The sequence below is a fragment of the Promicromonospora sp. CA-289599 genome (assembly GCF_050936155.1).
Taxonomy (GTDB): Bacteria; Actinomycetota; Actinomycetes; order Actinomycetales; family Cellulomonadaceae; genus Promicromonospora.
In genome coordinates, this window is sequence record NZ_JBNJNI010000001.1 from 5,183,810 (window position 1) to 5,414,495 (window position 230,686).

At 69.5% G+C, this 230,686-nt stretch carries 195 protein-coding genes and 4 pseudogenes (1 of these 199 only partly in view); 121 read left to right on the plus strand and 78 right to left on the minus strand.

All coding sequences use genetic code 11. From position 1 onward, the window contains the following. Window positions 1-1,087: the 5' portion of a sensor histidine kinase gene (locus ACQEVI_RS23075; RefSeq protein WP_432903383.1), read on the minus strand. The gene continues 98 nt to the left of window position 1, outside the view; the window shows 1,087 of its 1,185 coding nt (coding positions 1-1,087); it begins with the start codon at window positions 1,085-1,087; the stop codon falls past the left edge of the window. A 209-nt stretch (window positions 1,088-1,296) separates the two neighbouring features. Here ACQEVI_RS23075 and ACQEVI_RS23080 point away from each other — a divergent pair, with 209 nt between their 5' ends. From ACQEVI_RS23080 to ACQEVI_RS23115, 8 genes are all read left to right on the plus strand, one after another. After that, window positions 1,297-1,992 carry an ABC transporter ATP-binding protein gene (locus ACQEVI_RS23080; RefSeq protein ID WP_357509279.1) on the plus strand — a complete coding sequence of 232 codons (696 nt, stop codon included), beginning with the start codon at window positions 1,297-1,299 and terminating at the stop codon, window positions 1,990-1,992. Further along, window positions 1,989-3,272: an ABC transporter permease gene (locus ACQEVI_RS23085; protein WP_432903385.1), complete on the plus strand. Its 1,284-nt coding sequence runs from the start codon at window positions 1,989-1,991 to the stop codon at window positions 3,270-3,272. Before ACQEVI_RS23080 ends, ACQEVI_RS23085 begins: the two co-directional genes overlap by 4 nt. Before the next feature lie 140 nt (window positions 3,273-3,412). Continuing rightward, the gene (locus ACQEVI_RS23090; RefSeq protein ID WP_432906077.1) at window positions 3,413-4,894 is read left to right on the plus strand and encodes a BadF/BadG/BcrA/BcrD ATPase family protein; all 1,482 of its coding nucleotides are present in this window, start codon (window positions 3,413-3,415) and stop codon (window positions 4,892-4,894) included. Window positions 4,895-4,964: 70 nt separating this feature from the next. Continuing rightward, window positions 4,965-6,002 (plus strand): DUF4037 domain-containing protein, encoded by a 1,038-nt coding sequence (locus ACQEVI_RS23095; protein WP_432903388.1) that lies wholly within the window; start codon window positions 4,965-4,967, stop codon window positions 6,000-6,002. 88 nt (window positions 6,003-6,090) lie between these two features. Beyond that, entirely contained in the window at window positions 6,091-7,677 is a 1,587-nt protein-coding gene (locus ACQEVI_RS23100) for a DUF3375 domain-containing protein (protein ID WP_432903390.1), read from the plus strand. Then, on the plus strand, window positions 7,670-8,377 hold the full coding sequence (locus tag ACQEVI_RS23105; protein WP_432903393.1) for a DUF4194 domain-containing protein: 708 nt from the start codon (window positions 7,670-7,672) through the stop codon (window positions 8,375-8,377). Before ACQEVI_RS23100 ends, ACQEVI_RS23105 begins: the two co-directional genes overlap by 8 nt. Next, window positions 8,374-11,787 (plus strand): ATP-binding protein, encoded by a 3,414-nt coding sequence (locus tag ACQEVI_RS23110; RefSeq protein WP_432903395.1) that lies wholly within the window; start codon window positions 8,374-8,376, stop codon window positions 11,785-11,787. Before ACQEVI_RS23105 ends, ACQEVI_RS23110 begins: the two co-directional genes overlap by 4 nt. A gap of 2 nt (window positions 11,788-11,789) precedes the next feature. Continuing rightward, window positions 11,790-13,028: a Wadjet anti-phage system protein JetD domain-containing protein gene (locus ACQEVI_RS23115; protein ID WP_432903398.1), complete on the plus strand. Its 1,239-nt coding sequence runs from the start codon at window positions 11,790-11,792 to the stop codon at window positions 13,026-13,028. Here ACQEVI_RS23115 and ACQEVI_RS23120 read toward each other — a convergent pair. The 4 genes from ACQEVI_RS23120 to ACQEVI_RS23135 all read right to left on the minus strand — a co-directional run bounded on the left by ACQEVI_RS23120 (window position 13,025) and on the right by ACQEVI_RS23135 (window position 16,426). Further along, on the minus strand, window positions 13,025-13,693 hold the full coding sequence (locus ACQEVI_RS23120) for a M15 family metallopeptidase (RefSeq protein WP_432903401.1): 669 nt from the start codon (window positions 13,691-13,693) through the stop codon (window positions 13,025-13,027). The two genes, ACQEVI_RS23115 and ACQEVI_RS23120, sit on opposite strands and share 4 nt — an antisense overlap. 97 nt (window positions 13,694-13,790) lie before the next feature. Further along, the gene (locus ACQEVI_RS23125; RefSeq protein WP_432906080.1) at window positions 13,791-14,897 is read right to left on the minus strand and encodes a sensor histidine kinase; all 1,107 of its coding nucleotides are present in this window, start codon (window positions 14,895-14,897) and stop codon (window positions 13,791-13,793) included. 25 nt (window positions 14,898-14,922) lie between these two features. Further along, the gene (locus ACQEVI_RS23130; protein ID WP_432903404.1) at window positions 14,923-15,615 is read right to left on the minus strand and encodes a response regulator transcription factor; all 693 of its coding nucleotides are present in this window, start codon (window positions 15,613-15,615) and stop codon (window positions 14,923-14,925) included. A gap of 103 nt (window positions 15,616-15,718) precedes the next feature. Next, window positions 15,719-16,426, minus strand: coding sequence for an SDR family oxidoreductase (locus tag ACQEVI_RS23135; protein ID WP_432903407.1), 708 nt, complete (start codon window positions 16,424-16,426; stop codon window positions 15,719-15,721). A 114-nt stretch (window positions 16,427-16,540) separates the two neighbouring features. On the opposite strand from ACQEVI_RS23135, the gene ACQEVI_RS23140 reads away from it, so the two are divergent. Further along, window positions 16,541-17,014: a winged helix-turn-helix transcriptional regulator gene (locus tag ACQEVI_RS23140; RefSeq protein WP_432903409.1), complete on the plus strand. Its 474-nt coding sequence runs from the start codon at window positions 16,541-16,543 to the stop codon at window positions 17,012-17,014. Between the two features lie 90 nt (window positions 17,015-17,104). Here ACQEVI_RS23140 and ACQEVI_RS23145 read toward each other — a convergent pair whose 3' ends face one another. From ACQEVI_RS23145 to ACQEVI_RS23175, 7 genes are all read right to left on the minus strand, one after another. Continuing rightward, window positions 17,105-19,438 (minus strand): PQQ-dependent sugar dehydrogenase, encoded by a 2,334-nt coding sequence (locus ACQEVI_RS23145; RefSeq protein ID WP_432903412.1) that lies wholly within the window; start codon window positions 19,436-19,438, stop codon window positions 17,105-17,107. A gap of 78 nt (window positions 19,439-19,516) precedes the next feature. After that, window positions 19,517-20,530 (minus strand): ThuA domain-containing protein, encoded by a 1,014-nt coding sequence (locus tag ACQEVI_RS23150; RefSeq protein WP_432903415.1) that lies wholly within the window; start codon window positions 20,528-20,530, stop codon window positions 19,517-19,519. A gap of 107 nt (window positions 20,531-20,637) precedes the next feature. Beyond that, a complete protein-coding gene (locus tag ACQEVI_RS23155; RefSeq protein WP_432903418.1) occupies window positions 20,638-21,438 on the minus strand; it encodes an ABC transporter ATP-binding protein in 801 nt (266 codons plus the stop codon). Further along, on the minus strand, window positions 21,428-22,183 hold the full coding sequence (locus tag ACQEVI_RS23160; RefSeq protein WP_432903420.1) for an ABC transporter ATP-binding protein: 756 nt from the start codon (window positions 22,181-22,183) through the stop codon (window positions 21,428-21,430). Before ACQEVI_RS23160 ends, ACQEVI_RS23155 begins: the two co-directional genes overlap by 11 nt. Continuing rightward, window positions 22,180-23,220: a branched-chain amino acid ABC transporter permease gene (locus tag ACQEVI_RS23165; protein ID WP_432903423.1), complete on the minus strand. Its 1,041-nt coding sequence runs from the start codon at window positions 23,218-23,220 to the stop codon at window positions 22,180-22,182. The genes ACQEVI_RS23160 and ACQEVI_RS23165 overlap by 4 nt, the downstream gene beginning before the upstream one ends. Next, window positions 23,204-24,088, minus strand: coding sequence for a branched-chain amino acid ABC transporter permease (locus tag ACQEVI_RS23170; RefSeq protein WP_432903426.1), 885 nt, complete (start codon window positions 24,086-24,088; stop codon window positions 23,204-23,206). The genes ACQEVI_RS23165 and ACQEVI_RS23170 overlap by 17 nt, the downstream gene beginning before the upstream one ends. 4 nt (window positions 24,089-24,092) lie before the next feature. Continuing rightward, window positions 24,093-25,334, minus strand: a complete 1,242-nt coding sequence (locus ACQEVI_RS23175) for an amino acid ABC transporter substrate-binding protein (protein ID WP_432903428.1) — start codon at window positions 25,332-25,334, stop codon at window positions 24,093-24,095. 124 nt (window positions 25,335-25,458) lie between these two features. Here ACQEVI_RS23175 and ACQEVI_RS23180 point away from each other — a divergent pair, with 124 nt between their 5' ends. After that, window positions 25,459-26,493 (plus strand): LacI family DNA-binding transcriptional regulator, encoded by a 1,035-nt coding sequence (locus ACQEVI_RS23180; RefSeq protein WP_432903431.1) that lies wholly within the window; start codon window positions 25,459-25,461, stop codon window positions 26,491-26,493. A gap of 31 nt (window positions 26,494-26,524) precedes the next feature. Here ACQEVI_RS23180 and ACQEVI_RS23185 read toward each other — a convergent pair whose 3' ends face one another. The 3 genes from ACQEVI_RS23185 to ACQEVI_RS23195 all read right to left on the minus strand — a co-directional run bounded on the left by ACQEVI_RS23185 (window position 26,525) and on the right by ACQEVI_RS23195 (window position 29,158). Continuing rightward, window positions 26,525-27,310 carry an alpha/beta fold hydrolase gene (locus ACQEVI_RS23185; protein ID WP_432903434.1) on the minus strand — a complete coding sequence of 262 codons (786 nt, stop codon included), beginning with the start codon at window positions 27,308-27,310 and terminating at the stop codon, window positions 26,525-26,527. After that, window positions 27,307-27,819: a PadR family transcriptional regulator gene (locus ACQEVI_RS23190; protein ID WP_432903436.1), complete on the minus strand. Its 513-nt coding sequence runs from the start codon at window positions 27,817-27,819 to the stop codon at window positions 27,307-27,309. The genes ACQEVI_RS23185 and ACQEVI_RS23190 overlap by 4 nt, the downstream gene beginning before the upstream one ends. 136 nt (window positions 27,820-27,955) lie before the next feature. Beyond that, on the minus strand, window positions 27,956-29,158 hold the full coding sequence (locus ACQEVI_RS23195) for a sialidase family protein (protein ID WP_432903439.1): 1,203 nt from the start codon (window positions 29,156-29,158) through the stop codon (window positions 27,956-27,958). Between the two features lie 315 nt (window positions 29,159-29,473). On the opposite strand from ACQEVI_RS23195, the gene ACQEVI_RS23200 reads away from it, so the two are divergent. Further along, window positions 29,474-30,745 carry an ATP-grasp domain-containing protein gene (locus ACQEVI_RS23200; protein WP_432903442.1) on the plus strand — a complete coding sequence of 424 codons (1,272 nt, stop codon included), beginning with the start codon at window positions 29,474-29,476 and terminating at the stop codon, window positions 30,743-30,745. A 79-nt stretch (window positions 30,746-30,824) separates the two neighbouring features. Here ACQEVI_RS23200 and rpmF read toward each other — a convergent pair whose 3' ends face one another. The 6 genes from rpmF to rpmB are packed head-to-tail and all read right to left on the minus strand — an operon-like array spanning window position 30,825 to window position 32,206. Continuing rightward, entirely contained in the window at window positions 30,825-30,995 is a 171-nt protein-coding gene (gene rpmF / locus ACQEVI_RS23205; RefSeq protein ID WP_432903445.1) for a 50S ribosomal protein L32, read from the minus strand. Between the two features lie 16 nt (window positions 30,996-31,011). Next, complete coding sequence (gene rpmG / locus ACQEVI_RS23210; protein ID WP_357451982.1) at window positions 31,012-31,179, minus strand: 50S ribosomal protein L33; 168 nt, start codon at window positions 31,177-31,179, stop codon at window positions 31,012-31,014. Next, entirely contained in the window at window positions 31,179-31,502 is a 324-nt protein-coding gene (locus ACQEVI_RS23215) for a type B 50S ribosomal protein L31 (RefSeq protein ID WP_432903448.1), read from the minus strand. The genes rpmG and ACQEVI_RS23215 overlap by 1 nt, the downstream gene beginning before the upstream one ends. Window positions 31,503-31,518: 16 nt before the next feature. Further along, window positions 31,519-31,641 (minus strand): type B 50S ribosomal protein L36, encoded by a 123-nt coding sequence (gene ykgO / locus ACQEVI_RS23220; RefSeq protein ID WP_432903451.1) that lies wholly within the window; start codon window positions 31,639-31,641, stop codon window positions 31,519-31,521. A 23-nt stretch (window positions 31,642-31,664) separates the two neighbouring features. After that, window positions 31,665-31,970 (minus strand): 30S ribosomal protein S14, encoded by a 306-nt coding sequence (gene rpsN, locus ACQEVI_RS23225; protein WP_419702511.1) that lies wholly within the window; start codon window positions 31,968-31,970, stop codon window positions 31,665-31,667. Beyond that, window positions 31,970-32,206: a 50S ribosomal protein L28 gene (gene rpmB, locus ACQEVI_RS23230; protein ID WP_129787203.1), complete on the minus strand. Its 237-nt coding sequence runs from the start codon at window positions 32,204-32,206 to the stop codon at window positions 31,970-31,972. Before rpmB ends, rpsN begins: the two co-directional genes overlap by 1 nt. 129 nt (window positions 32,207-32,335) lie before the next feature. On the opposite strand from rpmB, the gene ACQEVI_RS23235 reads away from it, so the two are divergent. Next, window positions 32,336-33,565, plus strand: a complete 1,230-nt coding sequence (locus ACQEVI_RS23235) for a GTP-binding protein (RefSeq protein WP_432903456.1) — start codon at window positions 32,336-32,338, stop codon at window positions 33,563-33,565. A 74-nt stretch (window positions 33,566-33,639) separates the two neighbouring features. On the opposite strand, the gene ACQEVI_RS23240 is transcribed toward ACQEVI_RS23235, so the two are convergent. Then, a complete protein-coding gene (locus ACQEVI_RS23240; protein ID WP_432903459.1) occupies window positions 33,640-34,155 on the minus strand; it encodes a GNAT family N-acetyltransferase in 516 nt (171 codons plus the stop codon). A 229-nt stretch (window positions 34,156-34,384) separates the two neighbouring features. Between ACQEVI_RS23240 and ACQEVI_RS23245 the strand changes: the two genes are divergently transcribed. From ACQEVI_RS23245 to ACQEVI_RS23275, 7 genes are all read left to right on the plus strand, one after another. Next, window positions 34,385-35,086 (plus strand): hypothetical protein, encoded by a 702-nt coding sequence (locus ACQEVI_RS23245; RefSeq protein WP_432903462.1) that lies wholly within the window; start codon window positions 34,385-34,387, stop codon window positions 35,084-35,086. After that, a complete protein-coding gene (locus ACQEVI_RS23250) occupies window positions 35,070-35,633 on the plus strand; it encodes a DUF6529 family protein (protein ID WP_432903465.1) in 564 nt (187 codons plus the stop codon). Before ACQEVI_RS23245 ends, ACQEVI_RS23250 begins: the two co-directional genes overlap by 17 nt. Before the next feature lie 8 nt (window positions 35,634-35,641). Continuing rightward, window positions 35,642-36,103 (plus strand): Rieske (2Fe-2S) protein, encoded by a 462-nt coding sequence (locus ACQEVI_RS23255; protein ID WP_432903468.1) that lies wholly within the window; start codon window positions 35,642-35,644, stop codon window positions 36,101-36,103. Between the two features lie 43 nt (window positions 36,104-36,146). After that, window positions 36,147-38,276, plus strand: a complete 2,130-nt coding sequence (locus ACQEVI_RS23260; protein WP_432903471.1) for a LuxR C-terminal-related transcriptional regulator — start codon at window positions 36,147-36,149, stop codon at window positions 38,274-38,276. 109 nt (window positions 38,277-38,385) lie between these two features. Next, window positions 38,386-39,672, plus strand: a complete 1,287-nt coding sequence (locus tag ACQEVI_RS23265; protein WP_432903474.1) for a hypothetical protein — start codon at window positions 38,386-38,388, stop codon at window positions 39,670-39,672. Between the two features lie 128 nt (window positions 39,673-39,800). After that, the gene (locus tag ACQEVI_RS23270) at window positions 39,801-41,645 is read left to right on the plus strand and encodes a dynamin family protein (RefSeq protein WP_432903477.1); all 1,845 of its coding nucleotides are present in this window, start codon (window positions 39,801-39,803) and stop codon (window positions 41,643-41,645) included. Then, on the plus strand, window positions 41,642-43,132 hold the full coding sequence (locus ACQEVI_RS23275; protein ID WP_432903480.1) for a dynamin family protein: 1,491 nt from the start codon (window positions 41,642-41,644) through the stop codon (window positions 43,130-43,132). The genes ACQEVI_RS23270 and ACQEVI_RS23275 overlap by 4 nt, the downstream gene beginning before the upstream one ends. 50 nt (window positions 43,133-43,182) lie before the next feature. On the opposite strand, the gene ACQEVI_RS23280 is transcribed toward ACQEVI_RS23275, so the two are convergent. After that, window positions 43,183-43,728 carry a hypothetical protein gene (locus tag ACQEVI_RS23280; RefSeq protein WP_432903483.1) on the minus strand — a complete coding sequence of 182 codons (546 nt, stop codon included), beginning with the start codon at window positions 43,726-43,728 and terminating at the stop codon, window positions 43,183-43,185. 137 nt (window positions 43,729-43,865) lie between these two features. Here ACQEVI_RS23280 and ACQEVI_RS23285 point away from each other — a divergent pair, with 137 nt between their 5' ends. Further along, window positions 43,866-45,692 (plus strand): Hsp70 family protein, encoded by a 1,827-nt coding sequence (locus ACQEVI_RS23285; protein ID WP_432903485.1) that lies wholly within the window; start codon window positions 43,866-43,868, stop codon window positions 45,690-45,692. Window positions 45,693-45,724: 32 nt separating this feature from the next. On the opposite strand, the gene ACQEVI_RS23290 is transcribed toward ACQEVI_RS23285, so the two are convergent. After that, on the minus strand, window positions 45,725-46,192 hold the full coding sequence (locus ACQEVI_RS23290; RefSeq protein WP_432903488.1) for an NUDIX hydrolase: 468 nt from the start codon (window positions 46,190-46,192) through the stop codon (window positions 45,725-45,727). A 297-nt stretch (window positions 46,193-46,489) separates the two neighbouring features. Here ACQEVI_RS23290 and ACQEVI_RS23295 point away from each other — a divergent pair, with 297 nt between their 5' ends. The 4 genes from ACQEVI_RS23295 (at window position 46,490) to ACQEVI_RS23310 (ending at window position 49,655) form a co-directional block, all read left to right on the plus strand. Then, on the plus strand, window positions 46,490-47,803 hold the full coding sequence (locus ACQEVI_RS23295) for a ricin-type beta-trefoil lectin domain protein (protein WP_432903490.1): 1,314 nt from the start codon (window positions 46,490-46,492) through the stop codon (window positions 47,801-47,803). A 192-nt stretch (window positions 47,804-47,995) separates the two neighbouring features. Continuing rightward, window positions 47,996-48,301: a hypothetical protein gene (locus tag ACQEVI_RS23300; protein ID WP_432903492.1), complete on the plus strand. Its 306-nt coding sequence runs from the start codon at window positions 47,996-47,998 to the stop codon at window positions 48,299-48,301. Beyond that, the gene (locus tag ACQEVI_RS23305; protein ID WP_432903495.1) at window positions 48,259-48,837 is read left to right on the plus strand and encodes a hypothetical protein; all 579 of its coding nucleotides are present in this window, start codon (window positions 48,259-48,261) and stop codon (window positions 48,835-48,837) included. The genes ACQEVI_RS23300 and ACQEVI_RS23305 overlap by 43 nt, the downstream gene beginning before the upstream one ends. Before the next feature lie 98 nt (window positions 48,838-48,935). Next, window positions 48,936-49,655, plus strand: a complete 720-nt coding sequence (locus ACQEVI_RS23310; RefSeq protein ID WP_432903498.1) for an ASCH domain-containing protein — start codon at window positions 48,936-48,938, stop codon at window positions 49,653-49,655. A gap of 10 nt (window positions 49,656-49,665) precedes the next feature. Here ACQEVI_RS23310 and ACQEVI_RS23315 read toward each other — a convergent pair whose 3' ends face one another. Beyond that, window positions 49,666-50,271, minus strand: a complete 606-nt coding sequence (locus ACQEVI_RS23315; protein ID WP_432903501.1) for a TetR family transcriptional regulator — start codon at window positions 50,269-50,271, stop codon at window positions 49,666-49,668. Window positions 50,272-50,363: 92 nt separating this feature from the next. Here ACQEVI_RS23315 and ACQEVI_RS23320 point away from each other — a divergent pair, with 92 nt between their 5' ends. Continuing rightward, on the plus strand, window positions 50,364-51,302 hold the full coding sequence (locus tag ACQEVI_RS23320) for an aldo/keto reductase (protein WP_432903504.1): 939 nt from the start codon (window positions 50,364-50,366) through the stop codon (window positions 51,300-51,302). A gap of 203 nt (window positions 51,303-51,505) precedes the next feature. Here ACQEVI_RS23320 and ACQEVI_RS23325 read toward each other — a convergent pair whose 3' ends face one another. The 4 genes from ACQEVI_RS23325 to ACQEVI_RS23340 form a co-directional block, all read right to left on the minus strand. After that, on the minus strand, window positions 51,506-51,913 hold the full coding sequence (locus ACQEVI_RS23325) for a VOC family protein (protein ID WP_432903507.1): 408 nt from the start codon (window positions 51,911-51,913) through the stop codon (window positions 51,506-51,508). After that, entirely contained in the window at window positions 51,910-52,413 is a 504-nt protein-coding gene (locus ACQEVI_RS23330) for an SRPBCC family protein (protein ID WP_432903510.1), read from the minus strand. The genes ACQEVI_RS23325 and ACQEVI_RS23330 overlap by 4 nt, the downstream gene beginning before the upstream one ends. Next, window positions 52,410-52,781 (minus strand): ArsR/SmtB family transcription factor, encoded by a 372-nt coding sequence (locus tag ACQEVI_RS23335; protein ID WP_432903513.1) that lies wholly within the window; start codon window positions 52,779-52,781, stop codon window positions 52,410-52,412. The genes ACQEVI_RS23330 and ACQEVI_RS23335 overlap by 4 nt, the downstream gene beginning before the upstream one ends. A 201-nt stretch (window positions 52,782-52,982) precedes the next feature. Beyond that, window positions 52,983-53,228 (minus strand): hypothetical protein, encoded by a 246-nt coding sequence (locus ACQEVI_RS23340; protein ID WP_432903516.1) that lies wholly within the window; start codon window positions 53,226-53,228, stop codon window positions 52,983-52,985. Between the two features lie 396 nt (window positions 53,229-53,624). On the opposite strand from ACQEVI_RS23340, the gene ACQEVI_RS23345 reads away from it, so the two are divergent. Further along, window positions 53,625-53,978 carry a hypothetical protein gene (locus ACQEVI_RS23345; protein WP_432903519.1) on the plus strand — a complete coding sequence of 118 codons (354 nt, stop codon included), beginning with the start codon at window positions 53,625-53,627 and terminating at the stop codon, window positions 53,976-53,978. Between the two features lie 267 nt (window positions 53,979-54,245). Continuing rightward, complete coding sequence (locus tag ACQEVI_RS23350) at window positions 54,246-54,743, plus strand: hypothetical protein (protein WP_432903521.1); 498 nt, start codon at window positions 54,246-54,248, stop codon at window positions 54,741-54,743. 51 nt (window positions 54,744-54,794) lie between these two features. On the opposite strand, the gene ACQEVI_RS23355 is transcribed toward ACQEVI_RS23350, so the two are convergent. Together ACQEVI_RS23355 and ACQEVI_RS23360 are read right to left on the minus strand one after the other, a co-directional pair. Continuing rightward, on the minus strand, window positions 54,795-55,199 hold the full coding sequence (locus ACQEVI_RS23355; protein ID WP_432903524.1) for a DUF6234 family protein: 405 nt from the start codon (window positions 55,197-55,199) through the stop codon (window positions 54,795-54,797). Window positions 55,200-55,245: 46 nt separating this feature from the next. After that, window positions 55,246-57,222, minus strand: coding sequence for a hypothetical protein (locus ACQEVI_RS23360; protein WP_432903527.1), 1,977 nt, complete (start codon window positions 57,220-57,222; stop codon window positions 55,246-55,248). 112 nt (window positions 57,223-57,334) lie between these two features. Between ACQEVI_RS23360 and ACQEVI_RS23365 the strand changes: the two genes are divergently transcribed. The 3 genes from ACQEVI_RS23365 to ACQEVI_RS23375 all read left to right on the plus strand — a co-directional run bounded on the left by ACQEVI_RS23365 (window position 57,335) and on the right by ACQEVI_RS23375 (window position 58,672). Continuing rightward, the gene (locus ACQEVI_RS23365) at window positions 57,335-57,673 is read left to right on the plus strand and encodes a nucleotide pyrophosphohydrolase (protein ID WP_432903530.1); all 339 of its coding nucleotides are present in this window, start codon (window positions 57,335-57,337) and stop codon (window positions 57,671-57,673) included. Between the two features lie 94 nt (window positions 57,674-57,767). Beyond that, the gene (locus tag ACQEVI_RS23370) at window positions 57,768-58,268 is read left to right on the plus strand and encodes an N-acetyltransferase family protein (protein ID WP_432903533.1); all 501 of its coding nucleotides are present in this window, start codon (window positions 57,768-57,770) and stop codon (window positions 58,266-58,268) included. A gap of 116 nt (window positions 58,269-58,384) precedes the next feature. Continuing rightward, window positions 58,385-58,672 (plus strand): DUF1330 domain-containing protein, encoded by a 288-nt coding sequence (locus tag ACQEVI_RS23375; protein ID WP_432903536.1) that lies wholly within the window; start codon window positions 58,385-58,387, stop codon window positions 58,670-58,672. Window positions 58,673-58,709: 37 nt separating this feature from the next. Here the strand turns inward: ACQEVI_RS23375 and ACQEVI_RS23380 are convergent, their stop codons facing one another. Next, on the minus strand, window positions 58,710-59,144 hold the full coding sequence (locus ACQEVI_RS23380; protein WP_432903539.1) for a hypothetical protein: 435 nt from the start codon (window positions 59,142-59,144) through the stop codon (window positions 58,710-58,712). A 242-nt stretch (window positions 59,145-59,386) separates the two neighbouring features. On the opposite strand from ACQEVI_RS23380, the gene ACQEVI_RS23385 reads away from it, so the two are divergent. Continuing rightward, window positions 59,387-59,536: a hypothetical protein gene (locus ACQEVI_RS23385; protein WP_432903542.1), complete on the plus strand. Its 150-nt coding sequence runs from the start codon at window positions 59,387-59,389 to the stop codon at window positions 59,534-59,536. Between the two features lie 28 nt (window positions 59,537-59,564). Here the strand turns inward: ACQEVI_RS23385 and ACQEVI_RS23390 are convergent, their stop codons facing one another. After that, window positions 59,565-60,419, minus strand: coding sequence for an alpha/beta hydrolase (locus tag ACQEVI_RS23390; protein WP_432903544.1), 855 nt, complete (start codon window positions 60,417-60,419; stop codon window positions 59,565-59,567). Window positions 60,420-60,767: 348 nt separating this feature from the next. Between ACQEVI_RS23390 and ACQEVI_RS23395 the strand changes: the two genes are divergently transcribed. Genes ACQEVI_RS23395 through ACQEVI_RS23405 form a run of 3 tightly spaced genes read left to right on the plus strand, consistent with a single transcriptional unit; the run spans window position 60,768 to window position 63,223 of the window. After that, entirely contained in the window at window positions 60,768-61,835 is a 1,068-nt protein-coding gene (locus tag ACQEVI_RS23395) for a hypothetical protein (protein WP_432903545.1), read from the plus strand. Between the two features lie 13 nt (window positions 61,836-61,848). Next, complete coding sequence (locus ACQEVI_RS23400; protein ID WP_432903548.1) at window positions 61,849-62,685, plus strand: competence/damage-inducible protein A; 837 nt, start codon at window positions 61,849-61,851, stop codon at window positions 62,683-62,685. After that, entirely contained in the window at window positions 62,678-63,223 is a 546-nt protein-coding gene (locus ACQEVI_RS23405; RefSeq protein ID WP_432903551.1) for a macro domain-containing protein, read from the plus strand. Before ACQEVI_RS23400 ends, ACQEVI_RS23405 begins: the two co-directional genes overlap by 8 nt. Here the strand turns inward: ACQEVI_RS23405 and ACQEVI_RS23410 are convergent. After that, window positions 63,215-64,066, minus strand: a complete 852-nt coding sequence (locus ACQEVI_RS23410) for an HAD family hydrolase (protein ID WP_432903554.1) — start codon at window positions 64,064-64,066, stop codon at window positions 63,215-63,217. The genes ACQEVI_RS23405 and ACQEVI_RS23410 overlap by 9 nt on opposite strands. A gap of 275 nt (window positions 64,067-64,341) precedes the next feature. Between ACQEVI_RS23410 and ACQEVI_RS23415 the strand changes: the two genes are divergently transcribed. Further along, on the plus strand, window positions 64,342-65,781 hold the full coding sequence (locus ACQEVI_RS23415; protein ID WP_432903557.1) for a hypothetical protein: 1,440 nt from the start codon (window positions 64,342-64,344) through the stop codon (window positions 65,779-65,781). A 104-nt stretch (window positions 65,782-65,885) separates the two neighbouring features. Further along, complete coding sequence (locus ACQEVI_RS23420; RefSeq protein WP_432903560.1) at window positions 65,886-66,446, plus strand: YdcF family protein; 561 nt, start codon at window positions 65,886-65,888, stop codon at window positions 66,444-66,446. Here ACQEVI_RS23420 and ACQEVI_RS23425 read toward each other — a convergent pair. After that, window positions 66,443-67,606, minus strand: a complete 1,164-nt coding sequence (locus ACQEVI_RS23425) for a DUF697 domain-containing protein (protein ID WP_432903563.1) — start codon at window positions 67,604-67,606, stop codon at window positions 66,443-66,445. The genes ACQEVI_RS23420 and ACQEVI_RS23425 overlap by 4 nt on opposite strands. Window positions 67,607-67,789: 183 nt before the next feature. On the opposite strand from ACQEVI_RS23425, the gene ACQEVI_RS23430 reads away from it, so the two are divergent. Continuing rightward, window positions 67,790-68,311 (plus strand): hypothetical protein, encoded by a 522-nt coding sequence (locus tag ACQEVI_RS23430; RefSeq protein ID WP_432903566.1) that lies wholly within the window; start codon window positions 67,790-67,792, stop codon window positions 68,309-68,311. 118 nt (window positions 68,312-68,429) lie between these two features. On the opposite strand, the gene ACQEVI_RS23435 is transcribed toward ACQEVI_RS23430, so the two are convergent. Beyond that, window positions 68,430-74,915 (minus strand): DUF4011 domain-containing protein, encoded by a 6,486-nt coding sequence (locus ACQEVI_RS23435; RefSeq protein WP_432903569.1) that lies wholly within the window; start codon window positions 74,913-74,915, stop codon window positions 68,430-68,432. A 432-nt stretch (window positions 74,916-75,347) separates the two neighbouring features. Here ACQEVI_RS23435 and drmD point away from each other — a divergent pair, with 432 nt between their 5' ends. Next, window positions 75,348-78,581 (plus strand): DISARM system SNF2-like helicase DrmD, encoded by a 3,234-nt coding sequence (drmD, locus tag ACQEVI_RS23440; RefSeq protein WP_432903572.1) that lies wholly within the window; start codon window positions 75,348-75,350, stop codon window positions 78,579-78,581. Between the two features lie 1,244 nt (window positions 78,582-79,825). Continuing rightward, complete coding sequence (locus tag ACQEVI_RS23445) at window positions 79,826-83,209, plus strand: Eco57I restriction-modification methylase domain-containing protein (RefSeq protein ID WP_432906082.1); 3,384 nt, start codon at window positions 79,826-79,828, stop codon at window positions 83,207-83,209. Here the strand turns inward: ACQEVI_RS23445 and ACQEVI_RS23450 are convergent. Beyond that, window positions 83,168-83,914: pseudogene (locus ACQEVI_RS23450) on the minus strand (SAM-dependent DNA methyltransferase); the annotation flags it as partial. The gene ACQEVI_RS23445 and the pseudogene ACQEVI_RS23450 overlap by 42 nt on opposite strands. Window positions 83,915-84,046: 132 nt before the next feature. Between ACQEVI_RS23450 and ACQEVI_RS23455 the strand changes: the two are divergent. The 4 genes from ACQEVI_RS23455 (at window position 84,047) to drmC (ending at window position 91,990) form a co-directional block, all read left to right on the plus strand. Further along, on the plus strand, window positions 84,047-85,333 hold the full coding sequence (locus ACQEVI_RS23455) for a recombinase family protein (RefSeq protein ID WP_432903575.1): 1,287 nt from the start codon (window positions 84,047-84,049) through the stop codon (window positions 85,331-85,333). 99 nt (window positions 85,334-85,432) lie between these two features. Then, entirely contained in the window at window positions 85,433-89,173 is a 3,741-nt protein-coding gene (gene drmA, locus ACQEVI_RS23460) for a DISARM system helicase DrmA (RefSeq protein WP_432903577.1), read from the plus strand. Continuing rightward, window positions 89,170-91,227: a DrmB family protein gene (drmB, locus tag ACQEVI_RS23465; RefSeq protein ID WP_432903580.1), complete on the plus strand. Its 2,058-nt coding sequence runs from the start codon at window positions 89,170-89,172 to the stop codon at window positions 91,225-91,227. Before drmA ends, drmB begins: the two co-directional genes overlap by 4 nt. Beyond that, on the plus strand, window positions 91,220-91,990 hold the full coding sequence (drmC, locus tag ACQEVI_RS23470) for a DISARM system phospholipase D-like protein DrmC (protein ID WP_432903582.1): 771 nt from the start codon (window positions 91,220-91,222) through the stop codon (window positions 91,988-91,990). Before drmB ends, drmC begins: the two co-directional genes overlap by 8 nt. On the opposite strand, the gene ACQEVI_RS23475 is transcribed toward drmC, so the two are convergent. The 3 genes from ACQEVI_RS23475 to ACQEVI_RS23485 form a co-directional block, all read right to left on the minus strand. Continuing rightward, the gene (locus ACQEVI_RS23475; protein WP_432903585.1) at window positions 91,957-94,242 is read right to left on the minus strand and encodes a 3'-5' exonuclease; all 2,286 of its coding nucleotides are present in this window, start codon (window positions 94,240-94,242) and stop codon (window positions 91,957-91,959) included. The genes drmC and ACQEVI_RS23475 overlap by 34 nt on opposite strands. Window positions 94,243-94,325: 83 nt before the next feature. After that, window positions 94,326-94,931 (minus strand): DUF4276 family protein, encoded by a 606-nt coding sequence (locus ACQEVI_RS23480; RefSeq protein ID WP_432903588.1) that lies wholly within the window; start codon window positions 94,929-94,931, stop codon window positions 94,326-94,328. Window positions 94,932-94,942: 11 nt separating this feature from the next. Next, on the minus strand, window positions 94,943-96,355 hold the full coding sequence (locus tag ACQEVI_RS23485) for an AAA family ATPase (RefSeq protein ID WP_432903591.1): 1,413 nt from the start codon (window positions 96,353-96,355) through the stop codon (window positions 94,943-94,945). Between the two features lie 108 nt (window positions 96,356-96,463). Between ACQEVI_RS23485 and ACQEVI_RS23490 the strand changes: the two genes are divergently transcribed. Beyond that, entirely contained in the window at window positions 96,464-97,534 is a 1,071-nt protein-coding gene (locus tag ACQEVI_RS23490; RefSeq protein WP_432903593.1) for a restriction endonuclease, read from the plus strand. Window positions 97,535-97,868: 334 nt separating this feature from the next. Here ACQEVI_RS23490 and ACQEVI_RS23495 read toward each other — a convergent pair whose 3' ends face one another. Both ACQEVI_RS23495 and ACQEVI_RS23500 read right to left on the minus strand, forming a co-directional pair. Next, the gene (locus tag ACQEVI_RS23495; protein ID WP_432906085.1) at window positions 97,869-98,498 is read right to left on the minus strand and encodes a response regulator transcription factor; all 630 of its coding nucleotides are present in this window, start codon (window positions 98,496-98,498) and stop codon (window positions 97,869-97,871) included. After that, window positions 98,498-99,706, minus strand: a complete 1,209-nt coding sequence (locus tag ACQEVI_RS23500; RefSeq protein ID WP_432903598.1) for a sensor histidine kinase — start codon at window positions 99,704-99,706, stop codon at window positions 98,498-98,500. The genes ACQEVI_RS23495 and ACQEVI_RS23500 overlap by 1 nt, the downstream gene beginning before the upstream one ends. A 128-nt stretch (window positions 99,707-99,834) precedes the next feature. Here ACQEVI_RS23500 and ACQEVI_RS23505 point away from each other — a divergent pair, with 128 nt between their 5' ends. Next, complete coding sequence (locus tag ACQEVI_RS23505) at window positions 99,835-100,488, plus strand: DedA family protein (protein WP_432903601.1); 654 nt, start codon at window positions 99,835-99,837, stop codon at window positions 100,486-100,488. Here the strand turns inward: ACQEVI_RS23505 and ACQEVI_RS23510 are convergent. Beyond that, the gene (locus tag ACQEVI_RS23510; protein ID WP_432903603.1) at window positions 100,430-101,077 is read right to left on the minus strand and encodes a TetR family transcriptional regulator; all 648 of its coding nucleotides are present in this window, start codon (window positions 101,075-101,077) and stop codon (window positions 100,430-100,432) included. The two genes, ACQEVI_RS23505 and ACQEVI_RS23510, sit on opposite strands and share 59 nt — an antisense overlap. A 62-nt stretch (window positions 101,078-101,139) precedes the next feature. On the opposite strand from ACQEVI_RS23510, the gene ACQEVI_RS23515 reads away from it, so the two are divergent. The 10 genes from ACQEVI_RS23515 to ACQEVI_RS23560 all read left to right on the plus strand — a co-directional run bounded on the left by ACQEVI_RS23515 (window position 101,140) and on the right by ACQEVI_RS23560 (window position 110,285). Then, window positions 101,140-101,769, plus strand: a complete 630-nt coding sequence (locus tag ACQEVI_RS23515; RefSeq protein ID WP_432903606.1) for a biotin transporter BioY — start codon at window positions 101,140-101,142, stop codon at window positions 101,767-101,769. Continuing rightward, on the plus strand, window positions 101,766-102,944 hold the full coding sequence (locus tag ACQEVI_RS23520; protein ID WP_432903609.1) for an AMP-binding protein: 1,179 nt from the start codon (window positions 101,766-101,768) through the stop codon (window positions 102,942-102,944). The genes ACQEVI_RS23515 and ACQEVI_RS23520 overlap by 4 nt, the downstream gene beginning before the upstream one ends. Further along, window positions 102,934-104,061, plus strand: a complete 1,128-nt coding sequence (locus ACQEVI_RS23525) for a thiolase family protein (protein ID WP_432903612.1) — start codon at window positions 102,934-102,936, stop codon at window positions 104,059-104,061. The genes ACQEVI_RS23520 and ACQEVI_RS23525 overlap by 11 nt, the downstream gene beginning before the upstream one ends. Then, window positions 104,058-104,759 carry an energy-coupling factor ABC transporter ATP-binding protein gene (locus tag ACQEVI_RS23530; protein WP_432903614.1) on the plus strand — a complete coding sequence of 234 codons (702 nt, stop codon included), beginning with the start codon at window positions 104,058-104,060 and terminating at the stop codon, window positions 104,757-104,759. Before ACQEVI_RS23525 ends, ACQEVI_RS23530 begins: the two co-directional genes overlap by 4 nt. 4 nt (window positions 104,760-104,763) lie before the next feature. Next, entirely contained in the window at window positions 104,764-105,360 is a 597-nt protein-coding gene (locus tag ACQEVI_RS23535; protein WP_432903617.1) for an energy-coupling factor transporter transmembrane component T family protein, read from the plus strand. Beyond that, window positions 105,357-105,671 (plus strand): CHY zinc finger protein, encoded by a 315-nt coding sequence (locus ACQEVI_RS23540; RefSeq protein WP_432903620.1) that lies wholly within the window; start codon window positions 105,357-105,359, stop codon window positions 105,669-105,671. Before ACQEVI_RS23535 ends, ACQEVI_RS23540 begins: the two co-directional genes overlap by 4 nt. 27 nt (window positions 105,672-105,698) lie before the next feature. Then, entirely contained in the window at window positions 105,699-107,111 is a 1,413-nt protein-coding gene (locus ACQEVI_RS23545) for a serine hydrolase domain-containing protein (RefSeq protein WP_432903622.1), read from the plus strand. A 143-nt stretch (window positions 107,112-107,254) separates the two neighbouring features. Continuing rightward, on the plus strand, window positions 107,255-107,800 hold the full coding sequence (locus tag ACQEVI_RS23550) for a hypothetical protein (RefSeq protein ID WP_432903625.1): 546 nt from the start codon (window positions 107,255-107,257) through the stop codon (window positions 107,798-107,800). A gap of 106 nt (window positions 107,801-107,906) precedes the next feature. Next, complete coding sequence (gene ypfJ, locus ACQEVI_RS23555) at window positions 107,907-108,797, plus strand: KPN_02809 family neutral zinc metallopeptidase (protein WP_432903627.1); 891 nt, start codon at window positions 107,907-107,909, stop codon at window positions 108,795-108,797. A gap of 156 nt (window positions 108,798-108,953) precedes the next feature. Continuing rightward, entirely contained in the window at window positions 108,954-110,285 is a 1,332-nt protein-coding gene (locus ACQEVI_RS23560) for an aminoacyl--tRNA ligase-related protein (protein WP_432903630.1), read from the plus strand. A gap of 76 nt (window positions 110,286-110,361) precedes the next feature. On the opposite strand, the gene ACQEVI_RS23565 is transcribed toward ACQEVI_RS23560, so the two are convergent. The 3 genes from ACQEVI_RS23565 to ACQEVI_RS23575 form a co-directional block, all read right to left on the minus strand. Further along, the gene (locus tag ACQEVI_RS23565) at window positions 110,362-111,042 is read right to left on the minus strand and encodes a nuclease-related domain-containing protein (RefSeq protein WP_432903632.1); all 681 of its coding nucleotides are present in this window, start codon (window positions 111,040-111,042) and stop codon (window positions 110,362-110,364) included. Window positions 111,043-111,110: 68 nt separating this feature from the next. After that, window positions 111,111-112,313 carry an MFS transporter gene (locus ACQEVI_RS23570; RefSeq protein ID WP_432903635.1) on the minus strand — a complete coding sequence of 401 codons (1,203 nt, stop codon included), beginning with the start codon at window positions 112,311-112,313 and terminating at the stop codon, window positions 111,111-111,113. A 190-nt stretch (window positions 112,314-112,503) separates the two neighbouring features. Next, window positions 112,504-114,834 carry a family 43 glycosylhydrolase gene (locus ACQEVI_RS23575; RefSeq protein WP_432903638.1) on the minus strand — a complete coding sequence of 777 codons (2,331 nt, stop codon included), beginning with the start codon at window positions 114,832-114,834 and terminating at the stop codon, window positions 112,504-112,506. A gap of 268 nt (window positions 114,835-115,102) precedes the next feature. On the opposite strand from ACQEVI_RS23575, the gene ACQEVI_RS23580 reads away from it, so the two are divergent. Continuing rightward, complete coding sequence (locus ACQEVI_RS23580; RefSeq protein ID WP_432903641.1) at window positions 115,103-116,701, plus strand: ABC-F family ATP-binding cassette domain-containing protein; 1,599 nt, start codon at window positions 115,103-115,105, stop codon at window positions 116,699-116,701. 6 nt (window positions 116,702-116,707) lie between these two features. On the opposite strand, the gene ACQEVI_RS23585 is transcribed toward ACQEVI_RS23580, so the two are convergent. From ACQEVI_RS23585 to ACQEVI_RS23595, 3 genes are read right to left on the minus strand one after another with little or no spacing between them, the layout of a single operon-like run. Next, window positions 116,708-117,643 (minus strand): SURF1 family cytochrome oxidase biogenesis protein, encoded by a 936-nt coding sequence (locus ACQEVI_RS23585; RefSeq protein ID WP_432903644.1) that lies wholly within the window; start codon window positions 117,641-117,643, stop codon window positions 116,708-116,710. Further along, window positions 117,640-117,891: a hypothetical protein gene (locus tag ACQEVI_RS23590; RefSeq protein ID WP_432903647.1), complete on the minus strand. Its 252-nt coding sequence runs from the start codon at window positions 117,889-117,891 to the stop codon at window positions 117,640-117,642. The genes ACQEVI_RS23585 and ACQEVI_RS23590 overlap by 4 nt, the downstream gene beginning before the upstream one ends. An 11-nt stretch (window positions 117,892-117,902) precedes the next feature. Next, window positions 117,903-118,268: a DUF3099 domain-containing protein gene (locus tag ACQEVI_RS23595; protein WP_432903648.1), complete on the minus strand. Its 366-nt coding sequence runs from the start codon at window positions 118,266-118,268 to the stop codon at window positions 117,903-117,905. Window positions 118,269-118,516: 248 nt separating this feature from the next. On the opposite strand from ACQEVI_RS23595, the gene fabG (ACQEVI_RS23600) reads away from it, so the two are divergent. The 3 genes from fabG (ACQEVI_RS23600) (at window position 118,517) to ACQEVI_RS23610 (ending at window position 120,765) form a co-directional block, all read left to right on the plus strand. Beyond that, a complete protein-coding gene (fabG, locus tag ACQEVI_RS23600) occupies window positions 118,517-119,263 on the plus strand; it encodes a 3-oxoacyl-ACP reductase FabG (RefSeq protein ID WP_432903651.1) in 747 nt (248 codons plus the stop codon). A gap of 160 nt (window positions 119,264-119,423) precedes the next feature. Then, the gene (gene fabI / locus ACQEVI_RS23605) at window positions 119,424-120,194 is read left to right on the plus strand and encodes an enoyl-ACP reductase FabI (protein ID WP_432903654.1); all 771 of its coding nucleotides are present in this window, start codon (window positions 119,424-119,426) and stop codon (window positions 120,192-120,194) included. 31 nt (window positions 120,195-120,225) lie between these two features. Further along, window positions 120,226-120,765, plus strand: coding sequence for a SixA phosphatase family protein (locus ACQEVI_RS23610; RefSeq protein WP_432903657.1), 540 nt, complete (start codon window positions 120,226-120,228; stop codon window positions 120,763-120,765). A 97-nt stretch (window positions 120,766-120,862) separates the two neighbouring features. On the opposite strand, the gene serB is transcribed toward ACQEVI_RS23610, so the two are convergent. The 3 genes from serB to ACQEVI_RS23625 form a co-directional block, all read right to left on the minus strand. After that, a complete protein-coding gene (gene serB, locus ACQEVI_RS23615; protein WP_432903660.1) occupies window positions 120,863-121,483 on the minus strand; it encodes a phosphoserine phosphatase SerB in 621 nt (206 codons plus the stop codon). A 177-nt stretch (window positions 121,484-121,660) separates the two neighbouring features. Then, complete coding sequence (glgC, locus tag ACQEVI_RS23620; RefSeq protein ID WP_432903663.1) at window positions 121,661-122,902, minus strand: glucose-1-phosphate adenylyltransferase; 1,242 nt, start codon at window positions 122,900-122,902, stop codon at window positions 121,661-121,663. Window positions 122,903-122,971: 69 nt separating this feature from the next. Continuing rightward, entirely contained in the window at window positions 122,972-124,462 is a 1,491-nt protein-coding gene (locus tag ACQEVI_RS23625) for an RNA-guided endonuclease TnpB family protein (protein WP_432903666.1), read from the minus strand. 205 nt (window positions 124,463-124,667) lie between these two features. Between ACQEVI_RS23625 and glgA the strand changes: the two genes are divergently transcribed. Beyond that, the gene (gene glgA, locus ACQEVI_RS23630; RefSeq protein WP_432906088.1) at window positions 124,668-125,885 is read left to right on the plus strand and encodes a glycogen synthase; all 1,218 of its coding nucleotides are present in this window, start codon (window positions 124,668-124,670) and stop codon (window positions 125,883-125,885) included. Window positions 125,886-125,907: 22 nt separating this feature from the next. Here the strand turns inward: glgA and ACQEVI_RS23635 are convergent, their stop codons facing one another. After that, window positions 125,908-126,669: a hypothetical protein gene (locus tag ACQEVI_RS23635; RefSeq protein ID WP_432903669.1), complete on the minus strand. Its 762-nt coding sequence runs from the start codon at window positions 126,667-126,669 to the stop codon at window positions 125,908-125,910. Window positions 126,670-126,712: 43 nt separating this feature from the next. Between ACQEVI_RS23635 and ACQEVI_RS23640 the strand changes: the two genes are divergently transcribed. From ACQEVI_RS23640 to ACQEVI_RS23680, 9 genes are all read left to right on the plus strand, one after another. After that, a complete protein-coding gene (locus tag ACQEVI_RS23640; protein ID WP_432903671.1) occupies window positions 126,713-127,498 on the plus strand; it encodes an ABC transporter ATP-binding protein in 786 nt (261 codons plus the stop codon). A gap of 282 nt (window positions 127,499-127,780) precedes the next feature. Next, a complete protein-coding gene (locus tag ACQEVI_RS23645) occupies window positions 127,781-128,209 on the plus strand; it encodes an NfeD family protein (RefSeq protein ID WP_432903674.1) in 429 nt (142 codons plus the stop codon). Between the two features lie 130 nt (window positions 128,210-128,339). Then, window positions 128,340-129,518, plus strand: a complete 1,179-nt coding sequence (locus tag ACQEVI_RS23650; protein ID WP_432903677.1) for an SPFH domain-containing protein — start codon at window positions 128,340-128,342, stop codon at window positions 129,516-129,518. 148 nt (window positions 129,519-129,666) lie between these two features. Next, on the plus strand, window positions 129,667-130,428 hold the full coding sequence (locus ACQEVI_RS23655) for a TetR/AcrR family transcriptional regulator (protein WP_432903680.1): 762 nt from the start codon (window positions 129,667-129,669) through the stop codon (window positions 130,426-130,428). Further along, window positions 130,428-132,221, plus strand: a complete 1,794-nt coding sequence (locus ACQEVI_RS23660; protein WP_432903683.1) for an ABC transporter ATP-binding protein — start codon at window positions 130,428-130,430, stop codon at window positions 132,219-132,221. The genes ACQEVI_RS23655 and ACQEVI_RS23660 overlap by 1 nt, the downstream gene beginning before the upstream one ends. A gap of 101 nt (window positions 132,222-132,322) precedes the next feature. Next, window positions 132,323-134,233: an ABC transporter ATP-binding protein gene (locus ACQEVI_RS23665; RefSeq protein ID WP_432906090.1), complete on the plus strand. Its 1,911-nt coding sequence runs from the start codon at window positions 132,323-132,325 to the stop codon at window positions 134,231-134,233. Window positions 134,234-134,389: 156 nt separating this feature from the next. After that, window positions 134,390-134,983 carry a hypothetical protein gene (locus ACQEVI_RS23670; protein WP_432903686.1) on the plus strand — a complete coding sequence of 198 codons (594 nt, stop codon included), beginning with the start codon at window positions 134,390-134,392 and terminating at the stop codon, window positions 134,981-134,983. Then, a complete protein-coding gene (locus tag ACQEVI_RS23675; protein WP_432903689.1) occupies window positions 134,983-135,213 on the plus strand; it encodes a helix-turn-helix domain-containing protein in 231 nt (76 codons plus the stop codon). Before ACQEVI_RS23670 ends, ACQEVI_RS23675 begins: the two co-directional genes overlap by 1 nt. Window positions 135,214-135,235: 22 nt before the next feature. Then, entirely contained in the window at window positions 135,236-136,543 is a 1,308-nt protein-coding gene (locus tag ACQEVI_RS23680; protein ID WP_432903692.1) for an endo-1,4-beta-xylanase, read from the plus strand. 134 nt (window positions 136,544-136,677) lie between these two features. On the opposite strand, the pseudogene ACQEVI_RS23685 reads toward ACQEVI_RS23680, so the two are convergent. Beyond that, a pseudogene (locus tag ACQEVI_RS23685) lies at window positions 136,678-137,250 on the minus strand (SDR family oxidoreductase); the annotation flags it as partial. A 101-nt stretch (window positions 137,251-137,351) separates the two neighbouring features. Between ACQEVI_RS23685 and ACQEVI_RS23690 the strand changes: the two are divergent. Together ACQEVI_RS23690 and ACQEVI_RS23695 are read left to right on the plus strand one after the other, a co-directional pair. Further along, on the plus strand, window positions 137,352-138,185 hold the full coding sequence (locus ACQEVI_RS23690; RefSeq protein WP_432903695.1) for a helix-turn-helix transcriptional regulator: 834 nt from the start codon (window positions 137,352-137,354) through the stop codon (window positions 138,183-138,185). Window positions 138,186-138,200: 15 nt separating this feature from the next. Beyond that, the gene (locus tag ACQEVI_RS23695; protein WP_432903698.1) at window positions 138,201-138,602 is read left to right on the plus strand and encodes a YchJ family protein; all 402 of its coding nucleotides are present in this window, start codon (window positions 138,201-138,203) and stop codon (window positions 138,600-138,602) included. 58 nt (window positions 138,603-138,660) lie between these two features. Here ACQEVI_RS23695 and ACQEVI_RS23700 read toward each other — a convergent pair whose 3' ends face one another. Further along, complete coding sequence (locus tag ACQEVI_RS23700) at window positions 138,661-139,101, minus strand: MarR family winged helix-turn-helix transcriptional regulator (protein WP_432903701.1); 441 nt, start codon at window positions 139,099-139,101, stop codon at window positions 138,661-138,663. Between the two features lie 141 nt (window positions 139,102-139,242). Between ACQEVI_RS23700 and ACQEVI_RS23705 the strand changes: the two genes are divergently transcribed. Beyond that, a complete protein-coding gene (locus ACQEVI_RS23705; RefSeq protein WP_432903704.1) occupies window positions 139,243-140,967 on the plus strand; it encodes a tannase/feruloyl esterase family alpha/beta hydrolase in 1,725 nt (574 codons plus the stop codon). A 55-nt stretch (window positions 140,968-141,022) separates the two neighbouring features. Here the strand turns inward: ACQEVI_RS23705 and ACQEVI_RS23710 are convergent, their stop codons facing one another. Then, entirely contained in the window at window positions 141,023-141,634 is a 612-nt protein-coding gene (locus tag ACQEVI_RS23710) for a response regulator transcription factor (RefSeq protein WP_432903707.1), read from the minus strand. Then, window positions 141,631-142,836, minus strand: a complete 1,206-nt coding sequence (locus tag ACQEVI_RS23715; protein WP_432903710.1) for a sensor histidine kinase — start codon at window positions 142,834-142,836, stop codon at window positions 141,631-141,633. Before ACQEVI_RS23715 ends, ACQEVI_RS23710 begins: the two co-directional genes overlap by 4 nt. A gap of 187 nt (window positions 142,837-143,023) precedes the next feature. On the opposite strand from ACQEVI_RS23715, the gene ACQEVI_RS23720 reads away from it, so the two are divergent. Continuing rightward, window positions 143,024-143,911: a hypothetical protein gene (locus tag ACQEVI_RS23720; RefSeq protein ID WP_432903713.1), complete on the plus strand. Its 888-nt coding sequence runs from the start codon at window positions 143,024-143,026 to the stop codon at window positions 143,909-143,911. A gap of 86 nt (window positions 143,912-143,997) precedes the next feature. On the opposite strand, the gene ACQEVI_RS23725 is transcribed toward ACQEVI_RS23720, so the two are convergent. Further along, on the minus strand, window positions 143,998-145,500 hold the full coding sequence (locus ACQEVI_RS23725; RefSeq protein ID WP_432903716.1) for an RICIN domain-containing protein: 1,503 nt from the start codon (window positions 145,498-145,500) through the stop codon (window positions 143,998-144,000). A gap of 115 nt (window positions 145,501-145,615) precedes the next feature. Between ACQEVI_RS23725 and ACQEVI_RS23730 the strand changes: the two genes are divergently transcribed. After that, window positions 145,616-148,519, plus strand: coding sequence for a hypothetical protein (locus ACQEVI_RS23730; protein ID WP_432903719.1), 2,904 nt, complete (start codon window positions 145,616-145,618; stop codon window positions 148,517-148,519). Here the strand turns inward: ACQEVI_RS23730 and ACQEVI_RS23735 are convergent. Beyond that, window positions 148,494-149,123: a sigma-70 family RNA polymerase sigma factor gene (locus ACQEVI_RS23735; protein WP_432903722.1), complete on the minus strand. Its 630-nt coding sequence runs from the start codon at window positions 149,121-149,123 to the stop codon at window positions 148,494-148,496. The genes ACQEVI_RS23730 and ACQEVI_RS23735 overlap by 26 nt on opposite strands. 392 nt (window positions 149,124-149,515) lie before the next feature. Between ACQEVI_RS23735 and ACQEVI_RS23740 the strand changes: the two genes are divergently transcribed. Next, entirely contained in the window at window positions 149,516-150,358 is an 843-nt protein-coding gene (locus tag ACQEVI_RS23740) for a TrmH family RNA methyltransferase (RefSeq protein ID WP_432903724.1), read from the plus strand. Window positions 150,359-150,610: 252 nt separating this feature from the next. Here the strand turns inward: ACQEVI_RS23740 and ACQEVI_RS23745 are convergent, their stop codons facing one another. Genes ACQEVI_RS23745 through ACQEVI_RS23760 form a run of 4 tightly spaced genes read right to left on the minus strand, consistent with a single transcriptional unit; the run spans window position 150,611 to window position 154,389 of the window. Then, the gene (locus ACQEVI_RS23745; RefSeq protein WP_432903727.1) at window positions 150,611-152,131 is read right to left on the minus strand and encodes a hypothetical protein; all 1,521 of its coding nucleotides are present in this window, start codon (window positions 152,129-152,131) and stop codon (window positions 150,611-150,613) included. Continuing rightward, a complete protein-coding gene (locus tag ACQEVI_RS23750) occupies window positions 152,113-152,763 on the minus strand; it encodes a hypothetical protein (RefSeq protein WP_432903730.1) in 651 nt (216 codons plus the stop codon). The genes ACQEVI_RS23745 and ACQEVI_RS23750 overlap by 19 nt, the downstream gene beginning before the upstream one ends. Continuing rightward, window positions 152,750-153,076: a hypothetical protein gene (locus ACQEVI_RS23755; RefSeq protein WP_432903733.1), complete on the minus strand. Its 327-nt coding sequence runs from the start codon at window positions 153,074-153,076 to the stop codon at window positions 152,750-152,752. The genes ACQEVI_RS23750 and ACQEVI_RS23755 overlap by 14 nt, the downstream gene beginning before the upstream one ends. A gap of 17 nt (window positions 153,077-153,093) precedes the next feature. Further along, entirely contained in the window at window positions 153,094-154,389 is a 1,296-nt protein-coding gene (locus tag ACQEVI_RS23760; protein WP_432903736.1) for a CHAT domain-containing protein, read from the minus strand. 357 nt (window positions 154,390-154,746) lie between these two features. Between ACQEVI_RS23760 and ACQEVI_RS23765 the strand changes: the two genes are divergently transcribed. Beyond that, the gene (locus ACQEVI_RS23765) at window positions 154,747-155,163 is read left to right on the plus strand and encodes a hypothetical protein (RefSeq protein ID WP_432903739.1); all 417 of its coding nucleotides are present in this window, start codon (window positions 154,747-154,749) and stop codon (window positions 155,161-155,163) included. Between the two features lie 459 nt (window positions 155,164-155,622). On the opposite strand, the gene ACQEVI_RS23770 is transcribed toward ACQEVI_RS23765, so the two are convergent. Further along, the gene (locus ACQEVI_RS23770; RefSeq protein WP_432903742.1) at window positions 155,623-156,528 is read right to left on the minus strand and encodes a phosphotransferase family protein; all 906 of its coding nucleotides are present in this window, start codon (window positions 156,526-156,528) and stop codon (window positions 155,623-155,625) included. Between the two features lie 8 nt (window positions 156,529-156,536). Next, window positions 156,537-157,790: a helix-turn-helix domain-containing protein gene (locus ACQEVI_RS23775; protein WP_432903745.1), complete on the minus strand. Its 1,254-nt coding sequence runs from the start codon at window positions 157,788-157,790 to the stop codon at window positions 156,537-156,539. Between the two features lie 214 nt (window positions 157,791-158,004). Between ACQEVI_RS23775 and ACQEVI_RS23780 the strand changes: the two genes are divergently transcribed. Next, the gene (locus ACQEVI_RS23780; RefSeq protein WP_432903748.1) at window positions 158,005-158,844 is read left to right on the plus strand and encodes an HAD family hydrolase; all 840 of its coding nucleotides are present in this window, start codon (window positions 158,005-158,007) and stop codon (window positions 158,842-158,844) included. Window positions 158,845-159,063: 219 nt separating this feature from the next. Then, window positions 159,064-159,444 carry a kinase gene (locus ACQEVI_RS23785; RefSeq protein WP_432903751.1) on the plus strand — a complete coding sequence of 127 codons (381 nt, stop codon included), beginning with the start codon at window positions 159,064-159,066 and terminating at the stop codon, window positions 159,442-159,444. 44 nt (window positions 159,445-159,488) lie between these two features. Here the strand turns inward: ACQEVI_RS23785 and ACQEVI_RS23790 are convergent, their stop codons facing one another. Next, window positions 159,489-160,184 carry a FadR/GntR family transcriptional regulator gene (locus ACQEVI_RS23790; protein ID WP_432903754.1) on the minus strand — a complete coding sequence of 232 codons (696 nt, stop codon included), beginning with the start codon at window positions 160,182-160,184 and terminating at the stop codon, window positions 159,489-159,491. Window positions 160,185-160,332: 148 nt separating this feature from the next. Between ACQEVI_RS23790 and ACQEVI_RS23795 the strand changes: the two genes are divergently transcribed. The 4 genes from ACQEVI_RS23795 to ACQEVI_RS23810 are packed head-to-tail and all read left to right on the plus strand — an operon-like array spanning window position 160,333 to window position 164,677. After that, the gene (locus ACQEVI_RS23795) at window positions 160,333-161,556 is read left to right on the plus strand and encodes an aminotransferase class V-fold PLP-dependent enzyme (RefSeq protein ID WP_432903757.1); all 1,224 of its coding nucleotides are present in this window, start codon (window positions 160,333-160,335) and stop codon (window positions 161,554-161,556) included. 55 nt (window positions 161,557-161,611) lie between these two features. After that, window positions 161,612-162,916 carry an ABC transporter substrate-binding protein gene (locus ACQEVI_RS23800; RefSeq protein ID WP_432903759.1) on the plus strand — a complete coding sequence of 435 codons (1,305 nt, stop codon included), beginning with the start codon at window positions 161,612-161,614 and terminating at the stop codon, window positions 162,914-162,916. A 4-nt stretch (window positions 162,917-162,920) separates the two neighbouring features. Further along, complete coding sequence (locus ACQEVI_RS23805) at window positions 162,921-163,862, plus strand: carbohydrate ABC transporter permease (RefSeq protein ID WP_432903762.1); 942 nt, start codon at window positions 162,921-162,923, stop codon at window positions 163,860-163,862. After that, window positions 163,859-164,677 carry a carbohydrate ABC transporter permease gene (locus ACQEVI_RS23810; RefSeq protein ID WP_432903765.1) on the plus strand — a complete coding sequence of 273 codons (819 nt, stop codon included), beginning with the start codon at window positions 163,859-163,861 and terminating at the stop codon, window positions 164,675-164,677. The genes ACQEVI_RS23805 and ACQEVI_RS23810 overlap by 4 nt, the downstream gene beginning before the upstream one ends. 42 nt (window positions 164,678-164,719) lie before the next feature. On the opposite strand, the gene ACQEVI_RS23815 is transcribed toward ACQEVI_RS23810, so the two are convergent. Further along, on the minus strand, window positions 164,720-165,520 hold the full coding sequence (locus ACQEVI_RS23815; RefSeq protein ID WP_432903768.1) for an MHYT domain-containing protein: 801 nt from the start codon (window positions 165,518-165,520) through the stop codon (window positions 164,720-164,722). A gap of 220 nt (window positions 165,521-165,740) precedes the next feature. After that, window positions 165,741-166,562 carry an MHYT domain-containing protein gene (locus ACQEVI_RS23820; RefSeq protein ID WP_432903772.1) on the minus strand — a complete coding sequence of 274 codons (822 nt, stop codon included), beginning with the start codon at window positions 166,560-166,562 and terminating at the stop codon, window positions 165,741-165,743. A 306-nt stretch (window positions 166,563-166,868) separates the two neighbouring features. Here ACQEVI_RS23820 and ACQEVI_RS23825 point away from each other — a divergent pair, with 306 nt between their 5' ends. The 3 genes from ACQEVI_RS23825 (at window position 166,869) to ACQEVI_RS23835 (ending at window position 171,485) form a co-directional block, all read left to right on the plus strand. Beyond that, the gene (locus tag ACQEVI_RS23825) at window positions 166,869-167,846 is read left to right on the plus strand and encodes a siderophore-interacting protein (RefSeq protein WP_432903775.1); all 978 of its coding nucleotides are present in this window, start codon (window positions 166,869-166,871) and stop codon (window positions 167,844-167,846) included. A gap of 89 nt (window positions 167,847-167,935) precedes the next feature. Next, window positions 167,936-169,960, plus strand: a complete 2,025-nt coding sequence (locus ACQEVI_RS23830) for a substrate-binding domain-containing protein (protein WP_432903778.1) — start codon at window positions 167,936-167,938, stop codon at window positions 169,958-169,960. A 103-nt stretch (window positions 169,961-170,063) separates the two neighbouring features. Next, window positions 170,064-171,485 (plus strand): extracellular solute-binding protein, encoded by a 1,422-nt coding sequence (locus ACQEVI_RS23835; RefSeq protein ID WP_432903780.1) that lies wholly within the window; start codon window positions 170,064-170,066, stop codon window positions 171,483-171,485. Here ACQEVI_RS23835 and ACQEVI_RS23840 read toward each other — a convergent pair. Both ACQEVI_RS23840 and ACQEVI_RS23845 read right to left on the minus strand, forming a co-directional pair. Next, entirely contained in the window at window positions 171,475-172,053 is a 579-nt protein-coding gene (locus ACQEVI_RS23840; protein ID WP_432903782.1) for a YbaK/EbsC family protein, read from the minus strand. The genes ACQEVI_RS23835 and ACQEVI_RS23840 overlap by 11 nt on opposite strands. Before the next feature lie 10 nt (window positions 172,054-172,063). Then, a complete protein-coding gene (locus tag ACQEVI_RS23845) occupies window positions 172,064-172,600 on the minus strand; it encodes a YbhB/YbcL family Raf kinase inhibitor-like protein (protein WP_432903785.1) in 537 nt (178 codons plus the stop codon). Window positions 172,601-172,690: 90 nt separating this feature from the next. Here ACQEVI_RS23845 and ACQEVI_RS23850 point away from each other — a divergent pair, with 90 nt between their 5' ends. Continuing rightward, on the plus strand, window positions 172,691-173,437 hold the full coding sequence (locus tag ACQEVI_RS23850) for a GNAT family N-acetyltransferase (RefSeq protein WP_432903787.1): 747 nt from the start codon (window positions 172,691-172,693) through the stop codon (window positions 173,435-173,437). 13 nt (window positions 173,438-173,450) lie between these two features. Here ACQEVI_RS23850 and ACQEVI_RS23855 read toward each other — a convergent pair whose 3' ends face one another. Next, window positions 173,451-174,074: a QsdR family transcriptional regulator gene (locus ACQEVI_RS23855; RefSeq protein ID WP_432903790.1), complete on the minus strand. Its 624-nt coding sequence runs from the start codon at window positions 174,072-174,074 to the stop codon at window positions 173,451-173,453. A gap of 151 nt (window positions 174,075-174,225) precedes the next feature. Here ACQEVI_RS23855 and ACQEVI_RS23860 point away from each other — a divergent pair, with 151 nt between their 5' ends. The 12 genes and pseudogenes from ACQEVI_RS23860 to ACQEVI_RS23915 all read left to right on the plus strand — a co-directional run bounded on the left by ACQEVI_RS23860 (window position 174,226) and on the right by ACQEVI_RS23915 (window position 186,544). Further along, entirely contained in the window at window positions 174,226-175,053 is an 828-nt protein-coding gene (locus ACQEVI_RS23860) for an SDR family oxidoreductase (RefSeq protein ID WP_432903793.1), read from the plus strand. A gap of 41 nt (window positions 175,054-175,094) precedes the next feature. After that, complete coding sequence (locus ACQEVI_RS23865; RefSeq protein WP_432903796.1) at window positions 175,095-175,709, plus strand: TetR/AcrR family transcriptional regulator; 615 nt, start codon at window positions 175,095-175,097, stop codon at window positions 175,707-175,709. Window positions 175,710-175,712: 3 nt separating this feature from the next. Next, window positions 175,713-176,732, plus strand: coding sequence for an NADPH:quinone oxidoreductase family protein (locus ACQEVI_RS23870; RefSeq protein WP_432903799.1), 1,020 nt, complete (start codon window positions 175,713-175,715; stop codon window positions 176,730-176,732). Further along, a complete protein-coding gene (locus ACQEVI_RS23875) occupies window positions 176,729-177,487 on the plus strand; it encodes an SDR family NAD(P)-dependent oxidoreductase (RefSeq protein WP_432903801.1) in 759 nt (252 codons plus the stop codon). The genes ACQEVI_RS23870 and ACQEVI_RS23875 overlap by 4 nt, the downstream gene beginning before the upstream one ends. A gap of 106 nt (window positions 177,488-177,593) precedes the next feature. Further along, window positions 177,594-178,409, plus strand: a complete 816-nt coding sequence (locus ACQEVI_RS23880; protein ID WP_432903804.1) for an ABC transporter ATP-binding protein — start codon at window positions 177,594-177,596, stop codon at window positions 178,407-178,409. Beyond that, window positions 178,406-178,909: pseudogene (locus ACQEVI_RS23885) on the plus strand (ABC transporter ATP-binding protein); the annotation flags it as partial. The gene ACQEVI_RS23880 and the pseudogene ACQEVI_RS23885, both read left to right, overlap by 4 nt. Window positions 178,910-179,176: 267 nt before the next feature. Next, a complete protein-coding gene (locus ACQEVI_RS23890) occupies window positions 179,177-180,076 on the plus strand; it encodes a branched-chain amino acid ABC transporter permease (RefSeq protein ID WP_432903806.1) in 900 nt (299 codons plus the stop codon). After that, complete coding sequence (locus ACQEVI_RS23895; protein ID WP_432903809.1) at window positions 180,073-181,164, plus strand: branched-chain amino acid ABC transporter permease; 1,092 nt, start codon at window positions 180,073-180,075, stop codon at window positions 181,162-181,164. Before ACQEVI_RS23890 ends, ACQEVI_RS23895 begins: the two co-directional genes overlap by 4 nt. Window positions 181,165-181,169: 5 nt before the next feature. Continuing rightward, window positions 181,170-182,444 carry an ABC transporter substrate-binding protein gene (locus ACQEVI_RS23900; RefSeq protein WP_432903812.1) on the plus strand — a complete coding sequence of 425 codons (1,275 nt, stop codon included), beginning with the start codon at window positions 181,170-181,172 and terminating at the stop codon, window positions 182,442-182,444. 73 nt (window positions 182,445-182,517) lie between these two features. Next, on the plus strand, window positions 182,518-183,615 hold the full coding sequence (locus ACQEVI_RS23905; protein WP_432903814.1) for a phosphotransferase family protein: 1,098 nt from the start codon (window positions 182,518-182,520) through the stop codon (window positions 183,613-183,615). Then, a complete protein-coding gene (locus ACQEVI_RS23910) occupies window positions 183,615-184,889 on the plus strand; it encodes an acyl-CoA dehydrogenase family protein (protein ID WP_432903817.1) in 1,275 nt (424 codons plus the stop codon). Before ACQEVI_RS23905 ends, ACQEVI_RS23910 begins: the two co-directional genes overlap by 1 nt. After that, the gene (locus ACQEVI_RS23915; protein ID WP_432903820.1) at window positions 184,886-186,544 is read left to right on the plus strand and encodes an AMP-binding protein; all 1,659 of its coding nucleotides are present in this window, start codon (window positions 184,886-184,888) and stop codon (window positions 186,542-186,544) included. Before ACQEVI_RS23910 ends, ACQEVI_RS23915 begins: the two co-directional genes overlap by 4 nt. Here the strand turns inward: ACQEVI_RS23915 and ACQEVI_RS23920 are convergent, their stop codons facing one another. Further along, a complete protein-coding gene (locus ACQEVI_RS23920; protein ID WP_432903823.1) occupies window positions 186,545-186,964 on the minus strand; it encodes an acyl-CoA thioesterase in 420 nt (139 codons plus the stop codon). Window positions 186,965-187,098: 134 nt separating this feature from the next. Between ACQEVI_RS23920 and ACQEVI_RS23925 the strand changes: the two genes are divergently transcribed. The 5 genes from ACQEVI_RS23925 to ACQEVI_RS23945 all read left to right on the plus strand — a co-directional run bounded on the left by ACQEVI_RS23925 (window position 187,099) and on the right by ACQEVI_RS23945 (window position 192,012). After that, a complete protein-coding gene (locus ACQEVI_RS23925; RefSeq protein ID WP_432903825.1) occupies window positions 187,099-188,298 on the plus strand; it encodes an acyl-CoA dehydrogenase family protein in 1,200 nt (399 codons plus the stop codon). A 79-nt stretch (window positions 188,299-188,377) separates the two neighbouring features. Next, a complete protein-coding gene (locus ACQEVI_RS23930) occupies window positions 188,378-189,601 on the plus strand; it encodes an acetyl-CoA C-acetyltransferase (protein WP_432903828.1) in 1,224 nt (407 codons plus the stop codon). Beyond that, window positions 189,601-190,728, plus strand: coding sequence for a zinc-binding dehydrogenase (locus tag ACQEVI_RS23935; RefSeq protein WP_432903831.1), 1,128 nt, complete (start codon window positions 189,601-189,603; stop codon window positions 190,726-190,728). Before ACQEVI_RS23930 ends, ACQEVI_RS23935 begins: the two co-directional genes overlap by 1 nt. 61 nt (window positions 190,729-190,789) lie before the next feature. Beyond that, window positions 190,790-191,539, plus strand: coding sequence for a 3-oxoacyl-ACP reductase FabG (gene fabG / locus ACQEVI_RS23940; protein ID WP_432903834.1), 750 nt, complete (start codon window positions 190,790-190,792; stop codon window positions 191,537-191,539). Further along, window positions 191,536-192,012 carry a MaoC family dehydratase gene (locus tag ACQEVI_RS23945; protein WP_432903837.1) on the plus strand — a complete coding sequence of 159 codons (477 nt, stop codon included), beginning with the start codon at window positions 191,536-191,538 and terminating at the stop codon, window positions 192,010-192,012. The genes fabG (ACQEVI_RS23940) and ACQEVI_RS23945 overlap by 4 nt, the downstream gene beginning before the upstream one ends. Window positions 192,013-192,208: 196 nt before the next feature. Here the strand turns inward: ACQEVI_RS23945 and ACQEVI_RS23950 are convergent. Further along, window positions 192,209-193,747: pseudogene (locus ACQEVI_RS23950) on the minus strand (ISL3 family transposase). Window positions 193,748-193,908: 161 nt separating this feature from the next. Here ACQEVI_RS23950 and ACQEVI_RS23955 point away from each other — a divergent pair. From ACQEVI_RS23955 to ACQEVI_RS23965, 3 genes are all read left to right on the plus strand, one after another. After that, window positions 193,909-194,364, plus strand: coding sequence for a hypothetical protein (locus ACQEVI_RS23955; protein WP_432903840.1), 456 nt, complete (start codon window positions 193,909-193,911; stop codon window positions 194,362-194,364). Window positions 194,365-194,644: 280 nt separating this feature from the next. After that, window positions 194,645-195,112 carry a hypothetical protein gene (locus ACQEVI_RS23960; RefSeq protein ID WP_432903843.1) on the plus strand — a complete coding sequence of 156 codons (468 nt, stop codon included), beginning with the start codon at window positions 194,645-194,647 and terminating at the stop codon, window positions 195,110-195,112. A 2-nt stretch (window positions 195,113-195,114) separates the two neighbouring features. Then, complete coding sequence (locus tag ACQEVI_RS23965) at window positions 195,115-198,567, plus strand: WD40 repeat domain-containing protein (RefSeq protein WP_432903846.1); 3,453 nt, start codon at window positions 195,115-195,117, stop codon at window positions 198,565-198,567. Here the strand turns inward: ACQEVI_RS23965 and ACQEVI_RS23970 are convergent. Both ACQEVI_RS23970 and ACQEVI_RS23975 read right to left on the minus strand, forming a co-directional pair. Beyond that, complete coding sequence (locus ACQEVI_RS23970) at window positions 198,564-199,115, minus strand: hypothetical protein (protein WP_432903849.1); 552 nt, start codon at window positions 199,113-199,115, stop codon at window positions 198,564-198,566. The two genes, ACQEVI_RS23965 and ACQEVI_RS23970, sit on opposite strands and share 4 nt — an antisense overlap. A 551-nt stretch (window positions 199,116-199,666) precedes the next feature. Then, window positions 199,667-200,053 carry a hypothetical protein gene (locus ACQEVI_RS23975; RefSeq protein ID WP_432903851.1) on the minus strand — a complete coding sequence of 129 codons (387 nt, stop codon included), beginning with the start codon at window positions 200,051-200,053 and terminating at the stop codon, window positions 199,667-199,669. 631 nt (window positions 200,054-200,684) lie between these two features. Here ACQEVI_RS23975 and ACQEVI_RS23980 point away from each other — a divergent pair. From ACQEVI_RS23980 to ACQEVI_RS23995, 4 genes are all read left to right on the plus strand, one after another. Next, entirely contained in the window at window positions 200,685-200,969 is a 285-nt protein-coding gene (locus ACQEVI_RS23980) for a DUF805 domain-containing protein (RefSeq protein WP_432903854.1), read from the plus strand. 290 nt (window positions 200,970-201,259) lie between these two features. Further along, entirely contained in the window at window positions 201,260-201,712 is a 453-nt protein-coding gene (locus ACQEVI_RS23985) for a hypothetical protein (protein WP_432903856.1), read from the plus strand. A 53-nt stretch (window positions 201,713-201,765) separates the two neighbouring features. Next, window positions 201,766-203,541: an esterase/lipase family protein gene (locus ACQEVI_RS23990; protein WP_432903859.1), complete on the plus strand. Its 1,776-nt coding sequence runs from the start codon at window positions 201,766-201,768 to the stop codon at window positions 203,539-203,541. Window positions 203,542-203,780: 239 nt separating this feature from the next. Beyond that, complete coding sequence (locus ACQEVI_RS23995) at window positions 203,781-205,400, plus strand: hypothetical protein (RefSeq protein WP_432903861.1); 1,620 nt, start codon at window positions 203,781-203,783, stop codon at window positions 205,398-205,400. Here ACQEVI_RS23995 and ACQEVI_RS24000 read toward each other — a convergent pair. Beyond that, window positions 205,360-205,938, minus strand: a complete 579-nt coding sequence (locus ACQEVI_RS24000) for a hypothetical protein (RefSeq protein WP_432903864.1) — start codon at window positions 205,936-205,938, stop codon at window positions 205,360-205,362. The two genes, ACQEVI_RS23995 and ACQEVI_RS24000, sit on opposite strands and share 41 nt — an antisense overlap. Before the next feature lie 113 nt (window positions 205,939-206,051). Here ACQEVI_RS24000 and ACQEVI_RS24005 point away from each other — a divergent pair, with 113 nt between their 5' ends. The 4 genes from ACQEVI_RS24005 (at window position 206,052) to ACQEVI_RS24020 (ending at window position 212,997) form a co-directional block, all read left to right on the plus strand. Next, on the plus strand, window positions 206,052-206,522 hold the full coding sequence (locus tag ACQEVI_RS24005; protein WP_432903867.1) for a hypothetical protein: 471 nt from the start codon (window positions 206,052-206,054) through the stop codon (window positions 206,520-206,522). A gap of 211 nt (window positions 206,523-206,733) precedes the next feature. Beyond that, the gene (locus ACQEVI_RS24010; protein WP_432903870.1) at window positions 206,734-207,750 is read left to right on the plus strand and encodes a hypothetical protein; all 1,017 of its coding nucleotides are present in this window, start codon (window positions 206,734-206,736) and stop codon (window positions 207,748-207,750) included. After that, complete coding sequence (locus ACQEVI_RS24015; protein WP_432903873.1) at window positions 207,747-209,399, plus strand: DNA polymerase Y family protein; 1,653 nt, start codon at window positions 207,747-207,749, stop codon at window positions 209,397-209,399. The genes ACQEVI_RS24010 and ACQEVI_RS24015 overlap by 4 nt, the downstream gene beginning before the upstream one ends. Next, window positions 209,392-212,997 carry an error-prone DNA polymerase gene (locus ACQEVI_RS24020; protein WP_432903875.1) on the plus strand — a complete coding sequence of 1,202 codons (3,606 nt, stop codon included), beginning with the start codon at window positions 209,392-209,394 and terminating at the stop codon, window positions 212,995-212,997. The genes ACQEVI_RS24015 and ACQEVI_RS24020 overlap by 8 nt, the downstream gene beginning before the upstream one ends. 76 nt (window positions 212,998-213,073) lie before the next feature. Here ACQEVI_RS24020 and ACQEVI_RS24025 read toward each other — a convergent pair whose 3' ends face one another. Further along, complete coding sequence (locus ACQEVI_RS24025) at window positions 213,074-214,966, minus strand: RICIN domain-containing protein (protein WP_432903879.1); 1,893 nt, start codon at window positions 214,964-214,966, stop codon at window positions 213,074-213,076. Between the two features lie 97 nt (window positions 214,967-215,063). On the opposite strand from ACQEVI_RS24025, the gene ACQEVI_RS24030 reads away from it, so the two are divergent. The 6 genes from ACQEVI_RS24030 (at window position 215,064) to ACQEVI_RS24055 (ending at window position 228,378) form a co-directional block, all read left to right on the plus strand. Then, window positions 215,064-215,687, plus strand: coding sequence for a TetR family transcriptional regulator (locus ACQEVI_RS24030; protein WP_432903882.1), 624 nt, complete (start codon window positions 215,064-215,066; stop codon window positions 215,685-215,687). 42 nt (window positions 215,688-215,729) lie between these two features. After that, window positions 215,730-216,467: an alpha/beta fold hydrolase gene (locus tag ACQEVI_RS24035; RefSeq protein ID WP_432903885.1), complete on the plus strand. Its 738-nt coding sequence runs from the start codon at window positions 215,730-215,732 to the stop codon at window positions 216,465-216,467. Between the two features lie 629 nt (window positions 216,468-217,096). After that, window positions 217,097-220,009 (plus strand): hypothetical protein, encoded by a 2,913-nt coding sequence (locus ACQEVI_RS24040; RefSeq protein ID WP_432903888.1) that lies wholly within the window; start codon window positions 217,097-217,099, stop codon window positions 220,007-220,009. 83 nt (window positions 220,010-220,092) lie between these two features. Further along, window positions 220,093-226,677, plus strand: coding sequence for an RHS repeat-associated core domain-containing protein (locus tag ACQEVI_RS24045; protein WP_432903891.1), 6,585 nt, complete (start codon window positions 220,093-220,095; stop codon window positions 226,675-226,677). Further along, window positions 226,667-227,359, plus strand: a complete 693-nt coding sequence (locus tag ACQEVI_RS24050; protein ID WP_432903893.1) for a hypothetical protein — start codon at window positions 226,667-226,669, stop codon at window positions 227,357-227,359. The genes ACQEVI_RS24045 and ACQEVI_RS24050 overlap by 11 nt, the downstream gene beginning before the upstream one ends. 506 nt (window positions 227,360-227,865) lie before the next feature. Continuing rightward, window positions 227,866-228,378, plus strand: coding sequence for a hypothetical protein (locus ACQEVI_RS24055; RefSeq protein ID WP_432903896.1), 513 nt, complete (start codon window positions 227,866-227,868; stop codon window positions 228,376-228,378). Between the two features lie 261 nt (window positions 228,379-228,639). Here ACQEVI_RS24055 and ACQEVI_RS24060 read toward each other — a convergent pair whose 3' ends face one another. Further along, window positions 228,640-228,765, minus strand: coding sequence for a hypothetical protein (locus tag ACQEVI_RS24060; RefSeq protein ID WP_432903899.1), 126 nt, complete (start codon window positions 228,763-228,765; stop codon window positions 228,640-228,642). 486 nt (window positions 228,766-229,251) lie between these two features. On the opposite strand from ACQEVI_RS24060, the gene ACQEVI_RS24065 reads away from it, so the two are divergent. Further along, window positions 229,252-230,649 carry an RHS repeat-associated core domain-containing protein gene (locus tag ACQEVI_RS24065; protein ID WP_432903902.1) on the plus strand — a complete coding sequence of 466 codons (1,398 nt, stop codon included), beginning with the start codon at window positions 229,252-229,254 and terminating at the stop codon, window positions 230,647-230,649. Window positions 230,650-230,686 lie beyond the last annotated feature (37 nt).

Below are 230,686 nucleotides of genomic sequence, written 5' to 3' on the forward strand. Positions count from 1 at the left end.
GCGTGCCGCGAACGGCCTCGACGCGCTCGCGCGCCCCGGTGAGGCCGTGCCCGGCGGCGGCACCCGTGACCCGCGCGGGGACGGGGTTGACCACCGTGACGTGCAGCCGGTCCGGCAGGTACTCGAGCACGACGTGCGCACGGTGCTCGACGCCGTGCTTGTGGGCGTTGGTGAGTGCCTCCTGGATGACCCGCAGCGCGACGACGTCGACCGCGGCGGGCAGCTCGCGTGCCTCGCCGATCCTGCGCACCGTGACGTCGAGGCCGTGCCCGCGGAACTGCCGCAGGATGTCGTCGAGCTGGGCCAGTCCGACCGGTACGGCGCCCGGTCCGGCGCCGGGCGAGCCGGGGTCGCGGAGCGTGGCGAGCAGGTCGCCGATCTGGGTGAGCACGGTCCGCGAGGCCTGGCGGATGACGGCGAGCGAGTGCTCGGCGTCGTCGGGCCGCTCGCGCAGCGCGGAGCCCGCGACGCCCGCGTGCAGGTTGATGACCGCGATCTGGTGCGCGACGGCGTCGTGCAGGTCGCGGGCGATCGCGAGCCGGTCCTCCGCGACGCGCTGGTTGGCGAGGGCCTCCCGCGTCGCCTCGGCGCGCTCCGCGCGTTCGGTGATCGCCATGAACTGCTCGTGCTGCACCCGGATCACGTCACCGAGCGCACCGAAGAGCAGGATGAACAGCAGGTACTGCATGCCACCGTGGCCGACGGCCACGGCGCCGGCGATCGCGACGACGACGGCGGTGGGAATGGTCAGCCACAGGGCCTGCCGCCGGGTCAGCGCGCGGCTCGCGGTGAACGTGGCGATCGCGGCGGCGAGGACGACGCCGGGGTTGAACAGCCCGAGCGGCACGCTGAGCCACACGAGGGCCACGGTCGTCGCGACGGTCAGGACCGGTCGGCGTCGGCGCAGCAGGAGCAGCACCGCTGCCACCAGTGCGACGGCGAACAGGTCGGCGTGCCACTCCGGCATCCGGTCTTCCTCGAGCGGGAGCGGGCTCGCCAGCAGTACCGCGAAGGACGCGGCGGCGTGACCGGCCCACGCGGGGATCCGGTGGGTGTGGCCGAGCTGCACGCCGTCGTTCCGTAGCATCTCGTCCTCCTGTCCGCCGTCCGCCGCTCGCCGGCTGCGCCCCGCCAAGCATCCCGTACCCGGCGGGTGCGCGCGTCCCGCCCAGGGGGTACCGGGGAGTACTACCAGCGCGGTACCGAAGAGTCATCGTCAGGGCGATTCGCGCGGGGGCGCCGTCGCCGAGAGTGGGTCACGTCAACAACTCCGGCACCACGAGAGAGGCGGCCGACGTGGTCTCCCCACTGCTCTCCGTCAGCAACCTGCACAAGACATACGGCTCCGGCCCCAGCGCCTTCGAGGCGCTCCGGGGCCTGGACCTGGACATCGCCGAGGGCGAGTCCCTGGCGATCATCGGCAAGAGCGGCTCGGGCAAGTCGACGCTCATGCATCTGCTCGCGCTGCTCGACCGGCCGACGTCGGGCAGCATCACGCTCGACGGGACGGACACGTCGAAGCTCTCCGCCAAGCAGCTCAACCAGACCCGTAACAGCGCCTTCGGGTTCGTGTTCCAGCAGTTCTTCCTCAATGCCCAGGCGAGCGTGCTGGACAACGTGACCCTGCCGCTGAAGATCGCCGGCGTCGCCCGGCGCGAGCGCCTCGCCCGCGGGATGGCGGCCCTGGCGCAGCTCGAGCTCGACGACAAGGCCGACAACAAGGCGAACGACCTGTCCGGCGGTCAGAAGCAGCGCGTGGTCATCGCGCGGGCGCTGATCAACGAGCCGCGCGTGATCTTCGCCGACGAGCCGACCGGGAACCTGGACACCGCGACGGGCGCCGTCGTCGAGGACATCCTCTTCGACCTCAACCGCAGGCGGGGCATCAACCTGGTGGTCGTCACGCACGACGAGGACCTGGCGTCCCGCTGCGACCGCAGCATCTTCATCCGCGACGGCCTGATCGCCGCGCGTGAGGCGGTGGCGGCATGAAGATCGCCGACGTCGTAGGCACCGCCTTCCGCAACGCGTTCCGGTCCCGGCTGCGGACCACCCTGACCGTGCTGGCCATCTTCATCGGAGCCTTCACGCTGTCCCTGACCAACGGCCTGGGCACCGGCGTCAACCGGTACCTCGACGACACGGTGGCGTCCGTGGGGGTCGACGACGTCATGACGGTCACGAAGACGAACGAGGACGCGCCGACCGACGGCGGGCCCACCGAGTACGACCCCAACCAGATCGAGGCCGACGGCCCGCCCGGGACGACGACCACCGCCCTGACCGACGACGACATCGACACGATCGCGGACGTCGACGGCGTGCTGGGCGTCGACCCGACCAAGAGCGTCCTGGCGGACTACGTCCAGCACGACGACGGGACGAAGTACCAGCTCTCGATCTCCCAGTTCGTGCCGGGGATGGAGGTTGAGCTCGCGTCGGGCCAGCAGGTCGACCTCGACGCCGCCGACCCCGAGCTCGTGCTGCCCGAGAGCTACGTCGAACCGCTGGGCCTGGGCTCCGACTCCGACGCCGTCGGGCAGACCGTCACCCTGGCGGTCACCGACGGCACCGGGACGCAGGTGACGACGGACGCTACCGTCGTCGGTGTCGCTGAACCCGGCGTGGTCACCATGAGCGGCGCGATCCCGAACGACGTCCTCACGGAGAAGCTCTACGACCTGCAGACCACGGGGGCGCCCGAGGCCGAGACCGCACGGTACGCGCAGGCCTCCGTGTCGTTCGACGCGACGGCGGGCGAGGAGGCGACCACGGCCCTGCAGGACCGGCTGGAGGACGCCGGCTTCACCGCCAGCACCCTGGAGGACCAGCTCGGCGCGATCACGTCCGTCATCGACGGCATCGTGCTCGTCCTGAACGGGTTCGCGGTGATCGCGCTGATCGCGGCGGGCATCGGGATCGTCAACACGCTGTTCATGGCGGTGCAGGAGCGCACCCGCGAGGTCGGGCTGATGAAGGCGATGGGCCTGTCCAGCGGCCGTGTCTTCTCCTTGTTCAGCATCGAGGCCGTGGTCATCGGTCTGATCGGTAGCGCGGTGGGCGTGCTCGGTGCGATCGGCGTCGGCCAGCTCGTGAACGGTGTGGCCGGGGACCTGCTGGTGGACCTGCCGGGGCTGACCCTCATCGCCTTCGACCCGGTGAGCATCGCGACGGTGGTGCTGGGCGTCATGGCCATCGCGTTCCTGGCGGGCACCCTGCCGGCCCTGCGCGCGGCACGCCAGGACCCGATCTCCTCCCTCCGCTACGAATAGTCCCGACCCACGCCGTTGAGTGCTGGGTATTTGTCGAATCTGGCCCGTCAGGTCGACAAATACCCAGCACTCAACGGTGTGCGTATGACACTCCACGCATCGCGGAGAGGGTGATATCGGGGCACTATGACCCCGTGCCGATGGTCACTGGACAACAACATAGAGCTGAGATCCCCGGAGCGGACGCCGGGGTAGCTGGTGTGGACATCGGCGGGACGGGGTCGCGCCTGCGGGTCGACAACGGTCGGCCCGGCGGGGTCTACGAGCTCACGGGCCCGCCCGCGACCATCGTGAACGGGCGCTCGACGGTGCCCGACGTGGTGCGGAGCCTCTGCCGCGACTTCGCGGCCGAGTTCGGCGGGCGGCCCCGGGTCGCGGCGGCCGCCGTCGGGATGCGGGGGTTCCGGTCGCAGACGCAGTCGGGGAGCCTGGACCCGAACCGCGTGCACGACATCCTGGCCGAGGAGCTGCGCACCGACTCGACAGCGGTGTCGAGCGATGCGGTCACGGCCCACCTGGGTGCCCTCGGCCCCGGACCGGGCGCCACGCTCGCCGTCGGGACCGGCGCCGTTGCCGTGGCCTGCGACGACGTCGGCAGGTGGCACCTCGCGGACGGCATGGGGCCGCACGTGGGGGACAACGGCGGCGGCGCCTGGATCGGCCGGCGCGGGCTCGACGCCGCGGCCCGGGCGATGGACGGCCGCAAGATGGGCGCGTCGCCCGGCCTGGTCCAGTCCGCCGAGCGGCACTTCGGTCGGCGCGAGCAGTGGACGACCGTCAACGACGTCTCCCTGTTCGCCGGGTTCGCGCCGCAGGTCATCCAGGCGGCCAGTCGCGGCGATGTGGCCTGCCGCGAGATCCTCGACGAGGCGGCCCGGTCCCTGGCGGACGGGCTGTGCGCGGTGCTGAGCCACCCCGGCGTCGAGCCGGTCGCGGTGACCACGGGGAAGCTCCTGATGCATGCGCCGTCGTTCCGGTCGATGGTGCTCCAGCAGCTCCTGGAGAAGCGCGCCGACGTCCGCGTGCAGCCGAGCGCCGGGCTGCCGCTCGACGGCGCGCTGAGCCTGGCCAGGATGCTGGCCGCCCACCCGGCCGTCGTCCGGGAGCACGTACCTCTGCTGGCGGTCCGGATCGGTGCCTCGGACTGGCTGGACGACTCCATCACGATGCCGCGCGTGGTGCTCCCGGCCGTGCGGCCGCTGCGCGCGGAGAGCGAGCCCACCGCGTGGGCCGTCGAGATCCGGTCCGACTTCGAATGGTCCGCCGACGAGCTGCTGGAGGACGTCGTGGGACCGGCGACGCCCACCGCCGCCGTCGTGCCGCTGACCGGAGCTCGCCTCGTGGTCGGTCGGGCGTCGCGCAGCCGCGGCGTCGTACCGGACATCGTGTGCGAGGACACCGGCGTGTCCCGCAGGCACTGCGAGATCAGCTGGGTCGACGGCGGCTGGAGCGTCATCGACCTCGGCTCGGCCAACGGAACCTACGTCGCCCCGCGCGGCGAACCCGTCCCGGCGGAACCGCTGCGGCCGGGGGAGCGGCGCTGGCTGTCCGACGGCGACCGCATCTACGTCGGCGGCTGGACCTGCCTGACGGCGCGCGTCGTCGCCGCGAACGTGCACTGAGCCGGGCCGCCGGACTGTTCGTCGGCGGATTCACCTGGACCGCTCCCGGCGCTGACTCTAGGTTGGCGCCATGTCCGGCATCGCGCTCGCCCGCGCCTATTGGGCCGACGTCGTCCGGCCCGTCCTCGCCCGGGAGCTGCCCGGCGTGCCGCGCGCCGCCGGGCGGCTCGGCACCGGCTCGGACGTGCTGGGGCTCGACGACGAGACGTCCCGCGACCACGACTGGGGGCTGCGGCTGACCCTGCTGGTCCCGGAGGAGCGGGTGGACGAGGTCGACCGGGTGCTGGCCGCGTCGCTCCCGGCGTCCTACCGCGGATCGCCGACGGCCTTCCCGCTCACCTCGGACATGACCGTGCGGCACCGGGTCGAGGTCGCGGCGCCGGCCCAGTTCGTGCGATCGCGCACCGGCCTCGCCGGCCTCGACCTCACCGGCGGCGAGAACAGGGCTCTGCGCATCGCCGACTGGCTGTCGCTCACCGGCCAGTCGGTGCTGGAGGTCACCGCCGGGCCGGTGTTCGAGGACACGTCCGGCGAGATCACCGCGCTGCGCGACCAGCTGGCCTGGTACCCGCACGACGTGTGGCTGCACGTCCTCGCGGCGGACTGGACGCGGATCGCGCAGGAGCTGCCGTTCGTGGGCCGCACCGGGCAGCGCGGCGACGACCTCGGCTCACGACTGATCGCGGCGCGGCTCGTCACGGCGCTCGTCCGGCTCGGCTTCCTGCTGGAGCGGCGCTGGCCGCCCTACCCCAAGTGGGCGGGGACGCTGTTCGCGCGGCTGCCCGTGGCGCCGTCGGCGGGCGGACCCCTGGCGGGGGCGCTCGCGGCGGCGACCTGGCAGGAGCGGGAAACGGCCCTGCACGCGGCGTGCGAGGTGCTGCACGAGCGGCAGCGTGCCGTCGGCCTGCCCGCGCTCGACGGGTCGGCGTGCGAGCCCTTCTACGACAGGCCCTTCACCGGGCTGCGTGACGTCGCGGGGGTGCTCCGCGCGGCGGTCACCGACCCGGAGGTGCGGGCGCTGGCGCACCGCGGGGGAGTCGAGCAGTGGGTGGACGACGTCGGGACGCTCACCGATCCCGGCGCGCGGCGGCGGCTCGCCTCGTCCTGACCGGCCGACCGCGGCCGATGCCCTGTGGCTAGCGGCCTGTGGATGGCGGGACGGTAAATGTCACCGGTCCGACGTACTCTGACCGGCGATGATTACTCGTGCAGAGGGTGCGTACCTTGGCGCGCTCCGGGCCTTCCAGGAGCCGATGCTGGACCTGCTTCACCGCAGGTACGCGCCGCTCGTCGTTTCGCTGCTGTCCCTGGTGTTCACGCCCGAGCGGCCGACGGTCCCGGTCGCGGAGGCGCACACCGAGATCGGCGACGCGCTCGACCAGCTACGTGCCCAGGGCTACGAGCGGGGCGCCGACGGTACGCGCGCCATCCCGCTCGGCAGCGCGCGGGAGCTGTGCAGGCAGTGGTCCGACGTCGGCTGGCTGAAGCGTCAGATCGTCGACGGGGACGTGGAGGTCTACCAGCTCTCGGCACATGCGGTCGGCGCGCTGGAGGTAGCCGGCCGGGCGGGCGGTGCCCGGGCGCGGGTCTCGGAGTCGCGGGTACGGACCCTGCTGGACGCCGTGGAGCGGCTCGCGCAGGACGCCGACCCGGACGTGGCGGTCCGGATGGCCCGTCTCCAGACGCAGATCGACCGGCTGCAGGCAGAGCTGCGGCGGCTCGACCGGGGCGGGGAGGTCGACGAGGTGCCCGACGAGGAACTGCTGGAGGAGGCGGAGAACGTCCTGCACCTGGTGCGCGAGCTGCCGGCCGACTTCGCGCGCGTGGCGGAGTCGCTCAAGGCTATGCAGCGGGACGTGGTGACCGCGCTGCGCCAGGACGAGCGGCCCTCCGGCGACGTGCTGCGCGAGTACCTGGAGCGCGGCGAGCAGGTGATGACGACCACGCCGGAGGGCCGGGCCTTCGCCGGGGCGCTGCGACTGATCGGTGACCCGCAGCGCATCGACGAGCTGTCGCTGCAGCTCGACACGGTGCTGCGCCACCGCTTCACGGGGCGGCTGCCGGGACAGCAGCGCAGCGAGCTGCGCGACGTCGGGCGGCGGATCGAGCAGGGGGTCGCCGAGGTCATCAAGGCCCAGCGCCAGGCGTCCCACGTCATCACCACGCAGGTGCGCAACCACGACCCGCTGCGCGACCGGCAGGTCGACGAGCTGCTGCGCGAGGTGATGATCAGCTTCCAGACGTGGATGCCGACGACGCGCCGCGGCCAGGAGGTGGACCCGTTGCGCAGGCTGCCGGTGGCGGACGTCGCGCACCTGCGCCAGTCGACGAGCGACCTGAGCCCGCCGCAGCCCCCGGTCCCGCTGCAGGCAGCGGACGACGGCGCGGACACCGACCTGGAGGACGGCGCCCGCGAGTGGGGCGGACCCCACTACGCCGAGCTGCGCGAGCACCTGGCCTCGTTCGCGGGCTCGGCTGACGGCGACGACGACGGCCGCACGGACCTCGCCGCGGTGTTCAGCGCCGCACCCGAGTCGATCCGGCGGCCGGTGGACCTGCTCGGCCTGCTGGAGCTCGCGGACCACGAGGGAATGACCGAGACCGACGAGGTGGCGGTCGTCGAGGCGATCCGGCCCGACGGCACGCGGCGGCGGTTCGCGTTCGGCGGCGTCACGGTGCGGACGGGGCCGGACGCCGAGCAGGACACAGACACAGAGCCGAACACGAAGCAGGACACGAAGCAGGACACCGAACCACGCACGAAGGACTACGCACATGAGTGAGGCCGCCGTCGAGGAACACGTCGCACAGACCGACGGCGAGGCAGGGACCGATGACGGGTTCATCGAGCCGGTGCCGATGGAGGAGGATCCGGAAGGGCTGTTCGCCGGCGACTCCGGGACGCTGGACGCCGCCGTCCGCCGGGTGCTGGTGCGGCTGCTGCGAGGCCGGTTCCTCGTCGCGGACCGGAACCGGGCCCAGTGGAAGGTCCTCCTGGAGAACCAGCAGCTGATCGAGTCCCGGTTGCACGACCTGTTCATCCATCTGGTCGTGGACCACGACCGGGGGATCGCGTACAAGAAGCAGGTCCGCCCCGCCGAGCTCGACGTCCCGATCCTGCTGAAGGACGACCCGTACACCCGCGCCGAGACGCTGGTCCTGGTCCACCTGCGCACGGTCTTCCAGCGGGAGCAGGGCGCGGGGGAGTCGTCGGCCCGGGTGGACGTCGAGGAGGTCGAGCAGACGGTGCTGACGTTCTTCGACCCCGACGACAAGAACCTGGCCGCGCGGCAGACGGAGATCCGCACCGCCGTCCGGCGGCTGGAGAAGGAAGGGCTCATCGAGGAGGAGTCCGAGGGCCGGTTCCGCGTCACGCCGCTGGTCGAGATAGTGCTCAGCAACGAACGGCTCGGCGAGCTCCGGGAGTGGCTGCGCACGCAGAACCAGCAGAACCAGCAGCAGAACCAGGAGAACCAGCGATGACGATGATCGACACCCTGTTCGGGATGATCCCGGCGGCGTCGACCGGCCAGCAGTGGGTGGCGCGCGACCTCCAGCTGGTCAACTGGGGCGGTTACGACGGTCACCACCAGGTGCGCCTGGCCACGACGGCGACCCTGCTCTCCGGTGGTTCCGGCTCCGGCAAGTCGACGCTCATGGACGCCTACATCGCGCTTCTCATGCCGCACACCACGCCGTTCAACGGCGCGTCCAACGGCAGCGTCGTCGGGCGGCCGCGCGGCAAGGACCAGCGCAACATCCTGTCCTACGCGCGCGGCAAGATCGACGAGTCCCGGACCGACGACGGCACCCGCCAGCGCGTGCTGCGGGGCGACGGCCGGGACACCTGGTCGGCGATCGCGATGACGTGGGTGGACCAGTCCGGCACGAGCTTCACCGCCGTGCGCGCCTGGTACGTCCCGTCCGCCGCGCGCACGCTCGAAGAGGTGGTGCCGCTGCGCGCCACGTGCGACGGTGCCTTCGACCTGCGCGGCCTGGAGCGGGCAGCCGCCCAGCGGCTCGTCCGTACGGAGGTCACCGAGGCCGGCCTGACGTGCTTCGACACCGACCGGGAGTTCACGGCGCGCCTGCACTCGACGCTCGGCATCGGCGCGTCCGGCGACGGCAACAAGGCGGTGGCGCTGCTCGGTCGCATCCAGGCCGGCCAGCAGATCACCACCGTGGACGCCCTCTACAAGGCGATGGTCCTCGAGGAGCCGGAGACCCTGGCCAAGGCGGACGAGGTGGTCGAGCACTTCGACAAGCTCGCCGGCACCCGCGAGCAGATGATCACGGCCCGTCAGCAGGTCAACGCGCTCTCCCCGATCCGCGGCTACCACGCGGCCATCGAGGGTGCGGTCGAGCGGCTGCGGGTCATCGACGAGATCGGTTCCTTCGCCGACGCTGCCTCGCCCGCGGCACTGTGGCGCAACGGACGGCGGCTCGGCCTGCTGCGCGCCGTCGAGCACGACCTGCAGGCCGAGCACCGCACGGCGCTGGGACGCGCCGAGGAGACCAGGGTCCGGATCACCGCGGCGAAGTCCGAGCTGGACGGCGTGCTGGAGACCCTCCGCGCGTCGGGCGGCGACCGGCTGGCCACCGCGCAGCGCGAGCTGAAGGGCGTCGACTCGCGGCTGGCCGAGGTCGAGCGCGCTCGCGGCCGGCTGGACGACGCGCTGGGCGTGCTGGACGCGGCGGCGGGTTCGGAGGCCGAGTTCTCGGCGGTGGCCGCGCGCGCCGGTGCGGCCCTGGCCGACGTCGGTACGAAGAAGGCCGCGCGCGACACGTTCGGCGAGGCGATGTCGGCGCGGAACGCAGCGCGCGCCGAGCTGGCGGAGCTCGAGGCCGAACGGTCCGCGGCCGCCGACCGGCGCGGCAACATCCCCGACCACCTGCACCGGGCGCGCGCCACGCTGGCCGAGGCCGCCGGGCTGACCCCCGAGGACCTGCCCTTCGTGGGCGAGCTGCTGGAGGTCCGCACGGAGTTCGAACCCTGGCGCGGGGCGTTCAACCTCGCGCTGGGCGGCTTCGCGACCAAGATGCTCATCGACACGGCGCGCATCCAGGCCTTCCGCAAGGCGATCGACGCCGTCCCGACGTCCACCCGGATCCGGTTCGAGGGGGTGCCGACCGGGATGCGCGACGAGCTGGGCCTCGACAAGCGGACCCTCCCCGGTCGCCTCGACGTCCGCGGCGGACCCTTCGCCGGCTGGCTCAAGCACGAGCTGGCGCAGCGCTTCGCCTACGTCTGTGTGGACACCCCGGGGCAGCTGGGGCAGCACAAGATGGCGCTCACCCGCTCGGGCCAGCAGTCCGAGGGCCACCGCGGTGCGCACGGCGGCAACCTTCGCTCGAACGTGCTGGGCTTCACCAACGGCCGCGCGCTGGCCGACCTCGACGAGCGCATCGGCAAGGCCCGCGAACGGCTCGCCGAGGCGGAACGCCGCGTCGCGGACGCCGACGCGCGCCTCAACCGGCACGACGACGAGCTCGCCGCGTACCGCACGGTCAGCGGCCTGACCTGGGACCAGGTGGACGTCGTCGCCGTCCAGGAGGAACGGTCCCGCTGGACGCAGGTCATCCACGAGGTCACCGCGGGCAACCCCGAGATCACGCGCCTGCGCGACCAGTCCGGCACGCTCGAGAAGCAGATCGACGCCCTCAACCAGGACCTCGGCAAGACGACGGCCCGCGCCGACGCGCTGGAGGCCCGCTGGACGGCCGTCACCGACGACGTCGACGCCGCCCAGCAGGCGCTCGACGACGCAGAGGCGGCCGAGGTCGCCGTCGGACCGGAGCAGGGTGCGTACCTCGACGCGCTGTTCAGGGCCGCCGACCTCGACGCCACGAGCGGTGGTGCGGCGGCCGCCGCGGCGCTCGAGGCGTTCGACGGCGCGCTGCGGCAGGCCACCGAACGGCTCAAGGGGGACCGGGAGGTCGCGCAGACCGCACTCGGCACGGCCCGGGACGCGCTGCGCCGGACCTTCGAGAACTTCCACGAGCGCTGGCACGACCCGAACCTGGGGACCGACCCGGAGGCGTCCTTCGGCGACTACGACCGGATCCTGACGGACCTGGAGACCAGCGGGCTCCACGAGCTCGAGACGGACTGGCGCAACAGCCTCCTGCGCCTGTCCGGGAACGACCTCACCGACCTGTACCGGGCGCTGGCCGGCTCGGTCCGCGAGATCAAGGAGCGGATCGGCCCGGTCAACGACATCCTCGCGAACCTCCCGTTCGCCGACGACGAGCACCGCCTGCGGATCGACGCGCGCGACAACCAGTCCACGGTCGTCGGCGCGTTCCGCAAGGAGCTGCGCAACCTGCGCGAGTCGCTGACCCGCGAGGCGACGGACGCCGAGCGCGAGCGGCGGTACCTGCGGATGGCCAAGGTGATCGACCGGATCCGGCGGAACGCGCCCGACTTCGCCGACCTCGTCGACGTCCGGCGGCACGTGCGGCTCAGCGCCGAGAAGGTCGACCTGGACGGCAACCACGTGGCGCACTACGACGGCATCGGCGAGAAGTCGGGCGGCGAGTCCCAGGAGCTCGTCGCGTTCATCGTCGGCGCGGCCCTGCGCTACCAGCTCGGCGACGCCGGCGCGGAGCGGCCGAGGTACGCGCCGGTGTTCCTCGACGAGGCGCTCATCAAGGCCGACGCGCGGTTCACGGGACGGGCCGTCGGCGCCTGGCGCGGCCTCGGCTTCCAGCTCATCATCGGGGCGCCCAACGACAAGTACAGCGCCCTGGAACCGCACGTCGACATGAAGTACGTGGTCCTCAAGGACGCCTCGGGCCGGTCCCGGACCAAGGCGGTGGCGGGCGTGGCCGAGCCTGCGGGGGGAGCCGGGCCCGACGTACGTGCCGTACCCGCCGCGGCCGAAGGGCCGTGAGCGTGCGGCTCGTCTCGCCGCGCGAGGCCGGCGCGCGGGTGGCGGCCGCGATCACCAAGCAGTGGCCCGCGGCCGTCTGCGCGGAGATCGCGGGCACCGAGCCGTTCCGGGCCACGGTCCGACTCCGGCCCGGAGTGCGGTCTAGCACGGACGTGGCGAGCCTCGGGTTCGACCTGTGGCATGAGTGGGCGCAGTCCTGGCACGACGTCGCGGCCGAGCGGCTGTCCGCCGTCGAGGTCGGCGATTCCCGGATGGTCGTGGAAGGCGTGCCGGACCAGGTGCCGGTCGAGCTCGTGGTCACGGGCCTCGATGCGGCCCTCGGGCTGGTCGGGCTGGTCGGTGCGGCGGCACCGGAGGTCGACCTCGACCGGGTGCGGAGGATCGCCCGGGAGCTGCGCGAGGCGGGGGCGGCACTCACCCCGGCGACGCTCCGGAGCGCGGTACGGCTGTCGGACGTCGATGCCCGCGTGCTGACCAAGGCCGTCGGGTGGCTGGCCGAGCACCCGGATCTCAGCGGGTCCACGGCACGTCAGGTAGGCGTGCCCGAGATGCACTCGAAATGGCTGGAGCAGCACGGCCGGGTCCTGCGGGAGGTCACCGGGCGGGACCTGCGCGCCGAGCTGCGGCCGCGGCTCGCCGTCGTGCACCTGACATACGTGGATCCCGAGTACCTGGCCACTGGCGCACGGCGGCACGACGCGTGGACCACCGATGACGCGCACGATCTCCCCTACACACCCCGCACGGTCCTGGTCGTCGAGAACCGGGACAGCCGGCTCTGGTTCCCGCCCGTCCAGGACGCGTTCGTCGTGGAGGGCGGCGGGAGAGCCGCTGCCTCGCTCCTCGCCGGCGTCCCCTGGGTACGGCGCGCGGAGAACGTCGTCTACTGGGGCGACATCGACGCGGACGGGTTCGCGATCCTCGACCACTTCCGGCGTGCTCTGGCGGCGCCGGGTGACGACGGGACGCCTGGCCGTGACGTCGCTTCGATCCTCATGGACGCGATGGCCGCGCAGCGGTACGCACACCTCGGTGTCAGCACCGACAAGGACGGCCGGCCGATCCCGCCGTCGGCCACGCACCTTCCGCACCTCAGCGCGGACGAGACGGCGGCGTACCACCTGGTGGCGACCGCCGGACAGGCCGAGTTCCGCCGGATCGAGCAGGAGCGGCTCCCGGAGCTGGACGCCCAGGTCGCGCTGCTGGCGCTGCTCGCCGCGGCGACCAGCTGGCCGAGCTAGCCCGCGGCGCCGTCCTTCAGCATCGGTGGGCAGGTACCGCCCGGCTCGGTCAGCAGCTCGTAGTGCCAGATCTCGTTCTCGTACACCTGGCACAGCCCGTAGTCGGTGCTGTGCTCGATCATCCAGTAGTCGGCCTCGGTCGGCCCGATGTCGACGGCCTTACCGTCGATGTGCCGGGACAGCTCGGGCGTGGCGACGACGCGGCGGGCGGCCTCCAGGCTGCCGTGCTTCCGGACTGCCGCGTCCAGCAGCTCCTGCTGATAGGCGGGGCTGCGCCAGCCGCTCGTGATCCAGAAGTCGATGTCGTCTGCCTCCGCGTCGGCAGCGGCCTGGCGGACGGCGTCGGCGAGCGCCGGGTCGAGGCCCGTGATCGCGGGAAGGTCGTCGTCGAGCGTCGCCGCGCCGTCGGGGATTTCGCCGCCTTCCACGCCGGTCGGGCCGGAGGCCGTGGTGCCCTGGCCCAGTGCGTCGTCGACCGCCTGGATGACCGGCGAGTCGGCGCGGTCGAGCAGGGGGTAGACGCCGAAGAGGGCGGCCAGCAGCACTGCCGCGACCACGAGCACTGCCGGTGTCCGGCGGACGCCGGAGCGGCGGCGGGCGGGGGTGCCCGCGTGCGCCGGCGGGAGCTGTGCCGGCGGGAGCTGGATGAGGTCCTGTCGAGTCATGTCCCCAGCCCATCGCGGACGACGTTGCCAGGGTGTCTCCGTTTTTCGATATGCGCGCGATACACCGGGCGAGGGCACGCACAGGAACGGGCCCGGATCAGGCGAGCGGAGCGGCTCCCGGCGCGCGCATGACGGGCAGCTGGACCGTGACCCGGAGCCCGCCGTCCGCCCGGGCGGCGAGAGAGAGCGTGCCGTCGTGCGCCGTGGTGATGCTCCGGACGATCGCCAGCCCGAGGCCGACCCCCGCATGGTCGCCGCGTACTCGTCCGGTGCCGCGCTGGAACGGTTCGGTGAGGGTCGGGACCAGCTGCGGCGTGAGCTGCTCTCCGGTGTTCTCGACGGTGAGCGCCACCGTTCCGGCGCGGACGCTCGTGGTGACCCATACCCTGCCGTGCTCGGGGAGGTTGTGGACTATCGCGTTGTGCACGAGGTTGGTGGTCAGCTGCAGCAGGAGCGCGGACGAGCCGAGCGCGGGGGCGACGTCGCCGGAGGTCTCGATGGTGAGGCCGTGCTTCTCCGCCAGGGGCAGGAGCGTCTCCGTGGCTTCCTCCGCGACGAGGGACAGGTCGACGCGCTCGCGGGTGAAGGACCCCTGGTCGGCGCGGCTGAGCACGAGCAGCGCCTCGGTGAGGTCGATCGCCCGTGTGTTGACGTACCGGAGGCGGTCGATCAGCTCGTCGGCGTCGCGCGCCGGATCGTTGCGGGCGACCTCGAGGAGGGTCTGGGTGATCGCCAGCGGGGTGCGCAGCTCGTGGGAGGCGTTGGCGGCGAATCTCTGCTGTTCGGCGATGTGCGCCTCGAGCCGGGCCAGCATGGCGTCGAACGTGTCGGCCAGCTCGCGGAACTCGTCCTGGCGACCCTCGAGCCGGATCCGGTGGGACAGCGACCCGGTCGTCAGGCGTGCGGCGTGGGTGATGCGGCGCAGCGGGCTGAGCATGCGGCCGGCGAGGACCCACCCGCCCAGCAGCCCGAGCACCAGCAGCAACGCCAGCGCCACCGTCGCACGGGGGAAGAAGGCGCGCGCCAGGTCGCCCTGGTTGGGGATGAACGTCGATCCGAGCCCGCCAGGTGCCGAGCTGCCGGGGGCGTAGGTCTGCTCGGGTACATAGCGCAGCAGGAACACCCACACGACCGCGAGCAGCAGGACGCCGGTGACCATGAGGAACCCGGCATAGCTGAGGGTGAGCTTGAGGCGGACGCTCATCCCGGGCTGCCTGTCCACGGGCTCCCTATCCATGGTCAGTTCCATGCGCAGGGCCAGGCCCGGTGTCGATGCGGTAGCCGACCCCGGGCACCGTGGCGATGATCCAGGGTTCGCCGAGCCGTTTGCGCAGCGCCGAGACGGTGATGCGCACCGCGTTGGTGAACGGGTCGGCGTTCTCGTCCCAGGCCCGCTCCAGCAGCTCCTCGGCGCTGACGACGCCGCCGTCCGCGGCGACGAGCACCTCCAGGACGGCGAACTGCTTCCTGGTCAGTGCGACGTAGCGGCCGTCCCGGTAGACCTCCCGGCGGAACGGGTCCAGCCGGAGCCCCGCGAGCTCGCTGACCGGGGGTCTGGTGTGCGCGCGTCGGCGATCGAGCGCCCGTAGCCGGAGCACGAGCTCGCGGAGCTCGAACGGCTTGGTGAGGTAGTCGTCGGCGCCGAGCTCGAACCCCGAGGCCTTGTCGTCCATCCGGTCGGCGGCGGTCAGCATCAGGATCGGGATGCCGCTGCCGGACGCGACGATGCGCCTGGCGACCTCGTCACCGGACGGGCCGGGGATGTCGCGGTCGAGGACCGCGAGGTCGTAGGAGTTGACGCCGAGCAGCTCCAGGGCGGAGTCGCCGTCGCCGGCGATGTCGGCGGCGATGGCCTCCAGCCGCAGACCGTCCCGGACGGCCTCGGCGAGGTAGGGCTCGTCCTCCACGATCAGCACGCGCATACGGGCACTGTAGGCCGTACGCGCCGTACGTGGCCGGACGCCCGACGCCGTCGTGCCGAGTGCGGGCCGACGGCGTCGGGCGGGTGCTTCCCCGCCGTCCGCCCTAGCCGGCGGCCTGCAGCTGCGGGTACAGCGCCGACAGCGGCCCGGACAGCGCCTGCTTGACCTGGCGGCTCGTGTCGTCCGCGAGGACCTCGGGCTCGCCCGCCTCCAGCCCGTCGTAGATCGCCGCGATGATGTCGCGCGGGTCCTCCTTCGGCACGTCGAGGGCGGCGATCATCGGCGTGTCCGTGTAGCCGAGGTGCGCGCCCAGCAGGTGGGTCTTCTGGTCCAGCAGCTCCACGCGCAGCGCGTTGCTGAAGGACCAGAAGGCGGCCTTGGTCGCCGAGTAGGTGCCGACGCCGAGCCAGCTGAGCGCGGAGTGCACGTTGATGACGGCGCCGCCGTCGTTCCGGGCCAGGACCGGCGCGAACGCCTGGGTGACCGCGAGCTGCGCGAACACGTTGGTCTCGAACACCGAGCGGACGGCGTCCAGCGGCGTGCTCAGGACCGGCTGCCCGGAGTCGGAGATCCCCGCGTTGTTGATCAGGACGGTCGTGTCCGCGGCCTGTTCGGCCACGGCGGCCACCGACTCGGGGGAGTTGATGTCGAGGGCGAGCGGTACGACGCGCTCGTCGGACCACTCCCGCGGCGTGCGGGCGGTGGCGTAGACCTTGGCGGCGCCGCGCTGGAGGGCCTCCGCGACGAACGCGAGGCCGAGGCCGCCGTTCGCGCCGGTGACCAGGACCACTGCGTTCTTGAGGGTAGTCATGAGGAGGAGCTCGCTTCCATGGGGATCGGCCGGAGGTGAACCAGGTCTGGATTGGAAATGCCAACCTAGCAAGTCTAAGTTTGGATCGACAACTCAGGTTGGTAGGATGTGGGCATGAGCACAACGCCCCGCGAACGAAATGCCCGCTGCTCTGTGGCCCGGAGCCTCGACGTGCTGGGGGAGAAGTGGACGCTGCTCGTCGTCCGGGAGGCCTTCTTCGGGGTGACGCGGTTCGCCGACTTCCGCGCGCGCCTGGGGGTCGCCCCCGACGTGCTGACCGCCCGGCTGGAGACCCTGGTCGAGGGCGGTGTGCTGGAGCGCCGGCCGTACCGGGACGAGGGGCAGCGGCAGCGCGAGGAGTACGTGCTCACCGAGGCGGGGGCGGAGCTCAAGACCGTCCTGGCGGCGTTCGTCGCCTGGGGCGACGTGCACCGGCCCTCGGGCTTCGGGCCGTCGATCGCCTACGTCGACCGGGACACGGAGGCGCCCGTGCGCCTCGCCTTCGTAGCCGACGACGGACGCGAGCTCGCCCCGGACGACGTCGCCGTCGTACCTGGCCCGGGTGCGCTGCTAACCCCCGCTGGCTGAGCTAGCGACACCACCGTTGAGTGCTGGCTATTTGCGGTCCCAGGAGCGGAAATCCCACAAATACCCAGCACTTAACGATGCCGGGTGTGGCTAGCGGGTCATCAGGTTGTATTGGGTTGCCACCTCGCGGGGGGTGACCGCGCGGTCCAGGAGCTGGATCGTGTCCATGGTGCAGTTGCAGGGGTTTCGCTCCTGCGTGTCCTGCGGGAAGCTGCCGCCGATCTTGATCCCGCGGGGTGTCGTCGCCGAGGCGCCGGAACCGTCCACCTGCCACGGGTCGCCGTCGACCACGTAGAAGCCCGGGACGCGCTCGCCGTTGCGGTACAGGGCCATCCGCCCGGTCGTGTAGTCGAACGTCGCGGCCAGGTGCACCCACTCGTCCTGCGGCAGCAGGGTGCGCCAGTCCTCGTGCGCGGCGAACGTCTGCGACGCGCCGCCGTCGAGCCGCCGGCCGAGCGCGACGAGCCGCAGCTCGCCGTCCACCTCGATGATCTCCAGGAGGGCGCGCACTGCGTGCCCGTTGGAGTCGCCGCTGAGCACGCCCGCCAGGCCGACGGCGTTGTAGAGGTCGTCCGGGTCGGCCGTGGTGGTGTTCGGGCTCGGGTTCTGACCGGTCATCCGTACCCAGCCCATCACCGTCATCCCGTCCACGCCGCTCAGGGCGGACAGGGTGTCCACGCCGTCGGCGTCGTACACGCCCGCCTTCCAGTCGTCGTTGCCCGCCGCCAGCGGGTTCACCTGCCCGAGCTGGATCGAGTTGTTGCTGCCCGGGTAGGCGCCGTCGGCGACGCGCATGTCCTCGCCGCCGTTGATCAGGTTCAGGTACGTGCGGGACGCGCCACGGTCGATCTCCACCGCGCCGTCCTGCTGGAACGGGTGCTCGAAGTCGTAGAAGCTCACCGAGTTGCCCCGCATCGAGCGGGGGACCTCCTGCGGCACGGGCGCGCGCACCGTGTCGATGACCTTCCAGATCTTCCCGTTCGCCTTGGCGATCAGGTACAGGTCACCCGACGCGTCCCGGCCCATGCGCAGGTCGGCCCGCTCGTCGCCCGTGAAGTCGGGCATCCGCTTGCGGGTGCCGTCGGTGTCGTAGAGCGCGAGCTCGTACATCTGCGCCTCCGGGCCGCCGCGCCGCATCCGCGACTCCTCGGCGTAGAACACCCGCCCCTCGACCAGGTCCGTGAACAGGTACTTGCCGTTCAGCGCGGGCAGGTCGCGCCCGCGATAGACGAACCCGCCGCTGATCGCGTAGCCGCTGTCCGACGTGCACGGCCAGCCGGGCGGCGGGTCGTGGTCGTAGGCGACGACCGGATACGTGAAGCCGAGGTCGGCGTCGTCCTCCGGCAGCGGGTAGAGGTTGCAGCGGTCGGCCGGGTCGAAGACGTACTTCCCCTCCCGGTCGCCCCAGCCGAAGTTGTCGCCCGCGCGCACGTCGTAGACGGCCTCGATCGCGTGCTCGCCGATGTGGCCGAGGAACATGCGGACGTCGCCGTGGCGGCCCCGCTTGTCCCAGCTGAAGCGGTGCGGGTCGCGCATGCCGACGGCGTAGATCTCGCCCAGCGCGCCCGCCGTCCCCACGAACGGGTTCGACGGCGGTATGCCGTACGTCCCGCCCGGTCCGTCGGTGCCCGCGGGGTCGATGCGGAGGATCTTGCCCGCCGGCGTCCCCATGTCCTGCGGGATTCCCGTGCCGACGCCCCGGCCGCCGTCGCCCACGGCGAGATACAGCATGCCGTAGTCAGCGGAGCCGGGCCGCGCCGTCGGGTTGAAGTCGATCTGCTGGATCGCGTGGACCTGCCCCGCGAAGCCGAGGCGCAGCACCTCGCGGCTCGTCCCGGTGAACGTGTCGGACGCCGGGTCGTCGGCCACCCACTCGGTCACCACCGAGTGCAGGAACGTGGGAGTCTGCGGCGGGTAGGTGGTGGGGTCGGACGGCGGACCCGCGTTGCCCGGACGCTCGGTGTGCACCGTGTAGAACGTGCCGTTGTCCTCGAAGTCCGGGTGGAACGTCGCGAACCCGAAACCGCTGCCCAGGCCGCGCCCCGAGAAGAACTCCGGCGCGAACTCGGCGGCCACGTCCAGGTAGACCCGCGGCTCGCCGTCCTCCACAAAGTACAGGGGGCCGTTCAGGTCCGGCACGTAGGTGCGGCCCGAGCCGTCGGGCAGCTCGCCCAGGCCGTTGATCCGGGCGTGCCGCATCAGCCGGCGGTCGATCGGTGCCGGGATCGGCTCGGTCCGGGGGAACTGGGCGTACTCCTGCAGGACCAGGCCCAGCGTGGACTGGATCTCCTCCGGGGCGGGGTCGGTGATCGGCCCGGGTTCGGCCGACGCCGTCGTCATGGTTGCCGTCGTCAGCCCGGTCAGGGCGACCGCGGTGACCGCCATCGCGGCGACCGCGGGTCGCCATCGTCGTCTGGTGCGCATGGTGCCTCCTGGAATGTCGTCGTCGTCATTGCGGAGTGCGTGCGCCGGCGCGCCCCGTCTGGGCGCACCGGAGGAGTGTCACCGGCAGAACGGCCGCGCCCCGGCCGCGCTGAGGATGCCGCCCACCACGTGCGTCTCGAACGACTCGGCGCCCGCGAGCGCCGAGTCCTCCGTCCAGGCGGCGGGGTCGTGGCCGAGCGTGGTGACCCACGCGCGACCGCCGTCGTAGTACTGGCACCACGAGACCGGATGGTCGCCCGCGTGCCCGGGGTGCCCGTTGAACCCGGTGTGGTCGCCGATGGTCGTGGTGTCCACCTCGGCGAGGAACCGCACGCCCGTGGGAAACGGTTCGAGGTGGTACCACTCGTCGCGGAAGTCCCACCGGCGCGGCAGGTCGCGCGTCGAGGCGTCGCGGCGGCTGTTCGTGACGACCTGCCCGTCGCGGTGCGGCCCGTGGTCGTAGAAGTTGGCGCCGCCGAGCAGTCCCTGGAACCACGGCCAGTGGTACATCGCGCCGAGCGTGTTGTGGATCGCGACGAACCCGCCGCCGGACCGGACGTACTGCAGCAGCGCGGTCTGGGACGCGTCGTCGAGCATGGTGCGGGAGTTGCTGAGGAACACGACGGCGTCGTACGGCGCGAGCTTGGCGGGGGCGTCGAGCTGGCGCACGTCCTCGGTCCAGTCGACGTCGAACCCGTGCTCCTGGCCCCACCGGACGACGGCGTTCTGCGCGACGTGCGCCGACGTGAGCGGCGGGTTCATGCCCGCGGGCAGCAGCGGCCCGAGGTGGGCGTGCCGGGAGCTCCCGGTCGCGGTGAGGACGAGCACGCGCACGACGCCGTCGTCGTCGCGCGGCAGGTCCCAGTCGTTGTAGCAGTCGGGGTTGATGCCCCGGCAGACGCCGTAGTCGGCGACCTTGTCGCGGTAGGGATCCTGGCGGCCCGCGGACGACGACGATATCGCACCGGACGAGCCCCCGCCGACGGCGGGCGTGAGATGCAGCCCGGCGAGCAGCGCGGCCAGGATCGCCAGGCCGAGCACCACCTGTCCGGCACTGCCGAGCGATTTTCCCAGGGCGGATCGAAGCGACATGACAGTTCTCCTTTGAACGGCCGGCGGTCAGTCCTGTCTCGTTGAGTGCGGGGTATTCGCCCTTTCACGGGGCGCAGAAGGGCGAATACCCAGCACTCAACGGTGGGTCAGGGGGAGGGGGCCTCCTTCGGGCGGCCGCCCAGGTAGAGCTGGGCCAGGCGAGGGTCCGCCAGGAGGGTTGGGGCCGGGCCGGTGATGTGTACCTTGCCCAGGTCGAGGACGCAGCCGACGTCGGCCGCCTCCAGCGCTCGGCGCGCGTTCTGCTCGACCAGGAGTACCGCCGTACCGGCGTCGCGCATGCGCTGCACCTGCTCGAACACCTTTCCCGTCGCCTTGGGGTCGAGCCCCATCGACGGCTCGTCGAGCAGCACGACCTTGGGCCGCACCATGAGGGAGCGGGCGAACTCGACCTGCTTCTGCTGCCCGCCCGACAGCGCCCCGGCCAGCGCCGACCACCGCTCGCCGACCAGCGGGAACAGCTCGGTGACGAAGTCGATGCGCTCGGCGACCAGCGCCTTGTCCCGCACGGTGTACGCGCCGAGCAGCACGTTCTCCGCGACCGTCATCTCGGGGAACACGCTGTGCCCCTGCGGCACGTGGGACAGCCCGGCGGCCAGCAGCTGCTGCGGGGTGCGTCCGGTGACGTCGGCGCCGTCGACCACCACGTGCCCGGAGCGGGGCCTGAGCAGGCCGCTGGCGACCTTGAGCACCGTCGACTTGCCGGCGCCGTTCGGCCCGACGAGGCACACCACGCTGCCCGGCGCGACCGTCACGGACAGCCCGCGCAGCACGAGCGCGGCGCGGCCGTAGCCGGCCTGCACGTCGGTCAGGCGCAGGAGGGGTTCGACGGCGGTCGGGCCGGCCCGCTCGACGGTCGGCACGGGTCCGGGTGCCGGTTCAGACGCCAAGGTATGCCTCCAGGACCAAGGGGTCGTCCTGCACGACGGCGGGAGCGCCCTGCGCGATCGGCCGGCCCCTGTCGAACACGACCACGTGGTCGCTCAGGCCCATGACGAGCTCCATGTTGTGCTCCACGATGACGAAGGTGCGGCCCTCGGCGTTGAGCTCCCGCACCAGGTCGGCGATGCGGTCCACGAGCGCCGGGTTCACGCCGCCGGCCGGCTCGTCGAGCATGATCGTGCGCGGGTCGCCCATGAGCACCCCGGCGAGCTCGAGCAGCTTCTGCTGGCCGTAGGAGATGTCGCGCGCCTCGGCGTGCTCCAGGTGGTCGATGCCGACGCGCGCCAGCAGCTCGCGCGCCCGCCCGACGTCGGCGGGGTTCCGCGACCCGCGCAGCCGCTGCAGCAGCCCGTGCGGCTGCACCGCGACCAGCATGTTCTCCAGCACGGTGAGCCGGGGGAAGATCCGGCAGAGCTGGAAGCTCCGGCCGATCCCGGACCGGGCGATCCGGTGCGGCGGCAGCCCCGTCACGTCCCGGCCCTGATAGGTCACGGTGCCGGAGTCGGGCTTGATCATGCCGGTGACGCAGTTGAAGAACGTCGTCTTGCCCGAGCCGTTGGGGCCGATCAGGGCGTTGATCTCGCCCTCGTGGAAGGCGACGGACGCGCCGTCGATCGCCCGGACACCACCGAACGACTTGGTCAGGTCCTGCGTGCTCACCGAACCCTGGGCGGGTGCTGTCGGGGTGGTCATCGGCCCGCCTCCTCGCGTCGCTTGTCGTCGCGTTGCTCAGCCAGCTCCTCGGCGCTCTGCTCGCGGATCGACGCCGCCCCGCGCCGCCGGTTCAGGGCGGAGGTCAGGGCCGGGATGACACCGTCGGGCATGAACAGGACGACCAGGCCGAGCAGGATGCCGGTGGCGACCAGGTGGAACTGCGTGTCGCCGTACTGGGACTTGAACACCTCTACCGCGTACCCCACGACGACGGCGCCGAGCAGCGGGCCGAAGAGGCTGCGCACCCCGCCGAGCAGCGACATGAGCACCATGTACGTGCCCACCAGGATCGAGAACTGGAAGATCGGGTCGAGGTAGCCGAACCACAGCGCGTACAGGCCGCCGCCCAGCGCGGTGAAGAACGCGCTCACCACGAGCGCCGTCAGCTTGTACGCGAACGTGGGCACGCCCAGCGCCTGCGCCTTGTCCTCGTCCTCGCGGATGGCCTTGAGCCCGGCGCCGAGCCGGGACCGCTCGATCGCCCACCAGGTCAGCAGCGCCAGCGCGAGCAGCACGGCGTGCAGGTAGAAGAACCGCTCGTGCTGCTCGGGCCGCAGCACCTCGGTGCCGAACGGACGCGGCACCCGCAGCCCGTTCGAGCCGCCGGTGAAGGTGTGCCAACTCTGGAACGTGAGCTGCAGGATCAGCACCAGCGCGATCGACGCGATGACGAACGACGCGCCCCGCACGCGCAGCGACGCGATGCCCACGGGGACCGCTATGACGGCGACGATCAGACCGCCGGCTAGCAGTGCGAGCCACGGGTCCATCCCGGTCCGGAGGATGAGCAGCGCCGTCGCGTAGCCGCCGAGGCCCGAGTAGGCGGCGTGGCCCAGCGAGATGTACCCGGTGAACCCGCCCACGAGGTTCCAGGACGTCGCGAGCACCGCGTAGCTGAGGATCACGACGCCGACGGACAGGATGAACGGGTCGGGGGCGAGGGACGGGAACAGGAGCACCACGGCGACGAGGGCGAGCAGGGCGGCGATCCGGAGGAACCTAGAAGCGTTGGGCAAGGCGACCTCCGAAGAATCCCTGCGGGCGGATCATGAGGGTCACGAACAGGGCCAGGTAGAACACGGTCTGTGCCCAGGTGGTGCCGAGCGGCACCTGCAGCAGGCTCGCCGCGACGCCCAGCAGCAGGGCCGCGATCGCGGCTCCTGGGATGCTGCCCAGCCCGCCGACGACGATGATCGCCATCAGCGGGCCGATCCAGTGCCAGTGCAGCGACGGGTAGATCGTGTAGTCGAGCGCGAGCGCCGTCCCGCCGATCGCCGCCGTCGCGAGCCCCAGCCCGAAGCCGAGCCCGGCCACGCGGTCGGTGTCGATGCCGATGAGCCGCGCCGCCTCGGGGTGCTGGGTGGTGGCGCGCAGGGCCCGCCCGAAGGACGTCTTGCGCAGGATGACGTACAGCGCCCCGAGCGAGAGGGCCGCGAGCGCGAACGCGATGAGCTTGACGACGGCGATGCTGACGCCGGCCACCTCGATGCTCGTGCCTGAGTACGGGAGCTGGACGCGGCGCTGGGTGCCGGTCCAGACGAACCCGAGCAGGCCCTCGATGGTCAGGGCCACGGCGAACGTCAGCAGCACCGACATGGTGGTGAGGCTGATGGGCCGCAGCCTGGAGACCAGGAACCGCTGCATGCCGTACCCGACCACGAAGAACAGCGGCACCGTGATGACGAGCGACAGCAGCGGGTCGAGCCCGGAGGTCTCGTGGAAGTACCAGGCGAGGTAGGCGCTAAGGATCAGGAACGCCGAGTGCGCGATCATGACCACCCGCATGACGCCGAAGTACAGCGTCAGGCCCGCCGCGAGGAGGGCGTAGAGCCCGCCGAGCAGGACGCCCAGCACCAGGCTCTGCGCGAACAGGGCACCGGTCATGCGATCACCACTCGGGCTTCGGGTGCACGAGGTCGGCTTCCTTGACGTCGTCGGGCAGCACGATCTTGATCTCGCCGTCGACGTACTGCTGAATGAGGTGGGCGCTCTGCGGGCGGCCCTGGGCGTCCCAGCTCAGCGGGCCGACCACGGTCTCGACCTCGTTCCCGTGCAGCCAGTCGATGAGCTGCTGCTGGCACTCGGGCGACGGGTCGGCGCAGCCCACCGCCTCGACCGCCGCGGCGACGACCTGCCCGGTGGTCCAGGCGTTCGCCTCGTCCTCGGCGGGCGGGGCGTCGTGCTCGGCCGTGTAGACCTCGACGAACTCCTCGTTCGAGGGGTAGGGCGCCGTCGTCGTGTAACCGGTGGGCGCGAGGATGCCCTCGGTCTTGTCGCCGATCGCCGCGGGGAACTCGGCGTTCGTGGGGGCCCCGGAGATCGCCGCCATGTCGGGCTGGTAGCCCTGCTGCTGCAGCGCGACGACGAGGTTGACGCCGTCCTGGTACTGCGACCCGACGACGAGCAGGTCCGCGTCGGAGTCCGCGATCTTCGCGGCGATGCCGCTGAAGTCCGTGGTGTTCGGCGGGTAGACCTCGTCCTCGACCACCTCGATGCCCTCGGCGGCGAGCTTGTCCCGCAGGCCGTACGCGGTGCCCTGGGCGAACGGGTCGTCCATGGAGGCGACGGCGACGGTCTCGGGCCGCTCGCCCTCGGGCAGGGCCAGGATGTGTTCGGCGAGGTGGTCGTAGTGGTCGTCGGCGATGGCCGGCGCCGCGTAGAAGAGGTTGTCGAACCCCTGCTCGAACACCTCGGCGGCGGCCCCGGCGGGCTCCACGAAGAGGAACCCGTAGTCCTGCGCCACCTGGGCGGCGGGGATCACGAGCCGGGTCGAGAACGGCCCGAAGACGAGGTCGACACCGTCCTGGTTGATCAGCCGTTCGTAGTCGGAGGCGACCCGGTCCGCGTTGGACTGGTCGTCGACGATGATGAGCTCCACCTGGCGGCCCAGCAGGCCGCCATTGGAGTTCACGTGCGCCGCCCAGGCCTCGTAGCCGCGCTGCACGCCCTTGCCGGGTTCCGCGAAGTCCCCGGTCAGCGGCAGCGAGACGCCGATGACTATCGGGTCGTCGGGGCCGCCGGACCCGCCGTCCTGGCTACCGCCCCCACCTGGGCTCGCCAGACAGGCGGACAGGGTCATGGTCGTGGTCGCGGCGACAGCCGCTACCGTCAGGCGTCGGGTTGCTCTCATGGTCCACTCCCTTGTGGCAAGCGCTTCCGTAACCGCTTACGGCACTCTAGGAACTGGGACGCTGGGTGACAAGGGGTTTGGCACCTTCCATTACGTATTGCTGTACCCGTGGCGAGGAGATCTGATGCGGAAGCACACCGCCGGGCTGCGCCTGGTCGACGTCGCCGAGCAGGCCGGCGTGTCCATCGCCACCGCGTCGCGTGCGCTGTCCGGTGCGGCGGGCGTGTCCGAGGCGCTGGCCGAACGGGTGCGGGCCGTGGCGCGCGACCTGGGCTACGTCGCGAACGTGCACGCGCGGTCGCTCGCGAGCGGCGCGAGCCCCGGCGTCGGGCTCGTGGTGCACGAGATCGGCGACCCGTACTTCGCCGAGATCGCCAGCGGCGTGCTGGAGGTCGCCGGCACGCACGGCCGCATGGTGCAGATCTGCCACACGGGCCGCGACCCGTTCACCGAGGTGGCGCAGCTGCGGGCGCTCGTGAACGCCCGCGTCGGCATCATCGTCGTCGCGGGGTCCGGGCACCTCGACCGCGACGTGCAGTCCCGGATGAAGGCCGAGGTGCAGGCCTTTGAGTCGGTCGGCGGACGGGTCGCCGTCATCGGCAGGCACCCCCACCTGGGCGTCGACACCGTGGTGCCGGCCAACGTCGAGGGCGGCCGGGCGATCGCCGAGCACCTGCTCGGGCTCGGGCACCGCCGCATCGGCATCGCGGCCGGCTCACGCAGGCTCGCCACCATGGCCGACCGCCTCGACGGCGTCTCGCGTGCGCTGGGCGAGCACGGGCTGACGCTCGACGACCTGCCCCTGGTCGAGGCGGAGTTCACGCTCGACGGCGGCAAGGAGGCCGCCCGCCGCATCCTCGACGAGCACCCGGACGTCACGGCGATCCTCGCGCTCAACGACGACATGGCCGTCGGCGTGCTGTCGGTGCTGGGGGAGCGCGGCGTGGCCGTCCCGGGCGACGTGTCGGTGACGGGGTTCGACGACGTCACCGTGGCCGGGCATCTCTCGCCCGCCCTGACGACGGTGCGCCTGCCGATGAAGGACATGGGACGTCAGGCGCTCGAGCTCGCGCTCCTGCCGCGGGCCGCGCGCCCCCGGCGTCGGACCGCGGAGCAGGAGCTCATGGTGCGGGCCTCGACGGCGCGCGCCAAGAGTTGATCCGCTGGGCGTGCGCGGGGTCGCGGCGGCGTCACCCCGGGGCAACCGGGAGCAGGGCGGGGGAGGGCTCGCCCGTCGTCAGCCAGTGGGCCAGCGCGGTGTGGAACAGCTCGGGACTTTCGACGTCCCAGACGTGGTGCATCCCCGGCGCGAGCCGCGCCACCGCGTGGGGTACGCGGGAGGTCACCTCGCTCATCGCGTCCCGGATGACGCGGGGCTCCTTCTCGCCGACGATCGCGAGGAACGGGCCGACGAACCGGCGGAGGCCATCGAGGTCGCGGGCCGGGACGCCGTCGTAGAGCTCCGGGACCATCCGGCTGATCGAGTCGCGGTCGATCCCGACGCCTGTCTCGACGAACACATCGACGGCATCCGGTGGCAGGCGGTACACCTTGGCCATCGTCTTCCAGTACCCGGTGCTGCCGAAGAGCGGGATCTGGGCCAGTCCGGCCCAGCGGGCGAACCCGCGCAGACCCTGCAGGATCGCTCCGGTCACGAAGACGCTCCGGATCACGTCCGGGTGGCGCGCCGCGAGGGCGGTCCCCACGACGCCGCCGAGCGACAGCCCGACCACGTGGGCCTGACCGCCGTGGCCGCGCTCGCGGACGAGGTCGGCGAGCTCGTCGGCCGTCGTCGAGAGGTCGGTCCAGGCATGGTGTGCCGAAGCGCCGAACCCGGGCAGGTCCGGGAGGAGGGAATGGTGGTCGGGGAGCGCCTTGGCCTGCTCGGTCCATGACCAGCCGGCGACGCTGCCGCCGTGCAGGAACAGCACCGACTCGTCCGCGTCGGGGTGGTGCTCGGCGAAGTGGATGCTCACAGCGCGGCCTCCAGCTCGTCGAGCCACGCGACCTCGGCCTGGACCTCGAGGATCCCCTTGCGCAGCGTCGCCGACCGGAGCCGGGCGGCCAGGTCGCCGTCCACGACCGGGAGGCCCTCCAGCGTGGCGAGCAGACGACGCGCCGAGTCCCGGCGCTCCGCGAGGAGCACCCGGACCAGCTCGGGGTCGTCCTCCCGCCCGACGAAGAAGAGCTTGCCGAGGAACGGCTCGCGAGGTTTCTCGTCGGGCAGGGGGGACCGTAGCCATTCGGTGAGCCTGGCGCGGCCGCCGTCGGTCAGCCGGTGCTCGCGACGGTCCGGCTTGCCGGTCTGTGGCACGACACGGACGTCGACGAGACCGTCCTGCTCGAGCCGGGTGAGCGTGCGATAGATCTGCGACTGGTCGGCGGACCAGAAGTGGGCGACGGTGCCGTCGAACGCCTTCTTGAGGTCGTAGCCGGTCATCGGGCGCAGGTCGAGGAGGCCGAGGATCAGGGCGTCGAGTGCCATGTCGCATACTCTACATCACATATATGGGACAGTGCATATATGGATCGGTGTCGGCCAGCCGGTCACGAGTGTGTTGCTGTGAGCAGAACCGGTCGACTCACAGCAACACGCTCGCGGAACTACATGCGGAACTACATCAGGCCGGGACCAGCCAGCTCGGAGTGAACCGGCGGAGCACCACCGCGCTCGGCGAGTTGTTCAGCTCGCCGATCGTCGGGTTCGCGGTCTGGACGCGGCGTGCTTCCACCAGTGCGAGAACGATGCCGCTGCCGGTAGAGGTCAGTGCGGAGTAGCCGCCCTCACGGAGGTTGCCCACCTGGTTGCCCTCGCTCGCCAGCGGGTCGGTGCTCAGGAACCGCTCGTAGGCGTTGGGCCAGCTCTCGCCGCCGTCGGCGCTCGCGCGCAGCTTCATCTGGTAGCGGTTGTTGTCCTGCCGGCTCGCGGAGTTCAGGTGGATGAGGAACGGGTTGCCGTTGATCGTGTGCGAGATCTGGGCAGCGTGTGAACCGGGATCGATGATCTGGGTGCGCCAGTACTCGTCACCGAACTGCTGCCAGCTGCCCGGGTTCCCGATGGCGATCCGGCGCGTGTTGGGATAGGTGCCGCCGTTCTTGACCTCCGCATCGAGGGCGCGGTAGTTCAGGACGAGCTGCCCGTCCGGACGCTCCACGACGGTCCCTTCGCCATACGGCGACCGCTGCTCTCCGTCCGCGCTCACGTAGAGCCCGGCGGGAATGCCCTGACGGACCCAGCCCCCGCCTGGCGCCTTCATGATCAGCGCCCCGCGCGCCGGCACCACCTGGGTGCCGTCGGCGCGCTGGATGCCGTTGCCGGGCCCGATGAAGTCGTTGCCGCCGGCTGTTCGGTTCAGTCCCGGCTGCGCGACCGGGCTCGTCCAGCTCGCGCCGTTGTTGTCCGACGTCGCGATATGGACCTCGGGGTCTTCCTGGTAGAGATCTCCGGCCTGGCGGCGCAGCATGAAGCAGGTGAGCCGACCCGTGTCCCGGTCGTGGACCAGCGTCGGGTTGGTCCAGCTCTGGAGCCCCGCTCCCGCGAGCTCGGTCGCGATGCTCCACGACAGCCCGGAGTCGGTCGACCGGCGGATCAGCAGGTTGAAGTTGCCACTGGCATCGAGATTGCCGTTCGGCCGCCCCTCCACCAGCGCGATCACCACGCTCGTCCCTGGGATCGCGAAGATCGAGGGGATGCGGCACGAGTGGTAGTTGCCGTTCCCGCTCGGCTTGGGGATGGACGCCGCTCCGGCCTGGGCGTCCCCGAAGAGCATCTTGCTCTCCATCCCGTCCGGTTCGATAGCGAACGCCCGATGCGGTGCCGCCACCCCCGCACCTGTCAGTCCGAGCGCGGCTGCGCTGGCCGCTCCACCGAGAAACATTCGACGCGATAGTGTCATGCGCTATTCCTCACTGACCCTGTAGGAAGAGACCGGCCCAACAGATCGTGCAGGTCGGCCGCCGCCAACGTTGCTCTCGGCACAGCGGTGCGTCAAGGAAAGGCGCAGGGTCACCCAAGTAGCTACGGGCCCGCGGTCGAGCCGTCCACAGGCCCGGTCGGCCCGGTCGGGTGATCCGTGGCAGGCTGTGCGCCATGTTGAGAACGACTCTCGTTCGCGCCCGCCTCGACGGAGGGCGCTGACGTGGCGAACCTGCTCATGATCGAGAGCTGGCTGCAGTCCACCGGCCTCATGCTCCCGCCCCTGCTGCGCGACGGCGGCCACCACTACGTCCTGGTGACCCGGGACCCCGACCTCTATCGCCTGCCCGACGGCGAGCCCCATCCCGTCCTGGCGCTCGCCTCCGATGTGGTCATCGCGGAGACGAACGACGACGTCGCGCTCGTCGCCGCGGCCCGGGCGGTTGCCGCCCGGCGGGGGATCGACGGCGTGCTGACGACCTGCGACTACTACCTGCCGGCGGTCGCGCTCGTCGCCGAGGAGCTGGGCCTGCCCGGCGCGCCGGCCGACGTCCTGCACACTGCCACGCGCAAGCACCTGGTGCGCCAGGTGCTCGCGGCCAAGGGCGTGCCGGACGTGCCGTACGCGGTGGCGTCCACCTGGGCACAGGCGCACAAGGCGGCCGCCGATCTCGGCTACCCGCTGGTGGTCAAGCCTGTCGACATGAACTCCGGGACCGGCGTGCGCAAGGTGCACGACGAGGCGGGGCTGGCCGTCGCCTTCGCCGACGCGACGGCGCCCGAGCGGAACACCCGCGACCAGCCGCTGGAGCGGCTCGCGCTGCTCGAGCGGGTGCTGGAGGGGCCGGAGTACAGCGTGGAGTCCGTGACCAGGGACGGTGTCACGCGGGTCCTGGGCATCACCGCGAAGTCCGTGGCGGAGCCGGGCGTCGAGGCCGGGTCCGGGTTCGTGGAGTCGGGGCACCTGTTCCCGGCGCCGCTCCCGTCCGACGAGCGCGCCGCGATCGAGCGGCACGTCGTGGCGGTGCTCGACGCCGTCGGGCTCACGCACGGGATCAGCCACACGGAGGTGCGGGTCACCGCCGCCGGGCCGCGCCTGATCGAGCTGAACCCGCGGCAGGGCGGCGGCTACATCTTCGAGCTCGTGCGCCTGGTGACCGGGTTCAACCCGCTGCAGGTGCTCGTGGACCTGGCGCTCGGCCGGGAGCCGGTGCCCGGGCCCTCGGTCGCGGCCAGCGCGGCGGTGACGTTCCTGCTGCCGCCGTCCGACGGCGTGGTGCGCGAGGTGCTGGGCGTGGAGCGCCTGGCCGCGGACGACCGCGTGGTCGGCTACGAGACGCCGTCGTCGGGCCGCGAGGTGCGCCCAGGCGACAACAACGAGCGGATCGGGCACGTGCTGGTCGCGGACCCGCATGGCCAGGACGCGAAGACCTGGGCCGACGAGCTGGCGGAGGGCCTCGACGTCCGGATCGACACGGTGGTCACGACTTCCTGACCGGGCGCGTGGTCGCGCACACAACAAACGCCCCGGCGCTGAGCGCCGGGGCGTCGTGCGTAGTGTCAGTCCGGGATGATCAGTCCGGGACGATCAGGCCACGCCGGACGGCGGGGACCAGCCGGGCCGGGACCTTCACCTGGCGTCCGTCCACAGTGGTCACCGGGACGAGCTCGGGCACCTTGGCCTTCCACTGCGACCGACGAGATCGCGTGTTCGACCGGGACATCTTTCTCTTGGGGACCGCCATGACGGCCTCCTTTCTGTCAGCGCTCCTCGCGGAAGTCCACGTGCTTGCGGATCACGGGGTCGAACTTGCGCAGGATGAGCCGGTCGGGGGTGTTGCGCCGGTTCTTGCGGGTCACGTAGGTGAAGCCGGTGCCCGCCGTCGAGCGCAGCTTGATGACCGGTCGGAGATCAACGCGTGAGGCCATCAGTTACCGCCCTTGCTGTCGTCGGTGCCGTTGTTGCTGGTGCTGGTGCTGTTGTCGTGCTTGGCGTAGCGCTGGCGGAACTTCTCGATGCGGCCGGCGGTGTCGACCACGCGGGCCGAGCCGGTCCAGAACGGGTGGCTCTCGCTGCTGATCTCGACGTCGACCACGGGGTACGTGTTCCCGTCGGACCACTCGATGGTGGCCGCCGGGCGGCCCGGGCCGCCGGCGGTGTCACCGGCGAGCGTCGAGCGGGTGAGGAACGTGAAGCCCGCGCTCGTGTCCCGGAACACCACGGGGCCGTAGGTGGGGTGGATGTTCTTCATTACTTGCTCCTTCCGCTCAGCCCTGGCGCGCCTTCCAGCGCGGGTTGAGCTTGTTGATCACGAACGTCTTGCCGCGCCGGCGCACTACCTTCGCGCCGGGCTTGTTCTTCAGGGACCGCAGGGACGCGCGAACCTTCATGTGTCACTCCTTCGATGTGGCTGTCACCAGCTGGACTTCGTCACCCCGGGCAGCTCGCCCCGGTGCGCCATGTCGCGCAGGCGGATGCGGGACAGGCCGAACTTTCGCGAGTACGCGCGCGGCCGGCCGTCGACGACGTCGCGGTTGCGCAGCCTCGTCGGGCTGGCGTCACGCGGCTGCTTGGCCAGCTCGCTGACGGCGGCGGCGCGCACCACGGCGTCGAGCTTCAGGTTCCGGATGATGCCGCGCAGCTCGGCGCGTCGCTCGGCGTACCGGGCGACCACCTCGCGACGTCGGGCGTCGGCGGCGATCTTCGACTTCTTGGCCATCAGACCTTCTCCCCTCGGGCAAGAATCTGGGCCACGACCACGTCGATGCCCTTGCGATCGATGGTCTTGATGCCCTTGGCACTCACGCGGAGCGTGACGTTGCGGCCGAGCGACGGAACCCAGTAGCGCTTCTTCTGGATGTTCGGGTTGAACCGGCGCTTGGTACGCACGTGGGAGTGCGAGACCGAGTGGCCGAAACCTGGCACGGTGCCCAGCACCTGGCATCTGGCTGACACATGACCTCCTGCTGTTGCGACGGCGACACGGCCGCCGCGTGTGAGAACGGTTCTCATAACGCGCTACAGTGAACCAGAACTGAGAACGGTTATCAATAATTCCCGGCTGGACCGGGGCGAGGAGGCAGCATGTACCGAACCGGCAAGAACCGCGGAAACATCCCGGTGAGCGTCCTGGCCACCACCGACCCGGTGCTGCGCGACTCCACGCTGTTCGGCCTCCTCATGGACGCGCCAGGGGTCGTCGCCGTGCGGCACGACATCCACGCCGAGCACCTGCGCCGCGTCGTCCTCGACGCCACCGGCGTCATCGAGGACGTGATCGTGCCGCTCGAGCACGCGTGCCTCTCCTGCGCCGTCCGCGAGGACGCCGTCCCCACCATCGCGCGCCTCGCCCGCGACGGCCGCTGGACCCAGGTGCTGCTCGCCCTGCCCGTCAGCGCCGAACCGCTGCCCGCCGCGCGCGCCCTCGCGATCGCCGCGGAACCCGGGGGAGCGCTGGACCACACCCGCGTCGCGACGTCCTTCGCCGTCATCGACCTCGACACACTCCAGCAGGACCTCTTCGGCGAGGACACCCTCGCCGAACGCGGCCTCGAGCTCACACCCGACGACGAACGCTCGGTCGGCGAGGCGCTCGCGGCCCAGATCGAGCAGGCGGACCTGGTGGTGACGAGCTCGACCTCGATCGCGCCCACCTCGCCCGGCGAGCCGTCGTCGCCGGCCGAGCCTGTCGCGACCTCGCTCGCCGACGCCGAGTCCGCCGAGACCTGGTCCGCGACGTCGTCCGGTCTGCTCGACCGCCTCCGCGGCGCCGGGACGCGGCGCGTCGACGGCCTGCACGCGCTCTCGGCGTCGGACCTCGCCGCCGCCACGCACTCACCGGCCCGTGCCGAGCGGCGCGCGCACCCCCTCGGTGCGGTGGTGATCAGCGGCCCGGGCGGCGTGCCTGGTGACCGGAGCTGGACGCTCGAGCTGCGCTCGTCGCTGCCGTTCCACCCCGAGCGGCTGCTGGACCAGATCGAGGAGCTGAGCGCGGGCGGCCTGCGGGCGCGCGGCGTGTTCCACGTGGCCGACCGGCCCGGTCTGGCCTGCCTGTGGGACGGCGCCGGCGGGCAGCTGGCCTTCGGTGACCTGGGGCCCTGGCAAGAGGTGTGCGCGGGCACGGTGCCGCACACGCGGATCGTGGTGGTCGGTGTGGCCGACGACCGTGGCACGGATGCGGTCCAGGACGACCGCCGGCGTCTTCTCGAGGCGTTCCAGGTGGCCCTCTGCACCCCGGAGGAGCTGGCCGCCGGCGTCGAGTGGCTGTGGCGCGAGGACCACCTGGCCCCTTGGCTGGGCGCCCGCTCCGTCTAACCCCTCGTTGAGTGCTGGGTATTTGCCCTCTCGGAACGTTTCGACGGGGCAAATACCCAGCACTCAACGGAGGGTTAGCGGGGGGAGAGGTAGGCGGCTGACCGGGGGCGGGTGCCCGACGGGGTGGTCCAGCTGGCCGGGCCTGCCGTTACGCGGGTCCAGCCCAGGCGTTCGTAGAGGCGGACGGCGGGGCCGCCGTCGTCCACGACGTCGAGGACGAGCCGGCGGCCGCGGCGGGGTGGCAGGTCCTCGACCCGCTCCAGGAGGGTCGTGGCCACCCCCGTGCCGCGGGCCGCCGGGGTGACGAACAGGCGGCTGACGCCGGCGAGGCCGGTGACCGGGACCTTGGCGGCCTCCGCGAGCTCGGCGGCGAACTCGACCTTGCCGCCCTCGACGATCATCACGTGGCCGACGATCTCGCCGTCGGCGAGCGCGACCCACGCGCCGAGCGTGCCGTCGGGCGTGAGCCAGGCGATCGGGTCGTCCGGCCAGACCATCGGGTAGCGGTCGCTCTCGTGCACCAGCCGCAGTGCGTCCGCCACCCGGTCGAGGTGGGCGTCGTGACGCGGGGCGATCATGAGGGCGGGCACGGGGCTCAAGGTATCGGACGGCGGCGCTGAAGCACGGGGCCGCCCCGCCATGGGGCTCGACTCCGGATCGCGTGGCTGCGCGCTCCTGGGGCAGCTGTCCCGATTCGCTTTATTCGCGCCATCCTCTGTTCAGCGCCGGTGTCGATCGGTACGCTGAGCGCCAACTCGCGAGTGCCAGCCCAGTCCCAGCCAGGATCTGCCGTCTACCTGCGACGACGAAGGGTCGAGGATGTCCCGCAACGGTCCGTTGATCACCCTGCTCGCCGGTGGTGCGCTCGGTGTCGGGCTGCTCGTGGCCGGCATGGCCGCGACACCCGCAGAACCGGTAGCCGACGACACGCAAGACGTCGGCTCCACGCAGACCCCGGCTACGTCGGCCCCGCCCACCGAGTCCGCCGAGCCCTCGCCGTCGGTGGCTGCCCCGGAGCCGGAAGTCTCGGAGGAGATACCCGAGCCGGCGAGCTATGTCGGCTATGTCGATGGTCAGTACGCGTCGGTGGCCGTGGTCGTCGACGGGGCCGAGGCGGTCGCCTATGTCTGCGACGGCGCGAACCTCGAGGTGTGGCTGAAGGGGACCGCGGCCGACGGGCGTGTCGAGCTCACCGGCGACCGGGGGACGTTGTCCGCCACGTACGACGAGTCCGCCGTCACGGGCGAAGTGACTGCCGACGGCCTCACCTGGACCTTCGACGTCGCGCAGGTCGCCCCACCGGACGGGCTGTATCGCTTCGCCGACACCGTGGCCGGGGCCGAGGTGGTGGGCGGCTGGATCGTGCTCCCCGACGGCTCACAGGTCGGAGCTGTCAACATCGACGGCGAGACCCAGCCCGCGGACGGGCTCGACCCTGCCACCGGCCAGGTCATGATCGAGGGCACGGCCGTGACGGCCGAGCTCCAGGTTGACGGGAGCTTCGATGAACCAGGTGAGTGAAGCCGGCACGCCGAGCCGCGGCGTGCCGCTGCTGCTCGTACCGTTCCTCGTCGGCGCGGTCGTCTCGGTAGTGCTCGGCGTGTACGCGAACGTGCACGCCCCGACGGGGGTCGCCGTCAACGTCGCGGGCTTCTCGGGGCCGCTCGAGGCCAAGGTCTGGCTCACCTCGGCCGCGCTGCTGCTCGCGGTCGTGCAGGTGGTGTCGGCACTGACGATGTACGGCAAGATCGGCCGGTCCGACCCGCCGACCTGGATCGGCGCGGTACACCGCTGGTCGGGGCGGGCGGCGTTCCTCCTGACCATCCCGGTCGCCGTCCACTGTCTCTATGCGCTCGGGTTCCAGACCGCGACGCCCCGTGTGCTCATCCACTCGGCCGCTGGGACCCTCTTCTTCGGTGCCTTCACCGTCAAGATGCTCGGGCTGCGGCTGAACGGTCTGCCGGGCTGGGCGTTGCCAGTCCTCGGCGGGGCGTTGTTCACCCTGCTGGTAGCCCTGTGGTGGACCTCGTCCCTGTGGTTCTTCACTACTTTCGGCGTTCGGATCTAGGAGGCGGCATGACGGGAACCACTCCGAGGCGGCAGGTGCTGATGCTCGGCGCCGTCGGCGCTGTCGGTGTCGTGAGCGCGGTGAGCGGGTGCGCGGTCTACGGTGCCGGCGACGAGCAGCCGCCCGCGGCCGACCCGCCCGAGGGCGAAGCGGGTGCCGGGGACAGCGTCGTGGCCGGCACGGGCGAGGTCGAGGTCGGCGGCGGACTGATCCTCGCCGACCGGCAGATCGTGATCACGCAGCCGACGGAAGGCGACTTCCGGGGCTTCTCGGCCGTCTGCACACATCAGGGGTGCACGGTGAGTGCGGTGCGCGACGGCACGATCGACTGCGCGTGCCATGGCAGCAGGTTCTCGATCGAGGACGGATCGGTGGTCCAGGCCGCGTCCGGTCTGACGCCGGAGAGCCAGGACCCGCTCCCCGAGGTCGCGGTGTCGGTCGAGGGGGACCAGATCAGCGTCACCGGGTAGTCATCATCTCCGCCGAGCCGCGCCGACCGAGAGACTTGCGCCCGTGGTTGTCGTGATCGGCGTCGACGGGGCCGGCCGGACCCACCGCCTGCGCGCGGTCACGCGTTCGGCGGGTGGTGTGCTGCACGTCGCCCCGGACCCTGCCGCGCTCGCCGGCCTGCTCGGCCGGCAGGCCGGCCCGGACACCGAGCTGGTGCTCGTCGACGACGCCCACCACTACCCGCCCGCCCTCCTGCACCAGATCACGTCCGCCGCACGTGCGGGGATCCCGGTGGCCCTGTCGCGCAGGCCTGCGATCACCGACCCCGCGCTGGCCGAGCTCGACGAACTGGCGGCGCGGGACGGCGTCGTGCAGTGCGACCCGCTCGGGGCCGACGACGTGGCGCAGCTCGTGGCGGAACGCACCGGCACGCGCCCCGGACCTGCCGAGGCCGCCTCGCTCGTTGAAGACACCTGTGGCCTTCCCGCCCTGGTCGTGGCGCTGGTCGACGGCGCAGGACCGGTACCCGCCGCCTTGCTCGCCCGCGTGCAGCGCGCGCTCGCCCGGCTGCCCAGGGCGGTCGCCGTCGCACGCGTGCTCGCCGTGGCGCACGACCTGGGACCCTTCCCGCACGCAGGGCTCGCGGAGGCGGCCGGCGTGGCGCCGGACGTCGTGGCGGCCGAGCTGCGCGCCCTGCACGAGGCCGGTCTGCTGGCCCCTGGGGGTGAGCGGCTCGTCCCGGCCGTCGCGCGCGCCGTCGCGGCGGACCTGACCCGGGGCGAGCGGCACGAGGTGGACCGCGCGCTGTCCGGTGTGCCCGCGATCCGGACCCGGTCCACGCTGCATGCCGCGGTCGCGCTCGCGCGGTCCGGCCGGACGGCACGCGCGGCGCGGGAACTCGAGGACGCCGGCACGACCGGAAGACTGCTGGCGGTCCCCCTGCTCGCCGCGACCGGGGTGGCTTCCCCGGGCGGCACCGCCCCGGCCGGCGACCCGCTCCAGGGCCGACTCGCCCTGCGCGTGGCGGAGGCCGGCCGGCTCCTGGCGGAGCCCGCTCGCGCACTACCGCTCCTGATCGAGGCCGCCGAGGAGCTCGATCGCTCGACGGACGAAGCGCCCCTGCCGGACACCCCGCACGCCCTCGGTGCGCTGGTCGCGTCCGCCGTGGGCGACCGGGCGACGGCCCGGCGCCTGGTCGAGGACGCGCTGTCGGCCGGCTCGGGCGGGCCAGGACATACGCGGCGGCATCGCCTGCTGGCGGGCTGGATCGCCCTGCGGGGCGGCCGGTACGACGAGGCGCGTGCGCTGACCGCCCCCGGTGGGTGGTCGGGCGACACCGCGCACGACGGCCGCGACGTGCTCCTGTCGGTGTGCCTGCGGGCGGGACTCGCACGCCGTTCGGGGGACGTGGCCGCCGCCCGTGCCGCATGGTCCGACGCCGAGCATCTCCTCGCGCGGGAGGCGATCGACCTGCTGCACGCCGAGTGCGTCGAGGAGCTGGTCGTGGCCGCCGCCCGGGCGGGGAGCGTCGGGCGGGCCGACGGCGTCCGCGCCACCCTCCGGGAGTACGCCGCGGTCCTCGGCGGTGCGCCGTGGACCGCGCTGCTGGCATGGACCGACCTGCAGGTGGCGGTGGTCGGGGACGACCCGGCGTCGGCGGACGCGGCAGCCGCCGAGCTGGCCGAGCTCCGCGACGAGCTGTACGGCACCCCGGCCGCGCGTGCCTCCGCCAGGATGACCGCCCAGGCCACTGCCGCCCGGTGCTGGGCGAACGCACTGGCCGGACGGGTCGACGGCGACGAGGTGGCGTCGGCGGCGGACGGGCTGGGCGCCGTCGGGCTGCCGTGGGAGGCGTCTCGCCTCGCCGGTCAGGCCGGGGTGCGGACGCCCGACGCCGCCCTGGCTCGCCGCCTCCTGGAGCGGGCACGGGAGTTCCGGCAGGGCTCCGAGCAGAGCGCCCGGCGCTCGGTCCTGTCCGAGCGGGAGACGGAAGTGGGGCGTCTCGTGCTCGCGGGGCGTACGCACCGGGAGATCGGCGCCCAGCTGTTCGTGTCGCCCAAGACCGTCGAGCACCACGTGGCGCGCATGCGCACCCGGCTGGGCGCCTCGACCCGCGCGGAGTTCCTCGCCGCGCTGCGCGAGGACCTCGGTGCGGGGCACGGCGACCAGCGGGCCGGGACGATCCCCCCATGACCCCCGCGGCACGCGAGGGAAGTCCCCGATTCGGTGGCACCTGCCGCGGGCCGAGGCTTGTCGCAGAGGCCGGGACCACCGGCTCGGACATGACATGGAGGGCAGAACGATGAACGTTCAGGAGATGCTTCGCGAGCTCATCGAGTGGATCGTCGGTGACCGCGAGAACGCGGTGCAGTTCGCCCAGGAGCCGTCGGCCACGCTCGCGGCCCGCGGGATCACGGACGCCGACCTGTCGGAGGCCGACGTGTTCGAGGCGGCTCGTGAGGCAGGCGTGGACGGCGTGAGCCAGGAGGGCTTCGGCGCCTCGGGCTTCGGCGGCGGGCAGGGCGGTGGCGGCGGTTTCGGCAGCAGCTCCCAGGGCGGCGGTCTCGGCGGTGGCACCCAGGCCGGCGGTCTCGGCGGTGGTCAGGCCGGCAGCCAGGCCGGTTCCGGCGCGAGCGCGACGCAGTCGCAGAGTGCGACGCTGGAGCAGGTCACGCAGCACGTCAGCTACGTCACCTACACCGCGTACGAGGGCGACGAGACCGTCACCACCATCATCGACCGCTCGTTCACCGACGAGTCGCGAAACGTCGACGTGGACGTCGACGGCGACGTGGACGGCTTCCTCGGACTGGACCTGTCGTCCCGCGAGGAGACGGCGAACGCGTTCGGCGAGGGCTCCGCCGCGGCCACCGACGGTGACGCGACGGCGGTCTCGGGCGACGAGAACGTGCTCGGCGAGGACAACACCGTCACCTCGGGCGACGACAACGTCGTCGGCGAGGACAACCTCGTCGCGTCCGGGGACGGCAACGCCCTCGGCGAGGACAGCACCGCAGTCTCGGGCGAGGGCAACGCCGTCGGCGAGGAGGCGGTCGCGGTCTCCGGGGACGGCAGCGCCGTCGGTGACGACAACACGGTGGTCTCCGGCGAGGAGAACGTCGTGGGCGAGGAGAACGTCGTCGGTGACGACAACACCGTCGTCGAGGACGTCGACGGCCAGGTCAACACCGGTGACGAGGCCGCGCTCGCGCAGGTCGGGGAGGGCAACGCCACCCAGAACACGGGGTCGTTCACCGGGATCCAGTCCGGCGACGACACCGAGGTGGAGTCGGGTGCGCTCGGCTTCGGCGAGGGCGACGTCTCCGGTGCGCAGGACGTGGAGGTGTCCGACGGCGGTGCGTTCTCCACCGGCGGCGACGCCACCGGCAGCTTCACCGACACCGACATCACGCAGGTCGAGGCGAACACGACCACCACCGAGATCACGCAGGTGGAGGCCAACACGACCACCACCGAGATCGAGAACACCGAGATCGAGACCGACATCCGCACGGACATCGACACGACCATCGAGAACACCGAGATCGACACCGACATCGACGACAGCGAGATCCAGATCGGTGGGTGAAGAACCATCCGATCAGCACTCTCGCGGTGCCGGCGGACCGGGCGACAGCCACGGACCGCCGGCACCGCAGGGCGCTACGCACCGGGCGTAGTGCACCGAGCAGGATCACAAGTAACGGAGGAGGGATCATGGCCGGCACCGCACCACCCGCCGCCGACCGGGCCAGGGACGTCGTGGACCTCGGCCTGGAGGCCTGCCGGGCCTACGGCCGGGAGGACCTCGCCGCACGGCTGAGGACCGCGCGGGCCACGCTGGACGACCCGCGAGTGCACGTGGTGGTGGTCGGCGACTTCAAGCAGGGCAAGAGCTCCCTGGTGAACGCGCTGATCGGTGCCGAGGTCTGCCCGGTCGACGACGACGTCGCCACGGCGCTGCCCACCTACGTCGAGCACGGCGAGACGAGGTCGGCCGAGGTCCTCTGGGCCGGCGACCCGCCCCGGCGCGAGCCGGTCGGCCTGGAGGCCGCCGCGCGCCTCATCATGGAGCCGGACCCGTCCGCCCCTGCGGCCGCCGGGCCGCTCGAGACCGCCCCGGTGGACGCGGACTCCGCGCGACCGTCCGGCGTCGTCGTCCGGCTGCCCCGGACCCTGCTGCGCGGCGGGCTGGTGCTGGTGGACACCCCAGGCGTCGGAGGGCTGGAGTCCGCGCACGCCGCGGCCAGCCTGGCCGCGGTGGCCATGGCCGACGCCGTCCTCTTCGTCACCGACGCGTCCCAGGAGCTGACCGCCGTCGAGGCCGAGTTCGTGCGCAAGGTGCGCGACAGCGGACCGGAGCTGGTCTGTGTGCTGACCAAGACCGACCTCTATCCCGCGTGGCGCACCATCGCCGACCTCGACCGGGGCCACCTCGAGAACACCGCGCCCGGCGTCCCGGTGCTGCCGGTCTCCTCGGCGCTGCGGTCCCGCTCCGTCCCTGCCAAGGACAAGGAGCTGAACGCCGAGTCCGGTTTCGGCGACGTGGTGCGGTTCGTGTCCGGCCGGGTGGCCGGCGGCGCCGCGCAGAGGGTCGCGGCGTCGGCCGCTGCCGAGGTCGTCCAGGTCGCGGGGCAGGTCGCCACGCAGTTCGAGGCGGAGGACGCCGTCCTGGCGGACCCGGACCGGGTGCGCGAGGTCATGGCGGGGCTCGAGCGCGCGCAGGCTCGCGCCGCCGAGCTGCGCGGCTCCGCGGCCCGCTGGAACCAGACCCTGTCCGACGGTGTCGCCGACCTCACCGCCGACGTCGACCACGACCTGCGTGCCCGGGTCCGGCGACTGCTCGACGCCGCCGACGACTGGATCGAGCGTGCCGACCCGGCCGACGTGTGGCCGCAGCTCAAGTCGTGGCTGGAGGCCGCCGTCGCGCAAGAGATGGTGGCCAGCTACACCTCCCTGCGGACGCGCGCCGGGGAGCTGAGCGAGCAGGTGTGGACCCACTTCAGCGAGGCCGCCGAGCCGGTGCTGTCGGACCTGGCGGTGCGCACCCCGGAGCAGCTCCTCGCCCGGCTGGACGTGCGCCAGCGCCTCGACCTCGCCCGGATGAGCGTGCGCAAGCAGGCGCTCACCGCGCTGAAGGGCTCCTACCTGGGCGTCCTGATGTTCACGGCACTGGGCGGCCTGATCGGGCTGTCCCTCGGGCCGGTCGCCGTCGGGATCGGCCTCGCGATGGGCCTGGGCAGCCTGCGCCAGGAGAAGAAGCGGCAGCTGGAGAACCGCCGCGGCCAGGCTCGCAACGCCGTGCGCCGGTACTGCGACGAGGCCGCCTTCCGGGTCGGCAAGGACTCCCGCGACACGATGCGCCGGGTGCAGCGGCAGCTGCGCGACCACTACGCCGCGCGGGCCGACGAGATCCAGCGGTCCACCACCGACTCGTTGCGGGCAGCCACCGAGGCCGCCCGCAGCGACGAGAAGGACCGCGCCCGGCGACGGAAGGACATCGCGGCCGAGCTGGGCCGACTCGCCGAGCTGAGCCGTCGCGCCGGGGAGGTGGCGGCATGATCGACGACGGCGAAGCCTCGGCCATGCCGCCCACCCTCCTGGACCGCACGCGCTTCGCTGTCGACCTGGCAAGTGAGGCGTACGCGCGCACCGAGCACGCGGCGCGGCTGGACGCCCTGCGCGACCGCCTCGACGAGCCGCTGCGCGTGGCCGTCGCAGGTCGTGTCAAGGCCGGCAAGTCGACGCTGCTCAACGCACTGATGGGGGAGCGCCTCGCGCCCACGGACGCGGGCGAGTGCACGCGGATCGTCACCTGGTACCACGACGGGCACACCTACGGTGTCACCGCCGGGCTGCGCGACGGCGGCCGTGCCGACCTCACCTTCCGCCGCGACGACGGCGCGCTGGAGGTCGACCTGAACGGCCTGGCCCCCGGTGACGTCGAGCGGCTCGACCTGACCTGGCCCTCGCAGGCGCTGCGCACGTGGACGCTGGTCGACACACCGGGCATCGGCTCGCTCGACCCGTCGTCGGCGGAGCGTACCTGGGACCTGCTCGCCGACGACGAGACCCCCGCTGACGCCGTCGTCTACCTCATGCGCCACCTGCACCCGCAGGACGTCGCGTTCCTCGACGCGTTCCACGACACCGAGGTGTCCCGCCCCAACCCGGTCAACACCATCGGTGTCCTGTCCCGGGCCGACGAGATCGGTGTCGGCCGCATCGACGCGCTCGCGTCCGCGCGACGGATCGCCGGACGCCTGCGCCGCGACGCCACGGTGCGCCGGATGGTGCAGACCGTCGTACCGGTAGCGGGGCTGCTCGCCGAGACCGCCGCGACGCTCACGGAGGACGAGGTGGCCAGGCTGCGCAGGGTCGCCGCCCTCCCGGCGGCCGACGCCGACGACCTGCTGCTGTCCGCCGACCGGTTCGTCGAGCGGCAGCCGGGCCTGGGTCTGACCGACCTCGAGCGCGTCGCCCTGCTGGAGCGGTTCGGGCTGTTCGGCGTGCGGTTGGCGACGGTGCTCCTGCGCCAGAAGGTCGTCGGGACCGCCACCGAGCTGGCGCGCGAGCTGGCGGCACGCAGCGGCATCGGCGAGCTGCGTACCGTGCTGGACTCGCTCTTCGTCGGCCGCCGCGACGTGCTGAAGTCGCGTTCGGCGCTGCTGGCCCTCGACGCGCTGCTCGTCGCCGCGCCGGTGCCCGGTGGCGACCGGGTGGCGACCGTCGTCGAGCAGGTGGTGGCGTCCGCGCACGCGTTCGCCGAGCTGCGTGTCGTGTCCGCGCTGCGGGCGGGCTGGGTCACCGGCCCGGACGAGGCCCTGACCGACCTGGAGCGACTGGTCGGCGGGGACGGGGAGGCCGCGCGCCGGCGGCTCGACCTGCCCGCGGGTGCCTCCAGTGCCGACGTCACCGACGCCGCACGCAGCGCACTCGACCGGTGGACCCGGCGCGCGGAGAACCCGCTCACTCGGCACGAGCTGATGCTGGCGGCCCGCGTCGCGGTGCGGTCCGTCGAAGGTCTCCTGGACGGACCGAGACCATGAGCCGCGCCCGCCGGACGAACCCGGCGCGGGCTGATGGTTCAGGGCCGGGCTCAGAAGGGGAGGTCGGTGTCCTGGACGTCTTCCGCATCGAGTTCCGCATCGAGCTCGGCCGGGTCGAACGTCTCGTCCGGTACCCGGGTGTCGAGGCTCCCCGGGACCGGGTCGAGCTGGTCCGCGGCGTCGAGGTCTCCCAGGACGAAGGCGTCGGAGGCATCGGCGCCGACGTCGGGCACCACCACGTCGTCGTTCGGCTCACCCGTGCCCGCGCCCGTGCCGAAGGCGATCGCCTCGCCGTGCGAGGCCTGGTCGACAGCAGGGGCGGACGCGAGCAGCGCGAGCCCGTCCGGGAGCATCTCGGCGGCGTCGAGGTCGGCCGGGTCCGCGAGGCCTTCGGGGCCGTACGCGGTCGTGAACGAGGACAGGTGCTCGGCGACCGCCGTGGGCGCGGTGTCCGCGAAGCTGGCCACGGCCTCCGCGACCAGGTCGTGGGGCAGGTCGTGGCCCGCCGCGCGCAGCGCGTCGGCGACGGCACCGGGGGTGTCCCCGCTACCCGTCCGCTCGCGCAGCACGTCGTGCACCGGCCTGTTCTCGTCCACGACCTCACTGTAGAACGCGCTGCGGGCGACGGGTTCGGGGCATTCCCCCGTCGGTCCCCCGCGGTGTCAGGCATCGCACCGCACGACCTCACCCGCACCGAGCCCGCGCGCAGGCGCTTCACAGGGAGATAGAGACCATGGAGACATCGACCACGTACGCGCTGGGTATCGACCTGGGGACCACGTACACGGGCGCCGCCGTCGTGCGCGACGGCAGGGCCGAGATCGCGACCCTCGGCAGCCGTGCCGCGGTGATCCCGTCGGTCGTGCTGCTGCGCGACGACGACACGTTCCTCACCGGCGAGACCGCCGACCGGCGTGCGCTGACGGAGCCGCAGCGCGTGGCGCGCGAGTTCAAGCGACGGCTCGGCGACCCCACGCCCCTGCTGCTCGGCGGGGCGCCCTACTCGGCCGAGGGACTGACGGCCCGGCTGCTGCGCTTCGTGGTCGACGAGGTCGCGGCGCGCGAGGGCGGTGAGGCGTCGGCCGTCTGCATCTGCCACCCGGCGAACTGGGGCCGGTACAAGCTGGACCTGCTGGAGCAGGCGGTGCGCATGGCGGGCCTGCAGGAACCGGTCACCTATGTGTCCGAGCCCGAGGCCGCCGCCGCGTTCTACGCCCTCGGCCGGCCGGTGGCGCCGGGCGACACGGTCGCGGTCTACGACCTGGGCGGCGGCACGTTCGACGCCGCCGTGCTGCGGCGCACCGAGACGGGGTTCATGATCCTGGGCCGCCCGGAGGGGGTCGAGCGGCTGGGCGGGATCGATGTCGACGCCGCGGTGGTCGACCACGTACGGCGGGCGCTCGGCGGTGCACTGGACGATCTGGACCCGGAGGACTCGGCCGCGGTGGCCGCCGTCGCGCGGCTCCGCGAGGAGTGCGTGTCGGCCAAGGAGGCGCTGTCCGCGGACACCGACGTGACCATCCCCGTGCTCCTGCCCGGCCTGAGCACCGAGGTGCGGCTCACTCGCGCCGAGCTGGAGACGATGGTCCGACCCCTGCTCATGGAGACGATCGCCGCACTGCGGCGCGCGCTGACGTCCGCAGGGGTGGCACCCGAGGACCTGGCCGCCGTGCTGCTGGTCGGCGGGTCCTCACGGATCCCGCTGGTCGCCCAGCTCGTCGGCGCCGAGCTGGGCCGGCCCGTGGCCGTGGACGTCAACCCGAAGCACGTCGTGGCGCTCGGTGCGGCCTGGCTGGCCGCGGACACGGTGGTGCCGGGCGTGCCCGTGCAGGCTGCGACAGGCGTGCCCGTCGGCACGGTATCCCGCGCGGACGGCCTGCCGGGCGACGGGGACCAGCAGGAGGCGGTGGCTGCCGTCGCGGCCGGGTCCTCTGGGGGCGGGTCCACGTGGCAGCGCCTGCCGCGCGGCGCGCAGATCGCCATCGGCGCAGCGCTCGCGACCGTGCTCGGAGTGGCGGCGTGGGCGCTGATTCCGTGGCCCACACAGGACCCCGCCTCGGCAGGTCCGGACGACTCCACCACTTCGAGTAGTCCGACGGCATCAGCATCGGGGGAGGCGTCGCCCGCTCCGGACGCCACGGAGACCGAGCCGGCGCTGTTGCCTGCTCAGGAGTGCAGCGAGGAGATCCAGGCCAACGAGCGCTGGGTCTGCCTGACCAGTGCCAAGGTGGCGGACGGCGAGCTCGTGGTGGAGTACGACGCCGACTGGGCGGGCGGCGTACCCGACGAGGAGGTGGGCTTCCACGTCCACTTCTACGGCGCCGACGAGACGGGCACCGACCCGGCGGCGGAGGTCATGGGGACCCAGGCGACCCACCGCGGGGCCTACTTCTTCGACGCCGACGAACCGATGGTGCGCTCGGTGGACAGCCCGGACTACGTGGCGCTCGGCGACGCCCCCGTGATCTGCGGACGTATCTCCTTCGCGGAGAGCCACAGCCTGGTCCCCGACGCGGACGGTGGCTACGAGACGGGAAACTGCTGGCCGATCGAGAGGTGACGAGCGCCGGTCCGGAGGAATACCGAGAATCCTCAGACGTCTCGGAAGTGCCCCTGCTCGACCGCCAAGCGGATCGCCGTTCGATACTCCTCGGGCATGTTCTGCGCGGTGGCCTCGCCGGGTGTGAACAGAATCAGCTCCTTGTGCTCGTGACTGCAGGCGGGCACGGCGTCGCCGTCGTACGTGGCAAGGAACGTCACGACGAAGACGTGGCGGTCCGGGAAGACCCGGTACACCCAGCTGTGGAACGGCTCGCCAACCGTCGCGTCCCAGCCGAGCTCCTCCCGGATCTCACGCGCGAGGCACTCCGCCGGTTGCTCGCCCAGGTCGAGCTTGCCGCCCGGCAGCTCCCACTCGTCGCGCTCGTTGCGCAGGAGCGGCAGTCGGCCCTTCCAGCTGATCACCGCCTTGAGCGAGACCGGCAGCTGGTACTCGAAGTAGCCGGGGTTGCGCTCGACCAGGTAGGGCTCGCCGGGGGAGCGGGTGTTGAGCGTCGGCACCGTTCGACGTTAGCCGCAGGCGAGGTGGATCGTCCCGCTGAGCCGTGCGCGCGTGACGGCGTCGCGGAGAAGTGGGTGCGACACCGTCGCGGAGAGAGCCGATGTCTGATATGTCACCGCAAGGAAATCAAGCCCTAATCGTTTAGATTTCTCCGGACATTGACCGCATACATCTGATTTATCTAGACTGGGAGCGCTTCCAGTCGACGCTCAGCCGCGTCTTCCGCGGCAACGTACTTCTCATGCGGTGCCGCCCCACAGGTCTCCAACGATGCTGACCACAAGGAGTTTCGTCCTATGTCGAGATTCAGATCTGCTCTCGTGTGCCTCGCAACCGCGCTCGTCGTGGCGACGGCCGGGGGTGTGCCGGCCCAGGCTGCCGGGACGTCCCAGGCCGGCGCCTCCGACGTCACCGCGGCCGCCAGCTCCGGCTGCGGGAAGGCCCCGGCCCTCAACAGCGGCAAGCACAACATCCAGAGCAGCGGCCAGACCCGCAGCTACATCATCAAGGTCCCCGCGAACTACGACCGCAACAAGCCGCACAAGCTGATCTTCGGCAACCACTGGTTGGGTGGCACCGCCGAGCAGGTCGCCGGCGGCGGCTCCGACGGCGCCGTCTACGCGCACTACGGGCTCGACGCCCTGTCGAACGGCTCGGCGATCTTCGTCGCGCCGCAGGGCCTGAACAACGGCTGGGCCAACTCGAACGGCCGGGACGTCGTGTTCTTCGACGACATGATCCGGACCGTCGAGGCCGCCCTCTGCGTCGACGAGTCGCAGCGGTTCTCCCTGGGCTTCAGCTATGGCGGCGCGATGAGCTACGCGCTGGCGTGCGCCCGCCCGAACGTGTTCCGCGGCGTCGTCGCGATCGCCGCACCCGGCGGGATCAGCGGCTGCAGCGGGGGCACGGGGGCCGTTGCCTACATGGGCATCCATGGCATCTCGGACAACATCGGCGCCGGGCGCGGCATGCGCGACCGGTTCCTCTCCAACAACGGCTGCGCCGCGCAGAACGCGCCGGAGCCGGCGGCCGGCAGCCTGACGCACACCCTCACGACCTACTCCTGCCGCGCCGGCTTCCCGGTCGTGTGGGCGCCGTTCGACGGCGGCCACCAGCAGGGACCGGTCGACGGTTGCCGCGGTTGCGAGAGCGGCGCTCGCAGCTGGGTGAAGGGCGAGATGTGGCGTTTCATCAGCCAGTTCTCCTCCACCACCCCGCCCTCCGACAGCGGCCAGGTGCGCAACAGCGGTGCCAACCGCTGCCTGGACGTCTCGGCGCAGTCGCAGACGAACGGTGCGGTCGTGCAGCTGTGGGACTGCCACGACGGGGCGAACCAGCAGTGGTCCGTCACCGCTTCGAAGCAGCTCTCCGTCTACGGCGGCAAGTGCCTCGACGCCGAAGGCGCCGGAACCTCACCGGGAACCAGGGCCATCATCTGGGACTGCCACGGCGGCGCGAACCAGCAGTGGAACGTGAACGCCAACGGCACGATCACCGGCGTCCAGTCGGGACTGTGCCTGGGCACGACCAACAACGGGACGGCCAACGGGACCGTCGCGGTCCTGGCGGCCTGCAACGGCTCGACGAGCCAGAACTGGGCCCTGAGCTAGTTCGCCGACCGGCGCACTCGCTGCGCCGCGCACGAGGGAACGGGCCTTCCGCGAGGGGGGCCCGTTCCGGTGCTCCGAAGCCTGCTGAAGCAAAGCCAGGAGTGGTTCCGGGACTGTGTCCGGGGGCCTGCACAACGGCGTCCGCGGCGCGATACCCTGCTGCCTTTCCGCAGGTCAGCGATGGGGTCGAGGATGAGCGAGTACCAGTACTACGAGTTCCTGGCGATCGACCGGCCGTTGACGGCCGAGCAGCAAGCAGCGGTGCGGGAGCTGTCCACGCGGGCGCAGATCTCGGCGACGTCGTTCATGAACGAGTACGACTGGGGCGATTTCAAGGGTGACCCCCTGCAACTTGTGCGCCGCTACTACGACGCGCACCTTTACTACGCGAACTGGGGCACTCGCCGGCTGATCCTTCGCCTGCCTGCGACGGCGTTGACCTCGACGCCTACGTGGTGGTCGGAGCGGCCGATCTCACGGTCCACGGGAAGCACCTGATCTGGGACCTGACCTCCGAGGACGAAGAGGGTGACTGGTCCGACGACGAGTCCTTCGACCTCGCGGCGCTGACCGGCGTGCGCGCGGAGATGCTGGCCGGCGACCTGCGGCCGCTGTACCTGGCCTGGTTGGCGGCGGTCGGGGTGTGGGAACGTGACGAGGACGCGTTCGACTACGAGACCGACGAGCACACCATCGAGCCACCGGTCCCGCCGGGTCTCGAATCGCTGACCGGTCCGCAGATGGCACTGGCCGAGCTGCTGCGGTTGGACCAGCACCTTCTGGCCGAGGCGGCGACCGCTTCCGCGCTGCTCGGGCGGAGCACGCCGGTCGAGCACCACACCTTGGTCAGGGATCTGCCGCCCGCGGTGAAGGACAGCGCGCTGGTGGCGCTGCTCGACGGCGATGCCGGCACGGCCCGTGCCACGCTCCTGGCCGGTCGACGCAGCCAGGCGGACGGCGTCGGACCCGGCGTCGGGACGCGAACTATCGGTGAGCTGTTGGACCAGGCGGCGAAACGCCGTGCGGCCCGCTGAGCAAGAGGCACGTATCTCCCGACCTGGAGCTTCGGCGATCGTCGCGGGTGTGAGGAAATGACCTCGATCCGAGGCCCCCGCCGTGTCAGGGTCGGCCCATGCTGATCGCTCCCGAGCAGCGCCTCCTCGACGCGGCGCTCGACACCGCCTCCCGCCTCCCGGCGGACGGCACCTGCCTGAACACCGTCGCCTCTGCGGTGATGGACGTCCACGGCGACATCTACACCGGCGTGAACGTCTACCACTTCACCGGAGGCCCGTGCGCCGAGCTCGTCACGCTCGGGGTGGCAGCGGCGGCAGGGGCCGGCCCGATCGCGCTGATCGTCGCGGCAGGTGATGAGGGCCGCGGCGTCATGCCTCCGTGCGGACGATGCCGCCAGGTCCTGCTGGACCAGCAGCCGGACTGCCGCGTCATCGTGCCCGACGGCGACGACGCGTCCTCCGTCCGGGCCCGTGAGCTGCTTCCGTACCCGTCCCCGCACCCGGACGCGAACCCGCCGCGCCTGCTGCGGTTCAACGCGCGGCACTGGGGCAACGTGGTCGACGGCGTCAAGACCGCCACCACCCGCTTCAACGACCCCACCGTGCCGGGGCCGGCCACGTTCCTGTTCGAGTTCGACGACCGGTACCGGTCCCTGCCCGGGGTGGTCGAGTCCGTCGAGCGCGTCCCGTTCGCCGACATCACCGACGCCCAGGCCGCGCTGGAGGGCTGCACCGCCGACGAACTACGCACGGCTCTGCGAACCCACTACTACCCGGACGTCGCTGACGATGACCTCGTCGACTTCGTGCGATTCCGCGTCGTCAAAAAGGGCTGACCGGCGAGCCTCAGACCCTGGGCTGGAGCATCGCGAAACTGCGTTGGAGCAGCTCGGAGATCGTGGTGTCGTCGTCGACGTTCGCCCAGGTGGTGAACGCCACGTCGAGACACGCGAGCGCCGCCTGGACGATGATCTCGGCGCGGAGGGCGGTGTCGTCGTCGGACAGCCGGGCTGCGACGAGGGGGGCCAGCATGCGTCCCCACAGCTGGTGCTTCTCGAGGTTGCGGGCCCGCAGGGACGCGGTACTGACAAGTATTCGCATGGCTACCTTGCCGCGCTGGTCGCGCCCGCTCTCCGCCAGAAAACCGTTGAACGCCTCGAAAGCGGCGAGGAGGGAGTCCCAGACGGGCTCGTCGGCGGGGCGGGCCGCGAAGGCGTCGCGCACGAACTCGCCCCACTGCTCGGGCTCGCCGACGACGACGTCCTCCTTGGCGGCGAAGTAGCGGTGGAACGTGCGCCCCGACATGCCCGCGGCGGCGGCGATCTGGTCGACGGTGACCTGGTCGAACCCGTGCTCGGCGAACAGGTCGAGCGCGATCTCGGTGATGCGTGCGCGCACGGCGTCGCGGCCTATCTCGCGCAGGCTCGGCCCGCTGCTCGTCGTGCTCGACATGGCTCCAGACTACCGTCCATGCCACTCGTGTCAGTGGCTGACAGAAGTGACGTATGCTGACACATATCGCCTCACAGCTAAGGAGTCTCACCATGGAGACACGCACACTGGGCCGCCAGGGCCTCACCGTCTCGGCGCTGGGCTACGGCGCGATGGGCACGGCGGCGTTCTACGGGCCCACCGACGACACCGAATCGATCGCCGCCATCCGCCGCGCCCACGACGAGGGCGTCACCTTCTTCGACACGGCCGAGCTGTACGGCTGGGGAGAGGGGGAGAAGCTGCTCGGCCACGCGCTCGCACCGATCCGCGACGAGGTGGTGATCGCCACGAAGTTCGGCTTCACCGAGACGTACGGGTCCGACTCGCGGCCCGGCCACATCCGCGAGGTGGTCGACAACAGCCTGCGGAACCTCAACGTCGACACCATCGACGTGCTCTACCAGCACGTTCCGGACCCGAACGTCCCGATCGAGGACGTCGTGGGCGTGATGAAGGAGTACGTGGACGCCGGCAAGGTCAAGTACCTGGGCCTCTCGAACGCCGACGAGGACACGATCCGGCGGGCGCATGCGGTGCACCCGATCTCGGTGGTGCAGGAGGAGTACTCGATCTTCGACCGGGAGTCCGAGACTCTGCGGCCGGTGCTCGAGGAGCTCGGCATCGGGTTCGTCGCCTACTCCCCGCTGGCGCGCGGCTTCCTGAGCGGCGCGACCAAGCCGCGCACCCAGTACGAGGCCGACGACGTGCGGCAGATGATCGGCTGGTGGGCGCCCGAGAACTTCGACGCCAACGTCGAGATCGCGGGTCGGCTCGGCGAGCTCGCCGCGAGCAAGGGCATCACGCTCGCCCAGCTGTCGCTGGCCTGGCTGCTGGCTCAGAAGGACTACGTCGTGCCCATCCCGGGGTCGCGTAACCCTGGGCGCGTGGCGCAGAACGTGGCGGCGGTCGGCATCACCCTGACGGACGGCGACCTGGTGCGGATCGCGGAGATCGTGCCGGACGGGGCGGTGGGGAGCCGGGGCGTCTGACCCTGCTCTCTTGGGGGACCGTGGCGACGAGATGACCATGCAGTTGCTGCCAAGATGCTGCGCGTCCTGGCAGCAACTGCATGGTCATCTCGCCTGATGCGGTCACCGCTGACGATGTGGCCGTGATCGCCGAGGGGGCTGGGGTGCTGACGCCACGCCACGCTTGCGACATTGCTGGGGCTGTGGGAGCAGTGCGGATCCGGTCACGGGCGGGTCGAGATCTGTTGGACCGACCAGGCGTTGCCGTCCGGGTCGTTGAAGAAGCAGAACCCCACGTTGTCGAGCGGCTCCGGCATCGGCGTCGGGTTCTCGCCGAGGACCTGGACCTCGCTCACCTCCACACCTCGTTCGGCCAGCTCCGCCCGAGCCTTCGTGACGTCGTTGACGACGAGCTGCAGGCCCTTGAGCGATCCTGGCGGCATGGCCGCAACGACACCTTCGCCGATGACGACCGAACATCCCGATCCAGGCGGGGTGAGCTGGATGATGCGCTGGCCCTCGCCGATCTTGGTGTCGTGGTCGACGTGGAAGCCGACCTTGTCGCTGTAGAAAGTCTTGGCGCGGTCGACGTCGGATACCGGCACGACGACGACTTCGAGGGTCCACTTCATGGTTGCTTCTCCTGTGCTCTGGCGAGTTCGGTGAGGATTGCGTCGAGCCGGTCGTACGCCTGACCGACTCCTCGGGTCATGGGGTAGCGGAGCACGATCTCGCGCGCTTCCGGAGACGGGTAGTGCAGCGTGCTGGTCAACGTCGTAGCGTCGGCGCGCTCGGTGAGCTGGTGCTCGATCAGCGTCTCGCCGGGATAGGACTGGTCGTCGAACACCTCGGTGTAGACAAGCCGTGACGGCCGCTCGACCTCGCGGTACGTCCCGGACTGGGCCAGCTCGGCGTCGTCGGGGCCGCGGGAGACGAACCGGTAGTGCCCGCCGACACGCAGGTCGATCGTGCAGGCGACGAGGTTCCAGCCGCGGGCGCCGTACCAGCGGGTCAGCAGCTCTGGTTGGGTCAACGTGTCGAAGAGGAGACCGGCGGGAGCGTCGAACGTCCGCGACAGCACGATCTCGCGGTCACCCGGCGCGGCGACGTGCAGGCGACTGTCGGCACTCACGACCGGCCGTCCTGTGGGGTCGCGGCGGAGCCCCCGTCGGCCGTGAGCTCGGCGAGCAGCGCATCAAGCCGTTGATAGCTCTCGCCCCAGTAGTCGCGGTAGTTCGCCAGCCACGCGGTGGCGTCCCGCAGCGGCCCTGCCTGAAGCCGACACGGCCGGCGTTGCGCCTGCCGGCTTCGCGTGACAAGTCCTGCTCGCTCGAGCACCTTCACGTGCTTCGAGATCGCGGGCTGGCTGATGTTGAACGGCGCGGCCAGCTCGGTGATCGTCGCTTCGCCCGAGGCGAGCCGGGCCACGATGGCGCGTCGCGTCGGGTCGGCAAGGGCGGCGAACGTCGCATCGAGCCGCTCAGTAGTGATCGTGCTCATAACCAACCGGTTTAATAACCATGTGGTGATGGAACCGCATCGGCGGTGGCCTGTCAAGACTGGGGCCGGTGACGTCCAGGACGTCGAGCAGGTCGCGCAGGGACGGGATCTCGTTGCTCTTGGCCTCGACCTGTCCGACCACGATGGTGCCGCACAGCCCACCGTTCGTGACCAGCTCTCCACAAGGTCTTTTCTTACCGTCTAACTCAAGAATGGATCGACCGCTGCGAACAGTATCCCGAATATCAGAAATCCGACACCGACAAAAAACGCCCTTCTCCGCATATCCAGCCCCAACGGGGCTTTACGAACGAGATCAGCAAGAATGCCTGGCAACTTGCGCCCAACCTCCCTATCTGCCGCATCCCCGATTCTCCCGCTGAACACCATGAAAATAGCTCCCACCGTTACGAAAGCAGTGCCGAAGGCGATGCCGAAGATGGTCATATATTCGCTCCGTTTCCAATCGTCACTAATGCATGGGTCCATGTGCGTCGTACATGGGCATGACCGCCTTATCGCATACCAGTGCCGATTCCTCCGCCGCCAGAAAAACCTGCGGGGCTGCTGAAGGTGGTAGATCCGGTTACAAGGAACGGGCCGTACACGTTGGAACTGCCAGAGGCTCCATATGAAACACCTGGAGAGATCCCGTTGCCGACAGCCAATTCAAAGTTCGCACCCAGCTCAATCCCGGCTTCAGGAGCGATGGAACGATAGAACCCATGGTTCGAGTCGACATCTACCGAAACAAATGTCATCACACGCCTCCGGCGCGCAGCTCGATGTTACCTGGTCCGGATAATGATCGAAAGTGCTTCCGGACCCAACGTACGGGCCATTGTGGCTCACAAGAAATGCCGACCACAGGCCTCCAGGGGCAGCACCCTCCGGGGTTCCTCCGAGGTCGTCTACCTCATCACCTCCGCGGGCGCCCGCACCGCACCCCCGACCATCCTGGCCACCTGGATCCAGGGGCACTGGGCGATCGAGAACCGCCTCTACTGGGTCCGCGACGTCACGTTCGACGAGGACCGGTCCCAGATCGCCACAGGCAACGCACCCCACGACATGGCCTCAGTGCGCAACGTCGTCATCGCGATCCTGCGTCACGCCTGCTGGGACAACCTCGCCGAAGCCACTCTTCACCACGCCCGGGACCTCAGCAGCCCGATCCGAGCGCTCGTCCAGTCATGACTTTGCCGGAGCCCTGGCTCCGGCGTGCTGAGCCGGGGAAGGCGCGCCGACGAGGCTCGGCAGGCGACGACCTTGCCTGCGCCAGAGGGCGTGCGCCCCGCTGCGGAACCGGGCGCCCGGGGCCGCCGGCTGCGACAGCAGCACCAGCTCCAACTGCTCGGCGACGAGTTCCGTGAGGGCGCTCTGACGTACTCACGTCGCGGTCTGGCTGACGGACTCGCACCCGCCGCAGCGTCCGTCTACTGCCGCGCGGCTATGGTGTCGGTCGTGGCAGTTCCTGACGTCATCCCGATCGCCTACGAGCCTGGCTACCGCACCGACACGATTGGTCGATACGACGGCGGCCAGTTTTTCGCGTCCGTCACTTACGCGTTCCGTACGGGCTACACCCGTCGCGACGGACCCTGGGAGGACCACAAACTCCTGTTCGTCGTGCTGCACACGTTCGAGGTCGACGGCAACCACCGCGACTCGGACATCTGGTGCGCGGGTACCCAACGCCAAGTGATGCAGGTCGCGTCTGGCCCACACGGCCACGACCCGCGAGCGAAGGCCGATGCCCGGCTTGCAAAGCTCCTCGACGAGCTTCCTGGGCGCGAGTACACCAACATCGCCATCCGGCCCTTCCAGGTGACGTTCGACGACGTGCTGTTCGGCCTGGTCGTCGAGCGTCACAGCGAGGACGGCGCCGAGGACGACTGGGCCGAGCTCTACCCCGACACCCTCGGGTTCCACGAGCCGTGGAACGGCGAGTACGACACCTAGCATCGGCTCCTGCGGGCTTGCATGAGTGGCTCCCGCGACGGTTGGTCTCGGTCAGCCGCAGGGATCCCCGCCCGAGTAGCACGGGTCGTAGTCCACGTTCTGCTCCACGGGTGGGGGATCGTTGAGGGACTCCCAGTCCACCTGGGGCACGATCAGCAGCACGAGCGCCGTGGCCGCCCAGATCCCGACCAGCACGTGCCAGATGTACGTGATCATGCGTGCGTTCCGCCGTCCGGCAGAGACGAAAGTCCAGGCGACCCCGGCCAGCATGATCGCGGCGACGACCGCGTAGAAGATCGTGTGCCGCGGCTCCGGTGTGGAATCCGTCAGGAATCCGTAGGCGTCCCACACGTTCATCAGCAGTGCCACCGGGCCGAAGAGGGCGATGAGCGATCCGATGCCTTCGCCTGCTCCTCCGGGACGTGCCTTGGCGAGTCTCTCGTCCTGGCTGCTCATCGTGACGGCTCCTGATCCTCATGAGGTGGCGCGGTTCCGTGAGAGATCAGGCGAGGAACCGCGAGGCGCGTGCGGTCAGGCTCTCATCCCGGGCGATCACGGCCCATCCGACGTCGGTGCCAACGCGGTTTCGATCCTCGATCAGCTCACGGGCGATAGGGCCGAATGTCTCCTGTGCGGCAGGGACGTCCCGCACTTCATTAAGGACGATGGCGAGGATGCGCCAGCCCCAGTGATTTTGGCGCGCGTTCCTGACGAGGGCGTCCCCTTGCTCGGTCCCTCCGTGCAAGAGGTACAACGCTGCTGCGGCGGTCAGGCGCACGGCGTTGTTGCCGTCGAGGAGCTTCCGCAGCCGGGCGGCGTCGGACCTCGTGGCGGGCGGCCGGGTGGCGATATACGGCAGGACACGCTCAGACAGTGACACGGTGTCGTGCCGCGTCGTGATCGCCGCGTCCAGAACCCGGCTCAGGGTCTGGTCGCCGAACACGTCGCGCCGGGTCAGGCGGCGGTAGGCCCAGGCAGCAAGACCGTCGTCCTGCTTGGCACGCCGGGCGAGCAACCGTGCCGCACGACGATGCTGACCGAACACAACCTCGCCAAGGCTCCCGATAGTCAGGGCTGCCTGCCGCCACTTCTCGTCACTCTTCAGCAGGTCGACGACGCCTGCGGGCACCTTTCCGCGAATATCCCAGTCCTGGAGCACCTCGGCCAGGCGCTGCGTCAGGTGGGGCCGTTCGTTGCGGGCCATGGCACGCAAGACGTCCGTCTGCAGTGCATCGGCGTACGCGTGCAGGGGGCGCATCAGGTCGTCGATGCTTATCTCCCACACCGTGAAGTAGGAGCCACCCAAACTGGACTTGATCGCAGAGAACAGGTTTGTGCGCCCCTCCAGCTCATCGCGTACGTACGGCAGGCACCTCGGGTCACCGATCCGGGCCATTGCCCACATGGCGGCCGCTGCGACCACTCGGCGGGCGTGGCGCGCCTCGTCGACGGCTTGGTCCTGGAGCAACAGGGCAATCTCGTCGGCGTAGGGCTGGGCGGCATTACCTGTGCAGGCGAGCAGATAGCAGGCCGTGTACCGCACGCCAGGGTCGGGAGACGCTAGGTAAGGAACGATCAGAGGCGCGACCTTGTCGGCCGCATCGCGCCGCCGCGACAGCAGTCGCCCGCAGCCTTCGAGTGCCCGCTGCGCGAGCTCGTCAGGCACGACCTCACCTGCTTCTGGGGTGAGGAACGTCTTGAGCAGCTCGAGGCAATGGACCTGGTTCGGTAGGACGGCGTTCAGAATCGCGGACAGCACACCACCTACGCCGACGTCGTAGGCCGCGGCTTCCTTCCACGGCTTTGCATCCATGTCGACGAGCGACTGCGCAGCGACGACCAGACGCGCGGCGCGATTCGTTGCGTCGGGGAGCTCAAGCAGCGCCGCGATCGACAGTTGTGCGTCGCCACCAGCAGCAGTCTCTTCCAGCACTGAACGCGCCTGGACCCGCTCCGGGTCGCGCTTGAGCACTACCGACAAGGCATCGATCAGGTCGATCCGCGTCGCCTGGTCCAGCTCGGTCTCCCATAGGCCGATCAGCAGCGTTTCCGCTGCCCGTGGCTCGAGCAGCCCGGCAGCTACATGGATTGCCGGCCGGCGTACCCGCGGATCGTGGTCCGCGACCACAGCGCGTACCCGCGGTTCTACGGAACGGACAGCCCCCGGCCACGCGGGATCGATCCATTTCTCGTCTGCTGTCTGCCACGTGCGGCAGTGGTCCCAGACCAGGTAAACGAACGCGGCCCGATGGTGGGTCGCGGAGGCGACGGCGAGGTCCAGAAGGAACGGCAAGGCAGCTGACGACGCCGAGCAGATCCAACCTCCTTGGTGGTGCAGCGCGTTATCGAGTTCTGAGATCGCCTCGGCGACGTCATCGGCGTCGGTGGATGTGCAGCGCTGTAGAAGGTGCGGGACGTCCGCGGCAGAGCCGTAGTTGTGCTCCAACGACTCCCAGTCGATCCCGTCCCACGGCTGCATGCCCAGACGGTACGACACTTCCCAGGGGCGCCAGGCTGGTCACCGCGCGGGGAACCGTTGCGCTGCAGCGACTCGCGGATATAGGTCTCGCCGCCCGGGCAGAATCAACCCTATGAACGACGACGCCACCATCGAGTCCGTACGCGACCGGCTCCGCGAGTTCGCTGTCGCGCGGGACTGGGGCCAGTTCCACACCCCGAAGAACCTTGCGATGGCGTTGAGTGGTGAGGTGGGCGAGCTCCTTGCAGAGATGCAGTGGCTGACGGATGACCAGGTTCACGTGAAGCTGGCGGACCCGGAAACCCGAAACGGGGTCGAGGAAGAATTCGCTGACGTCTTCCTCTATCTGGTGCAGCTGGCCGACGTCTGCGGGGTAGACCTGATCCAGGCGGCACACGCGAAGATCACGAGGAACGATCAGCGGTTTCCGCCGGGGCAACCGGTGATCTGACAGCGCCTCTATGACGGGCGTCGTCTGGACCGTCGAGCGGTTCCGCTCACGAATAACATCGCCGCCGTCACGGCTGAGTGCCATGGTGGGGCGCATGACTCAGCCCCGGGTGCGGCCCGCGATCCTCGACGACGCTGACACGATCGCCGCGGCGCACCACGGTGCGTGGGTGCAGACGTACTCCGGCCTCCTGCCCGCGGAGCACTGGGAGCGGGACACCGTCGCGCGTCGACGGGAGCGCTGGTGCGACCGGCTCTCTCGGGCGGCTCCAGGACACCCGCTCGTGGCCGTCGTCGATGAGCAGGTAGTGGGCTTTGCGCAGTCCGGAGCTACACGCAGCAAGGGCGGCATACCAGCCGTTCGTCGCGATGAGTTGTGGTCGCTGTACGTCCTGCCGGAGCAACACGGGACCGGCATCGGGGCGCGGCTGCTCAACGCAGTGCTCCTGCCGGACTCACCGGCTGAACTATGGGTCGCTGAGGCCAATCCGAGGGCACGCCGGTTCTACGAGAAGCACGGGTTCGTTTCGGACGGTGCCCGTTTCACCGACGATCTCGAGATCGCAGAGATCCGCATGGTCCGGGGCGCACGATGATGCCGTGAGCCCTCCGTGACCGGGCACTATGCTCGTGGCCGACGGAATGAAGTGGTCCATCGGCCAGCCGTTCCCGCCCATACTCTGCGCTATAAACCACTCGAAGGAGCCTCGTCATGAGTGCCTACATCGTGTTTCTCAAAGAGAGCACGCATGACCAGTCTGAGGTCGACAACTATCTGGCGAACGTCGGCAAGTCGTTCGAGGGGCATTCGGCGAAGATCCTCGCGGCATACGGTCCACAGCAGGTGCTCGAAGGCCCCGAGTCTGAGGGCGTCGTGGTGATTGAGTTCCCCACCATGGACGAGGCGCGTGCGTGGTACGACAGCCCTGCCTACCAAGCTGCGGCGAAGCACCGTTTCAACGGAGCGACCTTCCGCGTCGTTCTGGTAGAGGGCGCTTGATAGCTGGCGCCCCGTGAGGCGGCTCGGGGTGCTGCGTTCAGTCGACGGTCAGCGCTTGTGTTCGTGTCTGTGAAGCGGCGAACTCGAACACCACTTGGGCAAGCTGCGCCTGCTCCGAAGCGCGGAGCTTTAGGGGTGCCTGCGGGGGAGCCTCGACCTGGAGCGTGAACGGGTTCGCCGCGAGGTGGTGGCAGAGTGCGGTGCCGAAGACGACCTTGAAGTAATACGCTCCGTCCTTCCGCTGCCGAGGTTCATCACTGCGGACGACTCCGACCCCGATCACCTGTGCAACGGGGTTTCCCTTGTGCTTGGACTCGCGCACCCAGATCAGGTCACCTTTGGCGACGCCGAACTTGCGCGGTACGTACCAGGTGTGGTCATCCTTCTCACCGGTCATTACCTCGATCGGAGACTTGGTGTATCCCCAGGACTCCTTGTTCGTCGGGTTGACCGGGTAGAGCCAGCTCGTCATCGCGCTCTCCGCTTCGCGCCTGTAGGGCGTCATCGTCCTGGAGGACCGCCATCGTGTCCTCATCTGCATTCGCGCACGCTGGGTCGGGCGACCCTTGATCGTCCCACCTTGTTCCGCCGCTTCTTGGTTCACGGACAGTACGCGCGATGACGATCGCCGGTAAGGATCGAACCGGGTGAAGGTGATTGCGTGGGCCGTGCACTTAGGCAGGATCGCCGTAGCCGATCCGAGGGAGCGCCCGCGTGGACACCAACATCCGCACGCCGATGGAGATCTTCAATCTGCTGCACCACCTGGTCATGCCGCTGTTTCGACGTCCGGATGTGGGGGACGAGACGAAACAGCGGGCTCCGTTGTGGGCGGACGTGCGACGGATGGCCGAACTCGGATGAGCGACCCGTTCCGTGCGTGTTGGACAGGCTAGCTCTCGGCCGTGATCCACTCAGCGACCTGTCGGACGACGTGTGCCTGCCAGGCCCGGGACTGAGGGTCGGCATAGGTCGGGTCGCCGTTGACGGCGAAGCCGTGCTGGGCGCCGTCGATCTTCTCGAGCCGTGACCGGTCGTTGAGCACGCCCATCGCGGCCAGGGAGGTGTCGATCGGCACCAGCGTGTCGGCGGTGCCGTGCACGATGAGCGTGGGTGCCTGGATCTCCTGCATGACAGTCTGGGGCTGGAGCCAGAACACCTCGTTGTAGATCGCGCGTCCGTGCCGGAAGGTGGGGGAGTGCTGGATGTATCCCTGTTGGCTCAGCACCCTGGCCTTGTCGGATGACAGGCGACCGCCGGCCCAGTACGCGCGGGAGTCGATGGTGCGCTTCTTGTAGTCGAGCTGGGGGCACAGGAGCACGAGGCGTTCGACGTCATCGGGCCGCTTGGCCGCGTAGTAAGCGCAGATTCCGCCGCCGAAGCTCTGCCCGACCAAGGACGTGCGGGTGACGCCGGTCCGAGCACGGAGCTCCCCGATCGCGACCTGGATGTCATTCAGGACGGCGGCGAGGGTGAGGTCTTCCTGCTTGCCGGCTGACTCGCCGTGGCCTCGCAAGTCGAATCGGAGCGCTGCGACACCGGCCGCTGCGAGACCGGCAGCTTTGCGGTCGAAGAACCCCGCCTCGTGCCGCGTGACGCCGCCGCCGTGGACCTGCACGACGCCGAGGTCCGTCGGTGTGTCTGGGACGGTCAGGTCACCGACCAGGTCCAGGCCGTCCAGTGAGGTGAACGTGATCGTGGACTCCGACGGCATGCGTTCTCCCAGGTCGACGGGCTGTATGGACATCGTGGCAGGTCTGGGCCGTGACCGTCAGTACGCACCCCGTCACCAGAGCGGCGAAGTCAGGCGCGGTGTTCAGTCGGACGACGTCGTTCGCGGCAGCCCCTTCGACGGCGAAGGAAACGCCCATCTTCTGCGATACCTCAGACAAAGGAAGGCAGCCTCCTTCCGACTGGTGATCTCGATCTCCGTGGTGATCCTTTGTGCGTCGGCCCTGACGATCAAACCCCGGTCGGGATAAACGTCGCGGCGCGATACCTGTCATGTATTCGCTCCACCTGCTCATTCCTCCTACCAGGGACGTTGCATAGTCGCTACGATCGCGAGAGGGCACATCGGGGGGATGGAGTTCGGGTGCGCGAACAGTTCAGGATGTGGGGCAGGCTCGACAAGACGCACACGATCCAGAACGTCATCGACCAGTTGAAGAGTTCGCGCCAATGGAACCTCCGGCTCGGCGCGCAGGCCTACCAGTCCACCCGCTCAACGCTGATGGACACCGACTTCCTCGACGTCGAACGGGCAGCCGGCCTGCGTCGGCACCTCACCGACGTGGCAGTCGTCCGGGGGAGCGGTAGGGGACGGCCGCGGATCACGATCCGTAACGGGGCTTCCCTTCACTTCCAGCTCATCGCAGGGGTCGAGACGCCTTCCGCCGACGTGACCGCAGAGCACATCGAGCAGCTCGCCCAGACCTTCCGCGGTCAGATGGTCGACCTCGGGCTGGAGCCGGTCGGCGCGGCCGTGCGATACGCACCGCCCGCGGTCGTCGTCGCGGACGACTCCAAGATCGGTGAGCTCGCCCGGTGCGGCGCCGGTCCTTGCCTGTACCTCTACGACGGCGTTGTCCCGGTGCTGATCAACCGTGACGACGGCTGCCCGGTCGGCGACAACCCGATGGACGAGTTCTACCTGCACTCCGTCGCATGCATGGGAGCCCAGGACGTCCTGACGAGCGTGCGTGACACGGTGCCGGAGGCGGTGTCCGCCCTCGCGGACCTCGGCTCGCTCGACCGTAGTACGGATGACCGGCTGACCTTCGCCGAAGCACTTGAGGGGACGCACCGCCTGGCGTCCCTGCGCCGCGATCTCGTACGCAACGAGGCTCGAAAACGGATCCTGGTCGACTTCCGACGCACCTCCGTGGGCGGAACACGGTCCAGCCCGCACCACGAACGGCTGTACTCCTACCTCGATCGACACTTCGACGACTACTACCTCGGTCCCCTCGAAACCGCGCTGGGTGCCATGCGCGAAGGCGTCGACGAGATCGGCGAGCACTCGACCACCATGCTCGAGCTCGCCAGCCTGTCGTATGACATCCGGATCCAGGAAAAGCTCAAGACGATGCAGTGGCTGTCCCTCGGACTCGCCATCGCCTCCCTGATGGTCGCGGTCGCCGCGATCCTGACGGCGCTGTGAAAGGACAGAACTGATGACGGTCGCCCTGCTGGTCGTAGGAAACGAGATCCTGGACGGATCGACGACGGACACCAATAGCAGTTGGGTCTGCCGACAGATCGCCGGCCGCGGAGCCGGCGTCGTCCGGACCGCCGTGGTCCCGGACGACCCACGCGAGATAGCGCAAGGCCTGGACTTCCTGCTCCAAGCGGGACCCAAACTCATCGTCACCCTGGGCGGCCTCGGACCGACCCGTGACGACCTCACCGTCGAAGCCGTGGCCAGCTACTTCGGGATCGAGACGACGGAGCACGCCGACGCCGTCCGGATCGTCAACGAACGCTACGCGGCGCTCGCGGCGAAAGGGCGCGTGGCTGACGCGACGAGCCCCGCCGCGTTGCGGGCGCGGGCGAAGATGACGCGTCTGCCCGAGGGCGGGATCGCGCTCGACAACCAGGTGGGTGCGGCCCCCGGCGTGTGGCTCGACGTCCGCGAGGATCTGGCGATCCTCAATCTGCCCGGCGTGCCGTCCGAGCTGAAGTACATAGTGCTCAACGAAGCGGGCACGCATCTCGAGCGGGTGCTCGGTGTCGGCTACTTCCGCTCTGCGACGATCGTGACCTCCACCAACGACGAGTCGGAGCTGTCCGGCGCTCTGGTGGCGTTCGACAGGAAGTACGACGACCCCACCGTGTACCTCAAGTCGCGGGCCAAGCGGTTCGGCAAGGACGTCCGCATGCAGGTGACGATCTCGGTCCGCGGGAGCGGGCTCGACGACGTCACCGACCGGCTCACCGCAGCGATCGAGAACTTTCGGACCGAACTGTCGGACGAGTCCATCGAGGTGCAGTCGGTGACGTTCGATGACTGAGGAGCCGGACGGCGTGGTGCACGCGCTGTCTCGCGCGGGCCGCCGCGTGGAGGTCATCCTTGGTGACCTCACGGCGGTCGCAGCGGATGCCATCGTCAACCCTTCGAACAGCTACGGGACGATGGGCGGTGGTGTCGCCCTGGCGATGGTGCATGCGGGTGGCCAGGTGATCGAGGACGAAGCGGTCCGCAGGTCGCCGATACCGCTGGGCACCGCCGTGCTCACCACGGCCGGCACGCTGCCGGCCCAATGGGTCATCCACGCGCCAACCATGCGAAACCCTGTTGCCGAAGCGACCGAGAGGAACGTTCGCCGGGCGATGGAGGCCGCGCTGTCGCAGTGCGACGAGCACGGGCTCGTCACAGCGTCGTTCCCAGGCATGGGTACCGGGACGGGAGGCATGCCGTATGCCGAAGCAGCCGAAATCATGGTCGCTGCTATCGATGCTCATGCGGAGCGGCGGTACCCCGCGTTGATCCGGCTGGTGGCGTCGAACGACGAGCTGGCAGCGGCCTGGGTGGTTGCCCTATCAGGCTGATCGCTCGGTCGGTTGCTCGGCAGGCTGCCCGGCCGCCGACCGCAGCAGAGACGCCAGTACCATCGCGGCGCCGTCCTCGTCGATCGTGCCGGTGACCTCGTCGGCTGCTTCGCGCACCGCCTCGTCAGCGTGACCCATCGCTACGCCTCGGCCGGCCCAGGCCAGGGCTTCGATGTCGTTGGCCCCGTCGCCGATCGCGACGGTGTGCTCGATAGCGACCCCGAGCTTGGCCCGAAGTCGCTCAAGCGTCGTGGCCTTCGAAACGCCCGGGCCGGTCGCGTCGAGCCAGTCCGGCCCCGCGGTCGTGACGGTCATTCCCGTCGCCCGCAACGCTTCCAGGTGCACCCGGACCTCAGGTGCGGACAACGAGATCCGGCAGGCGGGCCCCGCGCACAGATCCACCACGGTGGCCTGCGTCTGCTCGCCGTTGAGCAGGCTCGGGTCGAACAGGCGGTTCACCTTCCAGCCCCTGACGAGTTCCTCGACCCCAACGAGGACGTCCGGGACGAGTGCGAGGGCAGCATGGATCACCACTGCCGGGTCGAACATCCGCGCGTTCGCGAACCGGTAGCCGTCCGGAGCGGTGGGATCCAGGCGGATCGTCAGCCCGCCGTTGGCCGCCACGGCATACCCGTTGGTCAGCCCGAGCCGTTCGGCGACGGGCAGGAGCCCGTCCAGGCCTCGACCGGTGGCGAGCACCAGGTGGTGTCCGGCAGCTTGGGCCTGGTCGATCGTCTCGTGGACGACGTCGCTGATGTGGCCGTTGGGGTGCAGCAGGGTGCCGTCGATATCGAGGGCGATCAGCATTGGCGAGGCAATGTCGACGCTGTCGTGTGTGGTCACGGTGATCTCCGATGGGTCAGGTTCGGGGTGCCCGACGTCGGCGGGGGAGCCGTCGCCGTCAGGCAGAACCACCCTGCCGTGGCCCACGGGTGGAAGATCCGCCTGTCCAAGGAAGAACGCGATCCAAGTCTAGGTGCAGCAGAAATATAGTTTCAGGACCCGATAACTTCCAGAACCTGGAAACTTCCGCCGAGCGAAGGGCTGCGGACAGCTGCCTTCACTACGCTGTCTAGAGGCGAGCCTCATCGACAACCGGACTTGGAGGGGGGTGGGTCGTGGCCAAGAGCGCGAAGGCTTTGCGGGAGCAGATCCGACAGGATCTGCTCCGCAAGGGCATGCCCGCCAAGGAGGTCGCGGTCGAGTTGGCCGCACGCCTGCACGTGCGGCCGCGGGTCGCCTGGCGGTACGCGATGGGATGGCCGCAGTGGAAGCTCGTTCAGGAGTTCCGCTCCGCCAACCCGCACCTGGCCATCGGTGAGAGCCGTGTCTCCGAGTGGGAGTCGTGGCCATTCGGTGGGACACGTCCGTCTCTGGAGGTCCTCGCTGCCCTGGCATCCGCATTTGGTCAGGGTTGTGTGGTCGCCGATCTCCTCGACGAGGCCGATCTCGACCGCATGTCGGATGCGGAACGTCGGCTTGTGGCGACTCGACAGATCGCGATCAAGCCGGCCGTGCCGAGGTCGTATCCCGGGGTGGCCCAGGCAGCGGAGCGAGTCAGCCCTGCACCCGAGAACAACCCTTCCAGTCTCGCCTACGCCTTGGGCATGGTGGAGTCCGGACAGCCCGACGGCCTCGGCGTGGCGATCGACGCCCTGGACGAGGTCATCGCCTTCACCTCCGACAGGCTCGCGACCGCAGGCCCGGCACCGGTCCTGGCAGACTTGCTCGCGGCCCGGCAGTTCGCTCGATCACTGTTCGACAGGTACAAGCCTGTCGGAGCCCGGGCAGCTGATATCCAAGCGGCCGCTGCGTGGCTGTCCAGCCTTCTGGCAGTCGCGTCCTCCTACCAGGGCGACCACACCTCAGCACTGGTCTGGGCGCTCGACGCGCAGAATCGTGGCCAAGCGGCGGGCCACCCGGTGATCTCGGGCTGGGCGCTGCTGACCCGTGCCACGGTCTCGCACTACCAAGGACGCGGAGCCCGTTCATTGGACCTGGCTCGTCAGGGCGCGGCCGTGGCACCTGTCGGCACGGTGGCATTCGCGAAGCTGACCTGCCAGCAGATGCGCTCGCATGCCTCGCTCGGCAACACGCAGGGCATGCAGACCGCTCGCCGCCGGGCGCAGACTGCGATCTCCGCTCTCGAGGACGACGGCAATGCCGGTGTGCACTCGATCGCGCGTGCGGCCGAGCCTCCGTACACGGCCGCTTCGCTGCTATTGGTCGGCGAGTACGCAGAGGCTTCGAGGGTCACCGAGAGCCTGATCACGACGGCTTACCCAGAGGGCCGAGCGCGCGAGACATCGAGCTACGCCCGAACCCTCCTCGTGCTGGCACTGACACAGGCCGGGCTAGGAAGGCTGGATGAAGCTGCCGCCACCGGAGGCGCCGCGCTGAGTGTGCCGGGAACCGTGTGGCCCACCGTCGTCCTGGCAGGCAAGCTCGACCGTGCCCTCGCGGGCGCTGACAGCGGCGACACGGCCGAGGTATCGGAGTTTGCGGGCCTGTACCGCGACGCCGCACGGGATCTCGCATCCGCAGGGAGCAGCACGTGACCGACTCAGCGCCAGAGCCCGGTGGCGCAACTTCGGCGTACGCCGGGATCGACTTCAGCGTCGCAGATATCAGCCCCGAACAGGTCCCGCAGATCACGGCGTTCGTGGACATCGAGGCACCACCGACCGGCCCTGCGGCCTACTTCGTGTTCGGCACCAATCAGGCGCTGCCCGCAGACGTTGTTGCCGATCGCTACGAGCAGGGACTGGCTCCGCTGGTTATCGTGACCGGCGGGATCAACCGGCACAACGGCATCGTCGAAGGGCACGTGCTGCGCGACCTGCTCATCGAGCGTGGTGTCTCCGAGGACGTGATTCGCGTCGAGGCCAAGTCGGCAGACACCTGGCAGAACGTGCAGAACTCAGTCACGTTTCTCGATGAGGCCGTCGGGCTCGGCCTACGCGTCACGGCGGTGTCCAAGTGGTACCACCGTCGTGCGATACAGATTCTTGCCACCGTGTACCCGAAGGCTGCTCCGCTGCACGGGCTGAGCTACGAGCCGGTCTACTCGGGTGTCCCCATCACACGAGACAACTGGTCAGAGCATCCCGACGGGCGGCGACGTGTGATCCGCGAGTGGCGGGAGACCCGTCGACGCATCACCGACGGCACCTTCGTCTCGCTCCAGCGGGTCAACGGGGTCTTCGCTGCTCGTGGGCGCTAGTTTTGCATCCGATGTCTCTGGACCGCGGCGATCACCTGGGCGAAGGTCGGAGCGTAGTCCTTCCACGCGTTCTCGATGTTCTCAAGGTCGATCTTGCCGCTATAGATCGCCTCGCAGAACCGCATCCAGGCCTCGCCGGTCGCCGCAGTGAGTCCAGCCGCGACACCCGCGTTGATCGCCATTCCCGCACCGGGGATCAGTTTGAGGAGGCTCCTAGCCAGCGCCTTGCCTGCGAATTGCAGGCCGAGCTGGGTCATGAGCTGACCGCCTCCAAGGATGGCCAGGTCGATCCCGTAGTACGTGCAGATTTTGCCCATCATCGCGAGCTGAATCCCGGCGAGCGCGACGGCATCGGCTATCGGGATCGGTACGAGCGCGGCCGCGGCCGCCGCGGCGACCGCGGTGTTGATCGCGCGTCGGCATAGTTCACGTTTCAGCGGCAGCGAGATCTTCTGCGCCACCTTGATCGCTTCGTCTTGGTCGTCGGGGCTCAGGTCAAGGGTGATGGTGATGAGCTCGTCGAGTCCGTGGGCGGGACCGCCGAACTTGCCCTGGTCTACGGCGGCGGTCAGCGCCACGGCGTCTGCGCGAAGATGAAGGCGTGTGCCCTCAGGCGTTGTGGGCTTCTCGAGCCATTCGCGCATTCTCTGGGCGTCGTCAGAGACGATCCACTCACGGGTGAGCCGCGTGCGTATGCGTGCGACCTTGGTGAGTACGATGACGACCGGCAGTCCTTGGTCCTTGAACTCGGATATGACAGCGATCTCCGCTGGCTGTAGGCGGGCCGCGGTAGAGGCGATGCAATACCAGACAGCGGCTATCCGCTGGCCATTAGGTCCGTTGGCGATCGTCTCGAGATTGTCTCGGACCACCTCTGCGGGTGAACGGCTGCTTCCGACCTCGAAGCCCTCGAAGTCCCAGATGCCCAAAGACCCATCAGGGTTCGTGTAGTAGTCGATACCGCGGGTCACGGGGAGGCCGATACCGGTCGGGGCGAGGTCCTCACCGAAGATCGCATTGACAAGCGACGACTTCCCGACGCCGGTCCCACCGACGACCGCCAGGTTGAACCGGCCGATGCGGGCTCGCTCAGCCCTGGCAGCTTCGAGCAACTCATCAGGATTGAGAATCTTGCCGCTCTTGCTTGCTGTCGTGACCATGCGCGCAAGTCTGGCCGAACAGACGAAGCGCTACTACTGGTAGGGCGGGTGACATGTGTACCGATGCTGGTAGTTCACGATGCCGAATTCGAGACGCACGCATCTTCAGGGTGCCGCGAGCTCAGGAATACTTCACCCCTGTTCCTGGAGATAGGACGTGATCGGTGATGCAAGGCTTACGGGATGAGCGAAAACATCAGTTTCTGGACAGGGATCATCGTGGCAGTCGCGACAGTCATCGGAGTAGTCTTCGCTGGCTGGCAACTGCTTCAGTATCGACGTGACCAACGCGCCAACGAGCGGATGGAGACCGAGGGAGTCAGCCTGATGTGGAAGGCCTTGGCCCGTCCAATCAAGGCGGACTTCAATGGCGTCGACGGACTCTGGGTCCTTGAGTTCACGCTAACAAACCCTGGCCGGATGCCGATCGACGACATCACGTGCAGAGTCACCTTCGAGCAGGAGATCCGCCAGGTTCGATACGACGGAACGCTCGGCAACTCCATTCGGACCCTGTACCTCAACCAGGAGGTGCTGGCTGGGAGCAGTACGCGGTCCTGGAAGCGCAAGTTCGTCACACGCTTTGTCAGCGGTGCACTACCAATCTCGGCGATCGTGGATTTCACGGATGCGCGACGGGAAGCTCAGACGACAACATGGCCGCGGAGCAGGACTCGGCTGGCGAGTCCTGCTTTGATGGGGTGAGCGTTGAGCACACCGAGTCCGCCACAGCACTTGGCTCCGATGCGTGCAGTCGCCGCGTCATTCGCCACGGCTTTCGTGCCGGAATCTGACTCGAGTCGTCAGCGTGCCCATGGTTGTCTCATCGCGCATCGAGGTACCCGTTGCTACGAGTTATCCGACCTTCCTCGACAGCGCTCGCGACGACACCAAGCAAGCGGTCTCGGACCTTGGCGGCGACGCGAGTCACCCCGTACTCATGAGCCGTCTCACGTAGGGCGTCTTCCTCACTGATGCCGTGGGCACTGCGGATGACGCGCAGCAGTGCATTGCGCAACTCGTGGTATGGCACGTCGGCGAGCTCGCGTTGACCCCCGAGCGGGGGTACGCGGTAGCCCACGAAGTCATCGGGCCGGATGTTCTCAGGCCAGGCGACGAGATCGCCGTTGGCGGCGACGAGGACCATGCCGCGAGGAATGATCTGACGGAGGTGCTCCTTACGGGTGCTGTGCAGTTTGGAGAGGCCAAACCTATTTGCCACCGTCTTGAGCAGGCGGTCTACGACGACGGGTCCCTCTGTGGACACAACCTCTCGGATCTGCTGACGGATCAGGTCACGAGCCTGAGCACCCGTCGCGTCGAGGATGTCTCGAGAGAGTCGAGGCGTTGCGTCAGCGGGCTGGAACCGTGTGACACCTTCGGGAAGCCGGGTCTCACCCCCGCGCACAGGAGTCGTAGGGGCTGCTGTTTGGTACGCCTGGAGCAACACTCGGCCTGCTGCCCGGTCGACGGCCTGCGTAGCCGAGGTGAGGACGTCGTCGATGGCCTGGACCACGGTCGTGGCCGCTGCGACGGCTGTCGCAGCGGCAGATCGCCGATCTGTTCGTGGGGGTGGTTCCTCGGCGGTCTTTGCTGCCGCGAGTACCTGCGCGACGACAGTTCCCGGCTCGCGAAGCCAGGTCGGCAACCAGACTCGCTCGACCCGTGACCAGCCCATTTGGTCGGTCAGTACCGACCGTGGCAAGCCGTCGCGATCACCGACACTGGTCCGCTGTGCCCAGATGGGCCCGTCGAGCAAGACCGCGACCCAAGGACGGTCCTCCTCGGCGCGGACGGCCAGGTCCACCGTGAAGTCCGACAGTCCGATACCCGTGCGGACTTCGAGCCCCGCCTCGCGCAGCGCCTGCTCGATCTCGGCGAGATGCCAGTCGCGGGCGGTCGGTCGCTGTAGCCCGGCGCGCTCGGCGCCGTGCTGAGCCAGGAGGAGGTAGTTCTTGAGGTCGGCGAGGCCCTTGGAGCCTGAGGTCGACAGGTCGAGCTCGTGCGGGTCGAACGACGCGAAGACTGTCACTCGTTCCTTGGCGCGAGTCACAGCCACGTTCAGGCGCTTTTCGCCGCCGGTCCGGCTCAGCGGGCCCCAGTTCAGGGGCACTCGTCCCCGAGTGTCTTTGGCGAAGGCCAGTGTGAACAAGATGACGTCGCGCTCGTCGCCCTGGACGTTCTCGAGATTCTTGACGAACAGTGGCTCGTCGGTCCGCGACAGCGCCGACTCGATCACGGTAGAGGTGACTCGCAGAGTTTCCAGCAGGTCGAGGATCAGGTCTCGCTGCTGAGTGTTGAAGGTGACCACACCGATTGTGCGGTCAGCGTCCTCGGCGAGCAGGGCGACGATCTCGTCGACGATGGCGTTCGCCTCGGCGCGGTTCACCCGCGCCGCGCCGCGTCCGCCGCCCTCCCACAGGCCGGCGACTCCTCGCAAGTCGATCGCGGGACCACCGGAACGTCCGGGTGGTGTCGGGAAGCTGGAGAGCCTGCCCTCGTAGTAGGTCTTGTTCGAGAAGGCGATGAGCATCTCGTCGCGGGAACGGTAGTGCCAGGACAGCAGCAGCCGTGGCAATCGCGACTCGACGCCCTCGGTGAGGATCGACTCCAGGTCGCGCGGCACCATTCGCGCCTCGGCGTTGTCGGACTCCTCGTCCTCACCTGCGGACGAGGCGAAGGTTGAGCTCGGCGGCATCTGCTGCGAGTCGCCGACGATGACCACGGACCGACCGCGGCCCATCGCGCCGACGGCTTCTGGAACACGAATCTGTGACGCCTCGTCGAACACGACGACATCGAAGTCCACGGCGGCCGGCGGCAGGAAGCGCGCCACTGAGGTGGGACTCATCAAGAAACAGGGCGTGACCTGCGTGATGATCGGCCCGAACTGGTCCAACAACTGCCGGATCGACAGGCCGCCCCGGCGGCGGGCGAGCTGGGAGCCGAGGTCGGCGACATTGCCGCGCGGCTGGTTGATGTCGATCGTGCGAGCAGCCGCGATCCGCGCGGGCAGTTCGGTGAGCAGGCGCCCACGCACGTCTTCGCCGGTGGTGACGAAAAGCTCGATGAGCCGCGCGCGTTCGACGTCGTCGAAGGCCTCGAGCCCTGTCGTCTCCAGCCGTTCGGTCAAGATCGCTTGTGCGACCCCGAGGCGCACAGCATTCTCAGCACTTGTGCTGCTGAGACTGCCATCACGCACCCGCCAGGCAACGTCGTCGATGCCGAGACCGGTAAGCCGCTCGACGGCGTTGCGCACGGAGACCCACCGCTGCAGTCGCACGAATGAGTTTCCGCTCGCGTCGGACTGCCAGTCACCCAAGTTCTCTGCCATCGCCGTACCGCGCGGGCGACCGTCGCACCAGTGCGCCAGGTCGTCGGGTGTAGTGCCGAGTGCCGTCAGATACGAGTCCCAGGCGGCGCCGAGTTCATGCACGACGGCGCCAGGAGTGATCTGCTCGGCTGAAGAAGTGTCACGGAGGGTGCGGTAGGTGGCGTCGATGGCACCCAGTGTCGCCTCGTAATCCGGTCGTCCGCTGTCCAGGGTCGCCCACAGCGTGTACGCGTCCTCCAGTGCGGTGATCGCGTGCTCCACGATGTGCGTATGGCCCGGGGCGAGCGGGTTCCACTGGAATGGGACGTCGACGCCGGGCAGTGCCCGGACAAAGTCGGTGAGCCTGCCCAGCTCGTCACGCACCCAGGCGACCTGCTGCAGGGTTGCCGTGAGTTGCTTGAGTGGCACCGAAGCTTCGCCGTTGGGCAGGACAGCGGCAAGGTCGGCGATGATCGCGCGTCGGCGCTTCTTCTTGCCGAGCAACTTGCTGTCAGCCTCGGCTGCGCGCTGCATGAGTGAGACCAGATCGAGGGCCACTGCGTGCGGAGCAAAGGGCATAAGTCGCGGACCGCACGTGTTCCGGAAAGCTTCGATCGCGGCACGGACCTCCTGGGCCTTGGTGCGCCAGAGCGGCGTGACGATCTCACGCGCTTCTGATGCAGACCGGCCGATACCCACGCGCACCGATTCCACCCAGCGGGCCACAGCCTGGAATTCCTCGGGCGTCTGGGCTCGGTTGGTGAGGTCGCGAACGGGTCCGACGACGGCGCTGTCGCTTGTGGCGAGTCGCTCCAGGGCCGCTGCCACGCCCGGTCGGTCGAGCTGTTCGGGATTGACGGGGCCGGCAAGGCGCCATGGCGATCGCGCGGGCGAGGCGCCTAGCCGTCCCAACGCCCCGCTGAGGTCGCGCGCGGCGTCGTACACATCCGCAACCGGCGTTACGCCCTGTGCGACGGCGCGCGGGACGATGGCCGGCTCTACACCGCCGGCCGTGGCTTGCAATTCCAGGATGATCTGTCGCGCCTCCCAGGCGGAGACGTCAACAGGTCCGGGCTCGTGCAGCAGCCGTGGGTAGTTGGACAACGAGTCAACGAGGTTGCGGTACTGCGCCCGAGCCGTCTCCCAGCTCGACGACGACTGGGTGCGTGCCTCCATCGCGGCGCGGATCTGCTGACGAACTGCCTGGACCGTCTGGGTCTTGCCGTGCACGTCCAAACTGAAGGTACCGAGGCCGACCTGATCCAGACGTCGCTTCACGACGTCGAGCGCAGCCTGCTTCTCGGCGACGAACAGCACCTTCTTGCCCTCGGCCAGCAGGTGGGCGATGAGGTTGGTGATTGTCTGTGATTTGCCCGTGCCAGGCGGGCCCTCCAGGATGAACGATTTGCCGGCCGCCGCCCACCGGATCGCCTCGATCTGCGAACCGTCGGCGGGGATCGGCAGGTACGTCTCGGCTTCTGCGGCCGAGTCGGGCTCGGGCGGCGCAACCTCGTCGAGGAATGGCTGCCCTGGGGTCTCCACCATGTGCCGCACGGCTGGGCGCTCGAGGAACGATGGCCAACCGTCCACCAGGTCGCGCCACATATCGAGGGTGGAGAACTGGACCAGGGTCAGATGAGCTGTCTCCTCCACGTGGAAGTCGACCAGCCCCTTGCGCAACAGTGCAGAACGGATCGCGGCGAGCGCGCCCTCGACGTTGATCCCCGAATCGTCCTGGCCCGGGTCCGTGAGCTCGGGAACCGTCACGCCCCAGGAAACTCGCAGCTTCTCGACGAGGCAGTAGTTCGGCTCGACCTGTCGCGTCTCGTCTAGCGCAAGCGTGAACGTGGTCAGCCCTCGCCCTCCAACGAGCTTCACCGGGACGAGGAAGAGTGGTGCTATGCCTTCCTTAGCGCTCTCCGACCATTCGAGGGTGCCGATCGTGAGGTAGAGGCTGTCCGTACCGGTCTCCTCCAGCGTGGTCTTCGCCTTGCGCGCCAGGGCACGGAGTTTGCGGTGGTACTCCAGCCTGCTGGTCGCCGTGAAGAGTCGGTTCTCCTCGACCAGGATCCGCCGCAGGGCGTCGGCGTCGACGTCGGCAGCCGTGCGTGCGCCCTGGGCTCGGAGGAGGTCGGCCAACTCGTCGTGCGGTACGAGTGTGAGCCGGTTCCCCTGCGCCACAACGTCCTCGAGCTTGGCCAGTGTGTCGGTCGGCACGTGGACCGGGACCGAAGAGGACTTCTTCAGTTTGAGCAGCGGGTTCCGGTAAGTCATGTCGAGGAGCGAGCGCTGCCACCGGTCGACCCGAGGTGGGACGGACGTCGGTATGCGCCGATCGTGGACCTCACCGGAGGGTGCGCGGCGCCCGGGGACGATCGGCGCTTCCTTGACGACCTCGACTACTCGTTCGCCACCCTCGAGCCGGAGGTTCGGTAGCGGCTTGACGATGCGGTGCGCCGCATGAACGTCCAGGAGGTATGCGATCTCGTTCAGATGGGTGGTACGCCACCGGCGGGCGTGGCCACGTGCCGCGTCGAAACCGACAGGCTCGTCGCCTGCGCACACCGCTGTCGTCTCGACGGCCTCGAAGATGTCGGAGTCCATGACGGTGGCGATTGCTCCGGGCTGCGTGACGCCGACGTCCGGGAGCTGCGCGTCCTCGGTGAGGTATCCGGCGAAGGCATGATCTTGAGTCACCACGATGACCGGGTGCAGGCCTGCGGCCTCGAGGACAGCTGCGTACAGGACGGAAAGATCCAGGCAGGTGCCGTACTGGTCGTCGAGCACCTGACCATGTCTGCGGATACGTTGTCCGGTCCCTTCGAAGCTGGGCGGTGCTTCGACATACCTGATCTCGGCTGCGACGAGAGCGTCATAGAGCGCCTCGGCGATCTGGTGCACCCGTTCGGGACCGGTCTGGTACCCGTCCAGCGCGGGGGTGCCGACGCGCTCGGCGAGAAACCCGCTGGCAGTGGCCAAGATCTTCTGGACCGTGGGGTCGTTCGGGCGTACGAATGCGGCGAGCGTCTCGTGCAGGCCCAGAGCCCACCACTCGTCGATGGTCAGGAGCCGGACCGTCGCGCTGTCGGAGAACGTCAGCGATGACGTCTCCGCGACCAGGTGCACATCGGTCGTGACCGCCTCGTCGAACACGACGAACGGTCCGCTGGTCAGCCGCCAGGCGAGCCGGCTGGTAGGGATCTCGATCTGCGCACCTGGCGCGACGTCGCCGATTTCCAAGACCAGCGGTGCCGCCAAAGGGGTGTCCGGGAGCGGGCTCTCGATCGAGAACGTGAGCCGAAGGTCGCGGACGGGTTCGGCACCGCGGTTGTGCAGCAAGGCCTTGGCGACCGGGGAGATCCCGTTGTGGACCAGGGCGTAGTTGATCGCTTCTCGGACACCGATCACCACGTCAAGATCACCGAGCCGCGCTGTGAGCAGCCGCAGGCCGTCGGGTTCGTCATCGAGGGACAGACGGGTGCCCTGCGCTTTCGCAGCGACGGTGGTGCTTGGCTGGGTCGGTAGAGGTTCCGTCGGAACCGCGTCGTGTGACGAGACTGCCGCGGGTTCGGACGGGGCAGTGGACGCAGCCGCACGTAACGACGTGATCGACTCCAGCGCATCCTCGAGACCCAGCGACTCGGCCAACAAGGCCATCGTGTCGAGGGCGCGGTCAGCGTCACGGTCACTTATCGACGACGTGTGCGCGACACGGTTCGACGCCTGGATCAGCTCGTCGACCCAGGCCCGCTGAGTGGTGTCCACCTCGGTGAACACAGCTCGCTCGTAGCGGAGGATCCGCAGCAGAATTCGCGGGTCTTTCGGGTTCACGGTATAGGTGTGCCCGCGCCGGGCCGTCTCTTTGGCCTCGTACAACGCAACCCACGGCTTGTCGTGCGAGGCAGCGGTCATCCGTTGGTCCACCAGACCCGAGAGTGCGGTGCCGAGCTCGTCCATCCCGCGGATCTGGCGTTCCTTGGCCGTCAGGTCTGTCACGACGTTTCCTTCGGCTCGGCAGTGAGTTCGGGTGTAGTGGGTACAGCTCGCCAATCTTGACAGTCCGCGGCTATGTCGCAGGGCCCACTCGTGGGTGAGATCAGAGCGTGAACGGATGAAAATGCGGATGCACGGCTCTCATGGCGGCTGAGTTCGCTGCTCATACATGGTCTTGACGTGCTACCGACCCCGTTGTCACGCCCGGTCGGGCCACAGGGTCCAAATCGCTGCCCCAGCGAACTGCCGCGCGTAGGTGGCAGGCGTCAGTCTGGTCACAGTCGGCAGTGTTCCGATCTGGCGCGGGTGAACTCCCGAGTCTCGCGGTATCGGGCGGCCGCCCAGCGGCGTCTGCGCTGCTCATGGCCTTACGATCGGGTGCAAGGGCGCGGCTGCGCTCTTGCCAATAAGACTTCCTTCGGCAGAGGCGAGACCTTGACGACGATCTCGACGGAACATCAAGGCGCGGCGACCGGTGTGGGGGTGCCTCCGCTACCGGAGCCCGGTCAGATCGTCAAAGTTCGCGGGTCAATCTGGGCCGTTACAGACCTGCGAGAGCAAGGTCTCCTGCGTAGCCCGGCCGACGACGGTGTCGCACAACTCAACCATGTGGTGAGTCTGCAATCACTCGACGAGGATCGCATGGGCGAAGACCTGAGGGTTGTCTGGGAACTGGAGGTGGGTCACTCGGTCGCTCCCGACCGCGATCTGCCAGAGCATGTCGCGGTCGATGGTTTTGACGACCCGAACCAGCTCGCGGCCTTTGTTGACGCGGTGCGCTGGGGTGCGATCACGAGTGCTGACCCTGACGAGTTCCAGGCACCGTTCCGCTCGGGTGCCAACGTGGAGGCGTACCAGCTTGAGCCGCTGCGCCGCGCCCTGCAGGCGCCACGGACCAATCTGTTGCTCGCCGACGACGTGGGTCTGGGCAAGACGATCGAGGCTGGCCTGGTGATCCAGGAGCTACTCCTGCGGCACCGCGCGCGGACCGTTGTCATCGTCTGTCCGCCGAGCTTGGCGCTGAAGTGGGAGGACGAGATGCGCGAGAAATTCGGACTGGAGTTCGTCGTCGTGAATTCCGAGCTGATGGCGCAGGTCCGTCGCACACACGGGCTGAACGCGAACCCGTTCCGCCTTTTCCCGCGGGTGATTGTCTCGATGGCGTGGCTGCCGGGCGTCCGTGCCCAGCGTTTGTTGCGCGACGCCACCACCAAGGTCGGGCAGATGAATAGTTCCCGCCGCTACGCCTTCGACATATTGGTGGTAGACGAGGCGCACCACGTCGCCCCGTCGAGCCCGACGGGGGTCGGCCAGGCGCGGGGCTACGCGATCGACTCGCAGCGCACGCATGCCGTGCGCGATCTTGCGCGCGTCTGCGAGCACCGGCTCTTCCTGAGTGCGACCCCCCACAACGGTCACTCCGAGAGCTTCACGGCGCTGCTGGAGATGATCGACAACCGCCGCTTCTCCCGCGGCGCGTCGGTCGATGCCAAGGCACTGCGAGAGGTCACGGTTCGCCGCCTCAAAGGCGACATCGAGGCTAAGAACTTCAAGCCGCGTGAACTGTCCACGATCGTCTTCGAGGCGGCGGCCGACGAGGAGGCGACTTTCGACCTCCTCGATCGAATCCTTGATGCGTCCGCGCGGCAGAACGGTCGCAAGAAGACTGGTGACATCGTGTCGATGCTGCTAAAGAAGAGATTCCTATCCAGCCCGTATGCCTTCGGTCGCACGCTCGACTCCTACCGCAAGGCGCAATTCGGCGGTGGGAACGACTGGGAGATGGAAGCTGATCCGTACGCCGAGATCTTCGGGTCGGAGCAGTACGACGAGGAGGAAGGCCTTCTCGATCACCCTGAATTCAGCGCGCTGCGGCAGTCGAAGAAGAACGACCCGCTGTCCGCCGCAACCGTCGATGAGATCGAGCGCCTCGTCACCTGGGGCCTGGGCTTCGAGCACAGAGCAGACTCGCGATTGACCGCCCTCGCGTCGTGGCTCGAGGCGATCTGCCGCCCCGACGGCAAGCACTGGACTAACGAGCGCGTTGTCATCTTCACCGAGTACGCCGACACCCTTGCCTGGATCGTGTCCAACCTGCGTCAGCGTGGCTACGACGAGGCGCGGCTGGCAACGATTCAGGGCTCCACCGATGCCGAGGCACGCGAGTTGACTCGTGCCCGTTTCAACGCGGACCCGTCGAAGGAACCGATGCGGATTCTCGTCGCCACAGACGCCGCAGGCGAGGGGATCGATCTGCAGGCGCACTGCCACCGCCTGGTGAATTTCGATGTTCCGTTCAACCCGTCTCGTCTGGAGCAGCGTATCGGCCGGATTGACCGGTACGGGCAGCAGCACCGACCGGAGGTGCTGCAGTTTGTACCGGACAGCGACTCCAGTCAGTTCGGCGGCGCGATGAAGTTTATGGAACTGATTGCGCGGAAGGTCTCGACCGTCAAGGGCGACCTCGGTTCGGTGAACCCGGTCATTGACGCCGATATCCAGAACCAGTTCGGTCGGCTCGACAAGCTTCGCAGCACCCGAAAGTCGGCTGATGCCGACGTCGTCAATCAGGTCATGGCAGGTTCCGCCGAGCTAAACCGTGCGCTGACCCGCCTGGCCAGCCAGTACGACATGCTCAAGGCGCGGATGCACCTGACCCCGGACAACGCTCGACGAGTCCTGGACACCGCTCTTGCGTTGACGAATCAGCCGCTGCTGCGTGAAGTCGGGGCGGACGAGCCTGGCTGGGACGATGATGCTCCGGACGCTGCGGTCTTCACCCTGCCCAACCTCGGCCAGGCCTGGCAGCCCGCACTTCGCGGGCTGGACACGCGCCTTCAGCCGGGGATCAACCGACCGATCACGTTCGACGACACAGTGTCCGACGGCGACTCGGGCGACCTGGTCTCGACTGGCGAGGTAGTGCACGTCCACCTTGGACATGGGCTGCTGCAAAAGGCCGGCCGAATCCTGCGATCGTCACTGTTCAGCACCGATTCCTCGATGCGACGTGTCACGGCCGTCGTCGTGCCCGATCTGGAGGAGTCCTGCGTGGCCGCAGTCGCGCGTCTAGTCCTTGTCGGCCGCGGTGGCCAGCGACTCCACGAGGAGGTCTTCCTCGCTGGCCTGCGCCTCAAAGGCCGCGCGCTGGCCGAGGCGAAGGCCGAGGCGCTCGTCGAGCAGACCCTGGACCTGTCGGACCTCGACCTCGCGCCTGAGCCGGTCCGAGCCCGTCTGGCCGAGGAGTGGAACGCTGCAGAACGGGGTTTGCGGACGCGGCTCGACGACGCCATGCGGCGCGCCGCGGACCGAAAGCAGCACGCGGTCACCGACGAGCTGGCGAAGCGGCAGGACGCTGACACAGAACGTGCGCGCGGCATCTACGCGGCCTTCCGTCGCAATCTTGCCGAGTCGCTGGCCAGGCTCAGGCGAGAGGAAGCCGAACTGGCCGAGTCGCTATTTACCCTCCCCGAGGAGCGACGACAGTTCCGCGAAGACATCCGCGCCATGGAGAACCGTCTCGAAGAGCTCGACTCCGAGGAGGAACGGGAGACCGCCGCCATCCGCGACCGGTACACCGACATCAAGCCGTACGTCTCCGCTGCCGCCGTGGTCTTCGCTCTCACCCCCGCTGATAGCAACGCTGCCGACCTGGGAGATCTCGCGTGACCCGTCCGTACCACCGTCGTCCCGCCTCCGACGTCACCGGACGGCACCGTGCCTGGCTTGAGCTCGTTGACCGTGACGGCCCCTTCCTCGCTGTTCCGGCGCTCAAGCGCGCCTGGCCTCAGGGCATCGGCCATGTCTCGGACACGGCAAAGGCCGCACTCGCTGATGCCAAGCCCGACTTCGATCGTGCTTGGGACGAGTGCAATCGAGCGGTAGGTGCGGCTGACGACGACACCGCACTTGCGCAGTACCGCGGTGCTCGTGACAAGTGGGTGCAGACGGTGCTGCAGGACGTCGCCGGTTGGGGCAACCTGCTTACCTGGGACCTGGAGGCACTGCCGAACCCCGTGGGCCCCGCCGGCGTTCCGGTCGCGAGGTCCCAGGCACGCCGGGTCGAGGTGCGGGCGTCCGGGGCACTGCGGCGCGGGAACGACGTCGGCGCGCTGGTCTTCTTCGTCGACCCGGTGGGTTCGCTGCGTGACCCGGGTACCGACGAATGGTCGGCTTCTCCGATCGACCGGATGGATGCTCTCCTGCGATCGACTGGTCACCACATCGGAATAGTCACCGACGGTCGGTGGTGGGCCATCGTCTCTGCCCAGCCCGAGGTCATGACCGCGTCGGGCGTCGTGGATGCCCAGACCTGGGTTGAAGAGGCCGATGTCCGCAATGCGTTCTTCGCATTGCTCGATGTCCAGCGCTTCTTCGGTGGCGAGACGGCTCATCGCATTGCCGCACTGTTCCGTGAGTCGGTGACCGCCGCCGAGGAGATCACGGTTGCGCTCGGTACCCAGGTACGTCGTGCTGTCGAACTCGTGGTGACGGCGTTCTCCGAGTCCGCGGCCGACGCGCGTGCAGCGGGGCGACCCGACCCACTTCCGGCAGAACGCGGTCAGGTGTACGACGGTGCGGTAACTGCGATGATGCGCGTGGTCTTCCTCCTCTTTGCCGAGGAACGCTCGATGATGCCGCAGTCGGTGCTGTTCACCAGTGCCTATGGGGTTAGCGATGAACTCGACCGCCTTGATAGCCGCCTCAACGAGGAGGGCGCGGAGGCTCTGGATGCCACCCACCACACGTGGCACCGCCTCCTAGCCACGTCACGTGCCCTCTACTCAGGTGTGAACACGGAGGACATGCGCCTTCCGGCTTACGGCGGCTCGCTGTTCGACGCTGAACGCTTCGAGTGGCTCACGGCCACCGACGTGAGCGGCGCGCTGACTGTCACTGTGTCGGACCGCGTCATGCTTGAGGTGCTGCGCTCAGTGCAGTACGCCCCGATCGGCGGCGAGAGCCGCCGGATCTCCTTCCGCGACATCGGCGTGGAGCAGATCGGCTACATCTACGAGGGCCTCCTCGGGTACACCTCGCTGGAGGTGGACGAGGTCACGGTCGGCCTCATCGGCAAGGACGGTGAGGAGCCCGAGGTCCCGCTCGACACGCTCGACGACCTGTGGGAAGAGTTCGACGGTGATCCGAAGGCTGACGAGAATGCCGTCAAGGCCCTCGCTGAGTGGGTCAAGAAGAACCAGCCGGCCGCGACGCTTCAGCCGAAGAGCGCTTCCGGTCTCGTCCGGAAGCTGAACGTCCAGGCCGAAGATGCCGAGCGGGCGTTGCTGTCCGTCACCCGTGACAAGGAACTGATCGCACGGCTGCGGCCCTACCTCGGGCTGGTCCGTCGCGATCTACGTGACCGGCCCGTAGTGATTCAGCCTGGGGGCCTGTCCGTCGTCGAGACGAAGTCCCGCGCGAACGCCGGGGCGCACTACACCCCGAAGTCGCTCGCGCAAGAGGTCGTGCTGCACGCGCTGGAGCCGTTGGTCTACTCACCTGGACCGCACCAAAGCGCCGATCGGGAGACCTGGCGCGCCATCGACTCGAACCAGATCCTCGACCTCAAGATCGCTGACATCGCCTGCGGTTCCGGGGCGTTTCTCGTCGCTGCAGCCGAGTACCTGGCGGATCGGCTCGTGGAGGCATGGCATCGCGAAGGCATCGAGTCACTCACATCTCATGAACTTCTCCTGAAGGCGCGGCGGGCTGTTGTCGCGTCCTGCCTTTATGGCGCTGACATCAATGCGATGGCAGTCGAGATGTGCAAGCTGTCCCTGTGGCTCGTTTCCCTCGACCCAGGTCAGCCGTTCTCCTTCGTCGATGACAAGGTGTTCCACGGCAACTCGTTGCTGGGTCTCACGGATGTCAAGCAGATCGAAGAGGTGCACATCGATCCCGGTCGCGTGAAGCATCAGCACAGTGGCAGCCTGCTCGGCGTCGGTGGTGACGTGGGCTTCGTAGAGACCGTTGATGTACGGGCGAAGGTTCGAGCTCTGGCTAACCTGCGGCGTCAGATCGCCGGAGAGATCGTCGAGAACGACGTCATGCGATCGGCAAACGCGAAGAAGCGGCTCTGGACCCGATACCAGACCGATGCGGCCGAGCTGACGTGCGTAGCCGACGGTGTGATTGCCGCCGGGTTGAAACTCGGCGGAAAGCAGGGGAGGGCGCTTGATGAGAAGTACCAGAGCCTGCGGATTGCCGTCGACAGGGCCTTCGCTCCGGGCGGAGATCGAGCGATGCTCGACGGGATCGTCGAGCACGGGCTCACACCGACCGTCGAGACTGACTACAAACGGTGGAAGCCCTTGCACTGGGCACTGGCAGTACCGGACGTGTTCGAACACGGGGGATTCGATGCGATCGTGGGAAACCCGCCGTTCCTAGGTGGAAAGAAAGTCTCGGGTGTGTCGGGAAGCAACGTTCGCGAGTGGTTCGTCAACGTGTTGGCAGGCGGTGCGAAGGGCAACGCCGACCTCGTTGCCTACTTCTTCCTCCGTGCGACCTCGCTCCTGTCAACGAAGGGGACCCTCGGGCTGATCGCTACCAACACGGTGGCCCAGGGTGATACGCGCGAGGTCGGGCTAGATGCGATGGTCGCCGACGGCTTCACGATCACTCGCGCGGTCCAGTCCCGACCTTGGCCGGCACGGTCAGCGAACCTCGAGTACGCGGCCGTGTGGGGCACGCGAGAACCGGTGTCTGCCAGCGTTCCGCGGCTCGCCAACGACGTCGAAGTGAGTGCGGTTTCCACGTTGCTCGAACCTCAAGGGCAGGCGTCCGGGAATCCGATGCGGCTAACGGAAAACTCCGACACGGCGTTCATCGGATGTTACGTGCTCGGGATGGGGTTCGTTCTCGACCCTGCTGAGGCGCAAGAGTGGATTGCGACTGACGCACGCAACACTGAGGTGCTCTTTCCCTACCTCAACGGCGAGGACCTGAACTCGCGCCCTGACGCCTCGTCATCTCGCTGGGTTATCGACTTCAACGACCGTGACGAATCGGAAGCTGCCACGTATCGCCTTCCATATTCGAGAGCTTCCGGACAAGTGAAGCCTGAGCGCCAGCGCTTGAACACAAATCGCGACTTTGTACTTCGCAAGCCGTTGCCTCAGCGTTGGTGGCAGTACGCAGACAAGCGCCCTGCGCTGCGTCGTGCAATCACCAGATTCGACGAGGTGCTTGCGATAGCCCTCGTCAGCAAGAACGTCATGCCGATGCGCGTCCCGACCGGTCAAGTCTTCAGTCACATGCTAGGTGTGTTCGCCACTGACAGTTACAGCGACCAGGCAGTCCTGTCATCAAACCTGCACCAGATCTGGGCGATCACCCACGGTTCCGGTATGCGGAATGATCCGCGTTACACACCCTCGGACGTGTTCGAGACTTTTCCCCGCCCCGAGCCGACCGAACGTCTCGAAGCCATTGGCCGAACGCTCGACAAGGAACGTCGGGAGATCATGCTCCGCCGTGACCTCGGCTTGACCAAACTCTACAACCTCGTAAACGACACTGGTCTTGCCGACACGTCCGACGCCGATGTCGCCCGCCTCCGCGGCGATCCATGTCGAGACTCGACCGGGTTGTCACGGCGGCGTACGGCTGGCAAGACATGTCCTCTCGACCACGGCTTCCACGCCTTCCGGCAGATGACCCGATGGATGCCCAGTCCGGCGGCGCGCATCGAGATGCTCGACCGCCTCCTGGCGCATGAACCTTACGGACGATCGGCGGAGTATCGCAGCGGTGAACAGTTGAAGCCGCCGATACGCGAGCACCAAGCCCGCATTGGGCGCATGTACTCGGGACCTCACTCGAGCGGGGTCTCGCTGATGGCGACCGACTGTTCACCGCTGCGATACTCCGCCGTTCGCCGAAAGGTTCATGGCCAGGAGGCGGTCGAGCATCTCAACGCGCGCCGCCGGACTGGGCATCCATCGGGTCATCTGCCGGAAGGCGTGGAAGCCGTGGTCGAGAGGAATGTCTTGCCAGCCGTACGCCGCCGTGACAACCCCATCGAGTTCAATATGGATCGCCCGAAGGCGGGCGACATCGGCGTCGGACGTGTCGGCAAGACCAGGGTCGTGTACGAGGTTGTACAGTTTGGTCAAGCCGAGGTCACGGCGGAGCATGATGTCCCGACGTTCCTTGTCGAGCGTTCGGCCAATGGCTTCGAGACGTTCGGTCGGCTCGGGGCGGGGAAAAGTCTCGAACACGTCCGAGGGTGTGTAACGGATCCTCGTCTCCAATGTGGAACCGTGGGTGATCGCCCAGATCTGGTGCAGGTTTGATGACAGGACTGCCTGGTCGCTGTAACTGTCAGTGGCGAACACACCTAGCATGTGACTGAAGACTTGACCGGTCGGGACGCGCATCGGCATCACACTCTTACTGACGAGTGCAATCGCGAGTACCTCATCAAGGTTTGAGATGGTGCGTCGAAGCGCGGTTCCGTTCCTGCCGTATCTCCACCAATTGCGCGCATAGCCGGATGCTGATGCGTTCTTACCATCCAGCAATTCTCGCTCGGGCTTGACGCGATCCAGTAGTCGCGCGTACGGCAGTGCATACTTCGCCGCCTCGGGCTCGGTGCGGTCGTTGAAGTCGATAACCCAGCGAGATGGCGAGGCGTCAGGGCGCGAGTTCAGGTCCTCGCCGTTGAGGTAGGGAAAGAGCACCTCAGTGTTGCGTGCGTCAGTCGCAATCCACTCTTGCGCCTCAGCAGGGTCGAGAACGAACCCCATCCCGAGCACGATGCAGCCCTGGAATGCAACTGCTGCGTTTTCCGTCAGCCGGACCGGATTCCCCTCGGTGCGGCCGGACGGCTCCAGCAAGGTACTGATACGGCGGACTTCGACGTCGTTGGCGAGCCGCGGAACGCTGGCAGACACCGGTTCTCGCGTGCCCCACACGGCCGCGTACTCGAGGTTCGCTGACCGTGCCGGCCAAGGTCGGGACTGGACCGCGCGAGTGATCGTGAAGCCGTCGGCGACCATCGCATCTAGCCCGACCTCGCGCGTATCACCCTGGGCCACCGTGTTGGTAGCGATCAGCCCGAGGGTCCCCTTCGTTGACAGGAGCGAGGTCGCACGCCTACGTATCGGCGCAGGTCAGGCAGTGTACTGCCCGTGAACCTTAATCAAGTCCAGCGATGTGTCCTGTACGCACGGCTCAGCGTCACAAAGGAGGAGTCAGTCTCGATCGCGCGTCAGTTGGAGTCAGGCCGTAAGTACGCTGAAGCACGTGGATGGGAGGTAGTCGGTGAGTTTGTCGATGATGGGGTCTCTGCGATGGCCAACCGGCCGGAGGACCGCAAGGGTTGGGCGGCGCTCTTGGCCGCTGACGACTTCGACGCCGTCGTCATCTGGAAGGTCGACCGGCTCGCCCGTCGGGTACTCGACTTCCTGCACGCAGACGAGTCGCTCCAGGCGCGTCGTGCGGGTCTCGTCGCGGTCGAGGACCCGATCGACATGACGAGCCCGCAGGGCCGAGCCTTCGCGGTCATGCTCGCGGTGTTCGGGGAAATGGAGGCCGAGGGCATTCGTGCTCGTGTCCGTGCGGCGCGTGCCCATTTGATCAAAGACGGTCGCTTCGTCGGCGGCGGCATCCCCTACGGCTACCGCTCGACTCAGAACCTGGACGGGCCTGGCCGCATTCTGACTAAGGACGCCGAGCGCATCCGCTGGCTCGGTGAGGCCGTGCGACTCGCACAGCAGGGCGGAACGGTTAACGCTATCGCTATCTGGCTCACCGACCAGGGCGCGCCCCTCCCTGTACGACGCAAACCTAGGATTGACCCAGAGAACACTGCCTGGAACCGCCAGACAGTCGAGCAACTCCTGCGCAACCCGGTCCTGGCCGGGATGACGCCGCACAACCCGGGGCGGGCGAAGAGCGACAAGCGGGCAGACCCGTTCGCTGTCGTCCGTGACGAGCACGGTGCCCCCGTCATCGACGAGTCTCTTGCGATTATTACGTTCGAGGAGTTCGTGCAGTTGCAGCGCACCCTCGACACACGTGACAGTCCACAGGCGCGCAAGCGGACAGAGCGGCAGACGACGAGCCCGTTCCTGTCGAGAGTCGCGCTCTGCGACGACTGCGACGTGTTCCTCTACCGCGGGACGAACCAGAAGCAGCCCGTCCTCTACTGCCCGAAGTGTCGCCAAACTCTTGGCCGTGTACGACTCGATCTGTATCTCACGGGTCGGCTTCTTGCCGAACGCGGGACCGAATCCTGCGCTGGGTCCACCGTGCGGGAGCGTTGGAAGTTGGCGGGCGACGACGAGATGGCCCGGCGGGCAGTACTGATGTCGCAGCTCGACATCCTGCGAGTCCGCCGTGGGGTCGTCGGCCGCTACTTCGATGCCGACCGGTTGGTGCTGCAGTGGCGCCCGACAACAGTTCCTGCCGGGTGAACTGGACGTCCCTTCGTCGATCTCAGCACGCTCGTGTTGATGCCTCCGGCTACCGTGGTGCCCGTCCCTGACCAGGCCACCTACAGGATGTGACCATCCATGACCGAGCCAGCGCCGGCGTCGTCGGGCAAGACTCCACCAGCCTCGCGTCGGGAGTACGAGCTCTCCCATGTTCCGCGGGGGGAGTGGACGTCTTGGGACGTTCGGGAGAATTTCTCGGACATCTTGGAACGCGAGCTACTTGGCCCGGGGCATGGAGACGACGAGATGCTGGACGCCCCACCAGATGCGTTGTATCTGGTGGGGCGGATCGCACCGGCGAAGTTGCTCGGCAAGGGTGCGGTCCGCAGCGCGGACGGTGAGGACGCTGACGCAGATGTGGTCGAGGCCGAGGAAGCAGATCTTGGACGGGGCGTGCCCGTCGGCACGGTCGAGGAGGCCGCTTCCTCCGACGATGACGGGGTCGAGGACGCTCCTGTCCGCAAGGGCCTGATGATCCCTGCGTCGATGGGATTGCGGTTCCAGGTCCCGGCGGACCTAGCGTCGGTGACGGTGCGAGCCGAGTGGGGGACCTACAAGATCCAGTCCACCGACGAGGTTGAGCGGTCAGGGCGCCCGGTGCAGAAATACACCCGTACGCAGCACACACACTCCATCAAGCTGGACTTGCCGGCGCTCGTTCCCGGGACGACCAAGGACGTCACACTCGAGGAGTCGGTGCTCGTCCGCGTGGACGTCATGGATGACGTCTTCGGCGCCACCGGGCGACGGATCGTGGAGTTGGCTCTGTGTAATGACCGGGTCTCGCCGCGCCGCATCCCCACCGACATGTGGATGTACCAGACCCAGCTACACGTTGAGGCGGGCGGGCAGGCTGTGTTCCTCCCGGTGTCCGACGTACTTGAAGACCAGGATCTCGATTCCGAGGACGAGCTACGACGACTGCAGCTTCAGTACCGCAACCGGCTGCAGTTCGCCGTCGGCCGGACGTGCTCGGCGGACTGGACCGTGTCCGACGGCGCTCGTCGAGCCACGCAAGTACGCACTGCCTGGTTGCCGGTCTCCGAGACGCCACAGACCCAGGCCCGTGAAATCTCCGGTGCTCTTCTGGACATGGTCGCGTTGGCGACCGTCTCTGCCGAAGAGCTCGAAGTGGGGCTGCGACCGATCGTGGTGGGATACCGCGAGTGGCTTAGCCACCAGGAGACAAGCGCGGCGGAACTGCCAGAGCACCTGCGCGAGGTTGCCGCGGACACTGTTCAGGACGCCGACCAGGTCGCTGCCCAACTGGAACGCGGCCTTGCCTTCCTTCTTTCCGACGATGAGGCGCTGCGCTGCTTCCGGTTCATGAATCGCGTCATGGCCGACCAGCGCCTGCAGTCCCAGGTTGCTGCGCTGCGGGCCACGACGCCCGAGCTGTCGCTCGCCGAGGCGCGTGCACAGGTTGAGTCGAGGGGGTCAGACGCGCATTCGTGGCGCACGTTCCAGCTCGCGTTCGTCGTCATGCAGGTCGAAGCGCTCGCCGTGCCTGGCCTCGTCCGGCGATCCTCCGACGCCGCAAGTGCTGAACTGCTGTTCTTCCCAACCGGTGGTGGCAAGACTGAGGCGTACCTGGGGCTGGCGGCATTCACGTTCGCGATCCGCAGGCGCCAGGGGCTCGTGGACTCCGCAGACGGGACCTTGAACGGCGCTGACGGCGTTGCTGTCCTGATGCGCTACACGCTGCGCCTACTGACAGCCCAGCAGTTCCAGCGCGCGACAGCGATGGTGTGCGCAGCCGAGGTCGAACGGCAGAATGACCCAGCGACGTGGGGCACGGTGCCGTTCCGAATCGGGCTGTGGGTCGGGACATCCGTGTCGCCGAAGCGCTACAAGGAGGCTGAAGAACAGCTCAAGAAGGCGACCGAGCTGAACTCGAAGTACGGCCTGACGGTGCTTCAGCTCCAGCGCTGCCCGTGGTGCGGCACATTGATCGAGGGCACAACGCATGTGAAGGGGGACCCGACTACTGCGCGCATCTACGTGTACTGCGGCGACAAGTTCGGCGAATGCCCGTTTTCGATGCGCGACGGTGGGGAGGGCTTGCCCGTCCTGACGGTAGACGAGGAGATCTACCGACTGACGCCTTCGTTCGTGATCGCGACTGTCGATAAGTTCGCGCGGCTCGCACGCGAGGGCGAGGCTGCCGCGCTTTTCGGGTACGTCGGTCGGCAGTGCGACCGGCACGGTTACGTCCATGACGACTATGAGGGATGTTCCGTCACGACTGGAGGGACGCATCCCCGTAGCGGAGCGCAGAGCGCAGCTCGCGTGCGCAAGACGGGCAGGTTGCGACCGCCGGACCTGATCATCCAGGACGAGCTGCATCTCATCACCGGGGCGCTCGGCACGGCCGTCGGCGCCTTCGAGATGGCGATCGACGTCCTTTCATCCTGGGAGCAGCCCGACGGGACACCGGTGCGCCCGCTCGTCGTCGCGTCCACGGCCACCGTCCGTAACGCAGTCGACCAGGTTCTAGCCCTGTACGGACGTGACGTGACGATGTTTCCGGCGCAAGTCCTTGACGTCGCCGACACGTTCTTCTCCAGCGAGGTACCGGTCACCCCCGAGACGCCGGGACGGCGCTATCTCGGAGTGAGTACGACGGGGGTGCGTCTGACCGCGGCGGAGATCGTTGTGGCGTCAAACCTGCTGTCCATCGGTCAGCTCATGATGGACCGAGCCGGCAAGCCGACAGACCCCTACATGACGCTCGTCGGCTACTTCAACGCGACCCGAGAGCTGGCCGGCATGGCCCGATACGTCGCGGACGACGTTCAGACTGCGATCAGTCGGCCCCGGCGCGGGAAGTACTTTCCATTTCGCTACGGGACAGTGGGCGCCTTGAACGTCGCCGAACTTACATCCCGCATCGCCTCGACCGAGATCAGTACCAACCTGGACCAGATGTCGGTTGGCTTCGACTCCAGCTTCGACAGCACCGCAAGCCGGATGGCGTGGCGCGCGCTGACCGACGCCGAGAAAAAGAAGGTGCCGTCGAGAGACGTGCTGCCGTTCGATGTCGTGCTCGCGACCTCGATGCTGCAGGTCGGCGTAGACGTCGCGCGGCTCGGGCTGATGTTGATGGTCGGCCAGCCGAAGAATACCGCCGAGTACATCCAGGCATCCTCGCGCGTCGGTCGTGAAGCGAAGTGGCCCGGCCTCGTCGTAACTCTCGGCAACTGGGCACGGCCCCGCGATCTGGCGCACTTCGAGCAGTTCCGGTACTACCACGAGACTTTCTACGCCCAGGTGGAGCCTTTGTCGGTCACGCCCTATTCCCTGACCTCATTGGAACGGTCCTTGGACGGCGTGCTAGTGTCCGCCGCCCGAGTGCTGGACGCGCCGCGCGGCATGGACGGACTGTCGCCCGAGAGGAACGCTGGGTGGGTCGAGGACGCGACCCCCCGGATCGAGGCGCTTGCCGAGCGGCTCGTCGCCCGTGCAAAGGTTGCCGGGGGCGAGCCAGCTGCCCACGAGGTGTCCGAGCTGCTGAAGAACCGGATCGGGAAGTGGAAGGAACGACGCAAGATGGTCGCCGTCGATCAGCATCGGCTCGTCTACGAGAAGGTGCTCGACGAGTCAAAGCAAAGTGCGCTGCTCCGGTCCGCAGAGAACCGGACCGCGGGTGAGGGCCCCAGCTCTGTGCCGTTCGTCGTCGCGAACTCGATGCGCGAGGTGCAGCCGGAGATCAACCTCCTGGTGACGCCGATGAAGGAGAAGCTGATGTCACGCGAGGTTTACGACGCACCTCCGTGGGGTGGCCGGGCGCCATCGGCGACGGACGGGGACGACCGATGACTGAGATGACTGACCAGCAGGCAGCGGCCGGGACGTCTTCGGTAGCCGCAGACGATGGGCTCGACCCCCTTGGCGATCTCGATGCGACCGATGCGCAGAAGGCGACGAAGAATCGGGCCAAGGTCGGCTCAGCCAGGCCGTCGTCCCTGCTGTACACCTATGGGCCTGGCGCAATCATGGATCTGCCGCATTTCACCGTGATGCCAGCCGGGCTCGACGACTGGGAGAAGGTCTGGGCGCGTAGACCGTCGGTGCCGACGATCCATGCGCCTCGGCTCCTCGATGCTGTCCGCAGATTTCCCGGGCAGTGGAACGTCAGCGACTTGCGACCGTTCCCGTGGGCGCCCAAGCGGACGCAGGTGTCCAAGGAGGGCGATGACCTCGGAGTCCCCGCTCGCGTCTTCCCACAGTGGCTTCGTTGCCCGGGCTGTGACCTCCTGGGCCCGCTGACCCGATTCGAATACGTCAATACCAATCCGTTCCGACCCGACCGCGCCCGCTTCGAGCATGTCGGTTGCCCAAAGGCGCCGAAGGGTCGGAAGTCCGGGATCCAGGCTGTTCCGGCGCGCTACCTCTTGGCCTGCCCTAACGGGCACCTCGACGAGTTTCCCTATGACTGGTGGGTCCACGAAGGTGGCCCATGTCCGACACCAGGCGTCGTCAGTGCCACGCTGAAGATGACTGAGAGGGCCGGCGGCAAGGGTGCGTCCGCGACCGTCCATTGCGCGCAATGCGGGGTCTCACGTCCGATGAATCAGGCGCAGGGCGAGGTCGGTCGCGAGAAGCTGCCTGCCTGTCGCGCAAGACACCCGCATCTCGGGATGTTTGACGCCCGAGGCTGCACCGCTGATACCCGATTGATGCTACTCGGTGCGTCGAACCTGTGGTTCGCAGCCACACAGTCGATCGTCGTCATGCCCGAGGCCGAGCGGGCAGTGCTCTCAACGCTCGGGTTTCAGCTTCTTGAGGCGGTCGGCTCCAAGCGCGTCGAGAAGTACGGTGACAGGCTCGATCGACTGCGCGAGTACCTGGAGGACGAAGACTCCCCGCTGGCAGCATGGTCCGACGAGCAGCTCGCCGAGTCGGTCGGTCAGGCTCGTGAACCCGAGCCCACGGTCGAAGAGCAGTTCGAGGCACTCGCCCAGTGGGACCCGGTCGATCTGCTGGTCCCCGAGTGGAACCACCTCCAGAAGGAGCCGATCGGTCCCCGCCACGAAGGTGACGACAAGAGCGGCCTTGCGTTGACCAAGGTGGCGGTGCACCACGAGGCGAGTGGACGCGGCGTGTCGCGGGTACTGGCTGTGGACCGGCTGCGGAAGGTCAACGCCGTCGTCGGCTTCACACGCATCGACGAGATGGAACGTGCTACTGACATGCCCGCACGGATCGTGCCGTTGACCCGGTCAGGCCGACCGACATGGGCAGTGGCGACTGAAGACCGCGGGGAGGGTATATACCTGCAGTTCGACGAGGGTCGGATCGCGGCTTGGGAAGCGCACGTCGGCGATTCCGTTCTCTGGATGAGCCACCGGGCGTCTCATGGTCGGAACTTCGACAACCGATACTCTGACACAGCGACAGGGGACGCGGAGAGCCGGTTCAAGCCGCCGCGCTATTGGCTGCTGCACACCTTGTCGCACGTACTCCTACGCGAGATGGCGATGTACTCCGGCTACTCGGCGGCCTCGTTGTCTGAGCGAATCTACGCGTGGGAGGGTGCTGATGACCGTCCACCCGCCGCTGGGCTGATGATCATCACGACAGCCTCCGACTCGGACGGAACCCTTGGCGGCTTGGTGCAGCTCTCCCGTCCGAGCGAACTTCAGCGTGTCATGCATCGGGCGCTTGCGCGGGCGCGACGGTGTTCGTCCGACCCGGTGTGCGGGCAACGTATCCCGAAGGAGCCTGAGGACTTCCTGCACGGCGCCGCCTGTCATACCTGCGCAATGGCGTCGGAGACGTCATGCGAACGAGCGAACCGCTTCCTCGACCGGCGCTTTCTCGTCGACCTGCCGGGATTCCCGGGGTACGGCTTCTTCGACCGCAATGGCTGAGGTTGGCTCAGCAGGAACGGAAGGCGGCGCCGGAGACAACGCGCTGGTCCGGCTCGGGGCCTTGCTGACCGGGACTGAGGCGCGGCTTGTCGCGCACGCCCTGCACGAGGGCGGTTCGGTACCATCTGCGTTCGCTGCGGTCGGTCAGGGCCGGCGGACGGCGGCGCTCGGCCTCGTGTCCGAGGCCGGGTTGCGATCACGACGCGACGTCCTCGTCGCAGTGCTGAAGGCGATCGAGGGCGCTCGCTCGCACGCCACCCGCGTGGACACGTTGTGGACAATGCCCGGCCACCTGGCCGGGAGCGGCGGATTGACGTCGTCGCTCGTCGAGCTCGTGGACAGAGCCCGGTCGTCGATCGTGTGCTCGACGTTCAATTTCCAACGAAGCTCAGGAATGTGGGAGGCCTTACGGCGGGCTGCGACGCAGCCAGGGGTGAGCGTGCGGGTCTATCTCGATGCGGCAGCCGCTGCCAGCGAGGGCTCGCCCTCGCCGGTGGCGGTGGCGAAACGGCTCGCCCCAGCCGTTGTGCTTGCTACGGGGACCTTCGATAGAAAACCGGTACGCAACCACGCGAAGTTCGTGTCGATCGACCACCGGTGGGTTGTGATCACCAGTGCGAACTTCTCCCGGAGCGCGGAGTACGGGAACGTCGAGCTCGGGGTCGTCATCGACGACCCGAATGTGGCCGACCGGATCGAACGGGAGATGCGCGATGCTGAGGACTTCATCTACGAGCGCGTCCCGCCCTCAGCCGACGCTTGACCGGCGTCAGGCAATAGCGGACTCTTCTGACCGTCCCACACGATCGCCAGTTTGTCCCGCGCGCGAGTAGCGGCGACGTACAGTACCGACCGTTCCTGTTGCAACCGCTCCTCAAGTTCTTCCTCCGGCACCCCGTCAGTGCCTGCCGGCACGACGTCAGCCGAGACGCCGAACAGCAGCACTCGGCGGAACTCCATGCCTTTGGCACGGTGCATGGTCATCACTGGGACGTTGCCCTTGCCCAGCGTTGTTCGATTTCCGACGTACTTTGCCGGTATCCCGCGCTCATGAAGGTCGTCGGCCAGGATCTCCCCTTCCTGCCGATTCCGGACGAGCACCGCGAGGTCCGATGGGTCCTCCACTGCCGTGTGCCAGTCCGTCAGGATGCGGGCGGTCGCGGCGTAGGCCTCATCGGTCTGTGCGAAACCATGCTCCTCTGGGGGCGGGCCGATCCGTGACGAGCGGTAGCCGAGAGACGACGTGGCGTCGTCCTCCATGTCTACCAAGGCTTCTCCGCCGAGAACACCTACCGCGTATCTGAGAGTTTGCGCCGTCGTCCGATAGTTCAAGGTGAGCCTGCGCGAGCGGCCGGTCAGTCGGATGCCCAGACGGATGGGCATGACGCGAGGGCTGTAGATCCGCTGCTGGGAGTCCTCGGCGAGGAAGAAGTCGTTGTCGCCCGCTGCAACCAGCGCACGTAAGAACAGTAGATGGGCTGGCGTGAGGTCCTGTGTCTCATCGACCAGCACATGATCGGCGAACCGTGGATGCCCTGCGGCGGACATCGCATCCAATGCTGTCGCAACGAGGAGCGAGCATTCGTCAAAGCTGATCTTTCCGCCATGAGCCACACGGCTGCGATAGTCCTCGATCACGTCCCACACCGCAGACCGGCGCGATCGATTCAACGCCACTCCACGGCCGGGTCGGCTGGCTTGCAGGTACTCGGCACGGGTGGTGATCCGGCCAGCCAGCACGACCTGGCCGTACTCGCTGGCCAGGAAGGACGGTGTACGGAGCGACTCGGGTAGTTCCCAGCCAGCGGCACTGATCGCGGCCCGCCACGCGTGGTTCGTGGCCGGTGTCAGTTCGAACGCCTGGCGTGGCCCACCAATGACATGGACGGCGCTGTCGATCGGTATTCCTCTTCGCGATGCCTTGTTGAGCAGGTTGACGCTGATGGCATCCACATTGCTCACGTACACCCCCGGTTCCCCGGGCTCTTTCGCGATCCGCACCCCGGGATCCAGGATCGTCAGTTGCTTGAGGAGTTCCTCGGCCAGCGTCCGGTTGAATGTCGTCAGGACAATCCGCGCCTCCGGATTCGCCTTGGCGAGCCATCGCGCGCGGTGTAGGAGCACCACTGTCTTGCCGGTGCCGGCGCCACCCGAGAGCCGAAAGGATCCCTTCATCGATGACTCGGCGTACCGGCGCTGCTCAGGGTGGAGGAACACGCGCCAACGCCCGAAATCGGGATCCTCGATGGCGGCCCGCAGCACCTTGTCGTCCACGGCATACGCGAACTCCATCCGCGTGGCGGGGTGGCCGAGCGCAATGAGAACGTTGTCGTCCGATGTCGGGTCGCCGGTGGACGGACGCAGGTCGTAGCGGGCACGCACATCGGTGATCGGGGTGCCCATGGCGAGATCAAGCAGCACCTCGGCCTGCCACGTGGCACGAGCGGCGTCGGTGAGGACGGAGAACGCGTTCTCGTCGGTCTCGTTGATCGCTTGATCAGCCAGGTCTTCCGCGATACCAAGCTCGACGAGGTCGGCAAGGGAGACACCGTGTCTCGCGAGCAGCGGCGGCTGAGGATGGTCCTCGGGAGCGTGATCCAGCTCGAGCCGGGGCGAGCCAGCGCCATCCGTCCAATGTGGGGGCATTCCGTGATCTGCCCAGTAAGGAGGGCGGACCGGTACGGGAGCCGACGCCTCGACCAGCTCCAGGACACTGCTCGCAGGGTTGACCCGCAAGGTCGCCTTCTTCGCGAACGCTATCGCGTCGTCGTGTGGGTAGGTGCCGAGGTAGACGTAGTGGGCCTCAGTGCCGCCCTGCGGCGTCAGCTTCACCAAGACAGCGCGCCAGAACTTGTCGACGCGCCCCGTGCGGACCCGCGGGTCGGCGGTCCCTGTGATGGGCTCAATGTGCAGCCCCGGAACCGTGTCGTCGGTGCGAAGCTTCTCCAGGAAGGTGAATGCCTTGGCACTCACGCTCTTGTCGAGTGCAGGACGCTGCGGTGGACCGAGAGTCACGTGAGGCACATTCGGCAGGTTACGTCGCTCCGGTCGAGAAATCTCTTGTTACGCGCCGCCGTTTGCGATGTTGAGCAGGGGATTCACCGGAACATGGATCGAACGGCCTGCTCGGTTTCGTGCACGAGAAGCTGGAACGAGGCGAGTTGAGAGACCGGGCCGTCCGGGTCCAGGCGTTCGAGCAGTGCTCGTCGATGGTCGTTGAAGCGGCTGTTCGTCTGCTTCAGGCGCCGACCGGTCGCCTCACTGGCCCGAGCGCATGCCTGCTGGAGGATCCCCTTCGGATCCCTGGTGTGCTCGATCCGCCTGAGACCGGGCAGGTTGAGGCTGGCTCGCCCTCTGCTGTGCCCGACGACGTCGCGGATAGCCTGCTCGTCAGTCAGCAGCCACGCCTCGGTCATCTGCACCGGGACGACGGGCACGCCTCGGAGGTCATGCTCGGCGAACGCCGCACGGACCTCCTCAACGCGAGGGAATGGGTCTGTGGAATCCGCGTCACGGTGGAGGAATACGAGGTCATACGGCACTGCTGCTTCGACGAGCTCGGCCATCTTCTCTCGCGAGGAGCCGTGCAGTCGCTGGGGGAGGGCTTGTACCTCGTCGGCACCGGCACGCCTGATCAGCTCGCTGATGATTCCGGCCAGTGGATCGTCGCTCGTGCCCTCGCCCGCGAAGACGAACGAGACCAAGCGAAGCCCCATCAGGCGTTGGTCCCGTCGTCCGGGACCAGGTCGACGACGAGTTGGTCGCTCTCCTGCGTGACCAGATAGGCCTCGACGTCGGCCCGAGTCAGGGCGAGACGTGACGATGTGCTGCGCCAGCTGCCGCGCATCGGATAGAGGCGAAAAGTCGTAGCTGCACGATCGGACCTGGTGATCGAAGTGCTGAACGCCAGCACCAGATCGTCCGCGTTCTGCATGCTCACGAAGCGGGGCGAGTGGGTGTTGACGATGACCTGACGCACCGGGTTCGACGGGTCCAGCGGTTCGTCGGGATCAACGGCGAGGCTGCGGACGAGATCGACCATCGCACGCATCCGCGCCGGGTGGATCCCGTTCTCGGGTTCCTCCATGCAGATGACGCCGTCGAAGTCAGGGTCCTCGACCATGATGCAGAGCGCAAGGAACCGCAGGGTCCCGTCCGACAGGTTACGTGCAGGGACCATCCGGCCAGGGCCGATTCCGGCGTAGAGGGTGAGGAGCTCGCGCTTGTCATCGGAGTCGACGTCTATCTCACGGACGTCGGTCAGCCCGAGGGCTGCGGCCTTGACGCGCTCGTAGGCGGCGCCGCCGTCGAGTGCTGCCATCCGGCTCAGTGCCGAGGCCATGTGCGCACCGTTCTCGGAGATCGTCGTCGGCGCCGTGATCTCGTCCGGTTGCCGCATTGCCGAGGGTTCCAGGGCCAGCAGGCTCCAGTGCCGCATTTCGTTACGGGCGGCCAGGATCGTGGGCGCGTCGATGGTCGTCGTGGTGCTTACCGCGGTGCGGGGTGCGAGGCGCGCGGGGGACTTTTGGGGCCGTCCGTCGTGCTCCTCCGTGTGGACGAGCACGGCGATCTCTCCGTCATCTTCGGTAAGCGTCGAGATCAATGTCGAGGGTTCGCCCTGGGAGGTGATGACGGCGTCGCGGAACGAGTCGCGGTCGTGGAGCCAGGGGATCCGATCGACCGCACCGTCGGCGTTGAGGCTGCTCAGTTTCTCGTGTACGAGTCGAATCCCACCGGTGCGCCCATGGGACTCGACCGCAGTGGGCACGTCCTCGAGCTCAAGCTCGTAGCGCAGGTATGTTGCCGTCGTCGCGCCCAGACGCCCAAAGTCATCGGTGACTTCGCGCCGAACAATCATCTCGGCGGCGAGCCGCATGGTCCTGGGTTCGCCAGGTCTGGCGCCATCCCAAAAGAGTAGGGAGAGGTCAGGCGGGCCGCCGTCGATGGCGCGCACCCGTGACGCGGCCTCGATGAACGTGGTGTCGGCCAGCAGAGACAGGAAGCGGATCGCGTCGAAAATGTTCGACTTGCCGACAGCATTGGGCCCGGCGATGCAGGTGTACGGACCGAAGTCCGCTTCGAATCCGAGCAGGTTCTTGAACCCGTCGATCTCCAGTCGGGTCAGCACCTCTCGACCCTACCTGCGACATCGCCTCGGGGTGGGGACCCGCGCGGGTCAGCGTAGTGGGACGATGTCGTGCAATGGCTCCATCGTGAAAGTGACTGTGAGGTTCCGATGTCGCAACAGGCTTGGCTGATCCGCGCGGGACGCGCCGGAGAACGAGAGCAGTGGGCCCTGTCGACCGGGGTCAGCGGCGGCGGGTTTCATGAGGTCGCTGATCTATCAGCTGCCGCGTCGCGTGAGGCGGTGCTGCAGGCCGTCCGGACGGCGTTTCCTGGTGCAAAAGACGGGAAGGTCCACAACTTTGCTGCGCAGCTGTGGGCGCTGCGATCGCGCATCAAGACCGGTGATCTTGTGATCATGCCGCTGAAGAACAGTCCGTTCCTCGCGATGGGGCAGATCGTCGGAGAGTACGAGTACCTCGATGTCGAGGACGCGGCATTGCGTCACGTGCGAGCGGTGGAGTGGACTGTTACCGATGTTCCGCGCGCGGCCGTCAAGCAGGACCTGCTCTACTCGTTGGGCGCGTTCCTGACGATCTGCGAGCTCAAGCGCAACGACGCTGCTTACCGCCTGGGCCAGGTCGCGAGGACCGGTACGGATCCTGGTGCGCGAGTTCGGACGACGCCTGGGGCGAAGACCGTGCCCGGCTCGGCAGTTGACGCCGACGATGTCGAAGTAGCGGACACTGGGGGCTCCCACATCGATATCGAGCAATACGCCTTCGACCGCTTGACCAGCCACGTGATCGAGACGTTTGCCGGCTATCGCATGCAGGAACTCGTTGCGGCCGTTCTGGAGGCCGACGGGTTCACGTGCAAAGTGCCGCCGGAAGGCCCTGACCAGGGTGTGGACGTTTTGGCGGGTAGCGGGCCGCTGGGTCTCGACGTTCCACGATTGGTGGTTCAGGTCAAGAGCGAAGCTGGACCCGTCGGCGCGCCAGTGGTCCAGCAGATGCTCGGAGCTATGAGTCATCATCAGGCACAGCAGGGATTATTGGTGGCCTGGGGCGGGCTGACCAAGCCCGCAGAGCAACAGTTGGCGACGCAGTACTTCCGTGTCCGAGTTTGGAACTCCAAGGACCTGCTTGAAGCGGTGTTCCGTACTTATCCGCGCCTACCCGAGGAGATTCGCAACGACCTCCCGCTGAAGCAGGTATGGGCCCTCGTGGAAGAACCGGGATAGGTGCACTGCTGGCATGCTGCTTTGCGGCGACGGGCTACCGCGCGCGGTCGAAAGGTGAGCGGTTCACCACATGGCGGGTGATCTTGAGTGCGGCGGGTGATCGGTGCTCGATGCGCGGTCATAGCCTTGAAGCCTGCCCGTACGCGAGGAGGTCGCTGATGGCTGGTCTATGGGGTAGGAAGTCTCGCGCGAAGAGCTTGAAGCGCGGCACATGGGGAAGCACGACAAAGGGCCGCAGCAAGAGCCTGTTCAAGAGGCTGTGGGGGAGCAGCAACAGCAAGCGCCGCAAGGGCGGCGGCCTGTGGTGAACGCATAAAGCGAAGGGCCCGGGGCGTCACGACTCCAGATACCGCAAGATCGCCTGCACCCTTCGGTTGTACCCGTCCTCAGCCAGCAACCCGAGCTTGTCGAAGATCGCGTTCGAGTGCTTCTCCACCGCCGACGTTGACACGTACAGCGCCGCGGCAATCCCAGCATTCGTCCGCCCCTCGGCCATCAACCCCAGGACCTCTCGCTCCCGCTCGGTCAGCATCCCGAGCGGATGCGACGTGTCCCGAAAAAGCTGCCGCACCACGTCCGGATCCAGCACCAGCCCGCCGGCCTGCACTCGGTCCAGCGCGTCGAGAAAGTCGTCGACGCCCATCACCCGGTCCTTGAGCAGGTACCCGACGGCGCGCGCGTCGTCCCCGAGCAGCACCTGCGTGAACTCCCGCTCGACGTACTGTGACAGCACGAGGATCCCCACCTCCGGCCAGCGCGCCCGGATCTCCACGGCCGCGCGCACGCCCTCGTCAGTGTGGGTGGGCGGCATGCGCACGTCCAGCACGACGACGTCGGGCCGCTCGGCCTCCAGCCGCTTCATCAACCCCTCAGCGGAGCCGTACGCCGCGACGACATCGTGCCCCTCGTCCGTCAGGAGGCTGCGGATGCCCTCGCGGAGCAGGGCTGAGTCCTCGGCCAGCATCACTCGCACGGGAGGGTCACCTCGATCTTGGTGGGGCCGCCGGGCGGGCTGTCGACGGTGAGGGTGCCGCCGGCCGTGGCTACTCGGCCGGCTAGGCCGGCCAAGCCGCGGCCGGGGTGGGGGAGGGCGCCGCCTGTGCCGTTGTCGGTGATGGTGACACGGACGTTGTCGGTATCGGGGTCTCGACGAGCTCGACCAACGGACGCGGCAGCTCGACCGACGGAGACGCGCACCTCAGCCTCGGTGGCACCCGAGTGTTTGGCCACGTTCGTCAGAGCCTCCGACACCACGTAGTAGATCGTCGTCTCCACATCCGGCGGCAGACGCTCAGGCGAGTTCCACTCCAGCACCGTCGGCGGCTCAGCACGCGACACCAGCTCCGCCAGCACCGGCGCCAACCCATGCGTGTCCAGCGTCGTCGGCCGCACCCGCCACGCGACATCCCGCAGGTCCGTCACCAGCAGCTCAGCCTCCCGCGCAGCCTGCTCCAGCAACAACGAAGCAGAAGACGAAGCACCAGCAGCCCGCCGCGCCCGATTCACCAGCAGCCCCAGCGCCACAGCCCGCTGCTGCACCCCGTCGTGCAGATCCCGCTCGATCCGCCCCCGCTCCGCGTCCAGCGCCGCGAGCAGATCAGCCCGGCTCACCGTCAGCGACTCGACCTGCGCCGCCAGCCGCTCGCTCCGGCTCGGCGCCAGCCACCGCGCGGCCGCAGACCGGTCCAGCAGCGCCACGCCGATGAGCCCCATCAGGTCCAGGTACAGCAGGATCGCGCCTACCGGGATCATCCCGAGCAGGCCGGCCGTCGTCAGCCCGCCATCAGCAAACGCCTCGTCGACGGTGAGCCGCACGTCGAACAGCCACGACGCCAAGACTGCGGCCACCGCGAACATCCCGTACGCCAGCAGCCCGAGCACCAGCGTGCCCACCACTCCGACAACGCCCCGCGCCGCGAGATACCGGGCGGCCCGGGGAGAGGTGAGCGCCACCCCGTCGTCGGCCCAGCCGAGAAAACGCACGGTACGACGGCGGTGCCAGGCGACCAGCGACCGAACCGGCCCGAACGGCGTCGGGCGCCGCAGCAGCGAGAACCGCAGCAGCGAGACCACCGAAAAGACCAGGTCCACAGGCCACGTCACCGCGCCGAGGGCGGCGCCCCACAGCATGCGGGCAGGGGTGCTGCGCCAGACGGCGGGGGCGGGGTCCACCTCGCCAGGATAGGGACGCTGCGTCCCGCGCGAACTGCGGAAAACCACACCCCACCTGCGGCATACCCGCACGAGCCGACGGCGAACCGCAGTCCACCGACCCCCGCGTAGTCAAATAGCGTGGGCTCATGACGACACAAAGCTTCGCCACGACCGTCGCCGACTGGGCCGTCGGGCTCATGGAGACCCTCGGCGCACCGGGCGCTGGCGTAGCAATCGCCCTCGAGAACCTGTTCCCGCCCCTGCCGAGCGAGGTGATCCTGCCGCTGGCAGGCTTCACCGCGGCGCAGGGCACCCTCGTCCTGTGGCACGTGCTCATCTGGACGACGGCGGGCTCCGTGGTCGGCGCGATCCTCCTGTACGGGCTGGGCGCCTGGCTGGGCCGCGACCGCCTGCGCAGCATCGTGGACCGCATGCCCCTGGTGAAGCTGGAGGATGTCGACAAGGCCGAGAGCTGGTTCAACCGGCACGGCGACTGGGCCGTGCTCATCGGCCGGCTCATCCCCATCGTGCGCAGCCTGATCTCCATCCCCGCGGGCGTGGAGCGCATGTCGATCTGGCGGTTCCTCGCCTTCACGACGCTCGGCTCCGGCGTGTGGAACACCCTGCTCGTCGGCGCGGGCTACCTGCTGGGGGACCAGTGGCACATCGTCGAGGAGAGCGTCGGCGTGTTCCAGAAGGTAGTCATCGTCGTCGTGGTGGCGCTGGTCGCGTGGTGGCTGGTCAAGACGCTGCGCGGTCGCCAGGAGCAGGACTCGCCCCGGCACGTGCGGAAGCGCTGAGCGTCTCCAGCCCCTCGGCGATCATCCGCAGCGCCTCCTCGAAGTCCCCGCTCTGCGCGGGCTGCGCGCTCGCGGTCTGCGGGTCCAGCGACTCGGCCGCAGGCAGCAGCCCGAACGAGTCCGCGCTCAGCCGCTGCTGCTCGTGGAACGTGTACCCGACGACGAAGTGCATCACGGCCTCCGCCGCGACCCGCGACAGCGAGTCCGGTACGCCGTCGCGGCGGGTGACCGCCAGGAGTTGCGGTCGGACCGGCGAGTCGACGAGCCCCAGCGCCAGCGAGCTGGAGACCAGCTCGGCGGCGTCGCGGTAGGCGAGCAGGCACTCGCGCAGCCGCGCGCCCAGCCCACGGACGGCCTCGGACACCGTCATGTCCTCGACCCGCACGTCCGTCATCGGCCCGAGGATCCGCGCGCTGACGGAGGCCAGCAGCGCCTGCTTGTTCGGGAAGTGCCAGTACAGCGCACTCGCCCGCACCTCGAGCGCCGTGGCGATGTTCCGCATCGTCAGGTCGGGCAGCCCGTACTCGTCCAGGAGGCGGAGGGCCATGTCCGACACGTCGTCCCGGCTGTGTCTTGGTGATCCGCTCATCGCCACAGTATGGTGCAGAACGCCGTTCAGGTGAACACCGTTCAGGATGAAGCGAGGACCAAGTGCGAGACGACCACGGAACACCGCGCAGAGCGTTCGAGGCGAGCGACCTCGCCCGCGTCGCAGTCTTCGCCGCCCTCATCGCGGCCCTCGGCCTGCCGGGCAGCTTCAGCGTCTTCGGCGGCGTGCCGATCACCGCGCAGACCTTCGGGGTGATGCTCGCGGGCGCGATCCTCGGGCCGCGGCTCGGGGCGCTCGCGGTCGTCGCGCTGCTCACCCTCACCGCGGCCGGACTCCCGCTGCTGGCCGGCGGGCGCGGCGGCATCAGCGTCTTCGTCGGACCGTCCGCGGGCTACCTGATCGGCTGGATCGCGGGGGCGTTCGTCGTCGGCCTGATCGTGCACTCGTCCGCCCGCAAGCCGACGGTCTGGCGGACGGCGCTCGCGATGGTCGTCGGCGGCATCCTCGTGATCTACGCCTTCGGCCTGCCCGTCCAGAGCCTGGTGACCCGGCTGTCGCTTCCGCAGACGGCGGTGGCGAGCCTGGTGTTCGTCCCCGGTGACCTGGCGAAGGCCGTGCTGGCGACGGTCACCGTCTCCACGCTCCTGCGGGCGTATCCGCGCGCGTTCCGGCGGAACTGGCGGTCGGTCGAGAGCCGGGACGCCGACGACCGGACACCGCCCGCCCCATGACCCCGCGCATAGTCCTGCTCGACGGCGCCACGGACGGGTTGGTCGACCGGCTCCGTGCGGTGCGTGCGGCCGGCGACATCCCGCTCGTCGACGACGTCCGCCGGCCCGACGCGGAGCGGGCGGCCGTGCGCGCCCTGCTGCGCGACGCCCGGCCGCCGGCCGGCGCGGCCTGGGCGACGCTCACCTCCGGGAGCAGCGGTACGCCCCGCATCGTGCTGCGCACCGCCGCGTCCTGGGCCGAGTCGTTCCCCGCCGTCTCGGCGCTCCTCTACGACGACGCCGTGCCGGACGCCGAACGCGTGGTCGCCCTGCCCGCGCCGCCGTCGTCCTCGCTCACGCTGTTCTCCCTGGCGCACGCGCTGGGCAGCGGCCCGCGGCCCGTGTTCCCGCGGCAGGACGCGGCGGACGGCGGCGACTTCGCCGAGGCCACCTCGTTCCACGGCACGCCCCAGGCGCTGCGCGCACTGCTCGACGGCGGAGGGCTCCCGCGCGTGCGGACCGCGCTCGTCGGCGGCTCCCACCTGGACGAGAACCTGCGCGCGGACGCCGAGTCCCGGGGCGTCCGGGTGATCGCCTACTACGGTGCGGCGGAGCTTTCGTTCGTCGCGGTCGACGACGGTTCCGGCCTCCGAGCCTTCCCCGGCGTGGACATCGACGTGCGCGACGGCGAGCTGTGGGTGCGGTCCCCGTACGTGGCCCTCGGGTACCTCGGGGCCGGCGGGCCGTTGCGGATCGACGGGGACTGGGCGACCGTCGGTGATCTCGCCGAGCTCGATACCGGGCTCGATCCTGGGACCGGGCCCGAGAACGAGACCCGGACGCTCAGGCTCCGCGGACGCGCCGACGGCGCCATCCTCACCGCCTCGGCGACCGTGATCCCCGAGGAGGTCGAGGCCGAGCTCCGCCGGCTTCCCGCCGTCGCGGACGCCGTCGTCTTCGGGCTTCCCGCCGGAAACGTCGGGGCGCTCGTCGCCGCCATGGTCGAACCGGCCCCCGGTTCCCCCGCGATCACCGCGGGCGCGCTGCGCGGCAGCACGTCGTCGCGGCTGGGTCCGGCCCACCGGCCGCGGATCTGGTTCACCGGTGAGCTGCCGCGCAACGCGTCGGGCAAGCCCGCTCGTGCCGAGATCGTCCGCCGGGCGCTCGCCGGGGAGGTGGCCCGCGTTGCCGGATGAAGCCGTAGTGATCGCGGCCCGCCGGACGCCGGTCGGTACCCGCGGGCGGGCGCTGGCGTCCCTGAACGTCGAGCAGCTCGCCGCACCCGTCCTGTGCGCCGCGCTCGGCGACGCGGAGGCAGCGGTCGGACGGCGGCTCTCCGTCGCCGACGTCGTGCTCGGCAACTGCATGGGCCCCGGCGGCAACCCGGCCCGGGTCTCCGCGCTGGCGGCGGGACTTGGTGTGGAGGTCCCCGGCGCGACCGTGGACCGGCAGTGCGGCAGCGGCATGGCCGCCGTGCTCGACGCCGCGACGGCGATCCGTGCCGGCGATGACCGGCCGCGGCTCGCGGGCGGCGTCGAGAGCCCGTCGACGGCCCCGGTCCGGTCGCTCGACGGCGTGCCCTACGACCGCGCCCCGTTCGCCCCGCAGGGCTGGCCGGACCCGGACATGGTGCGCGCCGCCGAGGACCTGGCTGCGGCAGACGGCATCAGCCGGGAACGGCAGGACGCGCACGCCGCACGTAGCCACCAGCGGGCGCGGGCCGCCCGCGACGCCGGGCGCTTCGCGGCGGAGCTCGTCCCGGTCGCGGGACTGACCGCCGACGACTCCATCGGCGTCGCCGAGCCGCTGCTGCGCCGGCTGCCTGCCCTGTTCGAGGGCGGCACCCTCACCGCGGGGACGGCCACGCGGATCAGCGACGGGGCCGCGGCGGTCGCCGTCGTGCCCCGCCGGCTCGCGGGCCGCGCTCCGGGCCTCGTGCTGCGGGGGCAGGCGGTGGTCGGCTGCGACCCCGCGCTGCCCGGGGTCGGGGCCGCGCCGGCCGTGCGCGCCGCGCTCGACTCCGTCGGGGCCGACCTCGGCGACGTCGCGGCGTTCGAGATCGTCGAGGCGTTCGCGGCCCAGTCCCTGGCCGTGCTCGGCCGCCTCGGCCTGGAGGACGACGACCCGCGCGTGTGCTCCGACGGCGGAGCACTGGCACTGGGCCATCCGTGGGGCGCGAGCGGCGCGATCAGCGTGGTGCGGCTCTTCGGGCGGCTCGTCCGCGCGGACGCCCCCGCCGGGACCCTCGGCGTCGCGGCGGCGTCGGTGGGCGGCGGGCTGGGCGTCGCGGCGGTCTTCGAGGTGATCCGATGAGCGGTATCAACCTCCAGGGCGCGGGCGTGCGCCTGGGCGACACGGAGGTGCTGCGCGACGTCACGCTCTCGCTGGACGCGCGGACGATCGCCGTCATCGGCGAGAACGGCTCCGGCAAGTCGACGCTCGGGCGCCTGCTCAGCGGCCTGGTCCCCGTCACCGCCGGCACGGTGCGCGTCCTCGGCCTGGACCCGGTGCGCCAGGCCGCCGAGCTGCGCCGTCGCGTCGCGGTGATCTTCAGCAACCCGGACGCGCAGATCATCATGCCCACCGTGGCCGAGGACGTCGCGTTCTCGCTGCGCACCGAGAAGCAGCCGCGCGCGGAGAGGGCCGAACGGGTCGCCGCCGCGCTCGAGGAGTTCGGCCTGGCCGAGCTCGCCGACCGGTCGTCGCACGACCTGTCCGGCGGCCAGAAGCAGCTGCTCGCTTTGTGCGGCGCGTTCGTGCGACGCCCGGACCTGGTGGTCGCCGACGAGCCCACCGCCTACCTGGACGCGCGCAACGCCCGCCGGGTCGCCGACCACCTCCTCGCGGACGCGGCCCACGCGGGTACCGCGCACCGTCTGGTGCTGGTCACGCACGACCTGGGGCTCGCCGAGCGCTGCGACACGGCGGTGCTGATCCAGGACGGGACGGTGGCCGAGGTCGGGGCACCCGCGCAGGTGATCGCCACGTACGAGGCGGGCATCCGATGGTGACCAGATGGTGACCCTGTACCGCCCCGGCAACGGCCCCTGGCACCGGCTCTGGGCGGGACCGAAGACCGCACTGCTCCTGCTGATAGTGCTCGGCATCTGCCTGCTACCGGTGACGTGGTGGGCCGCCGCGGTCATGGTCGGCGTCTGCCTCGCGTGCTACGCGGTACCGGGCGCGGGGCTGCGCGAGCTCGGCCGCCAGCTCGTCGCGATCCGCTGGGTGATCGGCCTGACCCTCGTCGGCCAGCTCGTCTTCCTCGGACCCGAGAGCGCGGCGGCGAACACCACGCGGGTCGCCGTCGCCTGCGCGCTCGCCGCACTGCTCGCACTGACGACCCCGGCGACCGAGCTGCTGGAGACCATCGAGCGGGCGATGCGGCCGCTGGCGCGGCTGCGGATCGACCCGCGCCGCGCGGCGCTGACGCTGTCCGTGACGCTGAGCACGCTGCCGGTGCTCGCCGGCCTCGCCCGGGACGTGCGCGAGGCGCAGCGCGCCCGCGGCGGCGGGCGGAGCCTCCGGCACTTCGCCATGCCGTTCCTCGTCGTGGCGCTCAAGCACGCGGACGAGCTCGGCGACGCCCTCGCCGCACGGGGCGTGCGATGAGGCCGGAGGTGCTCGGCCCCACGGTCGACGAGCAGACCCGGTGCGTCCACTACCGGACGCCGCTCGACATCATCGCCATCCGGTTCGCGTGCTGCGGCCGGTACTACCCGTGCCACCTGTGCCACGACCAGACCGCCGACCACCCGTCGCGGCCCTGGCCTTCGGGTGCGGACGACGAGCGGGCGGTGCTCTGCGGGGCGTGCTGGACGGAGCTGACCGTCACCCAGTACGTGGGCGCCGGGAGCTGCCCGGCCTGCGCGGCCCCGTTCAACCCCGGCTGCGCCCGTCATCATTCAATCTACTTCGGCTAGCGGCGCCGACCTGAGAGAGTCGTCCCCGTGACCGACGACCGCACCGCGCAGACCCTCCGTTCCATCGCCCCCTACCTGGCCGACTGGGCCTCGTTCCAGGCCGCCTACCACGGCATGCCCGGCCTGCAGCTGGCCGTCGGCCGCCGCGGCGAGGTCTTCGTCGACCTGGCCTGGGGCACGGCGAACCTGGAGACGGGGGAGGCCCTCACCAACGACCACCTGTTCCGCGTCGCCTCCCACTCCAAGACATTCACGACCGTCCTGGTGATGCAGCTCGTCGAACGCGGCGAGCTGCGCCTGGACGACGCCGTCGGCGCGCTCGTCCCGGAGCTCAGCGACGCCACAGCAGCAGCGATCACCGTTCGCGAGCTGCTCGGCCACCAGGCGGGCATCATCCGCGACTCGTCGGACGGCGACTTCTGGCAGCACGAGCGCCCCTTCCTCGACCGCGAGCAGGTGCTGGAGTGCGTCCGCACCGAGGGCGTCGTCTTCGAGCCGAACGAGCACTTCAAGTACACGAACATCGGCTACAGCCTGCTCGGCATCATCATCGAGCGCGTCACCGGCAAGACGTACGACGAGGTGGCGCGCGCCGCCGTCGTCGAACCGCTCGGACTGACCCGCACCGGGACCGAGCTCGACCCCGCCCGCGCGGACGAGTACGCGGCAGGCCACACCGGCCGCATCTCGCACGACGACGCCCGCCGCGTCATCCCGCACGTCGACACCCGCGCCATGGCCGCGGCCACCGGCTGGTACTCCACCGCGCTCGAGATGGTCCGCTATGGCGCCACGCACGTGCTCGGCGACACCACGCTGCTCACCGACACGAGCAAGCGCGTGGTCCAGCGCGAGGAGTCGACCGTCGCGGTCCGGGGCAAGGAGCTGGGCCGGTACGGCGTCGGCATCGAGCTCGGCAAGGTCGGCGACCGGGAGCTCGTGGGGCACTCCGGCGGCTACCCCGGCCACATCACGCGCACCTGGATCGACCCCGTCGACGGCCTCGTGGTCTCCGCCCTGACCAACGCCGTCGACGGCATCGCCACCCAGATCGCCAACGGCGTCATCCAGATCGTCAACCTGGCGCTCGCGGCGGCGGACGAGGTCGCGGCGGGCGCGACCGGCGGGAGCCCGGTGGCGCCCGTCCCGGCGGACGCGCCTGTCGGGCGCTTCGCCAACCTGTGGGGCGTGTACGACGTCGTGGACCTCGGCGGGATCCTGCACACCATCAACCCGCGCCTCCCGCAGCCGGCCGAGTTCGCGCAGCGGCTCGTCGTGTCGGACGGGCGCCTCGCGCAGGAGTCCGTCGCCGGGTTCGGCACGGTGGGCGAGCCGGTCCAGGTCGAGCGGGACGACGCCGGCGCCGTCGTCGCCGCCCGTTTCGGCGCGATGACGGCGTGGCCGGTCGAGGAGTACCGGACGCGGGTGCTGGGCCGGTAGAAGAGTGCGGGGACCGGGCGAAAATACGGTCCCTACCCGCTTTTCGGCCTGCGCCGAACTGCCTGGGGCGCATCGCGGCGCGACCCTACGCTCGCCATGGCCTGAGAGCCAGGCCACTGGAGAGCACGGGAGGGCTGAGAAGGATGAGCAGATCCAGCACTGGTCTGAGCGAGGGCGTGGGTACGGGCGGCAGCGGGAGCAGCGGCCGGACGAAGCAGGCGCGGCGGCTGGTCGCCGTCGTCGTCGCGCTGCTGTCGGTCTTCGGGGTGAGCGCGGCGGCGCCCGCAGGTGCGGCGCAGCTCGACGGCGGCAGCTGGTCGGTGTCCGACGGCGCGTCGTCGTACGCGCCGGCCAAGGGCGACCCGTCGATCTGGCCTAAGCCGAACATCGTCCAGACCAACCTGAGCGCGGCGGCCTCGCAGCAGCGGGTCGAGGACTGCCCGCTGTACCACCTGTGCGTGCGCAACCAAGAGGCCGACGGACTCTGGTCCGTGTTCGCGCTCTACTACTGCCTGGAGGCCGGGCAGTACTACGAGCTGACGAACTTCACGGGCACCGTCTACGCCCAGAACAGCCAGAACGCGACGGCCCGCTTCCTGCGGGCCGACAACTCGGTGGTCGACACGATCGGTCCGAACACCGGCAAGAACATCTACTGGAACCCGGTCTGGAAGATCGACCCCTGCTGACGGCCTGACCCCGCACCGTCGGTCGACCTTGTCGAGACCCCGTGAGTCCCTCGGGAGGTCTCGACAAGCTCGACCGCCGGTCGGCAGGTCGCGGTAGCGTTGGCAGGTGACTTTCAACGAGGGCGGTCAGTTCGAGGGCGGTCGGGTCCGCAAGGGCGGCGGACGCCGGGGCGCCGTCGCCGCGGGCGGTGGCGGCGGCATCGCCATAGTCATCGCGCTCGTGTACATGCTGGTGACCGGCAACAGCCCTGCCGACATCCTCGGCGGCACCACGTCGGGCGGCGGGGACACCGGCGAGGCGGGCTACATCGGGGAGTGCACGGCCGAGCAGGCCAACACCGACCCGGAGTGCCGCCTGAACGCCGCGGTCCAGTCCCTCGACGCGTACTGGGCGACGACCCTCCCGGAGCAGGGCGGGGTCGAGTACCAGATGCCCGAGGTCGTGAGCTTCACCGACGCCGTCGACACGGGCTGCGGCTCGGCGACGTCGGCCACCGGGCCGTTCTACTGCCCCGCCGACACCACCGTGTACGAGGACCTCGCGTTCTACGACCAGCTCTCCAGCCAGTTCGGCGCCGAGGGCGGGCCGCTGGCCGAGATGTACGTGACGGCGCACGAGTTCGGGCACCACATCGAGAACCAGCTCGGGCTGTTCGAGCGGGCCGACCGGTCGGGCACCGGTCCGGAGTCCGACTCGGTACGCATCGAGCTGATGGCCGACTGCCTGGCCGGCATGTGGGCGGGCACCGCCGCCACGACCGAGGACCCGGACACGGGCGTCCCGTTCCTCGAACCGATCGAGCAGGTGGAGCTGGAGCAGGCGCTCTCCGCGGCGGCCGCCGTCGGCGACGACAACATCCAGCGGCGCTCGGGCGGTGACGTGAACCCCGAGGCCTTCTCGCACGGCTCCAGCGAGCAGCGCGTCAAGTGGTTCACCACCGGCTACGAAGGCGGCACCATCCAGGACTGCAACGCGCTGGACGCGTCGGCCCTCTGACCGTACGGTTGGCACATGCACCTCAGCGCACGCACGACGACGCCGGACCCCTCCGGCGCGCGCTGACCCTGCACTCAGCAACCCAAGCCCCGGAGCTCGCTCCGGGGCTTTTGGTTTGCCCGGCACCGGGGCGGTTCCTCCATCGAAGGAGCAACCATGAACGACGTCGCCATCACCGACCAGCGCGATCAGCCCGAGCCGGGCGCCGACCGGCACGAACCGGTCCTCGACCACCGCGAGCTCGGCCGCGACATGCGGATCTTCGAGTCGAGCCCGCTCGTCGGTCCGGGCCTGCCGCTGTGGCTGCCCGCCGGCGCGGCCGTGCGGTACGAGCTGGAGCAGTACGCCCGCGAGGTGGCGCTGCGCACCGGCTGCGAACCCGTGTACTCGCCGGTGCTCGGCAAGCGGTCGCTGTTCGAGCGGTCGGGTCACTGGGCCAAGTTCGCCGACGACATGTTCCCGCCGCTGGTCATGGGCGACTCCGACGTCGACCCGCTCGTGCTGCGCCCGGCCAACTGCCCGCACCACGCGCAGATCTACGCGTCCGAGCCGCGTTCGTACCGCGACCTGCCCGTGCGGTACTCGGAGCTCGCGCCGATGTTCCGGGCGGAACGGTCCGGCGTGCTGTCCGGGCTGAGCCGCGTGCGGCAGATCAGCCTCGACGACGCGCACGTGTTCTGCCGTCCCGACCAGGTGGCGGACGAGGTGCACGTCGCGCTGGCCGCCGTCCTGGAGGTGCTCGACACCCTGGGTATCCAGGTGTCGTACCTGCGGCTGTCCGGCCGGGACGACTCCGGCAGGTGGCTCGGCGCGTCCGAGCAGTGGGCGGCCGCGGAGGAGGCGCTCCGGGCGGTGCTGACCCGGCTCGCGGGCGGGCCGGACTGGCGCGCCGAGGCGGGGGAGGCAGCGTTCTACGGGCCCAAGATCGACGTCCAGGTGCTCGACGCCCGCGGACACGAGGAGACCCTCGCGACCGTGCAGCTCGACTTCAACCAGCCGGAGCGGTTCGACCTGACCTATGTCGCGGCGTCCGGCGAGCGGGAGCGGGTGGTGATGATCCACCGCGGGACCGTCGGCGCGATGGAGCGGATGGTCGCGTTCCTCCTGGAGCGGCACGCCGGACGGCTGCCGTTCTGGCTCGCGCCGGTGCAGGTCTGCCTGCTGCCGGTGGGTGGTTCCGACGGCGGGGCGGACGGCGGGGCGGACGGCGGCGGCGCGGCGGACCAGGTCGGCGAGCTGGCCGCCGACCTGCGCGCCCGGGGGCTGCGCGTGCGGGTGGAGCGGGACGGTTCGCTCGGCAACCGCATCCGGCTCGCCCGGAGGCGCCGGGACGCGCTGCTGGGCGTGCTCGGGCCGCGCGAGATCCAGGCGGGGGTGCTCGCGGTGACCGACCCGGCGTCGGGCATGAAGTCTTCCGTACTGCTCTCCGAGCTGGGGGACAGGCTTGCGGAGGCGGCACGGAAGCGGGTGGTGCGGGTCGGGTTGTGAGGGGGGACTCGACAGGTTCGACCAGCGGTGTCGGGCTTGGCAGCAGGGGGTCTTGGCAAGCTCGACCAGTGGTGGGTCAGGGGGCCCAGGTGCGGTGGTCTCGGGCCGCCAGGTGGACGATCTCCAGCTCGCGGTCGGTGAGCATCTGCCGCCGGCTCTCGAGCCACGGCACCAGCTCGTCCACCGTGAGCACCTCGACGCCGTCGCGCGGACCCTCCACGCGGGGCTGGTCCGTCCGGACGAAGACGATGAGCGCCTGCACGGTGATCGGCACGCGCGTCGCGCGGCCCAGGATCTCCTGGGTGCGGCGCGCGGCGTCCCGGGCGAGGTCGGCGGTCACGTCCTGGGTGGGGCGGTACACGGTCTGGATGGCGTAGACGCCGGACGGCCCGATCACGAGCTGGTCGAGCTCGAGCTCGGCGGGGCGCTGCCCCGAGCGTGTGGTAGGCGCTGACCGGATCGAGTGGAGGACGCGCCAGACGGGGCGCTTGGCCACGAGCTCCCAGAGCTCCTGGGCGACGGCCCGCACACCGGCGATCCGGCGGCTCAGCGCGCGGTACCGCTCGTCGGGCTGTCCGGTGAGCCTGCCGCGCACCACCGCCGTGGCGTGCTGCCGGGTGTAGGCGCGACGTTCGTCGAGGAGGTGCTTGGCCGGTCGGTTGTTCGTCAGGTCATCTCCGCGGGCCAGGCGGCCGGTGCGGAGATTGGGTAGTGCGTCGGCGACGGTGACGGGAACGCTCGGGGAGTCTGTGCCCATGGGCGGACCGTATGTCCGAGACGGTGCTACCGCGCGCTCTGGCGGTGAAACGTCGGCGGTATCACCCGCTACTCCACCGCGGGCCCCGCCGGGAACGCGTGGCGGGCCGCGAGCACCACGACCAGCGCCGCCACGACGAGGGCCACGCCGACGTAGGGCACGGCGGCGAGCCCGACGCCGTCGAGCACCAGCGCCCCGAGCGCCGCCCCGCCGCCGATCCCGATGTTGGCGGTGGAGTTGACGAGCGCCCCGACGACGTCGGGCGAGGCCCCGCGGGTGCGGATCGCCGCCGTCTGGAAGACGGCGGCGACCGCGCCGAACCCGATGCTCCACACCGCCGCGGCCGCGAGCGTGCCCACGGTGGCGGGGAAGGTGAGGCCGAGCGTCAGGATCCCGGCCGCGACGACGCCGAGCGTGACGACGGTGGTCTGCCGGAGCCGCACGTCGAGCCGGGCGGCGGCGTACCAGGCGCCGATGAGGCCGAGCGCACCGATCAGGAGAAGGGCTGGGCCGAGCGCCGCCGTCGCGAGGCCGGCCGCCAGCAGCAGCACCGACACGTAGGTGTAGACCGTGTAGTGGCCGAGGTACGCGAGGGCGTTCGCCGACGTGACCTGGGCGAGGGCGGTGCGGCGGGCGCCCCGGGCGGCGTCGGCCGGGGGAGTGCCGCCCCCGGCGACGGACGGCAGCAGCAGCGCCGTGAGCACGGCGGCGAGCGCGCACGCCCCGGCCAGCACCAGGAACGAGGTGCGCCAGCCGACGGCGGTGCCGAGCGACGTCGTCAGCGGCACGCCGAGCACGAAGCCGGCGGACGCGCCCAGCGTGACCAGCGCGAGCGCGCGTCCCGCGAGGTGCGGGCGCACCAGCCGGGACGCGTACCCGATGCTCACCGAGAAGAAGACCGCGTGGGCCGCGCCGCCCAGCGCCCGGGCCACCGCGACGAGCGCGAACGTGGGCGCGACCGCGACGATCACGTTGCTCAGGACGTAGATCCCGAGGGTGGTCAGCAGCAGCGTCTTGCGGGGCAGCCTGCGCGTGGCCGACGTCAGCGGTACGGCGAGCACCGCGACCATGAACGCGTAGGCGGTCACGAGCAGCCCGGCTGTGCCTTCGGAGACGTCCAGATCGTCGCTGATCAGGGGAAGCAGCCCTACGGGGACCAGCTCGGTGGTGATGGCGACAAAGGTAGCGAGCGCCAGGGCGAACAACCCGCCGGCCGCCTCGCGGACGTCGCCGGGCTGCCAGGACGCGGTCCGGTGGCTCGGTGAAGGCATGGGCTCCATCCCAGACCAGGTCGAGCCCCGCTGGCAAGGTGACCGGCCGACATGTGACCCACATCGCGCCAGACGCCACGCATGTGTCAGACGCCGCCGCATGTGTCAGACGCTCAGATCACTCGAGTGACCTGAGCGTCTGACACATGCCGGAGTGTCTGACAGGTGTGCCCGGCGGGCCGCGCGGGGGTCAGCCAAGCTCGCGGAGTTGCACCTTGTCGAAGGTTGCCGTCGTCGGCGGGGTGGGGCCACCGCCCGCGTAGATGCCTATTCTCGGGGTCGTGTCGGCCGGGAGGGTCCACGTTGCGCCGAGGCGCCAGGTCCGGCCGTCGCGCGAGGACGCCGCCCGGTACTCGTGCTCGCCGTTGTCCGGGTCGGTGGTGTGGAACAGGCGCAGGTGCATCGTGTCGGCGACCGGCCCGGAGACGTGCCCGCCGAACCAGGTGCGCCCGTCGGCCGTGAGCTCCTTGCCGAACTCCACCTGGCGGGTCTGCCAGATCGACACGGGCGCGAGCCGCAGGAAGTCGTCGTCGCCCGCGTGCACCAGCAGGCCCGCCTGCTGATAGTTGCGCACGCTGTCCTCGCCCAGGGGCAGGGTCACGGTGGCCTCCAGCACGAAGTCGCCGTCGGGCGCGTCACGCAGCAGCGCAGGCGCGTCGTTGGCCGACCCCACCAGGTCGTGGCTCGTCAGCGGCCACTCCAGGGCACCGTCCGTGATCTCCACGCCGGCCGGCCCCGTCGCAGGAGCGTGCAGCCAGCTCCAGCCCGGGTCGAGCTCACCGTCGAACTCCTCGGCGAACGTGACGGCGCCCGCCAGCGGCTCCGCGACCCGCCGGGTCACCGGCTCGTGCGCCGGCACGACGGTCAGGTTGTCGAGCTGCGCCTCGCCGCCGTCGGCCGCCAGGCGCACAGGAGCGCGCCGGGGGAGCGGGGTGCGTGGCTCGAACCGCACCTCGGCGTCGACGTCGCCCAGACCGCTTGACGAGAGCCGGGCGGCAAGGGCCCCGCCCCGCGCCTCGACGGTCAGCACGTGCCAGTCGCGCAGGTCCACGTTCGCGGGCAGCGCGGCCCGCAGCTCCCGCCGCCCCTGTCCGACGACGAGCTCGCGCGCCTCCGCGTCCAGCCGCACCGACACCCCGGTCCGGCCGGGCCCGCCGAGGGTCGCCGTGAACGAGGCGCCGGCGTCGGGCAGCCGCACGTCCGCCTCGATCCGCACGTCACGCGGGGCAGGGTTTGTTTGCACGACGGCGGCGTCTCGCCGGCCCGGCACCAGCCGGGCGAGCGCGCCCGCGTCGCCCGCGCCGTCGAGGCCCCGGGCGAACGTGCCAGAGACCCGCCGCAGACCAGCCCCCGACGCCGGGTCGCCGCTCACGATGCCCAGCCCGCTCGCGGCCACCGGCCCCGGCTGCGGGCCCTCGCTCGGCCCCGCCCCGGCGTTGACCACCGGCCACCCGTCGACCCAGTCCATCCGGTCGACCAGCGTGGGACGCCGGTTCACGCCGCCGGGCTCCTCCAGCCAGGCGTCGTCCTTGTCGATCGCGTGGTACAGCATCCAGTCCTGCCCGGCGGCGTCGGTGAGCACCGCGTGATGTCCGACGCCGATCCACCGGTTCCCGTTCTGCGCCACCACCTGCGTGCCGCCCACCCGCGACTCGTTCAGGCTCACGCCCTCGTGATCCGTGAACGGACCCAGCGGCGACCGCGACCGCCCCGTGTACACGCTGTACCCCGTGACCGGCCCGGCACAGCAGTTCGCCGACGACCCCATCAGGTAGTACCAGCCGTCCCGCTTGACCACGAAGGCGCCCTCGTACCGGTCCGCGACGGTCACCCGCGTGAGCTCACCCACCGCCCGCGTGCCGGTCTCGTCCAGCCGCGTGACCCAGAGACCGCCGTTGAAGCCGCCGAGGTAGAGGTAGCGGGACCCGTCGTCGTCCGCGAACAGGGCAGGGTCGATGGTGTTCAGATAGGTGTCGCCGCCCGCGGGCCGCGGGTCCAGGACCGGCCCGCCCGAGTCCGTCCACGGCCCCACCGGCGTCGGCGCGGTCGCGACGCCGATCGTGTAGTCCCACGGGTCGGGGTTCGCCTCCGTGTCGGTCACCGTGTAGTACATGACGTACTGGCCGTCCAGGTACCGGATGTCCGGCGCCCAGAAGTAGGAGGCGCTCGCGGCCCACGCCGGCCGGTTCTCGTCGTCGAAGATCGTGCCCACGTACTCCCAGGACTCCAGGTCCCTGGACTTGGAGACGTGCATGTTGCCGAACGGCCCGCCCGAGACCAGCGGGTCGCTCGTCGCGTACAGGTACCACCAGCCGTCCTTGCCGCGGATGATCGCGGGATCGGCGTAGGTGTCGGCGAACGGCTCGGTGATCGGGTTCGTGAAGGTGGTGGCGGGCGGCTGCGCGCTGCCCGGCGGCGGCGGGGCTGCCGCGGCCGGGGCCGCATCACCGCCGTCCGGCAGGGCCGTGGCGCCCAGGGCCAGTGCGAGCGAGGCGAGCACGGCGACGAACCGTATCTCCATGTGTCTCATCCCTTCGGGCGGCTGCGCCACGTCGCCGGCGACGTGGCCGCCGCATCGTCACGACGGAGTTCCTGGTACAACGTAGTACCAGACGCGAAGGTACCGTCGGGCGGCCGGTCCCGTCCAGGGTGGCGCCGACGTGAGCCCGGCATGAGCCCGGCGTGAGGCAACGCACCGTAATCCCTGGCCCCGACCCCGTAGACTGGAACCGCCCCCGCCGCTGTGGGCCGAACGACCAACCACCACCCCAACCGTGAGGAACACCTGCGTGATCACTGCCCATGGCGTCGAGCTGCGCGTCGGCGCGCGCGTGCTGCTGAGCGAGGCGAACTTCCGGGTCGCCTCGGGCGACCGGATCGGTCTGGTGGGCCGTAACGGTGCAGGCAAGACCACGCTGACCAAGACCCTCGCGGGCGAGACCCTCCCGTCGGGCGGGCAGATCGTGCGCGGTACCGACATCGGCTACCTGCCGCAGGACCCCCGCACCGGCGACCTCGAGGTCCTCGCGATGGACCGCGTGCTGTCCGCGCGCGGCCTGGACAAGGTCATCTCCAAGATGCGCCAGGCCGAGGGCGAGATGGCGTCCCTCGACGAGGCGACGCAGAACGCCGCGATGGAGCGCTACCCCAAGCTCGAGGCGCGCTTCCTGGCGGCCGGCGGCTACTCCGCGGAGTCCGAGGCGCAGATCATCACCGCGAACCTGGGCCTGGACGAGCGTGTCCTGGCGCAGCCGCTCGGCACGCTCTCCGGTGGCCAGCGCCGCCGGATCGAGCTGGCGCGCATCCTGTTCAGCGGCGTCGAGACGCTGCTCCTGGACGAGCCGACCAACCACCTCGACGCGGACTCCATCATGTGGCTGCGCGACTACCTCAAGGCGTACAACGGCGGGTTCATCGTGATCAGCCACGACACCGACCTGCTGCGCGCCACGGTGAACAAGGTGTTCCACCTGGACGCCAACCGCGGCGAGCTCGACCAGTACAACCTCGGCTGGGACGCGTACCTCGAGCAGCGCGAGACGGACGAGCGGCGTCGTCGGCGCGAGCGGGCGAACGCCGAGAAGAAGGCCGGCACGCTGCTCGCCCAGGCCGAGAAGATGCGCGCCAAGGCGACCAAGGCCACCGCCGCGCAGAACATGATCAAGCGCGCCGAGAAGATGCTCGGCGGCCTGGAGGCCGAGCGCGTCTCCGACCGCGTGGCCAACCTGCGCTTCCCGACGCCGGCCCCCTGTGGGCGCACGCCGCTCACCGCCAACGGCCTGTCGAAGGCGTACGGGTCCCAGGAGGTGTTCGCCGGGGTGGACCTGGCGATCGACCGCGGGTCCCGCGTCGTCATCCTCGGGTTCAACGGTGCGGGCAAGACGACGCTGCTGCGGATCCTCGCGGGCGTCGAGGCGGCCGACACCGGCGATGTGGTGCCCGGGCACGGGCTCAAGCTCGGCTACTACGCCCAGGAGCACGACACGCTCGACATGAACGTGACGGTCGTGGAGAACCTGCGGCACGCCGCGCCCGACCTCACGGACACACAGGTGCGGTCCGTGCTGGGCTCGTTCCTGTTCAGCGGGGACGACGCCTACAAGCCGACCAACGTGCTGTCCGGCGGCGAGAAGACGCGGCTCGCGCTGGCGACGATCGTCGTGTCCGGCGCGAACGTGCTGCTGCTCGACGAGCCCACGAACAACCTCGACCCGGCGTCGCGCGCCGAGATCCTCGGTGCGCTCAAGACCTACGAGGGCGCGGTCGTGATGGTGACGCACGACGACGGCGCCGTGGAGGCCCTGGAGCCGGAGCGCGTGCTGCTGCTGCCCGACGGCGACGAGGACCTCTGGAACGACAGCTACCAGGAGCTCGTCTCCCTGGCCTGACGGGCGTCAGCGGAGCTGGGCCTCGATCAGTGCGTCTTCCTCGTCCTCGGCCGTCTGACGCCGCTCGCGGGCCGGCCTGCGCGCCCGCACGCCCGCGCCGTCCTCCGCCTCGCCGGTGGCCAGCAGCAGGTCGCCCGCCGACACGGACTCGCCGCGCAGCGCCCCCCGCTCCCGGCGCCACAGCAGCACGTACCCGCTGATCGCGCCGATCGCGAAGATGCACCACTGGAACGCGTACGACAGGTGCGACCCCGGGTCGGTGTCCGGCTTGGGCAGGGAGGCCAGCCCGGTCCGCGGCGCCGGCTCCTCGGCCCGGAGCGCGCCGTACGCGCTCACGGTGCGCCCCTCGGCCCAGGCCGCGCCGTCCGGCCCCGCCGCGAGCACCTGCCGGGTCGAGATCGCCTGCACCTGCCCGGGGGGCGCGTCCCGGTCGGAGGCGGGCTCGTCGGCCCGCAGCGACACCACGATGGTCACGGTGCCCGACGGCGGCGCGGGAACGGCGTCGGGCCGCGACCCGTCGGCGCCGAGCGGCACGAAGCCGCGGTCGATCACCATGACGACGTCCTGCCCGCCGACCCGCGCCTCGAACGGGACGAGCACGTGGTACCCGCCCTGCCCGCCCACGGGCCGGTTGCGCAGCAGCACCGTCGCGTCGGTGACGTACTCGCCCTTCAGCTCCACCCGCTGCCAGACCTCGTCCTTCGGCACGACGGCGCCCGGCCCGGGCAGCACCTCGTCCACGGGCACCACCGGCGCCGACCAGTTGGCGTTGACGAGGTCGATCTCGGCGTTGCGCGACTCGGCGCGGTCCCACTGCCAGCGGCCCGCGACCAGGCACAGGGCGGCGAGGACCACGGCGGCCACCGCCAGGATCACCCACTGGCGCGTCGTGCGCGGGCCGCGGGACTCGTCGCCCCGGGGGCTCGCGGCGCCGTCGCTCACGACACCCGGTCCAGTTCCGCCGCCGCGACGGTCTGCTTCCAGAACGACCGCGACGCGAGGAACTGCTCCAGGTGCTCACGGTGCTCGTCGCACGCGAGCCAGACCTTGCGGCGTTCGGGCGTGTGCAGCTTGGGGTTGTTCCACAGCAGGCCCCACGCCGCCTGCTCGCGGCAGCCCTTGGCGCTGCAGATGAGCTCGCCCTCGGGCACGGGGTCGGGTGCGGGGCCGGAGAGGCCGAGGAGGTCCATCAGTAGTTCCCTCAGTCGTCCACGTGGTCGATGACACGCCCGGCGCTGGGCGCGTCCGGGGTGGGAGCGCCCGCGGCCCGCGGCGCGTCGGGGGCGACGTCGGACAGCTCGGTGAGCGCGGGCGCCGCGGCGGGCGTCACGGGCGAGGTGTCGTGCGTGACGTGGTCCCGCCCGGAGTTCGCGATGAGCACCGCCGAGTAGGGCAGGACCACAGCGGCGGCGACGAGCGCCCAGCGGACCCAGCCGTCCACCAGGACCGCACCGATGATGCACACCACGCGGATGGACATCTGGATCAGATAGCTGCGCGTGCGGCGCGCCTGGTCCACCGCCAGCGGCTCGGGGGCCGAGGTGATGGACGGAACCGGCTCGCTCATCTCGCCAGTCTATGTCCGCGGGGCGCCCGGCCGACACGCCGCCGGACGTCCGTACGCGCGGCGTTCGTCACAGGTTGTTGTAGAAAACCGACAAGGACCGGTGCATCACTGTGGCCCGCCGCGCGCGGCGTCCGCCCGACGCGCGGGGTAGCGTCGCAACGGACCCGGATCGAGCCAGGTACCGGCCGCCGCCCCAGCCCCGCGCGGCCTCATGCGAACTTGCACCATCACAGCATCGAGGAGTTCAGGTGACCACCACGCCCGACACACAGAGCATCGCCGCAGGTCCTACTGGCCGGGTAGTCGTCGTCACGGGCGCCGCCCGCGGCATCGGCCGCGCGATCGCCGAGCGTTTCGTGGCCGACGGGGACCGCGTCGCCACCATCTACCGCGGCGGCGACCTGCCCAAGGGCGTCGAGGCCTATGTGGCCGACGTCACCGACTCCGCCGCCGTCGACGCCGCCTTCACCGCCATCGAGAAGGACATGGGGCCCGTCGAGGTGCTCGTGGCCAACGCCGGCGTCACCAGGGACCAGCTCCTGATGCGCATGAGCGACGACGAGTTCGAGTCCGTCGTCGACGTGAACCTCACCGGGACGTTCCGCTGCGTGCGCCGCGCGTCGAAGGGCATGATCCGGGCCCGCAAGGGCCGCATCGTGCTGATCGGCTCGATCGTCGGCATGTCCGGCGGCCCCGGCCAGGTCAACTACTCGTCGTCGAAGGCCGCCCTGGTGGGCATGGCGCGGTCGATCACGCGCGAGCTCGGCGCGCGCGGCATCACGGCGAACGTCGTCGCGCCGGGCTACGTCGAGACGGACATGACCGCCGCGCTGTCCGAGGACGTGCGCGCGGGTTACCTCAAGACGATCCCGGCCGGGCGCTTCGCCTCGGCGGACGAGATCGCCTCCGTGGTGTCGTTCATCGCGTCCGACGCCGCGGGCTACGTCTCCGGCGCGGTCATCCCGGTCGACGGTGGTCTCGGGATGGGGCACTGAGCCGTACTCTGGCGCCGCGGCCTGCGGACTTGCCCGAACATATCCACCACTTCTGCCATACGGCACGGCGCGGAGTTTCGTTCCACGCCGCAACTCGCACTACGCTCGCACCCAGCACAGGGGTCGCCTCGGCACGCCTGCGCCTGATCGGAAGGACAACATGGGTCTCCTCGAAGGTAAGAAGCTGCTCGTCACGGGCGTGCTGACGGACTCGTCGATCGCATTCCACGCAGCCCGGCTCGCTCAGGACGAGGGCGCCGAGGTGATTCTCTCGTCCTTCGGACGGCAGATGAAGCTCACGCAGGCCTTCTCGAAGCGGCTGCCGGTCGAAGCGCCGGTGGTCGAGCTGGACGCGACCAGCCAGGAGAACCTCGACGCGCTGGCCGACGCCGTGCGCGCGGAAGGCTTCGACCGGCTCGACGGCGTCGTGCACTCGATCGGCTTCGCGCCGCAGTCCGTCATGGGCGGCAACTTCCTGTCGGGCACCTGGGAGGACGTCGCCACCGCGCTGCACGTCTCCACGTTCTCGTACAAGTCGATCGCCGTGGCCGCGCGGGAGCTGATGACGGACGGCGGCGCCGTCGTCGGGCTGACGTTCGACGCACAGTTCGCCTGGCCGGTCTACGACTGGATGGGCGTGGCCAAGGCCGGCCTCGAGTCCGCGAACCGCTACCTGGCGCGCGACCTCGGCCCCGAAGGTATCCGCTGCAACCTCGTCTCGGCAGGGCCCATCCGCACCACCGCCGCCAAGTCCATCCCGGGCTTCGCGACGATGGAGGACGCCTGGCCGACCCGAGCCCCGCTCGGCTGGGACCAGACCACGGCTGAGCCGGCGGCACGTGCCGTGTGCGCGCTGCTGTCGGACTGGTTCCCGGCGACCACCGGCGAGATCGTGCACGTCGACGGCGGCGTGCACGCCATGGGTCAATAGACCCGGCTCAATTGATGGGCAGGAGGCTTTGATGGGCAGAGCGTCGGGCACGGAGCCCACCACGTCGCCGGTTCGGCGGCTGGTGCTGCTCCGGCACGCGAAGGCGGAGCCGCCGTCGGAACTTCCCGACGAGCAGCGTCCGCTCGCGTTGCGCGGCCGGGACCAGGCGGCGAAGGTCGGTGCGGCGCTGGTCGCGTCCGGCCTCGTGCCCGACGCCGTCCTCGTCTCCGGGGCGTTACGCACCCGGCAGACGTGGGACCTCGCGCGCAAGCACCTGGGGGAGCCGCCGGTGGCGTACACCGACGAGCTCCTGGGAGCGATGCCGCGCGGTGTCCTCGCGCTCGTGCGCGAGCTCGACCCCGCCAGCCGCACCGTGCTCGTGATCGGTCACGAGCCCGCGATGGCGGGCACCGCCGAGCTGCTGGCCGGCCCGGGTTCGGAGGACGGCGCGCTGGCGCAGGTCCGGGTCGGCGTCCCGACGGCGACGTACTCCGTCCTGGAGGCCGACGCCCCGTGGTCGGACTGGGACCGCAAGCTGGCCCGCCTGACAGAGGTAACCCGCCCCGCCTGACCTGACGACGTGTCAGAAACCGACGGACGTGTCAGACGTACAGGTCACCCGGGTGACCTGTACGTCTGACACGTCCGTCGGCGTCTGACAGGTGGGTTCAGAGGAGGTCCAGGACGGCGTCCAGGCGGGTTTCTATCGAGTGGGGGGCCTGGGCGCGGACCACCGGCTTGGCGTTGAAGGCCACGCCTGTGCCCGCGATCTCGATCATGCCGAGGTCGTTCGCGCCGTCGCCGACGGCGACCGTGTGCTCCAGCGGGATGTCCAGCGCTGCGGCCCACTCGCGCAGCGTCGCGGCCTTCGCCTCGCGGTCGATGACGGGGCCGACGGTACGGCCGGTCAGCACGCCGTCCGCGACCTCCAGGCGGTTGGCGCGCAGCAGCGTGATCCCGAGCTCCTGCGCGATCGGCTCGACGATCTCCTCGAAGCCGCCGGACACCAGCCCGAACGCCCAGCCACGCGCCTGGCACTCGGCCACGAGCTCGCGCGCACCCGGCATCAGCTCGACGGCGGCGCGCACCTTGTCGAGCGCCGCGACGGGCACGCCCGCGAGGGTCGCGACGCGCTCCCGCAGGGACTCCGCGAAGTCCAGCTCGCCGCGCATCGCCCGCTCGGTCACTGCCGCGACCTCGTCGCGGGTGCCGGCATGCTCGGCGATGAGCTCGATGACCTCCTGCCGGAAGAAGGTCGAGTCCACGTCGGTCACGATGAGTCGCTTCACGGGACCAGTGTGCCGGAGCACCTCATCGCTTCGCCGAGCGGTCCACGTGCTGCGTCCCCGGCGTCGAACGTAGGCCTGGTCGCGGTCCCAGCAGGCGAACGTAGGGGTGGTCGCCGTCCGAAGGCTCGGACAGCGACCACCCCTACGTTCGACGCCCCGGCCCCGAAGGGGCGACGGTCAGTCGACTACCGTGCCCTTCGGGACCACCGTCAGGCCCGACTCCGTGACCGTGAAGCCCCGAGCGCGGTCCTCGTCGTGGTCGACGCCGATCCGGGCCCGCTCGTTGACGATCACGTTCTTGTCGACGATCGCCCGGTGCACGTGCGCGTACCGGTGCACCTGGACGTCGTCCATCAGCACGGAGTTCGACACGTTCGAGTACGAGTGCAGGTGCACACCCGGCGACAGCACCGACCCCGCGGCCTGCGCGCCTGAGATCAGCACGCCCGGCGACACGATCGATTCCGCCGCATGGCCCATGCGCCCCGGCCCGGCATGCACGAACTTCGCCGGCGGCAGGCCTGTGTAGCCCGTGTACAGCGGCCAGTCGTAGTTGTAGAGGTTGAAGATCGGGTGCACGGCGATGAGGTCGACGTGGGCGTCGTAGTAGGAGTCGATCGTCCCGACGTCACGCCAGTACCCGCGGTCCCGGTCGGTGGACCCGGGCACGTCGTTGCGGATGAAGTCGTACACGGCGGCCTCGCCCTGCGCGACGAACGCCGGGATGATGTCGCCGCCCATGTCGTGCCGCGAGTCCGGGTTCGCCGCGTCCTTCGTGACTGCCTTGACCAGCGCGTCGGCGTCGAACACGTAGTTGCCCATCGAGGCGAGGATCTCGCCGGGGGAGTCGGGCAGGCCCGTGGGATCGGTCGGCTTCTCCAGGAACTCGCGGATCTTCGTCGGGTCCGCGGGGTCGACGTCGATGACGCCGAACTGGTCGGCCATGCCGATCGGCTGCCGGATCGCGGCGACCGACGCCCGCGCCCCCGACTCGATGTGCGCGTCCACCATCTGGGAGAAGTCCATGCGGTAGACGTGGTCGGCGCCGACCACGACCACGATGTCGGGCCGCTCGTCATCGATGATGTTGAGGCACTGGTAGATCGCGTCTGCGCTGCCGAGATACCAGTGCTTGCCCACGCGCTGCTGCGCGGGGACGGGCGCCACGAAGTTCCCCAGCAGCGGCGACATGCGCCACGTCTTGGAGATGTGGCGGTCCAGGGAGTGGGACTTGTACTGCGTCAGCACGACGACGTGCAGGTAACGCGAGTTGACGATGTTGGAGAGAGCGAAGTCCACCAGACGGTAGATGCCGCCGAAGGGCACTGCGGGCTTGGCGCGGGCGGCGGTCAGCGGCATGAGCCGCTTTCCCTCGCCGCCGGCGAGGACGATCGCTAGGACGCGAGGAGCGGAAGCCATACGGGTGACATTAACAGCGTGTCTGTGGACTGTGTCCACGGGCACCGCCCTTCTCGGGAGCCCTCCGGTTCAGGCCGCTGGTGCGGTCTGACCAGGGTTCCTGCGTCGTTCGGGCTGGTTTTCACCCACACAAGTGTGTGGGCCAGTGCCGTCCCGTCGGCAGGCGTTGATGTCGGGGCCGGCTGCTTGACGGTCCCCGACCCGGACTCCTCCACGCCCCGAGCCGTCTGTGACGGTAGGGGTGTGGTCCTCGGCCCAGGCGGCGAGGTTGGCGGCGGCGTTCAGGTCCCGGTCCAGGACGAGACCGCAGTCGTCGCAGGTGTAGGTGCGCTCTCTCAGGCTCAGGACCTTCTTGATCTGCCCGCAGGACGAGCAGGTCTTGGACGACGCGAACCACCGGTCCGCGATCATGACCTGGCCACCACGCCAGTGTTGTTTGTAGGTGATCTGGCGGGCCAGCTCACCCCAACCGGCGTCACTGACAGCGCGGGCGAGGCGCCGGTTGGACATGATGCCGGTGATGTTCAGATCCTCTAGGACCAGCCTGTCGTGGCTCTTGACCAGCTGGTCGGAGACCTGATGCAGAAAATGCTGCCGGGTGTCCCGCACCCGGAGATGATGCCGTGCCAGACGCGCTGAGGCCTTGCGCCGGTTGGCGGACCCGCGCTTCTTGCGCGACACGGCGCGGGCCAGACGTCGCTGCTGCCGCAGGCCCAAGGTCAGGATCTTGGGCGCTTCGACCCGCAGAGTCTCGGTCCTATCAGGTGTGCCGGCGACGACCAGGGCACGCAGCCCTCGGTCCACGCCCACCCAGCCCGTCTTGTCGCTGTCGGACCGGGCGGGGTGTTGGACGGCGGGGTGCAGGTCAGCGGCTTCCACGGTCACCGAGACCCACCACCTGCGGACCCCACGGGTGATCGTGGCCTGCAGGATCCGGGCCCGGCCCGTGGCGATCATCCGCCGCAGACGGCGAGTGTCCTCCTGCACCCTGATACTGCCGAGTTTGCGCAGCGTCACCGACCGCGGCTGGACTCTGGTCCCGACACGGATCGAGGAGCGGTCGCCATGAACCTTGTTCCGCATCCGGAACGAGCCCGCGGTGTGCGTCTTCTTCTTGAACCGCGGATGTCCGACCGGGCGGCCCTTGCGCTTTCCTGACCGGGACGCGGTCCACGCGGCAAGGCCGCGGCTGAGGTCGACAGCAGCTTGCTCGAACACCTGCGAGGACACCTCACCGCGCCACACCAGCCCGGTGACCTCGACCTGTGTGACACCGCCACCCGTGACCAGGAATCGGCGTCCGGCGTCCTGAGACACCTTCCACCGATTGAGCGCGTTGATCAGGCTGAATCGCGACCACGGCACCTCGTCCCGAGCCTGGTCCACGGCGTCGGCGTCAGCACCACGACTACTGAGGGTGCGGTGGTGTTCGCGGGCGTCCAGGTGCAGGCGCAGGCACTGGTTGAACGCGAATCTGGCCGCCCCGGCATGCCGGGCGAGCGCTACCGACTGCTCGACCGTGGGGTCGAGGCAGAACCGGAAGGTCGTGTGCCGAGCCATGCCACGAACGCTAGACCGAGACACCGACATCGAACCGAACGAGGACACATCCGAAGAACACAGACGGGCTCTGAGACTTCGCGCACGCTAGGTTGGCCACGTGTCCGACGTCGCTGCCGCCCCAGCCTTTGCCCCCCGTTCCGTTTCCGCCCCGGAGCCCGAGCATCGCCCCGGAGGGCGGCCCGCCGACAGCCTCCGTGTCGACCTGCTGACCCGCGAGTTCCCGCCGCACGTCTATGGCGGTGCGGGCGTACACGTGGCCGAGCTCGCGGCGGTGCTCGCACAGCACGCCGACGTGCGGGTGCGCTGCTTCGACGGCCCGCGCGACGCCGCGACCGAGGCGTCCGGCGTCACCGGGTACACCACCCCGGCCGCCTTGGTGGGCGCGAACGCCGCGCTGGCCACGCTCGGCACCGACCTCCTCATGGCCGACGACGTCGCGGGCGCCGACCTGGTCCACTCGCACACCTGGTACGCGAACATGGCGGGCCACCTGGGCGGCCTGCTGCACGGCGTGCCGCACGTGGTCACCGCACACTCCCTGGAGCCGCTGCGCCCCTGGAAGGCCGAGCAGCTCGGCGGCGGCTACGCCCTCTCGTCGTGGGCCGAGCGCACCGCGTACCTCGGTGCGGCCGGTGTCATCGCGGTCTCGGCGGGCATGCGGGCCGACATCCTGCGCGTCTACCCGGAGCTCGACCCGGAGCGCGTGCACGTGGTGCACAACGGCATCGACCTGTCGGGCTGGCGCCGTCCCGCCGCGGACGACGACGCCGCGCAGGCGGCCGCCGCGGCGACCGTACGCCGCCACGGGATCGACCCCGACCGGCCGGCCGTCGTGTTCGTCGGCCGCATCACCCGGCAGAAGGGCCTGCCGTACCTGCTGCGCGCCGCCGCCGAGCTGCCGCCCGAGGTGCAGCTCGTGCTGTGCGCGGGCGCGCCCGACACCCCGGAGATCATGGCGGAGGTCCGCGCGCTCACCGAGGGCCTGCGCGAGTCCCGCACCGGCGTCGTCTGGATCGAGGAGATGCTGCCGCGCCCCGACCTGATCGCGGTCCTGGCGGCCTGCACCGTCTTCGTCTGCCCGAGCGTCTACGAGCCGCTCGGCATCGTGAACCTCGAGGCCATGGCCGTGGGCCTGCCCGTGGTCGGCACGGCCACGGGCGGCATCCCCGAGGTGGTCGACGACGGCGTCACCGGCCTGCTGGTCCCCATCGAGCAGTCCGACGACGGCACCGGCACGCCGCTCGACCCCGACCGCTTCGTCGCCGACCTGGCGGCGGCGCTGACCCGGGTCGCCACCGATCCAGAGGGGGCAGCGGCGATGGGCGCCGCGGGGCGCCGTCGGGCCGAGGACCACTTCGCCTGGACCGCGATCGGCGAGCGCACCATGGACGTCTACCGGCAGGTGCTCGGGCAGTCCTGACCGCCTGGCCGCCTGACGGCGGTCAGCGCACCTCGCCGTAGGTGGCCGCGCTCATCGCGTGCCGGGCCGTACGGTCGACCTCGCGCAGCGCCGTGGAGCGCTGGTCGACCTGGAAGACGTTCACCGCGCCGCCGTCGTCCACGTTGCCCAGGGCGACGATGGCGCGCAGGCGGCTGGCCAGGTCCAGGACGCGGGCGCGCCGCCCGTCCAGGTGCGGCACCGGCCAGGACGACGTGCTGGCCGCCCGGATCCGCTCGATGGCGTCGGCGGCGTCGCCCCGCCAGCGGGCGACGTCGAGCTGGTCGAGGGCGTCGGTGGCGGTCATCAGGCTCGTGCGGAGCTCGCGCTCGGCGTCGGCGACCGAGCCGATGGCACCGAGCACCAGGGTGGTCCACGCGGGGACCTCCAGCACCTGCCAGGTCACCATGTGCCCGGGCTCGATATGGCTGCCGAACGCCTGGACCTTCGGCACCGCCGCCCAGCTCCCGTCCGGCGTCGTGACCACCACGCACTCCCCGGCCTCCGTGGCCTCGAGGTTGGCGACCGCGGGCACGCCCGCCGGGTCGCCGGGCGCGGGCAGCAGCGCGCAGACCTCGCGCGGCCCCGTCGTCCAGGCGGTGAAGAGCGTGTCGAGGTTGGTGCCGTCGGCAAAGCCGGGTAGCCCCTCCACGGTGTGCGGCTCGTCGTCGCCCACCACGGACTTCACTGCGTCCGAGGTGTCGCCTATGCCCTGCAGCCACAGGGCGAGCAGCACGCTCCGGGGGAGGTCCTGATCGGTGTCCACCGCAGAACTGTAAATGACTGCTCCTCAGGTAAGGTCGGGACCCATGAGCTCGGTTCTCCAACTCACGGGCGTCACCGTCCGTCGCGGCACCTCGACCATCCTCGATTCCGTGGACTGGCAGGTGAACGAAGGAGAACGGTGGATCGTGCTCGGCCCGAACGGTGCGGGCAAGACCACTCTCCTCCAGATCGTCGCGGCGCGCCTCCACCCGACGTCGGGTACGGCGAAGATCCTCGACTCGACCCTCGGCAGGGTCGACGTGTTCGAGCTCCGCCCGCGTATCGGTATCTCGAGCGCGGCGCTCGCGGAGCGCCTCCCGACGGCGGAGACGGTGCGCGACGTCGTGCTGACCGCCGCCTACGGCGTGACCGGCCGCTGGCACGAGGCCTACGACGAGCTCGACGAGCAGCGCGCCAAGGACCTGCTGGCGCTGTTCGACGTCGACCACCTCGCCGACCGCACCTACGGCACCCTGTCGGAGGGCGAGCGCAAGCGCGTGCAGATCGCCCGCGCCCTCATGACCGACCCGGAGCTGCTGCTGCTCGACGAGCCCGGTGCCGGGCTCGACCTGGGCGGCCGTGAGGAGCTGGTGGCCGCGCTCTCCGAGCTCGCGCACGACCGGATGTCCCCGGTCCTCGTGCACGTGACGCACCACGTCGAGGAGATCCCGCCGGGCTTCACGCACCTGCTGCTGATGAAGAAGGCGGGCATCCAGGCAGCCGGGCCGATCGAGGAGGTCCTCACCGCGGACAACCTCTCGGCGGCGTTCGGGCTCCCGCTCGTCGTGGCGCACGGCGGCGGGCGCTGGCTCGCTCGCGCGGCCCGCTGAACCGGAGGCTGATCGGGCCGTTCGTCCGGCCGCTCGTCGCTCCGCCGGTCCGGTGTCGAATCGCGTGTGCTCAATACGGTCGGCCGGCGTCGTCGCTGAAATAGTCAGCGCGATAAAGAAATCAAGTCGAAACACCGACTTTGCTACCGCTGTGTCAGTGGACCTTGGTAAAGTCCGGGCAAAGGTCCGAGGTGGCGGTAGATTCACCGCGAGGACCCGTCGACGGAGAGGTTCCGTCGACGACCGGTCACCAGCCGGAGTGGAAGCTCGGAGGGAGCACCCATGGCCTGGTTGTGGTGGGTAGGCGCAGCGCTGATCTTCGCGCTGATCGAACTCTTGTCACTGGATTTCGTCTTCATCATGTTCGCGGGCGGCGCGCTGGCCGCGGGCGCGGCGAACGCGGCCGGTGCTCCGCTGTGGGTGCAGGCGATCGTCTTCGTCGTGGCATCCGTGGTGCTGCTCGTGACGCTGCGGCCCACGCTCATTCGTCACCTGCGCAACAGCACGCCGAAGGCGCCCACCAACGCCGAGGCGAACGTGGGGCGCACCGCGTCGGTGGTCCAGGAGGTCAGCAGCGCATCGGGACTGATCAAGCTCAGCGGAGAGGTGTGGAGCGCACGAGCCGTACCCGGCTCGCCTCTGCTGGCTGCCGGCACTAGCGTTCGTGTGGTCCAGATCGACGGCGCGACCGCCGTCGTCGAGCCGGCCTGAGGGCCTGGCGCCTGGGCGCGGCCTTTGCTGTTGCAGTCCCAGCGTGAAGCAGTACCAGTCGGAAGCTGCCGTTCCAGTCAGAAGCTTGAAACAGTCCGTGCGGGCCTAGGTGCCCGCGTAAGGAGATGTCGTGGAGTCATTCGGGCAAGTCCTGCTCTATCTGATCATTGCCCTGGTCGTGATCGTCGGTATCGTCGCGGTGATCCGTGCGGTGCGGATCGTTCCTCAGTCGGTGGCGCTCGTGGTCGAGCGCCTCGGTCGGTACTCGAAGACGCTCGACCCCGGCCTGCACGTGCTGGTGCCGTTCGTCGACCGGGTCCGCGCCGGCGTCGACCTGCGTGAGCAGGTCGTGTCGTTCCCGCCCCAGCCGGTGATCACCAGCGACAACCTGGTCGTCGAGATCGACACCGTCATCTACTTCCAGGTGACGGACGCCAAGTCCGCGGTCTACGAGATCGCGAACTACATCACGGCGATCGAGCAGCTGACCGTCACGACGCTGCGTAACGTCATCGGTTCGATGGACCTGGAGCAGACGCTCACCAGCCGTGACCAGATCAACGGCCAGCTCCGTGGTGTGCTGGACGAGGCGACCGGGCGCTGGGGTATCCGCGTCAACCGTGTCGAGCTCAAGTCCATCGAGCCGCCGCCCTCGATCCAGGGCGCGATGGAGCAGCAGATGCGCGCCGAGCGCGACCGTCGTGCCGCGATCCTGACCGCGGAGGGCATCAAGCAGTCCGCGATCCTGACCGCCGAGGGTGAGAAGCAGTCCGCGATCCTCACCGCCGAGGGTGACGCGCAGTCGCAGATCCTGCGGGCCGAGGGTGAGTCGCGCGCGATCATCCAGGTCTTCGAGGCGATCCACCGCGGTAACGCCGACCCCAAGCTGCTGGCCTACCAGTACCTGCAGATGCTGCCGCAGATCGCGAACGGCACGTCCAACACCACCTGGGTCATCCCCACCGAGTTCACCGCGGCGCTGGGCAGCATCGCCCAGGGCTTCGGCGGGACGCCGGGCACGCCGGGCATCCCGACGCCACCGAGCGACAACGGCCCGTCCGACGGCCCGCGCCCGACGGCGTCGGTGCTCGACAAGCCGCTGCTGCAGGACCCGAGCGAGGCGCTCGCCGAGGCGCAGCGTCAGGCCGAGGCCGCCGTGGCCGACGCGACCAGCGCGGGTACCCGGTCGGGCGATCCGTTCGACCCGAGCCACGAGCGCGGTCAGCGCCCGGCCGGTGGCACGACGCCCTCGCGTCCGACGCCGCCTCCGCCGGTGCCCCCGGCCCCGCCGGCACCGCCGGCTGGCTGAGCCTCAGCACAAGAGCGACGAAGTAGAGCGCCTGTCCGACTCTCCCTGGTGTCACGAGGGAGAGTCGGGCAGGCGCTCTACTTCGTCGCTCTTACGCTCCCCGGATAACGAGTTGCGGAGTGAGTGCTCACTCATTTAGCGTCGGGGCATGGACAACGCACGACGGCGGGCTGCCCCGATGGCGCCGGAGGACCGCAAGGCGGCGATCATCGACTCGGTGCTCCCACTGGTCGGGGAGCGGGGGGCCGACGTCACCTCACGCGAGCTGGCGCACGCCGCAGGCGTCGCGGAGGGCACCCTGTTCCGGGCGTTCGGCGACAAGACGGCGCTGGTCGGGGCGGTAGCGGTCGAAGGGCTGCACCGTGCGGCCGGACCCGAGCAGACGCTCGCCGAGCTCACGGCGATCGACTCGGCACTTCCGCTGGAGCGGCGGCTCGCGCTCGTGATCGAGACAGGCCGCGACCGGATGGCGGAGGTCATGCGGTGGATGTCGGTGCTCCGGCACCTGCGGGTGACCCTGCCCCCGGCCGACGACGACGCGACGCGCCGGCGGATGACCGAGTTCCGCGACGGGCTCATGGCCCAGCGCGCGAGCCAGCACGCGGCGACCGTCGAGGGTATCACCGCCGTCCTGGCGCCTGACCTGGACCGCCTGCGCGTCCCCGTCGAGGTGGCGATCTCGCTCGTCGAGTCGGCGATAGCCGGCACGCACCACCGGCTCGACGACTTGCTCCCGGCGGTGCCCGCCCACGTGCTGGCCGACGCCCTCGTGAACGGCCTCGCCGGTCCGACCGGGCCGGCGAAAAAGCCTGGCCCTGAACGCCCGGACGCAGCAGCCTCCGGTACTACGGCACCGGGCACCCCGAACCCTGGTTCTCCAGCCCCCAGCTTCGAAGGGAACTGTTTTTAATGCTTGTCACGCTTGCCCGAAGGTACTTGGGCCCGTACCGCTGGGCGGTGGTAGCGGTGCTCGTCCTGCAGCTGGTGCAGACGCTCGCGGCGCTCTATCTGCCCAGCTTGAACGCAGACATCATCGACGACGGCGTGGTGGTCGGCGACATCGGCCACATCTGGCGCACCGGTGGCTGGATGCTCGTCGTGTCGCTGGGCCAGGTCGTGGCCTCCGTCGTCGCCGTCTACTTCGGCGCGCAGGTCGCCACGGCCTTCGGCCGGGACCTGCGACGCGACCTGTTCCACACCGTCCAGACGTTCTCCGCGCGGGAGATGGCGCAGTTCGGCGCGCCGACCCTCATCACGCGCGGTACCAACGACGTGCAGCAGGTCCAGATGACCGTGCTCATGACCTTCACCATCATGGTGATGGCGCCGATCATGCTGGTCGGTGGTGTCATCCTGGCGCTGTCCGAGGACGTCACGATGTCCGCCCTCCTGCTGGTCATCGTGCCGGTGCTGGCCGCGACGGCGGGCGTCATCGTGTGGCGGATGGTGCCGCACTTCCGGCGCATGCAGAAGCGGATCGACGCCATCAACAGCGTGCTGCGCGAGCAGATCACCGGACTGCGGGTCGTGCGCGCGTTCGTGCGTGAACGCCGTGAGAAGGAGCGCTTCGGGGTGGTGAACGAGGAGCTGTACGACACCTCGCTGCGCGCCGGCCAGCTGATGGCCCTCACGTTCCCCGTGGTCATGCTCATCATGAACATGTCCTCGGTGGCGGTGCTGTGGTTCGGTGCGCGTGAGATCGAGGCGGGGGGCTTGCAGATCGGCTCCCTGACGGCGTTCCTGAGCTACCTCATGTACATCCTCATGGCCGTGATGATGTCCACGATGATCTTCATGATGATCCCGCGTGCCGCCGTCGCCGCGGAGCGGATCGGGGAGGTTCTCGAGACGAAGTCGTCGGTCGTCGACCCGGAGAGCCCGGTGCGGTTGGTCTCGACGAGCTCGGCCAGCGAGGAGGGCTCGGCCGGTGAGGGTGAAGGGCCGCGCGGCCGGGTCACCTTCGAGGGCGTCGAGTTCCGCTACCCGGGCGCCGAGGCGCCGGTGCTGCACGACCTGACGTTCGCCGCCGAGCCGGGCCAGATCACCGCGATCATCGGCTCGACGGGCGCGGGCAAGTCGACGCTGCTGAACCTCGTGCCGCGTCTGTTCGACGCGACGGGCGGGACGGTCCGCGTCGACGGGATCGATGTCCGTGACGTCACGCAGCGCGACCTGGGCGCGCTCATGGGGCTGGTGCCGCAGAAGGCGTTCCTGTTCACCGGGACCGTCGCGGACAACCTCCGGTACGGCAAGCCCGACGCCACCGAGGAGGAGATGTGGGCGGCGCTCGAGGTGGCGCAGGCCCGTGACTTCGTCGAGGCGCTGGGCAACGACGAGAACGGCAGCGGACTCGAGGCGGTGGTGGCGCAGGGCGGTGCCACGTTCTCCGGCGGGCAGCGGCAGCGGCTGGCGATCGCACGGGCGGTGATCCGCAGACCGCGGATCTACCTGTTCGACGACAGCTTCTCCGCGCTCGACTACGCGACCGACGCGCGGCTGCGGGCCGCCCTGCGGCCACAGACCCGCGATGCGACGACGATCATCGTGGCCCAGCGGGTGGCGACCATCCGCGACGCCGAGCAGATCCTGGTGCTCGACCACGGCCGCATCGTCGGCCGGGGCACGCATGCGGAGCTGCTGGCCGACAACCCGACGTACCAGGAGATCGTGACGTCCCAGATGAGCCTGGAGGAGGCGGCGTGAGCGGCGTGAGCGGGGAAGAGAAGACGACCAAGGCCGCGCCGTCGGCGCCACCCGGCCCGCCGAACCCGCGGTCGGGACCCGGCCCGATGGGCAACATGGGCATGCCCGTGCAGAAGCCCATGGACTTCAAGGGCTCGCTGCGCCGGTTCGCCGGCTCGCTGCGGCCCGAGCGGCTGAACGTCGTGGTCCTCATGGTGTTCGGGATCGGCTCGGTGGCGCTCACCGTGCTGGGGCCCAAGCTGCTCGGCGACGCGACGAACGTGATCTTCGCGGGCTTCGTGGGAGCTGGGCTACCAGCGGACCTGACCAAGGAGCAGGCGATCGAGATGCTCCGCCAGCAGGGCCAGAACCAGAGAGCCGACCTGCTGTCCGGCGTCCCCGGCGTCGTACCCGGGCAGGGCATCGACTTCACGCTGCTGGCGCAGACGCTCGGCTGGGTGGTCGCGGCGTACGTCGGGGCGTTCCTGTTCGGCTGGCTGCAGGCGCGCATCACCACCGGCGTCGTGCAGCGCACCATGCGGGACCTGCGCGACCAGGTGGAGGCGAAGCTGCACCGCATCCCGCTGTCGTACGTGGACGCCAAGCAGCGCGGCGAGATCCTGTCGCGCGTCACCAACGACATCGACAACGTGGCCCAGACGACCACGCAGACCCTCGCGCAGCTGGTCACGGCGGCACTCACCGTGGTCGGCGTGCTCTTCATGATGTTCTGGATCTCGCCGATCCTGGCGCTCGTCGCGCTGGTGACCGTGCCGCTGTCCGTGGTCATGACGATGCAGATCGCCAAGCGCAGCCAGCCGCAGTTCGTCGAGCAGTGGGCGGCCACGGGGCGGCTGAACGCGCACATCGAGGAGTCGTTCACGGGCCACGCGCTCGTGAAGGTCTACGGGCACCAGGAGTCCACCGCCGAGGCCTTCGCCAAGGAGAACGCCGCGCTGTACGGGGCGAGCTTCAAGGCGCAGTTCATCTCGGGCACCATCCAGCCCGCCATGGGGTTCCTCGCGAACCTGAACTACGTCATCGTCGCGGTCATCGGCGGGCTCCGCGTGGCGTCGGGCACGCTGTCGCTGGGTGACGTGCAGGCGTTCATCCAGTACTCGCGCCAGTTCACGCAGCCGCTCACGCAGGTCGCCTCGATGATGAACCTGCTGCAGTCCGGCGTCGCCTCCGCGGAGCGGGTGTTCGACCTCCTGGACGCGCCCGAGCAGACTGCCGACCCGGCAGACTCGCAGAAGGTGGAGCCGGTGCGCGGGCGGGTCGCGTTCGAGGACGTCTCGTTCTCGTACACGCCCGACCAGCAGCTCATCACCGGCCTCGACCTGGTCGCGGAGCCGGGCCAGACCATCGCCATCGTCGGCCCGACGGGCGCCGGCAAGACGACGCTGGTCAACCTCCTCATGCGGTTCTACGAGGTGGACGGCGGACGCATCACGCTGGACGGCGTCGACACGCGGGACATGTCGCGCGACGACCTGCGCTCGTCCGTCGGGATGGTGCTCCAGGACACCTGGCTCTTCAAGGGCACCATCGAGGAGAACCTGCGGTACGGGGTGGCGGACGCCGCGGTGGTGGACGAGGAGACGTTCCTCGCCGCCACCCGGGCCACCCACGTGGACCCGTTCGTGCGGACCCTGCCCGACGGGTACGACACCGTCGTGGACGAGGAGGGCTCGTCGGTCTCGGCCGGCGAGAAGCAGCTCCTCACCCTGGCGCGGGCGTTCCTCGCCGACCCGGCGATCCTGGTGCTCGACGAGGCGACGTCGTCCGTGGACACCCGCACCGAGGTGCTGGTGCAGGAGGCCATGAACCGGCTGCGCAAGGACCGGACGTCGTTCGTCATCGCGCACCGCCTGTCCACGATCCGCGACGCCGACGTGATCCTCGTGATGGAGCACGGCGACATCGTGGAGCAGGGTTCGCACGAGGACCTGCTCGCGGCCGACGGCGCGTACGCGCGGCTGTACGCGAGCCAGTTCGCGGCCCCGATCGTGGAGGAGCCGGCGGCGACGTAGGTCACTGGATCACGAACGACCATGCACCTGCTGCCAAGCCGACTTCCGTTCTGGCAGCAGGTGCATGGTCGTCTTCGTCACCGGATTCGTTGACCGCTTCGGCATATCGTGTTTCGATAGTATCGATAAACGATATGCCGACAAGAGGAGACGATGATGGTTCAGCGATGGCTCAGCAATCCGAGACCGGACTTCGTTGTACTGGCGCTCGCGGGCGGCCTGACGGTTGTCGCGGGGATCGTGGCGATCGTCCGGGATCTCGTGCGGATCCTGCCCAACCGGGACGTTCCCGTGACGGTTGACCTCGCCGACGTGCCGCACGAGCTGCTGGTGAACGGCGCGGTCGGCGCGGAGGCCACCGAAGCGGTGGTCCGCGTCTCCGGCCTCGGTCCCGCGCCGTTCGGGGTGGTGCTAGCGGCCGCGCTGCTGCCTGCGATCACGCTGCTGGTGGTCGCTGCCTGCTTCACAGTGCTCGGCGGGTCCTTCTTCCGGGGCGAGTTCTTCACCCGGGCCAACCTGGTGGCGATCAATACTGCTGCGGCGACCCTGGTGCTGGCCTCGGTCCTCACCCCCTCGCTGGCGGGCACGGCGTCGAGCAGCGCCCTGGAGAGCCTCGACGCCGTCACCGGTCAGTCGGTGGTGCTGGGGCTCGACATGTCGTTGTTCCTGGCGGGCTTCCTGCTGGCCGCCGTCGGCTATGCGTTCCAGCGCGGCGCGAGCCTGAAGCACGACACCGAGGGCCTCGTCTGATGCCCGTCGACGACGACGAGGCTCGCGTCCACTGCCGGCTCGACGAGCTGCTGGACGAGCGCGGCATGACACTGGCCAAGCTCGCGGAGCTGGTCGGCGTCACGGTGGTGAACCTGTCGGTGCTCAAGAACGACCGCGCCCGGGCGATCCGGTTCTCCACGCTGACGGCGATCTGCGACGTGCTGCGGTGCGAGGTGGGTGATCTGCTCGTCGTGACTCCACGAGAGTGAGGGCCGCCGCTAGGGTCGGCGCGTGACCTCTCTCTTCACGGCGCCCGACGAAGGACGCACGCCCGACCCGAGCCTGGCGCACCGCCGCGCCGATGCGACCGTCGCCCTGCGTGGGCCGGACGGCGTGCCGCTGGCCGACCACGACGTCGTCGTGCGGCAGACGCGGCACGCGTTCCTGTTCGGCTGCATCGGCTTCGACCTGATCGACCTGGCGAACGGCACCTCGCGGGACCCGGAGTACGACGGCCGCCTCGCCGACGCGTGGTTCGACGTCTTCAACCAGACCACGCTCCCGTTCTACTGGGGCACGTTCGAGCCCGAGCGCGGGGCCCCGCGGACGGAGCCGCTGCTCGGCGCGGCGCGCTGGTTCGCCGAGCGCGGCGTCGTGGTCAAGGGGCACCCGCTCGTGTGGCACACGGTGCAGCCGGGCTGGCTCCGGGGCCTGCCCGACGCCGAGGTGGAGCGCCTCCAGCGAGACCGCATCCGGCGCGACGTCGCGGCGTTCCGCGGCGTGATCGACACCTGGGACGCGATCAACGAGGTGGTGATCATGCCCGTGTTCACCGCCGAGGAGAACGCCATCACGCCCCTGGCACGGGTCAAGGGCCGCGTGGAGATGATCCGGATGGCGTTCGAGGAGGCGCGCGCCGAGAACCCGGGTGCGACGCTGCTGCTCAACGACTTCGACATGTCCACGGCGTACGAGTGCCTGATCGAGGCGGTGCTGGAGGCCGGGATCCGGATCGACCGGCTCGGCTTACAAAGTCATATGCACCAGGGGTACTGGGGCGAGGAGAAGACCCTCGCGATCCTGGACCGGTTCTCCCGGTACAACATCCCGATCCACTTCACGGAGACGACGCTCATGTCGGGCGACGTGATGCCCGCGCACATCGAGGACCTCAACGACTGGCAGGTCGAGTCGTGGCCGTCGACGCCGGAGGGCGAGGCGCGCCAGGCCGACGAGGTGGAGCGCCACTACCGCACGCTGCTGTCGCACCCGGGCGTCGAGGCGATGACGTACTGGGGCCTGTCCGACCGGGGCATGTGGCTGAACGCCCCAGGCGGACTGCTGCGGGAGGACGGTTCCCGCAAGCCGGCGTTCGACCGGCTGCGGGAACTCGTCAAGGGCGAGTGGTGGCTGCCGCCCACGACCCTGCGCACCGACGCCGAGGGCCGGGTGCGGTTCGGTGGCTTCCTCGGGGACTACCGCATCGAGGCGGCCGACGGCGGTGGGGTGGCTGAGGTGACGCTGGCCGAGGCGGGCGCCGTCGGCGTGACCGCCGCGATCGGTTCCGACGCGTTCAGGGCGTCGACCACCTGGTCGTAGTCGCCCCGGACCTCGCCGTAGCGCAGGAACTTGACCCGCTCGACCTGGATCTCGTGCGCGTCGGGCTGGGCCTCGAGGAGGCTCATGGTCTCGTCGGCGTACTCGTCCAGCGGCATGGCGTGCGGGTCCTCGTCGTGGCCCGGCATGAGCGCGGTCTGCACGGACGGCGGCACCAGCTCCGTGACGGACACGCTGGTGCCCGCGAACTGCAGGCGGATCGACTCCGACAGCATGTGGATCGCGGCCTTGCTCGCGTTGTACGTCGGAGTGACCCGCAGCGGGGCGTGGGCCAGGCCCGAGGACACGGTCAGGATCGTCGCGTCCGGCCGGGACTGCAGGTGCTCGGTGAACGCGGCGATCAGCCGGATCGGGCCGAGCACATTGGTGGTCACGACGGCCTCGGCGTCCGCCAGGAAGTCCGGCGTGCGCCAGTTCTCGGCCCGCATGATCCCGGCCATCGGCACCAGCACGTTGACGTCGGGGAACCGCTCGATCACCTCGGCGGAGGCCGTCCGGATCGACTCGGGATCGTTCGTGTCGATGCGCACGCCGGCGAGACCGTGGTCGGCGGCGAGGGCGTCCAGCGCCCCGGCGTCGCGACCGCCGACGATCACGGTGTTGCCCTTGGCCTGGAGCCGCAGGGCGAGGGCGAGGCCGATACCGCGGGTCCCGCCGGGAACGAAGATGGTGTTACCGGTGATGTTCATGTCCCCACCGTGCGCCGCCCGGGCCGACGGCGGGAGAGACCCGGTGAACCAGGGACCCGCGATCCCTGGCTCCCGCACGCGGCGCGGCGCACGATAGGCAGATGAACCGTGCAGCCCTCGCCGACTTCCTCCGCCGACGCCGGGAAGCCCTGCGCCCGTCCGACGTCGGGCTGGTGCCGGGGCCGCGGCGTCGGGCACCGGGACTGCGCCGCGAGGAGGTAGCGGCCCTGACCGGGATGTCCGTGGACTACTACGCGCGGCTGGAGCAGCAGCGCGGGCCGCAGCCGTCCGAGCAGATGCTCGCGGCGCTCTCCCGCGCCCTGCGCCTGACCGTCGAGGAGCGGGACTACATGTTCCGGCTCGCCGGCCACGGGGTGCCGCGGCGCATGCCCCTTGAGTCCCACGTGGCGCCCGCCCTGCTGCGCGTGCTGGACCGGCTCGAGGACACCCCGGCGGTCATCCTGTCGGGGCTGGGGGAGCCGCTGGTGCAGAACCGGCTCGCCGAGGCGATCTTCGGCACGCCGCCCGAGACAGGTCTGGCCCGCAGCTCCGTCTACCGGTGGTTCATGGAGCCCGACTCCAGGAACGTGTACCCGCCCGAGGACCACGAGCGGCAGGGCCGCAGCCAGGTCGCCTCCCTGCGGGCCGCCCACGGCGCGGCCGGGCCGGGCTCGCCCGCCGACGAGATGCTGCGCGTCCTGCTGCGGGAGAGCCCGGAGTTCGTCCGGATGTGGGAGCTGCACGAGGTGTCGCGCCGCTTCGAGGACCACAAGACGCTGGTGCATCCCGAGCTCGGCCGCATCGACGTCGCCTGTCAGGCACTCTTCACCGAGGACCAGTCACAGGCGCTCCTGGTGCTGACGCCCGAGCCTGGCAGCGAGGCCGAGGAGAAGATCCGCCTGCTGGCGGTGCTGGGGCACGAGACGTTCGCGTAGTGCGAAGATCACCTGGTGCACGACGACGAACGCTGCCCCTGCCTGTCCGGCGACACCTACGGCGCCTGCTGCGGGCGTTACCACTCCGGCGCCGCCACCGCCCCGACCGCCGAGGCACTGATGCGCTCGCGGTACTCGGCGTTCGCGGTCGGCGACGAGGCCTATCTGCTGGCCACGTGGGCGCCCCCGACCCGGCCGGACACCGCCGGGCTGGGCGACGAGCAGTGGCGCCGCCTGGACGTCCACCGCACCGAGCGGGGCGGGCCGTTCGACACCACGGGCGTCGTCGAGTTCACCGCCTTCTACCGGTACCCGGCCACCGGCGCTCGCGGCAGCCTGCACGAGACCAGCCGCTTCGTCCGTGAGGGCGGCCGCTGGTACTACGTCGACGGCGACCGAGAGGCGAACGACCGTTAGCTCCAACGCCGTTCGGTGAGGCGCCGTCGGTGGGTTTCAAGCAGGTGACCCGGCCGCGTCAGGCGGGGAACGCCAGGCGGGTCAGCAGCGCTCGCAGGACGGCGCGCTCCTCCGCTTGGAGCCCGCCGAGCATGGCGTCCAGCGCCCGACGGGTGGCCTCTGCCGCCTCCTCGTGCAACTTCCGGCCTGCTCCGGTGGCTATCACGACCTTTGCACGGCGGTCCGTCGGATCCGGTTCGCGCGTCACGAGGTGGCGCTCCTGCAGGTCGTCGACGAGAGCGACCACCTGGCTCGGGTCGAGACGCAGGTACTCGGCGATGTCTCGCTGCGACAGGCGCCCCTCGTCAACAGCGAGTGCCAGGACTGAGAACGAGCGAACGCGCAGACCGAGCGGCGCGAGCGCGGCATTGGCCGCCGTGAGGGAGTGAGCGTTCGCTCGCGCGAGCAGGAAGGCGGTGTCGGCCTGGAGGGAGTGTTCGCTACGAAGCTGGCTGGTCACGGTCCGACCCTACACAATAGGCGTTCACAATTATTGACATTCTCAATTGAATGCGCTGTGATGGCGGCGATCGACGGAGATCCCTGTGACGCTTGATGCTGCCTCTTCGTCGCCCGTGTGCCCCTCGACGAGGAGGAACCCATGAGAATGTCACCACGTGGAGCCGCTGCGGCCTTGGCGGCCGCCGCACTGCTCCTGGCAGGTACCCCGGCCTACGCGCAACCGCCGGCGAGCGCGCTCACCGGCCCCGCCCGTCCTGGCCCGCTGCTGGAGTGCGCGGCTCTCGTCCAGCTCGAGCTCGACGGGACCGAGATCACCTCCGCCGAAACAGTTCCGGCGGGGGAACTGGCTCATGCCGGCGTGGCCGTCGGCGAGCACTGCCTCGTCCGTGGCCGGGCGAACGAGCGAACCAGCCAGGTCGACGGCCAGACGTACGCCATCGGCTTCGAGATGCGACTGCCGGCAGACTGGTCGGGGCGCTTCCTGCACCAGGCCAACGGCGGCCTGGACGGGAACGTCGCGCCGGCCGTCGGTTCGTTCACTGGCGGCCAGCTCCGCAACGGTCTGCAGATGGGCTTTGCCGTGCTCAGCTCCGACGCCGGACACGGCGCCGCACAGAACCCGCTGTTCGGCCTCGATCCGCAGGCTCGGCTCGACTACGGGTATCAGGCCGTCGGGACCCTCACGCCGATCGCCAAGACGATCGTCAAGGCCGCGTACGGTCGCGGCCCCGACACCTCGTACTTCGCCGGCGGGTCGAACGGCGGGCGCCACACGATGGTGGCCGCGGCCCGCTACGCCGACGAGTACGACGGATTCCTCGCCGTCGCGCCGGGCTTCAACCTCCCTCAGGCCGCCGTCGCCCAGATCTGGGGCGCACAACAGTGGAACACCCTGACCGCCGAACCGGGGAAGCTGGCCGATGTCTTCACACCCGCCGAGCGGCAGTCCGTCGTCGACGCGATCCTCGCGCGCTGCGACCGGCTCGACCGGCTCGCCGACGGCATGGTGCAGGACAGCGCCCGCTGCCAGAAGGTCTTCGACGTGCGCCGGGACGTCCCCACCTGTGAGGCTGAACGGGACGGAAGCTGCCTGACGACCGCGCAGAAGGATGTCGTCGTAACGGTCTTCGCGGGAGCCACGACATCCACCGGGGAACGCATCTACACGTCCTTCCCGTACGACGCCGGCATCACGAACGGCGACTGGGCCTCATGGGAACTGTCGCTCAGCGTCTTCCTCGACCCGATGGCGGTCGGGTTCGTCTTCTCGAACCCTCCGGAGAGCCCGGCGATCCTCGCGGACCTCCCGGGGTACGCCCTGTCCGTCGACATCGACGCGAAAGCCCAGGAGATCTACCGGGCGAGCGGAATCTACGACCAGAGCGCCATGCGGTTCATGACACCACCCGATCCCGCACGCCTCGACGCCCTCCGCAAGACCGGCGGCAAGATGATCGTCGTGCATGGTGCGTCCGACGCCGTGTTCAGCGCCGACGACACCGCGCGCTGGTACGAGGAGCTCGACGCGGCGAACCGGAACCGCGCGGGACGGTTCGTGCGCTACTTCGAGGTTCCAGGCATGGCTCATGTGAGCGGTGGTGCCGCGACCGACCAGTTCGATGGCCTCGGCCCGCTGATCGCCTGGGTGGAGCTGGGGCACGCCCCGGACAGGATCGTCGCCTCGGCCCGCGGAACCGGCAACGCGGGCGGCGTGAACCCGGAGGTCCCAGCCGACTGGGCTCCCGACCGCACCCGACCGCTGTGCCCGTACCCGTCGGTCGCACGGTATGTCGGTGGCGACCCCGAGACCGCAGGCAGCTTCTGGTGCAAGCGTTCCTCAGGCGGCCCCAGGAGCGCCGGCTGACCGATCACCTTCGACACGGACTCGGCGAGCCGCCCGCCCCCGGTCACCGCGAGCGCTAGATCCAACCTTCTTCCCAGGCGCGGTGTGCCGCGGCGTGGCGGGTGGCGACCCCGAGCTTGGCCATCGCCGACGACAGGTAGTTGCGCACCGTCCCGGGTGCGAGGTGCACGGCTGCCGCGATCTCCGAGACCTGGGCGCCGGTGCGGGCCTCGCGCAGCACCTCCAGCTCGCGGTCCGTCAGCGGGCACTCGTTCTCCGTGAGCGCCGACGCAGCGATCTCCGGATCGACGTACCGGCGCCCGACGGCGACGTCGCGCACGATCTGCGCCAGCCGCGCGGCCGGCGTCGACTTGGGCACGAACCCGCTCACGCCCGCGGCAAGGGCGCGGCGCAGGACCGCGGGCCGGGCGTGCCGCGTCACGATGATGACGTGGGGCGGCGTGCCGTCGGTCCGGGCCAGGATCTGCGCGGCCGCGTGCAGCCCGTCGGTGGGCGGCATCTCGAGGTCGAGCACGGCGACGTCGGGCCGGTGCTGCTCGGCGAGCCGCACGGCGTACGTGGTGGTGGCGGCCTGAGCGACTACCTGGAGGTCGTCCTCGAGGTCGAGGAGGGAGCAGAGGGCTCCGCGCAGCAGCTCCTCGTCGTCGGCCAGCAGCAGGCGGATCATCCGGTCACCGTAGCCGTGACCACGAACCGGTCGCCCTCGCCGGTCCACGAGAGGTGCCCACCGACGGCGTCGAGCCGTTCGGCGAGGGACACCAGGCCCGTGCCGTCACCGCCTCCGGCGGACCCGCCGTCCAGGTCGGCCGGCTCGCCGGCCGGACCTGCCGGACGGGCGCCGTCGTTGTCGATGACGAGGCGGGCGCCTGCGCCGTCGGGCACCAGGACCATCGACGCACGCGTTGCCCGGCTGTGCCGCAGCAGGTTGGTGGTGGCCTCGCGCACGACCAGGCCGAGCAGGCTGCGGGGCCCCTGCGGCAGGCTCGCGGCGAGGTCGGCGTCGACGTCGGCCAGGACCTCCACGCCCGCCGCCGCGAGGACCTTGGACGCGTTGGCGATCTCGGCGTCGAGGGTGGTGCGCCGGTAGCCCTGCACCAGGGCGCGGGTCTCGCGCAGGGCGTCCCCGGCGAGCTGCTGCACCTCGCGCATCGTAGCGGCGGCCCGCGCGGGGTCCGCCTCCGCGAGCCGCGCCGCGAGCTCGCTCTTCAGGGCGATCACCTGCAGGTGGTGGCCCTGGATGTCGTGCAGGTCGGCGGCGAACCGGAGGCGCTCGTCGGCGACGGCGAGCTGTCCGGCGAGCCGCCGGGCGTCGTCGAGACGAGCCGCTACCTGCCAGCCGCGCAGCATGCCCAGCATCGCCGGACCGAACGCCAGCACCATGAGGGCGGGCATCCACACGGCATGTCCGACGTCGGGTTCGCCGGTGGCCAGCGCCGTCGCCAGACCGATCGCCGGCAGGACGACCAGGGCGGCACCCAGCGCCGACCACGCTCGCCGGGCGGGCAGGAACATCACCAGCACCGAGAGCGTGGCGGCCGGCGCGATCGACCAGATCCCGAAGTTGCCGAGGGCGAGCGGCACCGCCGCGGCGGTCCCCGCCGCGCCGCCCGCGGCCACGAGCCAGCCGGTGGACGGCGCCTCGTTCCGGACCCGCCGCGCCAGCAGTACGCCGCACGCCACGATGGTGGCCGCCGTCGACAGGCCGGTGAGAGCGCGCAGCCCGGCCGGGACGTCCGGGTCCAGCACCCAGTCGCCGACGGCGAAGCCCAGCACGCATGCCACGGTCCCCGCGAGGCCCCACCAGATGTTGCGGCGGAAGCTCGCGAGTCCGTTGCCGTCGTCGTCCACGACGGTCGGGGTGCTGCTCATGGCGCCATCCTGCCAGCGCCGACGCCGCCGCGGGGCGGGCCGCCGGGCCCCGATGACATCTGTCATACGAGGTAGTGACATGTGCTCGTGCCCGGGTGCGGTCCGGCACTACTGGCCGCGGTCGCCGTCGGACAGCGTGGATGCCAGTGCGGCGAGGAGCGCCGCTGGGAGCCAAGGAGACGGAGACATGACGGAGACGACGACGGTCCACGCAGGAACCCACGCAGGAACCCACGCGGCAGCCCACCACACCGCGCCCACCACACGGTGGCGGAAGGCGCTGCGGTTCGTCGCGCACCTGGTCGAGATGGTCGTCGTGATGGTGCTCGGGATGATGCTGCTGGCACCGGCGTGGGACTGGGCGGGCGCGGCCGTGGGGATCGAGGCGCTGCTGGCCCGGCCGGACGTCGGCGCGGTGGTGATGGTCCTGGACATGGTGGCGGCGATGACGGTGTGGATGCGGGTGCGGCGGCACGGCTGGCCCGCGATCTGGGAGATGAACGCGGCGATGGCGGCGCCGTTCGCGGTGCTGCTGGTGCTGTTCTGGGCGGGCGCGACGAGCGCCGGCGACATGATGCTCTGGGGTCACGTGCTGATGGTCCCGGCGATGGCCGGCGCGATGCTGCTGCGGCCGGCCGAGTACACGGAGCACGTCCACGGGTTCGACCTGGACTGGCTGCGGGAGCGGTGGCCGGTGCTGATCGGGCTGCTGCTCCTCGTCGGCACGCTCGCCGGTGCGGGTGCCGGCGGCGGTGTGCCGACGTGGCTGGTCTTCGCGATGGCCCTGGTGTACCCGGTCGTGGGAATGCTCCGGAACAGCATCCGGGGGCGGTCGATGGTGCTGCTGCAGGCCGTCGGGCTGGCGGTGTTCGCGGGGATCAGCGTCTTGGCCGCCGTCCTCGTGGGGCAGGACACCGGGGCGTATGTGCTCGCGGTTGGGCTCGTGGGGCACGGCGTCTGGGACGTGTTCCATCACCGGGCGAACGCGGTGGTGTGGCGCTGGTACGCCGAGACGTGCGTCGTCTACGACGTGCTGCTGGCCGGCGCGGTGCTCGCGTCGACACTGGGCTCCTGACCGTCCGGAGAGCGGCGGAGCTGTCAGACGTACAGATCACGGGAGTGACCTGTACGTCTGACACGTGCGTCAGGTCGCGGGCAGGGTCACAGGGTCCAGCGCTGGTTCGCGCCGCCGTTGCAGGCGTACTGCACGAGCCGGGTGCTGTTCGCCGTCGACGAGGCGGGCACGTCGAGGCACTTGCCCGAGTGCCGCGCCACGAGCTCGGTGTAGCCGCCGCTCACGCCGCGCAGCTGCCACTGCTGGTTGGTGCCGCTGCCGCAGGTGTACTGGATGATCGCCGCGCCGTCGGTGGTCGCGGCGTTGTTCACGTCCAGGCACTTGCCCGAGTGCTGCGCGACGACGTTGTGGTACCCGTTGCCGAGGTCGTGCAGGGCCCACTGCTGGTTCGACCCTGCTCCGCAGGTGTACTGGGCGATCTCCGCGGCGTCGGCGGTCGACGCGCTCACCACGTCCACGCACTTGCCGGAGGCCTGGTTGACGATGTCGGTCACTGTCGCCGTGGCGCCGCCGTTGCCCGCGTTCGGATCGACGTCGTCGCCCCACGCCCAGCGCAACCGGTTCGCGCCGGAGACGCTGCGGACGGCGAGCGAGAGGTTCATGCCGCTGCCGCTCTTGATGTACATCGAGTACCCGTCGTACCCGATGTTGCCGGTCTTGCCGCCGATCCCCGGCCAGTAGGTGCCGCCCATCCCGGTGTCGCGCATGACCTGCGTGACGGCGCGGATGTGACGCACGAAGTTGTTGGAGCTGTTGGCGTCGCCGTAGTTCAGGCCCTCGTTCATCGCGCCGCCGAACTCCGTGACGACGGTCCGGGAGGCGCAGCTGCCGAGACGGGTCGTGATGTGGCTGCGCCAGCCGTCGTAGGTGTTGTCGCCGTAGAAGAACGCGTAGTGGTGGAAGGACAGCAGCGTCGCGTCGAAGCGGCTGTCGTTGCAGATGTCCCGCAGGTCCTGGCTGTAGCCGGTGCCGCCGATCAGGGTGCGGGCGGGCACCGCCGAGTAGTGGTAGCTGAGCCAGTTCGCGGCGACGTCGCGCCACTCCGCCGAGCTGTAGCCGTGCGGCTCGTTCATGGGCTCGAAGTACACCTGGGTGTTGGAGCCGTACTGGCTGGTCACGGTGGACCACATGGTGTTGAACGCGGCCATGTTGGTGATCCGCCCGCCGGAGGCGGCGCCGTCCTCCCAGTAGGCCAGGATGACCTTGAACCCCCGGGCGGTCGCGGCGTCGATCGCGCCCCGGTAGTTGTTCCACCAGGCGGTGCCCACCGTGTGCGTGTTGATCGGCAGGCGCACCGTGTTGATGCCGAGGCTCGACTCCATGTCGTCGTACACGGCGTTGGCCTTGGCCTGGACCGTTGCGTAGCTGTCGGAGCTGCTGAGGCCGTCCAGCACGAGGGGTCCGGTGCTGAAGTTGTCGCCCAGCACCGCCCAGTTCATGCCGCGGAACTGGCTGGTCGCGGCGGTGGCCGGTGCGGCGGTGGACAGCGCGGTGACCGGCAGCAGGACCAGGGCGGCCAGCAGGCTCATCAGGATCCGGAAGGGTCGTCGAGCGGGCGGAGTGGTGCCATGACGATGACGTGCGTTCATGGTGTCGACCTATCTCGTGCTTCGTTGCACGTAGCAGGGCTGCGGATGAAATGCGCAGTGCATATTAACGTTAACATCGGGAGAATTGCTACCTTGCGCGCTAGTTTTGGGCGCTATGGAGAGCGCGCCGTCCGGCACCCCCACCAGCCCGCAACCCCACATCCTCGAGCTGCGGATCCACGGCATCGCGAACGCGCTGCCGTACGGATCGCTCGACCTGCCGCGGGGCGAGGTGGTCCAGTCCGACGGCGACGCCCTGGGCAGCTTCTGGACGCCGACGCCGGACGCCGAGGCCCGGGACAAGGCGCTCCCGCCGGGACACGTTCGCGCCATCCGGCCCGACGTGCGCCGCGAGGCCTACTCGTGGAGCGCGATGGCGCGGCTCGGCGGCCTCCCGTTCGGTGGCGTGCTCGGCGTCCTCGGGACGGTGGCGGTGCGGCTGCTGTGGGCGGCGATGATCCCGTTCGGCCTGGCGAACGCCGCGTACTGGGCGCGGCGCATCCCGGCCCCGGCGGCCGGTGCGCACGAGCCCGGCGCATCCGGGCCCGGCGCATCCGGGAGCACCGCGCACGAGCCCGGCGCCCGCCGTCCGGCGGCCGGCACCCTGCGGCCCGAGGCGACCGCCGCGCTGACCCGGGTGTTCGCGCTCGGCCTGACGCTCCTGTTCGTGTCCGCGGTGGCGACGGTCGCGCTGTCCGTGATCGGGACGCGGTGCATCGGCCTGGCGACGGCGGCGCCCGACTCAGTGGTCCCCGTCTGCGCGCGCATCCCCAGCGCGCTGTACGGCCTGGCGCGGATGGACGTCGGCGACCGGTTGGCCGTCCTGTCGCTCGTGCCGGTGCTCCTGGTCACGGTGCTGGTCCTCGTGGCGCACAGCGGCCAGGTCCGGTTCGAGTCGAAGTTCTCGTCTGTGCGCGCCGGGCGCACGGTGCCGCCGTGGGGCCCGCCGCTGCACCGCGCGGGCTTCTGGTCCCAACGCACTGGCTCGGGTCTGCTGTGGGCCCACCTCGGCGCGGCTCTCGCCCTGACCGGGCAGTACCTCACGTGGACGCGGTACGCCGACGCGGGGTTCCCGATGCCCGGTCTGCCCGTGGCCGGCCTGGTGGTGATCCTCGGCGCGTGCGTGTTCGTCGCCCTGCGCACGGACGACGACGGCGTCCAGGCCGTGGTGCCCCGCGCGAAGGCTCGGGCCGGGATCGTGGTGTTCGTGGCCGGGCTGCTCGTCTGGCTGCTGGCCTGCTGGGCGTGCTTCGCCGGCCCGAAGCCCCCGAGGATGCCCGCCCTCATCGGACTGGACCTGGTGCCCGCCCTGCTCGGCGTCGGGCTGTGCGGTATCGCCGCGACCGGCCTGGCCTGGCGCACCACGCGGAGCGCCCAGGGGGTCGCGGCGTGGAGCCTCGTGCCGGTGGTCGCCACGGCGTGCGTCGCGTTCGTGCTGGTGACCGAGCCGGACGGCCCGCTGCGTCACCTGCTCGTCGCGGTGGCCGTGCTCGCGATCCTGAGCCCGGTCGCGGTGGTGCTGGCGGCCGTCGTGCTGCGGCGTCGGCGGTACGAGGGCTGGAACGGCGCCGGGCCTGGCGTGTTCCTGCTGGTCTCCGCCGCGGCGGCGGCCGTGTACTCGAGCCTGCTGGTGCTCGGCGTGCAGTGGTTCCTGCGCAGCGGCGAGGCGGCGCCGCCGAAGCCGCTCGGCAACGGCCTGGTCGGCCTGCCCCGCGACGTGCCCGAGACCGAACTCGTGCGGGTCCCGCCGATCTACACCGAGTTCGGCACGGCGTCGGTGGTGATCGCCCTGGTGTTCGTATTGCTGGTGGGCGTGGCGCTGACCGGCCCGTACGTGATGGACGCCCTCCGCTCGCGGGACCTGTGGATCCCGCGGGCGCCCCGTACCGCTGGCCTGCCCTACGGTCCAGCGGTCCCGGCCTGGCGCGCGGTCGCCGAGGCCCCGGACACCGACGGCGGTCCGAACCCCGTGCTGGAGCGGGTCCTGCGCGGCCGGAAGGTCGCCGCGATGTCGCACCGGGCGGAGCTCGCCGGGGGTGCGCTCGCCGCGGCGTGCTACGTCGCGGCCCTGCTGGCGCACGTCCCGCTGATCACCCAGCACAGCGACACCGGCACCTATCAGACGCCGCTGTGGCTGTCCGGCCTGGCGGTGCCGGCCCTGGGCGTGCTCGCGGCGACCCTGGTGGCCAGCGCCCTGGCGGGCACCACGGGCGGCGGACCGTCGCGCCCGTGGGGCCTGGTGTGGGACCTGATGTGCTTCCTGCCGCGCAGCGCCCACCCGTTCGGCCCGCCGAGCTACGCCGAGCGCGCGGTGCCCGAGGTGCGCTCGCGGGTGGATGCCTGGCTCACCGGCGCCGACATCGCCGACGACGCCGAGCGCGAGCGGGTGGCCCCGACCCGGCGCGTGGTGCTGTCCGCGCACTCGATCGGTGCCGTGCTGGCCGGGGCCGTCATCCTGATCCGTGCGGGCAACCCGGTGCCCGACACCGTCGACGGCCGGCTCGGCCTCCTGTCGTACGGCACGCAGCTGCGCCCGTTCCTGGGCCGGTTCTTCCCGGACTTCCTGGGCCCGACGACGACCGGCACGCCACCGTGCACCGGGCCGGCCTGGTCGGCGGACCCGTGGGGCGGGCAGGTGCGGGCCGCTCGGGCGGCGGTGGGTTCCGGACTCGGGGCGGTTCCGGCGGCGCCGTTGACGCCGGAACGCCCCGAGCCCGGCTCGGGGGAACAGGTCACGCTGATGTCACTGCTGACCTGCGGTGCGAAGCCCGCGTGGGTGAACCTGTGGCGGCGCACCGACTTCATGGGCTTCCCCGTGGTGGGTTATGGGTCGAACGAGGTGGACCGCGGAGCGGAGGAGATGGACCGGTCGGCCTATCTCTTCGCCGTGGCCGCCCACTCGGGCTACCAGTCGTCGTGGGCGTACCACGTGGCGCTGGACGAAGTTGTCTCTCGGCTGACGCCGGCTGGGCCTTCGGGCGCCCAGCCGGCGGTCACGCGGCGAGGGGAACCGGGCTGACGACGTCGCGCAGCCTGGCCAGTGCGCTCTCGAGGATCTGAGCCACGCGCTCCTTGGTCACGCCGAGGCGGCGGCCGATCTCGTCGAGGGTGCGGGTGGTGCCGTCCAGGAGGCCGAAACGCATCTCCAGGACCCGGGCCTCCACGGCGTCGAGGTGCCGCAGGGCCTGCCGGACGCGGCGGCGCAGCATCGTCTGCTCGGGGGTGGGGCCGCTCTCGCCCGGCGACTCGGCCTGCTCGGCGGCGGCGACCGCACGGACGATCGAGCGGCGTACCCAGCGGGTCGCGTAGGCGGCGAACGTGCCGTGCGCGGGGTCGTACGAGTCGGCGGCGCGCACCAGGCCGACGTTGCCCTCCTGGACAAGATCCATGAACGGCAGGCGGCCCGAGTAGGTGCCCGCGACGGCCGGGACAAGACGGAGGTGAGCGAGGACGAGACGCTCCTTCGCGTATTGCCCGTCCTTGACCCGCGCTTCGAGCTGTATGCGGAAGCTGGGGGAGACCGCTGTGGAGTGAAGGGTGCGTGCGGCGTCTGCTCCGGCGACTGCTCGCTCGAGGAGAGACTCGAGCTGCGCGTCGTCCAGCGACGGCGTCCGCTCGATCATCGCAGCGTAGGACTGGGGCAACGCGGGGTGCGGACTGTGTTCCTTGCTGCGGCGTGCACGGGATGACCGGGCAGTTCGGGTAGTTCTCATCGCAACTCTCCTCACGAGCGGGACGAACTTTCCTTGCCCGGAGCATATGGAGTCTTGGGGCTCGGGGGAAGCGGGGAGGATTTCGCTCTGAGAGATAACGGGACGATAACGGCATGCCAAGGTCGTTCCGCGCGCAACCCGCGTTCCAGTCATGTTTCAGGCGCGTTCCAACCGCGTTCCGACCGCGTGACGCAACCGGGTGACAGTGCGGGGGTGTCCCGGGAAGCTCGTGCCAGGAGCCCGCACGCCATCCGGATCCGACCTGGCCCGACAAGGGCTCGCCGGTCAGGGAGAATGCACGGGTGACCACCCTCGACGTCGTCCGTATCGACGACCCCGCCGACGAGCGCCTCGCCGACTACAACAGCCTCACGGACGTCGTCCTGCGCTCCAAGCATGAGCCGGCCAAGGGGCTGTACATCGCCGAGAGCTCGACGGTGATCCGGCGGGCGCTCGCGGCCGGGCACCGGCCGCGGTCGTTCCTCATGGCGCCGAAGTGGCTGGACTCGATGAGCGACCTGATCGGCGAGACCGGCGCGCCCGTCTACGTCGCCGAGGAACCGCTGCTGAAGGAGATCACGGGCTTCAACCTGCACCGCGGCGCTATGGCGGCCATGCACCGGCCGCCGCTGCCCGGCGTGCACGAGCTGCTCGCGGGGGCGCGCGGGGGAGCGGGCGCGCGGCGCGTTGTGATCTTCGAGGACATCGTCGACCACACGAACGTCGGTGCTGGCATGCGCGCGTGCGCGGCCCTCGGGGTCGACGTCGTGCTGTTCACGCCGAGCTGTGCGGACCCGCTGTACCGGCGAGCCGTCCGGGTCTCCATGGGTACGGTCTTCCAGATCCCGTGGACACGGATCGATCCCTGGCCCAGCGGCATCCAGGCCTTGCACGAGCACGGCTTCAAGGTGGCGGCGCTCGCGCTGGAGGACGACTCGGTCAGCCTCGACGACCTGGTGGCCGACCCGCCCGAGAAGCTCGCGCTGGTTCTCGGCACCGAGGGTGACGGGCTCAAGGCGCGGACGATCGCGGAGTGCGACATGACGGTGCGGATCCCGATGTCCGGGGGAGTGGACTCGCTGAACGTCGCCTCGGCCGTGGCGGTCGCTGCGTGGGCTACGCGGGTGCCGGACGCTGATAGTTGAGCCGTCGAGTAGGCGAGCGCGATCGAATCCGGGAATTGAGCATCTGCTGGGGCCCGCTGGAAGTCGAGGTATTTGGCGTTCGGCATCGTCAGGACGCAGCGGCGACTTGAAACGCCGTGCATAGTTCCAACAGTGGGACGGTCGGGAATGTTTCCCAGTCACCGAACGCAGGGCCGGACAGCGCGAGCATCTCTGATCGAGCACGCCCGGACTGTCAGCGTCCGGTGGCTAGGACCGGGCCGTTCGCAACGGTTACGAGTTGGCCCGGCTCGCGCTGATCTTTTCGTTGGCTGCTGCGCGTGCCGCCGCGAGTTGCTCACTGATGCGGTCGAGACGGTCGAGGTGGTCGCCAAGACCGGGGTGCGCATTGCGGAGGCGTGTCGATTCGTCAGGGTATCCAGTGACCTGGCTCCAAAACATCGTCCGTCCTCGTTCGAGTGCGGCGATGGCGACCGGTAGCTCGTCGTTCTGGATCGCCGAAGCGGCAACGTCTCGTGCGAGGTCTTGCCACTCGACGGTGTGGGCGAGGACAGTGGTCCGATCGAGCCCCAGCCAGACGACCTTCGGCAGCAGATCCAGCGCGGTCAGTAGGTAGTGAAGCGCTGTGTCGTGCTCGTTGTCCTCGCTCGCCCAGAGACCTGCCGTGTACGCCGAGAGCGCTCGCTCGTAGGGGTCGCCCCCGTCGTAGTCGGCAGCCTGCGAGCGGTACCGAACCGAGTCGCGTGCGTCCTCCGCCCGTCCTTCGAGATTCAGACGCGTGCGCAAGGCACGGCCTACTGCCGCAAGAAACCGAGGCCGATCTGGGTGTCGGACCGGCAGCGCCGCAAGAGCGGCTAGAGCGACCTCAACGGCCTCGTCGGACCGGCCAGGCGCCGGGTCAGCACTCGCGAGGAGTCGTTTGAGATTCGCCAGGTTGATCAGCACGATGAGATGGTCCGGGCTACCGTGATCGACGAGTTTCAGCGCGAGCTCGAGGGCGAGCTCTGCACGTTTCAGATGCGCTGCGATATCAGTGAGGTGGAAGAGGTCGAGATCCGGGAGCGCCGCGTTGATGAGTAGACCGACACGCAGGTGCTCAGGTGTTTCCCTGCTCCGAAGAGCCCGGTTCGAGAGGCGTCGTGACTCGTGGAGGTCCTCTGCGATCCCGTAGCGGGCTCCACGTATCCGGCGTGAAGTGCTCGCGTTGGACAGGATCTGGGGACGCTGCGCCGCGTCGGCAAGTTCGACCGCTTCTTCGATCACCTCGACCGACTCGTCGATGTCGTCTCGGCGCCCCAATGCCTCGAAGTGGAGGCGCAGCAGGAGCCCGAAGTTGGAGAGCCGTTGGGCATGCACGTGCGGGGCTGCTTCGTCGTCCAGTGCGTCCCACGCGTGCTGAAGGCCGGCGCGGAGATCGGCGCGGTCCGAGGAGACCTCTTCGAATCGGAGCCGGTAGGCATTGCCGAGGTTGGCGTGATGCCGTGTCCTGGGCCGTGTCGGATCCAGCATGGCGAGAACGGCTGTGCCGCGTTCGATCGCGTCGTCGATGTCCGATCGGAGGCCGCGGGACCCGAAGAGAAGCTGACGCGACGCCGACAGTCCGCTTAGTGCCTCGACGCGGTCCTCGTCGTTGGTCGCGGAGAGGACGAGAAGGCGATACCCGGCGACTGCCCTGATGACTGCGGATCGGTTGCCGGTCTGAAGGTATTCCTCGGCGCGCTGTCGTGCCAACGCCGAGATCTGTTCGCGCTGGTCGGCCGGCTCCTCGGAGCCAGCTATGGTGCGGCTGGACATATGACCGTGGTTTGGATCGTCGTGGCGGTGCTGAGGTCGATGACCACAGCCCCTTGATCAGTTTGCAGGGTCAGTAGCCCGAGGTTGAGACGTTCGGGTGCGCCACACCAGGCCGTCCCTGAGTCGTCGATCAGTTGGAGCAGAGGCGGGGTCGCGCGTGGTGCGTACCACGTCACGCCCAGTGCGGTGCTGATCCCCACCATCGATGCCACGGCCAACGCGAGTCCCCAGAGCAGTGCTCGGGCTGACTGGCGTGCTTCGATGTGATCGCTGGAGAAAGGAAGAGGCGCTCCGCCGAGGCTATGTCCGGCCCGCACGCGTTGCCGAAACGGTCTGCCGTGGGCGGCACGCATCGTGAAGAACGCGGCGACCAGCCCCGAGCTCAGGGCAAAGGCGAACGCAATTCCGACGAGGACACTCCATGGTGCTGCGAGCTGCTCGATGTCACTTCGCCCGCGGACGAGACCCAGTGCGGCGATCGCGGCGAAGAGTCCTGCGATGCCTTTGCCCCAACCAGCGGCCGTCCGCTTCGTAGCTGCCAGCTCGGCCTGGATTCTTCTGCGCTCGTCGACGGCATGGTTGCGGTGCGCGAGCGTAGCTGGAGGCCCGGGGACGAGGTCAGGCTTCTTCACGCTCGTCGATCCTCAGGTTCCAGTACGCTCCGCAGCCCTCGGCATCGTCCGGCCTGCCGTGATGGGTCATGCTCGTGCACGTGCAGATCATCGGGACGAGCCCGTTGTCGGAGGCGGTACGTGCGGGCTGCTTCCGGCGCCGGAAGATATGACTGTGGACGGGGAACGACATCGGGTCCTCGCAGCGTGGACACGGTCCGTTGAGCTCGGCGTCAGCGCTGCCCTTGACGTCCAGGCTGAACGTTAGGGCCGCTGTCTGGGCGAATGAGTCATCGGTCTCGACGGAGTAGTCGACGGAGTGCGGGTCCGGCATTGGGTTCCTCTCGCTTGTCAGGGTCCCAGGTGGATGAACGGCGCCCAGTCCAAGGGTTCGTCCGGGAAGAGTTCCCGCTGCTCGCGGATTGCGCGGTGCAGGGCTAGCGAGGAGCGTTCCGCGTCCATGATCCCCTCGTGGATGAGCTGCTGATATAGCCCTTCGAAAACCGTGCTGGAGATGTTGTCCTCGATCGACCAGAGCGATGCGACGACGTGCCGAAAGCCGGTGAAGTGCAGCGCCGCGGCGAGCGTGATCGATTCGTCGAGCAGTTCGACGCCGCCGACCGCGGTCTTGCAAGCGGCAAGGCCTGCGAAGTCACCGCGGAATCGATGCCCGGCGATCTCCCCGATCGTGAGGACCCCGTCGGAGAGCAGCAGCCCGCCGTCTGACGGGTTGGCGAGATCCTGATCTGCGTGGCATCCGAAGTGGACCCACCGGTGCTTCGCGAGAGAGGACAGCACGTCAGCGCGGCTCGCGTCAGACTCTCCGAGCACCGTCAGACGTCTCGAAGTCAGGAGGGCACGAAGAAGGTCACGTTCGGCGAGTGCTCCCTCGAGGTTCGGTCGCCCGTCGGTCTCCTCGATGGCGACGACGAGAAACCGGTCATCGGGGTTGGGTGGGTCGATGCCCGCTCTAGCCGACTGAAGTGCCCGTAGCGTGGGTGTGTAGGAGGAGACGACACGATCGATCACCGCTGCGTGATCGGCGGGGTTAGCGGTCAGGTCCTGGGCCGCATGCAGAGGCATGACGGCCAGGGGGCCGGTCGGACACCACCACACCCGTGTCCATTCCGCCCCGTCGGCCGGCGAGATTCGTAGGCCGAGGTGGTCGAGGACGGGGGCGGCGATGGCCTGCCACATCCATTGCTGGAGGTCGGCGAGCTCCTCGTTGGCGCTTCGGCGAGCGTCGATGAGCCGTCGGGTCGCAACAAGCCACCGCGCTCGGCCCACCGGTGAGTCCTCAGCGAGGTCATGCGCTGCATCGGACAGCTCGTCGACTCCGTCGTCGACCCCTTTGAGCACGGCGAGCAGAGCGATGGCGCGCTGTCTCGCGTCCTCGAATGTCAGCCGCGGCAGCGGGACGGGTTCGACCCCGCCATTGGTGACGATGAGCGCGTCGCACCTCGAACGGCTCACATTCAAGACGATCACCGGCCCGCCCGAAGCAGCAGGCAAGAGCGACCCCACAGGGGGCAGACCGAGGAAGTCCTCGAATCCCAGAGCACGGATCTCATCGACGACCTCGTCCCATTCGCGGGCAAGAGCCATCAGCCGTTGGCTTGATGCCGTATCGCGTGTCGTCTCGGCCACTCAGATACCTCCTATCGCGTGACCGAATCAGGCCCTTTGCGAAGATTAGGCTACCGCGCGGGCTTCGCCAGGGATGGGTGAACCTGGCAGCGCCAACGCCAAACCGCTCCGCAGCAGGAACCTATTGACCCTCTCGCAGGACTGCGTTGGGCTGGGCGCTAGTCTCACGTGGGCTTGAGTCGAATTCGAAGGGTGCGATGACCGTGGACGCTGCGGAACCAACGCGTGTGACTGAGAAGTGGGGATTCGGCACGACACCGGTCAAGCCCGGGGTCCATGCGCATCCAACCATGCCGTCTGCTTGTCGGAGTGATCGAAAGCGTTCTCCAGGCGTGGTAATTCGCTACTGTTGCTCGCATGTCACCCGACGCTGCCGCCACGATGGCTCAAATTGTGCCAGTGTTCTTTCTCGCCATTGCGATAGACGCCAAGATTCATCAGGCATTCAACGATGCTGAACTACCGCGACTTGCGAAGTGGTTTGCCGTTGCCGCATATGTGACCCTCATTTGCACCGAGGTGACCCTCATGGCGTACGTCATGATGGATCGAGATTCCGGGGTATGGCTTTTTATTCTCACCGTCGTTGGCGTGCTGCTCGCGGTGGCGGTACTAACAATGCCGCTCATTCGCTCGCTCATTCGCGGCAAGAATGATGGCGACTCGGCCACATACAACAACAACAGTCAAGAGGTCGTCATTCATGCGGATATTGTCAATCTGAACGACCCCGCGAGGATCATTTCTAGCGAAAGAGATCGTGACGAGTCGTAGCCCTTCGGGCCGTCCTGCGACCAAGCTGCACACCTCAACGCCGTATTCGTGTCGCTGGCCTTGCTCATAGCGGCCATGCAGCAGGGGTCGAGGTCCGCCGAACGTGCCAGGAACCGGACGCCTAACCGCCCCTGAACAAGCTGTGTCTCGAGCGACTCGATGAGTCCGGGGTTCCAGGTGCCCTTGACGTCCCCCGGAATGTGCAGCGGTCTCGGCGACCTCAGGCGCCCGAGTCTGGCCGTACCGCCTCCACCCGCAGATCAGTCCGCTCAGCCAGGCCGCTCTGCCCGCTACGGCGCACCTGCTCTTCTCGGTTGACCACTATGCCGACGCCGTTGAGGTGCTGTTCGAGTTCGTTGGCGAGGTAGTCGGAGATCTCTTCCTCATCTTTTCGGCCGCTTTGCGTGTGTACGAGGAAGCCCGCGCGGCACAGGCTGAACGTGCAGTTGCAGTCGGTACCTACAGGATGTTCCAGCTCAGGTTCCCGCCATCGCGGAGGTTGTCGAGGCGGCGTCGGACCTCGGTCGCGGCAGGTGATCCAGGTGGGGACTTGCGGGCGTTGGAGGTGATCATGCGTAGCTCGCGCACGTCGCGCAGCCAGGGGTAGGCCGACCAGTCGCGGATGTCCCGGCCGTAGCGCTGACAGAACTGGTCGTACTCGGCGGACGGGTGGTCGAAGCGTCGGCAGTGGACCTCGATGGTGGTCAGGTCCCACTCGCGGGGGCCGAGGGCGGCGGAGTCCCAGTCGGACAGGACCGCTAGTCCGTTGGAAGGGTCTAGGAGGGTGTTGCGGTGCTGGGCGTCGCCGTGGATGAGGCTCGGTTCGGAGCCGGCCGTGAGGAGCGCGTTGTCCTGAGCGAGTCGCGTGCAAAGGTCTGTGAGCAGGTTGCGGTCGTCGTCCGTCAGGAGCGGGCTGGCAGCGATCGAGCGCCCGATCGGGCCGAACACGTCCAGGGGGCGCAGAGGGAACGGCGGCGGTGGGGCGTTGTGGAGCGCCAGGAGGGAATCGGCGATGTCCGGGGCCCGGACGGCACGTTCTTGTGGCAGGTAGCGCCACAGGGTCACGACGCGGCCGTCGATGTGTAGCGGCTGGTTCGTCGGGTCTCCCCACAGCTCGACGGTCGGCACTCCGTGATCCTGCAGCCAGGTGACGAGCCGTACGACGTCGGTGAGGTGTTGTTCTCCGGGTGGGGCGACCTTGATGACGACCGGTGCTCTGGTCAGCCGGTAGACGCCGCTGGTCTGGTGGCGGAGGAGGATCATGCCGTCGGGGTCCAGGCCGGTCTGCCGTGCGGCTTGTTCGGCGATCGGGCCGGTGACCTCGGGCGTGTGGATGTGTTCCGTGTAGTGCGGACTGGTCGTCACTGGTTGCCTCAGGTCTGGGTGGCGATGAGCTCGGTGAGTTCGGCTCGGGGGCGCTGGGGCGCGCCTTCGGGAAGTGCGCGGACGACATCATGGGTCTTGGCGAGCACGACTCGCGTGCGGTACTCGGCTGGCAGGCTGGTGACGACGTTCATGGCAAGCCGGCACGCTTCGTCGGCCTGCTCCGCCAGGGCCAGGCCGACCGCCTGGTCGAGGCGGATCAGGGCTGGGTCGGTGACGAGGTCTGGCTGGGCCGCGTACAGCTGGAGCGCCTCCTCCTGGACGCGCTGCGTTCGCGCGGGCTGGTCCAGGTAGGTGAGTGTGCCCGACAGGTACAGCAGCAGGCGCTTGTGGTTGAACTGGAACGCCGCATCGGGCGAACCGAGGGAGTCGGCCTGATCGACATACCGCTGCGCCGTGTTCATCGCTTGTTCCGCGCCTTGGGCGTCGCCGAGCCTGGCGAGGGCTCTGCCTTCGGCGGCTGCGGCCAGTGCTGTCGTCTCGGACGCGACACCGGGTAGCAGGGCTTGGGCGCTGCGTGCGAGCTCGACGGCCTGCGCGATGGGCCCGTAGTAGTACGGGAGCATCGCCTCCTGGGCCCGGACCCGGGCTTGGAGGTGCAGGTTGCCTGTGTCGTCCGAGGCGAGGCGCGCGGTGCCGTACCAGTAGCGGGCACGCCGGATCTCGCCGAGCTTCATCAAGGCGTCGGCGGTCAGGAGGGCGAGGATCGCCTGGGCCTCGGAGAGCTTGGCCTGGACCATGGCGGGCTGGCGGACGGCGGCCATCGCCTGGATCTCCAGGATGTCCGTGGCGAGCACAGACAGCATGGTCACCGGCGGGGTACGCGTGTAGGTCACCAGGTGCTCAGCGATTCGCCCCTCGATCAGTTCCAAGCGCCTGGGGGAGAGCGATGTCGCCCCCAACGTGTTGTCGATGAGTGGTCGTGCCGCGTCCAGCAGCCCGAGGACGTCACCCGGTTGAGCCGGTCGCCCTCGTTCCACCGACTGGAGCGCAAGCAGCGGCGACGGCTCGGCTCCTGCAAACGGCTGGGGCCTGCTCGGTGTGAGGCCCAGGGTCGCTTCCATGGCTTCAGCCGTCAGCCCGAGTGCCGTGGCGAGGTTGGCCCGCTGGAAGGGGCGTGGGGTGGACGCGCCGGACTCCCACCGTTGAACGGTGGTCCGCTCGACGCCGAGCTGCTCGGCGAGGGCCTCCTGGCTGTAACCCGCTGCGATGCGAGCGTCCGAGAGCCTGGTTCTGCGTGACATCAGGGTGTCTCCCGTCAGGTCGGCGTCGGCTGCCAACGATAGCCGCCGAGGTCGGCTCGTCCGGGGGCGACGTTCCGGATGCAGCGGTTACGCCGCCAGAACGCTGCCAAGAGGCGGCATGGGCGCTGTGTCACCGGCCAGCCGTCTGCGATGTGCTTGTCACCACCGCGACCGAAGGCCGGCATCGCCGCCCGCGCCGATGAGGGGAATACCGATGAGCAGCAGCCGAGCCCAGGGGGTGCGAGACGCTCACCTCGTCGCGCTCGACATCGACGGCACGATCGTGCGGTCCGGCAGCCTCGAGGTGCCTGACGACACCGCCCAGGCGGTGCAGGACGTCGTAACGGTCGGGCACCACGTCGTGGTGTCCACCGGACGGTCCCTCGTGGGCGCGCTGCCGATCACACGAGCGCTCGGTCTGACCAATGGCACGGTGGTCTGCTCCAATGGTGCCGTCTCCGCGCGCCTCGACCCTGCCCTCTCCGGCGGGTACGAGGTCACCAAGACGTTCACGTTCACCGCCGGCGCCGCGATCGCTCTCGTACGCAAGGCCCTCCATGGTGTGCGGATCGCTGTCGAAGAAGTCGGGTGGGGCTACCACGTGACCCGCCTGTTCGGGGCCGACGAGGTGAACGGTGCTCAGCGCATCGCGACGGTCGACCAGATCTCCCGCTGCCGCACCCCGCGGATGATCCTGCGCGCCCCCGCGATCCTCGACCTGGCCGGCGATCTACGCCGCCTCGGCCTGACCGTAACCCCCGTCGACGGAGACTGGCTCGACGTCACCCCCGGCGGCGTCTCCAAGGCGTCCGCACTTGAACAGGTCCGCAAGAGCCTGGGTATCGCGCAGGAGCTGACGATCGGGGTCGGGGACGGGCTGAACGACCTCCCTATGTTCGCCTGGGCCGCTCGCGCCGTGGCCATGGGGCAGGCCCGTGACGTGGTCATCGAGGCTGCCGATGACGTCACCGGGACCATCGACGAGCAGGGCCTGGTACCTGTGCTGCGCGCTCTCGTGCCCACCCCGGTCGCTTCGCCTGGGCCACGTGGGTGATCAGCCGGTGATCCGCGTGGGGACCTGCCCACAGCGCGCTCGACGCAGGTCGCCCAACTACGCTGACCGCGTGCCCACGCCGACTTCGCGAGCCTCGACCGGCATCCCGCGGACCCGCCTGGTGATCGTGCGCGGCCCCTCCGGTTCAGGCAAGAGCACCATCGCCCGAGAGCTGCGTGAGCAGATGGGACGCGGCACCGCCCTCATCGACAGGACTACGTGCGTCGCACGCTGCTGTGGGAGAAGGACACCCCGGGAGCCCTCAACATCTCGCTCATCGACGCCACGGCCCGCCATGCCCTCGACGCGGGCTACGGCGTCGTCGTCGAAGGGATCATGCACGAGGCCCGGTACGGCGACATGCTCCGTGGCCTCGTCACCGACCACGCAGGAGTGAGCGCGGTCGTCTACCTCGACGTGCCGTTCGAGGAGACCGTGCGCCGGCACGCCGGACGGCCCCAGGCCACGCACTTCACGCCGGAGGAGATGGCCGAGTGGTGGACACCGGACGACCGCCTCGGCCTCGACCACGAGATCGTCCTCGGGCCGGACACCACCGCCCAGGAAGCGATCGATCGACTCCTCGATGCTCTGGTGTAGCCACACCACTCACCAGGTACGTCGGTGCCGACGTCGGGCACGACTCACGCCTCCGGGATCACCTCCGGTGCCGGACGGCGTTCGCGCAGCCACACCTCGCTCTGGGCGACGTGAGCCGCCGCCGCGACCGACGCGGCCACGGGGTCACGTGACACGAGCGCCCGCAGGATCGCCCGGTGTCCCGCGTCGGAGACCCGCTTGGTCTCCGGGGTGAGGACCGGGTAGGCGCGCGAGCGCGACCTGAGCACCGCCACCATCGACCCGAGCGACTCGTTGCCGCACAGCCGCACGATGCCCATGTGGAACTCGTGGTCGAGCGCCGACTGCTCGTCGACGTCCTCGCTCGCCTCCAGCCGGTCGAGGAGATCGCCGAGCCCGGTGAGCGTCGCGTCGTCGCAGCGCGCGGCGGAGAGAGCCACGGCGTGCGCCTCCAGCACGCGGCGCAGCTCGTAGAGCTCGAGGATCGACTCCAGCGGCAGCAGCCCGACGGTGAGGGACAGCGTGCTGATCATGTCGGCGGCGCGCAGCTCGCCGACGTAGGTGCCCGCACCCCGGCGGGTCTCGACGACGCCGAGGGCCGAGAGCGTACGGATCGCCTCGCGGATCGAGCCGCGCGAGACGCCGAGCCGCTCGCTCAGCTCGCCCTCGCTCGGCATCCGGTCGCCCGGCTGGAGCGAGCCGTCGGCGATCAGGGTACGCAGCCCGTGCAGGGCCGTCTCGACTGCGCTCACCTCGTGCATCCCACCAGGATGTCAGGTCCCCGCCAGTGCGGCGGACATTTCACGCCCGTAAAACCTGTCCTACAGATCTGTGTCATTTTGCGCGAAAGCCTGGCGCTGTCCCGTCTTGCCTGCCATGGTTGTCCGACAAATCGATGGGAAGGTGCTGATGGACCAGATACGCACAGCTCCGGCGCCCGTCCACCTCGCGTCCGGGGGACCGGCGCGCGAGGCGTGGCCGCTGGACAGGTCGGTCGTGCACCTCAACCACGGCTCCTACGGGGCGGTGCCCACCGAGGTGGTGCGCCACCAGGACGAGCTGCGCAGGCAGGCCGACCTCAGCCCCGTCGCCTGGTTCCCCCGCGCCCCCGAGCTCATCGCCGCCGCCCGCCGTGAGGTCGCGCCCTTCGTCGGCGCCCGCGCCGAGGACACGGCCTTCGTGCCGAACGCCTCCGCGGCAGCGACCGTCGTCCTCAACTCCCTGCGGCTGGAGCCCGGCGACGAGATCCTCGTCACCGACCACGGCTACGGCGCGGTCACCATGGGCGCCCGCCGGCTCGCCCGCCGCTCCGGCGCCCAGGTGCGGACGGTCGCCCTCCCGCTCGCCGCGACGGCGGACGACGTCGTCGAACGGTTCCGCACCGAGCTCACCGACGCCGTGCGCCTCGTCGTCGTCGACCAGATCACCTCGCCCACCGCACGCCTGCTCCCGACCGCGCGGATCACCGAGCTCGCCCACGAGCGCGGCGCCCGCGTCCTCGTGGACGGCGCCCACGCCCCGGGCCTCGTCGAGGACGCCGCAGCCGTCGCCGGCGGGGACTGGTGGTTCGGCAACCTGCACAAGTGGGCCTGCGCGCCCCGCGGCACGGCCCTGCTCGTCACCGACGCCGCAGACCGCGACGACCTGTGGCCGCTCATCGACTCCTGGGGCGCCGAGGACCGCTACCCCGAGCGGTTCGACTCCCAGGGCACCATGGACACGACCGGCTACATCGCCTCGCCCCGCGCGATCGACTTCGTCGAGGGCGAGTACGGCTGGGCCCAAGCCCGCGCGACCATGGCGGCGCTCGCGGACCACGGCGCCGCCGTCATCGGCGCGGCCCTCCAGCCCTTCGTGGACGGCCCGGTCGCCACCGACGTCGCCATGCCCGTGGTCTCGATGCGCCTGCTGCGCCTGCCCGAAGGGCTCGGGCGGGACCGCACGGACGCCGACGAGCTGCGGCTGCGCCTGCTCGACCTCGCCGGCGTCGAGTCGGCCTTCACGAGCGTCGCGGGTGTCGGCTACCTGCGCCTCTCGGTGCACCTGTACACGGAGCCGCGCGACTTCGACGCGTTCGTCGAGCGGGCGGTTCCCCGGATCCTGGCGTTCGCCGACGAACGCCGCCGCAACTGACCCGCGCCCCGTCGGCGCGTCACCCACAGACACGAGAAGAAGGAGAGGTGCGCACATGAACCGCACCCGAACTGCCGTCACCGCGGGCCTGGCCACGATCGGCCTGCTCGCGCTCACCGCGTGCACCGGAGCCGGATCGGCGCAGGACGGGACCGTCCGCCTGCAGATGGTCGAGAGCCTCACCAACCCGGCCCGGACCGCGCTGGTCCGCGAGCTCCTGGACGAGTTCGAGGCCGAGAACCCGGGCGTCACCGTCGACCTCGTCTCCCCGCCCACCGACCAGGCCGACCAGAAGCTCCAGCAGATGCTGCAGTCCGGCCGGGGCGTCGACGTCCTCGAGGTGCGCGACAGCACGGTCGGGGCGTTCAGCAACAACGGCTGGCTCTACGACCTGTCGGACGACGTCACCGGCTGGTCCGGCTGGGACGACCTCACCGACAACGCGCAGGCGGTGACCGCGCAGGACGGCGCCCGCTACTTCGTGCCGTACGGCTTCTACGGGCTGTCGCTGTTCTACCGCACCGACCTCGTCGAGGAGGCGGGCTTCGACAGGCCGCCGGTGTCATGGGAGGAGCTGCTGGAGCAGGCCTCCGCGATCCAGGACCCCTCGCAGAACACCTACGGCTACGCGTTCCGCGGCGGCCAGAACGGGTTCAGCAACGTCGTCGCCGCCGTGGAGGCGTACACGATCGACGACCTGGACGTGGAGAACGCGTACCTGATGCGGGACGGGTCGACGATCTTCGCGGCGCCCGAGGCGCAGGACGCCGTCGACACCTACTTCTCCCTGTTCGAGCAGGCGGCGCCGCCGTCGGCCGTGTCGTGGGGCTACCCCGAGATGGTGGAGGGCTTCACCAACGGGTCGACGGCGTTCCTGCTGCAGGACCCTGAGGTCATCGCCACGGTGGCGGAGTCGACGACGATCACGCAGGACCAGTGGTCCACCGCCCCGCTGCTGACCGGCCCGACGGGCAAGGCGGCGCAGCCGCTCGCGACCGCGGGCTGGGGAGTGGCCGAGGCCGGCGAGCACAAGGAGGAGGCGGTCGCGCTCGTCGAGTTCCTCTCGGGCGAGGAGCCCGCTACCCGGTTCGCCCAGGAGAACAGCCTCGTGCCGATCATCGACGGCGCGGGCGAGGACCCCTTCTACTCCGAGGGCCCGTGGACGAGCTACGTCACCATGACCGAGGACCCGGACACCTACGTCAACGTGGTGCAGCCGCGCGGCGAGAGCTGGTGGACCGAGTGGGAGCAGAAGGCGGACCAGGACGTGCAGGCGGTCCTGCTCGGTGACATGACGACGAGCGAGCTGCTCGAGGCCTGGGACACCTTCTGGACCGAGAAGTACGCCGCGGAGCAGTGACGACGTGACAGCCACGACCATGCCTCCGGCGCGGGCCGGGACCCCGCGCGCGGTCCGCCGTCGTACGACCTTCGGCCGCCGGCACGCGCTGACGATCCTCGCCTTCCTGACCCCCGCGATCATCTTCGTCTGCTGGTTCACGTACTTCCCCATGCTGCAGGGCGCCCAGATGGCGTTCCGGGACTGGAACCTCTGGGACCTCACCTCGACGCCCTGGGTGGGCCTGGCGAACTTCGCCACCATCCTGGGCGACCCGGTCTTCCCCGTGGTCGCCGGCAACACGGTGGTGTGGGTCGTCGGCTCGATAGTGCCCCAGCTCGTGATCGGGTTCCTCGTCGCGCTGGGGCTGTGGCGCCGGTTCCGCTTCCGCGCGCTCTACCAGGCGCTCGTGTTCTATCCGTGGGCGGTGTCGGGCTTCCTCGTCGGCATGCTGTTCCGCTGGATGTTCAACGCCGAGTTCGGCGTCGTGAACGACCTGCTGATGAAGACGGGCGCCGTCGAGGCGCCGCTGCCGTGGCTCGCCGACCCGAAGCTGGCCATGGTCGCCGTGATCGTCGCCAACGTCTGGTACGGCGTGACGTTCTTCGCGATCATGATCCTCGCGGCCCTCCAGTCGGTACCCGACGAGGTCCTGGAGGCCGCCGCCATCGACGGCGCGGGCACGGTGCGCCGGCTCTTCTCCATCGTCGTCCCGTACATCTGGACGACGCTGGCGCTGACCGTGCTGCTCCGCGCGATCTGGACGTTCAACTCGCCCGAGATCATCTACGCGATGACGGCCGGCGGACCCGCGGGCCGGACGCACATCGTCACCACCTGGATGATCGAGTTCACGCAGCAGGGCAGCTACGGCCTGGCCAGCGCCATCGGGCTCGTCGTGATGGTCGTCCTGTTCGTGTTCTGTGCCTTCTACCTGATGGCGATGAGGCGGGTGAACCAGCGATGACGATGCGTGTCGCCAGGGTCACGGGACTCGCGCTGTGGCTGGTCATCACCCTGTTCCCGCTGTACTGGGTGGTCGTGACCTCGTTCAAGTCGCCGGGCTCGATCAACCGGTGGCCGCTGGAGTACTGGCCCTCCGAGCCGTCGACCGGCAACTACACGGAGCTCTTCGCCACCTCGAGCTTCGGCACGTTCATGGGCAACTCGCTCGTGGTCGCCCTGACCGCCGGGGCCACCGCGACGCTCATCGCGCTGCTCAGCGCCTACGTCCTGGCCCGGTTCGAGTTCCGGGGCAAGGGCGCTGTGCTCGGGGCGTTCCTGCTCACGCAGATGATCCCGGCGTTCATCGCGCTCGGGCCGCTGTACGCGATGCTCTCCGATCTCGGCCTGGTCGACACGAAGCCGGGGCTCGCCCTCGTGTACGTCGCGATGTGCATCCCGTTCTCCACCGTGATGCTGCGCGGGTTCTTCGAGAACATGCCCGATGCGCTGGAGGAGGCCGCGATGATCGACGGGTGCTCCCGGCTGGGTGCGCTGTTCCGCGTGCTCGTGCCGGTCATGGCGCCGGGGATCGTCGCTGCGTTCATCTTCAACTTCGTGAACTGCTGGAACGAGCTGTTCCTGTCCGTCGTGCTGATGAACTCCGACGCCAACAAGACGATTCCGGCCGCGCTCAACGGCTTCATCTCGACGTTCAACATCGCCTGGGGCCCGATGTCGGCCGCCGCGGTGCTCACGATCCTGCCGACCATGGTGCTGTTCGCCCTGGCCAGCCGCTGGATCGTCGAGGGCCTGACGGCAGGGTCGGTCAAGGAGTAGTGACGCCTCGCCCTCGTGCGCATCGGGCCGATACCCGGCGGCTCAACGCGGCGGGGGCTGGCGCTGGAGCTCTTCCTGCCGCCCCTGCCAGCCCTTGAACTTCTCCCGAGCTTCGATCTCCTCGGCGCTGGGTGCCAGGCCGACCACCAGGAGCAGCAGGATCGTGCTGACGGTGATGCCGATGATCAGCGGGCCGAGGAGGGCGGCGACGGAGACGCCGACGTCCGGCGTGGCGATGGCGCCGCGAACCGCCTCTACCCGCATGGCGGCCATGCCCGTGTAGTGCATGCCGGAGACGGCGATGCCCATGATGAGCGTCGCCGCGATACCGGCGCCGAGGGTCTGCACCTTCGCGGAGAGCCAGAGCCCGGCGGTCGCGGCGACGACGGCGATGGCCACCGACAGGATGACGGTGACGGGGACGTAGGTGATCTCGACGCCCACGTGCACGGCACGCATGCCGAGGTAGTGCATGACGGCGACGCCCAGGCCGGTGACCGTGCCGCCCGCGAGCAGCGCGAGGGGGCCGGAGCCGGCCGCGCGGATGATGAAGAGGCCCAGGCCCACGACGATGACGGCGAGCAGCCCGCTGGCGATCGTCAGGAGGACGTCGTAACGGGTCTCGGTGCCGCGCACGTGGAAACCGAGCATGGCGACGAAGTGCATGACCCAGATGCCGGTGCCGCCGATGGCGACGGCGCCGAGGGTGAGCCAGGCAGTGCTCGCCAGGCCGTGGGAGGTGCGTGCGCGAGCTGTGCAGGTCAGGCCCACGGCGCACCCGGCGCACGAGAGCAGGAACGAGAGGATGGGCGTGACCCAGCCCAGCGCGAAGTGATCGATCATGGTCGGTTTCTCCAGTGCGGTAGGGCACTACGGAATCCGCTGCGGACTGTGTCTGCCGGAGCGGCACGACCCTGGCCATAGGCAGGGCCTATGACGACAGTCAATCGGACAGATGTATCCGGATGCATCTAAAGCTCCGGGCTAAATGTCCAATTCATGGGGTGAACTCTTCGAGCCTGGGTGTTCCGTCCTGTGAACATCACGGTTCACGGACGCGCTGTCAGAGCAGCTGGGACCTGCGCCGCGGCTCCGCCGCCTCGCGCTGGATCTCCTCCTGCCGCCCCTGCCAGCCCTTGAACTTCTCCTGCGCCTCGAGCTCGGCGGCGCTCGGCGCCAGACCGACCACCAGGAGCAGCAGGATGGTGCTGATGGTGACCCCGATGATCAGCGGGCCGAGCAGGGCGGCGACGGAGACGCCGCCGTCCGGCACGATGACGGTGCCGGTGACGACCTCCGCCCGCATGGCGGCCATACCCGTGTAGTGCATGCCGGAGACGGCGACACCCATGATGAGTGTGGCGCCGACACCCGCGGCGAAGTTGTGCACCTTCGCCGAGAGCCAGAGGCCCGCGGTGGCGGCGACGATGCCGACGAGCACCGACATGAAGACGGTGGGGATGTCGTAGGTGACCTCGACGCCCACGTGCAGGGCGCGCATGCCGAGGTAGTGCATCGCCGAGATGCCCAGTCCGGTGACGATGCCGCCGGCGACGAGCGCGAACGGCCCGACGCCCGCCGTCCGGATGATGAAGAGGCCGAGCCCGACCACCGCGATGGCGAGCAGGCCGCTGGCGATCGTCAGGGGGACGTCGAAGCGGGTCTCGGTGCCCCGGATGTGGAAACCGAGCATGGCGACGAAGTGCATCACCCAGATGCCGGTGCCCCCGATGGAGACGGCGCCGAGGGCGAGCCAGCCGATGCTCGCGAGGCCGTGGGAGACACGCGCGCGCGCCGTGCAGGTCAGGCCCACGGCGCACCCGGCGCACGAGAGCAGGAACGAGAGGATGGGCGTGACCCAGCCCAGCGCGAAGTGGTCGATCATGGTGAGGCTCTCCAGCGAGTACGAGGGGAAGCGTGCGGCCTGTCGTGACGATGGGTTGCCGACGGTGCGGTGGCCAGATCGTCGTCCGGGCCGATCGGTACCAAGTAAAGAGGTCAAAGAGGCAAGATGCACCCTTTGTACAGGGTTAATTTTCTACTGACAGGGGTGATCTTCCTGGAACATGGGCATCCTGTTTCACACTCATGAACTTTTCGTGGTAAACGGCGTCGAGATGTCTGCTCATGGTGCTGTTCGCCACCCGGAGGGGTGACACAGGGCGCACAAAGTTAGGTTAGGCTCACCGTCGTGACCACCCAGACCGAGGGGCTCGAAGCCAAGCCCTCGCGAATGTTCGACGTCGAGGTAGCGCGCGTGACGCGCCTGTGCCCGTCCTTCGTCCGCTTCACGTTCCGCGGGCCGGACCTGGACAAGTTCGCCGACAACGGCCGCGACCAGCGCATCAAGCTGCTCCTCCCGTCGCCCCAGGGTGGCTGGGACGGCCTGCGCCGCGACGACCCCGACTGGTACGCCGCCTGGCGCTCGCTCCCGGACGAGCACCGCAACCCGATGCGCACCTACACGGTCCGCACGGTGCGCCAGGACCTGCGTGAGGTCGACGTCGACGTCGTCATGCACGGTGACACCGGGCCGGCGTCGCGCTGGGCGCTGGGCGCGGCCGCGGGCGACCCGCTGGTCATCATGGGCCCGAACGCCGAGTACGACGGCATCCACGGTGGCGTCGAGTTCGCCCCGCCGTCGTCCAGCCACGCGCTGCTGCTGGCCGGTGACGAGACCGCCGTGCCCGCGATCGCCGCGATCTGCGAGTCGCTGCCCGCCGACGCCGTCGGCGAGGTCTTCCTCGAGGTGCCGCACCCCGAGGACGGCTGGACGCTCGGCGCACCCGAGGGCGTGCGCGTGCACTGGCTGGCGCGCGACGGGCGCGAGCACGGCGAGGTGCTGATCCCCGCGGTGCAGGACGCCGCCGACCGGCTGCTCGCGATGGGTGTCCGCCCGTCGTCGGACACCGCGCCCGCGCTGACCGCCGCCGGCGTGGACCTGTCCGCCGAGGTGGAGGACGTCGACATCGACACCGGGATCCTCTGGGAGGTGCCGGTCGACGAGACGGGCCGCCCCCTGGCGCAGGACACCGTGCTGTACGCGTGGCTCGCGGGCGAGGCCGGCGTCATCAAGACGCTGCGCCGCTACCTCGTGAGCGAGTGCCAGGTGGACCGCAAGTCCGTGGCCTTCATGGGCTACTGGCGCAAGGGCCGCGCGGAGAACTGAGCTGCGGGCGCTGCCCCCGAATCGCCGTTTACCTGCGAACGTCGAGGTCAATGTGGTAGATATCGGACCCTGACGTTCCAGGAGGACGGATGGGTGCAACGGGGCAGCCTGCGGGAAGTACGGAGGGTCCGGACGGCGACCGGGGTTCGGACAGCAGGTTCCGGCGCTGGTGGGACGGCAGCCGCCGTGCCGTGTTCGCGGTGTTCGGCACCGGTGCGGTCATCTGCGCCGGGTTCATGGAGGTCGCCGACGGTCCGACCAAGATCCTCCTGCTGGCTGCCCTCGTCGTCCTGGCACTGGCCGGCCTGTCCACGCTCGTCCCGGCGCGGGTCTACGCGCGCCTGGCGGGGTCGGCGGGGGAGTGGGTGCGGGGCCATTGGGTTCCCGTCAGCGTGGTGGGGGCGTTGGCGCTGGTCGTGCTGGTCGGCGCGCGGCTGGCAGTGGCGTCCGGCGAGTCCTGCGAGGACCCGACCGAGGTGGCCGTCATGGTCCCGGAGGACGGCGCCCCCGGCTTCGCGGCGGTGGCCGACGCGTTCGAGCGGGACTCGACCACGCGGTTCTCCTGCCCCGAGTACCACGTCACCACGTTCGGTGTGGGCTGGCCCGCGCTCCGCGGCGCGTTCGCGTCCGGCTGGGGCGCGGTACCGGGCGAGGCCGGCGCCGCCTCCCTGGACCTCGGCCCCCGGCCGGACGTGTGGATCGCGGAGTCCGGGGCGCAGGTGGACATGATGACCGCCGAGGGAGCCGGTCAGAGGTTCGCGGTCCAGGGCCGGACGATCGTGGCGGGCTCACCCCTGGTGCTGGCGGTTCCCGAGCCGCACGCAGCGGCCCTGCTCGCCACGACGGGGCCGGGTGACACGAGCCGGGAGCTGACGGCGGCGGCCACGGCGGCGGGCCTCGACGTCGTGCGGGCCAACCCGGACGCGTCGTTCGCCGCCGCCCTGCATACCGAGCGCCTCTATGCGGAGTCCGATGCGGGGCCCGACGGCGCGGCGCTGGAGACGCTGGAGCTCGACCTGGGGCACGCGCTCGAGGGGGCGGGCCTGCCGGTCGGGACGGACGGCGCGCTGCTGTGCCGCCTCGCCGAGCTGTCCCGGACGGAGCCGCCACCGGTGGCCGTGCTGACCACCGAGCGTGCGATCGGAGGCCGGGGCGCGGCCTGCCCGGCGTCGGGCGCCGGCGCGAGCGACACCGCACTGGTCCCGTTCTACCCGGGCTCGGCCCTCGGTCTCGACTACACGGCGGTCCGGCTGAGCTGGGCCGACGCCGCGCCGGCCGGGCGCCGGGCCGATGCGGCGTCGGCCTTCGTCGAGTGGCTCCGCACGAGCGACGGGCGGGCGGCTCTCGGCCAGGAGGTGGGCGTACGGGGCCTGGACGGGCAGCCACCCGCGGACGCGGACGGGCGGCTCCCCGGCCTGCAGGACGCGCCGGTCATCGAGCCGGGCGGGAACCTCGTGGAACACACGCGGGTGGTATCGACCGAGGACCTGTACCACAAGGCCCGGCGCCCGGCGCGGGTCCTGGTCATGGTGGACGCGTCGGTCTCCATGGGCAGGCCCGCGGACGGTGACCGCATGCGCATAGACGTCGCCGAGCGCGGGGTCCTCGGGGCGCTCGGGCATCTGAGCGGCTCCGACGAGGTGGGCGTCTGGGAGTTCTCCGGCTCGGCCGGGTCCAGCCCTCGCCCGGTGCTGGACATGACCGCGAGCGAGGCGGCGACGAGCGCGGCGCCGGAGCAGCTCAGCACGTTGCGGCCCGAGGGGCGCACGCCCCTGTACGACGCGGTCGAGGACGGGACGTCGTACCTGGTCGGCCTGGATCCCGGCGGTGCGTCCCGCCGCCACCTGACGGCGCTGGTCGTGCTGACCGACGGCGAGAACCTCCCGGGCGGCGGACCCGGTGCGGAGCTGACGGCGTCCGACCTGGTCGAGTCCGCCCGCGCGCAGGAGGATTCCGGCGTCCGGGTCTACGTCGTGGCAGTGGGAGAGGCGTCGTGCCAGGTGAGCGACCTGCGGCAGATCGCGGCGGAGTGGGACGGCGAATGCTGGGACAGCTCGTTCGGTGAGCTGGAGAGCACCCTGGGCAGTCTGTTCGGACAGCTGGGAGGCCGTTGACATGACCGGCGGAGCGACAGGCAGCGGCTCGCACGGTAGGTCGAACGGCCATCCGAACGGCCATTCGAACGGCCATGGCTGGGTCACCCGCAGAGGCCTCCTCGTGGGCGCGGCGGCAGGGCTCGTCGGGGGTGCTGCCCTCCGGCTGGGCTCTGACCAGCTCTTCGGCGGCGCGGCCGACCTGGAGCGGTTCGCGATGGGGGACCGGCTCACGATCCTCAGCGGTCGCGACGAGACCGACGGCGGGCAGCGCCGTCTGCTCGTGGACCTGTGGAACCGGGTGCACGAGGCGCACCCCGCGCGGATCGTGGAGGTCTCCAGCAATGCCGACCGCGCCTACAGCACGATGCTGTCGGCGGCGCAGGCCCGTGAGCCGGGCTACGACGTCTACAACCTGGACATCCCGTGGGTGCCGCAGTTCGCGCAGAGCGGCTACCTCCGGGCGCTCGACGGCGCGACGGGTGACGGGTTCCTGAGCGAGCCGTGGGCGGCCGGTACCTGGGAGGGCTCGGCGTACGCGCTGCCGTTCAACTCCGACGTCGGCCTGCTGTACTGCAACCTCGAGCTGATCGCGGAGTACTACGACCAGGAGGTGCCGGCGACGGACCCGATCCCCCTGGGCGACGGCTGGGCCGGCGTGGACGCGTTCGCGCACGCGGTCTTCGCCAAGGTCGGCGGCGAACGCGACGGCCTGACCCGGCCGCCCGTGGACACCGCGATCGCCCTGCAGCTCGCCGACTACGAGGGCTTCACGGTCAACCTCTGGGAGATCCTGCTCGGTGCGGGCGCCGTCTCGGTCGACGCCACGGGGCGGCCGGTCCTCGAGAACGTCGACCGGATCGGGGAGACGGTCGAGGAGCTCGCCGATGGGCTGCGCGTGACGTCGGACGGACCGAGCGGCACGGCGACGTCGCTCGCGTTCGACGAGCAGGGCTCGCTCGCCGCCTTCGCCGCGGGGCGCGCGGTGTTCCTGCGGCACTGGCCGCGGGCGCTGCGCCTGCTGCGGGGCGAGGACACGGCGCCGTTCCGGGTCGGGTTCATGCCGGTGCCCGGCGGGGGCGTGCTCGGCGGGCAGAGCCTCGCCGTGGCCGCGGCGTCGCGGTACCCGGTCGCCGCCCGGCGCCTCGTCGAGTTCCTCACGAACGAGCGCAGCCACCAGGTGATCTTCGAGCGCGGGGGCTTCGCCGCGAGCCGGGAGGCGCCGTACCGCGACCCCGCGGCGCCGTGGGCGCGTCCCGCCGGGACCGACGGTCTCGCGGCGTCCCTGGTCGACTACGCGACCGGCAAGGGCGTCGAGGGCACCAACGACCCGCTGCGCAAGGCCAACGACGCGCTGCGGCAGGCGCTGGACGGGGCGTCGCCCCGCCCGCGCCTGCAGCACTACGTGGAGCTCAGCGAGGAGCTGCGCCGGTACGTCCGGACCGTCCTGGCCCCGGCCGCGTCCTCGGGCGACGCCGTGCGGTTCGACGGCGGCGAGTTCGCCGAGCGTATGGAGGCGGCGATGGACGGCAAGATCAGCGGGTGATACCGAGGTCCTCGATCACCTCGACGCCCGGCATCGCGCACAGGACAGGGCCCGGCATGAGCAGCTTGGACCGGCGGACGCCGGAGCCCATGAGCGCCATGGTGCCCTTCTCGGCGAACCGGGAGTCGACCAGCACGCGGTAGCCCGCGGGCAGCCCGACGGGCGTGATGCCGCCGTACTCCATGCCGGAGTCGGCCACCGCGCGGTCCATCGGCAGGAACGACGCCTTGCGCACGTCGAGCAGCTTGCGCACCCGCTTGTTGACGTCGGCGAAGGTGCTGGCGGGGACGACGCAGGCCGCGACGCGCTCGTCCTCGCCCCGCTTGCCGGCCACCAGCACGCAGTTGGCGGACGCCTCGGGCGGCAGGTCGTGCAGCTCGTTGAGCGTTGCCGTCTCGGCGTGGTCCGGGTCGATCTCGGTGACGGCGACCAGGCTCGCGACCCGGGCGTCGGCGTCGGTCCAGGCGGTCAGGGCGGCGCGCACCGGCTCGGCGAGCAGCTCGGGGTGCTCCAGCGCGGGGGCCCAGACGAGGTCGCCGAGCGTGGGCAGGGTGGCGTTCTCGCTCATCGACCGTCCCTCACCGGCTGTACGTCGCCGTGAGCGTGGCGCGCCCCAGCAGGTGGAAGTACACGTTGAACGCCACCTGTGCGTTGGTGTTGTCCGGGCCCAGCCCCAGCTCGCCCGGTTCGACGTCCAGCGCGTGCACGGCGAAGATGTATCGGTGCGGGTGGTCGCCGGGCGGCGGGCCCGCGCCCTCGAAGCCCGGGGTGTGGCCGTCGCTGTACGTGTGGAACGCCCCGGCGGGCAGGCCCGAGCCGTCGGGAGTGCCGGCTCCGGTGTCGAGCGACGTCACGGAGGCCGGGAGGTCCACGACGGTCCAGTGGTGGTAGCCCATCGGCGTCGGCGCGTCGGGGTCGTAGCAGGTCACGACGAACGACTTGGTGCCCTCGGGAAAACCGCTCCACGTCAGGGCGGGGGAGATGTTCTGGTCGTGCGCCGCGTGCGCGTCCGGCATGCGCTCGCCGTCGGTCAGGTTGCTGCTCGTCAGCGAGAAGGTCGCGGGAGCGGGCAGCAGCGTGTAGGGGTCCGGCGGGTACGGGCGAGTGAAGTCCATGCCCCCACTCTGCCGAATCGCTGAGCCGGTTGCCAGCGACTACGGCCGAGCCGGTGGTGCCGGCCCGGACCGGTACAGCATGATCGGCGCATGATCATCCGATCCTCCACCGCGCTGGTGCGGCCGGGCATGCTCGACGAGTTCCAGGCCTTCATCGAGGCCGGCGTCGCGGGGTTCGCGACGCTCGACGGTTTCCTCGGCGACGAGATCGTCGTGGGACCGGACACCCTGACCTACGTGAGCCGGTGGCGGGACGCCGCGGCGCTCGCCGGGTACGCCGGCCCGGGCTGGCGTACCGAGCCGGTGGTGCTGGAGGACGAGGACCGGTTCCTGGTCGCGCCGCTGCGCGTGCGGCACGTCGAGCTCCGGCAGGCTGTGCCGGACGACGCTCCCGGCATCGCCGACGTCTGGCACGCCGCCTGGGGCGACGGGCACCACGGCCTCGTGCCGCCGGAGCTCGAGGCGGTCCGCACGCGCGAGTCGTTCGGGCCCCGCGCGGCGAGCCGGGTGCCGGGCACGACGGTGGCCGTGGCCGACGGCGGTGTCGTCGGCTTCGTCACCGTCCACGACGACGAGGTCGAGCAGGTGTTCGTCTCGGCGACGCACCGCGGCTCCGGTCTCGCCGCGCACCTCCTGTCCGACGGCGAGGCCCGGGTCGCCGCGGCCGGGCACGCGCGGGCCTGGCTCGCCGTCGTGGCGGGCAACGGTCGGGCGCGACGGTTCTACGAACGCCAGGGCTGGTCGGACGCCGGGCCGCTCGACTACGAGGCGGAGACCGCGGCGGGCCCGGTGCCGGTTGCGGTCCGCCGCTACGTGAAGCGCCTGGCGGGCGAGTGACGGCGTCGGCCGGTCAGTTCACTCGCAGCAGGTGGCGGAACGCCGTCCTTGCTCGCTCCGGGCTCGGGTCGTCGCCCGTGATGAGGTCCGCGTACGTGAGCGACTCCGAGACCCGCACCAGCAGGTAGGCGAGCTCCTCGGGGGTGATGGTGCCGTCGAACGGCTTCTCGCCGAGGTCGCGCACCACCAGCCACTCCACGGTCGCGACGAACCGCTGCTGGATGGGGCTGTCCGCGGTGGTGAGCAGCCGCAGCGAGCGGGCGGGCTCCCTGCGCAGGAACGCGCGGAAGTAGTCGGCGACGATGAGGTCGTGCGCGAAGGTGGTCAGCATCCCCGCCAGGCGTTCGGCGCCCGTCAGGTGCTCGTTCGCGCGCTCGGCCTGCACCAGCGTCGGCACGGCGAGCGACCACAGCACCTCGCTGAGCAGCGCGTCCCGGTTGCCCACCCAGCGGAACACCGACGTGCGGTCGACGCCGAGCTGCGCGGCGAGCGGACCCATGTCGATGCGGTAGCCCTCGATGAAGGTGTCGCGCGCGAGGCTCAGCACGCGCTGCGCCTCGGGGCGCGTGGCCAGCCGAGCGGAGAGGGTGCTCGGCGCGGCTTCCAGTCCGACCGTCGCGATCGACGTCGTTGTCATGGCGGCTATCCAACCGCTACCGGGGCCCGGTTGCAACAATATGCAGAACGATGCATACGGGACATTGCCGGAAAGCACGCACTCTATCCCGCCGGAGCGAGGGCGTGCTAAGGTGCAGTTCGCAAACCGACCAGACGGTACGGAGGAATGTGTGGCTGACAACGTCGTCGCCGGTGGGGCCGGGAACGGCCCAGGACAGAGGTTCGAGGGCAGGGTCGCCCTGGTCACGGGTGCGAGTCGGGGGATAGGCCTCGCGATCGCCCACCGCGTCGTGGCCGAGGGCGGCCGGGTGGTGATCACCGGACGCTCCGCCGACACCCTGCAGGAGGCGGTCGCCGAGCTCGGCCCGGACCGCGCCCTGGGCATCGCGGGCAAGGCGGACGACGCCGAGCACCGCGCGGACGCCGTCGGCCGGACGATCGAGCACTTCGGGCGCCTGGACCATCTCGTGAACAACGCCGGGATCAACCCCGCCTACGGGCCGCTCACGGAGCTCGACACGGGTGTGGCCCGCAAGATCCTGGAGGTGAACGTGATCGCGGCCCTGGAGTGGACCCGGGAGGCGGTCGCCGCGGCCGCAGGGGCGGCGGGCGCAGACGGCTCAGCTGCGTCTGCCGATAGCCCGCTCCGCTCGATAGTCAACATGGCGTCCGTGGCGGGAACGGCGTCGGGCCCGAACATCGCCTTCTACGGCGTCTCCAAGGCGGCCCTCATCAACCTGACGATCCAGCTCGCCGACGAGCTCGCCCCGACCACCCGCGTCAACGCGCTCGCGCCCGCCGTGGTCAAGACCCGGCTGGCCCGCGCCCTGTACGAGGGCCGCGAGGAGGAGGCGGCGTCCGCCTACCCGCTGCGCCGGCTCGGCGTCCCGGACGACGTCGCCGGCCCGGCCGCCTTCCTCCTGTCCGACGACGCCGCGTGGGTCACCGGTCAGACGCTCCTGGTCGACGGCGGCGCGAGCGTGCGGACCGCACTGTGAGCCGGCCGGTGAATGTGGTGGCGACGGTGAAGGATGAGCCCATGCGCACCATGAACGTCCAGGACCAGGTCCTGCGAGCGGCTCTCGACCTCTTCTCCACGCGGGGCTACGCGACCACGAGCGTCCAGGAGATCGTCGCGGCGGCCGGCGTCACCAAGGGGGCGATGTACCACTACTTCGCCTCCAAGGACGACCTGCTGTTCGCGATCTACGACCGGCTGCTGTCGCTGCAGAAGGCGCACCTCGACGAGATCGTCGCGGCCGGCGCCGAGCGGGGCGACAGTGTCGAGCACGTGCTGCGGGCGGTCTGCGTGGACGTGATCTCGACGTCCATCGAGTTCCTGCCCGAGGGCACCGTGTTCACACGCAGCCAGCACATGCTCATGCCGGACCGCCAGGCGGAGGTCAAGCGGCGGCGTCGCGAGTACCACGAGGAGTTCGAGGCGCTGCTCCTGCGCGGCATCCAGGAGGGGGTGTTCCGCGACGAGGTGCCCACGGCGATGCTCATCGCGCACTTCTTCTCCGACGTGCACTACCTCTCCCAGTGGTACTCGCCCGCGGGGCCGCTGACGGCGGGCCAGGTGGCGGAGCAGCTCACCGAGCTGTTCCTGCGCGGTATCAGAACAGCGGCGGCACAAGACTCAGGAGAGGACTGACACGTGAGCGTACCCACGGCGATGAAGGCGTGGCGGGTGGTCTCCCACGGGGAGCCCGAGCAGGTCATGGAGCTGCACGACGTCCCGGTGCCCGAACCCGGTCCGGGCGAGGTGCTGCTGCGCGTGCGGGCCGTCGCGGTGAACTTCCCCGACGTCCTGCTGGCGCGCGGCGAGTACCAGGAGCGGCCGGAGCTGCCGTTCGTGCCCGGGATCGAGCTGTGCGGCGACGTCGTCGCGCTGGGTCCCGGCGTGGCCGAGGGGGAGCGGGTGCGGGTCGGCGACCGCGTCGTCGGCTCGAAGATCGGGGTGCTCGCGCAGTACGCGACGGTGCCGGTGCAGTCGGTGCACCCGGCGCCGTCGGCCCTGGACGACGCGCAGGCCGCCGCGCTGACGATCGCGTACCAGACCGCGTGGTTCGGGCTGCACCAGCGGGGCGGGCTGCAGGCCGGCCAGACGCTGCTGGTGCACGCCGCCGCGGGCGGAGTCGGCACCGCCGCGTGCCAGCTCGGCAACGCAGCCGGGGCGCGCGTGGTCGGGGTCGTGGGCAGTGCGGCCAAGGTGGCGGCGGCCCGTGCCGCGGGCGCCGACCAGGTGTTCCTGCGCGACGACGACTGGGTCGCGGAGCTGCGCAAGCCCGGTGTCGACGTGGTGTTCGACCCCGTGGGCGGCGACTCGTTCGAGCGCTCGACCCGCTGCATCGCGTTCGAGGGCCGGATCGTCGTGGTCGGGTTCGCGAGCGGGCAGACGCCGAAGGTCCGGGCCGACCTCGCGCTCGTGAAGAACTACGGCGTGCTCGGCCTGCACTGGGCGCTGTACCAGCAGCGCCGGCCCGACCTCGTGGACGCCGCCCACGCCGAGCTGGACAAGCTCGCCGCCTCCGGCGTGGTGCGCCCGGTGCTGAGCGACGTCGTCGGGTTCGACCAGGCGCCCGCCGCGGTGGCGCGGCTGGCCGGCGGCGCGACGACGGGCCGGCTCGTGGTCCGGGTGGCGGACGACGCGGCGATCGGGGAGGTGGCCGCATGACCGGGCCGAGCGTCGCCGCGATGCACGACCTGACCGGGCGGGTGGCGCTCGTGACGGGCGGCGCTCGCGGTATCGGCGAGGCGTACGTGCGCATCCTGCACGACGCCGGGGCGAGCGTCGTGGTCACCGACGTCCTGGACGCGGAGGGTCAGGCGCTGGCCGACGGGCTGGGAGAGCGGGTGCGGTTCGTGCACCTGGACGTGACCGACGAGGAGGCCTGGGACCGGGTGGTCGGCCAGGTGACGGGCGACCTCGGCGGCGTGGACGTGCTGGTCAACAACGCGGGCATCGCGAACGCGGCGCCGATCGAGCACTTCACGCTCGCCAAGTGGAACGCCGTGATGGCGGTCAATGCGACGGGCGTGTTCCTGGGCTGCCGGGCGGTGGTGCCCACGATGAAGGCGGCCGGGCGCGGCTCGATCATCAACATCTCCTCGGTCGAGGGGCTGCGCGGGAGCTGGAGCCTGCACGGGTACACCGCCTCCAAGTTCGCGGTGCGCGGCCTGACCAAGTCGCTCGCCGTCGAGCTGGGCAAGGACGGGATCCGCGTGAACTCGGTGCATCCCGGCCTGATCCTCACCGAGATGAGCGTGAAGATCGACCCCGACGCCCTGGTGATCCCGCTCGGCCGGCCGGGCGTGCCCGACGACCTCGCCGGGACGATCCTGTTCCTGGCCAGTGACGCGTCGGCGTGGATCTCCGGGCAGGAGATCGTCGTGGACGGCGGTATGACGAGCGGGATCCCGCACCGATGACGGGCGGATGAGCGAGGGGTAGGCACTGGGCGGGGCGGCCTGGGTGTCCGAGGACCGTTTCATACCGGCCGGTCGGTTTATCCAACAACGACACATGGAGGTGTTGATGACAACGACGTCGAGCAGCACAGGGCCGGACAACGCGAAAGACAGCCCGCCCCGGCTGGAGGTCTCGGGGCTCACCGTGACGTTCGGCGGCCTCACCGCGCTGGACGACGTGTCCTTCACCGTCGCCGACGGCGAGACCGTCGCCCTGATCGGGCCGAACGGCGCGGGCAAGACCACCGTGTTCAACGCGGTGTGTGGCCTGGTGCGCACCCGGCGGGGCGAGATCCGCGTGGGTGGGGCGCCCGCGCCGTCGTCGACCACGGGGCTGCTGGGGGCCGGGGTCTCCCGGACGCTCCAGGGTCTTGGACTGTTCGACCACCTCACCGTGCTGGAGAACGTGCTCGTGCCGCTCACGAGCGTCCGGCCCGGCAGCGGCACGAGCGCGGACACCGTCCAGGAGGTGCTCGGCGCCCTCGGCCTGGCCGGCCTCGCTGCCGCCCCCGCGGGCACGCTGCCCTACCCCGAACGCAAGCGCGTGGCCCTGGCCCGCGCCCTGGTCACGCGGCCGCGGCTCCTGCTGCTGGACGAGCCCGCGGGCGGGCTCGGGGCCGCCGACATCGACCAGCTCGCGCAGACCGTGCGCACCGTGTCGGACGGCGGGTGCGCCGTGCTGCTCGTGGAGCACCACGTCGACTTCGTCATGGACGTGGCCGACCGCGTGGTGGTGCTCGACTTCGGGCACGTCATCGCGTGCGGGACGCCGGACGAGGTGCGGCGGGACCCCGCGGTCGAGGAGGCGTACCTCGGGGTGCCGGTATCGGGGGTCTCGACAGGCTCGACCAGCGGGGCGGCCGGCCGGGGGCAGCGCGCATGAGCACCCTGACGATCGAGAAGCTCACCGTCGGCTACGGCGACGGCGCCCCCGTCCTGGACGGCCTGGAGCTGGAGGTGCCCGACGGCGGCGTCGTCGCGCTGCTCGGGGCCAACGGCGCCGGCAAGACGACGCTGCTGCGCTCCCTGATGGGACTGGTGCCCGCGCGCAGCGGGCGCGTGCTGCTCGACGGCGCGGACCTGACGCGCCTGAGCACCGAGGACCGGGTGCGGCGCGGCCTGGCCCTGGTCCCCGAAGGGCGCAGCGTGGTGGTCGAGCTGACCGTCGCGGAGAACCTCCGGCTCGGCGCGCTGTGGAAGACGGGGAAGCGCAAGGGGCCGGCGCGCGACGCCGCCGTCGGGCAGATGTACGAGCTGTTCGAGCCCCTGGCCCGGCGCCGCGACGCCGCCGGCCACACCCTGTCCGGTGGCGAGCGGCAGATGCTCGCGCTCGCGCGGGCCCTGGTGGGCGAGCCGGACGTGCTCCTGCTCGACGAGCCGTCGCTCGGGCTGGCGCCGCTCGTGGTCGCCCAGCTGCTCGGCGTGCTCCGCGACCAGGCGGAGGCCACCGGCCTCACGGTGCTCCTGGCCGAGCAGAACGTCACGGGCGCGCTGTCGGTCGCCGACCGCGGCGTCGTCCTGTCCCTCGGGGAGGTCGTCGCCGACCGCCCGGCCGCCGAGCTGGCCGCCGACCCCGCCCTCCGCCACGCCTACCTGGGTTTCTGACATGGCTTCTGAAATGGCTTCTGACATGGCTTCTGAGGTGGCGACATGACCGAGATGGATCCCGCCGTGGAAAGACTCGTGTTCCTGCTGTCGACCGGGCTGGCGCGCGGCGCCGTCCTCGCGCTGTTCGCGCTGTCGCTCGTGATCGTCTACCGCGCGGCGCGGGCGGTGAACTTCGCCCAGGCCGCGATGGCGATCGTGCCCGTGTACGTCGCGTTCGCGGTGACGTCGGCGAGCGGCTCCTACTGGCTCGGGCTCGCCTGCGCCCTCGCGACCGGCGCGCTGCTCGGCGCCGTCGTCGAACGCTGGCTCCTGCGCCTGGTGCCCCAGGACAACCCGCTGCCCGGCATCATCGTGGCCATCGGCCTGGTCATGGTGCTCCAGGCCGGGCTCGCCATCGCCTTCGGACCCGACCACCGGCCCGTGCACGCACCCTTCTCCCAGCGGCCCTTCGACGTCGGCGGGGTCAGCGTGCTCAGCCCCTACGACCTGTTCGTGCTGGTCGTCGCGGCCGTCGTCATGGGCTCTCTCGCGATCCTGTTCAACCGCACCTCGCTGGGCCTCCAGCTGCGCGCCGCAGCCTTCGCCCCCGAGACCTCCCGGCTGCTCGGCGTCCGCGTGCCCCGCATGGTGACCCTCGGCTGGATGCTGTCGATCGCCACCGCGGCGCTCGCGGCACTCCTGCTGGTGCCGACCGGGCTCGGCCTGGACCCGCACGCCGCCGACGTGCTGTTCGTCAACGCGTTCGCCGCCGCCGTCATCGGCGGGCTGGACTCGCCGGTCGGGGCGCTGGTCGCGGGGCTGGTGGTTGGGGTGCTCGCGAGCCTCGTTACCGGGTACGCGTCGGCCGCGACGGCGCCGCTGGCGGTGCTCGCCCTGCTCACGGTCGTGCTGCTCGTGCGACCGCACGGACTCTTCGCCGCGAGGGAGGCCCGGACAGCATGACGACCCTCGACCTGAGAGCCGGGGGCACGAAGCTCCTGCTGCGCGCCGGCCTGCTCACCGTGGTGGCCCTGGGCGCCACCTTCCTGCTCGACCCCTACCGCAACTACCAGCTCGCGACCTCCGCCGGGGTGTTCGCCGCCGTCGCCGGCCTCACCCTGCTGGTCGGCCTCACCGGACAGCTCTCCCTCGGGCACGCCGTGCTGATGGCCGCGGGCGGGTACGGGTACGCCCTGACCGCGACCTGGGTGGCGGGCGCGTTGGAGGGCACCGGAGCGGCCGACGGCGTCGTCGGCTGGCTGCTGCCCCTGCTCGCCGGGGTGGCCGGGGCGCTCGTGGTCTCGGGCACGCTCGGCCTGCTGCTCGGGCTCGCGGCGGCCCGGCTGCGCGGCCCCTACCTCGCGGGCCTGACGCTCGCCCTGGTGATCGCCCTGCCGTCGGCGGCGAGCACCATCCCCGGGCTGTCGGGGGCGCAGGGCATCAGCGCCCCGTTCGTCCCGGTGCCCGACGCGCTGGCCGCCCTCATCGCGGTCGAGCAGTGGCACGCGTGGCTCGCGATCGGTGTGACGGCCTGCGTCGTCACGCCCCTGGTCGCCCTGCGCGCGGGGCGCGCGGGGCTGCGCATGCGCGCGGTGCACGACGACGAGACGGCGGCCCGGCTCGCCGGCATCGATCCCGGCCGGGTCAAGGCCGGGGCGTTCGTGATCAGCTCGCTCGCCGCGGGTCTGGGCGGCGTGGTGCTCGCGATCGTCACGCAGCAGGTCAGCCCGGGGGCGTACGGCCTCGGGTTCTCGCTGCTGCTCGTGGTCGCCGCCGTGGTCGGCGGGCTCGGCTCGCTCGGGGGTGCCGCCATCGGGGCGGTGCTCGTGACGCTGCTGCCCTGGGTGGTCGACCAGGCCACCGCAGGACTGCCCGCCGACCTCGGGCACCGCCTGCAGGGAAACCTCGAGATCGTCCTGTTCGGCGTGGTGGTGGTCGTCGTCACCGTGCTCTGGCCGGGCGGGCTCTCGCGGCTTCTCCGGACCAGAAAACCTTCCAAGAACACGCAGCTTTCCCAGAACACGCAGCTCTTCCAGAACACAGAGAGGTGATCGGAATGCGCACCACACGATCCACTGCACGGTCCACCGCCGTCGCAGCCACCATGGGGCTGGCCGCCGCCACTGCCCTGTCGGCCTGCTCGACCCCCGCGTCCGCCGACGTCCCCGGCGTCACCGACGACAAGGTGGTCATCGGCACGCACCAGCCGCTCACGGGACCGGCCGCGGCCGGCTTCGCGTCGATCTCGGCGGCCACCGCCGCGTACTTCGAGTACGTCAACGCGAACGGCGGCATCCACGGCCGCGAGATCGAGTACATCGTCAAGGACGACGGCTACAACCCGGCCAACACCCAGACGGTGGTGCGCGAGCTGGTCCAGGAGGACGAGGTCTTCGCGATCGTCAACGGCCTGGGCACGCCCACGCACTCCAGCGTGCTCGACTACCTGGACCAGAACGGCGTGCCCGACCTGTTCGTCGCCTCCGGCTCCCTGACGTGGAACCAGCCCGACGAGTACCCGAACACGTTCGGCTTCAACGCCGACTACGTGACCGAGGGCGCGGCGCTCGCGCAGCACGCGCTGGACACCGACCCGGACGCCGTCGTCTGCGTGCTGGGCCAGGACGACGACTTCGGTACGGGCATCCTCCAGGGCGTCGAGCTGGCGCTGGGCGACGGCGAGGTCGCGACCAACCAGACCTACTCCACGGCCGACCAGGACGTCACCGCGCAGCTCGGCGCCATGAAGGAGGCCGGCTGCACGCACAACGTGCTCGGCACCATCAACGGCTTCACGGCGCTCGCCGTCGGCACGGCCGCGCAGATGGAGTGGTTCCCGAAGTGGCTCGTCTCCTCCTCGGGAGCTGACTACCCGACGCTCGCGGAGTACCTCGGCGAGGAGGGCACACCGGCGCTGGAGGGTCTGGTCTCGGTGAACTACCTGCCCAACAGCCCGTCGTCGGAGTGGTACGAGCTGTTCTCGCAGATCAACGAGGAGTACAACGACGGCGCGCCCTACACGGGCAACACCACGTATGGCATGAGTGTGGGTTACCAGTTCGCCGAGGCGCTGGCCGCGGCCGGCGAGAACCCGACGAGGGAGTCGATAGTGGCGGCGGTGGAGTCCGGTGACCTGGGGGGCAACGGCATCGCGCCGCTGACCTACTCCGCGGACGACCACTTCGGGCACCGCACCGTCCGGATCGCCGTCGTGGCCGACGGCGCGCAGGACTTCACCGACGACGCCTACGAGGTGTCCGAGGCGGGCGCCACCGCCGTCGAGCCGGAGCAGGCGCCGCTCGTGAACGCGGGCATCCCGGCCACCGAATGACACCGTCCCGTGCGAGGGCAGGGGGCACCAGGAACACCGCGCACGACGACCTCGGGCGCACGAGAGGGGAACCATGACGCACGAACTACCCGGTCTGGACGTCGCGGGCCTGGCCGTCTGGCTGGCCCGGGAGCACCCGGAGCTGGCGGGCCCGGCGGGCCCCGGCCTGACCGCGAGCCTCATCACCGGCGGGCGCAGCAACCTCACCTACCGGGTGGACGGCGCCGCGCTGCCGCTCGTGGTGCGGCGCCCACCGCTGGGGCACGTGCTGTCCAGCGCGCACGACATGCGGCGCGAGCACCGGGTCATCACCGCCCTGGCGGGGACGATCCCGGTGCCCGCCACGGTCGCGGTGGTGGACGACACGGAGCGGGCCGAGGTCACGGGCACGGTGTTCTTCGTCATGGAGCACGTGGCGGGCACGGTGCTGGCCCGCCCCGAGCACAACGCGGCCTGGACCCGCGAGGGGCTCGGCCGGCTCGGCGTCGAGCTGGCCGAGGTCCTCGCGGACCTCCACACCACCGATCCGGCGGCGGTGGGGCTCGCCGACTTCGGCCGGACCGCCGGGTACCTGGGTCGCCAGATGAAGACCTGGCGGCGCCAGTACGACGCCTCGCGGTCGCGGCCCCAGCCGCTCCTGGACACCCTCCAGGAGCGGCTGGAGGCGGCGGTGCCCGACGACGCCGGACGCACCGCCATCGTGCACGGCGACTACCGGCTCGACAACGCGCTGGTGGCCGGACCGCCCGACGCCCCGCGGATCGCGGCGGTGCTGGACTGGGAGATGGCGACCCTCGGCGACCCGCTCGTGGACCTCGGCATGCTCGGCATGTACTGGCGCATCCGGGAGCTGACCACCTCCGCCGGGATCGACGTCGTGCCGGGGGCGATCGTGCCCGGCGCCGGCTACCCGGACTTCGACGAGGTCATCGACGCCTACGCCGCCCGCGCCGGGATCGCCGTACCCGACCTCTCCTGGTACCGCGCGTTCGCCTGCTACAAGCTCGCGGTCATCCTCGAGGGCATCCACTACCGGTTCACCGGCGGGCAGACCGTCGGCGACGGGTTCGACCGGATCGGGGAGCTGGTTCAGCCGCTGGCCGCCGAGGGGCTGGACCGGCTCGCCGACACCCCGCCCAGGACCGCCACCACGACAGCAGGAGGAGCCTGATGGACTTCGCCCCCGACGCCACCACGCACGAGATCACCCGGCGGGTCAGGGACTTCGTCACGGACGAGGTGCTGCCCGCCGAGCCAGTGCTCGCCGGCCAGCTCGCCGCCACCCCCGGCGACTGGTCCTTCCGGCCGGTGGTGCGCCACCTGCAGGCCACCGCGCGCGAGCGCGGGCTGTGGAACCTGTTCCTGCCCCCGGGCGGGCCGGTCGGCGCACGCGGCGGCGGCCTGACCAACCTGCAGTACGCGCCCGTGGCCGAGCTCACCGGCTACAGCCCCAAGCTCGCGCCCGTCGCCATGAACTGCGCGGCCCCCGACACCGGCAACATGGAGCTGCTCGCGCACTTCGCCACGCCCGAGCAGCGCGAACGGTGGCTCGACCCGCTGCTGGAGGGTACGCAGCGGTCCGCGTTCTGCATGACCGAGCCCGCCGTCGCGTCGTCGGACGCCACGAACATCGCCACCCAGATCGTGCGCGACGGCGACGACTACGTGATCACCGGCCGCAAGTGGTTCGCCACCGGCGCCATGAACCCCGACTGCGGCTTGCTGATCGTCATGGGCAAGACCGATCCCGACGCACCCCGGCACCGGCAGCAGTCCATGATGCTCGTGCCCCGCGACACCCCCGGCGTCACCGTCGTGCGCGGCCTGACCGTGCTGGGCTACGACGACCGCGACCACGGCGGCCACGCCGAGATCGTCTTCGACGACGTCCGCGTGCCCGCCGCCAACCTGCTCGGCGGCGAGGGTGAGGGGTTCGCGATGGCGCAGGCCCGCCTCGGCCCCGGCCGCATCCACCACTGCATGCGCGCGCTCGGCATCGCCGAACGCGCGCTGGACCTCGTGCGCGAACGGGCCACCGAGCGGGTCGCGTTCGGCGCGCCGCTGGCCGACCAGGGCGTCGTACGCGAGTGGCTCGCCCTCTCGCGCATCGAGATCGAGTCCCTGCGCCTGCTCGTGCTCAAGACCGCCTGGCTCATGGACACCGTGGGCAACAAGGCCGCCATGACCGAGATCCAGGCCATCAAGATCGCGGTACCCCGCGCCGTCGGGCAGATCCTGGACCGCGCCGTCCAGGTCTTCGGCGCCGCGGGGGTCTCCGGCGACCACCCCCTGGCCGAGCTGTTCGCGGGCGTCCGCACCCTGCGGCTGGCCGACGGCCCCGACGAGGTGCACCTCGCGTCCCTCGGCCGGGCCGAGCTCCGCCGTCGCGCACCGTTCCTGACCCAGCCCGCACCCCACCCCTCCCCGGAAGGAGACCCGACATGACGCACACCCCAGGCGTCCAGCCCGAGGCCGTAGCCAGCCGCGCCGTCGATCGCGCCGTCGACGGCCCCGGCTACGGCACCCTCTCGATAGCGAGCATCCTCGCCGAGACCGCGGGCCGGTTCCCCGAACGCACCGCGCTCTACTTCATGGGCCGGCCCACCACCTACGGCGACCTCTGGGACCAGACCCGCGCCTACGCGGGGGCGCTCGCGGCCCGCGGGATCGGGCCGGACTCGCGCGTGGCGATGATCGTGCCGAACGTCCCCGACTTCGCGCGCGTCTACTACGCGACGCTCGCGCTCGGCGCCGTCGTGATCCCCGTGCACCTGCTGTTCCGCAGCGACGAGATCGAGTTCGTCCTGAAGGACGCGGGGGCCGACGTCGTCGTGGTCGCCGCCCCGATGCTGGCGGAGGCCGCACCCGCTGCCGCGCGGGCCGGCGTGCCGCTGGTGACCGTCCTGGTGCCGGAGTCGACTGCCCGGCAGCTCGCCGGGCAGGGCACCGTGGTGGCGCGCCTCGAGGACGAGGCGGCCGCCGCGACCCCGATCGAGCGGCACGTGGGGACGAACCCGCTGGCCGCCGCGACGATCCTGTACACGAGCGGCACCACTGGTACCCCGAAGGGTGCGGTCGGTTCGCATCTGGCGATGGTCGAGCAGGTGCACTGCTCGTTGATCGACTCGTTCGACCTGCGGCCCGACGACGTCGTCTACGGCGGCCTGCCGTTCTTCCACTCGTTCGGCCAGATGGCGGTGCTGAACATGGCCTTCCGGCGGGGCGCCTCGATCGTGCTGCTGCCCAAGTTCGATCCCGACGAGGCCCTCGAGCTGCTCGTGGCGCACGGCGTCACCGTGTTCACGGCGGTGCCGACCAACTTCGCCGGGATGGTCGAGGCGGCCCGGCGCTCGGCGGCGCGGCCCCCGCTGCGGTACGCGGTCTCCGGCGGGGCGGCCCTGCCGGTGGCGCTGCTGGAGGCGTTCGAGGAGGCGTACGGGGCCCAGGTGCACGAGGGGTACGGGCTGACGGAGACGTCGCCGTCGTGCACCTTCAACGTGACGTCCGAGCCGATCCGGCCCGGGACGGTGGGCCGCTCGATGTGGGGTGTCGACGTCGCGGTTGCGGTCGCCGAGGTGGAGGACCGGGTGGAGCTGCTGCCCGCCCCGGCCGCGGGTGCGACCAGCGAGCTGGGCGAGATCGTGGTGCGCGGGCACAACCTGATGAAGGGGTACCTGGGCCGGCCGGACGCCTCGGCGGCTGCCGTCGTGGACGGCTGGTTCCGCACGGGCGACCTCGGGACGGTCGACGCGGACGGCATCGTCACGATCGTGGACCGCAAGAAGGACATGATCATCCGCAACGGCTACAACGTGTATCCGACGGAGGTCGAGGCGGTGCTGGCCCGCTACCCGGGCGTCGCCATGGCGGCGGTGTTCGGCGTGCCCGACGAGGTGCGCGGGCAGGAGGTGCACGCCGCCGTCGTGCCCTCGTACGGGGCCGATGTCGACCCGGACGCCGTGGTCGCCTACATGAGGGAGCACGTGGCGGCGTACAAGTACCCGCGCGTGGTGCATGTCTCCCCGGACCTGCCGCTGGGCCCGAGCGGCAAGGTCCTCAAACGCGAGCTGATGGGCCGGTACGCGCAGTCGACGGGGTAGTCAGGCGGACGGGGGCGGCAGGAGTTCCGCGACCGCCTCGCGCACCCGGTCCGGGACCGGGACCGGGCGGCGGGCCGTCTGGTCCACGAAGACGTGCGTGAAGGCTCCCGTCGCGTACGGCTCGCCGCGGTCGGGCGCGCCCGCGGGGAGGATCGCCAGGTCCCACGTGAGCGACGTCCGCCCGAGGCGGCCGACGGCGACGTCGACCTCTATCTCGTCCGGGAACGACACCGGGGCCAGGAACTCGCACGACGAGGCCCGGGCGAGCCCGATGACGTCGCCCGCGGGGTCCATGCCGGTGTGCCGGATGAGCCACGTGTTCACGGCCGTGTCCATGGCCTCGTAGTAGACGGTGTTGTTCATGTGCCCGTACTGGTCGTTGTCGTTCCAGCGCAGGGGGAAGGGGTGTCGATAGCCCATATCGGCAGCGTAGCGCGGCTCAAGGGGAGGGGTGCAACATATTCTTGATTGATGCATACTGGACACCGACTGGTCGGTCTGTACGGATCGACCCACCAGATCGCCCAGCCAGATCGATGATGATCGGAGGACCGATGACGCTCGTACCCGAGTCGCCCCGCACGGACATCCTGGAGGCCGACTTCTACTCGTTCCAGGACCTGCTCACCCCGGCGGAGCAGAAGAAGGCGCTGGCCGTCCGCGAGTTCATGGAGCGCGAGGTGCGCCCCATCGCCGACGACTACTGGGAGCGCGCCGAGTGCCCCGTGCACCTGTTCAAGCCCTACGCGCAGCTCGGCACCATCGGGTCGGGCTGGGCCGAGACGCAGGGCGAGGAGACCTCCGCGGTGTTCCGCGGCTGGGTCGGCATGGAGACGGCCCGCGTGGACTCGTCCTTCTGCACGTTCATCGGGGTCTCGGGCGGCCTGGCGATGACGTCGATCGGCGTCGGCGGCTCCGCCGAGCAGCGCGCCACGTGGCTCCCGCCCATGGCGAGCGGCGACCTCATCGGCGCGTTCGGGCTCACCGAGCCGCTGGCCGGCTCCGACACCGCCAAGGGCCTGCGCACCACCGCCACCCGCACGGGCGACACCTGGGTGCTGAACGGCGCCAAGCGCTGGATCGGCAACGCCACGTTCGCCGACGTCGTGGTCATCTGGGCCAAGGACACCGCCGACGACCAGGTCAAGGGTTTCCTGGTGCGCAAGGGCACGCCCGGCTTCACGGCCACCAAGATCGAGCGCAAGCAGTCCCTGCGCATCGTGCAGAACGCGGACATCGTGCTCGACGGAGTCGAGGTGCACGAGGCCGACCGCCTGGCGCACATCAACAGCTTCCGCGACCTGGCCAAGGTGCTGCGGATCACCCGCGACGGCGTCTCCTGGCAGGCGCTCGGCACCATGGTCGGCGCCTACGAGGCCGCCGTGGCGTACACCAAGCAGCGCGAGCAGTTCGGCAACCCGATCGCGAGCTACCAGCTGATCCAGGACAAGCTCGCCACCGCCTACGCGAACGTGACCGCGGGCTTCGCCATGTGCGTGCGCGTGGCCCAGCTCCAGGACAACGGCACCCAGACCGACGCCCACGCCGCGATGGCCAAGGCGTTCGTCACCACCCGCATGCGGGAGACGGTCGCGCTGTGCCGTGAGGCGTGCGGCGGCAACGGCATCACGCTCGACCACGGCGTGGCGCGGTTCTTCGCCGACGCCGAGGCCGTGTACACGTTCGAGGGCACCAAGGACATGAACCAGCTCATCGTCGGCCGGGCGATCACCGGCCACGCGGCGTTCGTCTGAGTGGACCTGATCTACGGTCGTCTCAGCGCGCCGTCGTCGTACCGTCGCACCACAGCTCAGTTCAGCTCAAGGAGGAGTTATGACCGAGGCCTATATCGTCGCGACCGCCCGATCGCCCATCGGGCGGGCGCACAAGGGGTCGCTGAAGGACGTCCGTCCGGACGATCTCGCCGCCATGATGGTCGCTGCCGCCGTCGAACAGGTGCCGGGGCTGGACCCGGCCCGGATCGACGACCTGCTGCTCGGCTGCGGCCTGCCGGGCGGCAAGCAGGGCATGAACATGGCCCGGATCGTCGCGGTGCTGTGCGGCTGGGACACCGTGCCGGGTGCCACCGTGACGCGTTACTGCAGCTCCAGCCTGCAGACCACGCGCATGGCGTTCCACGCGATCAAGGCGGGCGAGGGTGACGTCTTCGTGTCCGCGGGCGTCGAGTCCGTGAGCTCGTTCGCCACCGGGTCGAGCGACTACATCCCGGGCGTGGACCTGACCAACCCCGTGTTCGCCGACGCCCTGGCCCGCACCGAGAAGCGTGCCGGGTCCGGGACCGGGTTGTGGACCGACCCCCGCCTGGAGGGCGTGCTGCCCGACGCGTACATCAGCATGGGCCAGACGGCGGAGAACGTCGCCGCCCTGCGCGACGTCACGCGCGCGGACCAGGACGAGTTCGCCGCCCGCAGCCAGCAGCGCGCGCAGGCCGCGATCGCGGCGGGTTTCTGGGCCCGGGACATCACGCCCGTCACCCTCGCTGACGGCACGGTCGTCTCCGCCGACGACGGCCCCCGGGCCGGCACCACCGTCGAGACGCTCGCGACGCTCGAGCCGGTGTTCCGCCCCGACGGCACGGTCACCGCGGGCAACGCCTGCCCCCTGAACGACGGCGCCGCCGCGCTCGTGATCGTCTCGGACCGGGTCGTCGACGAGCTGGGCCTGCGGCCGCTGGCCCGCATCGTGTCCACGGGGGTCAGCGGCCTGTCGCCCGAGATCATGGGCCTCGGCCCCGTCGACGCCAGCCGGCAGGCGCTGGCCCGCGCGGGTCTCACCGTCGACGACATGGACCGCGTCGAGATCAACGAGGCGTTCGCCGCCCAGGTGATCCCCTCGGCGCGCGAGCTCGGCATCGACGAGGAGAGGCTGAACGTCAACGGCGGTGCGATCGCCGTCGGGCACCCGTTCGGGATGACCGGGGCGCGCATCACGTCCACCCTGATCAACGCGCTCGCGGACGCCGGAGGCCGGTACGGTCTGGAGACGATGTGCGTGGGCGGCGGCCAGGGCATGGCGATGGTGCTGGAGAAGCTTTGATGCGGATCACCGGTGCGGTGCTGGAGCGTTGCGGCGCGCCCGCGCCCTATGCGGAGTCCCGGCCGGTGACGGTCGGGTCGCTGGAGCTCGCCCCGCCGGAAGCGGGCGAGGTCCTGGTGCGGATCGAGGCGGCCGGGCTGTGCCACTCCGACCTGTCGGTCGTGGACGGCAACCGCGTGCGGCCCGTGCCGATGCTGCTCGGTCATGAGGCGGCCGGCATCGTGGAGGCCACCGGTCCGGGGGCGCGGCTCGCGATCGGGCAGCGGGTGGTGATGACGTTCCTGCCGCGCTGCGGGGAGTGCGCCGGGTGCGCCACGGACGGGCGTCTGCCCTGCTCCGTGGGGTCGGCGGCCAACGGAGCCGGCACGCTCGTGGGCGGCGGACGGCGGCTGACCCGTCCCGTTCCGGCCGGCGGGGTCCCGGCCGGCGGGGTCCAGGAGGTGCACCATCACCTCGGGGTGAGCGCGTTCGCGAGCCACGCCGTGGTGTCCGAGACCTCGGTGGTCCCCGTGGACGACGACGTCCCGCCCGACGTCGCCGCCCTGCTCGGCTGCGCGGTCCTCACCGGGGGCGGCGCCGTCGTCAACGCGGGGCGGCCCGCACCGGGCGACCGGGTTGCCGTCGTGGGCCTGGGCGGCGTCGGCATGGCGGCGCTGCTGGTGGCCGTCGCGCTCGGGCACGAGGTGATCGGCGTCGATGCCGTGCCCGCCAAGCTGGAGCTGGCGCGCGAGCTGGGCGCGGCGATCGCCGTCGGGCCGCAGGAGGCCGCCGAGCAGGGGCTGCGGGCCCCCGTCGTGGTGGAGGCAGCGGGTTCGGCCCGCGCGTTCGAGACCGCGTACGCCCTCACCGCACCCGGCGGGACCACGGTCACCGTGGGGCTGCCGCACCCCGACGCCCGGGCGAGCATCTCGCCGCTCAGCCTCACCGCCGAGGCCCGCACCGTGGTGGGCTCCTACCTCGGGTCGGCGGTGCCCAGCCGCGACATCCCGCGCTACGTCGAGCTGTGGCGGGCCGGACGGCTGCCCCTGGACCGGCTCGTCTCCGACCGCATCACCCTGGACGACCTGCCCGCCGCGCTCGACCGCCTCGCCTCCGGTGCGGCGCTGCGGCAGCTCGTGATGTTCTGACCCCGTACGTCGCACAACGACGTTCACGCACCGAAGTTCACGCAACGAGAGGAAACCCCTGATGACTCGTACAGCCATCGTCACCGGAGCGGCCCGCGGCATCGGCGCCGCCACTGCCCGCCGGCTCGCGAAGGACGGCTACGCCGTCGCCGTCCTGGACCTGCTGGAGGACCAGGCCAAGGCCACGGCGGAGGCCATAGTGGCCGACGGCGGCCGCGCGCTCGCCGTGGGCGTCGACGTCGCCGACGAGCAGTCGGTCGCGGACGCCGTCGCACGCGTCACCGCCGAGCTCGGCGCGCCCACCGTGCTGGTGAACAACGCCGGCATCCTGCGCGACAACCTGCTGTTCAAGATGTCCGTGGGCGACTGGGACTCCGTGCTCGGGGTGCACCTGCGGGGTGCGTTCCTCATGACCCGGGCCGTGCAGGCGCACATGGTGGAGGCCAAGTTCGGCCGCATCGTGAACCTCTCCTCGACGTCGGCGCTCGGCAACCGCGGCCAGGCCAACTACTCGGCCGCCAAGGCGGGTATGCAGGGCTTCACCAAGACCCTGGCGATCGAGCTCGGCAAGTTCGGTGTCACCGCGAACGCCGTCGCCCCCGGGGTGATCGAGACCGACATGATCCGGGAGACCGCCGAGCGCATCGGCGTGCCGCTGGCCGACTACCTGGGCGTGGCGGCCAAGGACGTCCCCGTGGGTCGCGTGGGTCAGCCCGAGGACATCGCGGGCGCCGTGTCGTTCTTCTGCGCGGAGGCGTCCGGGTTCGTCTCGGGCCAGGTGCTGTACGTGGCGGGCGGGCCGAAGGCGTGAGCGGCGATGGGGGCGGCGTCATCACCGTCGACTCGCCGGCCGCGCTCGCCGACGCCGTGGGGCGGACGGCCTCCGGTGACTGGTTCGAGATCACCCAGGAGCGGATCAGCGCGTTCGCCGACGCGACCGAGGACCACCAGTGGATCCACCTCGACGCCGAGCGGGCGGCCGCCGGGCCGTTCGGCTCCACCGTCGCGCACGGGTACCTCACGCTGTCGCTGCTGTCGCACCTGGCGGCGCCGCTCATCTCGGTCGGCGGGGCCGCCATGGTGATGAACTACGGCCTGGACCGGCTGCGGTTCCTCGCCCCGGTGCCGGCCGGCTCGCGCGTGCGGGCCCACACCGAGATCCTCTCCGCCGACCCGGGGTCCACCGGCGTGCGGCTGGCCGCCAAGGTCACCGTGGAGATCGAGGGCTCCGAGAAGCCGGCGCTGGTCGCGCACACGCTGTCGCTCTACGTGCCGGAGGCCTGAGCGCTACTGCCAGGGCTGCCGGGCTGTCGCGAGCGAGTTCGGCGGCACGGCAGTCCGGAGGCGAGGCCCAGAAGTGAGGTAGCCCCGGGTGGCAGGTGCCAGGTCCGTTGAAATTTGTTCGCCCTGGCCCCGTGTAATGCGTCTGTCCAGTTTTCGGCTCTGTCGCTCTTCCGGTGGTCGGTGGCGCGGACCGTGGTCAGGGTTGCAGGATGCGGTGACAGAGCAGGTCGAAGCTGGCGCGGCCGTACATCTGCCGCTTGAGCATCTTCGTGCGTGTGTTGACGCCTTCGGTGCGTCCGTTGTGGTGCTCGGTGGTCAGTGCGGCGGTGACGGCGTCGAGATCCTGCTCGATGCCACGGACGAAGGAGTGCAGGTGAGGTAGGTCGGTGTCCTTGATGCGGCCGATCCACGTGGTCAGGGCCTCGGCGTTCGCCCTGTCGGGGACGAGCAGGCTCGCGAAGGTGCGTACGAGGTCGGCCAGCGCGGTCATCTCCGGGCAAGATGCGACGAGCTCGCCGAGGCGTTCGGTCTGCCGATCGGTGAGGTTGGCTGGCCGGGTCAGCTACAGCATGGCGGCGCGACGCTGTGACAGGTGGGGGTGGTCGTCGAGGTGCCGGTTCTGGTTGAGGTAGCGGTAGAGCAGGTTCTGACTGCCGGTGTAGCCCTGTTCGCGGATCTCGGTGAGAAGTTGTTGCACGCTCGCCCCGGGCTCGGCCTGGCGGCGTTCGCGCAGGTGCCCGCGGTAGGGGTCGACCAGGCAGGCCCGGTAGCGCGGCGGTCGGGCGACCTGCTCGGGCTTGGTCGCACGGTCGTACCGTTTGACGGTGTTCAGCGCGACCCCCAGGCGGCGCGAGCAGTCCAGCAGGCCGACGCCCGCGGTCCGTAAGTCGTGGACCTGGTGCCACCGTTCGAGCGTGGTCTCGGCGATGCGCCCCTCGCGCAACCCGGTCGCGGTCGCGGCAGCCCAGCACGCCGAGTGCGCGGCGACTTCTTTGGCGACGGCTTCGCCGAGGTTGTGCCATAGATGCCACCGGTCGGCGACCTGGACTGCGTCGGGCAGTGCCTCACGGATCGCCTGTGCGTAGACCGCGGATCCGTCCCGTGCGACGACCTCTACGCCGGGGTGATCAAGAAGCCACTGCTTGACGACGTCGACGCCTCGGCCCTCGATGACGTCGACCCTCCGGCCGGTCTCGGCGTCGATGAACACGGTCGCGTACACGTGCCCGCGGCGCAGCGCGAAGTCGTCGATTCCCAGCACGCGTGGGACCACGACCTGCGGCAGCTGGATCGCGCGTAGAACCCGCAGTGCGGTGTCCCTGCCGACGTCTACCCCCATCGCGGGCAGCAGCCGGACCGCGGCCCGGCCCGCGAGCTCGGTCACGACCCGCGCGATGGTCCCGGCCAGCCGGGTCGTGCGCCGTTGGTAACGCTCCAGCACACCAGGAACCTGCTCCCGGAAGGTCCTGCGCGTGCAGTCCGCGGCCTGGCAGACCAAGCGTCGGATCCGCACGCGCAGCTCGACCCGGATCCCGGCGACGGGCAGATCGGCCGGCGACCGCTCGTGCCACGCATGCAGCCGGTCCGACGGCTTCCCGCACACCGGGCAATCGACCGGCCCACCCGCCGTCACCGCGGCCACGACCAAGCCGCCGCCCCGCTCGGTCACGCCCTCGACAACCAGCCCATCAAGCCCTCGAAAAACAGCCCTGACCAGCGCCTTCGCATCACCCATGGCCGATCATGGCACACCGTCAGACTGGCTCAGGACCAACCACCGAAAGAGCGACAGAGCCGGAAAACGTACAGTCCCACCCACCATGTGAATGATCGAGGCTAGGGTGATAAAGGCGTCCGGTACGGGCGGTATGCCGCCTCCGCCGGTACCGTCAAGCTATGGACCTATCGGGGGACGGCCGAGAGGCGGTCGAGCGCGAGTTGCAGCGAGCCTCGGACCGTATGAGATGGCAAGCTGACACGGCTAAGGCTTTGGCTGCGCTGTTTCTCGCAGCTGCTTGTGGGATCGGCGGTGCAGCCTGGCAGACTGTCGGCAGTACGCCGCTGTCTCTCGCCGGCGCGCTAGTTCTGGGAGCGTCGGCTGTCCTGGCGCTGACCACATTTGCGGTCGACACTCGCGAGTCGCCCGTCGTGGAAGAGATCGTCGCCGCCGCGATGGTCAGCGGCAGCGACGTGGCGCGGTACTTGTTCGCCAACGCAATCCTGAGCACGCAGCTGAACGAGCGGTATGTACGTCGGACAGTCCTTCTGGGAGCGTTTCAAGCCTTGGCCGCCGTGAGCGGGGCGGTACTACTCGCGCTCGCCCTTCTCATCGGAAGCGTGCCCAATGCCTGAGTCTGTCTTCCACCTGAGGCGTATTGGGTCCGGATTCCTGAGACTGCCTGGAGACCGAGCTCACCGTGAAGCACTCATGGAGCGCGCCCTGCAGCTAGCGGGTCTGGACGAGACCGAGCCCGGATCCGATCCTGTTCAGGAAACGCAAGCCAGAGCCGACTCTCAGGTAGCGCCCCCGGTGCGCTCCGCCTCTGACGTACGAGGCGAGGACTCGCCCAAACTTACTGGTTTGGTTGTTGATGCTACGAAGGCTGGCTTGTTGGGGACGAACGTGTGGCACGTGCCAGCGCAGTCCACGTTCGAACTGGCGGCGAGGACGGACTCGGAAAGGCCTGCCAGGGTGGATGCTGGCCATGGCTTGCGGATCGCCCGGAAACCACTTCCCAACGAATTGGCACACATCAGCATTGAGGTTCCGGCGGAAGCAGCTTCACCGGAGCATGTCCTCCGGGTTGTAGTGGGTCTCGAGCACAATCCGCAATTGATGCTGTTTGCCCTGGTTTCGGATGATGCAGGCTCAAGCGTTCTGACCTCAGAGATGACAGTTCCTGTGGCGAACGTGTGGCCCGACTTGTTGGTCGACCTGTCTGCGGTTCGTGTGACCGATCTGAAGAGCGAGGACCTACGTGCGATTCCTCGCAGCGTGGCAGCCGCCAGCGTGCGGTGCAAGGAGGCATGGCGTCGGCTCGCGGCTGTATCGGAGGTCGATGACTCGGTGCGAGATGCCATCCGTGCGGGTCTGAAGTAGCCGTGACCGAGATCGAAGATCCGTTTGCGCAGACCGGAGGCGAAGCGGCGCTCTTCAGCGAACTGGTCGGGAGCCGCCAGCTATGGCTCAGCCTGTGCCGCGAGGTCGCAAGTGGCGACGAGGACGCTACCAAGCGGCTGAACTCCTTGGATTCCCGCGAGGCTCGGGCACTCTCGTCCCAGGGGCGAGCATCGTCGACATCCGGCGATCCGCTTGAGGTCCCTGTGTCGTCGTTTGACCGGGCCGTTGGCGAGGTAATTCGGGACCTTGCATTCAGCCTCCGCGGCCTCCAACTCGAGCCCGAGCCGGTGAAGAGAGCCCTTGTCCACTTCGAGAGTGCCGGTTTGGTTAGCGCTGGCTCTAGGGCGCCACGCGCCCCGGCCAAGAGTCACGGGCACGTGGTAGCTGACGCCGCCGTGGAACTCGTGATGTCATCGGACTCCCCGGCGCGAGGCTTCGTCGAACTACTTATCGCAGAGCTGATGTCGGCACGGGCTCGCGCTGTCGCTGACGTCAGCGTGCCAGTGCTCTTCGGCGGGGAAGGGCAGGAGATAGACGACGACGGGCGTTCCGCACCGGGAGCCTCAGGCCACCTGACGCTTGAACGTCTCGCGGTTGGTCCGGCCGGCCTGCATCCAGACCCGTCCGTCATGGGCTTCCTCGAAACCGACGCTGCGATGCACGAGGCAATACGCAATGCGTGGGCCACCTCCCGCCTCGTGGGTTCCGACACCTGCGTAGTGTGGTCATTGCGCCGAAACTCCGACACCCACGATCCTGTGACCTCGGTGGGCGGAGGCTCGCTCGGCGGGGCATTCGCCGTCGCCCTCGACGAACTAGCCACACGCACCGGACTAGTGCGCAGTCTGATGAACCGCTACCTGCTCGATCCTCAGGCGGCCATAAGTGCGTCGATCGACGAGAGCGGGCGCCTGCACACGGTCTTGGGCCTGCCAAACAAGATCGAGGCGGCAGAGCGATCCACACTCAACGTCGTAGTCGCGTCTGAATGCGTCAAAGAAGCTCAGCGTGCCGTACGCACCGGGATGAACGTCAGGGTGCAGCACGCCGCAAATGTGCCGGAGGCAGTCCGTGTTACGCGAACGCACGCCAATCCCCGATTCCGCTGGGCCGTTGGAACGGCAACCGTTCTTGCACTGACGTTGGGTTCGGCAGTGTTCGGGATCATCGATGCTCAAGGAACTGCACGGGTGGAATCGTTCGCGGCAAGGCTGGCCTCGCAAGCCGTCACCCTGGCAAACAGCGATCCCCGCCGCGCAGCATTGTTTGCGCTTGCGAGCCATGAGCTGCACCCGAACGACGACTCACAGCAAGCGATGGCGGTGGTCGCGCAGAACAACCTCAACGTGACGGGGTCGGTGAAGGCAACCGACGGCAATATCGCGGACGTTGCTGTCAATGAATCGACATTGCTGGTCTCCGATGACTCGATGTCCGTAAAGGTGCTGTCCTTCCCGGACCTTGCACGGATAGGTGAAATAAAAACGGAAAACCCGGATGTCCAATTAGCGGCTTGGGGGTCGACGGAGTTTGCGCTCCTCGACGGTGATCAGCTCAAACTATATGCAAGCGACCAGCGCGGGCTACCGGTACTTGTCGAGACCGTCGACGTGCCCTTCGGTGGTGATGATTCTCTTGGAGCGCCTGAAGTTTTCGGTCCGTTTGTCGATCGTTTGGGTGGAACGCTCGTCATTGCTGAGGACCTGCGCGGCATTTACTGGTCCGCGGTTACCCGGGAGGCGATCGAATTTAATCTGAAGGACGATGCGTGGCTGGCGGCCAACTCGTCCGAACTGGTTCGCGTCACGGCCGCAAGCGGGTTCGGACCATCACTTGAAGCGGGTGTCAGTGGCGATCGGCCGTCGCCGACCAACGAGTCGACAGGCGAAGCCTTCCTCTTGGCAACCAACCTGGGCCAGCTCATCGAACTGCATCTCACGCAGTCGAGCCCAGACGACCCGTGGAGGGAGGACCCCGTTTCAGTGTGGTTGGACCAGCGGCTCCTCCAGGAAGATCGTGGCACACGAATCACAGCGCTGGGCTGGTTCAACGACGAACTCCTCATTGGTACCGACGCCGGCATCAGCGCGCGGGATCTGAACACTGACCGGGAGACTGCCTTTCCGTTCGGTGGTCTGAACGAGGCCGTCGGCGCGATCGCAACTCACACCGGTACGTTTTCTCAAGTGGCGGCTGCTCAGACGGCGTCAGGAGTCACGCTCTTGTCACCTACGGACAGCACGTCGCTGAACAACACGACGCAACTCGCTGCTGGCCGGGACCCTGTGCTGGCAGTCACCGCCGCAGACGACCAGACATGGGTCGCAGGTCGAGCGGGCGGTGTCGTCGCCGTCATTGATGCGGGCAGTCACACCACCGATCTGAGCGGTGACTATTCAGCGAAAGTGATCGCGCAGGACGGCACGCTGCTCCTCTCACAGGGAGATCAGCAGCGGGCGACGGGCCTAGCCAACTACGATACTGCTGCCCAGGAATGGATTGAGCGTGGCTACGATCTTGGTGAGGCCCTCTCGGAACTGCCATTCCTGAACAGCGTGGCGGGTGACGGTACGTTCGCCGTGGCAGGTGGCCACGTTCGTGGGTCGGGCGGCATCGTGATCGCCTGGGAGAGGCCGGAAGCTGAGCCGCACATCCTAGAGTTCGCCGTTCCGGATGCTTCGGTCCCCTCGACGGATATCGTCTCTAAAGTCGCCTACGACGCTGAAGCGGGAGTGATCGCCGCATTCAACGTCCTCGACGGCGCCGTCGCTTTATGGTCGACCACGACATGGAAACGGGTCGGCTACGTTGAGCTACGCCAGGGGGAAACCACAGGCGGATCCTCATCCAAGATGTCTGTGTCCGCGGACGGCTCGCGACTGGCGGTGACTGTTGACAAGAAGATCTCGGTGATTGAGACCGCAACCGGGAAGGTCCTCTCGTCATTCCAGGGCGACCGCGCAGAGATCTCGCCCGATGGTACCCGGCTGGCACTGTGGGGCGCCGAGGGCGCCGACGTGACGTTTGTGAACGACAAGGGCGTGAAGGTCGCGCGGGTCGAACTACCCGTGTCACCACACGTGGTTGCCTGGTCGCGGGACGGATCACGGTTCGCTGTGGCCGACTGGGACCGATCTCAGATCGCGTTCGTGAACACCTCGACTTACCAGGTCGAAGGCTACCCGTGGCGAAACCCAGGTGGCCTGGTCCCTACTGAATTGTTGTGGACCGATCAAGGGACGTTGCTAGTCGCGAACGGTGCAATGTCGGACGGATTCTTCACCGCTTCTGGCCTAGAAATGATCGACACGGCGAAAACGACATGGCTGGATCAGCTCTGCGCGCTTGCCCCGGTGCCTCTCACAGAAGCCGAGTGGACGAGCGCTGGCGGCCAGGGAATCACTGCACCCGACCCCTGCAATACGAAGAGCTAATCGACAAATCGCGCCGCCTTGGGATCGATCGGTTCTTCCAGCAAATACGCATCGCCCTGCGCAGAGACCCAAATACCAGCGCCGGTCTCGCTGTTTTCACAGCGGATGCCGTCGCTGTGACTTGTACATGCGGAAGTGCCGCTCTTGAGCGTAGTTCCGACTGGCAGCACTGCGTCACCTAGAATTCCCCACCCATTGAGGGCCGCGAAATCGGTACCCAGAGACCAGTTGTTGTAGTCGCTGATCTCGGCCCAGGCCGCGACATCGCCGCCGCACTGGAAGGTCGCCGTATCAGCTACAACGATGGCATTTACGCCGATACCCGACAACTCATCACAGAAGCCGCGGGGTAACGTGGCGAACAAATCGTTGGAGGTGCACAATGCTCGGGTGGCCGACGCTTCATCATCGCGATAAATGGAACACGATGCATTGCCAGACGGATGCTTAAAGTCTGCGTGCTCGAAGCGCGTGACATCGACTGTCTCATCTCGAACGACCAAGCGGGGCTCGGAGAGCTCGGACCGGCCAGCCGTGGCCACGTCCAAGTCTGCCTCCCACTCGACAAGGTGGGTGCAACACCCAGAGGTGGCATGCCACCGGACGAGAGCGCCATCGGGGGCCGGGGTGATTGCGTCCACAACCCGTCGCTCATCGCGCTGTTCCGTCGGCGGAAGCTCAACCTCTGCTACGACGCGGGGACCGGGCCCGATCACGACAACCGAGTCCGACATTGGGTACCACCCGTTGCCACACCGCAAGACCGCGATATACCACTCGTTCCCACCTTGAGCGAACAACCGAGGCGGGAGGGCTGCATCGAAACCGTGCGCACCCGGGACCGAAAGACCTGTCGTTAAGCCATCGGGCGGCGTTGGTACCCCAGGCGGCGACTCATTGGCGTCAGACGCTGGATCCGGGATCTCTGCGCAGGTGACGGAGGCATCCAGCCCGGTGAACGCGAACGGGTCGAGAGGGGACGCACTCGGAGTTCCGACGGTCGAGGAAGGAACTGGGGGCTCGGCATCAGTATCGGACGGGCCGGAGCACGCCACGCAGAACGCGATGAGCAGAATCGTGCCGGCCCGCCAGAGCCGGGTCACAGGTCCTCCGGTCCGGACACGTAGGTCAAGTCATCGAGAGTCAGTACTCCCTCGCGCATCCGGAACACTCCCGTCCAGGTGACAGCGTCAAATCCGGCTCCGGAGTAGTCGACGATGGTGGCTTGCACGGTGTCGCCATCCGAGTGCCACGCTTGTACCCTCCGGTGTTCGCCACCATGGGGCGGCCCGAGCTCGACGTCGCTGAGATCAATCGACCCGAGCAATGTGGGCCCCGGGCCGTAGAGGACGACAACCTCTGGCCACGCCACACCACCGGTGTGGCAATCAAGCAAGGCGAGGTACTCGGGCCCTGTCCCGGTGAGGTCTGTCGCAAGATGTCTGGGTTCGCCGTCAGCGTCACGTGAGAGAAGGACGCCCCCCATCTGGTCAGGGATGAGCGGAAGCGACCCGCCGACGAGAGTGCCTGCAGGGTGTCCGCAGGCGGAAGGAACCGGCGCGGACTCTAGATCGTCAACGACGAGTGCGGCCTCCTTGCGGGTAGGTTCCGATGCCGCCGTCGACTCACTTAGCTCGTCGTCAAATCCGCCGGAGCACCCTGCGGCAACGACAGCGACGAATACGGTTGTGGTGCAGAAAACGGATGCGGCGCCGATGCGGCGCCGAGCGTGAATGCCTGCGCTCGTCAACTCAGTCCTCACCTGTTGCGTAGGTCTGGGGAAGTTGGCTCTTGCCGTTGGCACATGTTTGAACCGTGTCTCTGTCGACGTGAATCGCGACTGTGAGTTCTGTCGAAGTTCCTATGAGGATCGGATCGCCAAAGTGCCGATCCTCTGGGCGCCGCGATCGCATGTGGCTCTGCAGGGAGGCTAGCGGCATTGGCCCTGCCTGTCCTCGTTCGGAATGGAGTTCACCCGCACGCCTGCTTGAGCGGTCGGGTCGTAGGTAATGAGGGTGAACCTGCAGTTCACCCGACACGAACGAGCCCGAGACCTGGCGGACCACGGGCGCTCCGCCATATCTTGTGAACCCATCGAGTCGAGGCAAGGGGGCGAGATGTCATTTCACGATGCGGTACGCATCTGCCTGACGGAGAAATACGCCACATTCTCCGGACGTGCGCGCTGGAGCGAGTATTGGCTCTTCATGCTGTTCTATGCCATCGTCCTCAGCGTCTGCGTGATCTTGTCGAACCTAACGATCGGGACTGAGGGCGAGGGAAATTACTTTACCTTCGTTCTCCTGCTCCCACTCATGGCGGTCATATTGCACGCAATCGCGGTAACGGTGCGCCGCCTGCACGACACGAACCGTTCAGGTGCCCACATTTCCTCAACCTGATCCCCCGTGGGATCGGTTCGGTCTTCCTGCTCGTATTCACCGTGGAACACGGCGCGCTGAGTTCAGACCAATACGGCCCTGGCCCCAGTGGGTCCAGCAAGGTTGAATCGCCCTGCCCTTCGGGTTGCTGATTGAGATTAGGATCGTCGCCAAACCGGTGCAATTCACGCGCGTTAGCTAGTTCCGGGCGAGGTATTTGTTCCGGGGCAGAAGCGTTCGTTGCTTCGAGGGCCGCAATGGAAGTTCCTGGCTGAATCTAGATCAGATCGACGGAGAGGCGGCTGAGTTGCATGGGGGACGACATGGCATGGAGACGGAAGCGACGCTCCACCGTGATCGTTGTTGCGCTGGTACTGCTTGCAGGCGTTTCGACGGCCGTGTGGCTTCTGGCACGGGGTGCGAACGCCGACGCCGGTACCTCAGCGGACTCATCACCACCAGCGGGAACCGCTCTTTCGGCCGATGACAGAGCGATGCTTGAGGCCTCGCTGGTCTCAGAGGATTCACAAGTGGTCGCTGCCGTCCTTGCTGCCGGATTCGATGACGCCTATCTCGCGGACGGCGGAGGCCCACTGCTTCCGCCCGGTTCCACCATCTCGATCGATCCGAGCACTTTCGCCCACGGCGCCGAGCTCGCCAGCGTCGATGCGGAATTGACTGGTCCAGAACCAGGATCGTGGCAGCTCACCCTTGCCTACCAGGACGATGCCTGGCTGGTCGTGAATGCTGTGCCGGCCCCATGACCAGCTCAGGCGCGAAGCGCTCCATATGGACGGCCCTAACGACCATTGCTGTCGTGGTCGCCTTGAACGTATTTGGCAGTACGACGGCGACCGCTGCTCCGCGGGCCTGCCAGAAGGCTGACGCGCGCCAGGCCATCGTCCTGGTCCATGGCTACAACTCCGGACCGAGCACATGGTCCGCAGATTCCCTTGCATACCTGACCGCAGACAACGGCCGGTACTGCTACTCATTGTTCGACTACTCAACCGAGTCGACCTACTGGGTCGACGACGGCGCCGTAGGCACGGACCGCATTAGCCGGCGGCTCGCAGAGCACATCAAGGAGCTGGCAGGCATATCCCGAGCGGCTGGCGGCTCAGGGAAGGCCATCGTGGTCGCTCACTCCATGGGAGGGCTCGCGACTCGATGCGCGCTGGACGCGGCCTGCTCAGGGGTGAAGGGTGTCGCCAACCAGGTGGCTGGCGTGGTCACCATCGGCACACCGCATCAAGGATCCTTCCTGCGTGCACCTCTCAAGACAGAAGCCATGCAGACCGCCGCCGCGATCATCGTCGCCTCCTGCATCAGGCGCGAGGTCTCGTGCAACTACGCCAGGGCTATTGCGACATCTGACGCCGCCCGGGCATTTGCACCGGGCTCCGACGAACTGACTTCACTACCGGAGTTCCCGCAGACCGTGCCTGTGTTCGCTATCGCCGGCTCAGTGAAGTTGCAAAGCAAGATCTTCTACAAGGCGCTGACCATCGAGGTCGGTGACCTGATCGTCGGAACCAGCTCCGCGACAGCACGCAGCCAGAAGGTCGACGGCATCGGCGGCACGGCGGTGCATGACTGCGGAACACTGGTCTACACCAGCCTGATCGACAACTCCAACGTGACCAGTACCCTCACGGACACCAGCGATCGGCTGTGCTGGCACTCCGACCTCACTAGCGATCGCGCTGTGCTGGCCGACACCCTCCACGTGATCACAGCTCTCACTGACCAGCTCGATGCTTCCCGGATTCCCGCCGACTTTCTGAACACGACCTATCCCGCTGGGATATGCCGCAACGTCGCACCCCAGCGCGTCGTCGACGGTCAGGCGCGGGGAGTGACTGAGGGCGATCCAGAAGGAACACTCGGGATCCTCGGCGTCGAACCGGTCCGTGGCCAGATCGACGGCGACGGGCAAGAGGATGCAGCAGTGCTTGTCCGGTGCCAAGGCGAGCTCGTGTACCCCTATAACCAGATCTGGGTTTGGCGCACGAGCGGGGGCGCTCCGATTCAACTCCCAGCGATCGCCTCAACCGAGCGGGGCCCGTTCTACGAAGTAGTCGAACTTGATGACGAGACCGTGACCGTACGGCAGGGTGCCACCGTCTTCGGCGACCCGAATTGCTGCACATCGGCAGTCGCTCGTGTCACATGGTCCGTGACCGGCAACGCGGCCTCTGGCCCGGTCACCGTCGTAGCCGAGGCCGGTGACTACAATCCAGCGAAGGGCTTCGCCGCTGCGTTTGCTTACGGCTGGGACATCTCTGAGGTGGCGACTCCCGAGGTCCGTGCACAGGCGGAGGCGTCGCCATACTTCGGTGCCGCGCAGGCCGATCGCGAGCCAGAGTGGGTCAGCGACCCCCAAGGCGACGAGTGTTTCGTCGGCGATGTTGTGCTGACCTGCGAGGTGGTCTTACTCCTTGGCGGGGATCAGGTAACGTTGACGATGTCAGGGGTTCTGCCAGCTTCCCAGACCGGCATGGATTCCCCTGAGTACATCGATGCCTACTACAACGGTCTCGACCCGGAAGCCCCGTGGCGCGCCACGACACTCACGATCTCGCCGTCATGACGACGCGAGGGTTCGCACGAGTGCATGGAACAGAACAACGCCCGCGTGGGCAGATGCCCATCGCCAATGTGCTCCTCGGACCTACGGACATGGTGCTCCGAGCGACGATCCCAGCTGTCCTTATGGTGCTGTGTCTTGTTGTGGCCGGCTGTACACCGAGCCCCCCGGACGAGCCTGAGCCGTCTGCCTCGAGCAGGTTCACAGCGAGTGTCGATCCCTCCAGTGAAACGAGGCTGGACGTGCCCGGCCAGGTGCGCGTCGTCATTCCTGCGGGAGCTGTCTCGGCGCCTGGAACGCTTGAGGTCACTCCGGTGTCGGTCTCGGAGCTGACAATGCCTCCAGGAGAAGGTGTCGGCGTCATCGGTGCCTGGGAAATCCAACTGAAGGATGCCGAACTCACCGGAACGGCGAGCATCGAGTTCCGGGCCAGGGGAGATGACGACCTGATCCCGGCCGGCGCGGCGTACGTTGATGAGCAGACGGGGCATTGGCACCCCTACGAGACCGACCTCAGCGAGTCGGGCACGAACGTCGTCGCCCAGGTGGACCACTTCTCAGTACACCTTGAGTGGGGCTGGGTGAAGGACAAACTTCGCGCCGCAGTCGGGCGAACGGTCAACTCGTTCGGCCGAGCAAGCGGTGCGGACCAGCCGACATGCCCGGACGAGGACGGACTTCGGTCAGACGGTGCGAGCGTGGTGTCCGACAGCGGTACACGGGTCAAATGGTGCGCGGGCAGGGAAGGCGATCAGCAGGTGCTGAAGATCGCCAACGCACGGAACTACCCGGTCGAGGTCTATCACGGCCGCTGGACAGCCGACGAAGTCCAGCCGTCATTGGGATTGTTCGACACGGTGGTGCACGCGCTGGACGACCAAGCGTTGCCGGGACCCGACGTGTTCATCCTCGGACCAGGGCAGACCGCGGTGTTCACCGCGCCTCTGGGCACCACCGAGACGGTGACCATCGATCCTTCGATACTCGGCTGGTCACTTGGAGGCATCATGCTCGGCGTCGAGGTGTACACCGCAGTAACACGCCTGCTTCCAAGCGCCATAGCAGACCAGGCCGTCGCCGCAGAGGAGTTTGCCCGTCTGCTCGAACGACCGCAGTGCCTCGACGGATTCACCGGCTTGTTCCGCGCGGATACGGAGATGAGCGCCGCAAACGTCGCCGATATCACGACGACGGCCGTGACCTTTACGGTCAACTGCCTCAGTGGCGTCGCGGTGGCCGGAGTAGCAGGCTGGGCAATCAAAGCAGTCGCGGCCGCAGCGAGCGCGGCGCTCACAGCAGTTGAGCAGGTGGTGTCCGGGATGCAGATCCTCATCGAGCCCGGGAGCGACCGCAACGGCTACCAGGTGAAAGTGACATATGCGGCGACCGAATGGGCACTAACGGCGCAGGCGATCGGACCGGTGCGCCTCGGCATGACCGCTTCGGAGCTACAGGCCCTAAACGGCATCGCTCTCGACACCTCAGGAGCAGAGATCGGTTCGCGGGGATTTCAGCCCGAGGGTGCCCAACCAGGGGTCGCAGGCTTCGCACGAGGCATCGACGAGATCGAGAAGGTCTGCGCGTTCCTTCCCGACCCGTACTTCAGCGGGACGGTTGAGGGGGTCGGACCTACCCGTGGCTTGGTGACTGAGACCGGTGCACGACTGGGCCACACCAGCGCCGAGCTCGAAGCCATCTACCCGGACGGCGAATGGGCCGATGTCTGGGCGCCATGGGGCACCGTCCCGCGATTCGTCGTTGCCGAGGACGGGCTCTTCATGTCATTCGGAACGACGGGCGAATACGTGACCGAGGTCGCCATCAGCACTCACGATCAGCCGATTGGGTGCGTGGAGAACTGATCGACCCTGCGTCGTCGAGTAGCCGCGCCGACATGGCGAGCGGCTGGCGGTCCGGGCGGGTGGCACGTCGTCGGATACCCAGGGCGGTTTCAAAGTTGTCGATAAGTTCCGACTCCAGGCTTTCGGCCTGGTCCGACGTCGTCGTCCTCCAGCAGACCAGCAATCGGGCGCTGTCGGCGAGCTGCCAGATGTAGCGGCCTCCCCAGTGAGCGACAGCTTTACCGGACCCGTGGCGGCGGTACTCATCCAGGCGCTTCTGCAGGGTGCGCCGCCCATGGGCGCCGCCGGTCGCTGTCCCGATGTACACGACCGAGGCCCCGGTGATCCAGTTGGATTCCAGCTTCGCCAGGATGACGGACGGGTCACGCCCTTTGAACCAGCCCGCAGGGTTCACGTTCAAGAGCTCCGGAGCGTCGATCGTGTCCCGCACGATCACGTAGACGCCTGGTTCGTTCGGAACTTCGGCTTCTGGGAGGTCTGCGAACGGCACGAGGCCGCCAAAGCCCGCTGCACGCAGCCCTGCCGTCGTCCATTCCACGAGACCAGGGTAGGGCCGACGACGCAGGCGCTATTCTCGCCTGACCGTCGGTCGGTCCTGGACCGGGTAGGCACGCTGGGGCTGGGACCGTGCCCTGCTGGGAGGGAGTGCTCGTGGCGCCGTTCATCACGCTCGACAGCCTGGACCTCGGTCCGGAGGATCTGGCTGCGCAGTTGCCTTTGTGGGTCCAGCTCAGGCGGGTCGTGGCGGGTCCGGACCGTCCGGACTATGTCGTGTGCGTCGCGGTCCGTCCCATCGGATACAGCACCACGCTCGACCAGCTGAACTTGGCGGGGAACCAGCGTGGGCAGATCGAGGACGACCTCGTCGTCGAAGAGACCGGTGACGGGCGCCTGACCCTGGCGGTGCCGGCGTTGGTGATGGCGGCCCGGATAGCGGGGCAGCAGGCCCATGCGGGCATGAGCGGCTTTCCCGTCAACCTCGCATACGTGCTGCACTCCGATGTGTTGCGCGACGAACGGCTCGATTTCGGCAAGTGTCTTCCGGTAGGTGTCGGGTTCGTCACCGACCACGGCGAGCTCGACGAGGCGCGGGTGAACGCGCTGCTGGGAGGGTCGTCCTGATGGTCGAGTTCCGGCGGGTGGTCCCGTTTTGACCTCAACACGCATGAGGGTCGTTTGATCGCTCAACAGCGCGGAGGCCCCGCAGTGTTGCGAGGTCGATGGTTTGACAGGCATGCCCCGCGAGATGTGTACTGGTGTTCTATCGAACAGGCGTTCGATGAGGTGCTCGACCGATCCGGTCACCACCGGCAGACACCATCGCTGGAGGGTCATGACCGTTGTAAGCGCGTCCTCGGAGGCGATCGCCCTCGACGGCGATGTCGACGACACCGACGACACCGCCGCTACCCGGCACGCACGGGCGCTCGCAGCCCTGCGGTCCGCCGAGGTGCGCACCGGCGTACGGAAGCAGGCCACGGCCGCACGGCCCGTCCAGGCGGTCCGCCCCGAACCCCTCGCTGAGCGCCAGGCCGACCGCGCAGCTGACCGGTCCGCCGACCGCCTTGTCGACCGCCCAGCCGACGGGGACACCCGAGTTCTACCGGTGGACCCGCGCCTCGCGTCCCTCCTGCCCGACGGCGGCCTGCGCGCCGGCACCACGGTCGTGGTCCAGGGCTCGACGTCGCTCCTGCTCACGCTGCTCGCCGAGGCGTCCCGCGACGGTGCCTGGACGGTGCTGGTCGGCTACCCGGCCGCCGGCATGGCCGCAGCGGCCGACGCCGGGTGCGACCTGGCGCGCACCCTCGTGGTGCCGCTGCCGGCCGGGTCGGGCGTCGACGCGCCCGCGGTGCTCGCCGCACTGATCGACGGCATGGACATCGTCGTGATCGGGCCGGAGGTCGCGCTGCTGGACCAGGACCGCCGTCGGCTGACCACCCGGGCCCGCGACCGCGGAACGGTCCTGGTGGCTACTCTCCCCACCCCCGCATCAAGCTCGTTGAGTGCTGGGTATTTGCCCCTCCAACGGCCGTCAACAGGGCAAAAATCCAGCACTCAACGAGGGGTGGGGGGTGTCGGGTGGGTTGGGGCGCACGTGGTGCTTCAGGCGACCGAGGGGGACTGGGCGGGGGTCGATCACGGGGCTGGCTGGTTGCGGCGTCGGACGCTGCGGGTGCGACGCACCGGGCGGGGGAACGCGGCGCGGCCCCTGCACCTGGACGTCGAGGTGCCGGTATGCCGGGCGGTCGGCGGAGGAGTGGCCGGCGTCGTCGAGCCTTCCGCTGGTCAGGGCTCCGTGACGGGGTCGCCTGACGAGGGCTCTCGTCCGCGGCTGGAGCTCGTCGGATGACCGACCGTTCCGGCCCCACGACGGCGGGAGCGGCCACCCGCACCGCCTGCCTCTGGGTGCCCGACTGGCCGGTCGTCGCGGCCCTGGTCGTCGCCGGCCTGGGTCCCGAGACGCCCGCGGCGGTGACGGGTGGTCCCGGCGGGCGGATCGTCGCGGTGTCCGCACCCGCCCGCAGCGCCGGGGTGCGCCGCGGCATGCGCCGTCGTGAGGCCCAGGGCCGCTGTCCCGACCTGCAGCTCTGGACCGCCGACGACGCCCGCGACGCCCGCGAGTTCGAGCCGGTCGCCGTGGCCGCCGAGACCGTGGTCTCCGGGCTGGAGATCGCCCGCCCCGGCCTGCTCCTGCTGCCGTCGGGCGGGGCGGCGCGGTACCACGGCTCGGAGCGCGACCTGGCCCGCGAGCTGACCGAGCAGGTCGCCGTCCGCACCGGTCACGAGTGTCAGGTCGGGGTCGCCGACGGGTTCCTGGCCGCGGTGCTCGCGGCCCGCGAGGACGCCGTCGTGCCGCCGGATGCCTCGCGGGACTACCTCGCGCCCCGGCCGGCGGCCGTGCTCGTGCACGCCCGGCCCGGAGACCGCACTCTGACCGAGCTCGTCGACCTGTGGCGCCGCCTCGGCATCCGCACCCTGGCCGAGCTGGCCGCGCTGCCCGACCCCGCCGTCGCCGCCCGCTTCGGCGACCTCGGCGTCTGGGCGCAGCGTCTCGCCAGGGGGCAGGACGTGCGGCCGCCGGCCCGGCGTCGGCTCGAGGAGGACCTGACCGTCACCGAGGAGCTGGACCCGCCGGCGCACCGGGTCGACGTCGCCACGTTCGCGGCCCGCCGCCTGGCCGAACACCTGCACGACGACCTGAGCCGGAGCGGCCTCGCCTGCGGGCGCCTGCGGATCACGGCGCGCGCCGTCGACCCGGTCACGGGTGAGGCCCGCACCCTGGAACGACTGTGGCGTACCGACGACACGCTCGGCGGGCTGTCGGCGGCCCGGATCACGGACCGGGTGCGGTGGCAGCTCGAGGGCTGGCTCACGGCGTCGTCCCTCGGGAAGGGCGAGGCGCCCGCGCCGATCGCGGGCCTGACCCTGGCTGCCGAGGAGGTCGCGCCCGCCGGGGCGCTGCAGCCGCGTCTGTGGGGGCCCGGCGCGGGCGAGGACCTGCGGGCGCGCCGCGCCGTCGAGCGGGTGCAGGCGCTGCTCGGCGGCGACGCCGTGCTCACCGTCCGGCTCCAAGGGGGTCGTGATCCCCGGGACCGCGTCCAGCTCGTCCCGTTCGGAGAGCAGGTCCCGCCGGAGCGTGACCCCGACCGGCCCTGGCCCGGCGCCCTGCCGCCGCCCGCGCCGTCCGTCGTGCTGCCGGAGCCGGTCCCCGCGCACGTGCTCGACGACGCCGGGCGACCCGTCGTCGTCGACGTGCGGCTCGCGGTCAGCGGGGACCCGGCGCGCGTCGTCGTGCCCGGTGAGGGGGCGTGGGGCGGGATCGACGCCGTCGTCGTCGACTGGGCGGGGCCGTGGCCGGTCGCCGAGCGATGGTGGACACCGCAGGGCAGGCGCCGCGTGTTCCTCCAGGTGGTGGCGGACGGCGTGGCGGCTCCGACGCTGGGCCTGCTGCTGTCGTCGTCGGCGGGGGAATGGGCGCTGGAGGCGCTCTATGACTGACGGTGTGCCGACCGGCGGAGTGCCGTACGCCGAGCTGCACGCGCACTCCGCGTTCAGCTTCCTGGACGGTGCCTCCCACCCCGAGGAGCTCGCGGCCGAGGGTGCGCGGCTCGGGCTGACGTCGCTCGCGATCACCGACCACGACGGGCTGTACGGGGTGGTGCGGTTCTCCGAGGCGGCGAAGAAGGTCGGGCTGAAGACCTCGTTCGGGGCGGAGCTGCACCTCCCGGCCCCTGCGGGCGCGAACGGCGCACCGGTGCTCGACCCGCCCACCGGGACCCCCGACCCGCGCGCCACGCACCTGCTCGTGCTCGCGCGCGGCGAGCACGGCTACCGCAACCTGTCGAGCGCGATCGGCACCGCGCACCTGGACGCGGGCGTCAAGGGCGCGGCCACCTACACGCTGGAGTCCTTGGGCGAGAAGTCGGCCGGCGAGTGGCTAATCCTCACGGGCTGCCGCAAGGGCGCCGTCCGCCAGGCCCTGACGGCCCCGTTGAGTGCTGGGTATTTGTCCTCTCAAAACGTTTCGACAGGGCAAATACCCAGCACTCAACGGTCTGGGGGGAGCCGGACCGACCGGCTGGATCGGGCTCGGTGGGAGGTCGGGCGGCTTGTGGACGCTTTTGGGCGGGGGAATGTTGCCGTCGAGATCACCGCCACCGGCGACCCGCGTGACGCCGACCTGCACGACGCGCTCGCCCTGCTGGCCGAAGAAGCACGCCTGCCGCTGGTCGCCACCACCGCCGCGCACTACGCGCGCCCCCGGGACGCCGACCTCGCCGGGGCGCTCGCCGCCGTCCGGGCCCGCTCCTCCCTGGACGACCTGGACGGCTGGCTGCCCGGCGCGCCCACCGCCCACCTGCGCAGCGGCGCGGAGATGGCGCGCCTGCACCACCGGCACCCGCAGGCCGTGCCGACGGCGGCGGCGCTGGGCGAGGAGTGCGCGTTCGACCTCAAGCTCATCGCCCCCGACCTGCCGCCGTACCCGGTGGAGCCCGGGTACACCGAGGCGTCCTGGCTGCGGGAGCTCACCTACCAGGGTGCGACGAAGTACTACGGCCCGCGTGAGAGCAACGTGAAGGCCTGGACGCAGATCGACCACGAGCTGAAGGTCATCACCGATCTGCACTTCCCCGGGTACTTCCTCGTGGTCTACGACCTGGTGAGGTTCTGCCGGGAGCAGGGGATCCTCGCGCAGGGACGGGGCAGCGCCGCGAACTCGGCGGTCTGCTTCGCCCTGGGGATCACGGCCGTGGACGCGGTGAAGCACGGGCTGCTGTTCGAGCGGTTCCTCGCACCGGAGCGGGACGGCCCGCCGGACATCGACATCGACATCGAGTCGGTACGGCGCGAGGAGGTGATCCAGTACGTCTACGAGAAGTTCGGGCGCACGCACGCGGCGCAGGTCGCGAACGTCATCTCCTACCGGCCACGGTCCGCGGTGCGCGACGCCGCCCGCGCGCTCGGCTACGACATCGGGCAGCAGGACGCGTGGTCCAAGTCGATCGAGCGCTGGGGGTCGCTGAAGCCCCAGGCGACCCCGACCCCGACCCCGACGCCGTCGGCCGGACCGCAGAACAAGACCGCCGCCAAGGATGCCCGGACGGCTGTGCTGTGGGGGCCGCGGGAACCGCGCCCGCACGTCGGGCACCTGGACGGCGGACGGGCCGGTCCCGGGCGCACGAACGCGGGCAGCCCCGGGATCTTCGTCGACATGCTCGCCGAGGAGCCGCGTACCCCGGGAGAGCCCCGGCCGGCCCGCGCCGACGACTCCCACGACGTCGTGCCGTTCCGCACGCCGCCGTCGGCCGCGGAGGAGGGGGAGATCCCCGACGACGTGCTCGACCTCGCCGACCGGATGCTCCGCCTGCCCCGCCACCTGGGCATCCACTCCGGCGGCATGGTCATGTGCGACCGGCCGGTCATCGAGGTCGTCCCCGTGGAGTGGGCCCGCATGGAGGGGCGCACGGTGCTGCAGTGGGACAAGGAGGACTGCGCGGACGCCGGGCTGGTCAAGTTCGACCTGCTGGGCCTGGGCATGCTGACCGCCATCCGGTACGCGTTCGAGTTCATCGAGGAGCACACCGGGAAGCGTTACGAGATGCACGACCTGTCCGACGACTCCGACCCGCTCGTGTACGACCTGCTGTGCGCCGCCGACACCGTCGGCGTGTTCCAGGTGGAGTCGCGCGCCCAGATGGCGACGCTGCCGCGCCTGCAGCCGCGCGAGTTCTACGACATCGTCGTGGAGGTCGCGCTCATCCGGCCCGGGCCCATTCAGGGCGGGTCGGTACACCCGTACATCGAACGGGCCCGCGGACGTCAGGACGTGACCTACCCCCACGACCTGCTGGAGCCAGTGCTGAAGCGAACCCTCGGGGTGCCGCTGTTCCAGGAGCAGCTCATGCAGATGGCGATCGCGGTCGCCGGATTCTCGCCCAAGGAGTCCGACCAGCTCCGCCGCGCGATGGGGTCCAAGCGGTCGCAGGAGCGCATGGAGGAGCTGCGCGAGCGGTTCTACGCGGGGATGGCGGCCAACAAGGTCGAGCCCGACAAGCAGGACGAGATCTTCGAGAAGCTCAAGGCCTTCGCCGACTTCGGCTTCCCCGAGTCGCACGCCTACTCCTTCGCGCACCTCGTGTACGTGAGCTCGTGGCTCAAGGTGCACCACCCGGCCGCGTTCTACGCGGGGCTGCTCGCGGCCCAGCCCATGGGGTTCTACTCGCCGCAGTCCCTGGCCGCCGACGCCCGCCGGCACGGGGTGCGCGTGCTGCGGCCGTCGGTGACGCAGTCGCGGGTGCTGGCGAGCGTGGAGCGGGTGGATCCTTCTTCGCTGGTCGAGCCTGTCGAGACTCCCGTGGCCCACCTCGTCCGGGCCGACCCGGCGCTCGCGGTCCGCATGGGGCTGGAGTCCATCCGTGGCATCGGCAAGGACAAGGCGGAGGAGATCGTGGCGGCGCGGGTCTCGACGGGCTCGACCAGCGGTTTCCGGGACCTGCGGGACCTCGTCCGGCGGGTTGAGCTGTCGACGGCGCAGCTCGAGGCGCTCGCCACGGCAGGCGCGCTGGAGCCGCTCGGCATCGACCGGCGGGAAGGTCTGTGGGCGGCGGGCGCGCTCGGCCAGGAGGGGCCGACGACGCTGCCCGGCGTCAGCGTCGGCGTCGAGGCCCCGATGCTGCCCGGGATGAGCGAGATCGAGCTGTCCCAGGCCGACGCGTGGGCCACCGGCGTCACTCCCGACTCCTATCCGACGCAGCACGTGCGCCCCGGGCTGGAGGCGGCGGGGGTGCTCACCGTGGCGCAGGCGATAGCCACCGAGCAGGGGCGCCGGATCGCCGTCGGCGGGGTGGTGACGCACCGGCAGCGGCCGGGCACGGCCGGGGGAGTGACCTTCCTGTCCCTGGAGGACGAGACGGGACTGCTCAACGTGATCTGCAGCGTCGGGCTGTGGCAGCGGTTCCGGAAAGTCGCGCGGTCGGCGCAGGCCATGGTGGTGCGCGGGCGGATCGAGGCGGCCGACGGTGCGGTGAACCTGGTGGCGGAGCACCTGGCGACGCTGACGCTGACCGTCCCGGCGCGGTCGCGGGACTTCCAGTAGCCGACGACGACGGCGGCGCCGCCGTCCGTGCGGGAGCCTGGCCGGGCTCCCGCACGGATCGTGGAGCGGTGCGGGCTCAGCCGATCTGGGTGAGCCGGAAGACCTGCGTGGCCGCACCCGTACAGGGCTGCTGGGTCAGCCGGGTGCCGTCGGTCCCGGTCGCGGAGCCGAGTGTCAGGCACGAGCCGCTGTGCCGGGCCGTGAACGTGAGGCCGCCACCGGTCGCCGTCGGCCGCCACTGCTGGTTGGTGCCGCCCACGTACGACCACAGGTGCACCGCGGCCCCGTTGGCGACGGCCCCCGGGCCGCCGTCGACGTCCCAGACCTTGCCGGCGTGCTGATTGGTCACCTGGTAGTAGCCGCCCGTGGTGGGCGTGAAGCGCCAGCGCTGGTTCGCCTGCGCGGCGTCGCCGCAGGCCCACTGCTGCAGCGCGGTGCCGTCGGTAGTGCCCCAGCCCGCGGCGTCGAGGCACTTGCCGCTCGCGGACGACGCCACCTGGTACCAGGACGCCGGGTCCGGGTCGGTCGGGGTGGTGGTCGACCGCGGGTCCCACGTGTACGTGGCGACCGACCGGCCGGGCAGGGTGTGGGTCAGCGAGCGGCCCTCGTCGGTGATCGAGAAGGTGCGGCTCCCGGACGACGCGTTCACGACGTAGGCGATGCGGGTCCCGTCCGGGTTCTGGTGGACGACGTTCTGCAGGCCGCCGGAGCCCTCGCTGGTCGAGCCGATACGCCGGGCGCCGGCGTCGATGAACTTGCTCAGGTGTCCCAGCACGTAGAACTCGGCGTTGCGGGTGACCGTGCCGCCGTCGATCTCGACGACGCCGTTGCAGCGCGTGCCGCAGTGCCCCTGGTGCGGGCCGCCGTTCCGGTCGAGCGCGAGGTTCCAGTTGATCGTCGTCTCGCCGCCGTTGCGCATGTTGCGCACCACGAGGTTCTCCGCGTGCCAGATCAGGGTGTCGCCGAAGGTGCTCGCGGCGTTGTCACTGTCCGTGCCCGAGCACTCGGTGAAGTAGACGCGCTTGCCGGCCGCCACGACCTGAGCCTGGTTCTCGGGCGGGCCGCCGTAGCAGTGGAAGGCGGCCCCGACGACGCGGGAGATGCCCTGGGTGCCGTTGAACACCTCCAGCGGGTAGTCGGGCCGGTCCCAGTTGTGGTCGTAGGCGAAGAGCTGCGTGCCCAGCCCGGCGCTGGTCAGCCGGGCGTCGAGCACCCGGAAGAACTGGGCCTGCTCGGCCGCGGACATGCTCATCGAGGGGTAGCTCGTGGCGAAGAGCGGCTCGTTCGCCACCGTGAGGTCGCTGAGCGTCACACCCTGCTGCGCGTACGCCTGGATCGTCCGGACCAGGTAGTCGGCGTACTCGTCGTAGTTCTCGGCGCGCAGGCTGCCGCCGTTGAGCGAGCCGCCGGTCTTCATCCAGGCGGGCGGCGACCACGGGCTGCCCATGAACCGGATGCCGGGGTTGATCGACAGCGCCTGGCGCAGCACCGGCAGGATCTGTTGCTGGTCGCGGGCGATGCTGAACTGCCCGGGCGTGTCCTCGTACGTGTAGAAGCCGCCCGAGTTGAAGTCCGTGCTGCCGAGCGGCTGGCGCAGGTAGTTCAGGCCGATGCCGTCGCCCGAACGCGAGAACAGCGACCGCATCAGGCTGTCGCGGGTGCCTGCGGGCAGGTTGCTGATCAGCGAGGCGGAGGCCTCGGTGACGGAGGCGCCGGCGCCGGTGAAGCGCTGGGCGACCTGGCCAGGGTTCACGCGGATGTCGAGCGCCTGCGGGCCGGTGTCGAAGTTGAGCGTGCCGCCGTCGGCGAGCTTGCGGCTGCCGTCGGCGGTCGTGACCCAGACGTGTGCGGTGGTCGGTGCGGCGGCCGCCGGGGCTGCCGCTGGGCCGATGCCGGCGGCGCCGACGGCCAGGAGGCCGAGCGTGGCGAGCGCCGTCCGGACGGACCCGGTGCGGGTGGTGCGCGTCATTGCGACTCCCTCGATGGGTGGATTGTGCGGTGAGCCTACTCCTACCTACCGAGTGTTCGGTAGGTAGGGTTTTCCGCAGGTCCGTAGACTCGCTCGGATGACACGAGAAGGCGGGCGAACCAGGGTGCGGCGTCCTCCCGTCGAGCGCAGGGCGGAGATCCTGCGCATCGCCATGGAGACGTTCGCGGAGCGTGGCTACCAGAGCGCCTCGCTGGCCGAGATCGCCGACCGGGTGGGGCTGACCCAGGCCGGCGTGCTGCACTACTTCTCGTCGAAGGCCGGCCTGCTCACCGGGGTGCTGGACCTGCGCGACTCGACCGACATCGAGGAGCTCGGCGACGAACGTCCCCGCGGCCTGGCGTTTCTGCGCCACCTGGTCGAGACCACGCGGCGCAACGCCGAGCGCGAGGGGATCGTGCGCCTCTACACCGTGCTCGCCGCGGAGAGCGTGACCGCCCGGCATCCCGCGCAGGACTGGTTCCGGGACCGGTACCAGGGGCTGCACGCCCTGGTCGTCGAGGCGCTCGACGAGGCGCAGAAGCTGGGTGAGGTCGGAGCCGACGTCGACACCGGGACGACGGCCCGGGTGATCGTCGCGACCATGGACGGGCTGCAGCTCCAGTGGCTCCTCGAACCCGGTTCGGTCGACATGACGGGGGCCACCGAGGTGGCGATCACCCGGCTCATCGGCAGGGATCTGCCGCCGGCTGAGCAGCACTGACCGGGGGCCTGTGCCGCCTGACGGCGATGGAAGGATGGGCCCATGCTCGTGAACACGTTCGGTCCGGAGGGCGGGCCGCCCGTGCTGCTCCTGCACGGTGGCGGAGTGGCCGGCTGGATGTGGGACTCGCTGTGCCAGAGCCTCGAACGGACCCACTCGGTGCTGGTGCCTGACCTCCCGGGGCACGGCGGGAGCGCCGACGAGCCCTACCGGTCACATGTCGAGACGGTCGATGAGCTCGCCCAGGTGCTTGCGCAGCAGGGTAAGGACGCCGCCGCGGTCATCGGGTTCTCGTTGGGCGCGCAGCTGACGATCGAGCTCGCGTCCAGGCATGGTGAGCTCGTCGACCGTGTCATGGTCGTGAGCGCCCAGGCGAAGGTGATGCCCTTCACCGACCTCACCCTGCAGACCCTCGGCATGGCCGCACCGCTGGCGCGCAGACGCTGGTTCGCCCGGTTGCAGGCCCGGGAGCTGTTCATACCCCCGCACCTGCTGGAGCAGTACATCGACACGAGTGCGCGCGTCACGAAGGAGACGCTGCTGGCCGCGGTCGGAGACAACCTCAGGTTCGAGCTGCCGGGGGAGTGGAGCGACTTTCGCGGCCGTGCCCTCGTGATGGTCGGACGGCGCGAGCGGGCGCTGATGCGTGACTCCGCCGCCGTCGTGCATGCGGCACTGCCAAGCAGTGAGCTGGAGGTGGTCGCTGGATGTGGCCACGGGATCCCGCTGCAACGTCCTGAGTGGTTCAACGCTCGGGTCACCGACTGGCTTTTGGCCTGAGCCGAGGTGGCTGCTGTCGGTGCGCAGGTCGATCGGGTCGCGAGAAATTGGCACGGTGCCTGTCGCCGACCTCCGTCGCTAGGGTGAGGCCGGTCAGCGTGGCGATCCCGCGCCAGCGCTCCAGGTGGCGGATGCGCGCGTAGTGACTCCCTGCATCAGGTCCCCGCGAGCAACTTCAAGGACGGCCTTACGGTTGCTGCCCGAGTGGCCAGCTCCCCGAAACCGGCTATCAGCGGGTGAAGTCCGGATTGTTTCATTGACGCGCTTTGCGTGCCGCTGGTTGAGTCTTGGTCGACATGGTGTGGTGTGGGCGATCGGGAGTCAACATGCGGGTACCAACCGCTGGCAGGGTGCGCCGGATCTGGGCGTCGGTTCTCTCGCTCAGTCTCGTAGGGGTCAGCCTCAGCGCGGCGGGTGGTGTGGCGCAAGCGGACGACGTGCTCCCGGTGGACGAGCCGGTCGAGTGCGTTGATGTACTGACCGATCCAGGCGTGGATCCGGTTCAGGTCGCGTCAGCTTGCGGTCACGACGTAGAGATCGCAGCGGCCCGTACCCCGTGGGACACCTACTTCGTCCAGCCGAATGGACAAGTGCGGTGGGTGTCGACCGCGACTGCTACCAGGACGCGTGTGAACGAGACCTGGGAGCCGGCGTCCGGTGAGATCGTGACTGACCCGGGGGAGCCTGGTGGCCTGACGGTGGCTGCTGGTGTGTTCGATATCGATCTGAAGTCGGCTGGGCCTGGTGAACCGTTCGCTGAGCTGGCGGACCCGTCGGGTATTGCGGGTGACGTGGGTTGGGACAACGAACCCGGCCAGGTGCCCACGCCGCCTGCCGGTGACCGCAAGGTGTCCATCAGCCTGCCGACGATTCCCTACCAGGTCGGCGAGCCGGTTCTCGATCCGGACAACCCGCTGCGTGCAGAGTTCCCCTTGGTGCGGCCCGATGCGTCCACGATTCCCGGCGCCGCGGTCGTCGTGACCGTCGAAGATGACGGCACGGGTCTGATCCCCGTACTGCGAATCGACGACGTTGAGACCTACGAGCTTCTGGAGCAGGCAACCGGTGGCGCTGGACTGTCGTTCGCTTACGAGGTGTCGGACGACTTGCGGGTCGAGGCCGCGGAGCCTGTCGATGGTGGGGATGGCACCGAGCTCGAGTCGGGCGAGTTCCAAGTGGTCGACGTGACGACTGCTTCGCAAGACGGCGGCGAATCCGATGTGACGGTGTTCTCCGGTGGACGTCCTCAGCAGTGGGACTCTTCGGCAGGTAGTCCTGGAGCTGCCCCCGATGAGTCGCTCGCACGCACGTCGGCGAATGTCGTAGACGAGGGCGACGCGGTCAGCGTCGATCGTCTGATCGCTCCCGTGGATGGCGACCAGGTGGTCGACATGGACATGGAGATCGCTGCGGATGGGCGCTCTGTAGTTGCGACCGCGGACGACGCGATGTTCGCGGACCCGGACGCGACCGGCCCGTTCTACATCGACCCGCAGATCAAGGGCGGACTGCACGAGTGGACTGCTGTCCGTTCCGGGTGGCCGACAAGCTCGGCGTCCTACAAGTTCTCGAACTCCGAGGGCGTTGGACTGTGCCCGACATGGGGCTATCCGATATGCGACCGGACGAGTGTCTCGCGGCTGTTGTTCGAGTTCTCGATGTCGGGTCTGCCAGCGGGTGTGTCGGGTAGTCACGTCTCAAGTGCCACGTTCTCAGCGCTCGGGAGTCACTCCTACACCTGCAACAAGTACGGCGTAGCGCTCTATCAAACAGCGGAAAACGGTGTGTCATCTGCGACGACTTGGAACTCGCGAGGCAACTGGCACGATTACCGGTTCCAATCACAGAAGTCGGTGACACACAGGGATGGGTGCACCGGGCGGTCGAGCCGCGTGTCGTGGGGCGCAAAAGCCGCCGCAGTGTCGGTCGCGAACGGCGACTGGGACTATGTCACGCTCGGTCTGCGGGCTGTTGACGAGGGCAATCAAGATAAGTGGCAGCGGTATGTCGCGAACACCCTGAACGGCTCGTCGCACAAGGCCCAGTTCACCGTGACGTTCAACCGGCCGCCCTACATGCCCTCGGCTGCGTCGATGAAGACGCAGGCTCAGATGACGGGCGACAAGTTGGATTGCGCGGGGTCCTCGAGCTCACCGACCGTTGTCCGCACCAGGGTGCCGTTGTTTCAGGCGGCGGGCGTAGACCCGGAAGGCGAATCGCCGTGGAACCAGTCGGTAGAGCTGAAGTTCCGGGTGGTCGACCACATCGCCGGGAATGTTCGGTGGGAGTCGGGTTGGACAGGTCTTCAAGCCAGCCCCACCACGCACCGGGTGCGTGTGCCCGAGAGCAGGCAGCTGACCAGCCAGCGGGTCTATCGGTGGCAGGCGGTCGCGAGGGACTCCTCGGGCAAGTCAACCGGCTGGTCGGACACGAACTGCTATATCCGTCCCGATGTGACGGGGCCGAACGCGCCCGAGGTGAACTCGTCGAAGTACCCGTCGTGGCCTGCGGGCGTCGCGGGTGGCGTTGGGCAAGCTGGGACCTTCACGTTCTCGGCGAACGGCTCCACCGACCTGAAGCTGTACAAGTACTCCTTCAATAACGGCGAGAAGGCCGGCACCATCACGACGTCAGGCAGCAGCTCGAGGTCCGTGTCGTTCGCGCCGAGCGAGTCGGGCTACAACGAGGTGGAGGTCCAGTCGCAGGATGTGGCCGGGAACTGGTCGCCGGTAGAGAAGTATGAGTTCTGGGTGGGGTACCCCGCTCGGGACGGTCTGTGGCATCTGGACGAGGGCACGGGTACGACTGCGCTCAACGAAGTGACCAGTGCTCCGACGGCAGGCAACCTGACCTGGTCATCTGGCGTGTCGTGGGGTAAGGGCGCGCTCAGGGAAACCATTGCCGACCCCAATGATCCGGACGACCCCCGGTTCGTCGGTGACAAGGCCCTGGTGTTCGACGGGACGGGCGTGGCGCGGACGAGTGGGCCGGCCGTGGCTATCGACAAGTCCTACACGATCATGGCCTTCATCAAACCCGCAGCAGACTTCTCCGGTGTTGGCGTAGCGATCTCGCAGGAAGGCGACAAGCGCGGCGCTTTCCATCTGGGGTACACCGACAGCGCGGACTGCGGCACAGAGACCGATGAGACGGACCGGCAGCTGCCGTGCTGGGGACTGTGGGTCAAGGACGCCGACACCACGGACGCAGGCCACACGGCCGCGCGGTCCGACATGCCGGCCATAGCCGGGCAGTGGGTGCACGTCGTGGGAACCTATGACGCTTCGGATCCCGCCAATCCGACGCTGAGCGTGCGAGTGTGCGACCCGTCCGCGCCGCCGTTGGAGACGCCAGAGCCGGTGACGGTTGAGATCGATCCCGTGGCGTGGACCGCACCCGGTCCGATGCGTCTCGGCTCCGGCGTGCGCGCGGGCATCCCGGAGTGGCCGTTCCGCGGCGCAGTAGACGACGTGAGGGTTTACCGCGAGCTGGTCGAGCCCGAACGGCTTGACCGCATCTGCACGGGGTTAGACCCGTCATGACAATGCGACGCCAGGGCAACAACGGGCCCGAAGGCAAGCGTTACTCGGCAGGTGCAGAGCGCAGGAACATCAGGGGAGACGCGATGACCGACAACGGGCGACACCAGACGGCAGCCGATCGCGGCACAATGCCTCGACCGGCATGGGCGCCGGCGTTCCTAGGAGCCGGGCTCGCGCTGGCTCTGGTGATGCCGGTTACTGTGCCCGCGTCAGCCGCAGAGAACCCAGACGTGGCCGAACGGCAGTCATGGAGCCTTGCCGAGCGCGCTGAACACGACCGGGAGTTCGCCGGCGAGGTCCGACTGCCCGAGGGGCTGCCTGCCACAGAGGTGGAACCGGACGAGGCGGCGGTCTCGATTCCTCACCCGCGTACCCGTGAAAAACTGATCTCGGTGACCGCCGCTGCCAGGATCTTCGATCTCCCGGAGACGAAGGCAGGTTCTGGGGCTCCAGACGACGTTCGCGCGAGCGTTGGCGGGCTACCCGTCCAGGTCGAGAGCCCGGGGAGGAGTGCTCGCCGCGCTGCTGGGGTGTCCTCGCCCGACGTACCGGAGAGCGTGCGGGTCGCGACCCTCGACGAGGCCTCGGCACGTGCCCTGGGCGTGGAGGCGCTGCTCACCGTCGCTCACGCGCCGCAGGCTGGCCCGGTGGGTGGTGCGGGTCTGGGTGTGAGCGTGGACTACAGGGGACTGATCGGCGGGAATCCGGAGCTCGCGTCACGGCTGGGACTGGTTGCCCTGCCGGCCTGTGCTCTGAGCACGCCCGAGGTGCCCGCCTGCCAGGTCCAGACCCCGCTACCAGGTCAGGAGAACCAGGTAGAGGATGGAACCGTCACCGCTGTCGTCGAAGTTCCTGCGACCGACTCGGAGACGGCCACGACGGGCCGCATGTCGGCTCCGACGGTTGAACGTGCCGCCGCGAGCGAGACGATGGTGCTAGCTGTCGCCGCAGACGCGGGTGGTTCTGAGGGCGACTGGAAGGCGACGCCGTTGTCGGGTGCAGCAGCCTGGGAGACCACGGCCGGGACAGGGTCGTTCACGTGGTCCTATCCCTTCCGAGCCCCTGGGACCGCAGGCGGACTCGCACCTGAGGTGTCCTTGTCCTACGACTCGGGCAGCGTGGATGGGCGCGTGGCCTCGGCCAACACCCAGACCTCCGAGATCGGAGAGGGCTGGGACCTGGCCACCGGAGGCTATGTCGAGCGCAAGTTCGCGCCCTGCGTCGACGACCAGGCCGACTCCTCCGACAACGAGGCACCGAACAACGCGGACCACGACACGGGCGACCTGTGCTGGAAGAACGACAACGCGACACTCGTGCTGGGTGGCAAGGCAACCGACCTGATCAAGGACGAGGCCACCGGAAAATGGCGCCTCGAGGCGGACGACAACTCGAAGGTGGAGTCCCTGACCGGGGGGTGGAACACGGACAACGACAAGGAGTACTGGAAGGTCACCACCACGGACGGGACGGAGTACTGGTTCGGGCGGGACAAGCGCGCCGCGGACGACCCGGTGAGCAACCTGTACTCGGCGTGGACGGTGCCGGTGTTCGGCAACCACCCCGGTGAGCCGTGCTACAAGAACGCGGCCGACGGTGGGTTCGCGGCCTCGTCCTGCAAGCAGGCGTGGCGGTGGAACCTGGACTACGTCGTCGATACCTCAGGCAACACCATGACCTACCGGTACACGCGCGAGTGGAACAACTACGGGCGCAACAACAACAAGACCGACGTCGCGAACGCGGACTACGTGCGCGGCGGGGTCCTGAACCGGATCGACTATGGCACACGCGCGGGAACCCTGACCGGGACACCATCCGCGGTGATGGACTTCAGCTACTCCCAGCGATGCATCCCCACGAGTTCCTTCGACTGCGGGACGTTGGACGCGGACACACGGGATCATTGGCCGGACGTGCCGCAGGACCAGGTGTGCTCGATCGATGCCGATACTTGCGCCGGCCGTACTGCACCGACGTTCTTCACCCGCAACCGGCTGACCGGAGTAGAAACGAAGATCCTCAAGGCTGACGGTACCTACCGTGCGGTCGACTCCTGGGCGCTGACGCACTCGTTCCCCGACGCCGGCGACGGGCTCGACGCACTGTGGCTGAACCAGGTCACACACACCGGCAAGGGCGGGGGGTCGAACGTCGCGTTGCCGGCCACGCAGTTCGGATCGGTGCAGCGCGCGAACCGAGTAGCCGCGGGTGCCGACCGTTCGGCGATGAACCGGATGCGCATCGGGCAGATCCGTACTGAATCGGGTGCCATGGTGACGGCGACGTACACAGGCGCGGACTGCACCCCGACGTCGACGCCGACAGCACCGGAGTCGAACACTCGCCGGTGCATGCCGGTGTGGTGGACCCCAGCCGGCAACGAAGATCCGGTCATGGAGTGGTTCCACAAGTACGTCGTGACCAAGGTGATCGATGACCCGCGCGACGGCGGTTCCGATCCCACGGTGACCAGCTACAACTACTCGGGTGGAACGGCATGGCGGTACACCGACGACGAGCTCACGCTGAAGAAGCACCGCACATGGTCCGACTGGCGTGGCTTTGCCACGGTGAATGTCTACACCGGTGACCTAGCGCGGAACCCGGACATCACGCGAACACGTACGCAGTACGAGTACTTCCGAGGCATGCACGGGGATCGCGAGAGCCCGAGCGGTGGTACGACGAGTGTGCAGGTCGACGGCGTCAACGACCTCGACCAGTGGGCCGGAATGGTGCGCAAGGAGACCGTCTTCAACGGGAGCGCGGTCGTGTCCACGACCGTGAACACGCCCTGGCGGTCCTCGGTGACCGCTACCGACGCTGACGGGGACAAGGCTTTCTACACCGGCACAGAAAGAACTGAGACAACAACGACAACCCCGGACCGTGCCGGTGGGAACCTCGTTACTCGTACGGACACGGGCTTCGATGATCTGGGGCGTGTAAAAGCGGTGAGCGACCTGGGAGACGTGGCTCTCGCGTCCGACGACACCTGTACCCGGACCACATACATCGACAACCCGACTGACAATATCCTTAACACTGTGCGCCGGGTTGAGACCGCGGGAGTTGGGTGCTCTCCGTCCCCAGCAGACCCAGAAGACGTGGTTTCCGACCAGAGGTACGCGTACGACGGCGGCGCTGATGGTGACCTTCCGACCAAGGGGCTCGTGACCACCACGCAGGAAGCTGCTTCCTACAGCGGCTCGACGCCCGTGTACGTGGACGTCGAGCGCACCACCTTTGACGGTTATGGACGGCTGGCTACCACAAAGGCCGCAAACGACCGCGTCACTACGACCTCGTACGGCACAGTGCAGCATCTGACGACGAGAACCACCGTCAGCAGCCCTGATCCGGACGGTAGTGGTGCTTTGGCTGCCCATGTGACCACGACCGTGCTGGACCCGGCTTGGGGAGTGCCTACGAAGGTCACTGCTCCGGACGGTCGGGTCACGTCTGGAAGGTACGACGCGCTGGGTCGGCTGACCTCGGTGTGGGAGCCCGGCCGGGTGCAGGGCACCAACACAGCGAGTCGCACGTATGCGTACACGGTGCGTTCGACCGGTGTGAACGCGGTGACCACGAGCACCCTGAAGTACGACGGGTCCGGGTACCTTACGAGTGTGACGTTGTATGACGGGCTGCTGCGCGAACGGCAGACGCAGTCGACTTCGGCGTCGGACCTGGCCACCGGGCGGGTCATTACGGACACCACCTATGACACCCGCGGACTGGCCGTCCTGAAGAATCATGCCTGGCACAACACTGCCGCCCCGGGCACGACGGTCGTCACCACGTCCGCGGCGGTGCCCGGCCGAACCCTCACGGAGTATGACGGCGCCGGGCGGGTCACCGAAGAGCGGTTCCAGGTCGACGAGGACGCCGAGAACTACGACAACGGCGACTACGTCCTGAAGTGGTCCACCACCACTCAGCACCGCGGAGACCGGACTCTGGTCGACCCACCTGTGGGTGGAACACCGACCACCACGATCATGGATGGCAGGGGCCGCACGATCGCGCTGCGGCAGCACACGGGCACCAGCCCGGCCACGGCCTTCGTCGAGACGACCTACGCCTACGACGACGCGGACCGGCTCTCCCGGGCTGTGGACGACGCCAACAACACCTGGACCTACACGTACGACCTTCGTGGACGTCAGACCCGAGCAACGGACCCGGACAAGGGTCGGACCGACACGACGTATGACGTGGTAGGGAACGTCCTGACCACCACTGACGCGCGGGGGAGTGTCATCGGTTACACCTACGATGCGCTGAACCGCAAGACCACGATGCGCGAAGGTGGCACGGGCGGCACGGTCCGTGCACGGTGGGCCTACGACCGCCTCGTCGACGGCACGATGGTTGCGGGACAGCCCGCGTCGTCGACCCGGGTGGTGGGCACCGGATCTGCTGCGACGGAGATCACGACCACGGTCGACGGGTACGAAGTTCACGGGCAGCCGACCGCCACGACGATGACCATTCCGGCGACGGTCGACGGTGTCAGCTTGGGCGCACTGGCCAAGGAATGGACCACCGAGTACACGTACACCGCGACCGGCAAGCCTGACACGACGAAGTACCCCTCCGGGGGAGGGCTCCCGTCCGAGATGATCAACCTGGCCTACGACAGTGCAGACCAGGTCAGGGGTCTCGACTCCGCTGGTCACGGCATCTATGTCGCCGCCGCGGACTACAAGCCCACCGGTGAGGTCGCGCGCCTGTCGTTCGGTAACACGTATGCGTATGTGCAGGATCGGGACTACGAGTTCGGCACCAACCGGCTGATCGGATCCACGGTCGTGGCCGAGGCACCTAACGGCACGGCCGTGGACGTGCAGCGTGCCGCGTACAGCTGGGACAACGCCGGGAACCTGAAGTCGGTCTTGGACGCCCCGGCGGCGAATCTCGGGGGGCGGGCGCATGACCGGCAGTGCTATCGGTATGACGGATTGCGTCGGCTGACTCAGGCTTGGACTCCGGCCAGTGCCCAGTGCGCGACGGACCCGGCTACGGCCAACCTCGGTGGGGCGGCACCGTACTGGCACAGCTACAGCCACGACACTGTCGGCAACCGGACCCGGGTCGTGGAGCACTCGCTGCCCAACGGGACTGCCGCGCAGACCCAGACCTACACTCGGCCGGCCTCTGGGTCGAACGCGGTGCGGCCGCATGCGGTCACGTCAGTGTCCGCGACCGGGCGTGGTGCGGGTACTTCGTCGTACAGCTGGGATGCGGCGGGGAACATGACCGGCCGGGACGTTGCCGGGCAGGCGGCCCAGCAGCTGGCATGGGATGTCGAGGGGGAGCTCGCGGAGGTCCGCCAGGACGGCAACGGGGACGGAGACACGACCGACGCGAACGAACGGGACTCGTACATCAACACCGCGGACGGTGAGCGGGTGCTGCGTACCCAGGACGGATCCACCACGCTGTATCTCGGGTATCAGGAACTGACCCTGAACCACGACAGTGGGGCGATCAGCGGGGAGCGGTACTACTCCTTCGCGGGGCAGACCATCGCGACCCGCACCGGCTACTTCGCTGCTGAGGTCACCACCATCATCGGTGACCACCACAACACCGGTGGCGTCCAGATCCCGAACGTCGCCGGCCCCGGCAGCCGGGTCCACCGGTACACCGACCCTTACGGCAAGCCTCGCGGTCCTCACACCGGTCAGGGCGCGGACGGTGGTGCTGACGGGAACTGGACCGGCGAGCATGGGTACCTCGACAAACCGGTCGACTCGACCGGCCTTACCGCAATCGGGGCCCGTATGTATGACCCAGGCTTGGGGGCGTTCGTCTCCGTCGACCCCGTCATGGACCTCGCTGATCCGCAGCAGTGGAACGCTTACGGCTATTCCAACAACAACCCGACCACGTTCTCTGATCCCACTGGGGAGCGGTACGAGGAATGCGGCACCACGCATAACTGCCAGACGAACAGCAAGGGCAAGGTCACTAGCGCCAAGAAATACAAGAAGCGCAAGGCGACCATCAACGACTTCAATTCTCGTTTGAGAACGGCTCAGGCATATATGCCGCCTGCTTATTGGGCGGTCCGCCCGGCATCGACCACTGGTGGCCTAATGGGTGGTGTCTATGGTCTCGGCGGGTTGAACGGTTGGGGCAACTCAATCCAGAGGACTTTACCGGCTAAGCAGAACATGGCCGTCCAAAGGCCGTCGATGAGCGGAGGTGATAACCGATCCCGGCTCGCGACAAACAGTGACTATTGGAATGCCCGCCAAACTTCTTTCGGCGCGGCTCATGGCGCAAGGTCGGTGCCGGGTAATATGACTGGTGACACCTATGATTTCTCTAGGTTGCGCGGTGTGAGAGGCGCTTCCCGAACACTTCCGTGGGTAGGTTATGGTGTCACCGCGTACGAAGATGTTCGCACGGCAGAGAGCGTTGAGCACGGTGCGGTCATGCTCGGTATTGATACTGGTGCCATCGTGATTGGTGGGGCGCTCGGCGCGGCGGTTAGTGCTGCGTTTGTAGGGGCGGTTGCGGGCAGTGTTGCACCAGGTATCGGTACCCTAATCGGCGCAGTTGTCGGATTTGCGGTCGGATTCATCGCAACCGAGTACATCTCCACCACTGCAAAGAGTGCTGCTAATGATAGGTGGTTCCGCCGTGAAGACTGACGTGTGCTTCTGGCTCTGCGAGCGACGTTACATGGAGGCTCCAGAGTTCTGGGAGATGTATGCGCCTGGGGGCGCTCGATTTGCCGTGGCTGCAATCTGCCTCCCGATAATGATCTTCTTTCTTGTGCTATTCCTCGTTCGCCTGGTGAAAGTTTGGCGCAGCAATTCTGCGGCCGATGTGCTCATTCGTAACTTTACTTTGTCAATTTCGAAGGGTGATCCCGAGCGTGCGCGTGGGAATGTGCGAGCAGTTGTGCCGATCGCGATGGTCGGTATTTCGCTCTCCACTCTTGCGCTCTACGTATTTCTGCGTCTCATACCTGGATTTCCCTGGCAGTACTTGTCGGTAGCTACAGCGATGGTGCTGACGAACATCTACTGGGGTGCGACCTGGTGGACGATCATCTATTTCAACCGTCCGAAGTTTCTTGTCCCGCCGCATATGCGCGGTGACCGTGGACTCCGGGCGGTGCTGCGTGACCGTCGTGCGATGGAGCCCGGGCCGCGAACTGTGCCACCTCGCGGGATTGAAGGTTTAGACGAGCCGCTTGGCTGGCAGGGGTCGCCTGAGCGTTCTGGAAGGGGCGCAGGTGGGGCATCGGATTCGGATGATTCTAGGGCGGCGTCAGCTGGACGGCGGCGTGATCGGCGTCGTCGGCGGAGTGATGATCCATCTGGGTGATCTTGTGGTCGCCGGTCGATATCACTTCGGATGGGGAGCATCGGTGTAGTCGCGGATTTAGCGTTGTTCGGTCGGGGTCGGAGCGAGCGCAGACCGGGACTGTGATGCGTGTCTTTTGGCCGGGTACGCGGTCACGCGACGCAGTTCGGAGTATTGGGCCTGGTGTACCCGATGTTCATACTGTCGCTGGGGCAATCATTCCAGGACGACAGGGACAGGGCGGGCCTGCGAAAAGCTCCTGGAAACATATACAGTTAAATGTAAGACGCAGGGCCGAAAATGGCGGCTGGTTTTGGGTGTAGCTGGCTTAGGCCATACTATCAATGAGGGTGTTCGGGACAGCGGCGGGGGCTCGCAACTCATCGGCGAATTGATTGGGGAGGCGTTGGCAGAGGCAGGTATTGCTCTCTTGGTGCCGGACTACTCGCGGCAGGCGTGTCGTACGGCGTCTCCTACGATGCCCGAGAAGCGGTCCTCGATCGGCACGGCGTTGTGACCAGACCATGATGAACGACCCGAACTTCCCGTTCCCGCCATGGCTCTACGTCATCATGGTTGTTCTGCTTTGTGCCACGGTGATCAATGCCTGGTACCAGATGATCCGCATCTTGCGGAATCCCGAAAGGGTTGAGTGGGGTATTGCCCAGTTCATGCAGACGCTCGGGCGCGGCGACCGGGACTTGTCACGGTCATACGTTCGGGGGATTATGCCGGCTGCGAGTGGCGCAACGGTCATGTGTTCAGGTGGTCTGCTAGTCATCATTTTGCCCAATCCAGACGACTTCGGTTTCGGGTTTGTCTGGATCATCGTGGCGATGGTGCTATCGATCTTCTTGGTCATTCTGATCGTTCAATTCAACTTGCCCAAGTTCTTGGTTCCGCCGCATATGAGGGCGGATCCGGGGTTCTGGCAGGTTAAGCGCTTGCGTGTGCGGGGTGTCGATGTGGATGCCCTGTATGAGGCGTCAGCGGAGCAGTGGCGGGAGCGTCGGGATCGGCGTCGCCATGAGGGGCCGTAGGAGTTTCGGGCAGTTGACCTCGGATATTCAGCCGTGGGTGCCTGCTGGCTTGAAGTGACGAGGAGAGGTGCCTTGACCTGCAGGGGTGCTGTTGTCGAGACATCATCGGTTCGCAGGAGAGGGCACCTTCGAGGTGAACGGTAGCGGGTGGGCGGCCTGAAAGTCGGCGCGGGCGGCAAGGGCCTGGTCGGGCATGCCGAGGTGGTGCTGACCACGCTGACATCGCGCGTCTCGCGAACGATCTAGGAGACCCGCCCCAGCTCAGCGGTACTGGTTCGCCTGGCTCTCGTACAGCGCCGCGTACACGCCGTCGGACTCCATGAGCTCCCGGTGTGTGCCGCGTTTGACGATCACACCGTCGTCGAGCACGACGATGAGTTCGGCCATGCGTACGGTCGAGAACCGCCTCGCGGGATTGAAGGTTTAGATGAGCCGCTTGGCTGGCAGGGGTCGCCCGAACGTTCTGGACGGGGCGTAGGCGGGGCATCGGATTCGGATGATCCCAAGGAGGCGTCAGCTGGACGCCGGCGTGATCGGCGTCGGCGACGGAGTGATGATCCATCTGGGTGACCTTGTGGTCGCCGGGCGATATCACTTCGAATGGGGGAGCGGGCCAGCACCGTGTTCGAGTCCAGGACGAAGCTGGGGGTACATGTACGCCCGACATTGCTGACAGGTCACCGGCCTCGACTCCGGCACTCCTTGCGGATCGGTCGTCGGTCACGATCGCGTTGATCAGACCCGCCAGCATGGCCAGCCAGTCCCAGCCCAGCCTCTGGGTCGAACGCGGTGCGGCCGCATGCGGTCACGTCAGTGTCCGCGACCGGGCGCGGTGCGGGCACGTCGTCGTACAGCTGGGATGCGGCGGGGAACATGACCGGCCGGGACGTTGCCGGGCAGGCGGCCCAGCAGCTGGCATGGGATGTCGAGGGGGAGCTCGCTGAGGTCCGCCAGGACGGTAACGGTGACGGTGATATGACCGACGCGGACGAACGGGACTCGTACGTCAATACCGCGGACGGTGAGCGGGTGCTGCGTACCCAGGACGGGACGACGACGCTGTATCTCGGGTATCAGGAACTGACTCTGAACCACGACAGTGGGACGGTCAGCGGGGAGCGGTACTACACCTTCGCGGGGCAGACCATCGCGACCCGCACCGGCTACTTCGCTGCTGAGGTCACCACTATCACCGGTGATCACCACAACACCGGTAGCGTCCAGATCCCGAACGTGGCCGGTCCCGCCAGCCGGGTCCACCGGTACACCGACCCTTACGGCAAGCCTCGCGGTCCCCACGGCGGCACTGGCGCGGACGGTGGTGCCGACGGCAACTGGACCGGCGAGCACGGGTACCTCGACAAGCCCATCGACTCGACCGGCCTCACCGCTATTGGCGCTCGGATGTACGATCCCGCCCTGGGGGCATTCATCTCCGTCGACCCCATCATGGACCTGGCCGATCCGCAGCAGTGGAACGCCTACGGCTACTCCAACAACAACCCCACTACGTTCTCCGACCCCACCGGAAAGCGATACGAGGAATGCGGCACTACGCATAACTGCCAGATGAACAGCAAGGGCAATGTCACCAGCGCGAAGAAATACAAAAAGCGCAAACCGACCATCAACGACAAGCGGTCGCGGTGGCGGGTGGCTGCGCGGTCACGTGCCACAACGCCGTGGTACTCGGGACCGACAGAGTATGCCGGGCACGGCATCACAGCGGCTGGGATTGGGCTGGACGCAGCTTCGGCGGCGGCGAATCGTGGTGTTGCGGCCAAGGACAACGCGTCGTCGCGGCACGTCAAGGGGCAGGAGACCACTGGGATCCCTGGCCGGCAGGCGGCCTTGGATCAGCAGCGGAGGGATGCCTCGGCTGCCCGGAGGGTGATCCATGAGAAGCCGGCTGCCCGTTGGTCGACGAGTACTGCCTCGAAACTGGCGACGAGCCCCGTGGGGAAGGCTGGACTGCCTGGCGTCGGCGTCGGCGTTATCGTTGGAATGCCGAACTACCACGACGCGAACGGTGGTTCGTGGGCTCTTGCGGGTGCGCAAGCAGGCCAGGACGCTTTGTTCGCGGCGGCAGGCGGCTGGGCGGCAGCAGCTCTTCTTGGCGCATTCGTCGTAGGCACCGGAGGGCTCGGCCTCCTGGCGATCGGAGCTGCAACTGCGATTGGGGCCGGTGCAGCCTATTGGTACTCCTCACAGAATCTAAATGCTACGAATTCCGCAGTGTTCCGTCGAAATGACGCATGGGGGTTGTGGTAATGTTCAGCACCGTTGGATGGCTTATATGGGGAATCCT

Excerpts from the sequence above, each read along its gene's own strand:
- ACQEVI_RS23595 (WP_432903648.1), bottom strand. The coding sequence starts at position 118,268 with ATGAGCGAGCCGGTTCCGTCCATCACCTCGGCCCCCGAGCCGCTGGCG.
- ACQEVI_RS23145 (WP_432903412.1), bottom strand. The coding sequence starts at position 19,438 with ATGCGCACCAGACGACGATGGCGACCCGCGGTCGCCGCGATGGCGGTC.
- ACQEVI_RS23895 (WP_432903809.1), top strand. The coding sequence starts at position 180,073 with ATGACGACCCTCGACCTGAGAGCCGGGGGCACGAAGCTCCTGCTGCGC.
- ACQEVI_RS23505 (WP_432903601.1), top strand. The coding sequence starts at position 99,835 with ATGACGACACAAAGCTTCGCCACGACCGTCGCCGACTGGGCCGTCGGG.
- ACQEVI_RS23250 (WP_432903465.1), top strand. The coding sequence starts at position 35,070 with ATGAACCAGGTGAGTGAAGCCGGCACGCCGAGCCGCGGCGTGCCGCTG.
- ACQEVI_RS23735 (WP_432903722.1), bottom strand. The coding sequence starts at position 149,123 with ATGATCGAGCGGACGCCGTCGCTGGACGACGCGCAGCTCGAGTCTCTC.
- drmA (WP_432903577.1), top strand. The coding sequence starts at position 85,433 with ATGACCGAGCCAGCGCCGGCGTCGTCGGGCAAGACTCCACCAGCCTCG.
- ACQEVI_RS23090 (WP_432906077.1), top strand. The coding sequence starts at position 3,413 with ATGGTCACTGGACAACAACATAGAGCTGAGATCCCCGGAGCGGACGCC.
- ACQEVI_RS24020 (WP_432903875.1), top strand. The coding sequence starts at position 209,392 with ATGACTGACGGTGTGCCGACCGGCGGAGTGCCGTACGCCGAGCTGCAC.
- ACQEVI_RS23335 (WP_432903513.1), bottom strand. The coding sequence starts at position 52,781 with ATGAGCACGATCACTACTGAGCGGCTCGATGCGACGTTCGCCGCCCTT.
- drmC (WP_432903582.1), top strand. The coding sequence starts at position 91,220 with ATGGCTGAGGTTGGCTCAGCAGGAACGGAAGGCGGCGCCGGAGACAAC.
- ACQEVI_RS23295 (WP_432903490.1), top strand. The coding sequence starts at position 46,490 with ATGTCGAGATTCAGATCTGCTCTCGTGTGCCTCGCAACCGCGCTCGTC.
- ACQEVI_RS23575 (WP_432903638.1), bottom strand. The coding sequence starts at position 114,834 with ATGGAGATACGGTTCGTCGCCGTGCTCGCCTCGCTCGCACTGGCCCTG.
- drmB (WP_432903580.1), top strand. The coding sequence starts at position 89,170 with ATGACTGAGATGACTGACCAGCAGGCAGCGGCCGGGACGTCTTCGGTA.
- ACQEVI_RS23640 (WP_432903671.1), top strand. The coding sequence starts at position 126,713 with ATGAGCTCGGTTCTCCAACTCACGGGCGTCACCGTCCGTCGCGGCACC.
- ACQEVI_RS23570 (WP_432903635.1), bottom strand. The coding sequence starts at position 112,313 with ATGCCTTCACCGAGCCACCGGACCGCGTCCTGGCAGCCCGGCGACGTC.
- ACQEVI_RS23815 (WP_432903768.1), bottom strand. The coding sequence starts at position 165,520 with ATGATCGATCACTTCGCGCTGGGCTGGGTCACGCCCATCCTCTCGTTC.
- ACQEVI_RS23675 (WP_432903689.1), top strand. The coding sequence starts at position 134,983 with ATGCCCGTCGACGACGACGAGGCTCGCGTCCACTGCCGGCTCGACGAG.
- ACQEVI_RS23865 (WP_432903796.1), top strand. The coding sequence starts at position 175,095 with ATGCGCACCATGAACGTCCAGGACCAGGTCCTGCGAGCGGCTCTCGAC.
- ACQEVI_RS23180 (WP_432903431.1), top strand. The coding sequence starts at position 25,459 with ATGCGGAAGCACACCGCCGGGCTGCGCCTGGTCGACGTCGCCGAGCAG.
- ACQEVI_RS23775 (WP_432903745.1), bottom strand. The coding sequence starts at position 157,790 with ATGTCACGCAGAACCAGGCTCTCGGACGCTCGCATCGCAGCGGGTTAC.
- ACQEVI_RS23315 (WP_432903501.1), bottom strand. The coding sequence starts at position 50,271 with ATGTCGAGCACGACGAGCAGCGGGCCGAGCCTGCGCGAGATAGGCCGC.
- ACQEVI_RS23370 (WP_432903533.1), top strand. The coding sequence starts at position 57,768 with ATGACTCAGCCCCGGGTGCGGCCCGCGATCCTCGACGACGCTGACACG.
- ACQEVI_RS23085 (WP_432903385.1), top strand. The coding sequence starts at position 1,989 with ATGAAGATCGCCGACGTCGTAGGCACCGCCTTCCGCAACGCGTTCCGG.
- ACQEVI_RS23400 (WP_432903548.1), top strand. The coding sequence starts at position 61,849 with ATGACGGTCGCCCTGCTGGTCGTAGGAAACGAGATCCTGGACGGATCG.
- ACQEVI_RS23845 (WP_432903785.1), bottom strand. The coding sequence starts at position 172,600 with ATGGACTTCACTCGCCCGTACCCGCCGGACCCCTACACGCTGCTGCCC.
- ykgO (WP_432903451.1), bottom strand. The coding sequence starts at position 31,641 with ATGAAGGTTCGCGCGTCCCTGCGGTCCCTGAAGAACAAGCCCGGCGCG.
- ACQEVI_RS23100 (WP_432903390.1), top strand. The coding sequence starts at position 6,091 with ATGATTACTCGTGCAGAGGGTGCGTACCTTGGCGCGCTCCGGGCCTTC.
- ACQEVI_RS23120 (WP_432903401.1), bottom strand. The coding sequence starts at position 13,693 with ATGACTCGACAGGACCTCATCCAGCTCCCGCCGGCACAGCTCCCGCCG.
- fabG (WP_432903834.1), top strand. The coding sequence starts at position 190,790 with ATGACTCGTACAGCCATCGTCACCGGAGCGGCCCGCGGCATCGGCGCC.
- ACQEVI_RS23125 (WP_432906080.1), bottom strand. The coding sequence starts at position 14,897 with ATGAGCGTCCGCCTCAAGCTCACCCTCAGCTATGCCGGGTTCCTCATG.
- ACQEVI_RS23935 (WP_432903831.1), top strand. The coding sequence starts at position 189,601 with ATGCGGATCACCGGTGCGGTGCTGGAGCGTTGCGGCGCGCCCGCGCCC.
- ACQEVI_RS23910 (WP_432903817.1), top strand. The coding sequence starts at position 183,615 with ATGGACTTCGCCCCCGACGCCACCACGCACGAGATCACCCGGCGGGTC.
- ACQEVI_RS23300 (WP_432903492.1), top strand. The coding sequence starts at position 47,996 with ATGAGCGAGTACCAGTACTACGAGTTCCTGGCGATCGACCGGCCGTTG.
- ACQEVI_RS24055 (WP_432903896.1), top strand. The coding sequence starts at position 227,866 with ATGAACGACCCGAACTTCCCGTTCCCGCCATGGCTCTACGTCATCATG.
- ACQEVI_RS23275 (WP_432903480.1), top strand. The coding sequence starts at position 41,642 with ATGATCGACGACGGCGAAGCCTCGGCCATGCCGCCCACCCTCCTGGAC.
- ACQEVI_RS23905 (WP_432903814.1), top strand. The coding sequence starts at position 182,518 with ATGACGCACGAACTACCCGGTCTGGACGTCGCGGGCCTGGCCGTCTGG.
- ACQEVI_RS23830 (WP_432903778.1), top strand. The coding sequence starts at position 167,936 with ATGGGTGCAACGGGGCAGCCTGCGGGAAGTACGGAGGGTCCGGACGGC.
- ACQEVI_RS24045 (WP_432903891.1), top strand. The coding sequence starts at position 220,093 with ATGACCGACAACGGGCGACACCAGACGGCAGCCGATCGCGGCACAATG.
- ACQEVI_RS23670 (WP_432903686.1), top strand. The coding sequence starts at position 134,390 with ATGGTTCAGCGATGGCTCAGCAATCCGAGACCGGACTTCGTTGTACTG.
- ACQEVI_RS23625 (WP_432903666.1), bottom strand. The coding sequence starts at position 124,462 with ATGGCTCGGCACACGACCTTCCGGTTCTGCCTCGACCCCACGGTCGAG.
- ACQEVI_RS23705 (WP_432903704.1), top strand. The coding sequence starts at position 139,243 with ATGAGAATGTCACCACGTGGAGCCGCTGCGGCCTTGGCGGCCGCCGCA.
- ACQEVI_RS23880 (WP_432903804.1), top strand. The coding sequence starts at position 177,594 with ATGACAACGACGTCGAGCAGCACAGGGCCGGACAACGCGAAAGACAGC.
- ACQEVI_RS23535 (WP_432903617.1), top strand. The coding sequence starts at position 104,764 with ATGGTGACCCTGTACCGCCCCGGCAACGGCCCCTGGCACCGGCTCTGG.
- ACQEVI_RS23660 (WP_432903683.1), top strand. The coding sequence starts at position 130,428 with ATGCTTGTCACGCTTGCCCGAAGGTACTTGGGCCCGTACCGCTGGGCG.
- ACQEVI_RS23780 (WP_432903748.1), top strand. The coding sequence starts at position 158,005 with ATGAGCAGCAGCCGAGCCCAGGGGGTGCGAGACGCTCACCTCGTCGCG.
- ACQEVI_RS23235 (WP_432903456.1), top strand. The coding sequence starts at position 32,336 with ATGTACCGAACCGGCAAGAACCGCGGAAACATCCCGGTGAGCGTCCTG.
- fabI (WP_432903654.1), top strand. The coding sequence starts at position 119,424 with ATGGGTCTCCTCGAAGGTAAGAAGCTGCTCGTCACGGGCGTGCTGACG.
- ACQEVI_RS23755 (WP_432903733.1), bottom strand. The coding sequence starts at position 153,076 with ATGCCGGACCCGCACTCCGTCGACTACTCCGTCGAGACCGATGACTCA.
- ACQEVI_RS23850 (WP_432903787.1), top strand. The coding sequence starts at position 172,691 with ATGATCATCCGATCCTCCACCGCGCTGGTGCGGCCGGGCATGCTCGAC.
- ACQEVI_RS23840 (WP_432903782.1), bottom strand. The coding sequence starts at position 172,053 with ATGAGCGAGAACGCCACCCTGCCCACGCTCGGCGACCTCGTCTGGGCC.
- ACQEVI_RS23745 (WP_432903727.1), bottom strand. The coding sequence starts at position 152,131 with ATGTCCAGCCGCACCATAGCTGGCTCCGAGGAGCCGGCCGACCAGCGC.
- ACQEVI_RS24060 (WP_432903899.1), bottom strand. The coding sequence starts at position 228,765 with ATGGCCGAACTCATCGTCGTGCTCGACGACGGTGTGATCGTCAAACGC.
- ACQEVI_RS23390 (WP_432903544.1), bottom strand. The coding sequence starts at position 60,419 with ATGTCCATACAGCCCGTCGACCTGGGAGAACGCATGCCGTCGGAGTCC.
- ACQEVI_RS23560 (WP_432903630.1), top strand. The coding sequence starts at position 108,954 with ATGAACGACGTCGCCATCACCGACCAGCGCGATCAGCCCGAGCCGGGC.
- ACQEVI_RS23215 (WP_432903448.1), bottom strand. The coding sequence starts at position 31,502 with ATGAAGAACATCCACCCCACCTACGGCCCCGTGGTGTTCCGGGACACG.
- ACQEVI_RS23310 (WP_432903498.1), top strand. The coding sequence starts at position 48,936 with ATGCTGATCGCTCCCGAGCAGCGCCTCCTCGACGCGGCGCTCGACACC.
- ACQEVI_RS23765 (WP_432903739.1), top strand. The coding sequence starts at position 154,747 with ATGTCACCCGACGCTGCCGCCACGATGGCTCAAATTGTGCCAGTGTTC.
- ACQEVI_RS23245 (WP_432903462.1), top strand. The coding sequence starts at position 34,385 with ATGTCCCGCAACGGTCCGTTGATCACCCTGCTCGCCGGTGGTGCGCTC.
- ACQEVI_RS23565 (WP_432903632.1), bottom strand. The coding sequence starts at position 111,042 with ATGGGCACAGACTCCCCGAGCGTTCCCGTCACCGTCGCCGACGCACTA.
- ACQEVI_RS23325 (WP_432903507.1), bottom strand. The coding sequence starts at position 51,913 with ATGAAGTGGACCCTCGAAGTCGTCGTCGTGCCGGTATCCGACGTCGAC.
- ACQEVI_RS23820 (WP_432903772.1), bottom strand. The coding sequence starts at position 166,562 with ATGATCGACCACTTCGCGCTGGGCTGGGTCACGCCCATCCTCTCGTTC.
- ACQEVI_RS23900 (WP_432903812.1), top strand. The coding sequence starts at position 181,170 with ATGCGCACCACACGATCCACTGCACGGTCCACCGCCGTCGCAGCCACC.
- ACQEVI_RS23340 (WP_432903516.1), bottom strand. The coding sequence starts at position 53,228 with ATGACCATCTTCGGCATCGCCTTCGGCACTGCTTTCGTAACGGTGGGA.
- ACQEVI_RS24010 (WP_432903870.1), top strand. The coding sequence starts at position 206,734 with ATGACCGTTGTAAGCGCGTCCTCGGAGGCGATCGCCCTCGACGGCGAT.
- ACQEVI_RS23365 (WP_432903530.1), top strand. The coding sequence starts at position 57,335 with ATGAACGACGACGCCACCATCGAGTCCGTACGCGACCGGCTCCGCGAG.
- ACQEVI_RS23550 (WP_432903625.1), top strand. The coding sequence starts at position 107,255 with ATGAGCAGATCCAGCACTGGTCTGAGCGAGGGCGTGGGTACGGGCGGC.
- ACQEVI_RS23715 (WP_432903710.1), bottom strand. The coding sequence starts at position 142,836 with ATGAGCAGCACCCCGACCGTCGTGGACGACGACGGCAACGGACTCGCG.
- ACQEVI_RS23190 (WP_432903436.1), bottom strand. The coding sequence starts at position 27,819 with ATGGCACTCGACGCCCTGATCCTCGGCCTCCTCGACCTGCGCCCGATG.
- ACQEVI_RS23855 (WP_432903790.1), bottom strand. The coding sequence starts at position 174,074 with ATGACAACGACGTCGATCGCGACGGTCGGACTGGAAGCCGCGCCGAGC.
- ACQEVI_RS23495 (WP_432906085.1), bottom strand. The coding sequence starts at position 98,498 with ATGCTGGCCGAGGACTCAGCCCTGCTCCGCGAGGGCATCCGCAGCCTC.
- ACQEVI_RS23920 (WP_432903823.1), bottom strand. The coding sequence starts at position 186,964 with ATGGGCTATCGACACCCCTTCCCCCTGCGCTGGAACGACAACGACCAG.
- ACQEVI_RS23645 (WP_432903674.1), top strand. The coding sequence starts at position 127,781 with ATGGCCTGGTTGTGGTGGGTAGGCGCAGCGCTGATCTTCGCGCTGATC.
- ACQEVI_RS23160 (WP_432903420.1), bottom strand. The coding sequence starts at position 22,183 with ATGACCACCCCGACAGCACCCGCCCAGGGTTCGGTGAGCACGCAGGAC.
- ACQEVI_RS23405 (WP_432903551.1), top strand. The coding sequence starts at position 62,678 with ATGACTGAGGAGCCGGACGGCGTGGTGCACGCGCTGTCTCGCGCGGGC.
- ACQEVI_RS23130 (WP_432903404.1), bottom strand. The coding sequence starts at position 15,615 with ATGCGCGTGCTGATCGTGGAGGACGAGCCCTACCTCGCCGAGGCCGTC.
- ACQEVI_RS23655 (WP_432903680.1), top strand. The coding sequence starts at position 129,667 with ATGGACAACGCACGACGGCGGGCTGCCCCGATGGCGCCGGAGGACCGC.
- ACQEVI_RS23915 (WP_432903820.1), top strand. The coding sequence starts at position 184,886 with ATGACGCACACCCCAGGCGTCCAGCCCGAGGCCGTAGCCAGCCGCGCC.
- ACQEVI_RS23270 (WP_432903477.1), top strand. The coding sequence starts at position 39,801 with ATGGCCGGCACCGCACCACCCGCCGCCGACCGGGCCAGGGACGTCGTG.
- ACQEVI_RS23150 (WP_432903415.1), bottom strand. The coding sequence starts at position 20,530 with ATGTCGCTTCGATCCGCCCTGGGAAAATCGCTCGGCAGTGCCGGACAG.
- ACQEVI_RS23530 (WP_432903614.1), top strand. The coding sequence starts at position 104,058 with ATGAGCGGTATCAACCTCCAGGGCGCGGGCGTGCGCCTGGGCGACACG.
- ACQEVI_RS23810 (WP_432903765.1), top strand. The coding sequence starts at position 163,859 with ATGACGATGCGTGTCGCCAGGGTCACGGGACTCGCGCTGTGGCTGGTC.
- ACQEVI_RS24025 (WP_432903879.1), bottom strand. The coding sequence starts at position 214,966 with ATGACGCGCACCACCCGCACCGGGTCCGTCCGGACGGCGCTCGCCACG.
- rpmF (WP_432903445.1), bottom strand. The coding sequence starts at position 30,995 with ATGGCGGTCCCCAAGAGAAAGATGTCCCGGTCGAACACGCGATCTCGT.
- ACQEVI_RS23360 (WP_432903527.1), bottom strand. The coding sequence starts at position 57,222 with ATGCAGCCGTGGGACGGGATCGACTGGGAGTCGTTGGAGCACAACTAC.
- ACQEVI_RS23925 (WP_432903825.1), top strand. The coding sequence starts at position 187,099 with ATGACGCTCGTACCCGAGTCGCCCCGCACGGACATCCTGGAGGCCGAC.
- ACQEVI_RS23430 (WP_432903566.1), top strand. The coding sequence starts at position 67,790 with ATGAGCGAAAACATCAGTTTCTGGACAGGGATCATCGTGGCAGTCGCG.
- ACQEVI_RS23510 (WP_432903603.1), bottom strand. The coding sequence starts at position 101,077 with ATGAGCGGATCACCAAGACACAGCCGGGACGACGTGTCGGACATGGCC.
- ACQEVI_RS24030 (WP_432903882.1), top strand. The coding sequence starts at position 215,064 with ATGACACGAGAAGGCGGGCGAACCAGGGTGCGGCGTCCTCCCGTCGAG.
- ACQEVI_RS23320 (WP_432903504.1), top strand. The coding sequence starts at position 50,364 with ATGGAGACACGCACACTGGGCCGCCAGGGCCTCACCGTCTCGGCGCTG.
- ACQEVI_RS23720 (WP_432903713.1), top strand. The coding sequence starts at position 143,024 with ATGACGGAGACGACGACGGTCCACGCAGGAACCCACGCAGGAACCCAC.
- ACQEVI_RS23375 (WP_432903536.1), top strand. The coding sequence starts at position 58,385 with ATGAGTGCCTACATCGTGTTTCTCAAAGAGAGCACGCATGACCAGTCT.
- ACQEVI_RS23140 (WP_432903409.1), top strand. The coding sequence starts at position 16,541 with ATGAGCACAACGCCCCGCGAACGAAATGCCCGCTGCTCTGTGGCCCGG.
- ACQEVI_RS23540 (WP_432903620.1), top strand. The coding sequence starts at position 105,357 with ATGAGGCCGGAGGTGCTCGGCCCCACGGTCGACGAGCAGACCCGGTGC.
- ACQEVI_RS23985 (WP_432903856.1), top strand. The coding sequence starts at position 201,260 with ATGGGGGACGACATGGCATGGAGACGGAAGCGACGCTCCACCGTGATC.
- ACQEVI_RS23095 (WP_432903388.1), top strand. The coding sequence starts at position 4,965 with ATGTCCGGCATCGCGCTCGCCCGCGCCTATTGGGCCGACGTCGTCCGG.
- ACQEVI_RS23730 (WP_432903719.1), top strand. The coding sequence starts at position 145,616 with ATGGAGAGCGCGCCGTCCGGCACCCCCACCAGCCCGCAACCCCACATC.
- ACQEVI_RS23980 (WP_432903854.1), top strand. The coding sequence starts at position 200,685 with ATGTCATTTCACGATGCGGTACGCATCTGCCTGACGGAGAAATACGCC.
- ACQEVI_RS23175 (WP_432903428.1), bottom strand. The coding sequence starts at position 25,334 with ATGAGAGCAACCCGACGCCTGACGGTAGCGGCTGTCGCCGCGACCACG.
- ACQEVI_RS23520 (WP_432903609.1), top strand. The coding sequence starts at position 101,766 with ATGACCCCGCGCATAGTCCTGCTCGACGGCGCCACGGACGGGTTGGTC.
- ACQEVI_RS23690 (WP_432903695.1), top strand. The coding sequence starts at position 137,352 with ATGAACCGTGCAGCCCTCGCCGACTTCCTCCGCCGACGCCGGGAAGCC.
- ACQEVI_RS23490 (WP_432903593.1), top strand. The coding sequence starts at position 96,464 with ATGTCGCAACAGGCTTGGCTGATCCGCGCGGGACGCGCCGGAGAACGA.
- ACQEVI_RS23425 (WP_432903563.1), bottom strand. The coding sequence starts at position 67,606 with ATGGTCACGACAGCAAGCAAGAGCGGCAAGATTCTCAATCCTGATGAG.
- ACQEVI_RS23380 (WP_432903539.1), bottom strand. The coding sequence starts at position 59,144 with ATGACGAGCTGGCTCTACCCGGTCAACCCGACGAACAAGGAGTCCTGG.
- ACQEVI_RS23135 (WP_432903407.1), bottom strand. The coding sequence starts at position 16,426 with ATGACTACCCTCAAGAACGCAGTGGTCCTGGTCACCGGCGCGAACGGC.
- ACQEVI_RS23710 (WP_432903707.1), bottom strand. The coding sequence starts at position 141,634 with ATGATCCGCCTGCTGCTGGCCGACGACGAGGAGCTGCTGCGCGGAGCC.
- ACQEVI_RS23285 (WP_432903485.1), top strand. The coding sequence starts at position 43,866 with ATGGAGACATCGACCACGTACGCGCTGGGTATCGACCTGGGGACCACG.
- rpsN (WP_419702511.1), bottom strand. The coding sequence starts at position 31,970 with ATGGCCAAGAAGTCGAAGATCGCCGCCGACGCCCGACGTCGCGAGGTG.
- ACQEVI_RS23890 (WP_432903806.1), top strand. The coding sequence starts at position 179,177 with ATGACCGAGATGGATCCCGCCGTGGAAAGACTCGTGTTCCTGCTGTCG.
- ACQEVI_RS23725 (WP_432903716.1), bottom strand. The coding sequence starts at position 145,500 with ATGAACGCACGTCATCGTCATGGCACCACTCCGCCCGCTCGACGACCC.
- ACQEVI_RS23610 (WP_432903657.1), top strand. The coding sequence starts at position 120,226 with ATGGGCAGAGCGTCGGGCACGGAGCCCACCACGTCGCCGGTTCGGCGG.
- glgC (WP_432903663.1), bottom strand. The coding sequence starts at position 122,902 with ATGGCTTCCGCTCCTCGCGTCCTAGCGATCGTCCTCGCCGGCGGCGAG.
- ACQEVI_RS23105 (WP_432903393.1), top strand. The coding sequence starts at position 7,670 with ATGAGTGAGGCCGCCGTCGAGGAACACGTCGCACAGACCGACGGCGAG.
- ACQEVI_RS24035 (WP_432903885.1), top strand. The coding sequence starts at position 215,730 with ATGCTCGTGAACACGTTCGGTCCGGAGGGCGGGCCGCCCGTGCTGCTC.
- ACQEVI_RS23355 (WP_432903524.1), bottom strand. The coding sequence starts at position 55,199 with ATGAGCAGCCAGGACGAGAGACTCGCCAAGGCACGTCCCGGAGGAGCA.
- ACQEVI_RS23110 (WP_432903395.1), top strand. The coding sequence starts at position 8,374 with ATGACGATGATCGACACCCTGTTCGGGATGATCCCGGCGGCGTCGACC.
- ACQEVI_RS23445 (WP_432906082.1), top strand. The coding sequence starts at position 79,826 with ATGCTTGAGGTGCTGCGCTCAGTGCAGTACGCCCCGATCGGCGGCGAG.
- ACQEVI_RS23875 (WP_432903801.1), top strand. The coding sequence starts at position 176,729 with ATGACCGGGCCGAGCGTCGCCGCGATGCACGACCTGACCGGGCGGGTG.
- ACQEVI_RS23930 (WP_432903828.1), top strand. The coding sequence starts at position 188,378 with ATGACCGAGGCCTATATCGTCGCGACCGCCCGATCGCCCATCGGGCGG.
- ACQEVI_RS23975 (WP_432903851.1), bottom strand. The coding sequence starts at position 200,053 with ATGGGGGGCGTCCTTCTCTCACGTGACGCTGACGGCGAACCCAGACAT.
- ACQEVI_RS23800 (WP_432903759.1), top strand. The coding sequence starts at position 161,612 with ATGAACCGCACCCGAACTGCCGTCACCGCGGGCCTGGCCACGATCGGC.
- ACQEVI_RS23795 (WP_432903757.1), top strand. The coding sequence starts at position 160,333 with ATGGACCAGATACGCACAGCTCCGGCGCCCGTCCACCTCGCGTCCGGG.
- ACQEVI_RS23590 (WP_432903647.1), bottom strand. The coding sequence starts at position 117,891 with ATGGACCTCCTCGGCCTCTCCGGCCCCGCACCCGACCCCGTGCCCGAG.
- ACQEVI_RS24015 (WP_432903873.1), top strand. The coding sequence starts at position 207,747 with ATGACCGACCGTTCCGGCCCCACGACGGCGGGAGCGGCCACCCGCACC.
- ACQEVI_RS23790 (WP_432903754.1), bottom strand. The coding sequence starts at position 160,184 with ATGCACGAGGTGAGCGCAGTCGAGACGGCCCTGCACGGGCTGCGTACC.
- ACQEVI_RS23955 (WP_432903840.1), top strand. The coding sequence starts at position 193,909 with ATGGACCTATCGGGGGACGGCCGAGAGGCGGTCGAGCGCGAGTTGCAG.
- ACQEVI_RS23665 (WP_432906090.1), top strand. The coding sequence starts at position 132,323 with ATGCCCGTGCAGAAGCCCATGGACTTCAAGGGCTCGCTGCGCCGGTTC.
- ACQEVI_RS23170 (WP_432903426.1), bottom strand. The coding sequence starts at position 24,088 with ATGACCGGTGCCCTGTTCGCGCAGAGCCTGGTGCTGGGCGTCCTGCTC.
- rpmG (WP_357451982.1), bottom strand. The coding sequence starts at position 31,179 with ATGGCCTCACGCGTTGATCTCCGACCGGTCATCAAGCTGCGCTCGACG.
- ACQEVI_RS23265 (WP_432903474.1), top strand. The coding sequence starts at position 38,386 with ATGAACGTTCAGGAGATGCTTCGCGAGCTCATCGAGTGGATCGTCGGT.
- ACQEVI_RS23255 (WP_432903468.1), top strand. The coding sequence starts at position 35,642 with ATGACGGGAACCACTCCGAGGCGGCAGGTGCTGATGCTCGGCGCCGTC.
- ACQEVI_RS24065 (WP_432903902.1), top strand. The coding sequence starts at position 229,252 with ATGACCGGCCGGGACGTTGCCGGGCAGGCGGCCCAGCAGCTGGCATGG.